Annotated in this window: 212 protein-coding genes, 1 pseudogene and 1 riboswitch (2 of these 214 only partly in view); of the genes and pseudogenes, 106 read left to right on the top strand and 107 right to left on the bottom strand. The window is 73.7% G+C overall.

Going from position 1 to position 224,168, the window contains the following annotated elements; translation table 11 throughout:
* Positions 1-621, top strand: the 3' portion of a protein-coding gene (locus HD595_RS41650) for a cysteine desulfurase-like protein (protein WP_253779378.1). It extends 573 nt beyond the left edge of the window; 621 of the gene's 1,194 nt are visible here — the last part of the coding sequence; the start codon falls outside the window, past its left edge; its stop codon occupies positions 619-621.
* A gap of 21 nt (positions 622-642) precedes the next feature.
* Here the strand turns inward: HD595_RS41650 and HD595_RS41655 are convergent, their stop codons facing one another.
* Positions 643-1,476 carry an NAD(P)H-binding protein gene (locus tag HD595_RS41655; protein WP_253779380.1) on the bottom strand — a complete coding sequence of 278 codons (834 nt, stop codon included), beginning with the start codon at positions 1,474-1,476 and terminating at the stop codon, positions 643-645.
* A 69-nt stretch (positions 1,477-1,545) separates the two neighbouring features.
* Here HD595_RS41655 and HD595_RS41660 point away from each other — a divergent pair, with 69 nt between their 5' ends.
* Complete coding sequence (locus tag HD595_RS41660) at positions 1,546-2,010, top strand: MarR family winged helix-turn-helix transcriptional regulator (protein ID WP_253779382.1); 465 nt, start codon at positions 1,546-1,548, stop codon at positions 2,008-2,010.
* Entirely contained in the window at positions 2,007-3,008 is a 1,002-nt protein-coding gene (locus tag HD595_RS41665; protein ID WP_253779384.1) for a tyrosine-type recombinase/integrase, read from the top strand. The genes HD595_RS41660 and HD595_RS41665 overlap by 4 nt, the downstream gene beginning before the upstream one ends.
* A gap of 23 nt (positions 3,009-3,031) precedes the next feature.
* Here the strand turns inward: HD595_RS41665 and HD595_RS41670 are convergent, their stop codons facing one another.
* A complete protein-coding gene (locus HD595_RS41670) occupies positions 3,032-3,949 on the bottom strand; it encodes a hypothetical protein (RefSeq protein WP_253779386.1) in 918 nt (305 codons plus the stop codon).
* Positions 3,950-4,079: 130 nt separating this feature from the next.
* Between HD595_RS41670 and HD595_RS41675 the strand changes: the two genes are divergently transcribed.
* Positions 4,080-4,592 carry a SigE family RNA polymerase sigma factor gene (locus HD595_RS41675; protein ID WP_253779388.1) on the top strand — a complete coding sequence of 171 codons (513 nt, stop codon included), beginning with the start codon at positions 4,080-4,082 and terminating at the stop codon, positions 4,590-4,592.
* A complete protein-coding gene (locus HD595_RS41680) occupies positions 4,579-5,301 on the top strand; it encodes an alanine and proline-rich secreted protein Apa (protein WP_253779390.1) in 723 nt (240 codons plus the stop codon). The genes HD595_RS41675 and HD595_RS41680 overlap by 14 nt, the downstream gene beginning before the upstream one ends.
* Here HD595_RS41680 and HD595_RS41685 read toward each other — a convergent pair.
* The gene (locus HD595_RS41685; protein WP_253779393.1) at positions 5,285-6,244 is read right to left on the bottom strand and encodes an AraC family transcriptional regulator; all 960 of its coding nucleotides are present in this window, start codon (positions 6,242-6,244) and stop codon (positions 5,285-5,287) included. The genes HD595_RS41680 and HD595_RS41685 overlap by 17 nt on opposite strands.
* Before the next feature lie 71 nt (positions 6,245-6,315).
* On the opposite strand from HD595_RS41685, the gene HD595_RS41690 reads away from it, so the two are divergent.
* A complete protein-coding gene (locus tag HD595_RS41690) occupies positions 6,316-7,152 on the top strand; it encodes an SDR family oxidoreductase (RefSeq protein ID WP_253779395.1) in 837 nt (278 codons plus the stop codon).
* Complete coding sequence (locus HD595_RS41695) at positions 7,149-7,703, top strand: hypothetical protein (protein ID WP_253779397.1); 555 nt, start codon at positions 7,149-7,151, stop codon at positions 7,701-7,703. Before HD595_RS41690 ends, HD595_RS41695 begins: the two co-directional genes overlap by 4 nt.
* Here the strand turns inward: HD595_RS41695 and HD595_RS41700 are convergent.
* Positions 7,689-8,288 (bottom strand): TetR/AcrR family transcriptional regulator, encoded by a 600-nt coding sequence (locus HD595_RS41700; RefSeq protein WP_253779398.1) that lies wholly within the window; start codon positions 8,286-8,288, stop codon positions 7,689-7,691. The two genes, HD595_RS41695 and HD595_RS41700, sit on opposite strands and share 15 nt — an antisense overlap.
* A gap of 74 nt (positions 8,289-8,362) precedes the next feature.
* On the opposite strand from HD595_RS41700, the gene HD595_RS41705 reads away from it, so the two are divergent.
* Positions 8,363-10,486 carry a HelD family protein gene (locus tag HD595_RS41705; RefSeq protein ID WP_253779399.1) on the top strand — a complete coding sequence of 708 codons (2,124 nt, stop codon included), beginning with the start codon at positions 8,363-8,365 and terminating at the stop codon, positions 10,484-10,486.
* Between the two features lie 136 nt (positions 10,487-10,622).
* On the top strand, positions 10,623-11,654 hold the full coding sequence (locus HD595_RS41710; protein ID WP_253779400.1) for a pectate lyase family protein: 1,032 nt from the start codon (positions 10,623-10,625) through the stop codon (positions 11,652-11,654).
* 120 nt (positions 11,655-11,774) lie between these two features.
* Here HD595_RS41710 and HD595_RS41715 read toward each other — a convergent pair whose 3' ends face one another.
* The 4 genes from HD595_RS41715 to HD595_RS41730 form a co-directional block, all read right to left on the bottom strand.
* Entirely contained in the window at positions 11,775-13,013 is a 1,239-nt protein-coding gene (locus tag HD595_RS41715; RefSeq protein WP_253779401.1) for an ABC transporter permease, read from the bottom strand.
* Positions 13,010-13,717: an ABC transporter ATP-binding protein gene (locus tag HD595_RS41720; protein ID WP_253781456.1), complete on the bottom strand. Its 708-nt coding sequence runs from the start codon at positions 13,715-13,717 to the stop codon at positions 13,010-13,012. The genes HD595_RS41715 and HD595_RS41720 overlap by 4 nt, the downstream gene beginning before the upstream one ends.
* Before the next feature lie 191 nt (positions 13,718-13,908).
* A complete protein-coding gene (locus HD595_RS41725; protein ID WP_253779402.1) occupies positions 13,909-14,967 on the bottom strand; it encodes a peptidoglycan-binding protein in 1,059 nt (352 codons plus the stop codon).
* Positions 14,964-15,485, bottom strand: coding sequence for a hypothetical protein (locus HD595_RS41730; protein ID WP_253779403.1), 522 nt, complete (start codon positions 15,483-15,485; stop codon positions 14,964-14,966). The genes HD595_RS41725 and HD595_RS41730 overlap by 4 nt, the downstream gene beginning before the upstream one ends.
* A 166-nt stretch (positions 15,486-15,651) precedes the next feature.
* Here HD595_RS41730 and HD595_RS41735 point away from each other — a divergent pair, with 166 nt between their 5' ends.
* The 5 genes from HD595_RS41735 to HD595_RS41755 all read left to right on the top strand — a co-directional run bounded on the left by HD595_RS41735 (position 15,652) and on the right by HD595_RS41755 (position 20,890).
* On the top strand, positions 15,652-16,305 hold the full coding sequence (locus HD595_RS41735) for a response regulator transcription factor (RefSeq protein ID WP_253779405.1): 654 nt from the start codon (positions 15,652-15,654) through the stop codon (positions 16,303-16,305).
* Positions 16,302-17,492 (top strand): sensor histidine kinase, encoded by a 1,191-nt coding sequence (locus HD595_RS41740; protein WP_253779406.1) that lies wholly within the window; start codon positions 16,302-16,304, stop codon positions 17,490-17,492. The genes HD595_RS41735 and HD595_RS41740 overlap by 4 nt, the downstream gene beginning before the upstream one ends.
* A 94-nt stretch (positions 17,493-17,586) precedes the next feature.
* A complete protein-coding gene (locus HD595_RS41745; protein WP_253779407.1) occupies positions 17,587-18,186 on the top strand; it encodes an NUDIX hydrolase in 600 nt (199 codons plus the stop codon).
* 250 nt (positions 18,187-18,436) lie between these two features.
* The gene (locus HD595_RS41750; RefSeq protein ID WP_253779408.1) at positions 18,437-19,243 is read left to right on the top strand and encodes a lysophospholipid acyltransferase family protein; all 807 of its coding nucleotides are present in this window, start codon (positions 18,437-18,439) and stop codon (positions 19,241-19,243) included.
* Positions 19,244-19,330: 87 nt separating this feature from the next.
* On the top strand, positions 19,331-20,890 hold the full coding sequence (locus HD595_RS41755) for a penicillin-binding transpeptidase domain-containing protein (RefSeq protein WP_253779409.1): 1,560 nt from the start codon (positions 19,331-19,333) through the stop codon (positions 20,888-20,890).
* A gap of 52 nt (positions 20,891-20,942) precedes the next feature.
* Here HD595_RS41755 and HD595_RS41760 read toward each other — a convergent pair whose 3' ends face one another.
* Together HD595_RS41760 and HD595_RS41765 are read right to left on the bottom strand one after the other, a co-directional pair.
* A complete protein-coding gene (locus tag HD595_RS41760) occupies positions 20,943-21,806 on the bottom strand; it encodes an alpha/beta fold hydrolase (protein WP_253779410.1) in 864 nt (287 codons plus the stop codon).
* A 164-nt stretch (positions 21,807-21,970) separates the two neighbouring features.
* Positions 21,971-22,633 carry a PadR family transcriptional regulator gene (locus HD595_RS41765; protein WP_253779411.1) on the bottom strand — a complete coding sequence of 221 codons (663 nt, stop codon included), beginning with the start codon at positions 22,631-22,633 and terminating at the stop codon, positions 21,971-21,973.
* Between the two features lie 142 nt (positions 22,634-22,775).
* Here HD595_RS41765 and HD595_RS41770 point away from each other — a divergent pair, with 142 nt between their 5' ends.
* Both HD595_RS41770 and HD595_RS41775 read left to right on the top strand, forming a co-directional pair.
* Positions 22,776-23,636 carry an SDR family NAD(P)-dependent oxidoreductase gene (locus HD595_RS41770; protein WP_253779413.1) on the top strand — a complete coding sequence of 287 codons (861 nt, stop codon included), beginning with the start codon at positions 22,776-22,778 and terminating at the stop codon, positions 23,634-23,636.
* Between the two features lie 10 nt (positions 23,637-23,646).
* On the top strand, positions 23,647-24,126 hold the full coding sequence (locus tag HD595_RS41775; RefSeq protein WP_253779416.1) for a MerR family transcriptional regulator: 480 nt from the start codon (positions 23,647-23,649) through the stop codon (positions 24,124-24,126).
* A 191-nt stretch (positions 24,127-24,317) separates the two neighbouring features.
* Here the strand turns inward: HD595_RS41775 and HD595_RS41780 are convergent, their stop codons facing one another.
* Positions 24,318-24,581 carry a DUF3040 domain-containing protein gene (locus HD595_RS41780; RefSeq protein ID WP_253779418.1) on the bottom strand — a complete coding sequence of 88 codons (264 nt, stop codon included), beginning with the start codon at positions 24,579-24,581 and terminating at the stop codon, positions 24,318-24,320.
* 135 nt (positions 24,582-24,716) lie between these two features.
* On the opposite strand from HD595_RS41780, the gene HD595_RS41785 reads away from it, so the two are divergent.
* The 5 genes from HD595_RS41785 to HD595_RS41805 all read left to right on the top strand — a co-directional run bounded on the left by HD595_RS41785 (position 24,717) and on the right by HD595_RS41805 (position 31,192).
* Positions 24,717-25,760 (top strand): Rv2578c family radical SAM protein, encoded by a 1,044-nt coding sequence (locus HD595_RS41785; RefSeq protein WP_253779420.1) that lies wholly within the window; start codon positions 24,717-24,719, stop codon positions 25,758-25,760.
* Between the two features lie 497 nt (positions 25,761-26,257).
* A complete protein-coding gene (locus HD595_RS41790) occupies positions 26,258-27,862 on the top strand; it encodes a glycosyltransferase (protein ID WP_253779422.1) in 1,605 nt (534 codons plus the stop codon).
* 443 nt (positions 27,863-28,305) lie between these two features.
* Positions 28,306-28,908: a TetR/AcrR family transcriptional regulator gene (locus tag HD595_RS41795; protein ID WP_253779423.1), complete on the top strand. Its 603-nt coding sequence runs from the start codon at positions 28,306-28,308 to the stop codon at positions 28,906-28,908.
* Entirely contained in the window at positions 28,901-30,172 is a 1,272-nt protein-coding gene (locus tag HD595_RS41800) for a glycosyltransferase (protein ID WP_253779425.1), read from the top strand. Before HD595_RS41795 ends, HD595_RS41800 begins: the two co-directional genes overlap by 8 nt.
* 285 nt (positions 30,173-30,457) lie before the next feature.
* Positions 30,458-31,192 (top strand): HNH endonuclease family protein, encoded by a 735-nt coding sequence (locus tag HD595_RS41805; RefSeq protein ID WP_253779429.1) that lies wholly within the window; start codon positions 30,458-30,460, stop codon positions 31,190-31,192.
* 10 nt (positions 31,193-31,202) lie between these two features.
* On the opposite strand, the gene HD595_RS41810 is transcribed toward HD595_RS41805, so the two are convergent.
* Entirely contained in the window at positions 31,203-32,084 is an 882-nt protein-coding gene (locus tag HD595_RS41810) for a GDSL-type esterase/lipase family protein (RefSeq protein ID WP_253779432.1), read from the bottom strand.
* Positions 32,085-32,325: 241 nt separating this feature from the next.
* On the opposite strand from HD595_RS41810, the gene HD595_RS41815 reads away from it, so the two are divergent.
* On the top strand, positions 32,326-33,555 hold the full coding sequence (locus HD595_RS41815; protein ID WP_253779435.1) for an isochorismate synthase: 1,230 nt from the start codon (positions 32,326-32,328) through the stop codon (positions 33,553-33,555).
* Positions 33,556-33,658: 103 nt separating this feature from the next.
* On the opposite strand, the gene HD595_RS41820 is transcribed toward HD595_RS41815, so the two are convergent.
* A complete protein-coding gene (locus tag HD595_RS41820; RefSeq protein ID WP_253779437.1) occupies positions 33,659-34,282 on the bottom strand; it encodes a YigZ family protein in 624 nt (207 codons plus the stop codon).
* A gap of 105 nt (positions 34,283-34,387) precedes the next feature.
* Between HD595_RS41820 and HD595_RS41825 the strand changes: the two genes are divergently transcribed.
* Both HD595_RS41825 and HD595_RS41830 read left to right on the top strand, forming a co-directional pair.
* Positions 34,388-35,506 (top strand): epoxide hydrolase family protein, encoded by a 1,119-nt coding sequence (locus tag HD595_RS41825; protein ID WP_253779439.1) that lies wholly within the window; start codon positions 34,388-34,390, stop codon positions 35,504-35,506.
* 84 nt (positions 35,507-35,590) lie between these two features.
* Complete coding sequence (locus HD595_RS41830) at positions 35,591-36,169, top strand: TetR/AcrR family transcriptional regulator (RefSeq protein ID WP_253779440.1); 579 nt, start codon at positions 35,591-35,593, stop codon at positions 36,167-36,169.
* Positions 36,170-36,241: 72 nt separating this feature from the next.
* On the opposite strand, the gene HD595_RS41835 is transcribed toward HD595_RS41830, so the two are convergent.
* The 3 genes from HD595_RS41835 to HD595_RS41845 form a co-directional block, all read right to left on the bottom strand.
* Positions 36,242-36,997, bottom strand: a complete 756-nt coding sequence (locus HD595_RS41835) for an ATP-binding cassette domain-containing protein (RefSeq protein WP_253779441.1) — start codon at positions 36,995-36,997, stop codon at positions 36,242-36,244.
* Positions 36,994-37,986, bottom strand: a complete 993-nt coding sequence (locus HD595_RS41840) for an ABC transporter permease (protein WP_301311344.1) — start codon at positions 37,984-37,986, stop codon at positions 36,994-36,996. Before HD595_RS41840 ends, HD595_RS41835 begins: the two co-directional genes overlap by 4 nt.
* 66 nt (positions 37,987-38,052) lie before the next feature.
* A complete protein-coding gene (locus HD595_RS41845) occupies positions 38,053-39,036 on the bottom strand; it encodes a substrate-binding domain-containing protein (protein ID WP_253779443.1) in 984 nt (327 codons plus the stop codon).
* Between the two features lie 124 nt (positions 39,037-39,160).
* On the opposite strand from HD595_RS41845, the gene HD595_RS41850 reads away from it, so the two are divergent.
* Positions 39,161-39,793 carry a TetR/AcrR family transcriptional regulator gene (locus HD595_RS41850; RefSeq protein WP_253779445.1) on the top strand — a complete coding sequence of 211 codons (633 nt, stop codon included), beginning with the start codon at positions 39,161-39,163 and terminating at the stop codon, positions 39,791-39,793.
* 241 nt (positions 39,794-40,034) lie between these two features.
* Here HD595_RS41850 and HD595_RS41855 read toward each other — a convergent pair whose 3' ends face one another.
* Positions 40,035-40,913 (bottom strand): HpcH/HpaI aldolase/citrate lyase family protein, encoded by an 879-nt coding sequence (locus HD595_RS41855; RefSeq protein WP_253779447.1) that lies wholly within the window; start codon positions 40,911-40,913, stop codon positions 40,035-40,037.
* Positions 40,910-42,097: a CaiB/BaiF CoA transferase family protein gene (locus HD595_RS41860; protein WP_253779450.1), complete on the bottom strand. Its 1,188-nt coding sequence runs from the start codon at positions 42,095-42,097 to the stop codon at positions 40,910-40,912. Before HD595_RS41860 ends, HD595_RS41855 begins: the two co-directional genes overlap by 4 nt.
* A gap of 65 nt (positions 42,098-42,162) precedes the next feature.
* On the opposite strand from HD595_RS41860, the gene HD595_RS41865 reads away from it, so the two are divergent.
* Positions 42,163-42,840 (top strand): GntR family transcriptional regulator, encoded by a 678-nt coding sequence (locus HD595_RS41865; protein WP_253779454.1) that lies wholly within the window; start codon positions 42,163-42,165, stop codon positions 42,838-42,840.
* 42 nt (positions 42,841-42,882) lie between these two features.
* Here HD595_RS41865 and HD595_RS41870 read toward each other — a convergent pair whose 3' ends face one another.
* A complete protein-coding gene (locus HD595_RS41870) occupies positions 42,883-43,731 on the bottom strand; it encodes a helix-turn-helix domain-containing protein (RefSeq protein ID WP_253779456.1) in 849 nt (282 codons plus the stop codon).
* A gap of 136 nt (positions 43,732-43,867) precedes the next feature.
* On the opposite strand from HD595_RS41870, the gene HD595_RS47060 reads away from it, so the two are divergent.
* Complete coding sequence (locus tag HD595_RS47060) at positions 43,868-44,608, top strand: hypothetical protein (protein ID WP_253779459.1); 741 nt, start codon at positions 43,868-43,870, stop codon at positions 44,606-44,608.
* Entirely contained in the window at positions 44,605-45,303 is a 699-nt protein-coding gene (locus HD595_RS47065; RefSeq protein WP_253779462.1) for an HAD family hydrolase, read from the top strand. The genes HD595_RS47060 and HD595_RS47065 overlap by 4 nt, the downstream gene beginning before the upstream one ends.
* 74 nt (positions 45,304-45,377) lie before the next feature.
* On the opposite strand, the gene HD595_RS41885 is transcribed toward HD595_RS47065, so the two are convergent.
* A complete protein-coding gene (locus HD595_RS41885) occupies positions 45,378-46,178 on the bottom strand; it encodes an inositol monophosphatase family protein (RefSeq protein WP_253779467.1) in 801 nt (266 codons plus the stop codon).
* 162 nt (positions 46,179-46,340) lie between these two features.
* Here HD595_RS41885 and HD595_RS41890 point away from each other — a divergent pair, with 162 nt between their 5' ends.
* The 5 genes from HD595_RS41890 (at position 46,341) to HD595_RS41910 (ending at position 52,155) form a co-directional block, all read left to right on the top strand.
* Positions 46,341-47,081, top strand: coding sequence for a GntR family transcriptional regulator (locus tag HD595_RS41890; protein WP_253779470.1), 741 nt, complete (start codon positions 46,341-46,343; stop codon positions 47,079-47,081).
* Between the two features lie 268 nt (positions 47,082-47,349).
* Positions 47,350-48,819: an MFS transporter gene (locus HD595_RS41895; RefSeq protein ID WP_253779472.1), complete on the top strand. Its 1,470-nt coding sequence runs from the start codon at positions 47,350-47,352 to the stop codon at positions 48,817-48,819.
* 192 nt (positions 48,820-49,011) lie between these two features.
* On the top strand, positions 49,012-49,890 hold the full coding sequence (locus HD595_RS41900) for a tryptophan 2,3-dioxygenase family protein (RefSeq protein WP_253779475.1): 879 nt from the start codon (positions 49,012-49,014) through the stop codon (positions 49,888-49,890).
* Entirely contained in the window at positions 49,883-51,106 is a 1,224-nt protein-coding gene (kynU, locus tag HD595_RS41905) for a kynureninase (protein ID WP_253779478.1), read from the top strand. Before HD595_RS41900 ends, kynU begins: the two co-directional genes overlap by 8 nt.
* Positions 51,103-52,155, top strand: coding sequence for an alpha/beta hydrolase family protein (locus HD595_RS41910; protein ID WP_253779481.1), 1,053 nt, complete (start codon positions 51,103-51,105; stop codon positions 52,153-52,155). The genes kynU and HD595_RS41910 overlap by 4 nt, the downstream gene beginning before the upstream one ends.
* On the opposite strand, the gene HD595_RS41915 is transcribed toward HD595_RS41910, so the two are convergent.
* The 3 genes from HD595_RS41915 to HD595_RS41925 all read right to left on the bottom strand — a co-directional run bounded on the left by HD595_RS41915 (position 52,130) and on the right by HD595_RS41925 (position 55,126).
* Positions 52,130-53,203: a Rossmann-fold NAD(P)-binding domain-containing protein gene (locus HD595_RS41915; protein ID WP_253779484.1), complete on the bottom strand. Its 1,074-nt coding sequence runs from the start codon at positions 53,201-53,203 to the stop codon at positions 52,130-52,132. The genes HD595_RS41910 and HD595_RS41915 overlap by 26 nt on opposite strands.
* 427 nt (positions 53,204-53,630) lie before the next feature.
* Positions 53,631-54,494, bottom strand: coding sequence for a PhzF family phenazine biosynthesis protein (locus tag HD595_RS41920; protein WP_253779487.1), 864 nt, complete (start codon positions 54,492-54,494; stop codon positions 53,631-53,633).
* Positions 54,491-55,126 carry a carboxymuconolactone decarboxylase family protein gene (locus HD595_RS41925; protein ID WP_253779489.1) on the bottom strand — a complete coding sequence of 212 codons (636 nt, stop codon included), beginning with the start codon at positions 55,124-55,126 and terminating at the stop codon, positions 54,491-54,493. Before HD595_RS41925 ends, HD595_RS41920 begins: the two co-directional genes overlap by 4 nt.
* A 68-nt stretch (positions 55,127-55,194) precedes the next feature.
* On the opposite strand from HD595_RS41925, the gene HD595_RS41930 reads away from it, so the two are divergent.
* Positions 55,195-55,551: a winged helix-turn-helix transcriptional regulator gene (locus tag HD595_RS41930; protein WP_253779491.1), complete on the top strand. Its 357-nt coding sequence runs from the start codon at positions 55,195-55,197 to the stop codon at positions 55,549-55,551.
* A gap of 66 nt (positions 55,552-55,617) precedes the next feature.
* On the opposite strand, the gene HD595_RS41935 is transcribed toward HD595_RS41930, so the two are convergent.
* Positions 55,618-56,115 (bottom strand): SRPBCC family protein, encoded by a 498-nt coding sequence (locus HD595_RS41935; RefSeq protein ID WP_253779493.1) that lies wholly within the window; start codon positions 56,113-56,115, stop codon positions 55,618-55,620.
* Between HD595_RS41935 and HD595_RS41940 the strand changes: the two genes are divergently transcribed.
* Positions 56,114-56,710, top strand: a complete 597-nt coding sequence (locus HD595_RS41940; protein ID WP_253779495.1) for a TetR/AcrR family transcriptional regulator — start codon at positions 56,114-56,116, stop codon at positions 56,708-56,710. The genes HD595_RS41935 and HD595_RS41940 overlap by 2 nt on opposite strands.
* Here HD595_RS41940 and HD595_RS41945 read toward each other — a convergent pair.
* From HD595_RS41945 to HD595_RS41960, 4 genes are all read right to left on the bottom strand, one after another.
* Positions 56,655-57,143, bottom strand: coding sequence for a DUF5360 family protein (locus tag HD595_RS41945; RefSeq protein ID WP_253779497.1), 489 nt, complete (start codon positions 57,141-57,143; stop codon positions 56,655-56,657). The two genes, HD595_RS41940 and HD595_RS41945, sit on opposite strands and share 56 nt — an antisense overlap.
* A 14-nt stretch (positions 57,144-57,157) precedes the next feature.
* On the bottom strand, positions 57,158-57,703 hold the full coding sequence (locus tag HD595_RS41950; RefSeq protein ID WP_253779499.1) for a TetR/AcrR family transcriptional regulator: 546 nt from the start codon (positions 57,701-57,703) through the stop codon (positions 57,158-57,160).
* Positions 57,704-57,775: 72 nt separating this feature from the next.
* On the bottom strand, positions 57,776-59,434 hold the full coding sequence (menD, locus tag HD595_RS41955) for a 2-succinyl-5-enolpyruvyl-6-hydroxy-3-cyclohexene-1-carboxylic-acid synthase (protein ID WP_253779502.1): 1,659 nt from the start codon (positions 59,432-59,434) through the stop codon (positions 57,776-57,778).
* Complete coding sequence (locus HD595_RS41960; RefSeq protein WP_420540770.1) at positions 59,431-60,342, bottom strand: o-succinylbenzoate synthase; 912 nt, start codon at positions 60,340-60,342, stop codon at positions 59,431-59,433. Before HD595_RS41960 ends, menD begins: the two co-directional genes overlap by 4 nt.
* 151 nt (positions 60,343-60,493) lie before the next feature.
* Between HD595_RS41960 and HD595_RS41965 the strand changes: the two genes are divergently transcribed.
* The 3 genes from HD595_RS41965 to HD595_RS41975 all read left to right on the top strand — a co-directional run bounded on the left by HD595_RS41965 (position 60,494) and on the right by HD595_RS41975 (position 63,726).
* Entirely contained in the window at positions 60,494-61,642 is a 1,149-nt protein-coding gene (locus HD595_RS41965) for an AMP-binding protein (protein ID WP_253779505.1), read from the top strand.
* 74 nt (positions 61,643-61,716) lie between these two features.
* A complete protein-coding gene (locus tag HD595_RS41970) occupies positions 61,717-62,085 on the top strand; it encodes a hypothetical protein (RefSeq protein WP_253779508.1) in 369 nt (122 codons plus the stop codon).
* A 177-nt stretch (positions 62,086-62,262) separates the two neighbouring features.
* Entirely contained in the window at positions 62,263-63,726 is a 1,464-nt protein-coding gene (locus HD595_RS41975) for an RNA polymerase sigma factor (protein ID WP_253779511.1), read from the top strand.
* A gap of 68 nt (positions 63,727-63,794) precedes the next feature.
* Here HD595_RS41975 and HD595_RS41980 read toward each other — a convergent pair whose 3' ends face one another.
* A complete protein-coding gene (locus tag HD595_RS41980) occupies positions 63,795-64,193 on the bottom strand; it encodes a hypothetical protein (RefSeq protein WP_253779513.1) in 399 nt (132 codons plus the stop codon).
* Positions 64,194-64,306: 113 nt separating this feature from the next.
* Between HD595_RS41980 and HD595_RS41985 the strand changes: the two genes are divergently transcribed.
* Together HD595_RS41985 and HD595_RS41990 are read left to right on the top strand one after the other, a co-directional pair.
* Positions 64,307-64,867, top strand: coding sequence for a TetR/AcrR family transcriptional regulator C-terminal domain-containing protein (locus HD595_RS41985; RefSeq protein ID WP_175598470.1), 561 nt, complete (start codon positions 64,307-64,309; stop codon positions 64,865-64,867).
* 277 nt (positions 64,868-65,144) lie between these two features.
* On the top strand, positions 65,145-65,336 hold the full coding sequence (locus tag HD595_RS41990) for a DUF5999 family protein (protein WP_175590377.1): 192 nt from the start codon (positions 65,145-65,147) through the stop codon (positions 65,334-65,336).
* Between the two features lie 88 nt (positions 65,337-65,424).
* Here HD595_RS41990 and HD595_RS41995 read toward each other — a convergent pair whose 3' ends face one another.
* From HD595_RS41995 to HD595_RS42015, 5 genes are all read right to left on the bottom strand, one after another.
* Positions 65,425-66,015 carry an alpha/beta hydrolase family protein gene (locus tag HD595_RS41995; RefSeq protein WP_253779516.1) on the bottom strand — a complete coding sequence of 197 codons (591 nt, stop codon included), beginning with the start codon at positions 66,013-66,015 and terminating at the stop codon, positions 65,425-65,427.
* Between the two features lie 169 nt (positions 66,016-66,184).
* A complete protein-coding gene (locus HD595_RS42000) occupies positions 66,185-66,631 on the bottom strand; it encodes a S26 family signal peptidase (protein WP_253779519.1) in 447 nt (148 codons plus the stop codon).
* Positions 66,628-68,448: an ABC transporter ATP-binding protein gene (locus tag HD595_RS42005; protein WP_253779522.1), complete on the bottom strand. Its 1,821-nt coding sequence runs from the start codon at positions 68,446-68,448 to the stop codon at positions 66,628-66,630. Before HD595_RS42005 ends, HD595_RS42000 begins: the two co-directional genes overlap by 4 nt.
* Before the next feature lie 12 nt (positions 68,449-68,460).
* On the bottom strand, positions 68,461-69,030 hold the full coding sequence (locus tag HD595_RS42010) for a TlpA disulfide reductase family protein (RefSeq protein WP_253779525.1): 570 nt from the start codon (positions 69,028-69,030) through the stop codon (positions 68,461-68,463).
* A 112-nt stretch (positions 69,031-69,142) separates the two neighbouring features.
* On the bottom strand, positions 69,143-69,328 hold the full coding sequence (locus tag HD595_RS42015) for a hypothetical protein (RefSeq protein ID WP_253779527.1): 186 nt from the start codon (positions 69,326-69,328) through the stop codon (positions 69,143-69,145).
* Positions 69,329-69,494: 166 nt separating this feature from the next.
* Between HD595_RS42015 and HD595_RS42020 the strand changes: the two genes are divergently transcribed.
* Positions 69,495-72,275, top strand: a complete 2,781-nt coding sequence (locus tag HD595_RS42020) for an ATP-binding protein (protein WP_253779529.1) — start codon at positions 69,495-69,497, stop codon at positions 72,273-72,275.
* A gap of 334 nt (positions 72,276-72,609) precedes the next feature.
* The gene (locus HD595_RS42025; protein ID WP_253779531.1) at positions 72,610-72,948 is read left to right on the top strand and encodes a hypothetical protein; all 339 of its coding nucleotides are present in this window, start codon (positions 72,610-72,612) and stop codon (positions 72,946-72,948) included.
* Positions 72,949-72,975: 27 nt separating this feature from the next.
* Here HD595_RS42025 and HD595_RS42030 read toward each other — a convergent pair whose 3' ends face one another.
* A complete protein-coding gene (locus HD595_RS42030; RefSeq protein WP_253779533.1) occupies positions 72,976-73,554 on the bottom strand; it encodes a TetR/AcrR family transcriptional regulator in 579 nt (192 codons plus the stop codon).
* 67 nt (positions 73,555-73,621) lie between these two features.
* Here HD595_RS42030 and HD595_RS42035 point away from each other — a divergent pair, with 67 nt between their 5' ends.
* Entirely contained in the window at positions 73,622-74,617 is a 996-nt protein-coding gene (locus HD595_RS42035) for an alpha/beta hydrolase (RefSeq protein ID WP_253779535.1), read from the top strand.
* Between the two features lie 60 nt (positions 74,618-74,677).
* Here HD595_RS42035 and HD595_RS42040 read toward each other — a convergent pair whose 3' ends face one another.
* The 13 genes from HD595_RS42040 to HD595_RS47070 form a co-directional block, all read right to left on the bottom strand.
* Complete coding sequence (locus HD595_RS42040; protein WP_253779537.1) at positions 74,678-75,487, bottom strand: tetratricopeptide repeat protein; 810 nt, start codon at positions 75,485-75,487, stop codon at positions 74,678-74,680.
* 538 nt (positions 75,488-76,025) lie between these two features.
* Positions 76,026-78,887 carry an aminomethyl-transferring glycine dehydrogenase gene (gene gcvP / locus HD595_RS42045; RefSeq protein ID WP_253779539.1) on the bottom strand — a complete coding sequence of 954 codons (2,862 nt, stop codon included), beginning with the start codon at positions 78,885-78,887 and terminating at the stop codon, positions 76,026-76,028.
* Positions 78,888-79,040: 153 nt separating this feature from the next.
* Positions 79,041-79,136, bottom strand: a riboswitch (glycine riboswitch).
* Between the two features lie 23 nt (positions 79,137-79,159).
* A complete protein-coding gene (locus HD595_RS42050; RefSeq protein ID WP_175590364.1) occupies positions 79,160-79,780 on the bottom strand; it encodes a MerR family transcriptional regulator in 621 nt (206 codons plus the stop codon).
* Between the two features lie 148 nt (positions 79,781-79,928).
* Positions 79,929-80,399, bottom strand: a complete 471-nt coding sequence (locus HD595_RS42055; protein WP_090771501.1) for a bifunctional nuclease family protein — start codon at positions 80,397-80,399, stop codon at positions 79,929-79,931.
* A gap of 150 nt (positions 80,400-80,549) precedes the next feature.
* A complete protein-coding gene (gene ftsR, locus HD595_RS42060; protein WP_253779542.1) occupies positions 80,550-81,215 on the bottom strand; it encodes a transcriptional regulator FtsR in 666 nt (221 codons plus the stop codon).
* A 67-nt stretch (positions 81,216-81,282) separates the two neighbouring features.
* Positions 81,283-81,795, bottom strand: coding sequence for an FHA domain-containing protein (locus HD595_RS42065; RefSeq protein WP_175590362.1), 513 nt, complete (start codon positions 81,793-81,795; stop codon positions 81,283-81,285).
* Positions 81,796-82,175: 380 nt separating this feature from the next.
* Positions 82,176-84,680 (bottom strand): sugar phosphate nucleotidyltransferase, encoded by a 2,505-nt coding sequence (locus HD595_RS42070; RefSeq protein WP_253779545.1) that lies wholly within the window; start codon positions 84,678-84,680, stop codon positions 82,176-82,178.
* A 4-nt stretch (positions 84,681-84,684) separates the two neighbouring features.
* Complete coding sequence (gene clsA, locus HD595_RS42075; protein ID WP_253779548.1) at positions 84,685-85,266, bottom strand: cardiolipin synthase ClsA; 582 nt, start codon at positions 85,264-85,266, stop codon at positions 84,685-84,687.
* A 132-nt stretch (positions 85,267-85,398) separates the two neighbouring features.
* The gene (locus HD595_RS42080; protein ID WP_253779550.1) at positions 85,399-86,292 is read right to left on the bottom strand and encodes a GNAT family N-acetyltransferase; all 894 of its coding nucleotides are present in this window, start codon (positions 86,290-86,292) and stop codon (positions 85,399-85,401) included.
* On the bottom strand, positions 86,289-86,885 hold the full coding sequence (locus HD595_RS42085) for a phosphoribosylanthranilate isomerase (protein WP_253779552.1): 597 nt from the start codon (positions 86,883-86,885) through the stop codon (positions 86,289-86,291). Before HD595_RS42085 ends, HD595_RS42080 begins: the two co-directional genes overlap by 4 nt.
* A 10-nt stretch (positions 86,886-86,895) precedes the next feature.
* Positions 86,896-87,312: a hypothetical protein gene (locus tag HD595_RS42090; protein ID WP_253779554.1), complete on the bottom strand. Its 417-nt coding sequence runs from the start codon at positions 87,310-87,312 to the stop codon at positions 86,896-86,898.
* Between the two features lie 64 nt (positions 87,313-87,376).
* Positions 87,377-88,084 (bottom strand): response regulator, encoded by a 708-nt coding sequence (locus HD595_RS42095; protein WP_253779555.1) that lies wholly within the window; start codon positions 88,082-88,084, stop codon positions 87,377-87,379.
* A complete protein-coding gene (locus HD595_RS47070) occupies positions 88,081-89,889 on the bottom strand; it encodes a sensor histidine kinase (RefSeq protein WP_253779556.1) in 1,809 nt (602 codons plus the stop codon). The genes HD595_RS42095 and HD595_RS47070 overlap by 4 nt, the downstream gene beginning before the upstream one ends.
* A gap of 129 nt (positions 89,890-90,018) precedes the next feature.
* Between HD595_RS47070 and HD595_RS42105 the strand changes: the two genes are divergently transcribed.
* The gene (locus HD595_RS42105) at positions 90,019-90,609 is read left to right on the top strand and encodes a class I SAM-dependent methyltransferase (protein ID WP_253779557.1); all 591 of its coding nucleotides are present in this window, start codon (positions 90,019-90,021) and stop codon (positions 90,607-90,609) included.
* A 384-nt stretch (positions 90,610-90,993) separates the two neighbouring features.
* Here HD595_RS42105 and HD595_RS42110 read toward each other — a convergent pair whose 3' ends face one another.
* The 3 genes from HD595_RS42110 to HD595_RS42120 are packed head-to-tail and all read right to left on the bottom strand — an operon-like array spanning position 90,994 to position 93,460.
* Positions 90,994-91,791: an enoyl-CoA hydratase/isomerase family protein gene (locus HD595_RS42110; protein WP_253779558.1), complete on the bottom strand. Its 798-nt coding sequence runs from the start codon at positions 91,789-91,791 to the stop codon at positions 90,994-90,996.
* 34 nt (positions 91,792-91,825) lie between these two features.
* The gene (locus tag HD595_RS42115) at positions 91,826-92,761 is read right to left on the bottom strand and encodes an alpha/beta hydrolase (protein ID WP_253779559.1); all 936 of its coding nucleotides are present in this window, start codon (positions 92,759-92,761) and stop codon (positions 91,826-91,828) included.
* A 9-nt stretch (positions 92,762-92,770) separates the two neighbouring features.
* Positions 92,771-93,460 (bottom strand): gamma-glutamyl-gamma-aminobutyrate hydrolase family protein, encoded by a 690-nt coding sequence (locus HD595_RS42120; RefSeq protein ID WP_253779561.1) that lies wholly within the window; start codon positions 93,458-93,460, stop codon positions 92,771-92,773.
* Positions 93,461-93,887: 427 nt separating this feature from the next.
* Here HD595_RS42120 and HD595_RS42125 point away from each other — a divergent pair, with 427 nt between their 5' ends.
* Positions 93,888-95,006, top strand: coding sequence for a globin domain-containing protein (locus tag HD595_RS42125; RefSeq protein WP_253779562.1), 1,119 nt, complete (start codon positions 93,888-93,890; stop codon positions 95,004-95,006).
* A 16-nt stretch (positions 95,007-95,022) separates the two neighbouring features.
* On the opposite strand, the gene HD595_RS42130 is transcribed toward HD595_RS42125, so the two are convergent.
* Positions 95,023-95,835, bottom strand: a complete 813-nt coding sequence (locus HD595_RS42130; RefSeq protein WP_253779564.1) for a helix-turn-helix domain-containing protein — start codon at positions 95,833-95,835, stop codon at positions 95,023-95,025.
* A gap of 58 nt (positions 95,836-95,893) precedes the next feature.
* A complete protein-coding gene (locus HD595_RS42135) occupies positions 95,894-96,298 on the bottom strand; it encodes a VOC family protein (protein ID WP_253779566.1) in 405 nt (134 codons plus the stop codon).
* A gap of 58 nt (positions 96,299-96,356) precedes the next feature.
* Between HD595_RS42135 and HD595_RS42140 the strand changes: the two genes are divergently transcribed.
* Positions 96,357-96,812, top strand: coding sequence for a MarR family winged helix-turn-helix transcriptional regulator (locus HD595_RS42140; RefSeq protein ID WP_253779567.1), 456 nt, complete (start codon positions 96,357-96,359; stop codon positions 96,810-96,812).
* Between the two features lie 8 nt (positions 96,813-96,820).
* Here HD595_RS42140 and HD595_RS42145 read toward each other — a convergent pair whose 3' ends face one another.
* Together HD595_RS42145 and HD595_RS42150 are read right to left on the bottom strand one after the other, a co-directional pair.
* Positions 96,821-98,050 (bottom strand): cytochrome P450, encoded by a 1,230-nt coding sequence (locus HD595_RS42145; RefSeq protein ID WP_253779569.1) that lies wholly within the window; start codon positions 98,048-98,050, stop codon positions 96,821-96,823.
* 75 nt (positions 98,051-98,125) lie between these two features.
* Positions 98,126-99,730, bottom strand: a complete 1,605-nt coding sequence (locus HD595_RS42150; RefSeq protein WP_253779571.1) for an FAD-dependent oxidoreductase — start codon at positions 99,728-99,730, stop codon at positions 98,126-98,128.
* A 268-nt stretch (positions 99,731-99,998) separates the two neighbouring features.
* On the opposite strand from HD595_RS42150, the gene HD595_RS42155 reads away from it, so the two are divergent.
* Together HD595_RS42155 and HD595_RS42160 are read left to right on the top strand one after the other, a co-directional pair.
* Positions 99,999-101,078: a WD40/YVTN/BNR-like repeat-containing protein gene (locus HD595_RS42155; RefSeq protein WP_253779573.1), complete on the top strand. Its 1,080-nt coding sequence runs from the start codon at positions 99,999-100,001 to the stop codon at positions 101,076-101,078.
* A 33-nt stretch (positions 101,079-101,111) separates the two neighbouring features.
* Entirely contained in the window at positions 101,112-101,402 is a 291-nt protein-coding gene (locus HD595_RS42160; protein WP_253779576.1) for a ubiquitin family protein, read from the top strand.
* A 19-nt stretch (positions 101,403-101,421) separates the two neighbouring features.
* Here the strand turns inward: HD595_RS42160 and thyX are convergent, their stop codons facing one another.
* The 3 genes from thyX to HD595_RS42175 all read right to left on the bottom strand — a co-directional run bounded on the left by thyX (position 101,422) and on the right by HD595_RS42175 (position 105,688).
* Positions 101,422-102,204, bottom strand: a complete 783-nt coding sequence (thyX, locus tag HD595_RS42165) for an FAD-dependent thymidylate synthase (protein ID WP_253779578.1) — start codon at positions 102,202-102,204, stop codon at positions 101,422-101,424.
* 116 nt (positions 102,205-102,320) lie between these two features.
* Positions 102,321-103,469, bottom strand: coding sequence for an amidohydrolase family protein (locus tag HD595_RS42170; RefSeq protein ID WP_253779580.1), 1,149 nt, complete (start codon positions 103,467-103,469; stop codon positions 102,321-102,323).
* An 80-nt stretch (positions 103,470-103,549) separates the two neighbouring features.
* Complete coding sequence (locus tag HD595_RS42175) at positions 103,550-105,688, bottom strand: anthranilate synthase component I (protein ID WP_253779582.1); 2,139 nt, start codon at positions 105,686-105,688, stop codon at positions 103,550-103,552.
* 341 nt (positions 105,689-106,029) lie between these two features.
* Here HD595_RS42175 and HD595_RS42180 point away from each other — a divergent pair, with 341 nt between their 5' ends.
* The 10 genes from HD595_RS42180 to HD595_RS42225 all read left to right on the top strand — a co-directional run bounded on the left by HD595_RS42180 (position 106,030) and on the right by HD595_RS42225 (position 116,072).
* Entirely contained in the window at positions 106,030-107,469 is a 1,440-nt protein-coding gene (locus HD595_RS42180) for a glycosyltransferase family 39 protein (protein WP_253779584.1), read from the top strand.
* Between the two features lie 106 nt (positions 107,470-107,575).
* The gene (locus tag HD595_RS42185) at positions 107,576-107,818 is read left to right on the top strand and encodes a DUF6289 family protein (protein ID WP_253779586.1); all 243 of its coding nucleotides are present in this window, start codon (positions 107,576-107,578) and stop codon (positions 107,816-107,818) included.
* Between the two features lie 63 nt (positions 107,819-107,881).
* Entirely contained in the window at positions 107,882-109,480 is a 1,599-nt protein-coding gene (locus HD595_RS42190; protein ID WP_253779588.1) for a CocE/NonD family hydrolase, read from the top strand.
* Positions 109,477-110,433 carry a helix-turn-helix transcriptional regulator gene (locus HD595_RS42195; protein WP_253779590.1) on the top strand — a complete coding sequence of 319 codons (957 nt, stop codon included), beginning with the start codon at positions 109,477-109,479 and terminating at the stop codon, positions 110,431-110,433. The genes HD595_RS42190 and HD595_RS42195 overlap by 4 nt, the downstream gene beginning before the upstream one ends.
* A 172-nt stretch (positions 110,434-110,605) precedes the next feature.
* A complete protein-coding gene (locus tag HD595_RS42200; protein WP_253779592.1) occupies positions 110,606-110,809 on the top strand; it encodes a DUF3311 domain-containing protein in 204 nt (67 codons plus the stop codon).
* Complete coding sequence (gene mctP, locus HD595_RS42205; RefSeq protein WP_253779595.1) at positions 110,806-112,416, top strand: monocarboxylate uptake permease MctP; 1,611 nt, start codon at positions 110,806-110,808, stop codon at positions 112,414-112,416. Before HD595_RS42200 ends, mctP (HD595_RS42205) begins: the two co-directional genes overlap by 4 nt.
* 174 nt (positions 112,417-112,590) lie before the next feature.
* On the top strand, positions 112,591-112,800 hold the full coding sequence (locus HD595_RS42210) for a DUF3311 domain-containing protein (protein ID WP_175590336.1): 210 nt from the start codon (positions 112,591-112,593) through the stop codon (positions 112,798-112,800).
* Entirely contained in the window at positions 112,797-114,392 is a 1,596-nt protein-coding gene (mctP, locus tag HD595_RS42215; protein WP_253779598.1) for a monocarboxylate uptake permease MctP, read from the top strand. Before HD595_RS42210 ends, mctP (HD595_RS42215) begins: the two co-directional genes overlap by 4 nt.
* 124 nt (positions 114,393-114,516) lie before the next feature.
* Positions 114,517-115,236 (top strand): ABC transporter ATP-binding protein, encoded by a 720-nt coding sequence (locus HD595_RS42220; RefSeq protein ID WP_253779600.1) that lies wholly within the window; start codon positions 114,517-114,519, stop codon positions 115,234-115,236.
* Positions 115,233-116,072, top strand: a complete 840-nt coding sequence (locus tag HD595_RS42225; protein ID WP_253779603.1) for an ABC transporter permease — start codon at positions 115,233-115,235, stop codon at positions 116,070-116,072. The genes HD595_RS42220 and HD595_RS42225 overlap by 4 nt, the downstream gene beginning before the upstream one ends.
* On the opposite strand, the gene HD595_RS42230 is transcribed toward HD595_RS42225, so the two are convergent.
* The 5 genes from HD595_RS42230 to HD595_RS42250 all read right to left on the bottom strand — a co-directional run bounded on the left by HD595_RS42230 (position 116,030) and on the right by HD595_RS42250 (position 120,888).
* On the bottom strand, positions 116,030-116,485 hold the full coding sequence (locus HD595_RS42230) for a hypothetical protein (RefSeq protein ID WP_253779605.1): 456 nt from the start codon (positions 116,483-116,485) through the stop codon (positions 116,030-116,032). The two genes, HD595_RS42225 and HD595_RS42230, sit on opposite strands and share 43 nt — an antisense overlap.
* A gap of 67 nt (positions 116,486-116,552) precedes the next feature.
* The gene (locus HD595_RS42235) at positions 116,553-117,767 is read right to left on the bottom strand and encodes an alpha-L-fucosidase (RefSeq protein ID WP_253779607.1); all 1,215 of its coding nucleotides are present in this window, start codon (positions 117,765-117,767) and stop codon (positions 116,553-116,555) included.
* 6 nt (positions 117,768-117,773) lie between these two features.
* The gene (locus HD595_RS42240; RefSeq protein WP_253779609.1) at positions 117,774-118,640 is read right to left on the bottom strand and encodes a carbohydrate ABC transporter permease; all 867 of its coding nucleotides are present in this window, start codon (positions 118,638-118,640) and stop codon (positions 117,774-117,776) included.
* Positions 118,637-119,575, bottom strand: coding sequence for a carbohydrate ABC transporter permease (locus HD595_RS42245; protein WP_253779611.1), 939 nt, complete (start codon positions 119,573-119,575; stop codon positions 118,637-118,639). Before HD595_RS42245 ends, HD595_RS42240 begins: the two co-directional genes overlap by 4 nt.
* Positions 119,572-120,888 (bottom strand): sugar ABC transporter substrate-binding protein, encoded by a 1,317-nt coding sequence (locus HD595_RS42250; protein WP_253779613.1) that lies wholly within the window; start codon positions 120,886-120,888, stop codon positions 119,572-119,574. Before HD595_RS42250 ends, HD595_RS42245 begins: the two co-directional genes overlap by 4 nt.
* A gap of 153 nt (positions 120,889-121,041) precedes the next feature.
* Here HD595_RS42250 and HD595_RS42255 point away from each other — a divergent pair, with 153 nt between their 5' ends.
* From HD595_RS42255 to HD595_RS42300, 9 genes are all read left to right on the top strand, one after another.
* Positions 121,042-122,022 carry a hydroxyacid dehydrogenase gene (locus tag HD595_RS42255; RefSeq protein ID WP_253779616.1) on the top strand — a complete coding sequence of 327 codons (981 nt, stop codon included), beginning with the start codon at positions 121,042-121,044 and terminating at the stop codon, positions 122,020-122,022.
* A 5-nt stretch (positions 122,023-122,027) separates the two neighbouring features.
* On the top strand, positions 122,028-122,840 hold the full coding sequence (locus tag HD595_RS42260) for an AraC family transcriptional regulator (RefSeq protein ID WP_253781458.1): 813 nt from the start codon (positions 122,028-122,030) through the stop codon (positions 122,838-122,840).
* Between the two features lie 67 nt (positions 122,841-122,907).
* Positions 122,908-124,317, top strand: coding sequence for a polysaccharide lyase 6 family protein (locus tag HD595_RS42265; protein WP_253779618.1), 1,410 nt, complete (start codon positions 122,908-122,910; stop codon positions 124,315-124,317).
* A 64-nt stretch (positions 124,318-124,381) separates the two neighbouring features.
* Positions 124,382-125,077 carry a class I SAM-dependent methyltransferase gene (locus HD595_RS42270; protein WP_253779621.1) on the top strand — a complete coding sequence of 232 codons (696 nt, stop codon included), beginning with the start codon at positions 124,382-124,384 and terminating at the stop codon, positions 125,075-125,077.
* A 59-nt stretch (positions 125,078-125,136) separates the two neighbouring features.
* On the top strand, positions 125,137-126,360 hold the full coding sequence (locus HD595_RS46470; protein ID WP_301309740.1) for a hypothetical protein: 1,224 nt from the start codon (positions 125,137-125,139) through the stop codon (positions 126,358-126,360).
* Between the two features lie 281 nt (positions 126,361-126,641).
* A complete protein-coding gene (locus HD595_RS42285; RefSeq protein ID WP_253779628.1) occupies positions 126,642-127,742 on the top strand; it encodes a hypothetical protein in 1,101 nt (366 codons plus the stop codon).
* A gap of 193 nt (positions 127,743-127,935) precedes the next feature.
* Complete coding sequence (locus HD595_RS42290) at positions 127,936-129,363, top strand: hypothetical protein (RefSeq protein WP_253779630.1); 1,428 nt, start codon at positions 127,936-127,938, stop codon at positions 129,361-129,363.
* Positions 129,360-130,634 carry an AAA family ATPase gene (locus HD595_RS42295; protein WP_253779632.1) on the top strand — a complete coding sequence of 425 codons (1,275 nt, stop codon included), beginning with the start codon at positions 129,360-129,362 and terminating at the stop codon, positions 130,632-130,634. Before HD595_RS42290 ends, HD595_RS42295 begins: the two co-directional genes overlap by 4 nt.
* 78 nt (positions 130,635-130,712) lie before the next feature.
* Positions 130,713-132,287: an alpha/beta fold hydrolase gene (locus HD595_RS42300; RefSeq protein WP_253779634.1), complete on the top strand. Its 1,575-nt coding sequence runs from the start codon at positions 130,713-130,715 to the stop codon at positions 132,285-132,287.
* Positions 132,288-132,391: 104 nt separating this feature from the next.
* Here the strand turns inward: HD595_RS42300 and HD595_RS42305 are convergent, their stop codons facing one another.
* Positions 132,392-133,321, bottom strand: a complete 930-nt coding sequence (locus HD595_RS42305) for a GNAT family N-acetyltransferase (RefSeq protein ID WP_253779636.1) — start codon at positions 133,319-133,321, stop codon at positions 132,392-132,394.
* A gap of 68 nt (positions 133,322-133,389) precedes the next feature.
* Here HD595_RS42305 and HD595_RS42310 point away from each other — a divergent pair, with 68 nt between their 5' ends.
* The gene (locus tag HD595_RS42310) at positions 133,390-133,710 is read left to right on the top strand and encodes an STAS domain-containing protein (RefSeq protein WP_253779638.1); all 321 of its coding nucleotides are present in this window, start codon (positions 133,390-133,392) and stop codon (positions 133,708-133,710) included.
* Between the two features lie 59 nt (positions 133,711-133,769).
* Here HD595_RS42310 and HD595_RS42315 read toward each other — a convergent pair whose 3' ends face one another.
* Positions 133,770-135,335, bottom strand: coding sequence for an MDR family MFS transporter (locus HD595_RS42315; RefSeq protein ID WP_253779641.1), 1,566 nt, complete (start codon positions 135,333-135,335; stop codon positions 133,770-133,772).
* Positions 135,336-135,434: 99 nt separating this feature from the next.
* Between HD595_RS42315 and HD595_RS46475 the strand changes: the two genes are divergently transcribed.
* Both HD595_RS46475 and HD595_RS42325 read left to right on the top strand, forming a co-directional pair.
* On the top strand, positions 135,435-135,980 hold the full coding sequence (locus HD595_RS46475; protein WP_301309741.1) for a TetR/AcrR family transcriptional regulator: 546 nt from the start codon (positions 135,435-135,437) through the stop codon (positions 135,978-135,980).
* A gap of 69 nt (positions 135,981-136,049) precedes the next feature.
* Positions 136,050-136,529 (top strand): ATP-binding protein, encoded by a 480-nt coding sequence (locus HD595_RS42325; protein ID WP_253779643.1) that lies wholly within the window; start codon positions 136,050-136,052, stop codon positions 136,527-136,529.
* A gap of 4 nt (positions 136,530-136,533) precedes the next feature.
* Here HD595_RS42325 and HD595_RS42330 read toward each other — a convergent pair whose 3' ends face one another.
* Together HD595_RS42330 and HD595_RS42335 are read right to left on the bottom strand one after the other, a co-directional pair.
* Positions 136,534-136,692 (bottom strand): hypothetical protein, encoded by a 159-nt coding sequence (locus HD595_RS42330; protein ID WP_253779647.1) that lies wholly within the window; start codon positions 136,690-136,692, stop codon positions 136,534-136,536.
* Between the two features lie 100 nt (positions 136,693-136,792).
* Positions 136,793-137,740: a Ppx/GppA family phosphatase gene (locus tag HD595_RS42335; protein WP_253779649.1), complete on the bottom strand. Its 948-nt coding sequence runs from the start codon at positions 137,738-137,740 to the stop codon at positions 136,793-136,795.
* Positions 137,741-137,856: 116 nt separating this feature from the next.
* Here HD595_RS42335 and HD595_RS42340 point away from each other — a divergent pair, with 116 nt between their 5' ends.
* On the top strand, positions 137,857-138,990 hold the full coding sequence (locus HD595_RS42340; RefSeq protein ID WP_253779651.1) for a UDP-N-acetylglucosamine--N-acetylmuramyl-(pentapeptide) pyrophosphoryl-undecaprenol N-acetylglucosamine transferase: 1,134 nt from the start codon (positions 137,857-137,859) through the stop codon (positions 138,988-138,990).
* 58 nt (positions 138,991-139,048) lie between these two features.
* On the opposite strand, the gene HD595_RS42345 is transcribed toward HD595_RS42340, so the two are convergent.
* Positions 139,049-140,047: a hypothetical protein gene (locus HD595_RS42345; protein ID WP_253779654.1), complete on the bottom strand. Its 999-nt coding sequence runs from the start codon at positions 140,045-140,047 to the stop codon at positions 139,049-139,051.
* A 9-nt stretch (positions 140,048-140,056) separates the two neighbouring features.
* On the bottom strand, positions 140,057-140,944 hold the full coding sequence (locus HD595_RS42350; protein WP_253779656.1) for a hypothetical protein: 888 nt from the start codon (positions 140,942-140,944) through the stop codon (positions 140,057-140,059).
* 274 nt (positions 140,945-141,218) lie between these two features.
* On the opposite strand from HD595_RS42350, the gene HD595_RS46480 reads away from it, so the two are divergent.
* Positions 141,219-142,181, top strand: a complete 963-nt coding sequence (locus HD595_RS46480) for a lytic transglycosylase domain-containing protein (protein WP_301309742.1) — start codon at positions 141,219-141,221, stop codon at positions 142,179-142,181.
* Here the strand turns inward: HD595_RS46480 and HD595_RS42360 are convergent.
* Complete coding sequence (locus tag HD595_RS42360; protein WP_253781482.1) at positions 142,165-143,583, bottom strand: hypothetical protein; 1,419 nt, start codon at positions 143,581-143,583, stop codon at positions 142,165-142,167. The two genes, HD595_RS46480 and HD595_RS42360, sit on opposite strands and share 17 nt — an antisense overlap.
* Before the next feature lie 153 nt (positions 143,584-143,736).
* Here HD595_RS42360 and HD595_RS42365 point away from each other — a divergent pair, with 153 nt between their 5' ends.
* Positions 143,737-144,393, top strand: a complete 657-nt coding sequence (locus tag HD595_RS42365) for a response regulator transcription factor (RefSeq protein ID WP_253779659.1) — start codon at positions 143,737-143,739, stop codon at positions 144,391-144,393.
* Positions 144,390-145,541: a sensor histidine kinase gene (locus HD595_RS46485; RefSeq protein WP_301309743.1), complete on the top strand. Its 1,152-nt coding sequence runs from the start codon at positions 144,390-144,392 to the stop codon at positions 145,539-145,541. The genes HD595_RS42365 and HD595_RS46485 overlap by 4 nt, the downstream gene beginning before the upstream one ends.
* Here the strand turns inward: HD595_RS46485 and HD595_RS42385 are convergent.
* From HD595_RS42385 to HD595_RS42395, 3 genes are all read right to left on the bottom strand, one after another.
* Positions 145,538-148,582: an NACHT domain-containing protein gene (locus HD595_RS42385; protein WP_253779663.1), complete on the bottom strand. Its 3,045-nt coding sequence runs from the start codon at positions 148,580-148,582 to the stop codon at positions 145,538-145,540. The genes HD595_RS46485 and HD595_RS42385 overlap by 4 nt on opposite strands.
* 88 nt (positions 148,583-148,670) lie before the next feature.
* Positions 148,671-150,527 (bottom strand): propionyl-CoA synthetase, encoded by a 1,857-nt coding sequence (locus tag HD595_RS42390; RefSeq protein WP_253779665.1) that lies wholly within the window; start codon positions 150,525-150,527, stop codon positions 148,671-148,673.
* Between the two features lie 80 nt (positions 150,528-150,607).
* Complete coding sequence (locus tag HD595_RS42395) at positions 150,608-151,516, bottom strand: cation diffusion facilitator family transporter (protein WP_253779667.1); 909 nt, start codon at positions 151,514-151,516, stop codon at positions 150,608-150,610.
* A 137-nt stretch (positions 151,517-151,653) separates the two neighbouring features.
* On the opposite strand from HD595_RS42395, the gene HD595_RS42400 reads away from it, so the two are divergent.
* Positions 151,654-152,337, top strand: coding sequence for a tetratricopeptide repeat protein (locus HD595_RS42400; RefSeq protein WP_253779670.1), 684 nt, complete (start codon positions 151,654-151,656; stop codon positions 152,335-152,337).
* A 152-nt stretch (positions 152,338-152,489) separates the two neighbouring features.
* Here the strand turns inward: HD595_RS42400 and HD595_RS42405 are convergent, their stop codons facing one another.
* Both HD595_RS42405 and HD595_RS42410 read right to left on the bottom strand, forming a co-directional pair.
* Positions 152,490-154,229: a DUF1996 domain-containing protein gene (locus HD595_RS42405; RefSeq protein ID WP_253779672.1), complete on the bottom strand. Its 1,740-nt coding sequence runs from the start codon at positions 154,227-154,229 to the stop codon at positions 152,490-152,492.
* Between the two features lie 219 nt (positions 154,230-154,448).
* Positions 154,449-155,240, bottom strand: coding sequence for an arylamine N-acetyltransferase family protein (locus tag HD595_RS42410; protein WP_253779674.1), 792 nt, complete (start codon positions 155,238-155,240; stop codon positions 154,449-154,451).
* A gap of 105 nt (positions 155,241-155,345) precedes the next feature.
* Here HD595_RS42410 and HD595_RS42415 point away from each other — a divergent pair, with 105 nt between their 5' ends.
* From HD595_RS42415 to HD595_RS42425, 3 genes are all read left to right on the top strand, one after another.
* The gene (locus tag HD595_RS42415) at positions 155,346-156,452 is read left to right on the top strand and encodes a hypothetical protein (protein ID WP_253779677.1); all 1,107 of its coding nucleotides are present in this window, start codon (positions 155,346-155,348) and stop codon (positions 156,450-156,452) included.
* 244 nt (positions 156,453-156,696) lie between these two features.
* Positions 156,697-157,230 carry a hypothetical protein gene (locus tag HD595_RS42420; protein WP_253779680.1) on the top strand — a complete coding sequence of 178 codons (534 nt, stop codon included), beginning with the start codon at positions 156,697-156,699 and terminating at the stop codon, positions 157,228-157,230.
* Between the two features lie 102 nt (positions 157,231-157,332).
* Positions 157,333-158,085 (top strand): ABC transporter permease, encoded by a 753-nt coding sequence (locus HD595_RS42425; protein WP_253779682.1) that lies wholly within the window; start codon positions 157,333-157,335, stop codon positions 158,083-158,085.
* A gap of 144 nt (positions 158,086-158,229) precedes the next feature.
* Here HD595_RS42425 and HD595_RS42430 read toward each other — a convergent pair whose 3' ends face one another.
* Complete coding sequence (locus tag HD595_RS42430; protein ID WP_253779685.1) at positions 158,230-159,024, bottom strand: class I SAM-dependent methyltransferase; 795 nt, start codon at positions 159,022-159,024, stop codon at positions 158,230-158,232.
* A gap of 188 nt (positions 159,025-159,212) precedes the next feature.
* Between HD595_RS42430 and HD595_RS42435 the strand changes: the two genes are divergently transcribed.
* Together HD595_RS42435 and HD595_RS42440 are read left to right on the top strand one after the other, a co-directional pair.
* Positions 159,213-159,629, top strand: a complete 417-nt coding sequence (locus HD595_RS42435) for a CBS domain-containing protein (protein WP_253779687.1) — start codon at positions 159,213-159,215, stop codon at positions 159,627-159,629.
* 142 nt (positions 159,630-159,771) lie between these two features.
* On the top strand, positions 159,772-160,119 hold the full coding sequence (locus tag HD595_RS42440) for an MmcQ/YjbR family DNA-binding protein (RefSeq protein WP_253779690.1): 348 nt from the start codon (positions 159,772-159,774) through the stop codon (positions 160,117-160,119).
* A 21-nt stretch (positions 160,120-160,140) separates the two neighbouring features.
* Here HD595_RS42440 and HD595_RS42445 read toward each other — a convergent pair whose 3' ends face one another.
* Positions 160,141-161,208 (bottom strand): D-alanyl-D-alanine carboxypeptidase family protein, encoded by a 1,068-nt coding sequence (locus HD595_RS42445; protein WP_253779692.1) that lies wholly within the window; start codon positions 161,206-161,208, stop codon positions 160,141-160,143.
* 133 nt (positions 161,209-161,341) lie between these two features.
* Between HD595_RS42445 and HD595_RS42450 the strand changes: the two genes are divergently transcribed.
* Positions 161,342-163,660, top strand: coding sequence for a transglycosylase domain-containing protein (locus tag HD595_RS42450; protein ID WP_253779694.1), 2,319 nt, complete (start codon positions 161,342-161,344; stop codon positions 163,658-163,660).
* 95 nt (positions 163,661-163,755) lie between these two features.
* Positions 163,756-164,703: a DUF2218 domain-containing protein gene (locus HD595_RS42460; RefSeq protein ID WP_308211345.1), complete on the top strand. Its 948-nt coding sequence runs from the start codon at positions 163,756-163,758 to the stop codon at positions 164,701-164,703.
* 23 nt (positions 164,704-164,726) lie between these two features.
* Here the strand turns inward: HD595_RS42460 and HD595_RS42465 are convergent, their stop codons facing one another.
* Positions 164,727-167,216 (bottom strand): ATP-dependent Clp protease ATP-binding subunit, encoded by a 2,490-nt coding sequence (locus HD595_RS42465; protein WP_301309744.1) that lies wholly within the window; start codon positions 167,214-167,216, stop codon positions 164,727-164,729.
* 216 nt (positions 167,217-167,432) lie between these two features.
* Positions 167,433-168,077, bottom strand: a complete 645-nt coding sequence (locus HD595_RS42470) for an NAD(P)H-binding protein (protein WP_253779696.1) — start codon at positions 168,075-168,077, stop codon at positions 167,433-167,435.
* A gap of 22 nt (positions 168,078-168,099) precedes the next feature.
* On the opposite strand from HD595_RS42470, the gene HD595_RS42475 reads away from it, so the two are divergent.
* Positions 168,100-168,792 carry an HAD family hydrolase gene (locus HD595_RS42475; protein WP_253779699.1) on the top strand — a complete coding sequence of 231 codons (693 nt, stop codon included), beginning with the start codon at positions 168,100-168,102 and terminating at the stop codon, positions 168,790-168,792.
* Between the two features lie 79 nt (positions 168,793-168,871).
* A complete protein-coding gene (gene gndA, locus HD595_RS42480; RefSeq protein ID WP_253779701.1) occupies positions 168,872-170,296 on the top strand; it encodes an NADP-dependent phosphogluconate dehydrogenase in 1,425 nt (474 codons plus the stop codon).
* A 134-nt stretch (positions 170,297-170,430) separates the two neighbouring features.
* On the opposite strand, the gene HD595_RS42485 is transcribed toward gndA, so the two are convergent.
* Positions 170,431-170,781, bottom strand: coding sequence for a VOC family protein (locus HD595_RS42485; RefSeq protein ID WP_253779703.1), 351 nt, complete (start codon positions 170,779-170,781; stop codon positions 170,431-170,433).
* A 135-nt stretch (positions 170,782-170,916) separates the two neighbouring features.
* On the opposite strand from HD595_RS42485, the gene HD595_RS42490 reads away from it, so the two are divergent.
* The 3 genes from HD595_RS42490 to HD595_RS47075 are packed head-to-tail and all read left to right on the top strand — an operon-like array spanning position 170,917 to position 173,421.
* Positions 170,917-171,615: a TetR/AcrR family transcriptional regulator gene (locus HD595_RS42490; protein ID WP_253779704.1), complete on the top strand. Its 699-nt coding sequence runs from the start codon at positions 170,917-170,919 to the stop codon at positions 171,613-171,615.
* Positions 171,612-172,514 (top strand): alpha/beta fold hydrolase, encoded by a 903-nt coding sequence (locus tag HD595_RS42495; RefSeq protein ID WP_253779705.1) that lies wholly within the window; start codon positions 171,612-171,614, stop codon positions 172,512-172,514. The genes HD595_RS42490 and HD595_RS42495 overlap by 4 nt, the downstream gene beginning before the upstream one ends.
* Before the next feature lie 49 nt (positions 172,515-172,563).
* Positions 172,564-173,421 carry a helix-turn-helix domain-containing protein gene (locus HD595_RS47075; RefSeq protein WP_253779706.1) on the top strand — a complete coding sequence of 286 codons (858 nt, stop codon included), beginning with the start codon at positions 172,564-172,566 and terminating at the stop codon, positions 173,419-173,421.
* A gap of 280 nt (positions 173,422-173,701) precedes the next feature.
* Here HD595_RS47075 and HD595_RS42505 read toward each other — a convergent pair whose 3' ends face one another.
* Genes HD595_RS42505 through HD595_RS42520 form a run of 4 tightly spaced genes read right to left on the bottom strand, consistent with a single transcriptional unit; the run spans position 173,702 to position 177,517 of the window.
* Entirely contained in the window at positions 173,702-174,097 is a 396-nt protein-coding gene (locus tag HD595_RS42505; RefSeq protein ID WP_253779707.1) for a hypothetical protein, read from the bottom strand.
* 33 nt (positions 174,098-174,130) lie between these two features.
* Positions 174,131-175,492, bottom strand: a complete 1,362-nt coding sequence (locus HD595_RS42510; protein WP_253779708.1) for an amidase — start codon at positions 175,490-175,492, stop codon at positions 174,131-174,133.
* Complete coding sequence (locus HD595_RS42515) at positions 175,489-176,652, bottom strand: hypothetical protein (protein ID WP_253779710.1); 1,164 nt, start codon at positions 176,650-176,652, stop codon at positions 175,489-175,491. Before HD595_RS42515 ends, HD595_RS42510 begins: the two co-directional genes overlap by 4 nt.
* Before the next feature lie 4 nt (positions 176,653-176,656).
* Positions 176,657-177,517: a nitrilase family protein gene (locus tag HD595_RS42520; protein WP_253779713.1), complete on the bottom strand. Its 861-nt coding sequence runs from the start codon at positions 177,515-177,517 to the stop codon at positions 176,657-176,659.
* A 166-nt stretch (positions 177,518-177,683) separates the two neighbouring features.
* On the opposite strand from HD595_RS42520, the gene HD595_RS42525 reads away from it, so the two are divergent.
* Positions 177,684-178,142 carry a winged helix-turn-helix transcriptional regulator gene (locus HD595_RS42525; RefSeq protein WP_253779715.1) on the top strand — a complete coding sequence of 153 codons (459 nt, stop codon included), beginning with the start codon at positions 177,684-177,686 and terminating at the stop codon, positions 178,140-178,142.
* 635 nt (positions 178,143-178,777) lie between these two features.
* On the opposite strand, the gene HD595_RS42530 is transcribed toward HD595_RS42525, so the two are convergent.
* The 6 genes and pseudogenes from HD595_RS42530 to HD595_RS42555 all read right to left on the bottom strand — a co-directional run bounded on the left by HD595_RS42530 (position 178,778) and on the right by HD595_RS42555 (position 185,228).
* Positions 178,778-179,230, bottom strand: a complete 453-nt coding sequence (locus HD595_RS42530; RefSeq protein WP_253779717.1) for a hypothetical protein — start codon at positions 179,228-179,230, stop codon at positions 178,778-178,780.
* A 76-nt stretch (positions 179,231-179,306) separates the two neighbouring features.
* Positions 179,307-180,599 (bottom strand): annotated as a pseudogene (locus HD595_RS42535) (alpha-amylase family glycosyl hydrolase).
* A gap of 82 nt (positions 180,600-180,681) precedes the next feature.
* On the bottom strand, positions 180,682-181,548 hold the full coding sequence (locus tag HD595_RS42540) for a sugar ABC transporter permease (RefSeq protein WP_253779718.1): 867 nt from the start codon (positions 181,546-181,548) through the stop codon (positions 180,682-180,684).
* Positions 181,545-182,552, bottom strand: a complete 1,008-nt coding sequence (locus tag HD595_RS42545; RefSeq protein ID WP_253779720.1) for a carbohydrate ABC transporter permease — start codon at positions 182,550-182,552, stop codon at positions 181,545-181,547. The genes HD595_RS42540 and HD595_RS42545 overlap by 4 nt, the downstream gene beginning before the upstream one ends.
* Positions 182,553-182,555: 3 nt before the next feature.
* On the bottom strand, positions 182,556-183,845 hold the full coding sequence (locus HD595_RS42550) for an extracellular solute-binding protein (protein ID WP_253779722.1): 1,290 nt from the start codon (positions 183,843-183,845) through the stop codon (positions 182,556-182,558).
* Between the two features lie 354 nt (positions 183,846-184,199).
* Positions 184,200-185,228, bottom strand: a complete 1,029-nt coding sequence (locus tag HD595_RS42555; RefSeq protein ID WP_253779725.1) for a LacI family DNA-binding transcriptional regulator — start codon at positions 185,226-185,228, stop codon at positions 184,200-184,202.
* Positions 185,229-185,515: 287 nt separating this feature from the next.
* On the opposite strand from HD595_RS42555, the gene HD595_RS42560 reads away from it, so the two are divergent.
* Together HD595_RS42560 and HD595_RS42565 are read left to right on the top strand one after the other, a co-directional pair.
* A complete protein-coding gene (locus tag HD595_RS42560) occupies positions 185,516-185,944 on the top strand; it encodes a type II toxin-antitoxin system PemK/MazF family toxin (RefSeq protein ID WP_253779728.1) in 429 nt (142 codons plus the stop codon).
* Positions 185,945-185,948: 4 nt separating this feature from the next.
* Positions 185,949-186,683 carry a tyrosine-protein phosphatase gene (locus tag HD595_RS42565; protein ID WP_253779731.1) on the top strand — a complete coding sequence of 245 codons (735 nt, stop codon included), beginning with the start codon at positions 185,949-185,951 and terminating at the stop codon, positions 186,681-186,683.
* Here the strand turns inward: HD595_RS42565 and HD595_RS42570 are convergent.
* Positions 186,657-187,847, bottom strand: a complete 1,191-nt coding sequence (locus HD595_RS42570) for a Cmx/CmrA family chloramphenicol efflux MFS transporter (protein WP_253779734.1) — start codon at positions 187,845-187,847, stop codon at positions 186,657-186,659. The two genes, HD595_RS42565 and HD595_RS42570, sit on opposite strands and share 27 nt — an antisense overlap.
* A gap of 411 nt (positions 187,848-188,258) precedes the next feature.
* On the opposite strand from HD595_RS42570, the gene HD595_RS42575 reads away from it, so the two are divergent.
* Positions 188,259-189,584 (top strand): NAD(P)/FAD-dependent oxidoreductase, encoded by a 1,326-nt coding sequence (locus tag HD595_RS42575; RefSeq protein WP_253779736.1) that lies wholly within the window; start codon positions 188,259-188,261, stop codon positions 189,582-189,584.
* Between the two features lie 87 nt (positions 189,585-189,671).
* Here the strand turns inward: HD595_RS42575 and HD595_RS42580 are convergent, their stop codons facing one another.
* Both HD595_RS42580 and HD595_RS42585 read right to left on the bottom strand, forming a co-directional pair.
* Positions 189,672-190,964: an FAD-binding oxidoreductase gene (locus HD595_RS42580; RefSeq protein ID WP_253779739.1), complete on the bottom strand. Its 1,293-nt coding sequence runs from the start codon at positions 190,962-190,964 to the stop codon at positions 189,672-189,674.
* 22 nt (positions 190,965-190,986) lie between these two features.
* The gene (locus HD595_RS42585; protein ID WP_253779742.1) at positions 190,987-191,493 is read right to left on the bottom strand and encodes a nuclear transport factor 2 family protein; all 507 of its coding nucleotides are present in this window, start codon (positions 191,491-191,493) and stop codon (positions 190,987-190,989) included.
* A 123-nt stretch (positions 191,494-191,616) separates the two neighbouring features.
* On the opposite strand from HD595_RS42585, the gene HD595_RS42590 reads away from it, so the two are divergent.
* Entirely contained in the window at positions 191,617-192,513 is an 897-nt protein-coding gene (locus HD595_RS42590; protein WP_253779744.1) for a LysR family transcriptional regulator, read from the top strand.
* A gap of 88 nt (positions 192,514-192,601) precedes the next feature.
* On the opposite strand, the gene HD595_RS42595 is transcribed toward HD595_RS42590, so the two are convergent.
* Entirely contained in the window at positions 192,602-193,186 is a 585-nt protein-coding gene (locus tag HD595_RS42595; RefSeq protein ID WP_253779747.1) for a TetR/AcrR family transcriptional regulator, read from the bottom strand.
* Between the two features lie 110 nt (positions 193,187-193,296).
* On the opposite strand from HD595_RS42595, the gene HD595_RS42600 reads away from it, so the two are divergent.
* The 3 genes from HD595_RS42600 (at position 193,297) to HD595_RS42610 (ending at position 196,471) form a co-directional block, all read left to right on the top strand.
* Positions 193,297-194,085, top strand: coding sequence for an SDR family NAD(P)-dependent oxidoreductase (locus HD595_RS42600; protein ID WP_253779749.1), 789 nt, complete (start codon positions 193,297-193,299; stop codon positions 194,083-194,085).
* A 91-nt stretch (positions 194,086-194,176) separates the two neighbouring features.
* Positions 194,177-195,298, top strand: a complete 1,122-nt coding sequence (locus HD595_RS42605; RefSeq protein WP_253779751.1) for an MBL fold metallo-hydrolase — start codon at positions 194,177-194,179, stop codon at positions 195,296-195,298.
* A 258-nt stretch (positions 195,299-195,556) separates the two neighbouring features.
* Positions 195,557-196,471, top strand: coding sequence for a pirin family protein (locus tag HD595_RS42610; RefSeq protein WP_253779753.1), 915 nt, complete (start codon positions 195,557-195,559; stop codon positions 196,469-196,471).
* A gap of 84 nt (positions 196,472-196,555) precedes the next feature.
* On the opposite strand, the gene HD595_RS42615 is transcribed toward HD595_RS42610, so the two are convergent.
* The 8 genes from HD595_RS42615 to HD595_RS42650 form a co-directional block, all read right to left on the bottom strand.
* Positions 196,556-199,288 (bottom strand): serine/threonine-protein kinase, encoded by a 2,733-nt coding sequence (locus tag HD595_RS42615; RefSeq protein ID WP_253779756.1) that lies wholly within the window; start codon positions 199,286-199,288, stop codon positions 196,556-196,558.
* 81 nt (positions 199,289-199,369) lie between these two features.
* Complete coding sequence (locus tag HD595_RS42620) at positions 199,370-200,401, bottom strand: coiled-coil domain-containing protein (protein ID WP_253779758.1); 1,032 nt, start codon at positions 200,399-200,401, stop codon at positions 199,370-199,372.
* A 91-nt stretch (positions 200,402-200,492) separates the two neighbouring features.
* A complete protein-coding gene (locus HD595_RS42625; RefSeq protein ID WP_253779759.1) occupies positions 200,493-200,861 on the bottom strand; it encodes a hypothetical protein in 369 nt (122 codons plus the stop codon).
* Between the two features lie 202 nt (positions 200,862-201,063).
* A complete protein-coding gene (locus tag HD595_RS42630) occupies positions 201,064-202,122 on the bottom strand; it encodes an FAD-dependent oxidoreductase (protein ID WP_253779761.1) in 1,059 nt (352 codons plus the stop codon).
* Between the two features lie 54 nt (positions 202,123-202,176).
* A complete protein-coding gene (locus tag HD595_RS42635; protein WP_253779763.1) occupies positions 202,177-204,114 on the bottom strand; it encodes a beta-galactosidase in 1,938 nt (645 codons plus the stop codon).
* Positions 204,115-204,132: 18 nt separating this feature from the next.
* On the bottom strand, positions 204,133-204,966 hold the full coding sequence (locus HD595_RS42640) for a carbohydrate ABC transporter permease (protein ID WP_253779765.1): 834 nt from the start codon (positions 204,964-204,966) through the stop codon (positions 204,133-204,135).
* Positions 204,963-205,928, bottom strand: coding sequence for a carbohydrate ABC transporter permease (locus tag HD595_RS42645; protein WP_253779767.1), 966 nt, complete (start codon positions 205,926-205,928; stop codon positions 204,963-204,965). Before HD595_RS42645 ends, HD595_RS42640 begins: the two co-directional genes overlap by 4 nt.
* A gap of 1 nt (position 205,929) precedes the next feature.
* Positions 205,930-207,144: a sugar ABC transporter substrate-binding protein gene (locus tag HD595_RS42650; protein ID WP_253779770.1), complete on the bottom strand. Its 1,215-nt coding sequence runs from the start codon at positions 207,142-207,144 to the stop codon at positions 205,930-205,932.
* Between the two features lie 122 nt (positions 207,145-207,266).
* Between HD595_RS42650 and HD595_RS42655 the strand changes: the two genes are divergently transcribed.
* Positions 207,267-208,457 (top strand): ROK family transcriptional regulator, encoded by a 1,191-nt coding sequence (locus tag HD595_RS42655; protein WP_253779773.1) that lies wholly within the window; start codon positions 207,267-207,269, stop codon positions 208,455-208,457.
* 86 nt (positions 208,458-208,543) lie between these two features.
* Here HD595_RS42655 and HD595_RS42660 read toward each other — a convergent pair whose 3' ends face one another.
* The gene (locus HD595_RS42660) at positions 208,544-210,076 is read right to left on the bottom strand and encodes an FGGY-family carbohydrate kinase (protein ID WP_253779776.1); all 1,533 of its coding nucleotides are present in this window, start codon (positions 210,074-210,076) and stop codon (positions 208,544-208,546) included.
* A 178-nt stretch (positions 210,077-210,254) separates the two neighbouring features.
* On the opposite strand from HD595_RS42660, the gene HD595_RS42665 reads away from it, so the two are divergent.
* The gene (locus HD595_RS42665; RefSeq protein ID WP_253779778.1) at positions 210,255-211,016 is read left to right on the top strand and encodes a protein phosphatase 2C domain-containing protein; all 762 of its coding nucleotides are present in this window, start codon (positions 210,255-210,257) and stop codon (positions 211,014-211,016) included.
* A gap of 271 nt (positions 211,017-211,287) precedes the next feature.
* Here the strand turns inward: HD595_RS42665 and HD595_RS42670 are convergent, their stop codons facing one another.
* The 3 genes from HD595_RS42670 to HD595_RS42680 all read right to left on the bottom strand — a co-directional run bounded on the left by HD595_RS42670 (position 211,288) and on the right by HD595_RS42680 (position 214,484).
* On the bottom strand, positions 211,288-212,520 hold the full coding sequence (locus HD595_RS42670) for a hypothetical protein (RefSeq protein ID WP_253779780.1): 1,233 nt from the start codon (positions 212,518-212,520) through the stop codon (positions 211,288-211,290).
* A complete protein-coding gene (locus HD595_RS42675) occupies positions 212,517-213,284 on the bottom strand; it encodes a bestrophin-like domain (RefSeq protein WP_253779782.1) in 768 nt (255 codons plus the stop codon). The genes HD595_RS42670 and HD595_RS42675 overlap by 4 nt, the downstream gene beginning before the upstream one ends.
* Before the next feature lie 558 nt (positions 213,285-213,842).
* Entirely contained in the window at positions 213,843-214,484 is a 642-nt protein-coding gene (locus HD595_RS42680; protein WP_301309747.1) for an Lrp/AsnC family transcriptional regulator, read from the bottom strand.
* Between the two features lie 107 nt (positions 214,485-214,591).
* On the opposite strand from HD595_RS42680, the gene HD595_RS42685 reads away from it, so the two are divergent.
* The 7 genes from HD595_RS42685 (at position 214,592) to HD595_RS42715 (ending at position 221,425) form a co-directional block, all read left to right on the top strand.
* On the top strand, positions 214,592-216,181 hold the full coding sequence (locus HD595_RS42685) for an ABC transporter substrate-binding protein (protein ID WP_253779786.1): 1,590 nt from the start codon (positions 214,592-214,594) through the stop codon (positions 216,179-216,181).
* Positions 216,182-216,200: 19 nt separating this feature from the next.
* Positions 216,201-217,280 (top strand): ABC transporter permease, encoded by a 1,080-nt coding sequence (locus HD595_RS42690; RefSeq protein WP_253779788.1) that lies wholly within the window; start codon positions 216,201-216,203, stop codon positions 217,278-217,280.
* A complete protein-coding gene (locus tag HD595_RS42695) occupies positions 217,277-218,152 on the top strand; it encodes an ABC transporter permease (protein WP_253779790.1) in 876 nt (291 codons plus the stop codon). Before HD595_RS42690 ends, HD595_RS42695 begins: the two co-directional genes overlap by 4 nt.
* Positions 218,149-218,919: an ABC transporter ATP-binding protein gene (locus HD595_RS42700; protein WP_253779793.1), complete on the top strand. Its 771-nt coding sequence runs from the start codon at positions 218,149-218,151 to the stop codon at positions 218,917-218,919. The genes HD595_RS42695 and HD595_RS42700 overlap by 4 nt, the downstream gene beginning before the upstream one ends.
* Complete coding sequence (locus tag HD595_RS42705) at positions 218,916-219,821, top strand: ABC transporter ATP-binding protein (protein WP_253779796.1); 906 nt, start codon at positions 218,916-218,918, stop codon at positions 219,819-219,821. The genes HD595_RS42700 and HD595_RS42705 overlap by 4 nt, the downstream gene beginning before the upstream one ends.
* The gene (locus HD595_RS42710; RefSeq protein WP_253779799.1) at positions 219,818-221,023 is read left to right on the top strand and encodes a M24 family metallopeptidase; all 1,206 of its coding nucleotides are present in this window, start codon (positions 219,818-219,820) and stop codon (positions 221,021-221,023) included. The genes HD595_RS42705 and HD595_RS42710 overlap by 4 nt, the downstream gene beginning before the upstream one ends.
* 90 nt (positions 221,024-221,113) lie before the next feature.
* Complete coding sequence (locus HD595_RS42715; RefSeq protein WP_253779801.1) at positions 221,114-221,425, top strand: DUF6401 family natural product biosynthesis protein; 312 nt, start codon at positions 221,114-221,116, stop codon at positions 221,423-221,425.
* Positions 221,426-221,483: 58 nt separating this feature from the next.
* Here HD595_RS42715 and HD595_RS42720 read toward each other — a convergent pair whose 3' ends face one another.
* On the bottom strand, positions 221,484-222,473 hold the full coding sequence (locus HD595_RS42720; protein ID WP_253779803.1) for a mechanosensitive ion channel family protein: 990 nt from the start codon (positions 222,471-222,473) through the stop codon (positions 221,484-221,486).
* Between the two features lie 180 nt (positions 222,474-222,653).
* Here HD595_RS42720 and HD595_RS42725 point away from each other — a divergent pair, with 180 nt between their 5' ends.
* Positions 222,654-223,217 (top strand): acyclic terpene utilization AtuA family protein, encoded by a 564-nt coding sequence (locus tag HD595_RS42725; RefSeq protein ID WP_253779806.1) that lies wholly within the window; start codon positions 222,654-222,656, stop codon positions 223,215-223,217.
* Between the two features lie 122 nt (positions 223,218-223,339).
* Positions 223,340-224,168 carry the 5' portion of an o-succinylbenzoate synthase gene (gene menC / locus HD595_RS42730; RefSeq protein ID WP_253779810.1) on the top strand. The gene runs 272 nt beyond the window's last position, so the window shows 829 of its 1,101 coding nt (coding positions 1-829); its start codon is at positions 223,340-223,342; its stop codon lies beyond the right edge, outside the window.

The following is a 224,168-nucleotide window of genomic DNA, read 5'->3' on the forward strand; positions in this document are numbered from 1 at the left end:
CACGCGACCGCGCACGGACCCGCCGACATGCGGGCGCTGGGCGCCGACTTCTACGCGACCAGCGCCTACAAGTGGTCCGGCCCGCACATCGGCGCCGTGGTGGCCGACCCGGCGCTGCTGGAACGGCTGCGCCCGGACAAGCTCGCCCCGTCGCCCGACACGGTGCCGGAGCGGTTCGAGCGGGGCACGGCGGCCTTCGCCGACCTGGCGGGGGTGACGGCCGCGGTCGACCATCTGGCCGCGATGGTGCCGGGAACGGGCTCGCGCCGCGAACGGCTGCTCGCCTCGATGGGCGCCGCGGAGGCGTACGAGCTGGAGCTGTTCGGGACGCTGCTGGCCGGGCTGGAGGCGATGCCGCACGTCACCCTGTACGGCAAGGCGGCCCGGCGGACGGCGACGGCGTACTTCACGGTGGCCGGCCGGACGCCGCGCCAGGTGGCCGAGCACCTGGCCGGGCGCGGGGTGAACGTGTGGAACGGCCACAACTACGCCTGGGAGCTGACGGGCGCGCTCGGCATCCGGGACGCGGGGAGCGCGGTGCGGGCCGGGCTGGTCCACTACAACGACCGCTCGGACGTGGACCGCCTCCTGGAGGGGGTCGCCGGCCTGCGCGCCGGCTGACGTCCGTGCGACGCGCGGCCGTCAGCCGGCGGGGGCGAACTCGTCGGCGTGCTCGCGGGCCCAGGTCTCGAAGTCGCGGGCGGGCCGGCCGGTCAGCCGCTCGACGGTGTCGGTGATCTCCACCGGCTTGCCGACGCAGGAGCTCCAGTAGTCGAGCAGGGCGTCGGCGAAGCCGGCGTTCATGTACGCGGACATGTCCTGCTTCCACTGCTCGGGGCTGACCCGCCGGATGCCGACGGGCCGCCCGAGGACGCCGGCCAGGACGTCGAGCTGCTCGGCGAAGGTGACCGACCGCGGCCCGGTCAGCGTGTGGGCCGCGCCGTGCTCGCCGCCCGAGGTCAGCACGGCGAGCGCGACGGCGGCGACGTCGGCGGTGTGGATGGGGTCGTTGTGCGCGTCCGGGTACGGCAGGGCGACCGGGTCGCCGGCCTTGATCGCCCAGGACCAGGCGAGCGCGTTGGAGGAGAACGAGCCGGGCCGCAGCAGCGTGGTCCGGACGGCGCCGGCGAGCAGGGCGCGCTCGGCGTTCAGGTGCGAGGCGGCCAGGGGGTTGGTCGCGGCGTCGGGGTGGAGCACCGAGGCGGAGGACAGCAGCACGATGTGCTCGACCCCGGCCTCGGCGGCCTCGCGGGCGAAGGCGCCGGCGTGGGCGGCGTTGGCGTACAGGAAGACGGAGGTGACGCCCTTGAGGGCGGGCGCGAACGTGGCGGGGTCGTTCAGGTCGCACACCACGCGGTCCGGCAGGCCGGGGGCGGGGGCGGCGGAGGCCTCGCGGACCTCGGCGCCGCGCTCGCGGAGCAGGGCGGTGAGGTGCTGGGCGACGGCGCCACGCGCGCCGGTGACGAGAATGGTCATGGTTCCTTCTGTAGACTTGTTCGTGACGCATATATTGCGTGACACACATGATTTGGGATGGGAGAGGTCATGTCAAATCGGCACGCGCTGCTGGAGCGGATCATCGCGGAGAGCCAGCGGCACTACGCCGCGTACGTGCTGTTCAACCAGGCGATGGCCGACCGGCTCGGGCTCCACCCCACCGACCTGCAGTGCGTGGCCCTGCTGAACCTGGAGGAGGGGCCGGTCAGCACCGGCCACATCGCGCGGCTCACCGGCCTGACGCCCGGCTCGGCCTCCCGCCTGGTGGACCGGCTGGAGAAGGCGGGCCTGGCCGTGCGCGAGGCCGACCCGGAGGACCGCAGGCGGTCGCTGGTGTCGCTGACGCCCGGCGTGAGCGAGCGGATCGGGCAGGCGTGGGACACGCCGGGCACGGCGTACGGGGAGGTGCTGCGCTCCTACACGGACGCCGAGCTGGAGCTCATCGCCGACTACCTGCGGCGGGCCACCCGGGTGGGGCTCGACCAGGCCGAGCGCCTCACCTCCGGAGAGTGAGCGCCGTTAAGATCGGCGGCGTGAGCCTGCCCGCCGTGCCCGACCTCGGGGCGCCGCCGCCGCCCGTCGAGCCGGCGCGCGACCCGTACCACGTCTACCTCGACTCGCTCACCAGCCCCGAGTCGCGCCGCTCGATGCGCGGCTGCCTCGACCGGCTCGCCCGGCTGCTGACCGGCGACGAGAGCGCCACGGGCGCGGGCCAGCCGTGGCACCTGCTGCGTTACGAGCACACGGTCCGCATCCGCACGATGCTGACCGACCAGGGCTGGTCGGCGGCGTACGTCAACAAGCACCTCGTCGCGCTGCGCCGGGTGCTGAAGGAGTCGTGGCGGCTCGGCCAGACCAGCGCGGAGGACTACGCCCGCGCCTCCGACCTCGCCCCGGTGCGCCAGAGCCGCCTGCCCACCGGCCAGCACGTGCCGCCGGAGGTGGTGGGCGCGGCCCTGGCCGCCTGCGACGACTCCCCCGCCGGCGTGCGCGACGCGGCGCTCATCGCCGTGCTGTACTCGACGGGCTGCCGCCGCGCCGAGGTCGGCGGGCTCACGCTGGCCGACTACGACCCCGGTGGCCGGTCGCTGCGGGTGCGCGGCAAGCGCGACAAGGAACGCCTGGTGTACCTGACGGCCGACGCCATCGGCCTGGTGGAGCGGTGGCTCGCGCTGCGGGGCGGCGCTCCGGGGGCGCTGTTCAGCCCGATCAGCAAGGCGGGCCGCGTCCGCACGCGTGACGGCCGCCCGGCGCACCTCACGGGACAGGGCGTCGCCGACATCCTGACCCGGCGGTTCGGCCAGGCGGGGGCGTCGCGGCGCACGGCCCACGACTTCCGGCGCACGTTCATCGGCGAGCTGCTGGACGCGGGCGTGGACCTCGCGACGGCCCAGGCGCTCGTGGGGCACTCGTCGCCGGCCACGACCGCCCGCTACGACCGCCGCCCCGAGCGCACCCGCCGCGAGGCCGTCGACCGCCTCCGCCTCCCGGCCCCGCGCCCGCTCTCCTGAAGCTCGCCGTCCCGGTGCCGCCGCTACGGCAGGGCGGGCACGGCCGGCGCGGCGTCGGTCCAGCCGGCCTGGAGGATGGTGCGGGTGCCGGTCCCCTCCAGGAACGGCTTGCCGTCCATCGTGGCCCGCACGTCGTCGGCCAGCAGGACCATCGCACCGGCGTCGACGATCAGGGTGCTCCTGGCCACGAGCGCGTCCTTCGGCGTGGCACCGACAGGGTCGATCGACAGAGCCGTGCCGGTCCGGCCGGCGCCGTCCTTCGCCGTTCCCTTGACCCGGACGCCGGGCATCGTCGGCAGCGCCCGGTAGGCCGCGGCGCGGACCTCCTTCGGCACGGGAAGCTCGTGGAGCAGGGATGTCAGCGCCTGGGTGACGAGGCTGTCCACGAACGTCTCCTTCGTGGACTGGACGCGCGCGGCCCGCGTGAGCCAGGACTTCAGGCCGTCCGGATCCGCGGGCAGGCGCTGGAGCTCGTCGTACGTCAGCCGCTGCCTCGCCAGCGCGAACGAGCCGTCACCCCGTTCGGGTCCGACGCTGCCCTTGTCCGGCCGGCCGGACAGCGACAGGGGCCGGCCGTCGGCCGTGCGGGTCCACTTGGTGGGCGAACCGTCGCGGCGCCAGGACTCCCGGTCCGCCGCGCTCTTGGGGTAGGCCCCCGGCCTGCGGGATCCGACCCAGGATCTGCCGTCAGGGGCGGACCACCGTTCGGTGACGAGCGGCTCCACCACCCAGTACCGATGCGACCCGCCGCCGAGCTGCCGGGGGCTGGTCTCCTCCCACAGCTCCCGGGTGTGCCAGTACGCGCCTCCAGGGGGAGCCGACGCGGCGCCCGTGAGCCGCAGCTCCGGCGTCCTCGCCGGGCCGGGCAGGCCCAGCAGAACGGTGGCGCCCACCGCCGCCAGGGCGATCAGCGGACGGACCGGTACGGTTCCGCGCTTCATGTGTGTCCTCCAGTCGTGCCGAATCACGCCCCCCCATACGCTCGGGCGCCGCGCGAGGTTGCCCGCGGCGCACGGGCAACCCGCCGGGTGACCGGAGCGTATTGGGGGGCGTGACATTGGACAGACAGCCGTGAACGGCACCGACCAAGACTTCAGCGCCTTCGTGGCGGCACGCGCCACGAGCCTGCTCCGGGTCGCCTATCTCGCCTGCGGGGACGAGGCGGAGGCGGAGGACCTGCTGCAGACGGCGCTGGAGCGCACCTACCGGAACTGGCACCGGGTGGAGCACGACAGCCCCGAGCCCTACGTGCGCCGCGTCATCGTCAACGCCGCCATCAGCCGGGCCCGCCGCCGGGCGATCCTGCGCATCGTCCCGACGCGCACGCTGCCGGAGACGCCGGCCCGCTCGGACGACGTCGACCTGCGCGGTGTCCTCATGGACGCGCTGCGCGGCCTGCCTCCCCGGCAGCGCGCGGTGGTCGTGCTGCGGTACTGGGAGGACCTCAGCGAGGCCCAGACCGCGGAGGTGCTCGGTTGCACGGTCGGCACGGTGAAGAGCCAGGCGTCGAAGGCGATGGCCAAGCTGCGTACAGCGCTCGGCGAGACTTCCGTGGAAGGAGTGATCGGCAATGCCCGCGCTTGAGGACCGGCTCCACCAGGTCATGGCGGACGAGATCACGCGGCTGCACGCCGCGCCCGACCTCGCCGAGCGGGTCATCCGTTCCGCGCGGCGGAAGAGGATGCGCGCCCGGATCGCGGCCCTGACCGGCATGCTGGCCGTCGCCGCGGCGACGCCCCTCTACCTGACGACGGCGCCGGCCGCCGGTCCGGCGCCCATCGTCGCCGAGACGCCGTCCCCGCCCGCCATCGACGACACCCCGGCGCCGCGGTCCACTCCCCCGGACTTCGGGGACCTGGGTGACGGGAAGGCGTTCGGGCGCGTCAAAGTGGGTTACCTGCCCCCGCGCCTCCAGTGGGCCCACTGGTCCCAGGACAACGGCGACGCCTACACGACCTCGTGGAACTACGACGGCGACAGGAAGAGCTTCTACTGCGTCCAGATCTTCGTGTACGAGGACCAGGCCGTCCAGGAGATCGACGACCACGTGCGGAGGCTTCGCGACGAGGAGGAGGGCAAGGAGGTGACGCTCGGCGACCGGACCGGCTACGCGCTCGTCGAGAACGTCGGCGAGGACGGCACGAAGGGCACCCCCACGCTCTACCTCACCATGAGCGAGCGGCGCCGGGCCCAGATCATGTTCAGCCCCGTCTACGCCGAGGACCTGGGCGGCGCCAAGGCCGTCGACCGCGAGCTGAGGAGGATCGCCGAAGGGCTCACCGCCGACGACTAGCCGGCTCCTGGACTCCCGGGACGCGGCGGCGATGGCCGCCCGGCGTGGTGCCGTACCACTGCCGGAACGCCAGGTGGAAGCCCACCACCGAGCCGTAGCCGACGCGCCGGGCGATGGCGTCGTGGGGCAGCGCGGTCTCCTCCAGGAGCCGCGCCGCCTCCTGCATGCGGCGCGCCGTGAGGTGCCGCATCGGCGCCTCGCCCACCAGCCGCCGGAACGTGGCGGCGAACGCCGAGCGCGACATGCCCGCCTCGGCGGCCAGCGTCTCGACCGTCCACGGCTCGCCGAACCTGGTCTGCACGGCCAGCAGCGCCGCCCCGACGGCCGGGTGGCGCAGCGCCCGCAGCACGGGCCGCCCGGCGGACGTCCCGCCGTCGCCGAGCGCGGCCCGCAGCGCCAGCACGAAGACCAGCTCGAACGCGCGCAACGCCACCAGGGCCTGCCCCGGCTCGTCCTGGTCCCACTCCCCCGCGAGGCCGTCGAGGGTGCCGCCGAGCAGCGGCTGCCCGGCCAGCGCCGCCCGGTCGAGCACGAGCACGGCCGGCAGCGCCCGGTACAGCGGCGAGGCGGCCGCGGCGTCGTAGTGCAGGCCGCCGCACAGCATGACCGTCTCCGCGCCGGGCCCGTCGATCCGCACCGTGCGGGCCGCGCCGGGCCGGCGCGCGGGCAGCACGCTCTCCAGCGGCACGGTGGCCCGGCCGGGCTCGTCGGCCAGCCGGTGGGCGCTGCCGTGCGGGAACACCGCCAGGTCGCCGGTCCGCAGCCGCACCGGCTCCTCGCCGGGCAGCTCGACCGTGCACGCGCCCGCCTGCACGTAGTGGACGAGGGCGCAGCTCTCCCGCTCCCCCGCCACGCCCCACGGGGCCCGCGCCGACCAGCGGCTGTGGAAGACGCCGCGCAGCCGCAGCGGGGCGAGCAGCTCGCTCAGCAGATCACCGTCCACGGACGATCCTTAACCTCCACCAGAGTTGCCTTTATGGATCGTACCGGCGACGCGGGTGGAGGCTGGGTGACATGAGGATTCTGGTCATCGGAGCGGGGGGCGCGCAGGGCGGCGCCGTGGCGCGGCGCCTGGCCGCCGAGGGGTACGCGGTGCGCGGGCTGTCGCGCACGGGCTCGGCGCCGCAGGGGGTGGAGCCGTTCGCGGCCGACCTGGGCGACGCGGCGCGGGTCGCGGAGGCGTTCGCCGGGGTGACGCACGTGTCGGTGACGTTGCCGCTGGTGTTCGAGGCGGAGCGGGTCGAGTCGTACGTCCGCAACGTCCTGGACGCGGCGTCGGGGGCGGGGGTGCGGCGGCTGGTGCTGAACACCGGCAACCGGCTGCCGGGGCGGGTCACGGGGGTCGCGGCGTTCGACACGCGGCGGGCGGCGGCCGCGGCCGCGCTGGCGTCCGGGGTGCCGTCGGTGGTGGTCAGCCCGCCGTTGTACCTGGAGAACCTGGCGGCGCCGGGGGTGCTGGAGGGAGGGGTGCTGCGTCATCCGCTGCCGGGTGACGTGCCGGTGTCCTGGCTGAGCCATGCCGACCTGGCCGCCGCCACGTCGGCCGCCCTGCTGGGCGACGGCCGCGACGGGACCACGGTCACGCTCGGGGGACCGCCGGTGACGGGGTTGGAGCTGGCCGCCGCCGCCGGGGCGCGGTACGAGGAGCTGGACGTGGCGGTGTTCGAGGCGGGGTTGTCGGCGGCGCTGGGGGCGGGGGCGGCGGCCGGGGTCGCGGACACCTACCGCTGGATCGCCGCGCACGGCCGCGACCTGTACGCCGGGAGGCCGGGCGGCGCGGGGACGGGCGGCGCGGGGACGGTGACGACGCCGCGGGAGTGGCTCGCCGCCCGGCCGTGGGCCGCCCGATGACGTGGCCCGGCGCGGACGGCGTCGAGAAGGCGGACGCGGCGCGGGCCGAGGACGCGCGGACGGACGCAGAACGGGCGGGCCTGGCGCGGGCCGAGGACGCGCGATCGGACGCGGAACCGGCGGGCCAGGTGCGGGCCGAGGACGCGCGATCGGACGCGGCGTTGGAGGACCTGGTGCGGGCCGAGGTGGTGCGGCATCACGAGGTCATCGGGCGCTGGCTGGCGGGGACGGCGCCGCGTGAGGCGTTCGGGGAGTTCGCCGGCGCCCACGCGGCCGGCTTCGCCCTCGCGTCCCCGGACGGGCGGCTGCTGTCGCGGGCCGAGGTCCTGGCCGAGGTGGAGGCCCTGCACGGGCGCGTGCCCGGAGCCCGGATCGAGATCCGGCACGTCACCGTGGTCGCCGCCGCCGGGACGCTGGTGGTAGCCGCGTACGAGGAGCGGCAGCACGGCGAGGGCCGGCGCTCGACCGTCGTGTTCGAACGCGGCCCCTCCGACCGCCTGAGCTGGCTGCACCTGCACGAGACCCGGCTGGGCCGCTCAGGCGCCGAGTAGGGCGAAGGCGTGCTCGGCCGCGCTCACCGCCTCCCGTTCGACCTCCTCGATGGGACGTCCGGCGACCAGCGCCGCCCAGGTGCGGCGGGCGAGCACGCGCTGCGCGGAGAGCACCTGCCCGGCCAGCAGCTCGGCCGTCAGCCGGTCGGTGGTCTCGGCGAGCGCGTCGGCCAGGGCGGCCTCGTCCGCGGCCATGTACTGGAACACCCGCGCCGCCAGCCCTGGCGTGGAGAAGACGAGCCGGTAGTACGCCACCACCCGCGGATGGTCGTTCAGCCCGGTCGTCGGCTCGTGGCGGGCCAGCCCCTCCAGGAAGTGACGGCGGAGCGCCGCGAGGGGGCTCTCGCCGGGCGCCCGCCCGCGCACCACGCGGGCGGCCTCGCCCTGGTGGTCGGCGATGCGGTGCAGGACGAGGTCCTCCTTGGTCGGGAAGTACTTGAACAGCGTGGGCTTGGACACCCGCGCCGCCGCCGCCACCTCCGTGACCGGCACCTCGTCGAAGCCCCGCTCCATGAAGAGCGAGATGGCCGCCTCGGAGATCGCCTCGTGGACGCGCTGCCGGTGCTGCTGCCTGAGTCCTGTCATGGGTCCACTCTAGCGCAGAAGTGTTAACCTGGTTAAAGTCTTAACCGAGTTAACGCTTTGCGGGAGGGATGTTCATGCACGCACAGGACCTGGGCGGGCTGACCGAGGAGCTGCGCCACGTCGAGCGGTGCCGCGCGGGGCTGAGCCGCATGCTCGACGCCGCGCGCGGCAACGTGATCATCGGCGAGACCGTCGCCGGCGACCGCTACAGCGCCGAACGGCTCGGCCGCCATCTCAAGAGCCTGGCCAAGGAGCTGAGCGAGGAGCCGGAGGGCCCGCCGTTCTTCGGCCGCCTCACCTTCGCCCCCGCCGGGAGCACCGCCGGGAGCACCGCCGGGAGCACCGCCGGGAGCACCGCGGGGAGCACCGCGGGGAGCACCGCGGGGAGCGCCGCCGCCTCCGCCGAGCACGCCGGCCGCACCTACTACATCGGCCGCCGGCACATCCCCGGCGAGCACGGCGGGCCGCCGGTCGTCATCGACTGGCGGGCGCCGGTGGCCCGCTCCTTCTACCGGGCGAGCGCGCGCGACCCGCAGGGCGTGGCGGTGCGCCGCCGGTTCGGCTGGTCGGGCACCACGCTGACGTCGTACGAGGACGAGCGGCTGGGACGCGGCGAGGAGCGGCGCAGCCGCCTGCTGGCGGCCGAGATCGAGCGGCCCCGCGTCGGCCCGATGCGCGACATCGTCGCCACGATCCAGCCCGAGCAGGACGACCTCGTCCGCGCCGGCCTCGACGACTCGATCGCCGTCCAGGGGGCGCCCGGCACCGGCAAGACAGCCGTGGGCCTGCACCGGGCGGCGTACCTGCTGTACGCGCACCGGCAGCGGCTCCAGCGCGGCGGCGTCCTCGTGCTCGGCCCCAACCGCGCCTTCCTCGGCTACATCGCGGCCGTCCTGCCCGCGCTGGGCGAGGTGGACGTCGAGCAGACGACCCTGGACGGGCTCATCGCCTCGGTGCCGGTCCAGGCGCGGGACGGCGAGCGGGCGGCGGCGGTCAAGCACGACGCCCGGATGGCCGGGGTGCTGCGCCGGGCCCTGTACGGGCGGATCGCCAGGCCGGTCGAGCCGGTGACGGTGGCCGAGGGGTCGTCCCGGTGGCGGGTGGGCGAGGACGAGCTGCGGCGGATCGTGGACGACACGCGGCGTGACGCCCTGCCGTACGGGATCGGGCGCGAGCGGGTGCGGGCCCGGGTGGTGGCGCTGATGCGGCGCCAGGCCGAGGCGCGCGGCCACAGCACGAACGCCGCCTGGGAGCGCCGCACCGGCCGCGCCCTCGGGCCGTGGCTGGACGGGATCTGGCCGGCGGTGCGGGCCGAGCAGGTGGTGCACGAGGTGCTGTCCGGCCGGTGGACCACCGCCGGGAGCGCGTTGAGCGACGCCGAGTGGGCGGCCGTCGTCTGGGAGCGGCCCGCGCGTACGTACAAGAGCGCGAAGTGGTCGGCGGCCGACCTGGTCCTGATCGACGAGGTCGCCGGGATGCTGGAGCGCCCGCGCGGTTACGGCCACGTCATCGTGGACGAGGCGCAGGACCTGTCGCCCATGCAGTGCAGGGCCGTGGCGCGGCGGGCCGAGCACGGCTCGCTCACGGTGCTGGGCGACCTGGCCCAGGGCACCACGCCGTGGGCGGCCCGGTCGTGGCCGGAGCTGATGGCGGCCCTGGGCCGGCCGGAGGCGCGGGTGGTGGAGCTGACGACGGGATACCGGGTGCCGGCGGCCGTGGTGGAGCTGGCCAACCGGCTGCTGCCGGCCCTGGACGCCGGGGTGCCGACGACCCGCTCGTACCGCTCTGACGGGCGGCTGCGGATCACGAGGGTGCCGGGAGTCGAGCAGGGGGTGGTGGCCGCGGCGCGCGAGGCGCTGGAGCTGGAGGGGTCGGTCGGCGTGATCGCCGCCGACGCGGACGCCGAGCGGCTGAAGGCGGCGCTGTGGGACGCCGGGCTCGACGTGGGCGGGCGGCTGAGCGTGGTCCCGGTCACGCTGGTCAAGGGGCTGGAGTACGACCACGTGGTGCTGGCCGAGCCGGCCGCGATCGCCGAGGCGGAGGAGCGGGGGCTCAACCGGCTGTACGTGGCGCTGACGCGCGCGGTCTCCCGGCTGGACGTCGTCCACACCCGTCCTCTGCCGCCGGAGCTGGAGGGCCCTGCGGCGGGTGCCGGGACGGGTCCGCGTGAAAGTTTCTCGACCGCCGGCTCAGTGTGAGCCGGGCCGGCCAGGCCCTATGCCCGGCGTGAGGGATGCGGGCCAGACGCCTCCTTTGACGCTAGGAAAGCGCTTTCCTACGGTGTCGGCAACCGCTTTCCCGTGACCGCGAAGGTCATCCCAGAGGAGCAGAGCGATGGGCACACGAGGACACACCTCCAACCTCACCACGGGCACCCTCACCACCGGCACTTCGACCAGGGGCACGTTGACCAGCGGCCTGGCCGCCGCGGTGGCCGCCGTCATCGCGCTCGCCGCGCCCGCCTCCGCCGCGCAGCGCGCGGACGAGCCGCCGGCCGCCACGCCGGCCGCCGAGACCTCCCCCGTCGGCTGGGCCGGCCAGGGCGGCGGCACCACCGGCGGCGGCGGCACGGCCCCGACGACCGTGAGCTCCGCCTCCGCGCTCAAGACGGCCCTGTCGTCCGGCCCGGCCGCCGTCATCCGGGTCTCCGGCACGATCTCCTGCTCCGGCATGCTCAAGGTGACCTCGAACAAGACCGTCATCGGCAACGCCGGTGCGACGATCGCCGGCTGCGGCTTCAACGTCGCCGGCGCCGCCAACGTGATCATCCGTAACCTCACGTTCCGCGACTGGGACGACGACGGCATCAACGTGCAGTACTCGACCCGGGTGTGGATCGACCACAACTCCTTCAGCAACGGCTACGACGGGGCGGTGGACATCAAGCGCGCCAGCGACTACGTCACCGTCTCCTGGAACAAGTTCTCCAGCCACGACAAGACCATGCTGCTCGGCCACAGCGACGACAACGGCTCCGAGGACCGCGGCCACCTGCGGGTGACGTACCACCACAACTGGTTCAACGGCACCAACCAGCGGCACCCGCGCGTGCGCTTCGGCAACCCAGTGCACGTCTACAACAACTACTACGCCGGCATCGGCAGCTACGGCGTGGCCTCCACGAAGGAGGCGGGCGTGCTCGTCGAGGGCAACTACTTCGAGAACACCAAGGACCCGTACCACCGCGGCGAGGGCAGCTCGCCCGCCGCCAACCTGGTCGCCCGCAACAACCACTTCGTCAACTCCGGCGCCGGCGACGCGGGAGGCAGCGTCGCCGGGATCCCGTACTCGTACCCGCTCGACGCGGCCTCCAGCGTCAAGTCGATCGTGACCGGCGGCGCGGGGGCCGGCCGCATCAGCATCTGACCGGCGGGGACCGGCGCACGACTTCCGCGGGCGGCCCTCCCCAGACGGGGACCGCCCGCGAAGCGCCCCCGCCAGGAGGCCGTCCCCCGGAGGTCGGGGGACTCCCCGGCGGCGCCGGCGTCAGGTGGTGGCCAGGGCGACCGTCGGGGAGAGGCGGGCGGCGCGCATGGCCGGATAGATCCCGGCGATCGTGCCGATGACCAGCGTCGCCCCCACCGCCCCGCCGATCGCCCACGGCGGCACCACCGGCGGCCAGCCGCGCGCCACCGCGTACCCGGCGCTGGCCACCGTCCCCAGCGCCGCCCCCGCGATCCCGCCGAGCGCCGACAGCAGCAGCGACTCGGTCAGGAACTGCACCCGCACCTGCCCGCGCGTGGCGCCGAGCGAGCGGCGCAGCCCGATCTCCTTGCGCCGCTCCAGCACCGAGATGACCATGGTGTTGGCCACCCCGACGCCGCCGACCAGCAGCGCGACGGCGCCGAGACCGAGCAGCAGGTTCGTGAACGCGCCCGCGGCGGCGGCCCGCGCGGCCAGCGCGTCGGAGGGCCTGCTCACCTCGACCTCGCCCGGGTTCTCGGGGTTGACGGTGCGGGCCAGCACGTCGCGGACCGCCTCGACGGATTCCTCGGCGGACCGTTCGTAGATCGTCGTGGGATGTCCCCCGAAGCCGAGCAGGCTCTCCGCGGCCGGGAAGCCGACGAGGGCGGACCGGTCGATCTCGGGCGCCAGCGGCATCGTCCGCAGGATCCCGACGACCGTGAACCACCGCCCGCCCATCCAGACCCGTACGCCCGTGCGGGTGATGCCGAGGCGTGTGGCCGCCTCGGAGCCGAGGACGACGGCGGGCCGGCGCTCGGTGGCGGCGTTCAGCCAGACGCCCTCGGCGACGCGGCCCTCCAGCGTGGTCAGCAGCTCGGTGGTGGCGGCCTGCACGGCGATGCCGCCGGTCACGGCCTCCGGGATGCGGTCGGTACGGCGGACCGTGGTCTTGACCGTGCCCGTGGCCGAGGCCGTGCGCACGGGCCCGACGCGTTTGACCATGTCGAGCGCCGTGAGCGGCAGCTCCGCCTCCTCGCCGAACATGGTGCGGCCCGGCGCGACCGTCAGCAGGTTGGTGCCCAGCCGGTCGAGCTGGCGCATGAGCTGCTCGCGCGACGACGACGAGATGCCGATGACGGCGATCATCGTGGCGATGCCGATGGCGATGCCCAGGGCCGACAGGAACACCCGGGTGGGACGGGTCCGCAGCCCGGCGGCGCCCACCCGCAGCACGTCGGCCGGGCCGAGCCGGGCCGGACGCGGCCCACGCGGCGTGCCCCGGCTCGTGCGCGCGTCTTCCGGGCGTGTGCCCCGGCTCATGTCCGTGCCCCCTTCACGATCTCCCCCGGCCGGGCGGTCCCGTCGCCCTCGTCGCCGTCGATGCGGCCGTCGAGCAGCCGCACCCGCCGGGGGCACCAGGCGGCGATCTCCGCGTCGTGGGTGATGACGGCGATGGTCGTGCCGGCCGCGTGCAGGTCGCGCAGCACGCCGAGGACCTCCGCGCCCGCGCCCGAGTCGAGGTTGCCGGTGGGCTCGTCGGCCAGCAGCAGCCGCGGGTCGCCGGCGACGGCGCGGGCGACGGCCACGCGCTGCTGCTCGCCGCCCGAGAGCTGGTACGGCCGGTGGTCCAGCCGGTGGCCGAGGCCGACGCGCTCCAGGGCCGCGGCGGCCCGCTCGCGGCGCACCCGCCGCGGGGTGCCGGTGTAGAGCAGGCCGTCGGCCACGTTGTCCAGCGCGTTCAGGCCGGGGCTGAGGTGGAACTGCTGGAAGACGAAGCCGAGCGTGCGCCCGCGCAGCGCCGACAGCTCCCGGTCGGACAGCGTGGCCACGTCGTGGCCGTCCACGCGGACGGTCCCGGAGGTGGGCCGGTCGAGCGTGCCGATCATGTGCAGCATCGTCGACTTGCCGGAGCCGGACCGGCCGACGATCGCCACCAGCTCCCCGTCGGCCACCGCCAGGTCCACCCCGCGCAGCGCCCGCACGCCGCCCGGGTACTCCTTCGTCACGCCGCGCAGCTCCACCACGTACGGGCCGGGGGCGGCAGTGGACGCCACGTCGGCGGACGCGGAATCCGGACGGGCGGGCACCGGGTCGGGACCGTCGGGCACGGAGCCCGGACCATCAGGCACAGAGCCCGGACCGGACGGCACGGAGCCCCGACCAGCGGGCACACGGGCGGGAGCGGTGGCCGGGGAGCGGCCGGGCAGGGGGACGGTCATGTGGACGGCACCCCGACCTTCATGCCCTCGGCCAGTCCCGCGCCCTCGACCTCGACCCGGCCGCCGCCGAACGCGCCGGTCCTGACCCCGACGATCCGGGTCGCGCCGCCCTCGACCACCTCGACGCCGAACCCGCCCTCGCGCAGCGCCAGCAGCGCCTCGATCGGCACGGACAGCACCCCCTTGTGCCGCTCGCTCTCCATCTCCACCTCGACCGGCGCCTGGTCGAGCCGGGTCTTCGGCGCCTTGGCCAGCGTGATGTCGACGTCCACGGTGACGTTCCGGTCCTGGCCCTGGCCGCTGGTCTCGGCGACCGTGCCGACCGAGGTGATCCGGCCGGAGACACGTTCGCCGCCGGGCAGCTCCACGGTCACCTTCGCGCCCTCGCGGGCCAGCGCCTGGTCGTCGGCGTCGAGGTCCACGTGGACCACCCGCCGCACGCCGCTGACCGTCATGGCCCGCCGCCCCGGGGCGAGCCGGTCGCCGACCTCCACGGCCGCGTCGGTGACGCGCACCAGCGACGGCAGGAACACCACCTGCGAGCCGTCCACCCGCCCCGTCTCGGGAAGCCCCCGGTCGTCCTGCCACTCCTTGACCGCGAGGTAGGTGGCGTAGCTGTAGTGCTCGTCCACGGTGAGGTACTCGCCGTAGCCGAGGGCCTTGAGATTGCGTTCGAGCTGCTCGACGTCCGGGCCGTCGTCGATGCCCTGGCGCAGCTCCCGGTAGAGCGGCAGCTTGCCGTACATGAGGACGACCGGCCTGCGGTCGGCCGAGAGCAGCTTGTGGCCGCGGCGCACCACGGCGCCCTCGGCGGCCACCCACGTCACCGTGCCGGACGCGCCGGTGGTGACCTGCCGCTCGCCGGAGTAGGTGAGCGCGCCGGTGACGGTCTTGGTGTCGACGAGGTCCTGGCGGGTGATCTCCGCCGTGGCCGGGACGGCCCTCGGCGCCGGGCCCGCCGCACCGGCCCCGCCGTCGCCCAGCACGGCCACCGCCGTCCACGCGGCGGCCACCGCAAGCGCGCCCGCCCCGGCGAGCGCGAGCCCCTTCCTCATCGGGGGCCACCGCCGGGCTCGAACTCCTTGCACGCCTTGTGCGCGGCCTCGACCTTCTCCTCGGGCGTCCCGGGCCGCACGCTGATCTCGATCCGGCCGTCGGTCGACGGGTCCTTCATGTCGATGCCGTGCTCGCGCATGCACTGGGCGAACTTCAGCGCCTGGTCGCGCGCCTTCGGGTCCATCTTGCCGTTCAGCTTGCCGACGGCGTTCTCCATGAAGTGCCCGCACGCCTTCTGGGCCTCCTGCATCTTCGCCTCGTCGCCCTTCTTCGACTTGATGCGGATGCCGCCGCCCGGCTCGGGGTCGTCCATCTCGATGCCGTGCTCGCGCATGCACTGGGCGAACTTGAGCTGCGCGCTCCGCGGGTCCAGGGAGGCGGTGGCGGCGGCGGACGCGCCGGGGCTCGCCGTGGCGCCGCCCGCGCTCGCCACGCCGTCCGAGGCCGGCGCCTCGGCGGCGCAGGCGGTCAGGGCCGCCGCCGCGCAGACGGCCGCCAGCAGAGGTCGTACGTTCATCGTCTCGTCTCCTTCGAGAGCGCCGCCGGTCGTTCGCCGCGGCGCGACGCTCACTCCAGCGGGACGGGTGCTAAACGGCGATAAGCCGCACCTGCCGCGCCCGGCGCTTATCCGCCGCTAACACCCGTTCCGCCACTGTCGTTGTGGGACGGAAAGGGGGCCTGGGATGCGGGTGCTCGTCGTGGAGGACGAAGAGGAGCTCGCCGACGCCATCGCGCGCGGGCTGCGGCTGCACGCCATCGCGGTGGACGTGGCCTACGACGGGCAGGAGGCGCTGGAGCTGGCCGCGTACGTCCCGTACGACGTGGTGGTGCTGGACCGCGACCTGCCCGAGGTGCACGGCGACCAGGTGTGCCGGGAGCTGGCGGGCGGGGGCGCGGCGGGCCGGGTGCTCATGCTGACGGCGGCCGGGCGGGTGCGCGACCGGGTGGACGGGCTGACCCTGGGCGCGGACGACTACCTCATCAAGCCGTTCACGTTCGCCGAGCTGGTGGCGCGGATCCGGACCCTGTCGCGGCGCTCCCGGCGGGGCGGCCCGGCGCCGCTGGAGCGGGCCGGGGTGCTGCTGGACCCGGGCCGGCGCACGGTCACGCGCGACGGGCGGCCCGTGGCGCTCAACCGCAAGGAGTTCGACGTGCTGCACGCGCTGCTGAGCGCCGAGGGACGGCTGGTCACCTCGGCTGAGCTGCGCAGGAGCGCCTGGGACGAGTACGCCGACGCGGCCAGCGGGGTGCTGCGGGTGACGCTCACCTCGCTGCGCCGCAAGCTCGGCGCTCCTCCGCTGATCGAGAACGTCCCGGGCCAGGGGTACCGGCTGTGACGGCGCCCACGACGTCCACGCTGCGGCCGTGGCACCGGCTCGGGCTGCGCGTGCGGCTGACGGTCCTGTACGGCGGGCTGTTCTTCGTGGCCGGGTCGCTGCTGCTGTGGTCCACGTACCTGCTGACCGCGCGGGCGCTCAGCCAGCAGTTCTCCGTCGGCTTCACGAAGATCGTCACCAACAAGCCGGTCTCGGTGATCCAGACGCCGCCCGACGACATGCTGTTCCAGAAGACGAGCGCCGACGTGCAACAGCGGGCCGCGACCGTCCTGGCGGACATGCTGCGCTCGTCGGCGATCATCATGGTGCTGCTCGGCGTCCTCGCCGTCGTGCTCGGCTACCTCGTCGCCGACCGGGCGCTGCGCCCGCTCGACCGGGTGACCGAGACGGCGCGCCGGCTGTCCGAGAGCAACCTGCACGAGCGGATCGCGCTGGAGGGGCCGCCCGACGAGGTCAAGCGGCTGGCCGACACCTTCGACGCGATGCTCGACCGGCTGCACCAGGTGTTCGAGGGGCAGCGGCGCTTCATCGCCAACGCCTCGCACGAGCTGCGCACCCCGCTCGCCATCAACCGCACCGTGCTGGAGGTGTCGCTGGAGGAACCGGCCGCCTCCGAGGACCTCAAGGCGCTGGCCCGCGCCCTGCTCGGCACCAACGCCCGCTACGAGCGGCTCATCGAGGGCCTGCTCCTGCTCGCCCAGTCCGAGCAGGAGCTGGCCGTGCGCAAGACCGTGGACGTGGCGCAGGTGGCGCGCACCGTGCTGGACCAGCTCGACCTGGCCGGGCGCAAGCGGCCCCTCGCCGTCCACGCGGACCTGCGCCCGGCCCTGGCGGCGGGCGACCCGCTGCTCATGGAGCGCTGCCTGTTCAACCTGGTGGAGAACGCGGCCAAGTACAACGTGCGCGGCGGCGAGGTGCGGGTGCGGGTGCGCCGGGAGGACGGCCAGGCGGTGGTCACGGTGGTCAACACCGGGCCGGCGGTCCCGCCGTACGAGGTGGAGGACCTGTTCGAGCCGTTCCGGCGGCTGCAGGGCGACCGCGTGCGCTCGGCGCGGGGGGCGGGGCTGGGGCTGTCCATCGTGCGGGCCATCTGCGACGCGCACGGCGGCGCCGTCACCGCCGAGGCCCGGCCCGAGGGTGGCCTGAGCGTCACCGTGCGGCTGCCGGGGGCCGCCCCGGGGGTGTGATGACGCTCCCCGGCGGCCGGGAGGGGGCGTGGGAGCGCGATGCCCGGTCCTGTGGCGTACCGGGGGCCTGTGCGGGGCGTGCGATGCTGGGCGGGTGCTTCCCCTCCTCGGCGAGCTGCGCGAGCTGGTCGCCTCCCGCCTGGCCGCCTTCCCGCGCCGCGAGGCGCCGCCCGCGCCCGGCGTCCGCCGCGCCGCCGTCACCGTGTGCGTGCTGGAGGACGACGCGGGCGTCCCGTACACGATCCTCATCCGGCGCTCGCCGCACGGCCGCAACGCCGGCCAGTGGGCGCTGCCCGGCGGGCGGCTGGAGGACGGCGAGGGGCCGGCCGAGGCGGCGCTGCGGGAGCTGGCCGAGGAGACCGCGGTGCGCGGCGTGGAGGTGGCGGGGCTGCTGGACGACTACGTCACCGACTCCGGGTTCGCGATCACGCCGGTCGTGGCGTTCGGCGGCCGGCAGCGGCCCGTGGCCGACGCCCGCGAGGTGGCCTCCGTGCACGCCGTGCCGCTGGAGCGCTTCCTGGCCCCCGGGGTGCCGCGCTGGACCGCCGCCGGGCTGCTGCAGATGCCGCTGGGCCCCTCGATCGTGGTCCACGCGCCGACCGGGGCGATTTTGTGGCAGTTCGCCGAAGTGGCGCTGCGTGGCCGCGACCTGCGGGTCTTCGACGTCGCGCAGCCGGAGTGGACCAGGACGTGACCGAATCTTTGGGTCCGATGGAATACGCGTCACCGGATGTCCGTTAGAGTCGAGTGGCCGATGTGGTCTGTGTCCCCCGGGCCGCAAATTACCGCCTTCACGGAATACCGTTCGGCTGGAGCCGTGTTGTGCACCTCGCCGAGGAGGCGACCGCCACATCGGCCTCAATGCTTTTCCAGGCGCCCCGGCTCCGGCCGGGGCGCCTGCTCTATGGTGGGGTGGCCGACCGACGATCCGCCAGGAGAGCCCATTGCTGTACCAAGTGGTCAAGTTCACCGCCACGTCGCTGGCGCACGCCATGTGCCGCCCGCACATCTCCGGCGCGGCGCACGTGCCCAGGACGGGGCCCGCGATCCTGGCCGCCAACCACCTGTCCGTGCTCGACTCGTTCCTGCTGCCGGCGCTGCTGCCGCGGCCGGTGACGTTCGTCGCCAAGAACGAGTACTTCTCCGGCAATCCGGTCGCGGGCTGGTTCATGCGCCTGGGCAACAGCCTGCCCATCGACCGTGAGAGCGCCCACGCCGCGCAGGCCATGCTGGACGCGGCGACCGAGGTGCTGGAGCGCGGCGACCTGTTCGGCATCCACCCCGAGGGCACCCGCTCGCCCGACGGGCGCCTCTACCGCGGCAAGATCGGCGTGGCGTGGCTGGCCCTGCGCACGGGCGCGCCAGTGCTGCCCGTCGCGCTCAGCGGCACCGAGAAGGTGCTGCCGGTCGGCGCCAAGGTGCCCCGCCCGGCCCGGATCGGCATCAAGATCGGCGCGCCGATGACGTTCGAGGGCAGCCACACCAACGCCCGCGACCGCCGGCGGGTCACCGACGAGATCATGGCGGCCATCCAGCGGCTCTCGGGCCAGGAGTACGTGCCGGCGTACGCCGCCAGCGTCAAGGCCGCGTCCAGCGGCGACACGCCGGCGCCGAACGGGTCCACGGCTCCGAACGGGTCCGCGTCTCCGAACGGATCCGCGTCGAACGGCTCAGGGCGGAACGGCTCCACGGCCGGCCAGGCAGCGTCCAAGATCGCCGCTTCGGACCCGGCGGACGGCGCGCACGGCTAAGCTCGGTCACCGAGCAAGCGCTGCCGAGGACCAGGGGGCTGACCAGTGGCGCGTGGCCGCACCATCGCGATCGTATCCGGCATCACCGTGCTGGCAGTGGGCGCCGCCGGGGGCGGCGCCTGGTATCTGCTGCACACGCGGGGCACACCCGCCGAGACCGCCCGGCGCTACGCCGCGGCCTGGCAGGCCGGTGACACGGCCGCCATGCGGGCCGAGCTGGCCACCCAGCAGCCGCTGACCGCCTACGACCAGATGCGCACCGCCCTGGCCGTCGAGTCCACGCAGATCAAGCTGGGGCAGGTCACCGAGTCCGACGACCGGGCCCGCGTGCCGTACACCGCGACCCTGAAGCTGAAGAACATCGGCGACTGGACCTACCAGGGGCGGATCGACCTCAAGGTCGCCGACCGCGCCTGGAAGGTCGACTGGACCCCGGCCACGCTGCACCCGTCGCTCGCCTCCGGCGCGTCCTTCAAGATCAAGACGAGCTGGCCGCACCGCGCGGGCATCACCGACGCCGACGGCGGCCGCATCGACGACGGCAAGGCCGGCGGCTCGGTGCAGCAGCTCGTCGGCTACCTCGACAAGGCCACCAAGAAGGACGTCGCCAAGCTCGGCAACGCCTACAAGGTCGGTCAGGCGGTCGGCCGGGGCGGGCTGCAGGAGACGTTCCAGAAGCGGCTCGCGGGCACCCCGACCACCGAGATCCAGGTCGGCGACAAGACCCTGCACACCATCGAGGGCACCGACGGCGAGGAGGTGAAGACGACCCTCGACCCGCGTGCCCAGGCCGCCGCCGTCGCCGCGGTCAAGGACGTCGACAAGCCCACCTCCATGGTCGCCCTCAAGGCCAGCACGGGCGAGATCCTGGCCGTGGTCAACAACGTGGGCGGCTTCAACCGGGCCCTCGACGGCCGCTACCCGCCCGGCTCCACGTTCAAGGCGGTGACGGCGATCGGGCTGCTCGCCGAGGGCGTCGCGCCCGGCGACTCCGTCACCTGCCCCAAGTACGCGACCGTGGGCGGGCTGAAGATCCGCAACTCCGAGGAGGAGGAGTTCGGGTCGCTGTCGTTCCTCGACTCCTTCGCCCACTCCTGCAACACCACGTTCGCGCCGATGGCCGAGCGCCGGCTCGGCGCCGACAAGCTGCTGGAGACGGCCGAGTCGGTCGGCTTCAACCAGCCGCTCAACATCGGCGTGCCCGCCACCAAGGCCAGCATGCCGCGCGCCCAGTCCGACGCCGAGCTGGCCGCCGAGGCGTTCGGGCAGGCCAGGATCACGGCGAGCCCGCTGTCGATCGCGTCGGTGGCCGCCGCCATCGCCGACGGCACCTGGCGCCCGCCGACGCTCGTGCCGGGGCTGCCCCAGAAGGCCCAGGAGCACCCGCTGCCCGACGGGGTCAAGGACGCGATGCACTCCCTGACCTCGGCGGTGGTCACCAAGGGCACGGCCAAGGGCGCGGGCCTGCCGGCCGGCACGCACGGCAAGACCGGCACGGCCGAGTACGGCACCGGCGACAAGCTGAAGACGCACGCCTGGTTCATGGGGTTCAAGGGCGATGTGGCGTTCGCGGTGGTGGTGGAGGGCGGCGGCACGGGTGGCAAGGTCGCCGCGCCGATCGCCGCCGCCTTCCTCCGCGGCCTCTGACCCCGGGCCCTCCGCGGCCCCGGCCCACTCTTCAGCGGCCTCCGAGCGGGGCTCAGGTCAGGAAGCGCCCGATCTCGCGGGCCACCAGCTCGGGCTTGCCCCTGGCTGCGGCGTTGCCGGTGGCTTCGTGGCCGACGCCCTTGAGCACCACCCGCCGCGCGTGCGGGAGCACGCCCTCCAGGGCGGTGAGGGCGCGCTTGAGGTACGCAGGGCTCCTGGTGCCGCCGAGCAGCAGCACCTCGGCCCCCAGCTCCCGCAGGCGGGGCACGAGGTCGGCCGTCTCGGCCACCAGCAGCCCGTCGTGGCGGATCGTCGGGGCCAGCTCGCGAAAGCCCGGCTCCTCGCCGTCCCCGTCGCGCTCCTGGCGGGCGATGAACGCGGTGGTGAGCCGTTCGAGCAGCCGCCGGGGCATCAGCCCGGCTCCGGGCGGCCCCAGGCGGGCGGCGAGCATGCCGGTGACGAGCGCGGCTTCGATCCGCCCCTCGGCGATCTCCCGGTCGAACCGCGCGATCCAGTCCGGGTCGCCCGCCCCGTCGAGGCCGAGCGGCGGCTCGAACGCGACGACCCGCCGTACGTCGGGCCGGGACAGCGCGGTGAGCAGGGCGATGATCGCTCCGGCGCTGACGCCGATGACGTCGCGGGCCCCGGTGGCGTCGAGCAGCGCGCAGACGTCCTCGACGTCGCTGCGCGCGCTGTGTCCCGGCCGCCGCGGGCCGCTCGCCCCTCGTCCGCGCCGGTCGGGCACGTAGCAGGTGTGCGTGCCGGCCAGCGCGCGGGCCAGCTCGATGTTGCTGGGGCCGCTCTGCATCATGCCGTGCAGCAGCACCACCCCGGGCCCGGAGCCGAGGGCGCGGTAGGCGATGGTGGTGCCGTCGGCCGAGGTCACGTGCTGGACGGCGGTCTTCACGTCGCTCATGGTCGTTCCCCATCCGTGGTGTGGACGTGTCAGAAATGCCACGTGGGGAGGCCCGGATATGCTTGCGAGTGCCATCTCGTGGCCGGGATCCGCCCCGCGCGGGTTTCGCTTCGAGGTTTTCCGAGGGCTCCGGCGGCGGTGTTCCCGCACCTCCGCCGGGGCCTTCATGCGTGTTCGGGTCTGTCCGTGTCACGCCCCCTTTCGGCCAGTTCGGCGACGTCCGCGGGCATCCGGCCCGCCCCGTGGACGGCGCGCCACTCCTCCAGCCGGGGGAACGTGCCGCCGGTCAGCTCGTCGAGGAGCGACCGGGTCCACGCCGCCTCGGCCTCGCGCATCGCCAGGGCGTACTCCGACTCCAGGACGAACAGCCGCGGGAGTTCCCCGGCGTCCCGCTCCAGCGCCTCGCGCTGGGCGGCGGTGAGCCGGTCCAACGCGGCGAGCCGCCGGCGCAGCAGGGCGGTCACCTCCTCGGGCGGCAGCCCGCCCATGACCGACAGTCCCGCCTCGAACCTGCGCGGCGCCTCCTCCGGGTCCGACAGCAGCTCGCGCGTCCAGTCGGCCAGCTCGGCGCGGCCCTCGGCGGTGATCTCGTAGACGGTGCGCTCGGGGCGCCCGCCCTGCCGGTCGCTGCCGGCCTCCCTGAGCAGGCCGTGCTTGGCCAGGTTGTGGACGACGGTGTAGAGGGACCCCCACTTGATCGCCATGTCCTGGTCCTTGCCACGGGCCCGCAGCACGGAGGCCATCTCGTAGGCGTGCATCGGGCGCTGGACCACGACGGAGAGCACGGCGAGCGCCAGCAGGCTGCCCACCTTCCGCCGCTTCGCCATCCTCGGCCCCTCTCACTCGTCAACGAATACTCGTCTACGAGTGTACGTCGGCGAGCGTCATCCGCATAGACCCCGGCGGCCGGAAACGCATGCGTCGCCCGGGTTTGCGTTCGAGCGCGCTCGAAGCCATAGCGTCACCGCCATGACGACACAGACCTGGATCATCACCGGCGCGTCCCGCGGCCTCGGACGCTCACTGACGGAGTCGGCGCTCGCGGCCGGCGACAACGTGGTGGCGGCGGTTCGCCGGCCCGAGAGCATGACCGACCTGCAGGCCACGTACCCGGACACCTTCATGGTCGCCGCCCACGACGCCCGGGACGTCACCGCGGCCGAGGGCCTCGTGCGCGACACCCTCGACCGCTTCGGCCGGCTCGACGTGCTGGTCAACAACGCGGGCCGGGCCGTGGTCGGAGCGGTCGAGGAGGTCGGCGACGCGCAGTTGCGCGAGCTGATGGACCTGCACCTGTTCGGCCCCGCCGCGCTCGTCCGCGCGGCGCTGCCCGGCATGCGCGCCCGCGGCACCGGGACGATCGTGCAGATGAGCAGCCAGGGCGGGCGGATGTCCTTCCCCGGCGTGTCCGCGTACTCCGCGTCGAAGTTCGCCCTGGAAGGCTGGTCGGAGTCCCTGGCCGGGGAGGTCGCCCCGTTCGGGATCCGCGTGATGATCGTGGAGCCGAGCCGGTTCCGCACCGGCTTCAACGAGGCCGACGTGCTGGAGTTCACCGCGGCGTCCGAGACCTACCGCGACCTGCTCGCCGCCGTCCGCGCGGACATGGCCGGGGCCGACGGCCTGCAGGAGGGCGACCCGGCGCGGGCGGCCGAGATCATCGTGTCCCTCGCGCACGGCGACGAGGTGCCGCTGCGGCTGCCCCTCGGGCGCGAGGCCGTCGAGCGGATCTCGGGGGTGTACCGGCGCGGCCTGGAGGAGGTCGAGCGGTGGGCCCCCATCGCCCGCAGCGCCGACTTCCCCGACGCCCCGTCGTCGGTCCGGCCCGTCTAGGCTGGCTGTCATGGCCACCGACGACCTGATGACCAGGGCGCTCGAGACGCTCGGCGACGACGCGCCGCTGACGGTCGAGGCGATCCACTCGCTCACCGACGCGGCCGTCGTGCCCGAGTCGATGACGATCGCCGAGGTCGCCGACCTCCTCGACATCTCGGCGCACACGCTGCGCTACTACGAACGGGCCGGGCTGGTCGAGGTGGCCCGCGACGACTACGGCCATCGCGTCTACGACGCCGAGGCGGTGCGGCGCCTGGTGTTCCTGACCCGGATGCGGCTGTCCGGCATGCCGATGCGCGACCTGCAGCACTACATCGCGCTCGTCGACGCCGGGCAGGAGACGGTGCCGGAGCGGCTCGACATGCTGCTCGAACATCGCGACACCATCCGCCGCCGCATCCGCGAGCTGACGCTCTCCCTCGCGGCGACCGAGTACAAGATCGCCACGTACGGCGGCTCGACCGGGCCGGACGTCCAGGACCTCTAGCCCGTTCACCCCGATGCCGGCCACGCGCGGCCGCCGCACGGCGGCCGCGACGGCCGACGTCCGAGAGAGCCCCGCCTTTCCCCCTTTTACGGACGCCTACCACTCCTACGGACGCCGCACCCGATCACCAAACAAAGCCTCAAAAATCCACCCAAGACGGCTACACAGCTGCCGAGCCGGGAATTGCGGGATCAGAAGGACGTGGCGCCTCCGTGCTGGAGCACCATGACCAGCAGGGTGGCGACCAGCGTGGCGATGAGCACCCAGCTGATCAGGATGATGACCGTGGAGCGGCGCGGCCTCCGCATGAGGCGTCCCTGGCCGGCGGCCTTCGCCTCGTTGCGGCGGACTCGCTCGTTGAACGACTCCAGTCGCGCCACGAGACGGGGATCGTCATCGACGAGGTGCCGCTCGATCTGTGCCAGCAACCGCTCCTCGTCCTGCGACCAGGCCATGGGTGCACCTCCGGAACGCAAGCTCTGTGCGGGTGTTCTGCCCAACCCTGAAGATCATTAGCCCCCGCCCTGTCAGGTAATTGCCGCCTCTTTTCCGTTTGCGATCACGCTCGAACCTCTGTTCTAATCAGTGGCATGCGCTGGGACAACCTCCGTCTGACGGAGACGAATGCGGATGATCCGGTCGTGCCGCTGTTCGCCCGCGACGCCGTCACGCGCACCTTCGACACCCCCGAGTTCCGGGGCATGACGTTCTACGAGATCCACGCCCGGTCGATCATCAACCGGGTGCCGGCCGCCAGCCGCGTCCCGTTCGAGTACACGATCAACCCGTACCGGGGCTGCGGCCACCGCTGCGTCTACTGCTTCGCCCGCAACACGCACCGCTACCTCGATCTCGACGCGGGGGCCGACTTCGACTCCAGGATCGTGGTGAAGGTCAACGCCGCCGAGCTGGCCCGCAGGGAGCTGGCCGCCCCCGGCTGGCGGCGGCGGCACGTCGCCATGGGCACCAACGTCGACTGCTACCAGCGCGCCGAGGGCCGGTATCAGCTCATGCCGGACATCCTGGGCGCGTTGCGCGACGCCGCCAACCCGTTCTCGATCCTCACCAAGGGCACGCTGATCCTGCGCGACCTCGACCTGCTCGCCGAGGCGGCCGAGGTCACCGAGGTGGGCGTCAACGTCTCGGTCGGCTTCCTCGACGCCGACGCCTGGCGCTCGGTCGAGCCCGGCACCCCCGACCCGCGACGGCGCCTGGAGGTGTGCGCCACGCTCAACGAGCGCGGCATCGGCTGCGGCGTGCTGATGGCGCCGATCCTGCCGTATCTCACCGACTCGCCGGCCGAGCTGGAGCGCACGGTCAAGGAGATCGCCGAGGCGGGCGCCACGCACATCGCGCCGATCGTGCTCCACCTGCGGCCGGGGGCGCGCGAGTGGTGGCTGGCGTGGCTCTCCCGCGAGCACCCGCGTCTCGTGCCGCGCTACCTGGAGCTGTACGGCAGGGGCGCCTACGCGCCGCGCGCCTACCAGGGGCGGATCGTCGAGCAGGTCAGGGGCCTGGCCGAGCGCTACAAGGTGGGCACCGCCACCGCGCGGCAGAGGCGCCGCATCGGTCCGCCTCCTCCCCCGGCGCCGCCCGCCGCCGGCCCCGAGCCGGAGCAGCTCACCCTGCTCTGACGCCGTTGAGGCCCCTGAGGCTGACGCCATGCACCCTCACCGATGATGCTATGTCGTGTTTCGTGGCTGAATGGGTATTAAGCGGCTTAGTGTGCCATTCGGGCACCATAGTCACACGGGGGAAACCATGGCAGACACGAAGAAGAAACCGGCCACCAAGTCCGGCAAGTCCAAGAAGGAAGCGATCAAGACCAGCAGGCAGGTCAAGGACGCGAAGAAGGACACCCGCAAGCCGGACGAGGTCTAGCCGGTGACCTGACGGGCAGCCGCGGCCACGTCCCGGCTGCCCACCCCCCGCCGCTCCCGATGGGTTGGTTTCGGCTCGATCACCGATGCAACCTTAAGACCATTTGCGGCGTCTAATGATCATAGGTGGGGATAGTGCCACGGGGATGAATGGTGCACTCCGCCGAAGCGAGACAATAAGCCGGTGGTGAGAGCGGCTCACCACCGGCCATGTGTGTTGTGACACTCTCAAGTCAAGGGGGACCCCTCAAGTGCGCGCACTGGCACGCAAGGGCAAGTCGGCGATGGTGAGGCTGTACAAGGGCTACAACCGGCGCAAGGTGCGCAAGGCACCGCCCCCTTCCATTCATCAGGTGCGGATCCTCCTGCTCCACGCGTACGGCATGGGCGGCACGATCAGGACCGTGTTCAACCTGGCCAGCTACCTGGCGCGCGAGCACGACGTGGAGATCGTCAGCATCCTGAAGGAAGCCGAGGAGCCGTTCTTCCCGATCGACCCGCGGGTGAAGTTCCGCTTCCTGGACGACCGGCTGAACCCGAGCTCGGACCCGATGCGCGCGTGGCTGTCGAAGATGCCGAGCCGGTTGATCCCCAAGGAGGAGACCGCGTACCACCGGTTCAACCTGTGGACCGACCTCCAGCTCGCCCGCTACATCCGCTCCCTGGACACCGGCGTCCTCATGGCCACCCGGCCCGGGCTGAACCTGGCGATGGCCCAGCTCGCGTTGCCGAGCGTCATCACGGTCGGCCAGGAGCACGTGGCCCTGCGCACCCAGGTCGAGCCGATGCAGGAGCTCATCAAGTGGCGTTACCGCCGCTTCGACGCCCTCACCACGCTGACCAAGGCCGACCTGCGCGACTACCGCAACACGCTGCCGAAGAAGCCCAAGCGCCTGGTGCGGATCCCCAACGCCGTTCCGCCCATGGGCGGCGGCAAGGCCGACCTGAACGCCAAGGTGGTCGTGGCCGTCGGCCGCATGACCCGGCTCAAGGGCTTCCACCGGCTGATCACCGCGTGGGAGACGGTCGCGCAGGCGCACCCTGACTGGCAACTGCGCATCTACGGCGCGGGGCCGCAGGAGGACAACCTGCGCGCCCAGATCACCGAGGCCGGCCTGGAGGGCAAGGTCGTGCTGCCCGGCCCGACGACGGACGTGGGCGCCGACCTGGAGAAGGCGTCGATCTTCGTGCTGAGCTCGCGGCACGAGGGTTTCCCGATGACGATCCTGGAGGCCATGGCCAAGGGGCTGGCGATCGTCAGCTTCAACAGCCCGCACGGGCCCAAGGAGATGATCACCGACGAGGTGGACGGGCTCCTCGTCAAGCCCCGTACCAACGCCAACCTCGCCACGGCGATCATGCGGGTGATCGAGGACGAGGACCTGCGCCGCCGCCTGGCGGCCGGGGCTCTGGAGACGGCGCGCACGTACGACGTCGACGCCGTCGGCGCGCAGTGGGACGCCCTGCTGGAGGAGCTGCTGGCCCGCCGTAACGGCACGTACGTCAAGCCCGAGCCCCCGGCGCCCGCCGCCGGCACGGCGCAGGACGCGTCCGGGCCTCAGGACGCGTCCGGACCTCAGGACGCCTCCCGGAACGACGCCGAGGACGCCGAGGACGCGCGCGACGCCCGGGACGAGAACGACGAGGCCGGGGACGCCGACGACCTCCTCGACTCCGACGGCCTCCACGACCCCGAGGACGCCCGCGACCCCGATGACGAGCCCGGCGACGCCGCCCGCGGCCAGGCCGCCGATCCGGCGGAGCGGGTCCGCGGGCTCGACCGGCCGGGTGACGTGCCGGGACGGGGCGCCTTCGAGCTGCGCCGCCAGACCCTCAACGGGGCCCCGCCCGCGTAGCCCGACCGCGCCCGGCGTGCGGCACTCACCCGGCGGCCCGTCTTCCCCGTCACCAGGGGGTTCGGTGCCGCCGGGTGAATGCGGACTCGCGCCGGCTCACGCGGCGCTCTCCTCGCCCACGCGGCGGAGTCGGCGCGATACGAGGGACGGTCACGAGACCTCGGACCGGCACCCGCGCCTCCCTCCGGCCGCGCCTACCCGCGACCAGGCGAGCCCCCGCGGGAGACCTTCGGGCGGGCAGCCCAGCCGGCGCACCTGACAGACGCCAAGCACCGGGAAGACCCCGGCAGGAAGAACCTGCCGGGGTCTTGTCATGCCGACCGGTCGCTCGGCCGCTCCCGTGCGCCCGGCTGACCGCCGACTGGAGGCCACGTCCGGCGGCCATGCTCCTGGATCGTCGAGTTCATTTGACCAAGAGCTAAATTGAATATAGACATGACTCCATGGAAAATGAGGCCAGGCGCCCCTACCGCATGGGGGCTCGCGCCGCGGCCATGGAGGCCACGCGCACCCGCGTGGTGGAGGCGGCCGCCGCGCTGTGGATGCGCCAGTGGTACGACGACGTCACACTCCAGCACGTCGCCGACGAGGCGGGCGTGTCGGTGCAGACGATCGTCAACCACTTCGGCGGCAAGGACGGCGTGGCCGACGCCGTGGCCGACCGGCTGGCGGCGGAGGCGGCGCTCACCCGCAGGGCGCCGACCGGCGACGTGGCGGCGATCGTGGCCGCGCTCTTCGCCGACTACGAGCGGCAGGGCGACGCCAACGTGCTCTGGACCGCGCAGATGGATCGCGTCCCGGCCATCGCCCGCGCGGCCGCCCACGCGCGCGACCTGCATCGGGCTTGGCTGGAGCAGGTTTTCGCCGACCGCCTCCCCGTCTCGGGCCCGGCCCGGGAGCACGCGCTGAACCTGCACCACGCCGCCACTGACGTCTACCTGTGGAAGCTGTGGCGGCGCGACCTCGGCCTGTCGCGCGAGGACGCCGAACGGGCCATGCGCGACCTGCTGACCTCGATCGACCCCCGAAAGAGACCCGATGCCTGAGAGCTTCCTGTTCGCCACCTGGGCCGGCGGCGGAGCAGTGCCGCCCGTCCTGTCGATCGCCCGCGCGCTGCGCGAACGCGGCCACGACGTACGGGTGCTGGCCGACAGCTCACTGCACGAGGAGGTCGCCGCCGCCGGCGCGGAGCCGATCGCCTGGACCACGGCGCCCCAGGGCGACGCCGGCGACCCGGCCAAGGACGTCATCAAGGACTTCGAGGCCCGCACGCCGCTGGGCGCGTTCGCCCGGCTGAGGGACCGCATCGTCTGCGGGCCGGCGGCCGACTACGCCCGCGACACCCTGGCCGAGCTGCGCGCCCGCCCGGCCGACGTGCTGGTCGCCGAGCACATGCTGCTCGGCGCGATCACCGCCGGCGAGGCCGCCGGGATCCCCGTGGCCTCGCTGGTGACGACGCTGTATCCGTTCCCCACGCCGGGGGCGCCGCCGCCCGGCCCGGGCCTCGCTCCGGCCGAGGGCGCGCTGGGGCGGCTGCGTGACCGGGTGGTGACCGCGCTGATCCTCAAACCGTGGGAGAAGGGACGGCCGGCGCTCAACGCCGCCCGCGTCGCGAGCGGCCTGCCGCCGGTGGGCTCCGTCGCCGGCGCGTTCGACCGCGTCGACCGGCTGCTCGTGCTGTCGCCGCGCGCCCTCGACTACCCCGGCAGGCGCTTCCCCGACCACCTGCGGCACGTCGGGCCGCGGCTCGACGACCCGGCCTGGGCAGGGGAGCTGGAGCTGCCGGCGGGCGACGCGCCGCTGGTCCTGGTCGGCCTGAGCTCGTCGTTCATGAACCAGCGCGCGCTGCTGGAGCGCATCGCCGAGGCCCTCGGCACGCTGCCGGTGCGGGGGCTGCTGACCACCGGCCCGGCCGTGGACCCGGCGACGGTCCGCGCCCCCGGCAACGTCCTCGTCACCGCGGCGGGACCGCACAGCGTCGCGCTGCGCCACGCCGCGGTGACCGTCACGCACGCCGGCCACGGGACGGCCGTCAAGTCCCTGGCCGCCGGGGTGCCCCTGGTGTGCGTGCCGCTCGGACGCGACCAGGCCGAGGTGGCCCGGCACGTCGAAGTGGCCGGGGCCGGGGTCACCGTGAAGAGGTCGGCCTCGTCCCCCGTGATCGCCCAGGCGGTCGCCCGGGTGCTGGACGAGCCCTCCTACCGGCGCGAGGCGCGGCGGCTGGCGGCGGAGATCGCCGCCGAGACGGCCACCGACCAGGCGGTCGCCGAACTGGAGGCCCTCGCCACACGCGCGACCGCCCGGGACTAGGCCCTCGCCGTGTGACAGCCAGGGACCAGGCCCGCGCCGTGTGACAGCCAGGGACCAGGGGCTCGCCGCGCGGGCGACCGCCAGGGAGTAGACCCTCGCCGCACGCGACAGCCAGGGAGTAGGCCCCCGCCGCACGCGACAGCCAGGGACCAGAGGATCGCCGTCGCACACGGCCGCCCGCTCGTGCGGCTCTACGGCCTGGCGTTGACGTGTCGAAGTCGGCTATGCCGGGAATCTCTCTAGAGATCTGTGCCCAACACCCATCACCCCCCATCGGAGGCGTGCTTGAGCACAAAGGACACGGTCGCCCTCATCGCGGGAGGCGTCCTCGTCATCTCCCTGTTCGGCGCCGCGAAGGGCACCCACGCCACCGGCACCGCCGCCGTCAGCACCGCCACCAGCCCGCTCGCCAACACCGGCGGCACCCGCCCCGGGCTGGCGCCGATCACCTCCGGCGCCGACCGGGCCGCCGCCCGCAGGCTCATCTCCCGGCTGCGCGTGAAGGGCCGCGGCTCCGCCACGGGGTACGCGCGCACCCGGTACGGGGACAACTGGGCCGACACCGCCCCCGGCGTCCCGTACGCGGGCAACGGCTGCCGCACCCGCGACGACCTGCTCGCCCGCGACGGCCAGAATGTCCGTTACCGCAAGGGGTCGCGGTGCGTGGTCGTCGCCATGCGCCTGGCCGACCCGTACACCGGCAAGGCCATCGCGTGGCGCAAGTCCGCCGCCGACGAGGTGCAGGTGGACCACGTCGTCCCGCTCGCCTACGCCTGGCGGATGGCCGCCGCCCGCTGGCCGATGTCCAAGCGCCTGAACTTCGCCAACGACCCGCTCAACCTCCTGCCCGTGGACGGCGCCGCGAACGAGCAGAAGGACGCCTCCGGCCCGGCGAGCTGGCTGCCGCCCCGCCGCCGCGTCCGCTGCGCCTACGTGACGCGTTTCGCCCAGGTCGCCGTCAAGTACGACGTGCCGGTCACTCCCGCCGACAAGCGGACCATGCTCGCCCAGTGCCGGTGACCGCGCGGCGTCACCTGACGTCCTGCCGGTCGTCCGTGTCGTCCGTGTCGTCCGTGTCGTCGGACCACTCGAAGCCGTGGCTGAACGTCTCCTCGGCCAGCACCCGCTGTCCGGCGGCGTTCGGGTGGAAGAAGTCCCACTTGCTGATGTGGTCGAGCGTGAACCGGTACCGGAAGATCGCTCCCCCGTCCGTGCGGCAGGAGTCGCCCAGCGCGGCGCACGCCTCGGCCGCCTGCTCGTTGTAGGCCATCACCCGCTCGCGCACCCGCGCGCGCCGCGCCACGTCGGCCCGCTTGACCGACGCGGGACGCGCCAGCATGGACTGGCAGATGTGCCCGGCCGTCCAGAACGTCCGGGCCAGCGCGTGGCTCCTGCCGACCTGCCACAGCCGCCGCAGGTCGGGGATGCTGGCCAGGAATACCCGCACGCCGGGCACCCCGTCGCGCAGCGCCGCCAGCGCCGCGTCCAGCCGCTGCCGGTAGAGCGTCACCGGCGTCATCTCGCGCTCGGTCCCGACGCACGCGTCCTGGGCGCCGATGAGGATCGTCACGTAGCCCGGCTTCAGCTCGACGGCCTGGCGCACCTGGCTCATCAGGCCGGCGCTGGTGGAGCCGGGCACGGCGAGGTTGCGGTTGTGGCCCTGGATGTCGTCGTCGAGCCGCAGCAGCCGCCGGTAGTGGCTGGCGACCTCCGCGTTGTCGCCGGCGGACCATGAGCGGGAGGTGCACGAGACGTACCAGCCGCAGGCGTTGAACCCGCTGGAGATGGAGTCGCCGAGCGCCACCATCGACGTCGGCACGGGCACGCCGGTGGCGGCCGTGGCGGGGCCGGCTCCGCAGAGGACCCCGGAGCCGGACAGGAGGAGCGCGGCGGCCAGGAGGCGAGGGATCATGGCCCCCAAAGTAGGGATCCGATCTTGGACCCACTATGACCGGCAGGGAAGGTGGGCCATTTCACAACCGACTTCATATCGCGGCTTGACAGTCCCGTCGTGGAGCGGGCATGAGACGGAGATACCACTAACAACGCCGCACGTCCGCAAATATGCAGGTTCTTCTTGGATTCATGACCGTTACCACCCATTCCAGGGGGTCACAGTCGAACGTGTTCAGTTCCCGCATAGAGTGTCTTGAGTGAGTGTCGCGCTCGGAACCACCCGCCCGCTACCGGTTCGCACCACCCCCGTGGGCGACCCCGGTGACCTGCTGGCTTCCCTGCCGAAGACCGCGCCGTTCGCGTGGATCCGGCACGGCGAGGGGCTCGTCGGCTGGGGGGAGGCCGCGCGGGTGGAGGTTCCGCCGGGCCCGCGCCGTTTCGCGTGGGCCCGCGAGTGGCTGGCCGAGGTGCTCGGCGACGCCCACATCGACGACGCCGTCAAGACGCCCGGCTCCGGACCGGTCGCCTTCGGCACGTTCACCTTCGACGAGAACGCGCCCGGCTCCACGCTGATCGTCCCCCGCACGATCCTGGCCCGCCGCGACGGCCGCGCCTGGCTCACCACCGTGGGCGAGCCGCGCCTGGCGCCGTTCGCCCCGATCCGCACGCCGGGCCGCATCACCTACAGCGACGGCAGCCTCACCGCGCCCGAATGGGAGCACATCGTCGCCCGCGCCTCGCGCCGCATCCGCGCGGGCGAGCTGGAGAAGGTCGTGCTCGCCCGCGACCTGCTGGCCACCGCCGAGCGGCCCATCGACGTCCGGCTGCTGCTGGCCCGCCTCAGCCGCCGCTACCCGGAGTGCTACGCGTTCTCCGTCGCGGGCCTGGTGGGCGCCACCCCCGAGCTGCTGGTCCGCCGTACCGGCAAGCACATCGAGTCGCTCGTGCTGGCCGGCACGACGCCGCGCGGCACCAGCGCCGCCGACGACGTCGCCCGGGGCGCGGCGCTGTTCGCCTCCGAGAAGGACCGCCACGAGCACGAGTGCGCAATCGCGTCGGTACGGCAGACGCTCGCGCCGCTCTGCGCCTCGCTCCACACCCCCGACGAGCCGGAGCTGCTGGTGCTGCCGAACGTCCAGCACCTGGCCAGCCACGTCACGGGACGGCTGGCCGACGGGGCGTCCGTGCTGGACGTCGTGGCGGCCATGCACCCGACCGCCGCCGTCGGCGGCACGCCGACCGGCCGGGCGATCGAGGTGATCCGCGAGCTGGAGGGCATGGACCGCGCCGGGTACGCCGGTCCGGTGGGCTGGATCGACGCCCACGGCGACGGCGAGTGGGGCATCGCGCTGCGCTCGGCGGTCGTGGAGGGGCGCCGCGCCCGGCTGTTCGCGGGGGGCGGCATCATGGGCAACTCCGACCCGGCGTCGGAGCTGGCCGAGGCCCAGGCGAAGTTCCGCGTCATGCAGTACGCCCTGGAAGGATGAGCGCCGCGCCCGAGGGATGAGCACCGCGCCCGCTCAGGACACGCTGGAGGGCTAAGCGCCTCGCCCGCTCAGGACATCCTGGAGGGCTGAGCGCCTCGCCCGCTCAGGGCGACGGGACGTGGATGCTCTCGCCGGTCTCCACGCGGGCCCGCCCCGCCGTGAGCGTCGCCAGCCACGCGGTGAACGCCGTGACCTCGTCCTCCCCCACCGCCACCGCGAACTCCACCGCCGCGCCGTAGGCCACGTCGCGCACGGCGTACCGCGACGCGCGCAGGCCGTTCTCGACCCGTCCCGCCTGGTCGTGCGCCACCGACACGCGCACCAGCCGGGCCGGCACCATGCGCACCGCCTCGGCGCGGTCGAGGGTCTCCGTCACCGCCGACCCGTACGCCCGGACCAGGCCGCCGGCGCCGAGCAGCACGCCGCCGAAGTAGCGCGTCACCACGGCCACCACGTCGCTGAACCCGCGCCCGACCAGGGCCTGCACCATGGGGGTGCCCGCGGTGCCGCCGGGCTCGCCGTCGTCGTCGCCCTTCTGCACACGCCGGCCGATCACGTACGCGGTGCAGTTGTGCGTGGCCGCCGCGTGGATCCGGCGCCGTTCGGCGATGAACTCCTGCGCCTGCTCGACCCCGCTCACCGGCGCCACCGCGCAGACGAACCGGGAGCGCCGCGCCTCCGTCTCGTGCTCGACGGCGGTCTTCAGGGTGAGGTACGAGGAGGACACACCTCCAAGCTACCGCCTTTACAAAGTAGATCAACTCAGGCGTCGTTTGCGCGCGCTGAACCGTATGCTGTACGGTACAGCGTACCGAAACGATGGAGGCATGGCTTGACCCCGAACGACATCCGGACCTTCCGCTTCGAGCCCGACCCCGCCGCCCTCGACGACCTGCGGACCCGGCTCGACCGGGTGCGCTGGCCGGACGAGGTCCCCGGCGTGGGCTGGGGGTACGGCGTCCCGCTCGCCCGCATGAAGGACCTGGTCGCCCACTGGCGCACCGGCTACGACTGGGACGGCGCGCTGGCCGAGCTGAACGCCCACGACCAGTACGTCACGCGGATCGACGGCCAGGACATCCACTTCCTGCACGTGCGCTCCCCCCGCGAGGACGCGCTGCCGCTGCTGATCACGCACGGCTGGCCCAGCTCCCCGGTCGAGTACCTCGACGTGATCGAGCCGCTGGCCCGCGACTTCCACCTGGTCATCCCGTCGCTGCCCGGCTACGGCCTGTCCGGCCCGACCACCGAGACCGGCTGGGGCTCGACCCGGATCGCGAAGGCGTGGCTGGAGCTGATGACGCGCCTCGGCCACGAGCGGTTCGGCGTGCAGGGCGGCGACTGGGGCACGTGGATCTCCCGCGAGGTCGGCGTGCTCGCCCCCGAGCGGGTGGCCGGCATGCACGGCAACGGCATCATCTGCTTCCCCATCGGCGCCCCGGGCGAGCTGGACGGGCTGACCGAGGTGGAGCAGGAGCGCATGGCCTTCCGCGAGCGCTACCTGACCGACCAGTACGCCTACAAGCTCATCCAGTCGGCCCGGCCGCAGACGTTCGCGTACGGCATGGCCGACTCCCCGGTGGCGCTGCTGGCCTGGTTCGCGAGCGTCTACCACGAGTGGAGCGACGAGCCGATCCCCGACGACCGGCTGCTCACGACCGTCATGCTCTACTGGCTGACCAACACGGCCGGCTCGGCGGCCCGCTCGTTCGTGGAGACGCCCGACACCGACCAGGACACGAGCGTGGAGTGGGAGCTCAAGCCGGCGACGGTGCCCACGTCGATCTCGGTGTTCCCGAAGGACATCCTGCGGCCGATCCGCCGCTTCGCCGAGCGCGACAACGCCATCGTCGGCTGGGTCGAGCACGAGCGCGGCGGCACGTTCGCCGCCCTGGAGCAGCCGGCGGCGTACGTCGAGGACGTGCGCGCCTTCTTCGCCACCCTCCGGTGAGCGGGCGCGAAACCCCGCCCGGGACGCAGTCCGCGCCCTGAGGGGCCTTACAGTCCGGGCGGGCGCGCGCTTACTCTAATGGTCATGTCCGTGACCCCGTTGCGGGGCGGTCCCGCACGCGAGGCCGAGCTGCTCGGCGCGGTCCTCGAGGTGTTACGCGAGACCGGTTACGACCGGCTGAGCGTGGACACCGTCGCGGCCCGGGCCAGGGCGAGCCGGCAGACCGTCTACCGGCGGTGGCGGACGAAGGCGGACCTCGTGGTGGCGGCGTTCGTCAGCGCCGCCTCCCCGCTGCCCGAGGTGCCTGACATGGGGAGCCTGCGCGGCGACCTGCTGTGGCTCATGGAGTTCCTCGTCGCCGAGCTGGAACCCCTCGGCGACGTCATCGCCGGCCTGGTGGGCGAGATCCGGCACAACAGGGAGCTGGCCGCCGCCGTCGACCGGCACTACGTGACCGGCCGCAGGCGGCTCATGCTGGAGGTGTTCCAGCGGGCCTGGGACCGGGGCGAGCTGGCGGCGGCCGCCGACACCGAGCTGCTGTGGCAGCTCGGGCCGGCGGCCCTGCTCTTCCGGGGGCTGATCAGCGGCGAGCCGGTCGACGGCGACCTGGCCCGCCGCCTGGTCGACCACGTCCTGCTGCCCCTCGCCCTGGCCCGCAGATGAGCCCGCGGACGAGCCCACGCACGAGCCCACGCACGAGCCCGCGAACGAGCCCGCGGCCGGCCTTCGGCGGCGTCATTCGCGCCGCAGCTCGTGCTCCAGCTCCTCCAGCTCCGCCCCGCCGGCCATCAGCGCCGTCAGCTCCTCGCGGGTGATGTCGGCCTTGGCGTACTCGCCGAGGCTCGTGCCCCGGTTGAGCAGCAGGAACCGGTCGCCCACCGGGTAGGCGTGGTGGGGGTTGTGGGTGATGAACACCACCCCGAGCCCCCGGTCGCGGGCCCGGGCGATGTAGCGCAGCACGACGCCCGCCTGCTTGACGCCGAGTGCCGAGGTCGGCTCGTCGAGGATGAGCACCCGGGCGCCGAAGTGCACGGCCCGGGCTATCGCCACCGACTGCCGCTCGCCGCCCGACAGGGTGCCGACGGGCTGGTCCACGTCCCGGATGTCGATGCCCATGGCCAGCAGCTCCTCGCGGGCGGTCCGGCGGGCCCGGGCCACGTCGAAGGCCAGGCCCCGGCGCGGCTCCGAGCCGAGGAAGAAGTTCCGCCACACCGACATCAGCGGGATCATGGCGAGGTCCTGGTAGACGGTGGCGATGCCGCGGTCGAGCGCCTCGCGCGGGCTGCCGAGGCGCACCTCCCGGCCGTCCACGAGGAACGTCCCGGCGTCGTGCCGGTGCACCCCCGACAGGATCTTGATGAGGGTGGACTTGCCGGCGCCGTTGTCGCCGAGCACGCAGGTGACCTCGCCCGCCGCGACCCCCATCGACACCTCGCGCAGGGCCAGCACCGAGCCGAACGTCTTGCCGATGCCGCGCGTCTCGATGATCAATGCTTCACCTCCTCGGCGTACCGCCGGACCAGGCGGTTGGCGAGCGTGGCCAGCAGCAGCATGGCGCCGAGGAAGAACTTGAACCAGTCGGCGTCCCAGCCGAGGAACACGATGCCCTTGTCGGCCATCCCGAAGATCACCGCGCCGACGGAGGCGCCGATCGCCGAGCCGTACCCGCCGGTCAGCAGGCAGCCGCCGATCACCGCGGCGATGATGTAGATGAACTCCTGCCCGATGCCGATGTTGGCCTGCACGGACGTGTAGCGCAGGGCGAGGATCGAGCCGACCAGCCAGGCCGCGAACGCGGTGGTCATGAACAGCGCGATCTTCGTGCGCGCGGCGGGCACGCCCACGGCCCGTGCCGCCTGCTCGTCGCCGCCGACCGCGAAGATCCAGTTGCCCGCGCGGGAACGCATGAGCACCCAGGTGGCGACGGCCGTGACGAGCAGCCACCACAGGATCGCCACCCGGAACGGCGTGCCGCCGATCTCGACGGTGCCGGCCAGCAGCGCGCGGGCGCCCTCGTAGCCGGCGGCCCGGCGCAGCCCGCTGACCTGCACGGTGCCGGTGAGCGCCTTGGTGACGCCGAGGTTGACGCCCTGGAGCATGAGGAACGTGCCGAGCGTGACGATGAAGCTGGGCAGGCGGGTCCTGGTCACGATCAGCCCGTTGGCGAAGCCGACGGCCAGCGCCACGGCCAGGCCGACGAGCATCGCCGTCCAGACGTCCAGGCCGTAGCGGGTGGCGAGGGTGACGAGGATCAGGCCGGTCGTGCCGGTGAGGACGCCGGCCGACAGGTCGAACTCGCCGCCGATCATCAGCAGCGCGACGGCGACGGCCATGATGCCGAGCGTGGCCGCCGGGTCGAGCCAGTTGGCGACGCCCTGCGGCGAGCGGAACACCGGCGACTGCGCGGCGAAGAACGCGAACACCGCCACCAGCCCGACGACCGCGCCCAGCTCGGGGCGGATCAGCAGCCGCCGCGCCAGGCCGGCGCGGGCGACCCGCTCGTCGGCCCGGCCGGCACCGCGGTCACGACGGCCCTCCGGCCCGGGTCATCGGGTGCCCGCCTCGGCCAGCTTGGCGACCTGCTCGGCGTTGTCCTTGGTGACGAAGCCGGGGCCCGTGTTGACCGGCAGCCCGCCGCCCACGGTGTTGAGGTTCTTCTTGTACAGGGTGAGGAACGTGATGGGCAGCCACCCCTGGAGGTACTGCTGCTGGTCCACGGCGAACAGGATCTCGCCGTCCTTGATGGCCGTCACGACGTCGCCCGACAGGTCGAACGTGGCGAGCTTGGCCTGCGACCCGGAGTCCTTGACCGCGTCGCGCGCGGCGACCGCGACGGCCGGGTTGAGCGCGAGCACGCCGTTGACCTGCTTGTCGGACTGGAGCTTCGCGGCGACCTTGGAGGTGACGTCGGCGAGGTTGGCCACGTCCACCTGGAGCCGCTCGACCGTGCCGCCGAGGCCCTGCTCGGCGCCCTTGCACCGCTGGTCGAGCCCCACGTTGCCGGCCTCGTGGACGACGCACAGGAGCTTGGTGACGCCCGCCGCCCTGAGCTGTTCGCCGGCGCCGCGCCCGGCCACGTCCTCCGACTGGCCGACGTGGGTGATCGCGCCGAACGCCTTGGAGGAGTCGGCGCCCGAGTTGATCGTCACCACCGGGATCTTCGCGGCGACGGCGCGGCCGACGGCCTCCTTCAGCGCGTCGGGGTTGGCCATGGAGACGACGAGGCCGTCCACCTTCTGGGAGACGGCCTGGTCGATGAGCTGCGACTGCTTGCCGGGGTCACCGTCGCCCTGGTACGTCACGGTGACGCCGTACTGCTTGCCCGCCGCCTCGGCGCCGTTCTTCACCACGTCCCAGAACGCGTCGCCCGCCGAGGCGTGGGTGATGACGGCGAACGTGCCGCCGCCGGCCGCGGGCGGCGCGGAGCCGGAGGCCGGGGCGCTCTGCGCGCCCGCTCCCCCGGACGAGGAGGAGCAGGCGCCCAGCGTCAGAGCGCAGAGCAGGGCCAGCACGACAGGGGTTCGTCTCACAGGACACCTCCATGACCATCAGGCTCGCCCCGGTTGTACCTCAACATCAACTCTTTGTATAGACATGCGGACCAGCGCATCAGAAGCCTGGAACGGAAAGCTACGTTCCGCTATAGTGAGCGGCATGACGACTCCACCGATGAGCGGCCGCAAGGCCCAGGCCGCGCGCAACGACGAGCTGATCCTGCAGGCGGCGCGGGCGGTCTTCACCGCCGACCCGGGCGCGCCGATCGCGGCGGTGGCCGAACGGGCCGGCGTCGGGATCAGCGCACTCTACCGGCGCTACCCCAGCAAGGAGGACCTGCTGCGCAAGCTGTGCCTCGACGGGCTGCACCTCTACATCGCGGTGTCGGAGAAGGCGCTGGACGACCAGGGCGACCCCTGGGAGGCGTTCGCCGGCTACATGCGCGGCATCGTGGACGCCGACAGCAGCTCGCTGACCATCAAGCTGGCCGGCACCTTCCAGCCCACTCCGGAGCTGGGGGCGGCGGCGGTGCGGGCCTCCGAGCTGGCCACGCGGATCCACGCGCGGGCCGTGGAGGCGGGGGTGCTGCGGCCGGACGTGACGACGGCGGACATCGCGCTGCTGTTCGAGCAGATGGCGTCGGTCAAGCTGGGCGACGACGAGCGTACGGGGCAGCTCCGGCACCGGTACCTGGCGCTGCTGCTGGACGCCCTGCGCCGCCCCGCCTCCCACGCCGCCCTGCCGGGCCCGGCCCCGGAGGACGCCGAACTCTCGGCCCGCTGGGTCCCCTGACCGCCTTCCCCTCTGCCGACCCGCCACCGCCCCGAGCCTTCGCCCGTCCCCCTCCCGAGCCCCGCCACCTACCGCCCTCTCGCGCGTCCCGTTCGCGCTAGGGTGCCGCCACCGTCCGCCCTCTCGCCGGTCCCGACGCCGCCTCCCGGCTCCCCTCCCCCTGAGAGACGCGAGCCCGCCGAGAGGGCAAGGCACGTCAGGCGGCAAGGCGTCACGGTGAGGGCGGGTGAAGGGCGGCGGATCAGGCGGTTGGCGGGGCGAGGTGGCGGGCCAGAGCCAGGGTGCGGCGGGCGCGGGCCACGATCGGGGCGTCCACGAAGCGGCCGTCCGGCAGCGCGACGGCCCCCAGCCCCTCGCGCTCCGCCCGCTCGGCCGCCTCGGCGATCTCCGCGGCCCGGGCCGTCTCCTCCTCGGTCGGCGTGAAGGCCCGCCGGATCACCGGGATCTGGCGCGGGTGGATGGCCGCCCGGCCGAACATCCCGATCGCCCGCCCCGCGGCGCACGACGCCAGCAGCCCCTCCTCGTCCCGTACGTTCGGATAGACCGACATGGGCACGGGCGGCAGGCACGCCGCGGCGGCGGCCAGCACGACCTGGAGGCGGAGCTGGTTGAGGGCGGCGACGTCGGTGACCGACAGCTCGGCGGACAGGTCCTGCTCCCCCAGCGCCACACCGGCCACCCGCGGGTGGGCGGCGACGGCCGAGGCCGCCAGGACCCCCGCGGCCGACTCCAGCACCGCGTACGCGGGCGCGGGGCAGTCGCCGAGCGCGTCCAGGACCGCGGCCGACTCGACCTTGGGCAGGCGGAGGCCGTCGAGCCCGGGCAGCCCGGCGAGCGCGGCCACGTCGTCGCGGCCTCGCGGCGTGGTCAGGTCGTTGACCCGCACGTGCACGGCCACGTCCCCAGGATCGGACGCCCGCTCGCGCAGGTAGGCGGCGGCGTTGGCGCGGGCCTCGTCCTTGCGGGCGGGCGCGACCGCGTCCTCCAAGTCGATGATCACCACGTCCGCGCCCGAGGCGGCGGCCTTGGCGAACCGCTCCGGCCGGTCCCCCGGCACGTACAGCCAGGAGACGGCGGGCACTCCGGACGCCGGGGACGTCACGCGATCACGGGACGTCATGCGATCACGCCCTTCTCGCGCAGCCCGGCGATGTCCTCGGCCCCGTAGGCCAGCTCCGCCAGCACCTCGTCGGTGTCGTGTCCCAGCGGCCGGCCCGGCCAGCGCACCTCGCCGGGCGTGTCCGAGAGCCGGAACAGCACGTTCTGCATGGTCACCGAGCCCAGCTCCTCGTCCGGCAGCTCGACGAACGTCCCCAGGGCCGCGTACTGCGGGTCGCGGGCGATGTCCCGGACGTCGTAGATGGGGGCGACCGCCGCCTCCGCCTCCTCGAAGCGGGCGATGACCTCGTCGGCGTCTCGGGCGGCGATCCAGGTGGCGACGGCCTCGTCCAGCTCGTCCACGTGCGCGACCCGGCCGGCCCCGCTGGAGAACCACGGCTGCGCCACCAGGTCGGCCCGGCCGACGAGCGTGACGACGCGCTCGGCGACCGCCTGGGCGCTGGTGGACACGGCCAGCCAGCGGCCGTCCCGGGTGCGGTAGGTGTTGCGGGGCGCGTTGCTGCTGGAGCGGTTGCCGGTGCGTCGCGGCACGGCGCCGAGCGCCTTGTAGGCGCTCATCTGCGGGCCGAGCAGGCCGAGGATCGGCTCGATGATCGCCATGTCGACGACCTGCCCGCGTCCGGTCCGCTCGCGCGCGTGCAGCGCCACCATGATCGCGTACGACATGGCGAGGCCGGCGATGCCGTCGGCCAGCGCGAGCGGCGGCAGCGTGGGCGGCCCCTCGGGCTCGCCGGTCATGGCCGCGAACCCGCTCATCGCCTCGGCCAGCGTCCCGAACCCGGGACGCCGGGCCATCGGGCCGCTCTGCCCGAAGCCGGTCATGCGGGCGACGATCAGCCGGGGGTTGAGCTCCAGCAGGTCCTTGGGGTCGAGGTTCCAGCGCTCCAGCGTGCCGGGGCGGAAGTTCTCGACGAGCACGTCGGAACGGGCGGCCAGGCGGCGCAGGATCTCCTGGCCCTCGGGGCGCGACAGGTCGATCGCGGCGGCGCGCTTGTTGCGCGACAGGGACTTCCACCACAGGCCGACGCCGTCCACCGAGGCGCCGTGCCCGCGCGACGGGTCGCCGCGCCGGGGGTGCTCGATCTTGATCACGTCGGCGCCGAAGTCGCCCAGCATCATCGCGGCCGAGGGGCCGGCGAACAGCGTGGCGGCGTCGATGACCCGCAGGTCGGCGAGGCTCGTCATGTCTTATAACGTATAAGAAATAGGTTCCAGGTCAACCGCCGGCCCTCGTGCGAGAGACTGAGGGCATGCCCAGCTCCGATCCGCGCCCCTCCGTGACCCCGCCCATGAGCAAGGCGGACTACGTCTACGGCGTGCTGGCCGAGGAGATCCGCTCCGCCCGCATCCCGGGCGGCACCGCGCTGCGCGCGGCGGCGATCGCGCGCCGCCTCGGGGTGTCGGTCACGCCCGTCCGCGAGGCGCTGCGCCGGCTCGAGAAGGACCGGCTGATCAGCTACGAGGCCCACCACGGCGCCACGGTGGTCGACCTCGGCGACGACGCGCTGGAGGAGTTCTACGGCCTGCGCGCGGTGGTCGAGGGCCTCGGGGCCCGGCTGGCCGCCACCCGGATCACGCCCGAGGAGCTCGGCTGGCTGCGCGAGCTGCACGCCGCGATGGCCCGCGACGCGGCCGGGGGGCGGCTCGACCGGCTCGGCGAGCAGAGCCGGCACTTCCACCTGCGCATCGCCGACATCGGCGGCCCCGCCTTCCTGGGGCAGCACGCGCGGGCGGTGCACGACAGCTTCCCGGTGCCCGCCACCGCCTCGCTGTGGCTCGACCCGGGCCAGGTGCCGCACCAGCTGGAGGCGCACGAGGGCATCCTGGACGCGCTGGAGCGCGGCGACGGCGCCGACGCCGAACGGCTCATGATCGAGCACGTGCGACGGGCGGGCGACCACCGCCGCGACCACCCCCCGACCGGCTGACCCGCCGTCCGGCCTGACCGGCCGCCGCGTCCGGCCGGCCGGTCAGGTGGTGAGCGCGGTGAGCTCGGCGCGGATGCCGTCCAGCACGGCCGGGGTCTCCGCGACGTCGTGGGCCGAGCGCGACAGCCGGGCGAACGCCTCCTCGTGCGCCTCCACCGTCCCGGGGTCGTCCACCACGGTCGAGCCGTGCAGCAGGTGCAGCACCAGCACGCCCGGCCGGTCCCGCCCGGCGAATCCCAGCAGCGTGAACGGTGGCCCGTGATAGAGGTGGCCGGTCTCGGTGCACGGGCGGGCCACCTGGACGGCGACCCCGGGCCGCCGGGCCGCCGCCGCGATCGCGTCGACCTGCGCGACCCGGTCCGCCGGGCACGCCAGCGGCGGGTCGAGCAGCGCCCTGCGGTCCACGACCGCCCGCACGAGCGGGCCGCCGTCGCGGTCGAGCAGCTCCTGCCTGCGCAGGATCGTCCCGGCTCCGGCCTGGACCTGCTGGGACGTCATGCCCGGATGCCCGCAGGCGCGGACCGTGGCCTCGGCGTACGCGGGCGTCTGGAGCAGGGCGGGGACGAACATGGGCGCGTACGCGTCGACCCGCGCGGCCTCGTCCTCCAGCGCCAGGAACCGCGACAGCCACAGCGGGATCTCCGGCGCGTCGAACCAGCCGGGCCGCCGCTCGCCGCGCAGCAGCGCCAGCACGTGCCGGCGCTGGGCGGCGTCGTGCACGCCGTACAGCTCCAGCAGGGTGTCGGTGGTGGACTCGCGCGGCGCGACGTGCCCGTGCTCGACGCGGTACACCGTGGAGGTGTTCAGCCCGGCGGCGTCGGCGGCGGTCTTCATGGACAGCCCGCGGGCGTGCCGCAACGCGGCCAGCCGCGCCGCCACGATCGTATGCATACGTCGAATCCCCCACGCCGGCGAGCAGGAACCAGGCCGGGACCTGGTGTGTTGCAACATACTCGCGCTTGATGCACGATGGCCACCACTTGATCCAGACCAGTCATGCATACGCCGACCGGGAAGGTCCCACGCCGTGGCCTACACGTGGATGCTGCGCCCCGACTACCGGACTCCCCCGGCGCCCGTGGGCGAGGGCGTCCCCGCGGGCCCGTGGCGCCACGCCGACAACGGCCAGGTGATGAACGGCGTCTACGAGCGTTTCCTGCCCGGCCGGCGGATCGAGGTGGTGGCGATCTGGTACGGCTACGTGCTGAGCCGCTGCGACGGCCCGCGCATGCCCCGCTTCACCAGCCCCCTCGTCTCGGCCTGGAACCCGGTGCTGGCCCAGGGCCTGACGGCCGGGCCGACGGCGCCGTCGCCGTACCGGGACGAGCGCTGGTGCGACCGGTGGATCGCCGAGGCGCTGCTGTACGGGCGCAAGCCCTTCGGGGTGTTCACGCTGCCGGTGGAGGAGGCGATGCGCTGGTTCGCCCGCAGCGGCGGCACCGCCCTGGTCTACCGGGCCCGGCACGCCGGCGAGGGGCTGGTGCGGGTGGTGGCGGGGTCGTCGGAGCCGTACGGGCGGCTGTTCGACATGGACGCGCTGATCGCGGACTACCGGCGGGCGCTGCCGGGCGACCTGGGCGAGGAGGAGGCGGAGGCGCTCGCCGCGCACCGGGCGTCCTCCCCCGCGCTCGGCTACGTGCTGAGCGACGACGCGGAGGGCTCGTTCCGGCGGGCGCCGCTGTCGGTGCGCGGGCTCACGCTGGGCTATCCGCCGCCCGAGACGGCGGCGCGCATCCTCGCCGAGAAGGGTGCCAGGATAGGGGTGTGATCCGCGGCGTCCTGCTCGACCTCGACGGCACCCTCCTCGACCACCGCTCGGCGGCCGACACGGCGGTCATCGACTGGGTGTCCGCCCACGCTCCCGGCCATCCGCGCCTGGCCGAGGTCGCCGCGCTGTGGCAGGCGCTGGAGGAGCCGCACCTGCGTGCCTGGCACGCGGGCGAGTGCACGCTGGAGGAGCAGCGCCGCCGGCGGATCCGGGCGCTGTGCGTGGAACTGGCCGTCGCCGTTCCGGACGACCTCGACGCGGCGTTCGGCGCGTACGCCAGCCGCTACCGGCAGAGCTGGAGCGCCTACCCGGACGCGGCGGAGGCGGTGGCGGCGCTGGAGGGATTCCGGCTGGGGGTGCTGACGAACGGCTCGCAGCGCATGCAGGAGGCGAAGGTCCGGGCGATCGGCCTCGACGGGCGGGTCGGGCCGGTGCTGACGGGCGAGGTGCTGGACGGGCACTACAAGCCGGCCCCGGGCTCCTACACGGCCGCTGCGCGGGCGCTCGGGCTGGCGCCGGGCGAGGTGCTGCTGGTGGGCGACGACGTGGTCAACGACGTGACGGCGCCGGCGGCGGCCGGGATGCGGTCGGTGTGGCTCGACCGCCTCGGGGTGCAGCCGCCGCCCGCGGGGTTCCCGCGGATCACGTCGCTGGCCGAACTGCCGGCTCTGGCCCGCCGCCTGCCCACGGTCTGAGCCGCCCCGAGGCCGGGGCACGTACGCCTGGCGCCAGAAGCCCCCTTACGAGCGACCGGAGAGGGCTCGCGTCGTCAGGGGGCGACCTCGGACAGGGCCGAGGAGGCGAGGTCGAAGCCGCCTACGCAGGCGAGGTAGTCGCCCGTGGCGAGCGGGTCGCCCAGGTAGACGCCCCCCGCCTGCCGGACGAGCAGGGCGCCGGCCGCCACGTCCCACGGGTTGGCGCGCGTGCCGTACGCGGCGTCCGACCATCCGGCGGCGACGTGCGCGAGCTTGAGCGCGGCGCTGCCCACCCGGCGCACCGCCGAGAACGACGTCAGGAACCGGCCGTAGCGCCGCAGCGCGTCCTCGCCCTCGGCGGACATGTCGCGCGGCGTCGGGTAGCTCGTCAGCAGCATGGCCTCCCGGTCGCCGGTGGCGCCGGAACTGCGGATGGGCGTGCCGTTGCACCACGCGCCCGCCGTGGAGGCGGTGAACTCGTCGTCGCGCACCGGGTCGTACACCACGCCCGCGACCAGCTCCCCGTCCACGGCGGCCGCGATCGACACGCAGAAGAACGGCAGCCCGGCGGCGAAGTTGGCGGTGCCGTCGATCGGGTCGACGTACCAGCGCAGCCGTCCGGAGCCGGTCGCCCCGCCCTCCTCGCCGAGGACGGCGCTGCCGGGCCAGCGGCCCTCGATGACGGCGCGGATGGTCTCCTCGGACGCCTTGTCGTGCTCGGTCACGGGGTCCTGGAAGTCGCGTTTGGTGGAGACCTCCGGCCGGGAGCGGAACGCCTTGCGCAGCCGCGGGCCGACCGCCCGGGCGGCCTCGACGGCCGTCTCCAGCAGCGCGTCGTGCGGGAACTGCGTGTCGTCGTGTGGCGTGGCGTTCATGCCCGGCTCCCCCTCGGTGGCATCGGCGCCGCGGTGTCTCGACACCACGGTACGAGGACTCCCCTGCCCATTCCCGGCGGGGCTCCCCCTCCGATCATGCCGTACGCGGCCCATGACCGCCGCATTTGTCTGGACATTATGACCTGCGTTAACCTGATCAGCATGACCGCGAATCTGGCGATCGACCTGGACCGATCCAGCCCCGTGCCGCTCTATTTCCAGGTGGCCGAGCAGATCGCCGAAGCGATCCGGCGAGGCGACCTGGCGCCCGGCTCCCGGCTCGACAACGAGATCCTGCTGGCCGACAAGCTCGGCCTGTCGAGGCCCACCATCCGCCAGGCCATCCAGTATCTCGTGGACAAGGGCCTGCTCGTGCGCAAGCGCGGCGTCGGCACCCAGGTGGTCCACGGCCAGGTCAAGCGGTCGGTCGAGCTGACCAGCCTGTACGACGACCTGCGCCGCGCGGGCCAGGAGCCGGCCACCCGGGTCATCGCCCTGGAGCCGCGGACCGTGGACGAGGAGATCGCGGCCATCCTCGGCCTGGAGCCGGGCGCCGAGGCGCTCTACCTGGAGCGGCTGCGGTTCGCGGCCGGCGAGCCGCTGGCCCTGCTGCACAACTGGCTGCCCCTCGGCCTGGCCCGGCTCGGCGCCACCGACCTGGAGACGCGCGGCCTGTACGAGCTGCTGCGCGGCGCGGGCGTGCGGATGCGGGTGGCCAACCAGCGCATCGGGGCCCGCGCGGCGGGCCAGAGCGAGGCGAAGCTGCTGGGCGAGCGGCGCGGGGCCCCGCTGCTCACCATGATCCGCACCACGTACGACGACCAGGGCCGCGCCGTCGAGCACGGCTCGCACGTCTACCGCGCCTCGCACTACTCCCTGGAGGTCACGCTCATCGAGCGCTGACCTGCGGCGGAGTCGCCGATCGGGGCGCGGGCGAAATGCCCGCCGCCCCGGAGGCGTTGTTCCTGCCATAGGCATGGCGGCCCGTGGCAGCCCGCCGACACCGCCCCCGGGCCACCCGGAAGCCCGCGCGAGGAGCACCCGAGGACGCGAGGAGCACCCGAGGACGGCCGGGCACCGCCCGAGGACCGCCCGAGGACCGCCGCGGGGCCGTCTCAGACCGTGCCGAGCGCCGCCCCCGCGGGCGGCGGCCTTCACGGAGGGAGGTCCCATGCAACCAGGGTCCGCGAACACCGGACCGGATCCGCGGCGCTGGAAGGCCCTCGCGGTCACCCTCGTCGTCGGCTTCATGATCTTGCTCGACGTCACCATCGTGGCCGTGGCCCTGCCCTCCATGCAGCACGGCCTCGGAGCCTCCCCCGCGCAGGTGCAGTGGGTGGTCTCCGGGTACGCGCTCACGTTCGCGCTCTCCCTCGTCCTGGCCGGGCGGCTGGGCGACGCGATGGGCCGGCGGCGCATCTTCCTCGTCGCGCTGGCCGCGTTCGTGCTGTGCAGCGTGGCCGCCGGAGCCGCCCCCACCATCGGGCTGCTGGTCGCGGCGCGGCTCGCGCAGGGGATCGCCGCCGGCTTCCTCGCCCCGCAGAACTCCGCCCTGATCCAGCAGATGTTCCAGGGCACCGAGCGCGGGCGCGCCTTCGGCCTGTTCGGGGCGACCGTCGGCGTCTCCAGCGCGGTCGGCCCCATCACCGGCGGCCTGATCCTCGCGCTCGCGGGCGCCGAGCAGGGCTGGCGCTGGATCTTCTTCGTCAACGTGCCGATCGGGGTGGCCGCGTTCACTCTGGCCGCCCGGCTGCTGCCGCGCGGCCGCGGCGCCCGGCGCGGCACGCTGGACCTGGCGGGCGTGGTGCTGCTCGGCGCCGGCGTGTTCCTGCTCATGTTCCCGCTCGTGCAGGCCGACGCGGGCGGGGTGCGCGAGCTGTGGTGGATGTTCCCCGCCGGGGCGCTGCTGCTCGCGGCGTTCGTGCTGTGGGAGCGGCGCGTCGCCGCCCGCGGCCACGACCCGCTGCTCGCGCCCGGGCTCATCACGCAGACGCGCGGCTACGCGCCGGGCGCGGCGCTCGCGACCGTCTACTTCATCGGCTTCAGCGGCGTCTGGCTGGTCTTCGCGCTGTACTTCCAGATCGGGCGGGGGTTCTCGCCGCTGATGTCGGGGCTGTGCGTCACACCGTTCGCGATCGGCTCGGCGGGCGCGGCGATCGTGGCCGGGCGGCTGGTGGAGCGCCTCGGACGGCTGCTGACCGTGCTCGGGCTCGTGGGAGTCGTGGTGGGGCTGTCGGCGGCGGCGCTGCTGCTGGGCTTCGCCTCGCCGGGCGTGGCCGTGTGGGCGGCGATCCCCGCGCTGCTCGTCGGCGGCGTCGGCAGCGGCTTCGTGATCTCGCCGAACATCACCATGACGCTCAAGGAGGTGCCCGTGCGGATGGCCGGCGCGGCCGGCGGCGCCCTCCAGACGGGCCAGCGGCTCGGCGGCGCGGTCGGCACGGCGGCCCTGCCGGGCGTGTACTACCTGGTGCTCACATCGAGCGGCGACACCGCGGAGGCGGTGACCGTGGCGCTGGGCGCCGCCGTCGGCGGCGTGCTGGTCGCCCTCGCCATCGCCGTGGCGGAGTGGCGGCGGGACGGCCGGCCCGGGCCGTGCCCGCCCGAGATCGCCCACGGCCACACCCACGCCGGCCAGGGCTGACAGGGCCCGCGGGAATCCGGCCCAAAAAGACGACGCAGCGGACGCCTCTTGCCATACCGGTGCACGATCCCCCATCATGCCTGGTGGGCTCGGCGTCGCGCCGTGAGCGGCCGGGCCCGAGGGGACCGGGGCTCCATCGCCTGAAGGAAGGGAGCGGACCGCTACCCGGTGGCACGTCTCCAGGAGACAGCGATGTCGCATCGCACACACGCCCGAACAGCGGACGACCGAACGGCCGACGGCCGGGACGAGGCCGAGCGGCAGGAGTCGCCGAACCTCGACTTCGCGGGCACGACCCCGTACGAGGACTACGTCCGCGCGGACGTCCTCACCCACCTCCAGCAGCCTCTGTCCGACGACCCGGGCGAGATGGCGTTCCTGGTCACCACCCAGGTCATGGAGCTGTGGTTCACCGTCATCGTCCACGAGTGGGAGACCGCCGGCCGCGCGCTGCGCGAGGACCGGCTGCCCGTCGCGATGGCCGCGCTGCGGCGCAGCGCCAGCGAGCTGGAGGCGCTGAACGCCTCCTGGCAGCCGCTGGCGCGGCTCACCCCGGCCGAGTTCAACGCCTACCGGGCGGCGCTCGGCGAGGGCTCGGGGTTCCAGTCGGCGATGTACCGGCGGATGGAGTTCCTGCTCGGCGAGAAGTCCTCGTCCATGCTGGTGCCGCACCGGGGCGCGCCGCGCGTCCACGAGGAACTGGAGAAGGCGCTGCACCAGCCCAGCCTGTACGACGAGGTCCTGCACCTGCTCGCGCGGCGCGGCCACGCCGTGCCGCGGGCCGTGCTGGAGCGCGACCTGTCGCAGCGCTACGAGCCCGGCGCCGAGGTGGAGGCGGTGTGGGCCGCGATCTACTCCGGCGACCAGGACTCCGACCTGGCGCGGCTCGGCGAGGCGCTGACGGACGTCGCCGAGCTGGTGTGGCGCTGGCGCAACGACCACCTGGTGGCGACCCGGCGCGCGATGGGCGCCAAGACCGGCACCGGCGGCTCGGCGGGCGTCGCGTGGCTGGAGAAGCGGGCCGCCAAGACCGTGTTCCCCGAGCTCTGGACGGCACGCAGCCATGTCTGACCTCTCTCCCGGTTCCGGCCCGGCCGCCCTGCGCGAGAAGGCGCGCAAGCTCGACGAGGCCGACCCGCTGTCGGCCAAGCGCGCGGAGTTCGTCCTCGACGACGACACCGTCTACCTCGACGGCAACTCGCTCGGCGCGCTGCCCGCCGTCGTTCCCGGCCGGATGGCCGACGTGGTGGAGCGGCAGTGGGGGCGGCTGCGCATCAGGTCCTGGACGGAGTCCGGATGGTGGACGGCGCCCGAGCGCGTCGGCGACCGCATCGCCCCGCTGGTCGGCGCGGCCCCCGGCCAGGTCGTGGCGGGCGACTCCACCAGCGTCAACGTCTTCAAGGCGGTGGTGGGCGCGGTCCGGATGGCGGACGAGGAGCGCGACGAGATCGTGGTGGACGCGACGACGTTCCCCACGGACGGCTACCTCGCCGAGTCGGCGGCCCGGATGACGGGCCGCCGCCTGGTCGCCGCCGACCCGGCCCACATCGTGGACGCCCTCGGCCCGCGTACCGCCGTCGCCCTGGTGAACCACGTCGACTATCGCAGCGGCCGGCTGCACGACCTGCCGGGCGTGACGGCCGCCGCGCACGAGGCGGGCGCGCTGGTGGTGTGGGACCTGTGCCACAGCGCGGGCGCGCTGCCGGTCGGGCTCGACGAGCACGGGGTGGACCTGGCGGTCGGCTGCACGTACAAGTACCTCAACGGCGGCCCCGGCTCGCCGGCCTACCTGTACGTCCGCCGCGACCTGCAGCCCCGCTTCGACTCGCCGCTGCCCGGCTGGAACTCCCACCGCGAGCCCTTCGGCATGTCGCCACGGTACGAGCCGGCGGACGGGGCCCCGCGGGGCCGGGTGGGCACGCCCGACATCCTGTCGATGCTGGCCCTGGAGGCGGCGCTGGAGGTGTGGGACGGGGTGCCGATCGAGGCGGTGCGGGACAAGAGCCTGGCCCTGACCGACTTCTTCCTGGAGTGCGTCGCCGCGTACGTGCCGCCGGGGCGCGTCGAGTCGATCACCCCGGCCCGCCACGGGGAGCGGGGCAGCCAGGTCGCGCTGCGCTGCGCCGGGGCGGGCGCGGTGATGGAGACGCTGATCGCCCGCGGGGTGGTCGGCGACTTCCGGCACCCGGACGTGCTGCGGTTCGGCTTCACGCCGCTGTACGTGTCGTTCGCGGACACGGAACGGGCGGCGCGCGTGCTGGCCGAGGTCCTCGCGGCCGGTACGTGAACGCCGCCGAGCGGGACGCCGCCGAGCAGGCGTCGGCCTTCGCCCACCCGCACGCGCGGCCGGACACCACCGTCTCGTACGGGCCCCACCCCGACCAGCTCGTCGACCTCTACGCTCCCCGCAGCGGGCCCGAACGCGTCACCGCGGACACGGAGAGCCCCCGTCGCGCCGATCCAGGCGCGGCGAGGGCGCCCGCCGCCGCCCCAGGGCCGGGGAGGACTCCCGCCGCCGCCCCAGGGCCGGGGAGCGCGCACGCCGCGGCCCCGGGTGCGAAGGGGGCGGACCTCACCAGGCCAGGCCCGGGAAGTGCGCTCCTCACCGCCCCCGGCGCGGGGAAGGTGCCGCTCGTCGTCGTCCTGCACGGAGGGGCGTGGCGGGCGGCCTACGACCGGCGGCACGTCTCCCCCTTCGCCGCCTTCCTGGCCCGCCGCGGCCTCGCGGTGGCCTCGGTCGAGTACCGGCGGGGCGGGACGGCGCCGGGCGCGGCGGGGCGCTGGCCGGAGACGTTCGACGACGTGGCCGCCGCCCTCGACGCCCTGCCCGCCCTCGTGGCGGACGCGCTGCCCGAGGCCGACACGGGACGCGTCGTCCTGACCGGTCACTCGGCGGGCGGGCACCTGGCGCTGTGGGCCGCCGCCCGCCACGCGCTGCCGCCGGGCTCGCCGTGGCGGCTTCCCGGCCCGCGCGTCGCGGGCGTCGTGGCGCTCGCGCCGATCGCCGACCTCGTCCGGGCACGTGAGCTGTCCGTGTGCTCGGACGCCGCGCTCCAGCTCCTCGGCGGGCCGGAGCGGTTCGAGGAGCGGCGCCCGTCGGCCGACCCCGCGGCGCTGCTGCCCACGGGCGTGCCCACGACGATCGTCCACGGCCGCGACGACATCGTCGTGCCGGCCGAGGTCACCGCGTCCTACGCGTGCTCGGCCGGCGAAGCGGGTCAGGCGGTCCGCCTCACGCTGGTGGAGGACGCCGGCCACTTCCCGCTGATCGACCCGGCGGCGGACGCCTGCGCCCTGGTCGCCGACGAGGTCACGCGCCTCCTGACCCGTCCGTGACCCCGGCGGCGCCGATCTCGGTGCCTCGGGTCGCGGCCGGGGCCGCCGACGGCTGGCCGGTGGGGCCGAGCAGGCGGAGGAGCTCCCTCTCCCGAGCCGCGCTGAGCCCCGCCCGGCGCTCCCGCTCCAGCCCCTGCTCGCGTTCCCACGCCAGCAGGTCCGTGAGCAGGTCGGCCCGCGGACGGTGGCGCAGCCCGGCGGCGAGCGCGGCGGCCCCGGACCGGGCGGACCAGCCCTCCCATCCCGGCTCGACGAGCCACAGCGGCAGCGACTCCGGCCCCATGTACTCGGCGACGCCCTGCTCCAGCAGCCAGGCCGGGTCCGCCCGCACCACCGGCCCGGTGTGCCCGGCGACGGCGCGGCTCAGCTCGATCCACTCGCCGAACGGCAGCACGGGCCCGACCGCGTTGAAGGTGCCGGTCGTCCCGGTCTCGGCGCAGTCGAGCAGCCAGGCGGCCAGGTCGCGCACGTCGATCACCTGGGTGGGCAGGTCCATGGAGTCGGGGACGAGCAGCGGGCCGTGCGGGTCGCGGGCCGCCCGCGCCACCCAGTAGCCCGTGCGCCCGCTGGGGTCGCCGGGCCCGCCGATCAGGCCGGCGCGCGCGATGACCAGCCGGTCGCCCACGGCCTCGGCCGAGGCCCGTTCGCAGGCGACCTTCGCCTCGCCGTACAGCTCCCGGTCCACCTCGTCGCGGTCGGTGGGGTCCAGCAGCGGCGAGCTCTCGTCGGCGCCGGGCACGCCGTGGCCGGCGTAGGCGTTGCCGGACGACACGTACGCCCAGTGCTTGGCCCGCTCCCCCAGCGCCGCCAGCGCGCCGCGCACCAGGCCCGGCTGCCAGGACACCTCCACGACGGCGTCCCAGTCCTGGTGCCGCAGCTCCTCGTAAGCCCCCGGCGCCCGCCGGTCGGCGGCCACCAGCACCGCGCCCTCGGCCACCCGGCCACTCTCGCCGCGCGCCAGGCACGTCACCGCGTGCCCCCGCCCGACCGCCTGCCGCGCCACCTCACGGCCCAGCCACGCCGTCCCGCCAAGGATGAGAACGTTCATGAACGTACTCAACCACCCGCCACGACACCGTCCGGGCCTGGTTCGCAGGGGGCGTAACGGGCGACGGGCGCGGACACGGCGCGCGGGGTCGTGCCCCCGGTCCGGCACGGGAGCGGGACGCGGCGGGCCACCGGCCCGTGTGAGCGCGGACGTCGATGACCGTCATGCCCGCCGCCAGGGCGTCGGCGACGCCTTCGTCACTGTCCTCGTGGACGGCGCACCGGGCAGGGGCGACCCCGAGCCGGTGCGCGGCCAGGAGGGAGAATCCCGGGGCCGTTTGCCGCGCTCGTCGTCCTCGCGGGTGACCACAGGAGGAGAAGAGGGAGGCGTAGGGCAGGCGAGGCCGTCTTCCTCGATCAGCGCGCCGTCGGGGCGGCTCCGGTTCGGGTGCTCGCCCCGCCGGCCTTGGTGGATCTCTCCCGGTCCGTTACGGCAGGTGAAGAACGCGGGTGATCCGCGCGGCTCCACCCAGGCGGACCACGGGACCCCTCGGGGCGGCGGTGATCGTGGACGGGCTGCCGAGGGAGTCGCCCATGTCCACGGTGATGCCGGTGAACCCCTGATCGGCGAGGTGGGCGGCGAGGCAGGCGGTGCTGTTGGCGTTGGCGGCGTCCTCGGGCACGCCGATCGACGGGGCGAACATGCGGGCCGCGGCCCGGCCGGAGCGCTCCGGGACGGAGTAGACGTAGCAGCCCAGGAGTCCGAGCCTGTCGCAGGCGGCGCGCAGCCGGTCGAGGTCGGGGGTGAGCCGGGCCAGGGCCGGGCGGGAGGCGACGGGGACCAGCAGGCGCGGCCGCCCCACCGCCGCGACCCGGGCGCCGGGCGCGAGGAGGTCCGGGGTGACGCCAAGGGCCGGCAGGACGAGGTCGCGTTCGAGCGCGGTGGGCTCGCGCAGCTCGACAGGGCCGGCGTCGAAGGAGGCCGTGACCTGCCCGTCCTCCCGCGTCGCGCGGCCGGCGAGGACGCCCCCAGGCGTGCGGAGCGTCGCGCGGAACTGCTCGCTCCCGGCGCGCTCGGCGAGGAAGGCCAGGGCGGCGACCGTCCCGTGGCCGCACGCGGGCAGCTCGCCCTCGGCGGTGAAGAAGCGCAGACCGGCCACCGGCCCGCTGAGGCCGTCGGCGCCGTCGGGCGCGTCGATGAAGACCGCGTGCGAGGTTCCCGTCAGGGCCGGCACTCGGCGGCGCTCACCGTCGGTCAGCGGCGCCTCCTCCATCACCGCCGTGGGACTGCCGCCCCGGCCGTCGCGCAGGCAGGCGTGGACGATCGTGACGCGGGGTCCGTCCGCGCTCATCGACGCTCCTTTCCGTCGCTCTGCCCGGCCTCGCCCGGTCGCGACGAAGGCGATGACGGCGGTGCCTGTGCCGCTTCTGGTGCCTGCGGGAAGGGGACGGCCCAGGGCTCGTTCTCCAGCAGGAGCCCGTTGGCCAGGTAGCCGATGGTCCGGTACCAGCCGGCCAGGACCAGGAGTTCGAGCAGTTGCTCGTCCTCGTCATGGGCGCGCAGGGCGTCCCAGGCGGGCTGCGACAGCCGCGCCGTGTCGTGCAGCTCGTCGACCGCGTGCAGCAGCGCCGCGTGGCGCGCCGGCCAGGAGCCGTCGATCTCCGGGGCGGCGGTCGCCCGCAGCCGCTCGGGGCTGAGCCCGGCCCGCGGGGCCAGGGTCGCCGCGTGCACGCCCCATTCGTAGCCGCAGCCGGCGCGCGCGGTCACCCGGGCGATGACGAGCTCCCGGTCGGCGGCGGGCAGCAGCCCGTGGCCGAGCAGCCCGGCCCCCAGGACGAACATCCGCGAGGCCAGCTCCGCGTTGCGGTGCAGGACGCGGAACAGCGTGAGCGGCTCGTACGGCACGCCCGGCGGCATCCAGCGGCGCAGCGCCTCCTCGACGGCGGCGGGATAGGGCGGCGCGAGCGGTTCGATGCGCGGCAACTGAGCACTCCTGCTTCGATTTTCGAACCACTATGATGCTTCGAAAGGCGAAGCGCAAGGGAGCGCCCATGACAGCAGGAGTGCCCCGGCCCGGCACGCCGGCGCGCGGATCAGCGTCCGGCCGGCCGGTGATGGCCGCGCTCGACCTGCTCGGGCGGCGCTGGACGATGCGTGTCCTGTGGGAGCTGAGCCATGCCCCCGCGGGTTTCCGCGAACTCCAGCGGCGCTGCGAGCGCATGTCCTCCAGCGTGCTCAGCACCCGGCTCGACGAGCTGGCCGCGGCCCGCCTGATCGCCCTCCACGATGACGGTTACCGCCTCACGTCCCTCGGGCGGGATCTCGTCGAGGCGCTCGGGCCGCTCAACGCCTGGAGCCACCGCTGGGCCGAAGCGCTGAGCGACACCCCTCCGGGGGACCAGCGGTGAGGCGCGGCGCGAGCCGGTGACGCGCAGAGCACCGCCCGTCGTTCCTCGACCTTGACGGAGCCGCGGTCAGCGTTCGCAGTACGCCTTGAGGCCATGTGCCTCGGCGTCGATGTACCGCCGGGTGAGCCGATCCGTGAGCAGCCGGACCACACCGGCCAGGGGACCGGAGTGATCGATGCTGAGCGTGAGGATCGTTCCGCCCTCCGGGCTCGCGGACAGCAGATGCCCCCCGACCGTGGTCACGCCGGCCGAGCGCCGAGCCCAGGTGAAGGACCGCTCCTGGTCGAGTTCGGTGATCTCCCACTCCGCGCCGCCCAGCCGCGGCTGGGTCAGGCGCGCACGTCGTCCCGGCCGCGTCGGGCCCGGGTCGAGCCACCTGGCCGTGGTCACGGTACCGGTCCAGTCGGGCCAGCGCTCGATGTCGAGCAAAACCGTCCAAACCGCCGAGACGGGAGCCGCGATGGTGGTCGACGTCCGCATGAGGATCTCCGTTCCAAGCAGGTCACACCATGATGTACCAAACGGTACATGTACCATGTGGAACATGACCACGAGGGCTGCCATGTCGGGCACCGCGAAAGAGGCGCTGCTCGAACGCTGCGTCGAGCACCTGCAGGAGGTCGGCTTCAGCGATCTGAGCATGCGCGAACTCGCCGCGGCGATCGGCACGAGCCATCGCATGCTGCACTACCACTTCGGATCACGTGACGGCTTGCTGGTCGAGATCGTCAACCTGATGGAGGCTCGCCAGCGCGCCGCCCTGGCGACGCTTGAAGCCGGCACCGACGATCTCACCGAGCTGTCCCGGGCCTTCTGGAAGCGCGTCAGCGACCCCGTCCTCGCGCCGGCTGAGCGGTTGTTCTTCGAGATCTACGCGCATGCCCTGAACGGGCGCCCGTGGACGGCCGGGTTCCGCGAGTCGGTGGTCGCGGCCTGGACCGGTCCGGTCACGGACATGCTCACCAGGCACGGCCTCCCCTCGCGCGAAGCCGCCCGCGCGGCCCGGCTCTCGCTCGCCGTGGGCCGCGGACTGCTTCTGGACCTGCTCGCCACCGGCGACCGGGCGGCGGTCGACGACGCCGCCGAGCTCTTCGCCGAGCTGATCACGGGCCTTGAGGCGCGACGGGCTCGTCATCCGCCACGTCGAGACCGTCCGTGACGCCGACGTCATCCACGGCAGCTTCGCCGGTCGCCGGGCTCCGGCGCGGCCCCGTGACGAGCGCCACCACGGCGGGCAGCGGGAACAGCAGAAGGTAGAGGTTCGGGATCCACCACATCAGCGAGAAGTCGCCGCGCAACGTCCAGAACGCGACGGCCATCAGCCCGGACGCCATGGTGAGCACGAGGGAGACGAGCATCAGCGGCGTCCCCGCCGGCCCGGAGGCGCGCCTGAGCAGCCAGAGGCTCGTCAGCCCGGTCGCGCTGGCGGCCAGGTCGATCCAGAGGAACGACCAGTTCCAGGCCACCATGACCGGATCGGTGTAGCCGGCGAAGGCCCACTCGGGCGGGATCAGCCCGAGGCCCGTGACGGTGAAGTAGGCGACGAAGCCGACGTCGGTCGCCAGCATCAGCGCCTTAGTCGTGCGCAGCACGGGCCATCAGCGTCTCAGTCGTTCGCGGCACGGGTGATCAGCTCCATCAGGTGGGCACGCGTGCGGGCGTGCAGTTCGGGGTCGGGCTCGCCGAGGCCGAGCAGCCGCACGGCCCACCAGCCGTCCACCGCGAGCCGCACGACGGTGGCCGCGGCGGGGTCCACGCCGTCGCGGGTCAGCCGCTCCTGCCAGGCGGCGAACCGCTCGCGCAGCGGCTCCAGGCCCTCGGGGTCGACCAGGACGCCGGCGAGCAGCGCGGCGGTGACCCGGTCGGGCGCCTCCGAGGCGCGCGTCTCGGGCACGGTGGCCTCGACGTAGGCGCGCAGGAAGTCGCCCGGCCGGTCGCCGGCCCGGGCCAGCGCCTGGTCGAAGGCGCCGACGAGGCGCTCCACCATGGCTCTGACCAGGGCCTGCTTGGTCGGGAAGTGGTAGAACAGGCCGCCCTTGGACACGCCCGCGCGCTGCGCGACCGCCTCCAGCGTGAGCGACTCGGCCCCGTCCGACAGCAGCACCTCGGCCGCCGCGTCGAGGAGCCGGTCGCGTGAACTCGGTCTCGGCATGAACGAAACTATACCGGTCGGCCGGTACAGTTTCATAGTGCCGCCGAAGGCGGGGAAACCGCCCCGGACCGGTCAGGCCAGGGCGGCCCGGATCGCGTCCTGGGCGGCGTCGCGCAGGCGGGAGTGGACCAGCGCGTTCTCCTCCCGGTCCGTGCGCACCTCCACCACGCGCGGCCCCTCGCCCCGCAGCGCCTTGGACAGCTCGCCGAGCTCCTCCACCAGCCGGTACGGCGTGCCGGTCGCGGCGGCCACGTACCCGAGGTCCACCCCGTGCGGCGTGCCGAAGACCCGCTCGAACGGATCGCGCAGCGCCGCCTGCGGCAGCAGCGAGAAGATCCCGCCTCCGTCGTTGTTGACGACCACCATGCACAGGTCGGGCCGGGGCTCGCGCGGGCCGAGGACGAGCCCGTTCTGGTCGTGCAGGAACGACAGGTCGCCGAGCAGCGCGTACGACGGCCCGTTGTGGGCCAGCGCGGCCCCCATCGCCGTCGAGACCGCGCCGTCGATGCCCGAGGCGCCCCGGTTGGCCAGCAGCCGCAGCCCCCGCCGGGGCCGCATGGCCTGGTCGAGGTCGCGGATCGGCATGGACGAGCCGCAGAACAGCAGGGCGCCGTTGGGCAGCGCGTCGGCCAGGTCGCGGGCCAGGCGCGGCTCGCTCGTGCCCGAGGTGTCGAGCACCTGGTCCACCGCGGCCCGCGCGGCCTGGTCGGCGTGCCGCCAGGAGTTCAGCCAGCCGTCGTCGCCGGAGGCCACCGGGATCTCCACGGCCTGCGCCACCTGGGTGGCCGAGCGGGTGGGGTCGGACCAGCGGTCGAGGGCGGGCGCGACGACGATGTGCTCCTGGACGCGCTTGAGCCACGACAGCAGCGGCCGCGACAGCCCCGGCCGGCCGAGCGTCACCACCACGTCGGGCGCGTGCGCGTCGGCGAACTCCGGCGTGGCCAGCAGGTAGTGGTAGGTCGAGACGGAGTGGTCGCCGTAGCGGCCGCCGCCGTTCGGCTCCGACAGGACGGGCCAGCCGGCCATCCCGGCGGCGGCGACGTAGCGGCGCACGTTGGCGGCGCCGTCGCCGATCACCAGCACGCCGCGCCGCGTCGGCGGCAGGTGCAGGGCGACGGGCGGCGGCGCCACGCGGGCGCGCACCCACGGGCCGGTCGCGTCGCCGTCGAGCGGCTCGCTCCACGAGGTGTCGCCGTCGGGGATGAGCGGCTCCCGGAAGGCGAGGTTGAGGTGGACCGGCCCCGGGTCGGCGGGGCCGGCGGCGCGCTGGTAGGCGCGGCAGGCCAGCGACCGCCAGTAGGCGACCTGGCCGGGACGGTCCTCGGGCGCGCCCACCTCGGCGAACCAGCGGGCGGCCGTGCCGTACAGCTTGACCTGGTCGATGGTCTGGTTGGCGCCGGTGCCGCGCAGCTCGGGCGGCCGGTCGGCGGTGAGCACGAGCAGCGGGACGCCCGACTCGCTCGCCTCGATGACGGCGGGGTGGAAGTTCGCGGCGGCCGTGCCCGAGGAGCAGATCAGCGCGACGGGCCGCTCCGAGCGCCGGGCCAGCCCGAGCGCCAGGAACGACGCCGAGCGCTCGTCCACGCGCACGTGCAGCCGCACCCGCGACTCGGCGTGCAGCGCCAGCGCCAGCGGCGCCGAGCGCGAGCCGGGCGCGAGCACCACGTCGGTCAGGCCGCAGCGCACCAGCTCGTCGACGAGCACCGTGGCCAGCGCGGTCGCGGGATTCACCGGGACGCCTCCTGCATTCGGCCGAGCCACCGGGGCGAGGCGATCGCGAACTCTGACAGGGCACGCTCGTCCACCTCGGGCCGCCGCACGCGCAGCGCCCCGCCCTCGGGGACGAGGGGGTCGGCGGTCACGTCGCCGGACAGCAGCGTCATGGTGCCGAGCCCGCACGCGTACGGCAGCTCGGGCAGGGCGGCGGCCAGCGCGAGCCCGGCGGCCAGCCCCACGGACGTCTCCACGGCGCTCGACACGACGGCGGGCAGCCCGCACGCCTCGACCACGCGCAGCGCCTGCCGCACCCCGCCGAGCGGCTGCACCTTGACCACGGCGATGTCGGCCGCCTCGGCGGCCCGCACGCGCAGCGGGTCCTCGGCGCGGCGGATCGACTCGTCGGCGGCGACCGGCACGTCGCAGGCGCGCCGCACCCGGGCCAGCTCCTCCAGGGTGGCGCACGGCTGCTCGGCGTACTCCAGGCTGAACCGGTCGAGCTCCTTCAGCCGGCGCACCGCCTCGTCGGCGCTCCAGGCGCCGTTGGCGTCCACGCGCAGCCGCCCGGACGGCCCGAGCGCGTCGCGCACGGCCTCGACCCGGGCCAGGTCGTCGGCGAACGTCTGGCCGGGCTCGGCGACCTTGACCTTCGCGGTGGCGCAGCCGGAGCCGCGCACCAGCTCGAAGGCCCGCTCGGCCGGCACGGCCGGGACCGTGGCGTTGACCGGGACGGTGTCGCGGACCGGCGCGGGCCAGCCCTCGAAGGCGGCCTCGCGGGCGCAGGCGAGCCAGCGGGCGCACTCGCGCGGCCCGTACTCGGGGAACGGCGAGAACTCGCCCCATCCCGCCGGGCCGCGCAGCAGCACGCCCTCGCGGGCGCTCTGCCCGCGGAAGCGGGTGCGCATCGGGATGCGGAACACCACGGGATCGCGGGTCAGCCCCCGCTCCCCTCCGCCGGTCGCGTCACCGGTCACACCCGTGCGCCACCCGTCCTCGCCGGGTCGCGCGCCCCGCCCTGCCACCACCGCGTCACCACTGAGTCAGTACCGATCTGTCGCCACTAACCTTACGAGCATGCCGAGCACGTCGTCGCATCCGGACCGCCCGTTGCGCGCGGTCGTCCTGCCACCGGGCCCCGAGCTGTTCGCGGCGGTGCGCGACGCGCTGAGCGGTGACGGGCCCGCCGTGCTGCCGCTGGCCCCCGGACCGGCGGCCGAGGCCGCGATCGCCGCGCTGCGCCCCACCGACGCCGGCGGCGCGCCTGTGGACGGCGGGCGCGGCGTTCCCGGCGACGTCGCCGTGGTCATCGCCACCAGCGGCAGTACGGGCGCGCCCAAGGGCGTCATGCTCTCCGGGCGGGCGCTGCGCGCCTCGGCCGCCGCGTCGCTGCGCCGCCTCGGTGCGGGCGAGGGCGAGCGGTGGCTGTGCTGCCTGCCGCCGTCGCACGTGTCCGGGCTCCAGGTGCTCGTGCGGTCGCTGCTGAGCGGCACCGAGCCGATCGTGCACGACCGGTTCGACCCGGAGCGGGTGCTGGCCTCCGGAGCTCACCACGTGTCTCTGGTGCCCACGCAGTTGCACCGGCTGGTCGCCATGCGGGCCGACCTGTCGGTGTTCGCCACGATCCTGCTGGGGGGAGCGGCGGCCCGTCCCGCGCTGCTGGAGGAGGCGCGCGGGCTCGGCGCGCGGGTGGTGACGACGTACGGGATGAGCGAGACGTGCGGGGGCTGCGTGTACGACGGCCGGCCCCTCGACGACGTGGACGTGAAGGTGGGCGACGACGGCCGGATCCGGGTGGCGGGGCCGGTGCTGTTCTCCGGTTACCGCTCCGGCGAGCCGGTGCCGCGCGACGGCGCCTATTTCGTGAGCTCCGACCTGGGCGAGCTGTCCCGCGGGCGGCTGCGCGTGCTGGGCCGGGCCGACGACGTCATCAACTCCGGGGGCGAGAAGGTCGTGGCGGGCGCGGTGGCCGCGGTGCTCGGCGACCACCCCGAGGTGGCCGACGTCGCGGTCGTCGGCCGGCCCGACCCCGAGTGGGGCGAGGTGGTGGTGGCCGTGGTGGTGCCCGCCGACGCCGCCCGCCCGCCGACGCTGCCGCACCTGCGCGCCTGGTGCGCCGAGCGGCTGCCCGCGTACGCCGCGCCCCGCGAGCTGCGCCTGGTGCCACGGCTGCCGCTGCTGCCCAACGGCAAGCCCGACCTCGTACGTCTGCGCTCCGAAGCCTGACCACGGCCCGCCCGGGCAGGAACCCGATGACCATCCGGTGCGTCAAAGGGGAGAAGAGCAAGGAGGGAGCCTTCATGGATCAGACCCGCAAGATGTGGGCATCCGCGGCGGTCGTCGGCGTCATCGTCGTCGGCGGCGTCTCGGTCGCGGCGGCCGCCTCGGCGGGCAGGCTCGAGAAGGTCTCCAAGGAGACCAGGGCCGTGGTGCAGGTCGATCCCGGCCAGGTGGCCGAGCTCACCGGGCGGACGCCCGGCCCGTCGCCCGACGCCGTGGTGTCCCATGACGTCAACCCCGACCCCGACGCGGTCCTCGACTACTGGACCGACGAACGCATGGAGGGCGCCGAGCCCATGCCGATGCCCGAGGGCGAGCCTCTGAAGGTGACCGAGGGGCCCTCGGCGGGGGTGCCCGACGGCGACCCGGGCCAGGTCAGCGGCAACTAGCCGGCCGCGGGCCGCGCGTACCCGGGGTGGGCCGCCACGAGGCGGTCCGCCCCATTTTTATCCTTACGGGAACAAATGGCGGCAGATGGCGTTATTGATACTGGTGCGCCGAGCGGCCCGTACCGCCCCACCACAATCTGCCTGATCGCTTCAACTCCGTATGGAGGAGGTGTCCTCATGCCCCGAACCGCCGTGGCGACCCCACCCGCGACCCTCGACCAGCTCCTTGACCGAGGGCGAGCACAGGGTCACCTTTCTCTCGCGGAGCTGCGTCACGCGTTCGCCGACGCCGGGATCAACCCCGCCGAGGGCCGGTCGATCCTGCGCGAGCTCACCGAGGCGGGCGTCAGCCTGGCCGCCGAGGACGAGCCGTCCCTGAGCCGGTCCGCGACGCGTACGACCGCGAGGAAGACCACCACGACGAAGTCCACCACGACGAGGACCGCTACCAAGCGCCCGGCCAAGCCGCAGTCTACCGGCTCCGGTGCCGCCGAGTCCAAAACCGAGATCACATCCGTCCGCTCCCTGGGCGAGGCCGGCGACGACGCGCCCGCGGCCCCCAGGAAGACCCGGGCCAAGTCCGCCAAGGCCGCCGGAGTCACGACCACGACCTCCGTGAAGCCCGAGGCCTCCGACGACGCCGAGCCGGACCCCGACGCCCTGGCCCTGGGCGCCGAGGGCGAGGAGGCGGAGCTGGAGACCGAGGTCCTGGACCTCGACGACAACCAGTCGGTCATGGGCGACTCGGTCCACACGTATCTCAAGTCGATCGGCCGCCGCACGCTGCTCACCGCGGCGCAGGAGGTCGAGCTGGCCCGGCGCATCGAGGCCGGCCTGTACGCCGAGTACAAGCTGGAGACCGACCCGACGCTGTCCCCGGCCGCCCGCGAGGACCTCGACCTGGTCGTCCAGGACGGCAGGGAGGCCAAGGACCACATGCTGGAGGCCAACCTCCGGCTGGTCGTCTCCGTCGCCAAGAAGTACACCGACCGCGGCATGTCGCTGCTCGACGTGGTCCAGGAGGGCAACCTGGGCCTCATCAGGGCGGTCGAGAAGTTCGACTACACCAAGGGCTTCAAGTTCTCCACGTACGCCATGTGGTGGATCCGCCAGGCCATACAGCGCGGCTTCGCCGACTCGGCCCGGACGATCCGGCTGCCCGTGCACGTGCTGGAGATGCTCTCGAAGCTGTCGCGCGTCGAGCGCGACATGCACCAGCGCCTCGGCCGTGAGCCCACGCCGGAGGAGCTGGCCAGGGAGCTGGACAAGACGCCCGACCAGATCGAGGAGCTGCTGCGCACCAGCCGTCAGCCGATCTCGCTCAACGCGACCATCGGCGAGGACGGCGAGACCACGATCGGCGACCTCATCGAGGACGTCGACTCCCCCGAGGCGTCGGAGATCGTCGACCGTCAGCTGCTGGGCGACCAGCTGCGGGGCGTGCTCGACAACCTGTCGCCGCGCGAGTCGAAGATCATGGCGCTGCGGTTCGGGCTGGTCGACGGCAAGCCGCACACCCTCGACGAGATCGGCAAGCACCTGGGGCTGACCCGGGAGCGCATCCGGCAGCTCGAGAAGGAGTCGCTGTCCAAGCTGCGCCACCCGAGCAACACCCGTCCGCTGCTCGACTGGGCCAGCTGACCCACGCACCACGAAAAGCCCCGGCTCTCCAGCCGGGGCTTTTCGCCGTGGTCACCGGGGTCGGGCCGTCAGCGCACCGCGGGGACGGGGCGCGGGATGCGCGGGATGCCCCACAGGCGGTTCTCCTCGCGCAGGGTGCGCAGCCCCTCGACCTCGTCGGTCCACAGCCGCCCCGCCGGGGTGGCCTTGGCCTTGCGGCGGGCGATGCGGTCGTCGTAGGCGCGCACGCCGAACGTGGCCCGCTGCCCCGCCTCGGCCGCCCGCAGCGCCTCGGTCAGCGCCTTGTCGAACGCCGTGCCGGCGGCCAGCAGCTCGACCTCGTCGGCGTCGGCGGCCCGCAGGTCGCGCAGCACCCGCTCGGCCTGCCTGGCCTTCTCCAGCAACTCGGGGAAGCTCTTGGAGATCTCCAGGTCCGCGTGGTAGCGGACCTCGGCCTCCCGGCTCACCCGCGGACGGAAAAACGCCATCGGCTCTGCCCCTTCGCACAGTCGTCCTGTTGTCCGCGACAAGGGTACGCCTCTCCGCGACACACCACGTCATCGGACCTCGGCGACGGCCTTTACATAGTAAGATCACCGGCATGCCCGCCAAGAGGCCACCGGTCCCCCTGTCCCGCGAGCGCATCATCGAGACCGCGCTGCACATCGCCGACACGCAGGGGCTGCGCCGGCTCACCATGCGCCGGCTCGGCGACGCGCTCCAGGTGGAGGCCATGGCCATCTACCACCACCTGCCGCGGGGCAAGGAGGCGCTGATGGACGCGCTGGCCGAGCACGTCACCGCCGTCCACGTGGAGCCGGCCGCGAGCTGGCAGGACACCGCCCGGGCGTGGTGCCGGGCCAGCCGCGAGCTGCTGCGCGACCACCCGGGCGTGCTGGCCCTCGCGCTGACCAAGCCGCCCAAGGGCGCCACGGCGATCTCCATCAGGGAGCAGACGGACCAGCTCGCCGAGGCGGGCCTGCCGGACGCGGCCGAGGCGGTGCGGGCGCTGCGGGCGTTCGTCTTCGGGAGCGTGGCGGTCGAGGTGCAGCAGTCGGGCTGGGCCGACCCCGAGGTGGACGAGTGGGTGCGGCGCGACGAGCGGGCGGACGCCGACTTCGAGCGCGGCCTGGACGCGCTGCTCCGGGGCCTGCGAGCGTAGCCGCCCACGTCTCCGCCGGTGGCGCTGGAGGATCGCTACAGAAGATCTCGCGCCCCGGCCGGGCAAAGGGTTGCGAACCTAGTGGCGTGTCGAGCTTGGCCCGTTATCCTGCATAAGGCACGCTGTGTCGAGGGTCACACCATCCGGGCATCCTCCTCTAACAGTCCGAACGGACTATGTCGGATTATGTGACATACGCCGCACACTTGCTAAGACCATCAGCCCGAGCCGCTCCCGTGCCCGCGGGGGCCTTTCACGAGATATCGGAGGCACGCCGATGTGCCCGCACGACCCGGTCTGTCCGTCCGCCGAGGCGCCCGACCGTGAGGCAGCACGCACCGTCGCGTGCCACCCCGAGCAGGGGTGGAGCCTGCTCTGCAACGGCGTGGTCCTGTTCGAGGACACCGGGGAGCTGCTGCCGGGGGGCACCGCCATCGCCCCGCACCGCCCCGTCGTGGGCGCCGCCTGAGCCGCGCGTCCGCCTCGGACGTCGCCACGCGGAGGCCACCGGGCACGCGCCGCCCGGCCCTCCCCACCATCGGATCACGCGCGTCGGATCACGCGTACGACATGACCCAGCCGGCGACCACCTCGCCGACCCTGGCCGGGTCCTTCTTCAGGTCGTGCCCCTCCCCCGGCAGCACCACGAGCCGCGCCGCGTCGGCGGCGTCCGGCACCCCGAACGGGTCACGGTCCCCGTTCACCACGAGCACGTCGACGCCCGCGCCGCGCAGCTCGTCCGCCCTGGAACGTTCCGGCTTGCCGGGCGGGTGCAGCGGGAACGCGAGGGCGACCACGGCCGCGGCACCGACGTCCTTGGCGGTGCGGCAGGCGACCCGCGCGCCGTTGCTCCGCCCGCCCTGCACCAGCGGCAGGTCCGGCACGGCCGAACGCAGCTCCGCCAGGACGGCGCGCCACGCCTCGTCCTGCCGTTCCGCCGAACCCGGGGCGCGCGCCCCCGCCAGCCTGAACGGCTGCGTCACCCGGGCCACGCTCGCCCCCGCCGCGAGGGCCGCGTCGCGCACGGCCAGCAGGTCGGGCGCGTCGACTCCCCCGGCCGACCCGTGGGTCAGCACGAGCAGCAGCCGGGGCCGCTCCGCCTCCTCCAGCTGGACCAGCGCGCGCCCGCGCGGCGTCATGACCTCCATGCGAGAACCGTATCGGGCGACCCCCCGCGACCTCCCGCCGGACCCGCCGGACCCGCCGCACGACCGCCTTCCGCGCCCGCCGCGAGCCCGCGCCACCGGCACGCCCGGCCGCGCGTCGCCACGTGAGCGGCCGGGTCACCGGAACGGCCGGGTCACCGGAGCGGCCGGGTCACCGGCGCACGACCACGCCGAGCACCTGGTCGGCCCGCACCGTGCCGTAGTGGCGGGAGTCGCGGCTGCCCGCCGGGTTGTCGCCGAGGAGCACCAGCCGGCCCTGCGGGACGAGTCCGGACGGCTGCCGGTCCCAGGCGGGCAGGTACGGCGGCTCGGGGTCCCCCGCGACGGCGGCCACCCGCTTGACCACCCAGCGGGCCATCGCCCCGTCCCTCCCCTCCCCCGGCCGGCACGGGCCCGGCTCCTCGACCACCACGACGTCTCCCCGCTGTGGCACCGCGCCGGGTGAGCGCCGCACCCGCACCCGGTCGCCGGCACGCAGGGTCGGCTCCATGCTCGCCCCGCTGACCGTCAGCACGACCGTCCCCCCTCTCCGGCGGCTCACGGCCGCGGCGGCGAGCAACGACAGCAGGGCGACCAGCGTGACGACGAGCGTCGTCATCCGACCTCCTCGGGGGCTGGCGAGCGGTATCCGGACGCCTGCAGGTCGAAGAGCCGGGCGTACGCGCCGGCCCGCGCCATGAGCTGGTCGTGGCTGCCCTGCTCCACGATCCGCCCGCCGGACAGCACCACGATCGTGTCCGCCTCTCGGACCGCGCCCAGCCGGTGCGAGATGAGCAGGCTCGTCAGCCCGCGCCGGTGCTCGCCCAGCCGGGTGTGCACCTCGTGCTCCGCCTCGGCGTCCAGCGCGGAGCTGGGCTCGTCGAGGACGAGCAGGTCGGGCCGGTCGAGGACGAGTCCCCGGGCGATCGACAGCCGCTGCCACTGGCCGCCGGACAGCACCACGCCGGTGTCCGGGTCGGCCCGGTCGGCCTCGGAGAAGAACATCCTGGTCAGCATCGTCTCGTAGCCCTTCGGCAGGCCGGCCAGGACGTCGTGGACGCCGGCGCGCCGGGCCGCCGCCTCGATCCGCGCCGGCTCCTCCAGGGCGCTCACGTCCCCGATGGCGATGTTCTCGGCCGCCGTGAGCTCGTACGCGACGGCGTCCTGGAAGACGGCCCGGATCCGGCGCCGCAGCTCGGCGGGGTCGAGGTCGCGCAGGTCGACGCCGTCCCACAGCACCGCGCCGCGGGTCGGGTCGTAGAGCCGGCACAGCAGCTTGACCACCGTGGTCTTGCCGGCTCCGTTGAGCCCCACGAGCGCCGTCGCCCGGCCCTGCGGCAGCACGAGGTTGACGCCGCGCAGCACCCACGGCTGGTCGTCGGCGTACCGGAACCACACGTCGCGCAGCTCGATCCCCCGGCGCAGCCGCCGGGCGGGCAGCGGCGCGCTCCTGACGGGCAGGTCCGGCGCCTCGTCCACGACGGCCAGGTAGTGGCCGAACAGCAGGAGCGCCTGGTGGACGGACACGCCCTCGGCCACCACGCTGGACAGCGCGCCCTGGACGGCGGCGACCGCCGCGACGACCAGCGCCACGTCGCCGACCGTCAGGGCCCCGGACACGGCCGAGCGGACCGCCGCCACCAGCAGCGCGCCGGCCACGGCGGCGGCCAGCGCCGCCAGCGAGCCCTGGAGCGCGAGCTGGCGCCGGTCCACGCTCCGGCCCGCGTCGTGGATCAGCTTGATCTCGGCCGCCATCCGCCTCCACAGGTACGCTCCCGCGCCGAACAGGCGCACCTCCTTGGCGGCCTGCGGGTTGACCAGCAGGTTGGCGTAGAAGATCTCGCGGCGTTCGGCCTGGCCGGTCTCGGCGATCATCGCCGCGCGCCGGCGGCTCAGCGCCAGTTCGGCCAGCAGGGTCGGCACGGCGGCGAGCAGGACCGCGACCGCCATCCACGGTCCGAGCACGAGCAGGGTGCCGGCGAACCCGGCGACCGTCACAACCCCCTGGATCACGCCGAGGCCGCCCTCCACCACCATCCACGGGCTGCCGACGCCGCTGCTCCGCGCGATCTGCAGCCGGTCCAGGAACACCGGGTCCTCGAAGGGCCGCAGACCCACGAACCGGTCGGCCGCCGCGTAGATCCGCGAGGTGGCCAGCAGCTGCACCCGCCGGTCGCTCTCGGCCCGCAGGTAGCGGACGGCGTGCGGCACCAGGGAGCCGGCGACCCCCACGACGGCGAGCGCGGCGGCCGGACCGGCCACGTCCGGCCACCGCACCTGCGCGGCGGCCAGCCGGTCGATGAGGATCTTGGTCAGCCAGGCGGCGGCCAGGGGCGACAGTCCCCCCACGGCCGCCAGCAGGACGTACGCGATGACCTGCTTCGGGGCGCCGGCCCGGACGAGCCCCAGCGCCCGCGTGAGCGAGCGGAACGACATGAGCGCTCGCGCTCAGCTCGCGGCCGGCACCGCGGCGGCGGCGTCCCGGCTCGCCACCGGCTCGAAGTCGAAGCCGGACGCGCCCACCACTCCCTCTTCGACCAGCACGAAGGCGGGGAATCCGCTGACGCCGAACGCCCTCTGCACCGGGCCCTGGTCGGGCTCGACCACGACCGTGGCGACCGGGAGGAGCTGCTCGACCATCTCCGCCGTGTCGTCCGGCGTCCCCACGACGACCGCCAGCACCTCGGCGGGGCCGCCGCGCCGGGCCGCCGCGTGCTCGACGAACAGCGGCATCCGCTCCTTGCACGGCCCGCAGCCGGGCGAGAAGAACCCGACCAGGGGCCGTTCGCCCACCGACGTCAGGGTGATCGACCGGCCGCCCACCTCGGCCGTCTCGAAGTGGCCCACCGTGGCGCCCGCAGGGAGCGCGACGTCGGTCCCGCCCACGCCGAGCGGGCCGGTGCGCAGGTCGGCCAGCTCGGCGGTGTGCTCGCGCAGCCGGCGCACGACACCGAAGGTGAACAGCAGATTGGCCAGCGCCAGTACTCCGACGAGGATCAGCGCCGCGGTCTGGTACATCAGGGGTCCTCCACACGTGAAGCGATAAGAAGCCGGCGAAGCGGTGAACGGTGGCTCGGGCGCGCCGGGGCCGCGACGAGCGGGCCCCGGCGCGCCCTCACCGGTGGGACACTCAGCAGCCGAGGCCGACGTAGTAGCAGGGGCCGCACGGCTGAAGGTCGCAGCACGTCTTCTTGTACAGGCGCGGGCCTGAGCAGTAGCACGAGATGCTGTAGCAGGTCTTGATGGCGTGCGCGGTCGCCTTCGGCACCACGGCGTTCACCATGCGGTCGGCGAGTGCGCTGATCTGACGGGTCATGGTTCTCCTTCTGTGCGGCGCCGGCGGCCCATCGCGCGCCGGCGCGCCTTCATGGAACCCCGCGGCCCCGGACCGCCACCAGGACGCGGAACCGGATCTTGAGCCTGACGTTGAACCGGACGTACCGTAAGGGCGTTAACGGGCAGACACCGGGGAGGCCGCTGGAGTGGAGGACGCGTACGGGATCCTGCTTCGACGGCACAGGCTCCGCCTCCACCTCACCCAGGAAGCGCTCGCCGAGCGCGCGGGGATGAGCTCGCGCTCGATCGCGGAGATGGAGCGCAGCCCGGCCCGCGGCCCGCGCCCCCGTTCCGTCGAGCAGCTCGCGGCGGCGCTGGGACTGACCGGCGCGGAGCGGGAGGAGTTCGTCGAGGCGGGCCGCGCCCTGTTCTGGGCCAGCCGCGCGGGACGCGAGCCGCGCGACCCCTCCGCGTCCGCGCCCGCCCCCGGACGGGCCCGGCCCGCGGCCCCGGCCGCCCGCCGCGAACGCGCCCGCGAGGACGGCGCCCGCGCCAGGGGCGACCACGCGGACACGAGCGCGGGCGCGGGCGCGCCGGGCGCTGTCCGCGGCGAAGGGACGTACGGCGGAGAGGGACACGACGGACAGGCGTACGGCGGAGAGAGACACGGCGGACAGGCGTACGGCGGGGCGGTGCCGCCTCCTCCCCGGCAGCTCCCGGCCGACCTGCCCGACTTCGTCGGCCGCGGCGAGGAGCTCGCCGTGCTGCGCTCCGTCCTCGACCCGGCCGGTCACCGTGCCCGGCTGGCCGTCGTCTCCGGCCCTCCCGGCGTGGGCAAGAGCGCGCTGGCCGTCCACGCCGGCCACGCGCTGGCCTCCCGCTTCCCCGACGGGCTGCTGTACGCGGCCCTGCGCGGCACCAGCGCCGACCCGGCCGACCCGGCCGAGGTGCTCGCCCAGCTCCTGCGCGTGCTCGGCGTGGCGGGCGCGGCGCTGCCCGCCGGGCTCGACGCCCGCGGCGGGCTGTTCCGCGACCGGACGGCGGGCCGGCGGGTGCTCCTGCTCCTCGACGACGCCGGCGGATACCGCCAGGTGGAGCCGCTGCTTCCGGCCAAGGACGTCGCGGTGCTGGTGACCAGCCGGCTGCCGCTCACCGCGCTGCCCGGGGTGACCTCCATCGACCTGCGCCCGCTGCCCGATCCGACCGCCGTCGAGCTGCTGTGCCGGGTGGCGGGCAGCGAGCGGGTCCGGGCCGAGCCCGTCGCGACCGCCGAGCTGGTCTCGGCCTGCGGCGGGCTGCCGCTGGCGGTGCGGATCGTCGGGGCGCGGCTGGCCGCGCGGCCCCACTGGACGGCCGAGACGCTCAACCTGCGGCTGGCCGACGAACGGCGGCGCCTCGACGAGCTCTGCCACGGCGACCTGGCGGTCCGGCCCGTCCTCCACCTGGCGCGCCAGGCGCTCTCGCCCGCCGCCGCCCGCGCGTTCGCGCTGCTCGGCGAGCCGGACATGCCGTCGTTCCCCGAATGGGCGGTGGCCGCGTTCCTCGGCACGGAGCCGGCGTCCGGGGCCGCCGTCCTGGAGGAGCTGCTCGACGCGCGGCTGCTGGAGTCGCTCGGCCCCGATCAGGCGGGCCAGCCGCGCTACCGCTTCAACGAGGTCACGCGGCTGTACGCGCGGGAACGCCGGCAGGCCGAGATCGGCGCGGCCGAATGGAAGGACGCGCTGGCCCGTGCCGCCGGCGGCTGGCTGGCCCTGGCCAGGCGGGCCCGGGACCGCCTGCACTGCCTCCGCCTCCACCTGGACGACAGAGCCGTCCCCGCGGCCGTCGTCGATCCCGCGGCCGCCGTGGTCGCGGCCGCCCGGCCCATCGAGTGGTTCGAGGCGGAGCGGGAGGCGCTCGCCGCGGTCGGAGGGGCGTGCGCCGAGCTGGGCCTGGCGGCTCTCGCGCGCTGCCTGGCCGGCTGCTGCGCCGACTTCCACGAGCTGCGCGCCTACTACGACGACTGGCGGCGCGCCACGCAGAGCGCCCACGCCGCCTGCCGGCGGGCCGGGGACCGCGCGGGTGAGGCGGCGATGCTGCGCGGGCTCGGCACCTGCCTGGTCGAGCTGGACGACACGGACGCCGCCGCCACGGCGCTGACCGCGGCCCGCGACCTCTCGGAAGAGGTCGGGGACGTGGGCGGGGCGGCGATGGCGAGCGGCGAGATGGGCTTGCTGCTCAGCCTGATGGGACGGCTCGACCGGGCGGAGGCCGAACTGCGGCACGCCGTCGAACGGCTCGGACGGGCCGGCCTGCCGCTGGCGAAGGCCACCGCGCTGACCAGTCTCGGATTCCTCCTGCGGCAGCGCGGCGAGACGGCGATGGCCGTGGACGTGGTCCGCTCCGCGCTGGGCATCGCCCGCTCGTGCGGCGACCCGTTCGCGGAGGCGTACGTGCTGCGCGGCCTGGCCGGGGCCCTGCTGGCCCACGGCCGCCCGGGCGAGGCCGAGGGGGCCGCCCGCCAGGCCGCGATCCTGTTCGACCGGGTGGGCGATCCGATCGGCACCGCGCAGAGCCTCAGGTCCCTCGGCGAGGCCCTGGCCCAGTTGCCCGCCCCTCCCTCGGCCGCCTCCTGGGCCGCGTCCCCGCTCCTGGCGGAGGCGAAGGCGGCCCTCGCGGCGGCGGCCGCCGTCTTCCGGCAGCGCGGCCACCGCTGGGGGCTGGCGCTCACGGAGCTCAGCCTCGGGGAGATCGAGGCCCGGCAGGGTCTGCCGGAGGCGGCGCCCCGCCTGCGCCGCTCCCTCCGCTACTGGACCACGGAGCAGGTTCCCGCGCTGCGTGCCCGCACCCTGGTGGCCCTGGCCTCCGCCGCCGAGAACGACGGCGACCCCGCCGCGTGCGACCTGCTGCGGCAGGCGTACGGGCTGTACCTGGAGCTGGCCTCGCCGGTCGCCGCCGACCTCGCGGCCCGCCTCGGCATCCCCGGCGGCACCCGGCCGCGGTCCTGAACCCGACCCCGGGCGCGCGGGACCGGCCGCCGCGCGAGACCAGGCCCGCGGGACAGGGCGCAGCGCGGGGCCGGGCGTCGCGCGAGGCCGGGCGTCATGGGGGGCCGGGCGCACGGGGCCGGATGCCGCACGGGGCCGGGCGCACGGGGCCGGGCGTCATGGGGGCCGGGCGCGCGGGGCAGAGTGCCGCGCGGGGCCGGGCGTCGCGCGGGCCGGGACGTCCGGGACTCGGCCATGTGGCCAGGCGTCCCCGTACCCGGGGAGGACGCGCGAATGGACCCCAGGTCGGATGACGCCGCCCCCTCCGGGCCGCAGGATGGGTGCCATGCCAGACATGCGCACCGTTCGTGAAGACCTCCAGGCGACGCTCGACGCGCGCCGCGACCTCGGGCCGGAGTACGAGGCGGCGCTGGTCGAGTCGTTCGCCGACCGGCTGGAGGCCACGATCGCGGCCCGCGTCCAGGCCGAGCTCCACCGCCAGGGCCCGTACCCCGGGCGGACGCGGCGCACGGGGCCGCCGCTGGTGTCGCTGGCCCTGGGCTCGATGGGGCTCGGCATCCCGCTGACGGCCATCGCCACGGTCAACGCGGGACCGCTGGGCCTCGTGGTGACCTGGATCGCCATCGCGGTCATCAACGTGGCCGCCGCCATGGCGTACATCCGCCGCCCCTGACCCGGCCCGGCCCGCACGCCCGCGGGTCTAGGTCGCGCCCGTGTCGCCGCCGAAGTGCGGCACGACCATCTCCACCAGTGCGGCGACGTCCGCCTCGACCATCGGCTCGCCGGTCATGCCCAGCCGGTGCAGCAGCGTCCCGACGACGACGTCGATGAAGAACAGCACCCGGCCGTCCGGCTCGCCGAGCGCCTCGTGCAGCGCCGCCCGGTACGGCTCCTGCAGCCGCGCGGCCAGCACCTGGCGCAGGGCCGGGTCGCTGACGGCGTCGCTGAACACGCCCGCGAACGCGTCGCCCACCCCCGGCTCGCTGATCTTCGCCGCGATCCAGCGGATGGCCGAGGCCATGAGCTCGGCCCGCCCGGTGCCCTCCAGCGGCACCGGTCCGAACGCGTCCAGCAGGCAGTCCACGACCAGGTCGCCCTTGGACGGCCAGCGGCGGTAGATCGTCGTCTTGGCGACGCCGGCCGCGGCGGCGATGCGGTCGACGGTGGCCCGCGCGTAACCCAGCTCGTGGACCGTGCTCAGCGTCGCGGCGAACACCACGGCGTTGACGCCGGTGCGCGGGCGACCGGGTGGCCTGGCGGATGCGGTCGCTGGGGTCATGAGCACACGATAGCCCATTGCGCTACCGTTGGTATCGATACTTGAGGTAGCGAAACTGGGAGGCGCCATGAGCAGCAAGGTCACCGGCACGGAGCGGCCGCCGCTGGGCATCCGGCTGATGCAGTCGATGGGGAAGGAGCCGGACTGGCTGTCGATGACGGCCGAGGAACTGGTCGCCCTGCGCGAGACGGTCAACCGCAAGCGGGCCTCGCGCCTGGCCCGGGTGATCACCGGGTTCCCGGACCGCGGCGCCACGATCCGGTGGCAGGAGGTGGAGCTGCCCGACCGCACGCTCAAGGTCCGGGTGTACCGGCCCGCGTCCGGCGGCCACAGCGGCCCGGACCTGGCCGGCCGGCCGCTCGTCCTCCATGTGCACGGAGGGGGGTTCGTGGGGACGGCGGCGCAGAGCGACTGGGTGAACAGCCACCTCGCCGCGCGGCTGCCCGCGGTCGTCGTCTCGGTCGAGCACCGGCTCCTCGACCACGAGACTCCGCTGGCCGCGGCCGTCGACGACGGCTGGGAGGTGCTCCGGCACGTGCTCCACCAGGCCACGTGGTGGGGGATCGACCCCGCGCGGACCGCCGTCTTCGGTGAGAGCACCGGCTCCCTGATCACCGCCCTGGCCGCGATCCGGGCCAGGGCGTCCGGCCTGCTCCTGCGGGCGCAGGTGCTGGCCAACCCCGCCGTCGATCTGACCCCGGCGGGGTTCGAGCACCCGTCGATCAGCCGGCACGCCGACAGCCCGACCCTCACCATGACGCAGATCCGGATGTTCCAGCGGCTCGCCGTCCCGGCGGGGACCGACCCGCGGACGTTGTCGCCGATCCAGGCCGACGACCTGAGCGGCCTGGCCCCGGCGCTCGTCGTGGTGCCGACCATCGACCCGGTGGCCGATCACGGCCGCTGCTACGCCGAGCGGCTGCGCGCGGCCGGGACGCCGGCGCGGCTGGTGGAGTATCCCGGGGCGACGCACGCGTTCCTCAGCATGCCGGGCGTGGTGCCGCAGGCGAAGGCGGCGCGGGCGGAGATCACCGAGTTCCTGCGCGAGGCGTTCGCCGGGTGACGGGCCCGCCATGCCCGCCCGTCGGCCGGGGCCGTGCCTCTCGTCCCCGGTCAGTGGTGTTCAGGCGTCGCGGTCGCGGCGCAGGCGGACCTCGGCCGCCAGCGCCTCGTCCTCGTGGTCCAGGCCGTACGCCCAGACCCGCTCGGCGTCCTCGTCGCGCCCGCGTAAGGGAAGCGTGCGGGCCAGCAGCTCGATGGCCAGCGCGCTCGTCCCGGCGTCGGCGCCGTCCTCGACCGCGCCCGCGAACTCCGCGCAGGCCAGCTCCAGATGCGCGATCCCGAGCTGGACCCGCAGCCGCGGCACGGCCTCGGCGGGGGCGCTCTCCAGGGCGCCGAGCAGCACCTCGGCGGCCTCTCCCGGCTCGCCGCGCTCGGTCAGCAGCTCGGCGAGCTGCTGCGCGGCGTGCGCGGCCATCTCCGCGTCGTCGCCGGCGACGGCCGCCGCCCCGGCCTCCCGCAGCGCCGTCTCGGCCTCGTCGAGCGCCCCGGTCTCCGCGGCGAGCCGGGCCAGGGCCAGGTGGGCCAGCGGCACGTACGCGGCCGTGCCGAGCCCCAGCACCGCCTGCCACGCGCCGCGCGCCTGCTCGGTCCGCCCCTCGCGCTCGAAGCCCTGGGCGAGGTGGCAGGCCGCCTGGGCCGCGTACTCGGGATGCCCGGTGGCCAGCGCGGTGCGAGCCGCGGCGCGCGCGCCCTCGGCGTCGCCGCGTTCCTCCAGGACCACGGCCAGGCCGACGGCGGCCTGCGCCCGGTCGGGCTCGTCGGGGTCGGCGGCCAGCTCGGCGAGGATGGCCGCGGCGGCGTCGAGGTCGCCGTCCTCGGCCAGGCGGCGGGCGGTGTCGAGAGGCGGTGTCCGCAACTCTGAGGACGTCAAAGAGGGCTCCTTCGGCGACGATCGGACCGAGCCTAACGAGTTCTGGCGATCATGTCTGCCGACTCGGGGCGGTTGGCCTGGCGGGGACGGGAACCGCACTCCCGCGCCACCCCGGCCCGCCGCCCCACGGGCGTCACCACGTGCGCTCCCCTTCGAAGCGCCGCGTCCCAAGGGCGGGATGTGCGCGCGCAGGCGCGGCGGAGGGCGGCGCCTTCGCGGCGACCGGATGCGACGCCAAGGCGCTGCTCAGGGGCGGCGAGAGACGCGCGGGCGAGCGGAGACGAACAGGGCGAGCCGCCGCGGCGCTTCGTGACGCACGCGACGCGAGGCACGTCGCGGCATGGACGAGTCCTCCGGCGGGGCAGGACGGCGCCGGGGCCGCCTCGTGACGGCGCGAGGGAGCGCGACGAGAGGACGCGTCCTCTCACGGCGGTGGGCCCGGACGAGGAGACGCGCCCAGGGCCTCACGCGGGGACGCGCCGTGGAGGCGGCGTGGCCCCTCCCCGCGACGCGGGAAGGGGCCACTCGGAGGGGGACGTCAGTCCTCGTACGCCTCAAGGGGCGGGCAGGAGCAGACGAGGTTGCGGTCGCCGTAGGCCTGGTCGATGCGGCGGACCGGCACCCAGTACTTGCCGTCGCGCAGCGAGGCCACCGGGTAGGCGGCCTCCGTGCGGGTGTACGGGTGGGCCCACTCGTCGGCCGCGACGGCCTCGGCGGTGTGCGGGGCGTTGCGCAGCGGGTTGTCGGTCTTGTCGTACGCGCCCGAGGCCACCTTGGCGATCTCGCCCCGGATGGCGATCATGGCGTCGGCGAACCGGTCGAGCTCGGCGACGTCCTCGCTCTCCGTCGGCTCGATCATGAGCGTGCCTGCGACGGGGAACGACATGGTCGGCGCGTGGAAGCCGTAGTCGATGAGCCGCTTGGCGACGTCGTCGACCGTGACGCCGGTCTCCTTGGTGATCTGGCGCAGGTCGATGATGCACTCGTGGGCCACCAGCCCGCCGCGCCCGGTGTAGAGCACCGGGTAGTGGGGGGCCAGGCGCCGCGCGAGGTAGTTGGCCGACAGGATGGCCTGCTCGGTGGCCGCGGTGAGGCCGTCGGAGCCCATCATGCGGATGTACGCCCACGAGATCGGCAGGATGCCGGCCGAGCCGTACGGGGCGGCCGAGACCGGTCCGACCGGCGAGCCGCCGCGCAGCGGGTGGCCGGGCAGGTACTCGGCGAGGTGGGCGCGCACGGCCACCGGGCCGACGCCGGGGCCGCCGCCGCCGTGCGGGATGCAGAACGTCTTGTGCAGGTTGAGGTGGGAGACGTCGGCGCCGAACTCGCCGGGCTTGGCCAGGCCGACCAGCGCGTTGAGGTTGGCGCCGTCGACGTAGACCTGGCCGCCGGCGTCGTGGACCTTGGCGCAGATCTCGGTGATGGCCTCCTCGTACACGCCGTGCGTGGACGGGTACGTCACCATGATCGCGGCGAGCGCGTCGCGGTGCTTGGTGATCTTGGCGTCGAGGTCGGCCAGGTCGACGTTGCCCTCGGAGTCGCAGGCCACGACGACCACGCGCATGCCCGCCATGACGGCGCTGGCGGCGTTGGTGCCGTGCGCCGAGGACGGGATGAGGCACACGTCGCGGCCGGTGTCGCCGTTGGCGACGTGGTAGGCGCGGATGGCCAGCAGACCGGCCAGCTCGCCCTGGGAGCCGGCGTTGGGCTGGATGGAGACCGCGTCGTAGCCGGTGATCTCGGCCAGCCAGCGCTCCAGCGTCTCGACCAGCTCGACGTAGCCGGCGGCCTGCTCGATCGGCGCGTACGGGTGGATCGAGGCGAACTCGGGCCAGGTGATCGGCTCCATCTCGGTGCTCGCGTTGAGCTTCATCGTGCAGGAGCCGAGCGGGATCATGGACCGGTCGAGCGCGATGTCCTTGTCCTGGAGCTTGCGCAGGTAGCGCAGCATCGCGGTCTCGGAGTGGTGGGTGTGGAAGACCGGGTGGTCGAGGTAGCCGGACTCGCGGGCCAGGCCGGCGGGCAGCCGGTCGAGGCCCTCGTCGGCGACCAGCGCCTCCAGGTCGGCGCGCGAGGCCGAGTCGTGGCCCAGCGCCTCGCCGAAGGCCGTCGCGACCCGCTCCAGGTCGCCGGCGGTGGTGGTCTCGGAGCAGGCGACGGCGACGTGGTCGTCGTCGGCGCGCCACAGGTTGACGCCGCGCTCGGCGGCCAGGCGTACGACGTCGGCGGCCTTGCCGGGCACGCGGGCGAGCACGGTGTCGAAGAACTCGCCGTGGACGACCTCGACGCCGCCGCGGCGCAGCGCCTCGGCCAGGGCGGCGGCGTGCCGGTGGGTGCGGGCGGCGATGCGGCGCAGCCCCTCGGGGCCGTGGTAGACGGCGTACATGCCGGCGATGACGGCGAGCAGCACCTGGGCGGTGCAGATGTTGCTGGTGGCCTTCTCGCGGCGGATGTGCTGCTCGCGGGTCTGCAGCGCGAGCCGGTAGGCGGGGTCGCCGTCGGCGTCGACGGAGACGCCGACGAGGCGGCCGGGCATCTGCCGCTGCAGGCCCTCCTTCACCGACATGTACGCGGCGTGCGGCCCGCCGAAGCCGAGCGGCACGCCGAAGCGCTGGGAGGAGCCCACGGCGATGTCGGCGCCGAGCTCGCCCGGCGCGGCGACGAGCGTGAGCGCGAGCAGGTCGGCGGCGGCCACGACGAGGGCGCCGGAGGCGTGGGCGGCCTCGGCGACCGCGCGGAAGTCGCGCAGGCGGCCCGAGGCGCCGGGGTACTGGACGAGCACGCCGAAGCACTCGGGCAGCTCGCCCTCCAGGGTGTGCTCGACGAGCTCGATGCCGAGCGGCTCGGCGCGGGTGGCGAGCACCGCCTTGGTCTGCGGCAGGGTGTCGGCGTCGACGACGAACACCGGGCTCTTGGCCTTGCCGGCCCGCCGGGCCAGCGTCATCGCCTCGGCGGCGGCGGTGGCCTCGTCGAGCAGGGAGGCGCCGGCCACGGGCAGGCCGGTCAGGTCGGAGACGACGGTCTGGAAGTTGAGCAGCGCCTCCAGCCGGCCCTGGGAGATCTCGGGCTGGTACGGGGTGTAGGCGGTGTACCAGCCGGGGTTCTCCAGCAGGTTGCGGCGGATGACCGCGGGCGTGATCGTCTCGTGGTAGCCGAGGCCGATCATGGAGGTGAGGACCTTGTTGCGGCCCGCCAGGGCGCGCAGCTCGGTGATCACCTCGGTCTCGCCGGCCGCGGCGGGCAGCTTGAGCCGGTCCTTGGCCCTGATGGCCTCGGGCACGGCCACCGCCACGAGGTCGGCCACGGACTCGAAGCCGACGGCCTCGAGCATGCGCTGCTGCTCGGTGGCGGACGGGCCGATGTGCCGGGTCGCGAACGGCGGAGCTGTCAGGTCGGTCATGAGAGGTGCCTCCCGAGGCTGTGGAGACCGGCGCCAGGGCGCGGGCGAGTGCCGGGTCTCCCCCTCTGTCATGCGAACCTGAGAGCTTCACCCCGCAGGGCTTGCACCGTCGGTGAGGCGCGCCTGGCGGACGCGCCTGCTTTCCAGAGTCGCCTCACCCGAGCGGTACAGGTGCCTGAGAGATTCCGGGGAGGGTTGCTCCTTCGGCGCCCCTGGGACGATGCCCGGGGACTCTCCCGCACGGGGTCGTCAGCCTTGCGCCTCTAAGATTACTACCCTGTGCGGCGCGCGCGCCGCCGCCGGGCCAGCTCGTCAGCGGGATGGTCGGCCGGGACGGAGTCCGCGACCGCCGCCCGTTCCCCCGGCAGCTCCGCCAGGGACCCCTCGACCTCGCGCCAGACCCGGCCGAGGGCTATGCCGAAGACGCCCTGCCCGCCCTGGAGCAGGTCGATCACCTCGTCGGCCGAGGTGCACTCGTAGACGCTGACGCCGTCGCTCATGAGCGTGATCTGGGCGAGGTCGGCCACGCCGCGGTCACGCAGGTGCTGCACGGCCGTACGGATCTGCTGGAGGGAGACCCCGGTGTCGAGGAGCCGCTTGACGACCTTGAGCACCAGGATGTCGCGGAAGCTGTAGAGCCGCTGGGAGCCGGAGCCCTGCGCCGCTCTTATCGTGGGCTCGACCAGTCCGGTGCGCGCCCAGTAGTCCAGCTGCCTGTAGGTGATGCCGGCCGCCGCGCAGGCCGTCGGGCCGCGGTATCCGATGTCACCCGGCAGCGCCGACGGCCGCTCGTCGAAGAGCAGGCCCTGCTCCCCGGCACGCTGCCGCGCGCTCTCGCGCCGCACCGAATCTTCCTGGCCGGCCGTCTTTCCCTCGCCGCTGCTGACCGCCACGCGGACCTCCGGCTTTCTCTCATCCCGTGACCTGATCTGGGGGTTCGTAAAAAGGCGGCCACGGGTTTCACTTGCACCGTAGGACCGTGACCATGCTCAGTCAACGATCCGGCTCGGCGCGTCGTGAAGCGTAAATGCACTGAAATACCTACCCCGCCCGGCCGAAGTCCTCGGGGGTGATCGTGTCAAGGAACTCCCTGAACTTCTCCACCTCGTCCTCCTGGTCATCGGGGATGATCACCCCGGCCTCCTGGACGACCTCCTCGCTGGCGAAGATGCGCGCCCCCGTGCGCAGCGCCAGGGCGATCGAGTCGGACGGCCGGGCGCTGACCTCCACGCCGTTGGAGAAGACCAGGTCGGCGAAGAAGATGCCGTCGCGCAGGGCGACGATGTTGACGGCGCGCAGGCCGACACCGAGAGCGCTCAGCACGTCCCTGAACAGGTCGTGCGTCAGCGGCCGGGGCGGGGGCTCCTCCGCCTGGGCCAGCGCGATGGCCGTGGCCTCGGTCATGCCGATCCAGATGGGCAGGAACCGCTCCCCGTGTGCCTCCTTGAGCAGGACGATCGGCTGATTTGTGGGCATCTCTACCCGAACGCCCACGACCTCCATCTGCAACACGGGCTGCTCCGTATTCGACTGGCCGGCGACCCGGCACAGCTCATTGCTGGTTCGCTTATGCATTTCAACGTAACACCCGGCGGGGGCCGTATGTCCGCCGGTGCGGCCCCGAATCTGCCTGGAGCGCTCACCTGTGCGCGGCGGCGCGGGTCAGCCTCTCAGGACGGTGCGCACGCCGTCGCGCAGCAGCGCGGCGTGCAGGTCGAGCAGCAGCGCCGACAGCTCCCTGGCCGCCTCGTCGGCCTCGCCGATCGCGCCCGGGGCCCGGCGTTTGAGCACCGGCGCGACCGCCTGCTCGACCAGGCCGCACTCGCGCTCGGCCGCCGCCTTGACGGCGCGCAGGTGGCGGGCGTGCAGGCCGAAGCGGGCCAGCGAGCCGACGGCCCGCGCCACGGCCAGCGCGTTGTCGTCGTAGCGCCGGGCGCGGGCCGCGAGCAGGCCGTAGTCCTCCAGCTCGGTGAGCGTGCCGTCGTCGATGCCGGCCTGCTCCAGCAGCTCGGCGCGGCTGAGCCGGACCTCCTGCTCGGCGGAGCCGGCGTCGGGGACGGCGCGGGGGCGGCCGAAGTCCTCGGCCATCTTGTCCTTGATCACCCGCAGCGGCAGGTAGTGGTCGCGCTGCTCGGTGAGGATGTAGCGCAACTGCTCCACGTGCAGGTGGGTGAACTTGCGAAAGCCCGAGGGGCTGCGCTCCGGCTCGATGAGCCCTTCGCCCTCCAGGAAGCGGATCTTGGAGATGGTGACGTCGGGGAACTCGGCCCGCAGGAGGGCCAGCACCTCTCCGATGCTCATGTGCGAGCGCGCCGCCTGCGCCGTCATGCGGCCTCCTCCGTCGACCCCGTGGACGCGCGCGTGAGCGCGTCCACGGGTCGCTCGCTGCGCTCGCTCATGCGCCGGCGGCGGTCCGCATCAGGAACAGCAGCCGGAACTTGCCGATCTGCACCTCGTCGCCGGAGTGCAGCGGCACCTCCTCGATGCGCTCCCTGTTGACGTACGTGCCGTTGAGGCTCCCCACGTCGCGCACCGAGAACTGGCCGCCCCGGTGCCGGTAGAACTCGACGTGGCGGCGCGAGACCGTGATGTCGTCGAGGAAGATGTCACTCTCGGGATGGCGGCCCGTGGTGGTGAGGTCCTTGTCGAGGCGGAACCTGCTCCCCTGGTTGGGACCCCTGGTCACGGTGAGCAACGCCGTACCGGGCGGAAGCTGCTCCACCAGCGCCCGCTCGGCGAGGAGCATGTCGCCGGTCTCAGCCTCGTACGCCTCGATTCCCGCGACGGAGATCGTCGACGTGGTGTCCCCGGCGACCTCGGGTCTGGTCAGCGGTGACCCACAGCGGGAACAGAAACGGGCATCCTCGGGGTTGGCGTGCCCGCACTGCGTGCAGTAGACGCTCGGCATCGATCGGCTCGGCCTCCTACCGCGAAGACGCGGCGACGGTGCTCGGCGCGCCTCGCTTCGCTCTTCAAGTTTGCGAATGCCGCAACTTACGCTGCTGAACGGCAAAGGTCAAGGCGGGGCGCTGGACGACAGGTTCGGACGGTGACAAAGTTACCGCCGCCCGCGCCTGATGGTCCATGCCGCCGCGCGTTTCCACAATACGATCTTGCCGGGCGTGGCGCGAACCCCTGGGGCCGTTACACGCGGTGACATTCCTCTCAAGAGCTGTCCAAAAGGAGCCCCGGCGGGGTGCGAGGGCCGTCCGGCCGGGTCAGCGCGCGCCGGACTCGCCCGCCTCGGGACGCGCCGGACTCGATGGACTCGCCCGACTCTCGCCGGGGTCAGGACGCGCCGGACTCGACGATGCGCGCCCAGCGCTCGACGAGGGCCTGCGCCGTGTCGACGTCGTGGGCCTCGGCCCACAGGTCGGTGACCGGCTCCGTGGCGGCGGGGATGATCAGCACCCAGCTCCCGTCCTCGCCGACCACCCGCACCCCGTCGGTCGTGTCGATGCGGTGGCCCTCGGTGGACGCCTCCACGGCCTCGATGACCGAGCGCATGACCGCCCCCTTGGCCGCCCAGCGCGTCGGCACGGTGCGCTTGAGGAGCTTGGCCTCGGGGATGCGGGCGTCGATCTGGCTGAGCGAGAGCCGGGTGCGGGCCACCAGGCCCAGCAGCCGCATGAACGCCGCCAGACCGTCGATCGCCGGGCTGAACTCGGGCACGACGAAGCCGCCCCGCCCGTCGCCCGCGAAGATCATGTCCTCGCCGGCGGCGGCCGAGGTGAGGGCGTCCAGGGCGGTCGGGGTCCACCGCACCTGCACGCCGTGGAAGCGGCACACCTGCTCGGCCACCCGGGTGGTGGTGACGGGCAGCGCCACCTGGCCGCCCCGGCGCTCGGCGGCCACCAGGTCGAGCACCACGAGCAGGGCGCGCTCCTCGCCGATGAGCTGGCCCATCTCGTCCACCAGCGCGATCCGCTCGCCGACCGGGTCGAAGCGGACCCCGAACGCGGCGCGCGAGGAGCTGACCAGCTCCGAGAGGCGTTGTAGGTCGCGGCGGCGCTCGGCGAGCGTCTCGGTCGGCGAGGCGTCGTCGAGCCGGGCGTTGACCGTCAGCACCTCGACGCCGACGCGGCCGAGCAGGGTCGGCAGGACCAGCGAGGAGGTGCCGCCCGCGCAGTCGACGACGACCTTCATGCCGGCGATGCCGGTCATGTCGATCCGGCGCAGCAGCTCGTGGGTGTAGTCCTCGACGACCCGCGCCGGGTAGTGCAGTTCGGCGATCTCGCCGGGGAAGGCCCGGCGGAACTCCTGGCGGGAGAAGACCCGCTCCAGCTTGCGCTGGGCGCCCGCGGGCAGGTCGGCGCCCCGGTCGTCCATGATGACGATGTCCACGCTCTGCGGGTCGCCGGCGGTGGTGCGCAGGGCGATGCCGCCGGCGGCCGAGTCGCGGGCGGTGTGGAAGCGGGCCACCGGCAGCGGGGCGGCCTCCAGGTCGAGCACGTTGATGGCGCTGGCCGTGAGCGCGCTGATCACGGCCCGCTTGAGCGCCCTGGCCGCCAGCGAGGAGTCGCGCGAGGTGACGACGTGCGCGCCCTTCTTGAGGGTGGTGGCGTACGCGCTGGCCAGCCGTACGCACAGCTCCGGGGTGATCTCGACGTTGACCAGGCCGCTGACGCCGCGCGGGCCGAACAGGTTGCGCTGGCCGCGCGACTCCCAGATGACGCTGGTGTTGACGACGGCGCCGGCCTCGATGGTCTTGAACGGGTAGACCTTGACGCCGCTGGAGACGTACGCCTCGGGCTCGATGACGCACTCGTCGCCGATGACGGCGTTCTCCTCGATGCGGGCGCCGGCCATGATGTCGGTGCTCTTGCCGACGACGCAGCCGCGCAGGTGGGCGCCGGGGCCGAGGTAGACGTTGTCGTGGACGACCGCGCGGTGCAGGAAGGCGCCCTCGCGCACGACCGCGTTGTTGCCGAGGACGGTGTACTCGCGCAGCTCGGCGCCCGCCTCGACCTTGGCGTAGTCGCCGATGAGCAGCGGGCCCTTGAGCACCGCGTCGGGGTCGACGGAGGCCGACTCGGCGACCCAGACGCCCGGCGACAGCTCGAAGCCGCCGATGTCCAGCCTGACCTTGCCGGACAGGGCGTCGGCCTGGGCCTTGAGGTAGCTCTCGTGGGTGCCGACATCCTCCCAGTAGCCGTCGGCGACGTAGCCGAAGATGGGGGCGCCGCTCTCCAGCAGGCGCGGGAAGACGTCGGAGGACCAGTCGACGGGCTCGCCGGAGGCCACGTGGTCGAGGACCTCGGGCTCCATGACGTAGACGCCGGTGTTGACGGTGTCGGAGAAGACCTGGCCCCAGGTCGGCTTCTCCAGGAAGCGCTGCACGCGGCCGGCCTCGTCGATGATGACGATCCCGAACTCCAGCGGATTCGGCACCCGCTTCAGCCCAATGGTAATGAGAGCGCCATTTTCTCGGTGAAAACGCACCATATCCGACAAATCAATGTCGGTGAGGGCGTCGCCGGAGATCACCAGGAAACGGTCCTCGCGCAGGCGGTCGGCGGCGTTCTTGACGCTCCCCGCGGTGCCCAGCGGGACGTCCTCGGTGGCGTACTGCAGGCTCATGCCGAGCTCGTCGCCGTCGCCGAAGTAGTTGCGCACGAGCGCGGCGAGGAACTGCAGCGTCACCACCGTCTCGGTCACGCCGTGCCGTTTGAGCAGGCGCAGCACGTGCTCCATGATCGGCCGGTTGACCACCGGAAGCAGCGGCTTGGGCTGGTTGGCGGTCATCGGTCGCAGCCGAGTGCCCTCCCCGCCCGCCATGACGACCGCCTTCACCCGATCACTCCTTTGTGGTCGAAGTTATGAGCCGGCGTACCTGAACGACGTACAACACACCCGCCCACCAGTACAGACCTGTTCCCCATACGGCGAAGGCCCATCCCGTGACGCGCGCCATCTCGGCATACCACCCCGTGTGGGAGGCGAGGAAGAGGAGCGGGAAGGCGTACATGAGATTGAACATGGCGGCCTTGCCGAGGAAATGCACCTGGAGTGCCCGGTAGCCGTGTCTGCGGAGTACGGGGATGAAACAGGCGACGAAGAGCTCGCGCGCCAGGATCAGCGCGACCAGCCACCACGGGATGATGTCGCGCACCAGCAGCGCCAGGATGGTCGAGAACACGTACAGTTTGTCGGCGGCCGGGTCGATGATCCGGCCGAGCCTGCTGGTCTGGTTGAACGCGCGGGCGATCTTGCCGTCGAGCCAGTCGGTGAACCCCGCCACCGCCAGGACGGCGATGCCCCACCCGTCCGCCTTCGGCCCGAGGACCAGCCAGAGGAAGACGGGCACGCCGAGGAGTCGCAGGAAGCTCAGCAGGTTGGGGACCGTCCAGATGCGGTCCTCGGCGGAAGTTTCGCTCACGGTGCAGACCCTACTGCGTCGTAACCGCTCGGCAGCGGGCCCGTCCGCGCCTCCCCGCGCCCGTCCGCGACCTCCTGCGGGCCCGTCCGTCCCTGCCGGTGCGGGCCGGCCCCTCAGAGGGCGTCAGAGGGTTCAGAGGCGCAGGAAGGCGTGGGTGCGGCCGGCCGTCGTGAAGCCCAGCCGGGTGTAGAAGTCCTTGGGCCAGTCCTCCTCGGCGGCCACCAGGAAGATCGGCTCGCAGCCGGCCGCCTCGGCCAGCAGGGCGCGCATGAGGGCGCGGGCGTGGCCCCGGCCCCGGTGGCGGGTGCCGGTGTGGACGCTCTCGATCTGGGCGACGCCGTCCTGGACGTACAGCTCGGCGCGGGCCGCGATCTCGCCGGTGCCGGCGCGCACGCCGCGGAAGCGGACCACGTCGGCGCCGCGCCGCCGTTCGGCCACGCGCCGCGCGAGCTGCTCGATGGTGTCGCCGGGGACGTTGGGCAGGGCCTCGCGCCAGTCGTGGCGCAGGACGGGCAGCAGCTCCTCCAGCGTCAGCTCCTCCGCCGGGGGCGCGTCCGCGGGCGGGCCGCCCCGGAGGACCATGACGAGGTTGGTCTCGTGGTCGTAGCCGGCCGCCTCGAAGGCGGGGGCGTAGGCGGCGCCCAGGGCGTCGTCGTCCACGCACACGTAGCGGTGGCGGCGCCCGGCCAGCACGTCGTCGGCGGCCCGCAGCACCTCCTCCGGCCGGACGGCGCCGCCGGGCCGCTCGGGGGCGGGGATGACGAGACGGTTGTCGTCGTGGGAGGCGGGATAGCGGTCGCTCAGCACGGCGAAGCCGCCCGGCACGGCGACGACCCGACCGGCCTTGCGCCGCGCGAACGCGTGCGTGAAGGCGATGATCCGCGCCAGCTCGCGCTCCCGGGCCGCCGCGCCGACTCCCGGCGCGAGGGGGTCCTGGGCCGCTCCCGGCACGCGCGGGTCAGGGGCCGCTTCCGGTAGGTGCGGGTCGTCGCCCGTGGCCGGGTCGGAGGTGGGGTGGGTGGTCATCGGGCGGCGCCTCGGGCCGCGGCGACGAAGGCACGGATCAGGCCGGAGTCCTTGACGCCCGGCGCCACCTCGACGCCGCTCGACACGTCCACGCCCCAGGGCCGGGCCGCCTCGATCGCGGTGGCCACGTTCGCCGGGTCGAGGCCGCCGGCCAGCAGCCAGCGGCCCGAGGGGCGGCCGCGCACGGCCGCCCAGTCCCACGGCTCCCCCGAGCCGGGGCGGGGCGCGTCGACGATGAGCAGGTCCTCGTCGTAGGCGCCGCACCGCAGGTCGGCCTCGGCGTCCACGGCGCGTACCAGGGTCAGCCCGAGGCCCTTCAGCGCCGTGAAGTCGGCGTGCGGGTGGTGCCCGTGCAGTTGCACGGCCCGCAGGCCCGCGGCGAGGGTCGCCGCGCGCACCTCGGCCGGGTCCTCGCCGCGGAAGACGCCCACGGTGAGCACGTGGTCGGGCACCAGCGCGGCCAGTTCGGCCGCCCGCTCGGGGGTGACCCGGCGGGGGCTCCGGGTCAGCACGAACCCGATGGCGTCCGCGCCTGCCTCGACGGCCGTCTCCACGTGGCCGGGCTCGCTGAGCCCGCAGATCTTCACATGCACACGGTCGAGGTTAGCGGCGAACGGCCGCCCGGGGGGACCAGGTCCAGACGAGCATGGCCGTGATCAGCCCGAACAGGACGACCCCGTTCGGCACGTGGGCGCCGAGCCAGAGCCAGGTGACGTGCTGGGCCATGCCGACGAGGAGCAGCGCCACGCTCGCCAGCGCGGGCCAGCCCGCCCCGCGTCCCGGCCGCCAGACCAGCACGGCGAGCACCACCTGCACGAGCGCGACGAGATGGACGACCATCCCGGCCATGACGTGGGCCTCGCGCATCGCCTCGCCGGCGCCGACCGCCTGACCGGCCAGCGAGGCGGCGACGAGGAGGGACGCCGCCTGGGCGACGACGACGATGCGCAGCCCGTACAGCAGCCCGGCGGACACCTGCCGGGACGGGCGGGGCACGGCCGCGGCCACGGTCTCCTGCATGGATGTGGTCCTTCCTGGAGATGTGAGGGATCCACATGCTGGCGGCCGGAGGCGTGGGCGGTCGTCAGCCTGCCGGGTTATTCGCGGATCCGCCCCCGGGAGGACGCACGGGGCGCACGGGACGGAAGGAGGCGTCCACCAGGCCCGTCCGGTGGGCGACGACGGCCGCCTGGATGCGGTTGCGCAGCCCGAGCTTGTCCATGGCGGCGCCGACGTGGGTCTTGACCGTGGTGACGCCCACGTGCAGCCGTTCGGCGATCTCGGCGTTGGACAGGCCGGTGCCGACGAGGGCGAGGACCTCCAGCTCGCGTTCGGTCAGCCCGGCGGGCGGGGGCGCGGCGGCGCGGTCTCCGGCGGCGAGGAAGCCCTCGACGACGCGGCGCAGCACGGAGGGGGCGAGGAGCTGCTCGCCGGCGGCGGCCTTGCGCACGGCGTCCACCATGCGCTCGGGCTCGTCGTCCTTGACGAGGAAGCCGACGGCGCCGGCGCGCAGGGCGGCGTGCACGTTGGCGTCCTCGGCGAACGTGGTGAGCACGACGATCCTGGCGGCGGGCCGGGCGGCGAGGACGCGGCGGATGGCCTCCAGGCCGTCCACGCGGGGCATCCGCAGGTCCATGAGGATGACGTCGGGCACGTGGCGCTCGGCCTCGCGGACCGCCTCGGCCCCGTCCCGCGCCTCGGCGACCACCTCCATGTCGCCCGCGGCCTGCAGCAGCATCCGGACGCCGGCGCGCACCAGCGCCTGGTCGTCGGCGACGAGCACGCGGATCACGCGGCCCCCTTCCCGGCCGCGGAGCCACCCGCGCCCCCGATCGAGCCGCCACCCGCGAGGTCGCCGCCCGCCTCGCTCACCGGCCCGCCGTCGTCCACGAGGCCGCCGTCCTCCACGGGGGCGTCGTCGTGGCCGGGTCCGGCGGGGTCCCGGGGCGTGCGCTCGCAGCCGAAGAGCGCGGACAGGCCGCCGGAGGAGGAGGCCGCGGGGCCGGGGACGCCCGGGGCGCCGGGGAGGGTGGCGGTGAGCAGCCAGCCGCCGTCCTCGCGCGACCCCGCCGTCAGCGTCCCGCCCAGCGCGCGCACCCGTTCCCGCATGCCCGCCAGCCCGCTGCCCGAGGACGGCAGGCGCTCGACGGGCGCCGGCGGGCGGCCGTTGGCGATCTCGACGGCCAGCCCCTTGCCGCGGGCGGTCACGGCCACCGCCACCTCCGTGCCCGGTCCGGCGTGTTTGAGCACGTTGGTGAGCCCTTCCTGGACGATGCGGGCGGCGGAGGCGCGGGCCACGAGCGGCGCCCGGCCGGTGTCCGGGTCCAGGCGGAGGTCCACGAGGAGGCCGGCGGCGGCCATCCGCTCGGCCGACTCGCGCATGACGTCGGCGGGGTCGGCGAGCAGGCCGGGCCGGGCGCCGGGGTCGCGCAGCACGTCGAGCAGCCCGCGCAGGTCCTCCAGCACCTGGTGCCCGGTGTCGCGGATGTCGCTCAGCGCGTCGGCGACCGGCCCCCGCGGCGCGGCGTAGCGGGCGGCGCCGGCCCGCAGCACCATGGCGCCGACGTGGTGGGCGACGATGTCGTGCACCTCGCGGGCGATCCGTTCCCGCTCGGCGAGCTGGTCGGCGCGTACCTGGGCGAGGGCCAGGCGCGCGGACTCCTCGGCGCGCAGCCGCTCGGCGGCGGCCGCGGCGCCCCGCATCCTGAGGTAGCGGCCGATCGCGACGGGCGTGGCCACCAGTGTCATGAGGGTCCCGACGCGGATCGCGGTGATCTCGGTGTCCGGGCCGACGACGGCGATAGCGGTCAGCATGCAGCCGGTGAGGTACGCGACCACCGTCCAGGCCCAGGAGCTCACGCGCATCGCGAACACGCCGATCGCGATCAGCGTGAGGATCACGCAGGTGGTGACGGCGTCCTTCAGGTAGGTGTCGGTGACGACGAGCAGGACGCCCTGCCCCAGGAACACCAGCCCCGGCAGCCGCCTGGCGACGCCCAGCGACAGGCCACCGACCACGGCGAGCAGCCCCACCACCCAGACGGGCTGGCTGCCCTGGTTCCAGCTGGTCCAGGTGCTGAGCACGGTGATCGCCACCCCGCCGGCCGCCAGCAGGGCGTCCGGCGTGACGTCCCGCTCCTCCAGCCGCCCCGCGGAGCTGCGCAGGTAGGCCCCGAGCAGGACGGGAAAGACCGGCAGTAAGACCGAGTACACCAAGCCGTTCGTGGTGAGCGCGCTGCCGGAATCCACCAGGTTGACCGCTGTCGCCGCGATCGTGGCGGCGACAGCGACCGTGACGGCCCGCCACCCGGATCGGTACGCCGCCACCCCGAGCGCCACGCAGACGAGCATCTGCGCCGTGTTGGCGGTGAACGAGACGAGCTGGTCGGTCACGACCAGGAGCCCGGCCAGGTAGAGGGTGACCGGCACCGGCCGGCGCCGGACGAACCCCATGGGCAGCCCCGCCAGGAGCGCCATCGGGATGTTCATCTCGGCGGGCAGGTACTCGGTGCCGCCGGCATGCGCCGTCGTCAACAGATCCAGGCCCACGCCCGAGGCCGCAAGCAGGACATCCAGCGGCAAACCACGCCAACGCATGCCCCTCACGCTAGCCGTCCAGGCCGGCGACCTGATCCTCCGCGCGGAGGACCCGCCTCCTCCATCTGGCCGGAGATCCGCCCCGACGAGGGAGCGCCCGGGGCCGAAACCGGCCCTACCTTTCGGGGCATGGCTCACGACAGCGCGTTGTTCTTCGGTCAGTTCCTGCGCGACCCGATCCGGGTCGGCGCGTTCGCTCCCAGCTCGTGGCGGCTGGCCCGGTCGGTCTGCGCGCCGGTGCCCGAGCGGGGCGAGCCGGTGGTGGTGGAGCTGGGGCCGGGGACGGGGCCGTTCACCGTGGAGATCCAGCGGCGGCTGTCCGGTCGCGGGCGGCACCTGGCGGTGGAGCTGAACGCGCCGATGGCGGCCCTGCTGGCGGCCCGCTTCCCCCGGGTGGACGTGGTGCACGGCGACGCGGCGGAGCTGTCGGGGCTGCTGGCCGGGCGGGGGCTCGGGCAGGCGGACGTGGTGGTGAGCGGTCTGCCCTGGGCGGCGTTCCCGGCCGCGTTGCAGCACCGCCTGATGGAGGCGGTGGTCTCGGCGATGAGCCCGGCGGGCGCCTTCACCACGTTCTCGTACGTGCACGCGATCCCGCTGGGGTCGGCCCGGCGGTTCCGGGCGCTGCTGGCCGAGCGGTTCGAGGAGGTGGTGCCGAGCCGCACCGTGTGGCGGAACGCGCCGCCGGCGTTCGTCTTCCACGCCCGCCGCCCACGCGTCTGACGGCGCACGCGCACACACGCGGACGGGCGGACGCGAACACCACACGACCCGCGCGGCGCGCCGCCACGCGGGAGCGCGCGACCGCCTGCCCGGCGGTCCGGAGCGGGGAGAGCTTGGTCTCAACCCTCCCACGCCACCGGCGGCGGGCCATCCCTCGGCCGCCGCCGATCACGGCATGCGCGTGGCCGGTGCGCATGGCCGTGCCGGTCGCGGGCCGCCTGCCGCGGGCCGTTCCCCCGGAGCGGCGTTCTCGGCCCCGTCGGACAGACCCTCGTCTCCTCGCGCCGGCGCTGCGGCAGGTCGGCGGCCTTCTCGGCGTGTACGAGGCTGCGCCTACCCATCAGCGCCGGGACCTCACCTGATCAGCGGAATCAGGAGGCGTCATCAGGAGAAGGACGGCGGCCGTTTCTCGCGCACCGCCCGCACGCCCTCGGCCACGTCGGGCCCGGTGAACCCCAGGAACTCCATCGCCAGCGAGGCGTCGAAGGAGGGCCCGGCCAGGCGCAGCCAGTTGTTCAGCGCGTACTTGGTGAGCCTGATCGCCTCCTGGGCCCCGCCGGCCAGCCGGACGGCGACGTCGAGGGCGGTCTGATGCACCTGGTCGTCGTCGACGCACAGGCCGACCAGGCCCATGCGCTCGGCCTCCTCCCCCGTGACGGCCTCGCACAGCAGCAGGTGGTACTTGGCCTTGGCCAGCCCGCACAGCAGCGGCCAGACGATCGCGGCGTGGTCGCCCGCGGCGACGCCGAGCCGGGTGTGGCCGTCGATGATCCGGGCGGTGCGCCCGGCGACGGAGACGTCGGCGAGCAGCGCCACGGCGAGCCCGGCCCCCACCGCGGGGCCCACGATGGCGGAGACGACCGGCTTGGAGCAGTTGACGACGTTGTAGACGATCTCGCGGGCCTCGGCGAACACCCGCATGCGGACGGCGTGGTCGCGCGTCATCTCCTCGATCATGGACAGGTCGCCGCCGGCGGAGAACGCCGCGCCCTCCCCCGTGATCAGGACGGCGCGCACGGCGTCGTCGCGGTCGGCGTCGCGCCAGATGGCCGCCAGCTCGCGGTGGCCGGTCGTGTCGACGGCGTTGAGCCGGCGCGGCTCGCTGATCGTGACGCGCAGCACGCCGTCGGCGGGCATGTCGACGCGCAGCCGCTCGTACGCCTCGTAGCCGGGAACGGTCACGGGGCCTCCCTCCGTCCATGACGATCACCTGTGGTCACGAGAGCTCCTCCCGGCCGAACGCCTCGCGCAGGCGGCGGGCGACCAGCTCGCGGGCCTCCACCGCCTGGTCGAACAGGCCGGGGAAGGAGCAGAAGCCGTGGACGGTCCCGTCGTAGCGGACCACCTCGGCGGGCACCCCCGCCGCGGTCAGGCGCTCGCCGTACCGCTCGGCCTCGTCGCGCAGCACGTCGTACTCGGCGGTGACGACGGTGGCGGGCGGCAGCCCGGCGAAGGACGGGAGCCGCAGCGGCGACAGGCGCGGGTCGGCGGGGTCGGCGCCCGGCGCGTACTGCCGGGCGAACCACGCCATCTCGGCGGCGTCCAGCCCGAAGCCCCGCCCGTACTCCGCGTAGCTCGGCGAGTCCATGGCCAGGTCGAGGACCGGGGTGACGAGCGCCTGGTGGACGAGCGTGAGCCCGGCGTCGCGGGCCTGCCAGGCGGCGACGGCGGCCAGGTTGCCGCCGGCGCTGACGCCGGTCACCGCGACGGAGCCGTCGCACTGGTAGAACGCGGGCCGGGCGAAGACGTCGCGCACGACGGTCCAGGCGTCGTCGGCGGCGGCCGGGAAGGGGTGCTCGGGGGCCAGCCGGTAGCCGGCCGAGACGACCACCGCGCCGGTGCGCAGGGCGAGGTCGCGGCCGGTCGCGTCGTCGCGTTTGACGCCGCCGAACACCCAGCCGCCGCCGTGGAAGGACACGAGCACCGGGAGCGGCCCGTCGCCGCGGTCGGCCCGGTAGATCCGGATGGGCACCCCCTCGGCGGTCTCGTCGCGGACCGAGGCGATGCGGGTGAGGGGGCCGCGGTGCGCGGCCATGGGGTCGGCCGCCTCCCGCGCCTCCCGGACGGCGGCGAGGTCGAGGGTGTCCAGGGCGCCGCCGTCGTCCGGCCGGTAGCGCTCCAGGAAGTCGCGCGACTGAGGGTTCAGCGGCATGCTCGGAGCCTAGCGGGCCGCCTCGACGAGCGCACCGAACAGCCCGGCGGCGCCCGCGCCCCGTTCGGGGTGCCACTGCACGCCCACGGCGAACCGGTGGCCCTGCAGCTCGACGGCCTCGACGATCTGGTCCTCGGCCCAGGCGACGGCCAGCAGCCCCGAGCCGAGCCGGCGCACGGACTGCACGTGCGGCGCGATCACCTCGACGCGCTCCCCCACGGCCTTGCCGAGCTTGCTCGACACGCTGACCTGGATCGTGTGGGGGACGCCGGGCTCGCCGTGGCGGTCGTGGCCGAGCGTGTCGGGCAGCCAGGGGATGAGGGTGCCGCCCTGGGCGACGTTGAGCACGTGCATGCCGCGGGCGACGGCGAGGACGGGCAGGCCGGCCTGGACGGCGGCGCGGGCCAGGGCCAGCTCGTAGCGGTCGCGGTGGGCCTGCGGCGCCGGGAGGCGGGCGTCCTGCTGCTCGCCGTAGGCGTCGGCGCCGAGCTCGGCGCCTCCGGCCAGCACCAGGCCGCGCAGGCCGCGGACGTGGTCGGCGGCGGTGGCGGGCGACAGGGGCGGCAGCAGCACGGGCGCCCCGCCGGCCCGCTCGACCGCCCTGGCGTAGGCGGGGGGCGACAGGACCGCCTCCCGCACCCAGTCCCCCCAGCGGGCGGCCTCGTAATAGGCGGTGATGCCGATCAGCGGTCGGGCCATGCGATCTCCAGGTGCGAGCAGGAGTCGGGTCGGCCGCCCGGCGGTGCGGCGGCCGCGAGGCCATCATGGCGCACGGCGTTTCGCTCACGGCACCCCCGCGGCGAGATCTCGCCCGGGACTCTCCGGCCGCGATTCTCGACAAAGCAGAAAACAGTCAGAAAATACGAACGAAAGGCATATTCATGTTTCGCGTCCGAAATGCGCTCCGTCTTGACCGCGATGAATAACAGAACCGTCACGCATAGTTCGGGTTCGCACCGTATCGGCGCGAAACGGTTGTGACGTCCATGTGGTGGTGTAAGACTCGATTTCCGAGCGATCGGCCGAGCCGGGGCCGTGCCGGACGCTCGTCACCCGGAGCCGTCAGGGAGGTGGATCGACACGACCGGAATGCGATTCCGGTCCATGGGGTGGGGTTGATGTGGCAATGTCGTTGAATCCGCGCCTGGTAAAAGAGAGCTTCTCCGTCATCGAGCCGGTGGCCGGCAAGGCGGCCGCCTACTTCTACGGCCGGTTGTTCGCCGAGAACCCGCACCTGCGCTGCATGTTCCCGCCGGGCATGGACATGCAGCGCGACCGGCTCTTCAGCGCGCTGACCCGCATCGTGTGGAGTCTCGACAGCCCGGACAGCCTGGCCTCCTTCCTGGGCCAGCTCGGGCGCGACCACCGCAAGTACGGCGTGCTCCCCGAGCACTACGGCGCGATCGGGCGGGCGCTGCTGGCCACCGTCCGCCGCTTCGCCGCCGACGTCTGGACCGACGAGATCGAGGCGGCCTGGGTGGCCGCCTACGACGCCGCGGCCGAGCTGATGATGCGGGCGGCCCAGGAGGACGCCGGGGTGTCGCCCGCCTGGTGGGTGGCGGAGGTGGTCGACCACGAGCGCCGCACGCCCGACATCGCGGTGGTCACGGTGCGTCCCACCCAGCGCCTGCCGTTCACGGCCGGGCAGTACGTGACCGTGCAGACCGCGCGCTGGCCGCGCGTGTGGCGGCCGTTCTCCATCGCCAACGCGCCGCGGCCCGACAACACGCTGCGCCTGCACGTCCGCTCCGTGCCCGGCGGCTGGGTCTCGACCACGCTCGCCCGCGACACCCGCATCGGCGACGCGATCATGCTGGGCCCGCCGATGGGCACGATGGCGCCGCCCGAGCAGGGCTGCCGTGACGTGCTGTGCGTGGCGGGCGGCACGGGGCTGGCGCCGCTGAAGGCGATCATCGAGCAGATCATCGCCTCCGGCCGCCGCCCCGGCATCCACCTGCTGTACGGCGCGCGGACCGCGGCCGAGCTGTACGACCTGCCGGACCTGCTCCGGATGGAGTCGGCGTTCCCGTGGCTGCGCGTGGTGCCCGTGGTGTCCGGCGACCCCTCCTACGACGGGATGCGCGGCCGGCTGCCGGAGGTGACGCAGCGCTTCCACTCGTGGGCCGAGCACGAGGTGTACGTGTGCGGGCCGGCGTCCATGGTCAGCGAGACGGTCCGCCGGCTGCAGGAGGACGGGGTGCCGCCGGCCCGCATCCACCGGGACGTCGCCCACGACGAGCGCTGACCACCGCGCGCACGGCTCAGGCCGTGGCGGCGGGACGGCCGAAGAACGCCGCGGTCTCCTCGTCGCCCGGCCAGAACGTCTCGATGGCCAGCTCCGACACCGTGACGTCCATCGGCGTGCCGAAGGTGGCGATCGTCGTGAACATGGACAGGATCCCGTCGCCGTGGCGGATGCGCAGCGGCAGCAGGATGTCGGCCGGGCCGGGCACGTGCGCCACGTTCAGCTCCACGCCGGGGTAGGTGTAGGAGGCCAGCTCGTCGTGCAGCTCGGCCAGCGCGCCGTGACCGGACGCCTCGGCCTGGCGGCGGAGCTGGTTCAGCAGGTACGCGCGGACCTCGGCGAGGTTGGCCAGCCGCCCGCCCATGGCGTCGGGGTGCAGCGACAGGCGCATCACGTTGACCGGCTCCTGGAGCAGCTCGGCGGGCACCCCCTCCATGAACATGCCGGCGGCGGCGTTGGCCGCGACCAGGTTCCAGCCGGCGTCCACGACCAGCGCCGGGTACGGCTCGTGCCCGGCGAGGATCCGGTCGAGGGCGCGGCGCACCGCGGCCATCTCGGGCGCCCGCACCTCCCGCTCGGGGAACACCGGCGCGAAGCCGGCCGCGATCAGCAGCCGGTTGCGGTGCCGCAGCGGCACATCCAGCTCCTCCGCGAGCTTCATCACCATCTCGCGGCTCGGCCGGGCCCGGCCGGTCTCCAGGAAACTGACGTGCCGTGCCGACACGTCCGCCTCGATGGCCAGGTCGAGCTGGCTCACCCGGCGCCGCTGGCGCCAGGCCCGCAGCAGGTCTCCGAAGGTCTCCTCGTGCTCTACGGCAAGTGCTCCCATGGCGCAAACGCTACGGCACCGCAGGGAAGGGCCGCGATGACGTGGGAGGTAAGGGCGGCTAGTACGACTGGAGCTCGATGAGGGTGCCCTCGGGGTCGCGCAGGTGGGCGGTGCGCAGGGTGGGCCCCCAGGCGGGACGGTCCTGGGGCGGCGCGACGAGCCGGGCCCCGTGGCCGGTCAGGCACGCGGCGGCGGCCTCGACGTCGTCCACCCGCATGACGAGCATGGCCACGTCCTGGGCCACCGCGCTCTCCGGGAGGCCGGAGGTGCCGACGGCCGCGCTGACGGCGGCCCGGCCGAACAGGACGAGCCCGGCCTGGCCGTCGACGTCCCAGTTGGCGTAGGTGGCCTCGGGGATGACCTTCACCGGCTCCACGCCGTGCAGGTCGCGCATGACGGCCTGGTAGAAGGCCACCGCGGCGGCGAAGTCCCGGACGAGCAGGCGGGGGTAGAGGGCGTCCATGATGCTCCTGAATAGTTGGTGTTCACCAATGATTGGTGGAACCCTACACTAGGGAGCCATGGAGCCGCCGCAGACCCTGCTCGGGATCACGACGTTCGTGCTGCACAAGGTCGCGGTCGCCGCCCGGCGCGCCATGGCCGCGCGGCTGGCCGAGGAGACCGGGCTCAGCCTGTGGCGGTTCGCGGTGCTGGCGGCGCTCGCCGACCACGGGCCGGCGGCGCAGCGCGAGCTCGGCGACCGGCTCGGGCTCGACCCGAGCGACATGGCGCGGCTGATGGACGGCCTGGTCGAGGACGGGCTGGCCGTGCGCGAGCGCGACCCGGGCGACCGGCGGCGCTACCGCGCCTCGCTCAGCGACGCCGGCCGGGAGGCGCTCGGCCGGGGCAGGGCCGTGGCCGCGGCCGTGGAGGAGCACACGCTGGCCCCGCTCACGGCCGCCGAACGGGCCATGCTGCACGACCTGGCCGCCCGGGTCCTGCACGCCGAACACCCCGCCGGGCCTGATCCGGCCTGATCAGAACGTCACGGGGCCGCCGGGTTGACCGCGTCGAAGTCGACGAGCAGGTGCCGGGGGCCGCGCAGCGTGGCGCTGGGCCGGTAGGGCGGCGGGTCCTCCACCAGGCGCGGGTTCACCAGCCGGTTCACCAGCTGCTGCAGGACGATCTGCCCCTCCAGCCGGGCCAGCGCCGCGCCGAAGCAGTAGTGGATCCCACCGCCGAAGCCCAGGTGCTCGCTGTAGCGGCGGTCCGGGTCGAAGGTGTCCGGGTGGCTCACGTGCGCCGGGTCCCGGCTGCCCGAGGCGAGGACGAGGACGACCGGCGCGCCCGCCGGGATCGTCGTCCCGGCGATCGGGATGTCGGCCAGCGCCACCCGCGACGACAGGAAGTGGACCGGCGGCTCGTAGCGCAGCAGCTCCTCCACCGTGGTGACGATCAGGTCCGGCTCGGCGCGCAGCCGCTTCAGCAGCTCGGGGTGGCGCAGCAGCGTGAGCATGCCGTTGGTGATGAGGTTGACCGTGGTCTCGTGGCCGGCGATGAGCAGCAGGGCGGACGTGGCGATCACCTCGACCGGGGACATCCTGCCCTCCGGCCCCTCGTAGGTGACCAGCCCGGACAGCAGGTCGTCGCCCGGCGCGTCCCTGCGCGCCACGGCGAGGTCGGCGAGGTAGGTCTGGAGCTTGGAGACCGCCTCGGCCCGCGCCTGCTCGCGCTCGGCCCGGTCCTCCTCGCCGGGGCCGAGCGACTCGACGACCGCGTCGGCCCAGGCGTGGAAGCGCGGCTCGTCCTCCCGGGGCACGCCGAGCAGCCGGCAGATCACCGTGACGGGCAGCGGGTAGGCGACCTCGTCCACCAGGTCGGCGCGGGTCTTCCCGGCCAGGCCGTCGACGAGCTCGGTCGTGATCGCCAGCATCTCGGGGCGCAGCGCCTCGACGACGCCGGGGCTGTGCGGCGGCCCGAAGTGGCGCACTGTCAGCCGCCGCAGCCGGTCGTGCTCGGGCGGGTCGGTGGTGATGAACGAGACCCCGCCCATCCCCTCGCCCATGTCCCCCTCGGGCCGGTGGGCGAGGTTGCGGCGGTCGGAGCTGATCCGCGGGTCGTGCAGCAGCTCCACGATCTCCCGGTACGTGCTGACGACCCAGGTGCCGTCCTCGCGCCGGAAGACCGGGGTCTCGCGCAGCTCGGCGTACAGCGGGTACGGGTCGGCGCGGGCGGCGGGGTCGAGGATCTGCCGGAAGACGTCATCGGGTGCCATGGCGGTCCCTCCTGGGCCTGTGGTGGCGTGCGGTCGTGGGCGTACGGGGCCCGGCTGTGTGGGGCGCGGACCCGGTCACGGCTCGCCGTACAGGAGCGAGGCGCTGCGCTCGGCCGGGTCGTGGCCGGTCACCACGACGGTGGCGCCCTCGCCGGCGAGGGCGCGCTCGGGCACCTCCGCCGGCACGGGACCCGAGTCCCGCCGCATGTCCACGTGCCGGAAGTCCGGGGGGAACGGCGCGGCCCGCTCGATGAGCCGCTGGTAGAACTCCAGCCAGATCGCCTGGTCGAAGGTGACCGCGGCGGTGATGCGGCCCTTGTAGCCGTACACGGCGACGAAGCGGCGCTCAGCCACCGACCCCTGCGTGACGACGAGCTGGTCGGCGAGCGTGGGCACGCCCACGGACTTGATGTTGACGCCGAACTGGCTGGACCAGAACACCGGCAGCGACAGGTGCGGCCAGCGGTGGGCCTGGTCGCTGACCATGTTGTGGGCGGCCACCTCGGCCTGGGCGACGGCGTTGCCCCAGTGCTCCAGCGCCATGAACTGGTAGTGGAAGACCGGGTGCGGGAAGCGGGCGATGTCGCCGGCCACGAACACGTCGTCGGTGACCAGGCCGTTGACGTCCACGGCGCGGCACCCGGCGTCGCAGGCCACCCCCCACGGGCCGGCGGCGAGCCCGGAGCCGCGCAGCCACTCGACGTTGCGCACGGCGCCGAGCGCGACCACCGCCACCTGGGCCTCGACCGTGCTCCCGTCGGACAGGCGGGCCCGGCGCAGCCGCCCGGCGTCGCCCTCCAGGGAGGTGACGGTCACGCCGCAGCGCAGGTCCACGCCGTGCTCGCGCTGGATGTCCCCGGCGATCCGGCCGATGACGCCGCCCAGGGCGCCGACGAGCGGGGCGGGGCCACGCTCGACGAGCGTCACGGGCAGGCCCAGCTCCCGGCAGGCCGAGGCCACCTCCGATCCGGTGAACCCGCCGCCGATGACGAGCACCCGGTCCGGCCCCGCGGCCAGCGCCTCGCGCAGGCCGGTGGCGTCCTCCAGCGTGCGCAGCACGTGGACGCCCTCCAGGGCCGCCTCGGCCTCGTGCGGCCAGGGACGCGCGCGGGTGCCCGTCGCGATCAGCACCCGGTCGAAGGTCACCTCGCGGCCGTCGGCCAGGCGTACGGACTTGGCGGCCAGGTCCAGGCCGGTGGCCGGGTTGCCGGGGACCCACTCCGCCTCGACCTCGCGCAGGCGGGGCAGCCGGGCGTGCTCGGCCGGCACGCGGCGGGTGAGGATCTGCTTGGACAGCGGCGGCCGGTCGTACGGCTCGTGCGTCTCCTCGCCGATCACGGTCAGCCGGCCGGTGAACCCCTCGCGGCGCAGCACCCCGGCGGCCCGCCCGCCGGCCAGCGAGCCGCCGACGATGACGATGTGCCCGTCGCGGACGATCCCGCCGGAGCCGTCGCCGAGCCGCCTGACCGGCGCCGTCCAGTGCCGCATCGTGTTGCGGTCGACGTGCAGCGCCTGCACCGGGCAGGCCGCGGCGGCGCGCAGGACGTGCTCGCGCTGCGCGTCGTCGGGCTCGGGGTCGTAGGCCACGGCCTCGTCGCCGTGCATCGTGAAGACCTCCGGCGCCAGGTAGGCGCACTGGCCGTACCCCTGGCAGCGCGTGAGATCGATGACCACCCTCACGGGACACCCCCTGTCGCCCGGCGCCCCGGGTCTCCCCCGCCGGGCACGCCTCACCGGCCAGGGACCTACCCCGCGCGCGTCGCGGCGTAGCGCGCGCCCGCTGCCGGGTTGCGCAAAGCCGCAGCTCACCACGCACCCGGCCGACGCGCTGTCACGACGCGAGCACGGTCCGGCCGCGAATCCCCCACGGTCCGGCGGCTCCCGCGGGGGCGTGGCACGATGGCCCGAAGAGGCACGGGAGCGATGGCAGCGGCGATGGGAGTCTGCTATGAGTGACGCGATGCTCGCGATCGGCACCCGCAAGGGGCTGTTCCTGGCCCGCTCGGCGGACGGGGGCCCGTTCGAGGTGGAGCCGATCCGCTTCTCCACCGTCGGGGTCCCGTCGGTGGCGATCGACACGCGCGGCCCCTCCCCGCGGCTGCTGGCCGGCATCGAGTACGGCCACTTCGGCCCGTCGGTGATGTACTCCGACGACCTCGGCGAGACCTGGCGGGAGGCGTCCCGGCCGCCGATCGCGTTCCCGGACAAGACCGGCGCGACGCTGACCCGCGTGTGGCAGCTCCTGCCGTCGCCGTCGGAGCCCGGCGTGGTGTGGGCCGGCGCGGAGCCGGCCGCGCTGTTCCGCTCGGAGGACGGCGGCGTCACCTACGAGCTGGTGGAGGGCCTGTGGGAGCACCCGCACCGGCCGCGCTGGCAGCCGGGCGGCGGCGGGCTGTGCCTGCACACGATCGTCGCGCACCCCGACGACCCGCGGGTGATGGGCGTGGCCGTGTCGGCGGCCGGGTTCTACCGCACCTCCGACGGCGGTGTGTCGTGGGAGGCGGCCAACCAGGGCATCCGGGCGCCGTTCATGCCGGAGGGGCAGCAGTATCCCGAGTTCGGCCAGTGCGTGCACAAGGTGGCGCTGCACCCGTCGCGGCCCGACCGGCTGTTCCTGCAGCACCACTTCGGCGTCTACCGCAGCGACGACTTCGGCGGCTCGTGGGAGGGGATCGGCGGGTCGCTGCCGTCCGACTTCGGGTTCCCCGTCGCGGTCGACCCCGGCCGTCCCGACACGGTGTACGTGCTGCCGCTCCAGGCCGACGTCGACCGCACCCCGGTGGAGCACCGCCTGCGGGTCTACCGCTCCGACGACGCGGGCGGCACGTGGCGGCCGTTCGACCACGGCCTGCCCGAGCCGCCGGTGCACGTCACGGTGCTGCGCGACGCGATGACCGCCTCGGAGGCGGGCGTGTTCTTCGGCACCCGCGACGGCGAGGTGTACGCCTCGGCCGACGGCGGCGAGAGCTGGAGCGTGGTGGCCCGGCACCTGCCGGACGTCCTGACGGTCCGCGCGGCGGTGCTGTAGGACATGGCTGCCCGGCGGGCCAGACCCGTGACCATGGTCGTGTTCGTGCTGCCCAGCTCGCTGCGGCGCTGGGTGAGCGGCAGGAGCGAGGTGAAGGTGTTCGCGGTCGCGCCGGACACCGACGCCTCGCCCACGCTGGGGTCGGCGCTCGACACGCTGCGCCGTACGCACCCGCTGCTGGAGGAGCGGCTGCGCGACGACTACGGGCGGATCCGCCGCCACATCAGCATGTTCGTCTCCGGGGAGAACGCGCTGGGCCTCGGCGGCCTCGACTGCGCGCTGCCGCCGGGCGCCGAGGTGTACGTGATGCCGAGCCTGGCCTGACCCCCGCCGGGCCGGACCGTCAGACCTTGCGCCAGCCGGGGACCCACGCGCCGTCCTCGACGACGTAGTCGCCGAACAGCGCCGGGGCCTCCTTCAGCATGAGCTCCCCGATGCGCTGGAACAGCAGCCGGATCTCCTCCTCCGCGCCAACCGCGGTGCGGGCCTCGATCGTGTGGCGCAGGGTGCGGACGTTGGCCGTCCAGACCAGGCCGGTGGCCAGGCCCTCGGGGGCGAAGCGGCGCATGAACGAGGTGCGGTGCTTCTTCTCGGAGAACGGCTTGCCCTCCTCGTCCAGCTCGAAGTGATCGGCCATCCAGACCTGGAAACGCTCCAGCTCCTCCAGCACGGCCGTGGCCCGCTCCATCAGCTCGGAGTCCTCGCGGGCCCAGTCGGGGAACCAGAACGGCAGCTCGTCGAGGCGGACGAAGCGCAGCGACTCCTGGGAGATGGCCACGCCGGGCCGGTGGCGGACCAGCTCGTGGGTGAGGACGCGGCTGACGTTGTGCAGCACGAAGCTGAAGCTGACGTGCTCCAGGACGGAGCCGTGGGCGCTGGCCAGGATGTTGCGGAGGTACTCGTCCTGGTTCTCGCGGATGCGGACGACGTTGGGGTTGAGCCCGGGCTCGAACGAGCGGTAGCAGAGCCGGCCGGCGAACTCGGCGAGGTTCTGCGCGTCCAGCTCGCCCCGGTCCAGCCGCTCCAGCCACCGCTCGCCGCCGATCTCGCCCAGGTAGCGGGCCAGCTCGTCGTAGTCGAGCTGCGGACGGGCGACGATGAAGACCTCGGGTTCGACGGTGCGCATGGCGAGCCCCCGCTCGGTTCAGGAGATGTGACGGCCCAAGCAAACCAGGTCGGGGGGCCTTGCGCGAACTCCGGGGGTGGCCCGGCGGCCGTCGGCCCGGCGGAGGGAGCCCGAGGTCAGAGGCGGTAGACGCGGCGGGCGTTGCCCGAACCGACCATGTAGGCGACCCGGGCGGCGTCGGCGGCGCTCCACTCCCCCTCCTCCAGCCGCTCCTTCAGCGCCCGGCCGAGAGCGCGGCGGAACGCCACGGCGCCGAGGTGGGCGGTCTCGGCCACGCCGGAGCAGCCGGAGCCGAACAGCTGCTTGTGGAAGGGCGCCAGCTCCAGCAACTCGTCCACGACCCGCCACGCGCCGGCGCCGGTGCGGGTCAGCGCCCGCCCGACGTCGACGTGGACGTGCGGGTACGCGGCGGCCAGGTGGGCGGCCTGCCGGTGGAACGGATAGCAGTGCAGCAGGATCACCGGCACCCCGGCGGGCTGGAGCGCCCGCAGGAAGCCGGTCAGCAGCGCGGGATCGGTGCGGTGGGGGGCCGCGTGCCCGGCGTCGGGCCCGGCGCCCGCGTGGAGCTGGAGGGGCAGCCCGCGCTCGCGGGCCACGTCCACGGCGGTCCACAGCAGGTGGCGCAGCGTGACCGGGTCGACGGGCGGCTCCTTGGGGTCGGCCAGCCGGCGGCCGGCGGCGGCGATGACCGACCCGCGGCTGGGGCGGGCGGCGTCGAAGTCGAGGCCGTGCAGGTGGCCGGCGACCGTGCTCAGGCCCACGGCCCCGGCCGCGCGGGCGGCCAGCTCCTCGGCCAGGCCCTCCAGGTAGTCGGCGGCGGAGGCGGCCATCTCGGCCACGTCGTGCTCGACCTGCTCGACGCGGACGATCTCGTCGGCGGCGGCGCCGCCCTGGCGGCCCATCTCGGCGGCCGGCAGCAGGTCGTCGTCCTCGGTGCCGGTGTCGACGAGGAACGCCGCCACCCCGGCGGCCCGCAGCAGCCTGCCGTTGGCCTCGGCGGCGCCGAGCTCGGCCCGCCGGGCCAGGTAGACGGCGGGCGGCGCGTGCGGCGGCAGGTCGAGCACGGGGGCGCACCAGCGGCGCACGGCCACGCCGACGGGGGTGTCGAAGTGGGTGGTGCCGGGCGGCGCGGGCACGCCGCCGCCGATCAGCAGCTCGTACTGGGCCCGGGACAGCTCGTCGCGGCGCACCGCGTCGCAGTGGTGGTCGACCAGCGGGGCGAGCAGCGCTTCGCGCACCGTGTCGGGCAGGCCGAGGGGGAGCATGCGGAGACTCTAGGGGGTGCGGCCGGGCCGCCGCCCCCGCTTTCGCCGCCTGACCTGGAGCCCCGGCCTGCCCGGGGAGGTCAGCGGCGGGTGAGGCGCAGGACGTTGGCGATGATCTTCGCTCCGGCGCCGCCCTCGGCCGTCAGGATCGACTCGGGGTGGAACTGCACCCCGAACCGCCGGTTGCGGGTGTCCTCGATGGCCATGACGTTGCCGTCGGGGGTCACGGCCGTGGCCTCGAAGCCCACCACGCCGGGCCGCTTGGCGTGCAGCGAGTGGTAGCGGGCGGCGGTGAACTCCTCGGGCAGCCCCTCCAGCAGCGCGCTGGCGCCGAGCCGCCTGACCTGCCCGCGCTTGCCGTGCTCGGGGTAGTCGAGCAGCTCCAGCGACCCGCCGGCCTGCTCCACCATCGCCTGCAGGCCGAGGCACACGCCGAAGACCGGCAGCTCGCGGGCGTAGATCTCGCCGATCAGCGCCGCCATGCCGAAGTCGGACGGCCAGCCGGGGCCGGGCGAGAGCACCACCAGGTCGGGCGCCACCTCGTCGATCGTCGCCGGCGGGAACCCGTGGCGCAGCGTCACCACCTCGGCCCCCTCCTGGCGGAAGTAGTCGGCCAGGGTGTTGACGAAGGAGTCCTCGTGGTCGACGAGCAGCACCTTCATGCCGAGCCCGGGCTGCTCGCGGACCGGCTCGGCGACCACGGCGTCGGGCTGGTTGACGGCGGCCAGGGCGCCGAGCAGGGCGCTGGCCTTGAGCTCGGTCTCGCGCTCCTCGGCCTCGGGGTCGGAGTCGAACAGCAGCGTCGCCCCGGCCCGGACGGTCGCCAGGCCGTCCTTGATCTGGGCGGTGCGCAGGGTCAGGCCGGTGTTCATGGAGCCGTCGAAGCCGATGAAGCCGATGGCGCCGCCGTACCAGCGGCGGGTGGTCGCCTCGTGGTCCTCGATGAACTGCATGGCCCAGGTCTTGGGCGCGCCGGTGACGGTGACGGCCCACATGTGGGTGAGGAACGCGTCGAGGGCGTCGAACTCGGGACGCAGCCGGCCCTCGATGTGGTCGACGGTGTGGATGAGGCGGGAGTAGAGCTCGATCTGGCGGCGGCCGATGACGCGCACCGAGCCGGGCACGCAGATGCGGGACTTGTCGTTGCGGTCGACGTCGGTGCACATGGTCAGCTCCGACTCCTCCTTCACGCTGGACAGGAGGGTGCGGATGGCCTCGGCGTCCTCGACCGGGTTGCTGCCGCGGGCGATGGTGCCGGAGATGGGGCAGGTCTCGACGCGGTCGCCGTTGACGCGGACGTACATCTCGGGCGAGGCGCCGACGAGGTGCTCGCCCTCGCCGAGGCTGATGATGAACTCGTACGGGGCCGGGTTGCTCTGGCGCAGGCTGCGGTAGAAGGCGGCCGGGTCGGTGCAGACGGCGTGGAAGACCTGGCCGGGCACGACCTCGAACAGGTCGCCGCGCTTGAACCTCTCCTTGGCGGCGGCGACGACCTTGGCGTACTCGCCCTTGGGCGGGTCGGCCGGGACCGTGGCGGGCGTGGTGACGGGCGTGGAGTCGCCGGTGCGCTCCAGGCCGCGGGTGCTCGCGCCGTCGACGGTGAACTCGTAGCGGTGCTCGACGCAGGTCTCGCGCTGGCGGTCGATGACGACGATCCGGTCGGGCAGGTGGAGCACGAGGTCGCGCTGGTCGGCGGGGCGGGTGAGCTCCTGGCGGATGGGCTCGAACTGGAAGGCCAGGTCGTAGCCGAAGGAGCCGTACAGGCCGAGGTGCGGGTCGTCGCCCTTGAACGCGGCGATGACCTCGCGGATCGCGCTGAACACGGTGGGCCGGCGGCTGCGCAGCTCCTCCGGCAGGAGGTCCTCCGACTCGGGCACGTGGACCTCGACCCGGTCGGCGGTCGGCTCCTCGACCGGCTTGCCGGCGGCCAGCAGGCAGGAGGTCACGGCGGGCAGCACGACGCGGCCGCGGGCGTTGAGGGCCCGCGCGGAGATGGTGCGGCCCTTGGCGACGAGCTCGACGCAGGGGTCGACGTAGCCGAAGGCCCACCTGCTGTAGCGGCCGGGGTAGTCCATGCCGGAGGAGAAGGCGCCCCCGCGCCGCTCGCCGAGGGCGGTCACGATCTCCTCGAGCGCCTCCTCGGACACCTCGCGCGTCTCACGCTCGACGCCGATGCCGCCGGCCGTGACGTAACCGCTGGTATATCCGCTCGTCTCCACTGCTGCCCCTTGTCGAAGTCACTGTCGAGTGAACTGCCACAACGCCGAATCCCGGGGGCGGACACGAGAAAGGCCGCCTTCCGGGGCGGCCGTCCGTCGATGGATGTGCGAAATCCGCGCCGCCTAGAAGCGGCGCCACCACTGAAGCTGGAGGCGATTTCGCATGGCATCAGGGTAGCCGTCGCACCCAAGATCACGCAACGCGGCGCGCGGCGGGGGCTCCGGGCTTCGCGGCGCGCCCGTCCGGGGCGTGACGGGCGGGCGCGCACCGGGAGTCCCGGGTGAGAACAATGGGGGGCGTAGGGGTCCGCGCGGCGGGGCGGGCGGCTAGTTTGACAATCATGGAACGCCCCCCGTTAGCCTGGCGGTCGACCGCCGTCGTCGCCGCGTGCCTGGTCGCGGTGCTGCTCCTGCTCGGTCAGCGGTACGGCTACCACCGCGACGAGCTCTACTTCAGGGTGCTGTCCGCGTACCCCGCCTGGGGCTACGTCGACCAGCCCCCGCTCACGCCGCTGATCGCCCGCCTGTCGATCGCGCTGTTCGGCGACACGCTGTTCGCGCTGAGGATCTTCCCCGCCCTGGCGGCGGCGCTGCTGGTGGCGCTGGCGACGCTGATCACCAGGGAGCTCGGCGGCGGGCGCGTGGCCCAGGTCGTGACCGCGCTCGGCGTCGCGACCGGCGCGTACACGCTGGTGGCCGGCCACTCGATGCTGACGCTGAGCTTCGACCTGCCGTTCTGGGCGGCGGCCGGGCTGTTCGCGGTCAAGGCGCTGCGCCGCGAGGACCCGCGCTGGTGGCTCGCGTTCGGCGCGGTGACGGGGCTGGCGACGTACAACAAGCTGCTGATCGCGATGCTGGTGCTGGGCCTCGCGGCCGGGCTGGTGCTCGCCGGGCCGCGCCGGGTGCTGGCGAGCCCGTGGCTGTGGGCGGGCGCGGCGCTCGCGCTGGTCCTGGCCGTCCCCAACCTGATCTACCAGGCCACCCACGACTGGCCGCAGCTCACGATGGCGGCGGCGCTCAGCGACAACGAGGGCGACGAGCAGCGGCTGATGTTCCTGCCGATGCAGTTCGGGCTGTTCGGGCCGGTCGTGGCGGTGATCGCCGGGTTCGGCTGGTGGCGGCTGTGGAAGGACCGGCGGGTGCGGGCGATCGCGGTCGCGTTCCCGGTCGCGGCCGTGCTGACGGTGGCCAGCGGCGGCCGGTTCGACTACACCGGCGGGTTGCTGCTGCTGCTTTTCACGGCCGGGTGCGTGAGCGTGGAGGCGGCGGGCCGGGTGCGGCCGGCGGTGGCCGCGCTGGCGGTCAACGGGCTGCTGTGCGCGGTGATCGCGCTGCCGCTGCTGCCCGCCGACCGGCTGGCCGCCACGCCCGTCCCGGCGATCAACGAGGTGGCGCGCGAGTCGGTCGGCTGGCCGGAGTTCGCCGCCGCCGTGCGCGGCATCCTGGCCTCGCTGCCGCCCGCGGAGCGGGACCGGGCGATCGTGCTGACCGGCAGCTACGGCGAGCAGGGCGCGCTGGCGCGGGCCGGGATCCCGCGCGTCTACAGCGGCCAGAACCAGCTCTACCAGTACGGCCCGCCGCCCGAGACCGGCACGGTCGCGGTGGCGGTCAACATCGGCCGGCGCGGCATGTACCGGCAGTACACCACGTGCGAGCAGCGCGCCGTGGTGGACAACCGGGTGGGCGTGGACAACGAGATGCAGGGGATGCCGGTATTCCTGTGCCACGGGCTGAAGGGTCCCTGGCGCGCCGCCTGGCCGCGCTACCTGCACTACAGCTGACCCGTGACCGCACTGCTCCTGACCCTTCGCCGTGGGCCTTGATCTTCGGGGCGGGCGGCCTCATGATCCGGTCAACGGTTCCCCTTTTCACCGGAAGGGCTTCGCCATGCGCCGTACCACCGCCCTGTCCCTCCCCCTGGCCGTCGTGCTGGCCCTGGCCGGCGCGGCCGTCACCAGCGCGCCCGCCCAGGCCCGGCCCTGCGGGCTCGGCAACTACTGCGTCACCACCTACTACTCCGACTCCTCCTGGACCACCGTCGTCGGGCAGATGGTGGAGGAATGCGAAGGCGGCGGCGGCTTCTGGGGCGTCCGCACGATCTACAAGGACTTCACCGAGCGCCCCTGCTGACCCCGCGAGCGGACGAGCCGCGCGGGCTTCCGCCTGCCGGGCGGCATCTGTTACTGGTAGGTAATGCGACGCGTGCGGCTCCAGCGTGATCTTCCCGTGCCCATGCCGGACGGCGTGACCCTGCTGGCCGACCACTACGCCCCGGCGGGCGGCGGCCGGGCCCCCGCCGTGCTCGTCCGCTCGCCGTACGGCCGGCGGGGGCTGTTCGGCTGGATGTACGGGCGGGGCTTCGCCCGGCACGGCTTCCACGTGGTGATCCAGAGCTGCCGGGGCGGCTTCGGCTCCGGCGGCCTGCTCGACCCGATGGCCGACGAGCACGACGACGGCCTGGCCACGCTGGCGTGGATGCGGGCCCAGCCCTGGTACGACGGGTCGTTCGCGATGTTCGGCCCGTCGTACCTCGGCTACACGCAGTGGGCCATCGCGGCCGACGCCGGGCCCGAGCTCAAGGCCATGGCGGCGCAGATCACCGCCTCCCAGTTCCGCGACGCCGCGTACGTGGGCGGGGCCTTCGCGCTGGAGTCGGCGCTGAGCTGGACGGCGATGACCGACGCCATGGCGCGGCCGTTCGGCGGGGCCGCGGTGCTGACCGCTCCCCGGCTGACCCGGCGGGCCGTGCTGTCGGGACGGCCGGTGGCGGAGCTGGACCTGGCCACGGCCGGGCGGCCGCTGCCGTTCTTCCGTGACCTGCTGGCGCACCACGCCGACCCCGCCGTCCCGTATTGGGACAAGCGCGACTTCTCCCCTAGGGTCGGTCAGGTGGAGGCGGCGGTCACGCTGCTCAGCGGCTGGTACGACGTGTTCCTGCCGTGGCAGCTCAAGGACTACCTGGCGATGCGCCGGGCGGGGCGGCGGCCGTACCTGACGATCGGGCCGTGGTACCACGTGGACGCCCGGCACGGGCGCCCGTCGATGGCCGAGGGGCTGGCCTGGTTCCGGGCGCACCTGCTGGGCGACGGCTCCGGGCTGCGGGCCGACCCCGTGCGGCTGCACGTGACGGGCGCCGGCGAGTGGCGCGACTACCCCGACTGGCCGGTGCCGGACATGACGCCGCAGCGCTGGCACCTGCGGCGTGGCTTCGGGCTGGACCCGGAGCCGCCGCGGGAGGGCGGCGCCGACCGCTTCCGCTACGACCCCGCGCACCCCACGCCGGTCATCGGCGGCCCGGTGCTGCTGGCCGACTCCCGGCCGCGCGACCAGCGGCGGCTGGAGGCGCGGCGCGACGTGCTGGTCTACAGCTCGCCCGCGCTGGCCGCCGACGTGGAGATGATCGGGCCGGTCACGGCCGAGCTGTTCGTGCGCTCCAGCACGCCGTACGTGGACGTGGTGGTGCGGGTGTGCGACGTGCGTCCCGACGGCAGGTCGCTCAACCTGTGCGAGGGCGTGCGCCGCCTGCGCCCCGGCTTCCCCGGGCAGGACGAGCCGGGCGAGGGGGGCGTGCGGCGGGTCGCGGTGGAGCTGTGGCCGCTCGGGCACCGCTTCCGCGCGGGGCACCGGATCCGCGTGCACGTGGCCGCGGGCGCGTACCCGACGATCGCCCGCAACCCCGGCACCGGACGGCCCGTCGGCGACGGCGGCCCGATGGTGCCCGCCGACGTGGAGGTGTTCCACACGCCGGAGCTGCCCTCGGCCGTGGTGCTGCCCCGGGTGGCGGTGACGTGAGCGCCTCGCGGCTGATGTCGCTCGTCCTGCTCCTCCAGGCGCGCGGCAGGATGACGGCGGCGGAGCTGGCGCGCGAGCTGGAGGTGTCGGAGCGGACCGTGCACCGCGACGTGCTGGCGCTGTCCGGCTCGGGCGTGCCGGTGTACGCCGACCGGGGGCGCGGCGGCGGGTACCGGCTGCTCGACGGCTACCGGACCCGCCTGACCGGGCTGGACCGGGCCGAGGCGGAGGCGCTGTTCCTGTCGGGCGTCCCGGCGGCGATGCGGGAGATGGGCCTGGCAGGGGTGGCGTCGGCGGCCCGGCTGAAGGCCGCCGCCGCGCTGTCGCCGGGCCTGCGCGACGCGCCCGCCACGGCGGCGCAGCGCTTCCACCTCGACGCGCCGGGCTGGTTCGCCTCGGGCGACCCGCCGCCGGCCGCCCTGGCGCCGCTGGCCCGGGCCGTGTGGGGCGACCGGCCGGTCACGGCCGCCTACCGCGAGCGCAGCCGGACGCTGGAGCCGTACGGGCTGGTGCTGAAGGCGGGCGGGTGGTATCTCGTGGGCCGCGTCCGGGAGCGGTTCCTCATCTTCCGGGTGGACCGCTTCGGCGCGGTCGAGCCGCACGAGGGCGTCTTCGCCCGCGATCCCGAGTTCGACCTGGCGGCGTTCTGGGCCGAGCACGCGGCCTCCTTCGCCCGCTCGTTGCTGCGCGAGAGCGTCACGCTGCGGCTGACGGAGGCCGGGGTGCGGATGCTGCGGCACGTCGCCGACCCGGCGGCGCTGGACGACGCGCTCGCCTCGCTCGGGCCCGACGGCACCGTGCGGCTCGGCGTCGAGTCGCTCGGCGTGGCCTACAGCCAGGTGCTGCGCTTCGGGCCGGAGGCGGAGGTGCTGGACCCGCCGGAGCTGCGCGCCCTGGTCGCGGAGGCCGCGGCCCGCATGGCGCGGCTGTACGAGGGGAATGCCGACTCCTAGGAGAAGGCTTCCTGGAGAAGGCTTCGCTTCTGCGCGAGCGTTCCGCGGGGGGGGTGATCGACCGTTCGGCGCGGCGGTACGACCATTCGGCGATCCGTGACCTGACCGGAACACCCGTCTGTCTAAGGTGCGGGGTCGAGAGCTGCCTCTCCTCACGTTCAAGGAGACCGCCTTGCCCGATGACAAGAGTGACCGCAGCCCCTGGTACTGGCTGCTGCTCGTGCCCGTCGTCATCCCCCTCATGACGTTCCTGTACAACGCCGACGAACCACGCCTGCTCGGCTTCCCGCTGTTCTACTGGCTGCAGATCGCCTACATCGCCCTCGGCGTCGCGACGACCACGCTGGTCTACCGGATGACGAGGAGGCGGCCGTGAGCCTGCACATGACCGAGATCGTCATCTTCACCGTGCTGTTCGTGGCGGTCAGCGGTATGGGCTTCGTCGCCGCGCGCTGGCGCCGCCCCACGGACCTGGCCAGCCTGCACGAGTGGGGGCTGGGCGGGCGCAACTTCGGCTCGTGGATCACGTGGTTCCTCATCGGCGGCGACCTGTACACCGCCTACACGTTCGTGGCCGTGCCGGCGCTGCTGTTCGGCGCGGGCGCGGCCGGGTTCTTCGCCGTGCCGTACACGGTGATCACCTACCCGATCGTGTTCCTCGTCATGATCCGGCTGTGGTCGGTGTCGCACGTGCACCGGCTGGTCACCCCGGCCGACTTCGTGCGCGCGCGCTTCGGCTCGCCCACGCTGGCCCTGCTGGTGGCGATCACCGGCATCGTGGCGACCATGCCGTACATCGCGCTGCAGCTCATCGGCATCGAGGCCGTGCTGAAGACGATGGGCGTGGCGGGCAGCGGGCTCCTCAGCGACCTGCCGCTGATCGTGGCGTTCGTGATCCTGGCCGCCTACACCTACCGGTCGGGGCTGCGCGCGCCGGCGCTCATCGCGTTCGTCAAGGACATCCTCATCTACCTCGTCATCCTGGTGGCGATCATCTACATCCCGGCTCGGCTGGGCGGCTGGGGCGCCGTCTTCGACGGCGCCCAGGCCAAGTTCGCGGCCACGCCGGCGCCGAACGACGGCATCCTGCTCAACGCCAACAACCAGCTCCAGTACGTGACGCTCGCGCTGGGCTCGGCGCTGGCGCTGTTCCTCTACCCGCACAGCGTCACCGGGGTGCTGGCCTCCAGGAACCGGGACGTGATCAAGCGCAACATGTCGGCGCTGCCCGCCTACAGCCTGCTGCTGGCACTCATCGCGCTGCTCGGCTACATGGCGATCAGCGCGGGCGTCAAGCCGATCGGCAAGGACGTCAACACGGTGGTGCCGCAGCTGTTCGACCAGATGTTCCCCGACTGGTTCGCGGGGATCGCGTTCGCGGCGGTCGGCATCGGCGCGCTGGTGCCCGCGGCCATCATGTCGATCGCGGCGGCCAACCTGTTCACCCGCAACATCTACCGCGAGTACGTCAACCGCACGCCGACCGACGCCCAGGAGGCGAACGTCAGCAAGGTCACCTCGCTCGTCGTGAAGATCGGCGCGGTGCTGTTCATCCTGCTCATCGACCCGCAGTTCTCGATCGACCTGCAGCTCATCGGCGGCGTGATGATCCTGCAGACGCTGCCGTCGGTGGCGCTCGGGCTGTTCACGCGGTGGTTCCACCGGGCCGGCCTGATCGCCGGCTGGGCCGCCGGGATGGGCGGCGGGCTGCTGATGCTCTACGGCATCACCAACCCGGCGACCAACCACGCGCACTTCGGCGGCTCGGCGTTCCCGCTGGCCAACCTGGGCCTCGACACGAAGATCACCGTTTACGCGGGCTTCCTGGCGCTGCTGCTCAACCTGCTCGTGGCGGTGATCGGCACGCTGGTCGCGCGGGCGGCCAAGGCCCCGGACGGGGCGGACGCGACCCGGCCCGGCGACTACACGGCCGACGAGGGTGACCCGCGGGTCAGGGACGTCGACCTCAGCGGGGCCACCTGACGTCTCACATACCGGGACGCTCGGCCATTATTTAGGCCAAACCGTAATCCTTGTGACATTGGGCTTAATATCCCCGTTAGCTAATCTCCTGCCGTTGACCATTGAGTCAGGAGCCGGTCAGAGAGGCCGGCTCCTGCATCCGTTCACGCGGATACGGATTGACGGAGGGGTCGAGTGACAACCCGGGAACCCGGGCAGACACGCAGCGACCGCAGCCCGTGGAACTGGCTGCTCGTCCTGCCCATCGTGCTGCCCCTGCTGACATTCCTGTTCAACGCCGACGAGCCCCGGCTGCTCGGCTTCCCGCTGTTCTACTGGCTGCAGATCGCCTTCATCGCCGTCGGCGTCGCCTGCACCACCATCGTCTACAGGATGACGCGATGAACGGGCACACGACCGAGCTGGTCATCTTCACGCTGCTCTTCCTCGTCGTCAGCGGCATGGGCTTCGTCGCGGCCCGCTGGCGGCGGCCCAAGGACATCGCGAGCCTGCACGAGTGGGGCCTCGGCGGCCGCAACTTCGGCTCGTGGATCACCTGGTTCCTCGTCGGCGGCGACCTCTACACGGCCTACACGTTCGTGGCCGTGCCGGCGCTGGTGTTCGGGGCGGGCGCGCTCGGCTTCTACGCGCTGCCGTACACGGTGGTCGTCTACCCGCTGGTGTTCCTGGTGCTGGCCCGCATGTGGTCGGTGTCGCACGTCCACGGGTTCGTCACGCCGGCCGACTTCGTCCGGGCCCGCTTCGGCTCGCCGACGCTCGCGCTGGTCATCGCCCTGACCGGGCTGGTGGCGACCATGCCGTACATCGCGCTCCAGCTCGTCGGCATCGAGGCCGTGCTCAAGGCCATGGGCATCACCGGCCACCTGCCGATCATCATCGCGTTCGCCATCCTGGCCGCGTACACCTACCAGTCGGGCCTGCGCGCGCCCGCGCTGATCGCGTTCGTCAAGGACACGCTCATCTACATCGTGATCCTCGCCGCGGTCATCTACATCCCGGCCAAGCTGGGCGGCTGGGGCTCGATCTTCGACGCGGCCAAGGCCAAGTTCGACGCCACCCCGGCCCCGGCCGACGGCATCACGCTCAACGCGGCCAACCAGCTCCAGTACGTGACGCTCGCCTTCGGCTCGGCGCTGGCCCTGTTCCTCTACCCGCACAGCCTCACCGGCGTGCTCGCCTCGAAGAACCGGGGCGTGATCAAGCGGAACATGGCGGCCCTGCCCGCCTACAGCTTCCTGCTCGGCCTCATCGCCCTGCTCGGCTTCATGGCCATCGCCGCGGGCACCAAGCCCGTCGGCACCGACGGCAACACGATCATCCCCCGGCTGTTCGACCAGATGTTCCCCGACTGGTTCACCGGCGTCGCGTACGCCGCCGTGGGCATCGGCGCGCTGGTGCCGGCGGCGATCATGTCGATCGCGGCGGCCAACCTGTTCACCCGCAACATCTACCGGGAGTACATCAACAAGCAGGCCACCGACGCCCAGGAGGCCAAGGTGTCCAAGCTGGTGTCGCTGGTCGTCAAGGTCGGCGCGGTGCTGTGCATCCTGCTGCTCGACCCGCAGTTCTCCATCGACCTGCAGCTCATCGGCGGCGTGATCATCCTGCAGACGCTGCCGTCGGTGGGGCTCGGCCTCTACACGCGCTGGTTCCACCGCGGCGGCCTCATCGCCGGCTGGGCGGCGGGCATGGCGGCCGGCATGTGGATGCTGTACCTCATCCCCAACCCGGCCAAGGGCAAGGCCCACTTCGGCGGTTCGGCGTTCGCGCTGAAGAACCTGGGCCTCGACACCCCCATCACCATGTACGTGGGCTTCCTCGCCCTCGCGGTCAACCTGGTGGTCGCCGTGCTGGCCACCCTCGCCTTCCGGGCGGCCAAGGTGGCCGAGGGCGAGGACGCCACGTCGCGCGAGGACTACTTCGCCGACGAGGGCGACCCCAAGGTCAAGGACCTCGACCTGTCGGCCGCGCACTGACCCCTCCCGCCCAAGAGGCCCGTCTCCCCCCGTGGAGGCGGGCCTCTCACGTACCCGAAGCCTGGCTCCCGGGGCCGGGGAAAACCCGTTGCGCACGCCCGCGCACGGACCGCAGGCTGGAGCGGTGGCCATCCTGGAGGCGACGCGCCTGGCGAAGCGGTTCGGGCCGGTGACGGCCGTCCACGACGTGAGCATCACCGTGGCCGAGGGCGAGGTGGCCGCGCTGCTCGGCCCCAACGGCGCGGGCAAGTCCACCACCCTGCACATGCTGCTCGGGCTCATCACGCCCGACGCGGGCACGATCACCCTGTTCGGCATGGAGCTGGCCCGGCACCGCGTCGAGGCGCTGAGCCGGGTCAACTTCGCCGCCAGCTACGTCGACCTGCCCGGGCCGCTGCTGGTGCAGGAGGTCATCGACGTCTTCGCCCGCTTCTACGCCGTGCGCCGGCCGAAGGAGCGGGTGGCCGAGATGATCGAGCTGCTGGAGCTCGGGCCGCTGCGCCGGCGGCGGCTGATGGACCTGTCGTCGGGGCAGCGCACCCGCGTCCAGCTCGCCAAGGCGCTGGTCAACGCGCCCCGGCTGCTCGTCCTCGACGAGCCGACGGCCAACCTCGACCCCTACGCGGGCGACCGGATCCGCGGCCTGCTGTCGCGGGTGGCCCGCGAGAGCGGCGCCGCGATGCTCATCACCTCCCACAACATGCGCGAGGTCGAGCGGATGTGCGACCGCGTCCACTTCATGGCCGAGGGCCGGATCGTGGCCGCCGGCAGCGCCGCCGAGCTGGCCGGCCACTACGGGGCCGAGGACCTGGAAGAGGTGTTCCTGAAGGTGGCACGCGGATGACGTCACTCCCCCTCCCTCATGACATGACCCTGGCGCCGCTGAGCTTCGCCGCCCGGCGCAGCCGCGTCCTCGGCGTGGTGCGGCGCGACTTCGCCGCGCTGCGCCGCAGCCCGATCCGCATCTTCGAGATCCTCTTCTGGCCGACGGTCGAGCTGCTGCTGTGGGGGTTCGTCACGCTGTTCCTGCGGACGCAGCGGGTGCCGTTCGTGGTGGCGTTCCTGCTCGGCGCGGTGCTGCTCTGGCAGGTGCTGCAGAAGGCCAGCAACGAGATCTCCATCGCCTTCCTTGAGGACATCTGGTCGCGCAACCTGCTCAACGTGCAGGTCAGCCCGCTGTCCAGCACCGAGTACCTCGTCGGGCTGGTGCTGTTCTCGCTGGGCAAGGTGGTCTTCGCGGTCGCGGTGATGGCCGGGCTGGCCTACGCGCTCTACGGGTTCGGGGTGACGAGCCTCGGGGTGGGGCTGGTGCCGTTCATGGGGGTGCTGCTCCTGCTCGGCTGGTCGCTCGGGCTGGTCGGCATCGCCGCCGTGCTCCGCTTCGGCGAGAACGCGCAGGTCATCGCGTGGTCGCTGGTGTTCGTGGTGCAGCCGCTGGCCGGCATCTTCTACCCGGTGTCGGTGCTGCCCGCGCCGCTCCAGGCGGTGTCGTGGTTCCTGCCCGCCTCGCACGTCTTCGAGGGGATGCGCACGGTGATGGCGGGCGGGGCCGTGCCCTGGGACCGGCTGGCGTGGGCGGGCGCGCTCGACGTCGTCTACCTGGGGCTCACGCTGGGGCTGTACGCGTGGGCGCTCGGCTACGCCCGCCGGCACGGCAAACTGTCCCGCTTCGGCGACTGATCCACCGGCCGCCCGCCGCCGGGACGGCGCAGGGGGACGGCGGAGGCCACCAGGAGGAGGCCGAGCAGCGCGTACAGGCCCGTCGCCCCCGCCAGGGCGCCCGGCGGCTCGCCCGCGGGCGGCAGGAGGCGGGGCAGCCGCCCGGCCAGCTCCACCGCGAGGTCCAGCCGCAGCGCGAACAGCGCCCCCACGGCGGCCAGCGGCGCCCCGCAGGCGAGCGCCGCCGGGCGCGACAGCCCGCGCAGCAGCGCGGCGAGCGCCGCCACGGCGGCGAGCAGCCCGAGCCCGGCGGGCCCCGGGGCGAACGACGTGTAGGCGTCGCGCAGGGCGCGGGCCCCCGCCTCGGTCAGGTAGTACACGACCGGCAGGGCGGCCAGCCCCGCCACGGTCCCGATCACTCGACGCAGCGGCACGTCACCATGGTCGCGCGCCGGGGCCCCGGCGCGAAGCCGTTCGGCGGTTCGTGGCGGTTGGTCCCGATCACATCAGGAAGAGCTCGACGACGGGCACCAGGACGTCGGGGCGGCGCACCGGCAGCTCCAGCGTGAGCGTTCCCGGCTCCTGGCCGCCCATCCGGGTGTTCTGGGCCTCCTGGTCCGGGTCGGTCCTGACGAACCTGATCTCCGAGGCGTCGTTGAGCAACTGCGCGTAGCGCACCTTGCCCGCCAGCCCCGGCAGGTGCACGTGGCGCAGCGGCCAGCTGAACAGGTGCAGGTAGAGCCGGTCACCGCGGCGGGTGTAGCGGCAGTCGGCGGGAGCGGCGTACTCGGCCGGGCCGCATCCGCGGACGGAGCGCTCGTGCAGCTCCATCCAGCCGCCGATCTCGGCCAGCAACGCGGTGGCGTGCGGGTCGATGCGCCCGCGCCCGTCAGGACCGACGTTGAGCAGCAGGTTGCCGCCCTTGGACACCCCGTCGACCAGCATCCTCACCAGCAGGTCGGCGCTCTTGTAGTCGAGGTTGTCGCGGTCGTAGCCCCAGCTTCCGTTCAGCGTCTGGCAGGCCTCCCACAGGCCGGGCATGGGCGCGGAGGGCTGGTACTGCTCGGGGGTGACGAAGTCGCCGGGAATGCCGAGGCGGTCGTTGACGAGGATGTCAGGTTGCAGGTCGCGCACCATCGCCAGCAGTTCCTTCGAGCCCCAGTCCTCGGGGCCCTTTCCGCCCCACCATTCGCTCCGGCCGGCGTAGGAGAAGTCGAAGAAGAGATAGTCGATCGTCCCATAACGCGTCAGGAGTTCCCTGACCTGGCCGTGCAGGTATCGCCGGTACACCGCGATGTCGCGTTCGCCGGGAGGGCGGGCGTCACGGAGGGGATGGGTTCCGTCCACGGGGAATTCCGGGTGGTGCCAGTCGATCAGCGAATGGTAGAAACCGACCCTCAACCCCTCGGCGCGGCACGCCGCGACGAACGGTTCGACCAGGTCACGGCGGGCCTTGTAGTCCGTCAGCTCGCTGTCCCACAGGCAGAATCCGTCGTGGTGCTTGGTGGTCAGCACGGCGTAGCGCATGCCCGCCGCTTTCGCGGTCCGCGCCCACGCGGCGGGGTCGTACAGGTCCGGCGAGAAATGGTCGACATAGGGCTGGTATTGGGCGTCGGTCAGTTTCTCGCGCGTCTTCACCCACTCGTGCCGGGCCGCCAGCGAGTACGGACCCCAATGCACGAACATGCCGAAACGATCATTGACGAACCAGTTCATGAGCCATCATCCCTTGAGGGCGCCGGACGACAATCCGTGCACGAACGAGCGCTGGAAGAACAGGAACACGATCACCGACGGCAGCAGCGCCAGCAGCGAGGCCGCCATCACCACACCGGGCGTGACCATCGGGTCGATCCGCAGCGTGCGCAGGGCCAGCGGCAGCGTGTAGGTCGAGGAGTCGCCGGCCACCAGCATCGGCAGCAGGTACTGGTCCCAGATCATGGTGAACCCGAACACCCCGATGACGCCCAGCGCCGGACGGCACATCGGCAGGATGATCTGGGCGAAGATCCGCAGCTCTCCCGCGCCGTCGATCCGCGCCGCCTCCTCCAGCTCGCGCGGCACGTCCCGCATGAACTCCGTCATGACCAGGATGGAGAACGCCCACGCGCCCACCGGCACGATGATCCCGGCCAGCGTGCCGATCAGGTTGATGTGCAGCACCGGCAGGTCGGACAGGATCAGCGACAGCGGGATCGCGAGGATCTCCTCCGGCAGCATGAGCGTGGCCAGGATCGCCACGAACACGATCGTCATGAACGGGAAGCGCTTGCGGGCCAGCGCGTAGGAGGCCAGCGTCGAGACGACCACCTGCAGCAGCAGCCCGAACCCGACCACGAAGAAGGAGTTCAGCAGGTACTTCAGCACCCCGTGGTCGACGGCGACCGCGAAGTTGTCCAGCGTCGGGCTGGAGGGCACGACGCTGAGCTGCGTCGGATCGGAGACGTGGTTGAAGGCGCTGACGAGCAGCGCCAGCAGCGGCCCGGCGAACACCACCAGGACGATCGCGTGGACGACGGCTCTGAGCAGCCGCGCCTGCGGCGACCTGCTCTCCTTGAGCCCGAGTGCGGTCTCGCTGGCCGCGCTCATTCCCTCTCCCTCCGTCTGAGGACGGACACGACGACGGTCAGCAGCAGCGTGGCCAGGAACAGCAGCACCGCGCCCGCGGAGGCCACGCCCAGCCGGTTCTGCTCCAGGCCCAGCTTGGTGATCAAGGTCATGACCACCTCGGTCGAGCCGTTCGGCCCGCCGTTGGTCAGCAGGTAGACCTCGGTGAAGACACGCAGGCCGCGGATGGCCGCCAGGATGAACAGGATCGAGAACACCGAGCGCAGCCCCGGCAGCGTCACGTGCAGCAGCCGCCGCCACCGGGACGCGCCGTCGACGAACGCGGCCTCGTACAGGTCCCTGTTCACCCCGGCCAGCCCGGCCAGGAAGATCATCATGTCGTACGGCGCGCCCCGCCAGATCCCGGTGACGATGACCGAGGCCATCGAGGTGTGCGGGTCGTTGATGAAGCCCGACGGTCCGAGCCCGACCAGGCCGAGCAGGGAGTTCAGCATGCCGTCGCCGGTCGGGTGGTACATGATCCGCCACAGCTCGGCGATGACCGCCATCGGCACCACGACCGGCAGGAACGCCGCCGACCTGATGAAGCTCAGCCCGCGGCTGCGCCCCTCCATCAGCAGCGCGAGCACCAGCCCGAGCACCATCGAGCCGGCCGTCTGGCACACCGCGAGCAGGACGGTGTGCCAGGCGGCCTGCTGGAAGCCGTCGGAGGTGACGACCTTGACGTAGTTGTCCTGGCCCACCCACTGGTTGCCGAGGAAGGGCTGCACGTTCTGGAAGGACATCACCAGGGCGTTGCCCATGGGGATGAACTTGAAGTACAGGAACAGGATGAGCGCGGGGGCCAGGAACAGCCACGGAACGACCCACGACCCGCTCCGCCCGCCCCGACCGCCCCGCCGGTTCACGCGCTCCTGCCTGGCCGGAGCGGCCGGTTCGACCTCCACCGCCGTCATGACGCGGCGACGCCCTGCTCGGCCAGGATCTCGGCGAGCTTGGTGTCCAGCTTCCGCAGTTCGGCCGTCAGGTCCAGGCCGCAGTCGGCGACCAGGGCGTTGAGGGTGTCGGCGGCGGCCTGCCGTACGGGGGTCCAGTTGGGGATCGACGGCGGGTAGTGGCCCGAGCTCTGGTAGATCTCGGCGTAGGTCTTCCACCTGGGGTCGGGGCGGACCTGGGTGATGTCGACGGTCTTGTTGACGGGCAGTTGCACGATGTAGGCGGTGTCACCCTCCATGCCGATCTTCTGGCCCTCGGCGGAGACGGCGTAGGAGGCGAAGGCGTCCTGGCCCGCGTTGTTGGGCGAGCCGGCCATCAGGTAGATCGCGCCGCCCTCGGCCAGCACGTCGGCGTTCTTGGCGCCCTGGGGCATGGGCACGACCTCGTACTTGTCCTTGCCGAGCGACTTGTCGTAGCGGGGCATCAGGTAGGGGCCGACGACGTACATGCCGCTCTTGCCGGACTCGAAGGTCTCGTTCGTCGGCGGGGTGTCCATGGTGACGGCGCCGGGCTGGATGACCTTGTCCTTGCACGCCAGGTCGCGGAACCACTGCGTGGCCGCGACCGACTCGGGGGTGGACATGGCGGGCCTGAACGTGCCGCCGCCCGCGCCGGCGACGAAGTCACCGCCGCCCGCCCAGAGGAAGTTGGAGAAGTACCAGGAGGCGTAGCCGCGCTTGGTCGACAACGGCGCGGCCAGCCCGTAGGTGTCGTCGCGGCCGTTGCCGTCGGGGTCCTTCTCGGTGAACGCCTTGGCCAGGGCCGCCAGGTCCGCCCAGCTCCGCGGCGGCTTCAACCCCAGCTTCTCCCGCCAGTCCTTGCGGATCAGCAGCGCCGTGGCCTGCGCGGAGTACGGCACGCCGTACTGCTTGCCGTCCACGCCCTTGCCGGAGGCGAGGGCGCGCTCGGACAGGTCCTTGGCGCCGGCGAGCTTGGTGAGGTCGATCTCGCGGAGCAGGCCCTGGCCCTGCATCGTTCCGAGCTGCGCGACGTCGTTCATGACGATGTCGGGCAGGTCCTTCTGGGCGGCCCGCTGCTGCATCTTCGTCTCGAAGTCGTCGAAGATCGCGGTCACCTTGACCTTGTAGCCGGTCGCCTTCTCGAACGCGGCGGCCAGCTTGAGCGTGCCCTGCTCGCCGGGCCCGCCCGGCGTGGTCCTGGTCCAGAGCTCGAGCGGGGCCTTGGCGTCCTGAGCGACACGGGTCCCGGCGGCGCCTGACGAACAGGCCGTCAGGACCACCAGACATGTCAGCATCGTGGAGGCGGTTCGCATATGTGGACGACTTCCTCTCCTTGGCAAGCGATTTCCCGGAAGGTAACGGTGGTGACGCTCGCCGTCAATGCTCCGATGAATAAACCATCAGTGAGAAAGTTGTGCCGCCGTACGGCACTATGCCTCCCCAGGCATCCGATGAAAAGAGGAAAGATGATCAAAGCGCTGCTGGTGATGGAGGAGCGCAGGCGGGCCGACGTCTACCCCCCGCACGTCATGGAGAAGCTGGCCGACCTGGTCGAATGGCAGGCTCCCGCGATGACGCGCGAGCGGCTGGCCGCCGATCCCCATGTGCTGTCGGAGGTGGAGATCCTGCTGTCCGGCTGGGGCGCGCCGGTGCTCGACGCCGGGCTGCTGGCCCACGCTCCGCGCCTGCGCGCGGTGCTCGTGGCGGCGGGCTCGGTGCGCCCGCTGACCACGCCGGACTTCTGGGCGCTGGGCATCCCGATCGTCTCGGCCGCCTCGGCCAACGCGATCCCGGTGGCGCAGTTCACGCTGGCCCAGATCCTGCTGGCGCTCAAGCAGTTCCACCGGATCTCCCGCGAGGTCAAGGAGCTGGGCCGCTACCCGGACGAGGTGCGCGTGGCCGGGGCCTACCGGTCGCGGGTGGGGCTGCTCGGCCTGGGCGAGATCGGCCGCCTGGTCGCCTCCCACCTGCGCGCCTTCGACCTGGAGGTGGTCGCGCACGACCCGCACGCCCCCGCCGGGCTGGGCGTCCCGCTCCTCCCGCTGGCCGAGCTGTTCGAGACCTGCGAGGTCGTCAGCGTGCACGCCCCGCTGCTGCCGGAGACCACGGGCCTGGTCGGCGGCCGGCTGGTGGCGCGGCTGCGCGCCGGCGCGACGCTGATCAACACCGCCCGCGGGGCCGTCCTCGACGAGCCGTCCGTGGTCGAGGTCCTGCGCGGGCGGCCCGACCTCACCGCGGTCCTCGACGTCACCTGGCCCGAGCCGCCGGAGCCGGGATCCCCGCTGTACGGCCTGCCCAACGCGGTCCTGACCCCGCACCTGGCCGGGGCGATGGGCGCCGAACGGGGCAGGATGGGCGAGCTGGTGCTGGACGAGGTCGCCCGCCTGGCCGCGGGCGAGCCGCTGCGGCACGCGGTGGACCCGGCGCTGGCCGGCCTGCGGGCGTGACCGCGATGGACCCGGCACTCAGGGAGCACCTGCGGCGGGTCGACCTCGACCTGCTCATGGCGGGGCACGCCGATCCCGTCCCCGCCGACTGGGGGAGGAAGGCGCGGACCGACGGCTACAACCGGATCTACCTCATCCTCGACGGCGAGGGGTCGATCACCCTGGACGGGGCGGAGTACCTGCCGCGGCCCGGCCAGCTCTACTTCCTGCCCGCCGGGTCCGCGCTGGCCTTCTCCAGCTCGAAGGAGCGCCCGCTGCGCAAGTACTGGGCGAACTTCACCGCCACCGTGGCCGGGCGCGAGCTCGCCTCGCTGGTCGCGCTCCCCCGGGTCGTGGAGGTGGAGGACCCGCGGGTCGTGCGGGAGATGTTCACCAGGCTGCTGGCGGCGGGCAGGGGCGCGAGGCAGGTGACGGGGCCGCTGCGGCAGCGGGCGGTGCTCATGGAGCTGACGGCGTACCTGGTGGACCACGCGCCGCTGGGCTCGCTGCGGCCGCTCGACCAGGGGCCCGGGCGGATCCTGGAGTACATCGACGCGCACCTGGCCGAGGTGCTGACGGTCGGGCGGCTGGCGGAGGTCTTCCACTACAACCCGACCTACTTCATCACCTACTTCGCCCAGCTCTTCGGGGTCTCCCCCAACCAGTACATCCGGCAACTGCGGGTCGAACGGGTCAAGCAGGCGCTGATCCACACCGAGCAGCGGATCGAGGAGATCGCGGGGGCGGTGGGCTGGGACGCCGCCTACCTGTCACGGGTCTTCCGCCAGGTGACGTCGCTGACTCCCACGCAGTACCGGGCCCTGCACCGGCCGTCCTGAGGATCGTCCCAGGAGTGCCCGAGTTTTGCCCATGCCCAACGGAATACGCTTTCCCTACGTTGCGGGTATGAAGCGATTGGCAGCCCTTGCCGCGGCGGCGCTCCTGCTGCCGCCCGCCGCGCCCGCTCTCGCCTCGGCGGGCGGCGAACGGCTCGTCTCGAACCAGGCCGAGCTGAACGCGGCGATCGGGACGGCGGACACCATCGTCATGGCCGACGGCGCCTGGCCGGACACCGTCATCGACCTGCGCGCCCCAGGACCCCTCACGCTCAGGGCGCAGACGCCCGGCAAGGTGCTGCTCACCGGCAGGTCGGCGCTGTCGCTCAACAGCCCCGATCTGACCGTGAGCGGCCTGACCTTCACCTCCGGCCAGGCGCCCGACGGCGCGGGCTCGGTCATCTCCTTCAACAGCGACCGCGGCAGGGTCACCGACACGGCCGTGGTCGACTTCAACCCCGGCGACCCGGCGACGCCGTACTACTGGGTCTTCTTCAAGGGCGGCCACAACCGGTTCGACCACAGCCTGCTCAAGGGCAAGGCCCACCAGGAGCCGCTGGTCGGCAACGACCGGGGCCCGGCAGCCACCTACAACCGGGTCGACCACACGCGCTTCGCCGACGTCCCCAACCTCCACCGCAACGGCATGGAGGCGCTGCGCATCTGGGGCTACGGCCAGTGGGCGGAGGAGGGCGCCGAGGAGGGCGCGTACTTCACCATCGACAACAACCTCTTCGAGCACGTCGACGGCGACGACGAGATCATCTCGCTGAAGTCGAACCACAACACGGTCCGCAACAACACCATCAGGCAGTCCAGCGGCGGCCTGGTGCTGCGCTACGGCAACTACAACACGGTGGAGAGCAACGCCATCATCGGCGACCGCTACCCGGCCAGCGAGGGCATCCGCGTCAGCGGCGACCACCACGTGGTGCGCGGCAACCACGTGCGGGGCGTCTCCGGCTACGGGCTCAAGGTCACCAGCGGGGAGCACCTGTTCGACGAGAACCACAAGCTCGACTACCTGACGCCGGACTTCGTCCCGCAGCCGAACCCGCTCACGCCCCACGGCTACCTGTTCCACTACGGGCAGGTGACGGACAGCGCGTTCACCGGCAACGTGTTCGCCGGCAACGCCAAGAGCGACATCCACATCGGCTGGTTCTACAAGAACCACTGGCCCGGCTACCAGATGGTGCTGCTGCCCGAGCGCAACACCTTCACCGGCAACCTCAGCTACCGGCCCGACGGCGGCGTGGCCGTGACCACCTCGGTGCAGGACACGGCGCCGCCGCTGGCGAAGTTCTCCTTCCGGCCGAACACCTTCCGCGGGAACGTCGTCTACGGCGGCACCCTCGACGTCAACCCGCCCAACAGCACCAAGGGCATCGTGGTCGTCCCCTCCCGCGACCGGACCCCGCCCGCCCCGCCGACGACGGAGCAGACCGGCCCGTCCTGGCAGGCCGACCCGCTCTCGTGATGGTTCGTCCGGCAGTCCGATCAGCGTCTCGTTGATCGGACTGCCGGTGGTTAGGGTCGAAACCATGACCATCACCCCGAACAGCGGCACCGGGTCCGGGCCCATCACCCCGGACGGCTCCCCCGTGGAGTTCTACGCTATGCAGACGTCCCGCGGCGAGCCGGAGATCGTCGCCGCGGTGACCCCCGAGGGCGGCTCGATCCTGGAACTGGGCTGTGGCACCGGCCGGATGACCCATCCCCTGGTCGAGCGCGGCTACGAGGTCGTGGCCGTGGACGAGTCGGCGGAGATGCTCGCGCACGTGCGCGGGGCGGGCACGGTGCGGGCCCGCATCGACGAGCTGGCGCTGGAACGGCGCTTCGACACGGTCCTGCTGGCCTCGCACCTCGTGCAGACCACCGACGCGCACGGCCGGCACGGCCTGCTGGAGGCGTGCGCCCGGCACGTCGCGCCGGACGGGCACGTGCTCATCCAGTGGATGCCGGCGGAGGCGCAGGACGCCTGGCGGGTGGGCCAGGGCAGGTCCGAGAACGGCGTCACGGTGGAGCTCGCCGCCCTGGAGGAGCGGGAACCCGGACGCTACGCCGCGACCATGCGGTACACGGTGGGCGAGAAGGAGTGGACGCAGTCGTTCACGTCGTGGCGGCTGACGGACGAGGACCTGGCGCGGGCCCTGGAGGCGGCGGGGCTGCGCCTGGGGCGGTTCCTGACGGAGGACCGGACGTGGGTGGCGGCCCGACCGGCCGCCTTTACAGCGTAGATTCGCGGATATTTCGGGAAATTACTGGGAAATACTGGAACTACTGTTACGCTCGCGCCATGGGTGACCGGCTGGACGATCTCGAACGGCGGATCGACGAGCTGCGCGCCGGGGTGCGCCGCGCCATGCGAGCCCGCGACACGGCCACCGCCCGCGGGCTCCGGGCCGATCTCCGCGCCGCCGAACGCGCCTGGGACGCCCTGGTCAGCGGCGGCCTGGACCCGGCCGTCCCGGGCGACGCCCCCACCCCCTCGGACGACGCCCCTGCCCACCCGGGCGACGCCCCCACCCCCTCGGACGGCGCCCCCACCCACTCGGACGGCGCCTCCGCCCACCCGGGCGACGCCCCCGCCTCCCCGCCCGGCCTCCCGGGTGACCTCGCTTCGCCACGCGACTCCGCAGGCGCTCCCGCGTTCCCACCCCGGCTCTCGGGCGCCCCCGCCTCCCCACGGGACTTTCCCGCCGCCCCCGTTTCCCCGGCCGACATCCCCGACGCCGTCGCTTCCCCGCGCGACCCCTTCGGCGCTCCCGCTGCCCCATCCAGGGGTCCGGGATCCAGGGGTCCGGGTCGCCTCGCGGTCCCGGGCGCATCACACGGCGGGGGGCGTGAGGCGGCCCGAGCGGGTGCGCGAGCGCGTGGCGGGGGCGACGGGTTGCGGCTCGTCACCGTGCGGGAGCAGGCGCACCAGGCGCTCACGCTGCTCGGCGTGCCGGCCCAGCCGCGGCTGATCGCCGCCGTCCGGGAGGCGTTCTTCGGCGGCGGGCTGCGCGGCGCCCAGCTCACCAGCCTGCGGCGCGACGAGGAGCGCTCGTTCACCTCCTCCCCGTACGGCCGGCCGTACTACCTCTGCGCCGCCCTGACCGACCGCCTCTCCCCCGCCCGTGGCCTGCTCGCGGTGAGCACGTGGCCGCTGGAGCAGCGGATGGTCGGCCCGCTCAGCCCGCGTGTCCACTTCCTGGCCTGCGCCGTGGCCGTGGCCGAGCGGATGGTCGCGGGCCACGGCGTGGACGCCGGGCCGGACTCCGGGGCCGCGCGGCTGCTCGCGCGGATGGCGCGCAACATCCCGGGCGGCGCCGACCTCGACATCGGGCCGCCCGACCCGGCCCGGGTGATCGAGGCGGCGCGGGCCGAGCTGGCCGTGCACGCCGAGCGCGACACGCGCGACCGCGCCGAGCTGGCCAGACGCGCCGCCGCCCAGCTCGGTGACCGGGCGCGGCTGTTCGGCGCCGCTACGCTGAGCACGATCGGTGACCGGGCCGCGACCGGCCCGCCCGCCACCTGACAGACCGCCATCTGAAGGACCGCCGCTTGAAGGACCGCCATCCGAAGGACCACTACCTGACGAACCGCCGCCCGAAGGCCCCGCCACCCGAAGACCCCGCCCCGTGAAGACGGCCGTCTGGGAAGCGACTCACCCCGCCCCCAGCCCCGGCCCGGCACCCCGACGACCGAGCACCGACCACACGATCACACCAGCCCTATGAGTCACATGAGCCACAGCGACACGAGACCCGGCCGCGCCGAGCGCGGCCACCCGAGCGACACCGCGACGAGAGGCGGCCGATGAACCGGCTTGACGCGCTGCGCGGCACGACGCCGCCGAAGCCGCACGACGCGCGCGCCATCGCCGCGCTCGCCGCCAACCCGGGCTGCGCGCGGCGGGCGCTGCTGGACGGCGCGGGCATCGACAAGGACGCGACCGCCCGGCACCTGGGTTTCCCGGCGCCGTTCGGCCAGTCGCCGTTCGCGATCACGCGCGGGAACGCGTTCGAGGCGCTGGTGAAGGCCGACGGCTGCGCCGAGCTGCTGCGGATGCTGCGCGAGCTGCTGGAGCTGCCGGTCGCCGAGGTGGCCTACCACGACGTCGAGAACGTCGGCGCCCACCTGCGCCACGCCCACACCCGGGCGCTGTTCGACCGGGCGGCGCGCGACGAGCACGACTCCGGCACGATCTACGACCATCCGCTGCTGGGCCTGGAGATCGCCGGGCACATCGCGTACCTGGAGCCGGACGTGGTGGCGTTCCAGCTCGGCGGCCGGTTCCACATCGTGGAGATCAAGTCGTTCGCGGTGGTCGACGGCCAGGCCGACCCGGCGGCGGTGGCCGGGGCGGCGCGGCAGGCGGCCGTGTACGTGCTGGCGCTGCGCCGCATGCTCCGCGAGCTCGGCCACGACCCGCTGCGGGTCGCCCACGACGTGGTGCTCGTCTGCCCCGAGAACTTCGCCAACCGGCCCGTCGCCACGCTCGTCGACGTGCGCCGCCAGCTCGCCGTGCTGGAACGCCAGCTCTCCCGGATGACCGGGCTCGACCGGCTGGTGGAGGGGCTGCCCGAGGAGCTGACGTTCGACCTGCTGCCGGGCGAGGACGGGCTGCCCACGCGGCCGGCGGCCGAGCTGGCCGACGCGCTGCGCCGCACCACGGCCCGGTACGCGCCCGACTGCCTGTCCACGTGCGACCTGTGCTTCTTCTGCCGTGACGAGGCCCGGCAGGAGGGCGCGTGCGACCTGCTCGGCCGGCAGGTGCGCGACGAGCTGGGCGGCGTGGCCTCGGTCGAGGAGGCGCTGGGCCTGGCCGACGGCACCCGCGCCCCGGCGGAGGGGCAGGAGGAGATCGCCCGGCTGCTCCGCAACGCCGAGCGCCTGCGCCGGGAGTGCCTCGCGTGACCCCGGCAGCACGAGACGCGGGCCGCGCCACCGGACGGCCGGCCACGCCAGGAGCGCCGGGCACCGCCGGACCGCCGGCCACGCCAGGAGCGCCGGGCACCGCCGGACGGCCGGCCACGCCGGGGGCGCCGGGCACCGCCGGACGGCTGCCCGCGCCCGGCGCACCGCGTGAGCGCCGGTGGAGGTGGGCGGGGTGAGCCTGCTGACCTCGCTCGCGCGGCTGCGGGCGCTGGACGAGCGGATCGCGCAGCCCATCGCGACCGTGCGGCACTGCCACCTGTCCGAGCGGCCCATGGTGCTCATCCCGCTGCGGATGTCCGGCGAGGCCGCCGCGCCGCTGGCCGCCATGCTCGGCACCCGCCGCGAGGACCCGCGGCTGCTCGTGGTGACGCAGCCGCGCAACCGCGACCTGCGCTTCGCCTGGGCCGCCGACCTGGCCGCCGAGCTCCTGCCGTACATCGACGGCTTCCTGGCCGGCACGGAGACGGTGGAGCGCAAGAACGCCGACCCGTACGAGCGCGTGCTGGACGCCCCGCAGCTCCTGGTGCCGAACCAGACCGGGATCGCGTTCATCCGCCTGCTGGGCCGCTCCACCCGCTTCCGGCGCGCCGACGGACCGTACCCGGTGCCGGAGACGGTGCCGCTGCTCGGCCGCTGGCTGACCTACTTCGGCGAGCGGGCCGCCTACCCCGGCTCGTCCCTCATGGCGGCCGCGACCGAGGAGCTGGGCCGGCACTGGGCGAGCGGGCAGAGCGGCCTGGAGGACGCCAACCTGGCGGCGCTCATGGCGTGGATCACGACCGGGCCGAGCGACGACGCCGAGGACCCGCTCGTGTGGCCCCCGGCGGGGCCCGCGACCGATCCGGGGTTCGACGCCGAGGTGCTGGCCCCGGCCATCGAGGCGGGCGCGGCCGAGCGCATCACCGAGGCCCTGCGCGGCCAGCTCGAACCCACCTGGCGGCTCATGTGGCAGGCCGTCGACCTGCTGCGCGGGCTGCCCGAGGGGGCGAGCGTGGCGCAGCGCTGGGAGCAGGACCGCGGCTCGTTCAGCGCCATGGCCGCGCACATCGCCGAGGGCGCGCCGCCGCAGGCGCGGCGCGACGGCGCGGTGGCCGCCGCCTCGCGCCTGGCCCGCATGGAGCGCGCCCAGGCCGCCTACGAGGTGCAGCGCGCCTACGACGACCCGCTGGTCATGGCCGAGTACCGGCTGACCGGTGAGGCGTTCGCGGGCGAGGTGGTCGAGACCGAGCCCGAGCACTCCGAGGGCGAGGGCCGCTCACGCAAGCTGCGCCCGCTCGTGGTGGTCAAGACCGACGATCCCGTACGGCTGGCGCCCGGCACCGCGCTCGGCACCCCGCAGCGCCGCGGCCAGGGCGCCCAGCTCGTGGAGGCCCGCGACGGCCTGGTCACGGTGAAGATCACCAAGGGGATGGGCCGCGGGAAGACGCCCGCGCCCGGGTCGGTGCCCGAGGTGGGCGAGCGGGTCTGCTACACCTCGCTGACCGACGACTTCCAGGGCTCCCCGGCCCTGCCCGAGGCCGAGGCCACCCCGTGGACGCACGGCGGCCCGCCGCGGGAGTACACGCCGAGCGACGAGGACGCCCTGGAGGAGTGGTCGTGAGCAGTCCCGAGCAGGTCATCCAGGACGTGCTGGCCGATCTGCCCAGGCATCGCGGCGTGGTGGTCGACTCGCCGCCCGGCGCGGGCAAGTCCACGCTGGTCGTGCGGGCGGCGGCGCACATCGCCGCCACGGGCGAGCCGCTGATGATCGTCGCCCAGACGAACGAGCAGGTCGACGACCTGGTGACGCGGATCTGCGAGCGGCATCCCGACCTGACGGTCGGGCGGCTGTCGGCGGGCGGCTACGTGCCTCCGCTGCGGCTGCTGGAGCTGTCCGGGGTCACGGTGGGCACCCGCGTGCAGGACCTCGGCGACCCCGACATCGTGATCGCGACGGCCGACAAGTGGGCGTGGATCTCGGGGCGTACGTGGCCGTGGGCGATCGTGGACGAGGCGTACCAGATGCGCTCGGACAAGCTGCTGCGCATCGCGGCGCTGTTCGACCGGGCGCTGTTCGTGGGCGACCCGGGGCAGCTCGACCCGTTCTCGATCGTGGACGGCGACCGCTGGTCGGGGCTGTCGTGGGACCCGCTGCAGAGCGCCGTGTCGGTGCTGCTGCGGCACAACCCGGACCTGCCCGTCCACCGGCTTCCGGTGTCGTGGCGGCTGCCGGCGTCGGCCGCGCCGGTGGTGTCGCGGGCGTTCTACCCGTTCACCGGGTTCCGGGCCGGGACGCAGCCGCACGAGCGGCGGTTGGAGCTGTCCACGGGCGGCATGGGCACCGTCCACGACCGGGCGCTGGAGGAGGCGGCACGCTCGGGGTGGGCGCTGCTGGAGCTGCCGAACCGGCACACCGTGCGCACCGACGGCGAGGCGGTGGAGGCGGTGGCGCTGCTGGCGGCGCGGCTGCTCCAGCGGGGCGCGGTCGCGTCCTCGGAGCAGGGCGAGCGGCCGGTGACGGCCGAGCGGATCGCGGTCGGCGCGGCCCACCGCGACCAGGTGGCGGCGATCAGGAACGCCGGGGTGCCGCCGGAGATCACCGTGGACACCGCCAACCGGCTGCAGGGCCGGGAGTACGACGTGACGATCGTGCTGCACCCGCTGTCGGGGCGGCGCGACGCGACGGCGTTCCACCTGGAGTCGGGGCGGCTGTGCGTACTGGCCTCGCGGCACCGGCACGCGTGCGTCGTGGTGGCGCGGGCGGGGATCGCGGAACTGCTGGACGCGCACCCGTCGGCCGAGCCGGTGCAGCTCGGGGTGCCGGTGAAGTTCCCGGACGGCTGGGAGGCCAACCAGGCCGTCCTGGACCACCTGGCCGCCCACCGCGTCTGACGCTCCGCCCGGCGTCGCCGGAGAACGGCGGGCGGCCCTTATCCTGATCTAGCACCGCCACCGTTACTTCTGGTCCGCATGACGTACCGAACATCACTGACGGCACTGGCGCTGGCGGGGCTCGTGGCGCTCCCTTCCCCGGCGGCCGCCGCCGACGCCGGCCCGGACGCGAGCACCGCCGCGACCCCCGGCCCGAGCTCCGGCGTGTCGTCCGTCCACTGGACATCCTGCCCGGACTACTCCGACGAGGCCCTCCTGAGCCTGCGCGTGACGGAGGAACAGATCCCGGCCTTCCGCGCCCTGATGAAGCGCCTGGAGTGCGGGACGGTCAGCGTCCCGCTGAACCATCGCGACCCCGGCGGGCGGACGATCGACATCGCGGTGACCCGGCTGGCGGCCACGGACGGGGCCCGCCGGCTCGGCGCCCTCGCCGTCCTGCCGGGCGGGCCGGGCAACAGCGGCTACCTGGACCCGATCCTGCGGGCCGCGCTCAGGAACCAGGAGATGGCCAAGCTCAACGAGCGATACGACGTCATCGGCTTCGACCCGCGCGGGGTGGGCTACAGCACCAAGGTCGCCTGCCCGATCACGCCGGTGGGCCCGCAGGAGCCGGGCACGCTGACCGAGGAGGCGGCCAGGAAGATCTACGCCGCCCAGATCGCCGCCAACCAGCGGTGCGGGCGCTCCAACCCCGCCTTCCTCGGGCAGCTCACCACCGAGAACGTGGCCGAGGACCTGGACCTGGTGCGGACCGCCCTGGGTGAGCGCACGCTCAACCTGCTCGGCTTCTCCTGGGGCACCCGTCTGGGCATGGTGTACCGCAGCCGGTTCCCCGAGCACACCGGACGGGCCTTCCTGGACAGCGTGGCGCCGCCGTGGACCCGTCTCGACCAGCACATGAAGGACAGCGCGGAGGCAGCCGAGCGGGACTTCGGCCGCATGGCCGCCTGGCTGGCCCGCCGCGACGAGACCTACGGTCTCGGCGCCACCGCCCGGCAGGTGCGCGAGGGTGTGGCGAAGCTGGTCCGCGCGTACGACACGAATCCCAAGATCTACACCGACCTGCGGCGGCCCGTCGACGGCTCGGCCGTCGCCGACCTGGCCAGGCGCAACTCGACCGAGTGGACGCGCGCAGGCAGGGCGCTGGCCGAACTGCGGACGGCGACGGGCACCACCGCCCCGCCCACCGTCAAGGAGCTGCTCGGCGCCCCGATGACGGGGACGCCCGTCCCCGGCGTGCCCGAAGCGCTGAACATGACCATGAACCTGGCCGTCGCGTGCAACGAGGACGGCAGCCGGGCAGCTTTCGACACCGCCTGGCGTGACTACCAGCGGCTCGTGAAGCGCCATCCGGCGACCGGCCGGGCCTGGGGACCGGGTTTCATGTGCGCCGGTTGGCCGCTGCCGGTGCAGCAGGCGACGCTGAAGCGGGGCGGCGGGTCACTGGTGCTGGCGGGGCACCTGCATGAGTTCATGTCCGTCTACGACTGGACGCTGCAGACGCGGCGCGCCGTCGGCGGGACCGTCTACACGGTCGCCGACGACGTGCACGTCTCCACCACCCGGGTGCCCGAGTGCGCCGCCGACGTGGTGAGGTACTTCGAGACGGGCCGGATCGGCAGAGGCTGCGCGGGCAGCGCGATCCCGAGCTGACCGCCGGTTCCCGCCCGCGCCCGGTGCAGCGAACGGACGAGACAGGGCGGGTTCCCGCGAACCGGCCGGCACCTGGCCCGGGCCGGATCGGGCCGGGCGGGGCCTCAGAGGCGGGCGCGCCAGACGTCGATGACCATGACGGTGCGCATGCCCGCCGACAGGTACAGGTCGAGGGCGGGCGTGGTGTTGTTGGAGTCGACGTGCAGGATCGTGCCCTTGCGGCCGCGCGCGGCGTCGGCGGCGAAGGCGTGCCTGAGCAGGAACCGGCCGAGGCCCCTGCCCCGGAACTCCGGGAGCACGGCGAGCAGGGCGACGTAGCCGCAGCCCTCGTCGGGCAGGAACTGGTCGTTGCCGATCACGGTCGCGGCGGGCCGGCCGTCGAGGCGGGCGACGGTGAGCTGGCTCCAGTCGGTGGCGCGGTGCGCCTCGCGGCGCGCGTACCAGGTGTCGTAGTCGACCTTGGCGAAGCCGAAGTGCTGGGAGAAGGCGGCCTGGTGGAGCATGTGCGCCTCGCGGCGCGCCTGCTCGCTCTCGCCGGTGTGCAGGGTGACGCCGGGGGGCGTGGCGGGCGGGGCGAGCGGGCCGTCGTGGTCGATGCGCAGCCGGTGGAAGCTGGTGGCGGGCGCCAGCCCGTGGCGTTCGGCCAGGGCGCGCTTGCCCTCGTCGGCCCGGTGGATGCCGACGTCCACGGTGACGGCGTCGTGGCCGCGCTCCCTGCCCAGCTCGCGGGCGCGGTCCAGCACGGTGCCCCACAGGGGCCCGGCCACGTCCTCGCGGCCGGGACGGACGGTGACGTCCACCTCGACGATGTCGCTGCGGCCCTTGGCGCAGGCCCACGCCCAGGCGATCAGGCGGCCGTCGGAGTCGGCCCGCAGCACGCCGTCGCGGTCGAGGTCGAACCCCGGATCCGCGAGGTCGGCCTTGACGTCGTCGAGGGTCCAGTCGGCGTGACCGAGGACCGCCGTGTCGGCCGCCGCGAGGAGCTCGTGGATGGCGGGGGCGTCCTCCGGCCGGGGGCGCCTGATGGAATCCATGCCGGCGATTGTGCCGAAACGGGCAGGACCCTCGCCTCCCATTTTCCCTCCGTCGTTAAGCTGGATGGGTGCTGGACAAGAACCCGCTGCGCGTCGAGGTCGCCACACCCGACCCGATGACGGTGCGGCTGGCGCTCAGCGGCGACCTAGACTACGGCACCGTGTCCGAACTGGCGGCACTGCCCCTGGATCGCGGCATCCGCCAGCTTGACGTGGACCTGTCGGGATTGTCGTTCATCGACTCCTCCGGGCTGGCGGCGCTCATCCGGCTGTACCACCAGGCCGAGCGGGCCGAGGCCGTGCTGCGGGTGGTGGCGGTGACGCCGTACCTGCGCACAGTGCTGCGGATGACGGCGCTCGACCGGCTCTTCAGCCTCCCGCCCGGCTGACCCCTCGGGCAGCCGGACGCCCGGGAGGAGGCTCCTCCCGGGCGCCGGGCTCCGCGGGGTCAGCCGGCCACGGCCTCCGGCTGCGGCTCCTTGGCGGCCGGGCCGCCGCGCAGCGGGATCTCCTTGACGAACGCCGCCAGCACCGGAACGGCGACGGCGAACAGGATCGCCCACCAGAAGACGTTGGAGATGGAGCCGGCCAGCGCCTCGATGAGGCCGGTGCGCATGCCCTTCGGCATCTGGGCGAGCGCGGCCGGGTCCATCCGGCCGCCGCCCTTGGCGATCTTCTCGGCGGCCTGCGCGCCGAACTTGCCGGTCAGCTCGTCGCGGAAGCCGTTGTTGAAGACGGCGCCGAACAGCGAGACGCCGAACGAGCCGCCGATCGAGCGGAAGAACGTGGTGGCGCTGCTGGAGACGCCGAGGTCCTTCTGCTCGACGCTGTTCTGCGCGATGAGCATGGTGGTCTGCATGAGGAAGCCCATGCCGGCGCCGAGCACGGCGATGAAGACCCCGGTCCGCCAGCTCGGCGTCGCCACGTCCATGGTGGACAGCAGCCACATGCCGACGGCCATGCCGACGCCGCCGATCAGCGGGTAGACCTTGTACTTGCCGGTCGCGGTGATGGCCTTGCCGACGAACAGCGACACGACCATGGCCGCCGCCATCATGGGCAGCATGAGCAGGCCGGAGTTGGTCGCCGTGTCGCCCTGGACCATCTGCTGGAACAGCGGCAGGAAGTTGATCGCGCCGAACATCGCGAAGCCGAGCAGGAAGCCGATGGCGGAGATCAGCGTGAAGTTGCGGTTGCGGAAGAGCTGCAGCGGCATGATCGGCTCGACGGCGGCCCGCTCGACCGGGATGAAGATCGCGAGGGTGACGACGGCGACGCCGATGAGGCCGAGGATCTGCCAGGAGTCCCACGCGTACTCGTTGCCGCCCCAGGTGGTGACGAGGACCATCGCCGTGATGCTGATCGACAGCAGGATCGCGCCGATCCAGTCGATGCGCACCTTGTTGTGGTGCCTGGGCAGGTGGAGCTTGACGGCCAGCAGGACGAGCGCGATGGCGCCGACGGGCAGGTTCACGTAGAAGGCCCAGCGCCAGTCGAGGTGGTCGGTGATGAAGCCGCCGACGAGCGGGCCGGCGATCATGGCCAGGGACATGGCGCCGGCCATGATGCCCTGGTACTGGCCGCGCTCGCGGGGCGGCACGAGGTCGCCGATGATGGCCATGACGTTGACCATGAGGCCGCCGGCGCCGAGGCCCTGGAGGGCGCGGAAGGCGATGAGCTCCGTCATGCCGCCGTCGGGGCCGCCGAGCATGGAGGAGCCGGCCATGCCGCACAGGGCCGAACCGATCATGAAGATGACGATGGACACGAGGAAGATGGTCTTGCGTCCGTAAAGGTCGCCGATCTTCCCCCAGATGGGAGTGGAGACGGTCGTGCCCAGCACGTACGCTGTGACCACCCATGAGAGATGCTGGAGTCCGCCGAGCTCACCCACGATCCGGGGCATCGCCGTACCCACGATCATGTTGTCGAGCATGGCGAGGATCATCGCCAGCATCAGTCCGGGCAGGACCACCATGACCTCGCGGCGGCGTCCTCCCGCTGCCTCTTCCATAAGCACACCCCCGACAGAGAATCTTCCTTACTTGCCGACCGGCAAGCTTGCAATAAGGTAGATACTTACTTGCCGGTCGTCAAGTCGAAAAGGTGCACATTGCGGGAAGACACCCGGACGCGTATCCAGGAGATCGCTCTCAGGCTGTTCACGGAGCAGGGCTACGAGGCGACCTCCCTGCGCGAGATCGCGGAGGAGCTCGGCGTCACGAAGGCCGCGCTCTACTACCACTTCAAGACCAAGGACGACATCGTCGCCAGCCTGGCCGACCTGCGCGTCGCCGAGGTCGAGGAGCTGCTGGAGTGGGTCAAGACGCAGCCGAGGAGCCCCGAGACGCGGCGCGAGGTCGTGCTGCGCTACGCCGAGGCGCTGCGCAGGCCCCGGTACATGGAGGTCGCGCGCTTCATGGAGCGCAACCAGACGGCGCTGCGCGACCACCCGAAGATCGTGCGGATGCGCGAGGCGATGCTGGAGCTGGTCAAGGAGATGAGCGACCCGGACGACCCGCTGGCGCTGCGGCTCGGCCGCTCCATGTCGCTGTTCGCGCTGCACGCGGGCAAGTGGATGCCGCACGAGGAGTCGGTGTCGGAGGACGAGGTGATGGAGGCGTCCCTGGAGGTCGCGCTCCGGCTCCTGGAGCCGTAGAGACGATTGGGACGCACGATCCCGGGCAGGTCTTCGATCACGCAACGCATCCATCCGGGGAGGAAAGCAGTGGAGGCCACGATCGCGCTCCGATTGCCCAGAGATGCGGCCAGCGTCCCCCTGATCAGGCAGATTCTCGAGGCCAGCCTCAAGACTCTGGGCGTCGTGCCGCAGATCCGTGACGACATCGAGCTCATGCTCAGCGAGGCGTGCTCGAACGTGATCCGGCACGCGGGGCCCAGCGACGAGTACACGGTCAGCGCGGGCGTCCTCGACGACCTGTGCACGATCAAGGTCATCGACACCGGCCGCGGGTTCGACCCCCGCTCGGTGGGCCCGGCGGCCGACACCGCCGAGCACGGCCGCGGGTTGCAGATCATGCGGGCTCTCGCCGACGACGTCCGCTTCACCAACCGGCGCGAGCAGGGCGCCGTGGTGTGCCTGGAGAAACGGCTGCGCTTCGCCCCCGAGGCGGCGGCCCGGCCGCTCATGAACGACCGGGCGCTCGCCGCCCACCACCCCGCGCGCACCGCGGACGACGGGGTCTGAGCGGTTACGGGGTCCTGGCGGCCGGCACCGACAACGGTCTGGCTGTCAGGCCGGCCATGAGGCCGAGGGTCACGAGGACCACCACCGAGATGAGCAGGACCGCCAGGAACACGAGAGAGCAGGTGATCGCCAGCGAGGCGATCGCGCCGAGTAGTGCCAACATTCGGCCAGACTTTCCCCATCGCTTGGCGGCTATACCTCCGGTAAGGGATAGATCGGACTCACTTGGCGGCGAGTGTTCCCTGCGCCGTTCCCTCAGCCGGTCAGGCGGGCGGGGTCTCGCGGCCGGGGAGCTGGTCCAGGCGGCGCAGGATGACGCCCTCGCGCAGCGCCCAGGGGCAGACCTCCAGACGGTCCACCTCGAACAGGTCCATCGCCGCGTCGGCGACCAGCGCGCCGGCGGCGAGCTGGGCCGCCCGCCCCGGCGACACGCCGGGCAGCGCGGCCCGCGTGGCCGTGTCCATGGTGGTCAGCTTCCCCGCCCAGTGGGCCAGGTCCTGGCGCGACAGCGAGCGCGAGGCGTAGACCCCCTCGCTCGACGGCGCCGCCCCCGCGACCCTGGCGAGCTGCTTGAACGTCTTGGAGGTGGCCACCGCGCAGGTGGACTCGCCGTTGCGGACCACGTCGCGGACCGTGCGGGCGATCTCGGCGCGCACGTGCCGGCGCAGCGCCCGCACCTCGTCCGCGGGCGGCGGGTCGGCGGTGAACCAGTCGCGCGTCAGCCGGCCCGCCCCCAGCGGCAGCGACACGGCCACGTCCGGCTCCTCGTCCACGCCCGCGGCGATCTCCAGCGAGCCGCCGCCGATGTCGAAGACCAGCAGCCGCCCGGCCGACCAGCCGAACCAGCGCCGCACCGCCAGGAACGTCAGCCTGGCCTCGTCGCGCCCGGACAGCACGTCGATGTCGACGCCGCAGCGCTCGTCGATCCGGGCCAGCACCTGCTCGCCGTTGGCCGCCTCGCGCACGGCCGACGTCGCGAACGCGAGGAAGTCCTCGACCCCCTTGTCCTCGGCCAGCCGCAGGGCCTCCTCGACGAAGGCGCCGAGCCGCTCGATGCCCTCGGCGGACAGCTCGTTGCGCGCGTCCAGGTACTCGGTCAGGCGCAGCTCCTCCTTGTGGGAGTACGCGGGAAGGGGCCGGGCGCCCCGATGGGCGTCGACGACCAGTAAATGAACGGTGTTCGAGCCGATGTCCAGCACGCCGAGTCGCATGTCCATGACGCTACCGGCCTGCGGCGCGCACGGCGACGCCACCCCCGCGGGGCCGGTCCGCCGCCGCGCGGGGGCGGGAGTACGGGTTCCCCCCGTCACGGCCATACGCTGATCGCATGTCTCGAACCCTGCGACTGCTGATCACCGGCGGCGGCACCGGAGGTCACACGTACCCGGCTCTGACCACCCTGACGGCCGTGCGGCGACGTCAGGTGCCGCACGAGGTGCTCTGGGTGGGCACCGCCAACGGGCTGGAGGCCAGGATCACGGCCGAGCACGGCATCCCGTTCAAGGCGATCACCACGGGCAAGCTGCGCCGCCGGCCCAACCTGCGCGAGCTCGGCACCAACATCGCCGACGTGTTCCGCATCCCGGTGGGCGTGGCCCAGGCGATCGGGCACGCCGCCCGCTTCCTGCCGGACGTGGTGCTGTCGACCGGGGGGTACGTGGCCGTGCCGATCGGCGTGGCCGCCAAGCTGATCCGCCGGCCGCTCGTCATGCACGAGCAGACCACGGTGGTGGGGCTGGCCAACCGGATCCTGGCCCGGCTGGCGACCCGGATCGCGCTGTCGCACGAGTCGTCGCTGGAGTACCTGCCGGCCTCGGTGCGCGACCGGGCCGTGGTGACCGGCAACCCGATCCGGCCGGAGCTGCTGCAGGGCAACCGGGCCGCCGCGTACGACCTGTTCGGATTGACGTTCGAGGTGCCGCTGATCTACGTGACGGGCGGAGCGCAGGGCAGCAAGCAGATCAACACGCTGCTCGCGGAGATCCTGCCCCGGCTGCTGCCGCACGCGCAGGTCGTGCACCAGTGCGGCCCCGCCTGGATCGAGCAGATGCGGGCCGTCGCGCTGCCGCCGGAGCTGGCCGACCGCTACCACCCGGTGCCGTACGTGGGATCGGAGCTCGCCGACCTGTTCGCCGCGGCCGACGTGGTGATCGCGCGCAGCGGCGCCGGCACGGTGTCGGAGCTGACGGCCATCGGCAAGCCGTCGGTTCTCGTCCCGCTCATCCCGACCGGCGGCGACGAGCAGCGCAAGAACGCCGGCTACCTCGTGTCGGCGGGCGCGGCGCGGGCGCTGCTGGAGCCGCACCCGACGGCCGACATGCTGCTGGCCGAGCTGATGCCGCTGCTGGCCGACCCCGAGCTGCGCGCGGCGATGGCCGAGGCGGCGCGCAAGGCGGGCCGCGTGGACGCCGCGGAGGCGCTGTGCGACGTGCTGCTGGAGACGGCTCACTGGCACGGCTGACCACCCCCTGCACCGGGCGCCGCGGCTCAGAGGGCGGGGGCTCAGGGGTCCGGGGGGCTCAGGGGTCCGGGGTGAGCGGGCGGAGGGTCTCGCGGGCGGCGCGGACGCTGTCGCGCAACGCCTGTTCGAGCCGGCCGGCGTCCTCGGCCAGCCGGCCCAGCTCGGGCACGGCCGGCCCGGCGGCGCCCGACTCGGCCAGCAGCTCCTCGTAGCGCGGCAGCGTGGCGCCGAGCCGCTCGATCTGGCCGCGGGCCCGGTGCGCGCGCTCGGCGTCGGCGACGTGGCCCGCGTAGCGTTCCAGCGCCTCCACCCGGGCCACCACGGCGGCCTCGCTGCCGGCCAGGGCGCGGCCGAGCGGCTCGGCGACGGCGGCCACCTCCGGCGTCACGCCCTCCGCGAGCACCTCCTCGTGCTCGGCCCGCAGCTCCGACAGCTTGGCCAGCAGCCGGGCGATCTCCCACTCCTGCTCGGGCAGCATCACCGCGTTGCGCACCCCGTCCAGCAGCCCCTCGGCGTTGACGCGCGAGCCCATGACGGAGGCGACCGCCGCGTGCGCGCGGTCCATGAGGGCGCGGGCGGGCCCGTCGAGACCGTCGCACAACACGTAGCGCTCCTCGTGCCGGCGGGCGGTCTCGTACACCCGCGCCTCCTCGGCGCGGCGGCGCTCGGCCCGCGCGTCCGGGCGGGGCTTGAGCAGCACGCCGACGATCAGCAGCGCGGCGCTGGACATGACGACGGCGAAGGCCGTGTAGCGCTCGGAGAGGAAGAGGTCCAGGCCGGCGGCGACGGCGGCCAGCGCGAGGGCGGTGGCGGCGGGACGGGCGGCGGCGCTCAGGACCGTGGAGCGGCGTCCTCCTTCGGGCGCCCAGCCCGCGCGCATCAGCGCCAGCAGGCGGGGGTTGCCGCACAGCAGCGCGGCGTCCTCGCGGGGCACCGCCGGATCGACCACCACCTCCGCCTGCCCACCCGCCGGGTCGGCCCCCGCCTGGGCTGCCTCGCCGGGCGCCGGGGACGGCAGGTCGGCGTGTCCGTGGGCACGGTCGTCGGCTGTCGTCATCCGGGCGGGTCAGCCTTCGAGGTAGCGGAACGCCTCGTGGGCGGAGCTGACGCTGCGGCGTAAGACGCGTTCGAGCTGGTCGGCGTCCTCGGCGAGACGCTCCAGCTCCGGCACGGACAGCCCGTCGGCGCCCGACTCGGCCAGCAGCTCCTCGTAGCGGGGCAGGCGCGCCCGCAGCTCCTCGATCTGCTCGCGCGCGTGGTAGGCGCGCTCGGCGTCGGCGACGTGGCCGGCGTAACGTTCGAGCGCCTCCACGCGCGCCACCACGGCGGACTCGCTGGTGGCCAGCGCCCGTTCCAGCGGTTCGACCACCGCCGCCACCTCGGGGGCGACGCCCCGGTCCAGCAGCTCCCGGTGGTCCGCGCGCAGCGCCGCCAGCTTGGCCAGCAGCCGGGCGATCTCCCACTCCTGCTCGGGCAGCATCACCGCGTTGCGGGCGCCGTCGAGCAGGCCCTCGGCGTTGACGTGGGAGCGCAGGACGCCGCCGATGGCGCGCTGGGCGCGGAGGAGCACGGCGCGGGCCTCCTCGTCGAAGTCGTCCGGCAGCAGGAAGCGGCCGTCGTGCAGGCGCGCCTGCTCGTAGACGGTCCGCTCGTACGGCCGCTCGGTCTCGGGCGCCTCGCCGAGGGTGCTGGTCTTGACGAGGACGACCAGCATGAACGCGCCGAGCAGCACGAAGCCGGCGGGCGCCGCGGGCGATTCGAGCAGGACGGCCATGAGGGCGAGCACCACGGGCGTGGCGGCGAGCAGCGCGACGCCGGACGGGCTGCGCCGGCGCGGCGCGGGCGCCGAGGCGGGCGGCACCCAGCCGGCCCTGATCCGGGCCAGCAGGGGGGCGTTGGCGCGCAGCAATCCGGCGATCTCCGGGGGTACTCCCGGTTCGACTACCACACCCACGCTCTGCCCTGGCACCCTGGCGCCCCCAACGCTCGTGATGTCCGGATACTACGGAACATTCCGCCCGTATGTCAGCCTCGCGAAGGACAGTCCAGCCGTACCCCCCGAGCCCTGTCATGACACGGCGCGCCGTCCCGCCAGGTCATCCCGTCTCACCGCGCACCGCCTTCGGACGCGGCGGAAACGCGGCGTTCCTCCTCCCGTGGCGCGCCCCCGCCGGCTCCCCCGTGTCGGCGGCGCCGCCATCGCGATCATCCGGCTAACGTTGGACGTCATGAGATCCGCGCACGTCATGATCGCCGCACCGCTCGCCCTCCTCCTCGCCGGCTGCGGGGGCGTGGCCGACGGAGCGGCGGCCACGCCTCCGCCGTCCCGGGCCGCCGCCGCGCGGGCTTCGGCCGGTGCCACGCCCGCCGCGAAGGTTCCCGCCTCCGGCCGGGGCGAGGCGGAGGAGCGGCCCGCCGCGGGCGCCGGCGTGCCCGCGCCCGACGCGCCCATCCCGACCGACCCGGCCGAGCTGGCCGCGGCCCTGCGCACGACCACCACCAGCCTGTACGCGGCGATCGACCGCTGGACCAGGAGCGGCCAGGAGAGCCCGCCCCAGGACGTCGTGCTGCTCTCCCTGCACCAGCAGCGCATCTACCGGGTGCTGGCCCGCGACGCGGCGCTGACGCGGCGCACGGCCGAGCGGCTGCCGGCCCGGCTGGCGGCCGAGGCGCGCGACAACGCCACGGCCGTGGGCCGCCTCCTGTCGCTGGCCCGCCCCATCAGCGCCGCCCGGCGCAAGCAGATGCGCCTGGCCGAGCCGCTGCCCGCCGAGCGGCTGCGCGGTTACATGACGCGGGCCGAGAAGCGGTTCGGCGTGGACTGGGAGGTGCTGGCGGCCGTCATGCTCGTGGAGACCAAGTTCGGCCGGGTCACCTCGTCCAGCTCGGCGGGGGCGCAGGGGCCCATGCAGTTCATGCCGGCCACCTGGCGGCAGTACGGGCTGGGCGGCGACATCCACGACGCGCGCGACGCGATCCTCGGGGCGGCCAACTACCTCAAGGCGTCCGGCGCGCCCGGCGACTACCGGCGGGCGCTGTACGCCTACAACCACTCCGACCACTACGTGGACGCCGTACAGGCGCACGCCCGGCAGATGCAGCGCGACCCGCGCAGCTTCTACGCCTACTACAACTGGCAGGTGTTCGTGCTGTCGGCGAAGGGCGACCTGCGCCTCACCGGCCCGCGCTGACCGCGGCCGGGGCCGCCCGTCCCGGGGGCCGCACCGCCGCCAGGGCAGCGGCCAGGCAGGCCACCGGGATGGCGGGCAGCACGTACCGGTGGTCGAAGTCCAGCGCGGCCACCGGCGCGACCAGCAGGAACACCGCGAACGCCCAGGGCAGCAGCGCCGGCCGGCGGCGACCCGCCGAGCCGAGGCCGCCGGCCAGCAGGAGCACGCCGAACAGCGTGCCGTGCAGGAACCACGGGTAGCGGTAGGCGGCCAGCGCCGAGGCGTACGGCTCGACGGAGCTCATGCCGCGGATGCCCGGGTCGTACTCCCGGCGCACCTTGCCGACGAGCGGCTGCTCCTCGGGCAGCGGCCAGGAGCCGCGCGGGAACGTGGTCGTCGGGCTCACCCGCGCGGGGTGCCGCACGGGCTCCCAGGTGAAGGCGAGCGCGGTGTCGCGGGCCACCTCGCGCAGGTAGTCGAGCGGCTGGGCGGCGATGGCCCGCAGGGCGAAGGAGCGGGCCAGGTCGTTGTGGGCGAAGCGGCCCCCGGGCAACAGGTTCAGCGACGCGCCGGGGGCCCACACGTACTCGGAGGCGGCGTCGGCGACGGTGCCGTTCGGGCAGAGCACGGCCTCGTCCGCGGGCGGCCGGATCACCGAGCAGTCGGCGAACGTCATCGTGCGGGCCCACAGCGCGACCCCGTCGGAGCCGCTGAGCGCGAACCGGCCGTGGTGCTGGGCGTACCAGCCGGCGTAGCCCAGCAGCGGCAGGGCGCCGGCGACGGCCGCGGCGGCCACGCGCCGCCACCCGGCCCGCCGGAGGAGGAGGTGGAGGACCACCAGGCCGAGCAGCGGGGCGGCGGCGGTCCGGGTGAGCCCGGCCAGCGCCACGAGCAGGCCGGACAGCGCCGCCACGCGCGTGGAGACCTCCTCGCGCCACATCACCACGAGCAGCGCCGCCACCACCAGGAAGATCACCTGAAGGTCGGAGAGGATCGCGTGCTCCAGCCGCAGGAACGACGGGTCGAACAGCACGGGAGCGGCGGCCAGCGTGGCGCCCCATCCCGGCAGCGACCGGCGGCGCAGCAACGCGTAGATCATCACGCCGACGCCGAGCCCCATCGCGTGCTGCGCCCCGGCGACCAGCTCGACGCTGTGGAAGGGCCGCAGCAGCCACAGGAACCAGGAGTACCCGGCCGGGTGGAAGGCGCCCTGCGGGCGCAGGTGGACGGCCGTGTCCAGGTACGTGAACGAGTCGTACCAGTAGAGCTGCGCGGTGTCGTACCCCAGCATGACGAGCACGCGCAGCGCGACGGCGGGCACGAGCGCGAGCCCGAACACCAGGTGGCCCCGCAGGAGCCCGCCGGGGCGCCTCCCGGCGTCCTGCGCGCGCGACCGGACGGACGCCGCGAACGCGGTCGCCATGGCTGCCCTCCCCCGGGACGGACCGGGCGGATCCGGCCGTAGGGGACGCAGTCCAGCGGACGGCCGATAACGTGAGCATCACCACTTTCGGTTATGCCCGCGTTATCCCGCCCCGGGCATACTGCCGGGGTTTTCGCGTCATATGGGGGCTGAATGCGTGTTCTGATCGCCGAGGACGAGCGAATGCTCGCCGACTCGATCGCGGAGGGGTTACGGGGCGAGGCGCTCGCGGTGGACGTCGCCTACGACGGCGACGCCGCGCTGGAGCGGCTCGGCGTGCACGACTACGACGTGCTCATCCTCGACCGCGACCTCCCGGTCGTGCACGGGGACGTCGTCTGCGCGCGCGTGGTCGAGGAGGGCTGGCTGGTGCGGGTGCTCATGCTGACCGCCGCGGGCGACGTGCGCTCGCGCGTGGCGGGGCTGTCGCTGGGCGCCGACGACTACCTGCCCAAGCCGTTCGCGTTCGAGGAGCTGGTGGCGCGGGTGCACGCGCTCGGCCGCCGCGCCCGCAAGGCCGACCCGCCGATGCTGGAGCGGGCCGGCGTGCGCCTGGACTGGGCGCACCGGCAGGTCTTCCGCGGGGGCCGGTACGTGCCGCTGGCGCGCAAGGAGTTCGGGGTGCTGGCGGAGCTGCTGCGCGCGCGGGGGGCCGTCGTGTCCGCCGAGGAGCTGCTGGAGAAGGTCTGGGACGAGAACATCGACCCGTTCACCAACACCGTGCGCACGACGATGATGAAGCTGCGCAAGAAGCTCGGCGAGCCGCAGGTCATCGAGACCGTGCCGGGATCGGGGTACCGCATACCATGAGCATGCGCATGCGCTTCGCCGTGGCGTCGGCCGTCGTCACGGCCGTCGTCGGCACGCTGGTGGTGGCGGGCGTCTACCTGACGGTGCGGCACAGCCTGCAGTACCGCAACGGCCTGATGACGCCCCGGTACATCTCCGTGCAGGGGGGCCGGGGGTTCTACCGGGGCGAGGACTACTACGAGGTGGCCCGCGCCCGCGTCATGCAGGTCCGCGCCGTCTACGAGCGCGACACGCTGGCCAACGTGCGCACGATCGGCGGGATCGCCGTGCTCGCCGCCGCGATCCTCGCCCTCGGCGCCGGATGGCGCGCCGCCGGCTGGGTGCTGCGGCCCCTCAGCGACGTCACCGAGACCACCCGGCGGGTCGCGCAGAACCACGACCTGACCGAGCGCATCGCCTACGACGGGCCGCACGACGAGCTGAAGGAACTGACCGACAGCTACGACACCATGCTCGGCCGGCTGGCCCGCTCCTTCGACGGCCAGCGGCGCTTCGTCGCCAACGCCTCGCACGAGCTGCGCACCCCGCTGACCATCAACCGGACGCTGGTGGACGTGGCGGTGCGCCGCCCCGACGCCACCGACGACGTCAAGCGGCTCGGCGAGTCGCTGCTGCTCGTCAACGCCCGCCACGAACGGCTCATCGACGGGCTGCTGGCGCTGGCCGAGGGCGAGCAGGCGGTGCTGGACCGGCGGCCGTTCGACCTGACGGACGTGGCCGAGCACGTGCTGGACCTGGCGGCCGACGAGGCGGCCGAGCGGGAGGTGACCATCCACCGGCTGCTCGACACCGCGCCGACCACGGGCGAGGCGGTGCTGGTGGAGCGGCTGGTGCAGAATCTCGTGGAGAACGCCATCCGGCACAACCACCCCAAGGGGGAGGTCTGGGTGACGACGCGGCAGCGGGCCGAGCGGGTGGAGCTCGTGGTGGCCAACACCGGTCTGCAGGTGCCGCCGTACGAGATCGAGACCATCTTCGAGCCGTTCCGGCGGCTGCACGGCGACCGGCTGCGCTCCGACCGGGGCAGCGGGCTGGGGCTGTCGATCGTGCGGGTGATCACGGAGGCGCACGGCGGGACGGTGGTGGCCCGGCCGCGCGACGAGGGCGGCCTGACGATCACGGTGGAGCTGCCGGCGGGGGCCTCCTAAGGGGCGCGCAGCAGAGCGTCGGGGACGCCGGCGGCGGCGAGGAGGTCGAGGCTGTCGGTCCGCTCGAAGATCATGGATTCGACGAGCGGGCGCAGCCGGTCCTCCAGGGCGCCGCCGGCCAGGAGCATGGTGACGATTCGGGCCCGCTCGTCGAAGGGCAGGCCGGTGTCCAGGGTGAGGGCGCGGGTCAACGCGCCGAGGTAGAGCTCCTGGTGCGGCAGCTCCTGCCAGACCGCTGCCACGTCCTCGTAAAGCGCGACGCGCTCCGTGGTCTCGGAGCCGGCCTCCAGGAAGAGCTCCCGGACGACGAGCGGCAGGGCGCAGATGCGGCCGTCCCGTCGGACAAGGAAGACCTCCTCGTCCTTCAGCAGCAGGTCGGCCGCCACGTCGAGGAGATAGGCGCGCTCCTCCGGGAAGGTGTCCACCCGGATCACCGTGGGCCGTCCGTCGTGCTCGCCGAGCCCCCAGGTGGACATGTTCGGGTCGTCCGACTCGGGGATGCCGCCGAGCTGGATGTCGCCCGTGGAGCGGCGGGCCGGCACGACCCGGATCAGCCCGCGCCATCCGTCCGGCCCGAGCTGGCTCTTCCAGAGGTGGGCGTGGTTGCGCCACTGCGCGAAGTGGTCCTCGTTCCCGAAGACCTCTCTGACGCTGACCGGCTCGGGTGACACCGCCACCAGGAGCAGCACGAGGTTCGCCGAGTACGCCGCCAGCCGCCGCGTCACCGGGTGCCGTACCGGGACGAACTCCGTGAACGACCGCCTCCTGCGTTCGTACAGCGCCCCGCGCACCAGCCCCGCCAGCGCCTGCGCAGCCCGGGAGCGCTCCGGGCCGGGCAGCGCGCGCAGCAGCTCCGTGGCGAAGCCCACCACCGGCGCCCGCTCGGCCAGGCACGAGAACGACGTGATCGCGTACAGCAGGTCGTCGTCCGGCGGGCCCGTCAGCTCGTCCTCGGCCAGGGCGTGCCGCCTGACCAGGTCGCGCACCGCGTACACCGCCAGCCAGGCCACCAGGAACTCGCCGAACGTGGCGTGCAGGAACTCGTAGCTGCGCGCGCGGTCGCCGGCGGGCCTGGCCTCGTTCTTGTGCACGAAGAAGAACCGGCCGGTGACCTGCCGCGCCCAGTCGGCCGAGGCGTCGTCGCCCTGCTCCCCCGTGCCGCACAGCGCCGGGAGGTCGCGGTTGAGTGCGCTCTCGGCGACGACGGGGCGGCCCCGGGCGAACATCGACAGGGCGACGGCGCCGAGCCGCACCATCTCGCGCTCCACCAGCCGCTGCCGCCGGGCGGCGGGCAGGGCGCGGACGCCGGGCTCCCTCAGCACCTCGCGGGTCGCGAAGTCCTTGATCAGCGACTCGTAGAGCTGCGCGCGCCCCAGCTCGCCGCCGCCGCGCTGGAGCGCGTTGCCGGTCGCGTCGTACAGGGCGAGCAGCAGCAGGAGCAGGGGCAGGCGGGCCAGGTCGCCCTGCGCCAGGGCGACGGCGGCGGGCAGCGGCTTGAGCGCGTGCCGGGCGAGCAGGGCGCGGTTGGTCTGGTCCCAGATGCCGAGCCAGGCGCGGACCTGGTCGTCGTCGAAGGGCAGCAGCTCGACGGCGAGCACCCCGGGCGGGAAGCGGACCCGGTCGGCCACGACGGTGCGGCTGGTGACGACGACCGCGACCGGGCGGCCGAGCCGGGCCTGCCGGGCCTGGAACTCCTGGATCTGTTCGAGGTAGTCGTAGCGGGTGGTGCCGGCGGCCTGGATCAGCTCGTCGAAGCCGTCGAGGACGACCACGGGCAGTGCCCCCGCCGCCCCCGCCGCCCCCGCCATCCCCTCTGCGCCCTCCGCCGACTCCAATAAGTCCTGATATTTCACCTCTTCGTCGAGTACGGCGGCCAGCCCCTGCTCGATCTGGGACGTCACCGTGGACTCGGCGGCCACGTCCCGCAACGCCACCCGGATCGGCAGGAACTCGGAGCTGGCCAGCCGCGCCGCCAGCACCTCGGTCAGCTTCGACTTGCCCGAGCCGGGCTCGCCGAGCACGACGAGCGGCGCCTGCGTGGCGCGCATCGAGGTGAGGTGGCCGACGAGGAACGCCTCGGCGTCCGGCAGCTCCGCCTGCCCCTCCCACCAGCCGCGCACGGCGGGCGTGGCCTCGCGGGTCATCTCGGCCACGCGGCAGCGCGGGTTGATGTACCCCTCGCCGAGCAGCGGCAGCGCGATGCCGTCCGGGGGCCTCCCCGCGGCCGTGAGCGGCTGGTCGAGGGCGCTGGCCGCCAGCCTGAGCAGGTGCACGCGCGGCCGGTCGCCGGCCCGGGGCGGCGCCAGCTCGGCCAGCAGCCGCGCCACCCGCGACAGCCCCGCGCCGAGCGCCTGCGTCTCGGTCACCAGGCTCCACACCCCGAACTCCGGGCTGTCGAGGGCTAGCAGCCGGTAGTCGTCGTCGTAGCGGCGCAGCGCCCGCTCCGGCGGGCCCTCGGCCAGCAGCGCGGGCAGGCGGATCCGGTCGTCCACCGCCAGCTCGTCCCACAGGGCCAGCCCGCGCACGTACCGGGTGACGGCCTCGGACATGCGGCGGTACGTCTCGCCGACGGCCCGCCGCGTCTCGGCGTACGGGCGGTGCGGCTCGGGCATCGGCAGCCGCGCGGCGAGCAGCCGCTCCATCAGCTCGGCGAACCCGTCGGCCGGCGCTCCCCCGGCGGCGAGCGCGCCCTCGGTGCCGCGGTCCAGGCCGAGCCGGCGCAGGTCGAACGGGAGCTCGGTCTCGTCCAGCGCCCGGAAGTAGGCCGAGACGACGACCACGGCGTGGGCGGCGGCCAGCCGCTGGGTGCGGGTGAAGCGGTTGACGCCGGTGCGCCGCTCCGAAACGCGGCGCAGCACGTCCTCGCCGTAGCGCAGGACGTCGTTCTTCAGGTCGAACAGGCTGAGCGCCGTCTGCGCGCCGCCGGCCAGGGCCCAGCCCGTGAGCCCCGCGGTCGCGGCGAACTCGGCGACCTTGAACAGCCGGTTCTCGTTGCAGCCGAGGATCTTCAGGGCGTCCGCGTAGCTGAGGGTGTCCGTCATGGGGCCTCCGAGGCGGGGGATGTGCCATCATGGCGCGTTCCAGGCCGGCGCGCGGGGATTCGCGTCGCCGACCTGCGGGGGCGCGCGGTCAGAGGGCGTCGGAGATCTCCCCCAGCACGGCCGGGTCCTCGATCGTGGACGGCGTGCGGTACGGCCGCCCGGCCGCGATGTCGCGCATGGTGCCGCGCAGGATCTTGCCGGAGCGGGTCTTGGGCAGGCGGCCGACCACGACGGCCCGGCGGAAGGCGGCGACCGGGCCCACGCGCTCGCGCACCAGGGCGACGACCTCCCGCTCCACGTCGGCCGGGTCGCGGTCGGCGCCGGCCTTGAGCACCACGAACCCGACCGGCAGCTCGCCCTTGAGCTCGTCGGCCACGCCGATCACGGCGCACTCGGCCACGTCCGGATGGGCGGCGATGACCTCCTCCATCTGGCCGGTCGACAGGCGGTGGCCGGCGACGTTGATGACGTCGTCGATGCGGCCCATGACGAACAGGTAGCCGTCCTCGTCGATGTAGCCGCCGTCGCCGGTCAGGTAGTGGCCGGGGTAGCGGGACAGGTAGGAGGCGGCGAAGCGGGCGTCGTCGCGGTAGAGGGTCGGCAGCGTGCCGGGCGGCAGGGGCAGGCGGATGGTGATCGCGCCCTCGACGCCGGGCGGGCACTCCTCCCCCGCCGGATCGAGGACGCGCACGTCGTAGCCCGGGACGGACTTGGTGGGCGAGCCGGGCTTGACGGTGGGCAGGCCGAGCCCCGCGCAGCCGGCCGCGACCGGCCAGCCGGTCTCGGTCTGCCACCAGTGGTCGATGACGGGGACGCCGAGCAGGCCGGCGGCCCAGTGGTAGGTGTCGGGGTCGAGCCGCTCGCCCGCCAGGAAGAGATACCGAAGACCCGACAAATCCCATTTTTTCGTGAAATCGCCGGAGGGGTCTTCCTTCTTGATCGCCCGGATGGCGGTCGGCGCGGTGAACATGACGCGCACGTCGTGCATGGCCGCCACCCGCCAGAACGCCCCCGGGTCGGGCGTGCCGACCGGCTTGCCCTCGTACAGCACGGTCGTGCAGCCCTTGAGCAGCGGCCCGTAGACGATGTAGGAGTGCCCGACGACCCAGCCCACGTCGGAGGCGGCCCAGAACACCTCGCCGGGCGCGACGCCGTACACGTTGCCCATGCTCCAGTGCAGCGCCACGGCGTGGCCCCCGTTGTCGCGCACGACGCCCTTGGGCGCGCCGGTGGTGCCGGAGGTGTAGAGCACGTACAGCGGGTCGGTCGCGGCGACGCTGACGCACCCGGCGGGCTGCGCGCCGCGCAGGGCGTCGGCCCAGTCGAGGTCGCGGCCCTCGACGAGGCTCGCGGGCTGCTGCGGGCGCTGGAGGATCACGCAGTGCGCGGGACGGTGCCCGGCCTGCTCCAGTGCGGCGTCCAGCAGCGGCTTGTACGCCACGATCCGGGACGGCTCGATGCCGCACGAGGCCGACATCACCACGACCGGGCGCGCGTGGTCGATGCGCACGGCCAGCTCGGCCGCGGCGAACCCGCCGAACACCACCGAGTGGACGGCGCCGAGGCGCGCGCAGGCCAGCATCGCGATCACGGCCTCGGGCACCATCGGCATGTAGATCACCATGGTGTCGCCGGCCCCGACGCCGAGGCCGCGCAGCATCCCGGCGGTCCGGGCCACCTCGTCGAGCAGTTCGGCGTAGGTGTAGGCGCGCACGGAGCCGGTCACGGGACTGTCGTGGATCAGCGCCGTGCGGTCGCCGTGGCCGGCCAGGACGTGCCGGTCCACGGCGTTGTGGCAGGTGTTGAGCCGGCCGTCGGGGAACCACCGGCCGTCGCGCAGGACGGTCGCCGGCGCCACGTCCCAGTCGATGTCCGCGGCGGCCTCGGCCCAGAAACCCTCGGGGTCGTCGATGCTGCGCCGGTAGACCGCGTCGTAGGTGCTCACCCTTCGATCAGATCAGCGCCCGGGCGCCGGGCGCAAGGGCCCCGCGCCGGCGCCGTGGGGCTGGAGGGGCCCGCGGGACGTCAGGAGGGCACGGCAGGCTGGAGGTAGATCGTGGTGGCGTGCGGGACGCGGTCGCGGATGCGGCGCTCGGTGTCGGCCAGGGCCCGCGACGCCTCCCCCATGTCCTGCTCGGCGGGCATGATCACGCGGGCGGCGACGAGCACGTCGTCCGGCCCGAGGTGCAGCGTCCGCAGCTCGGTGAAGGAGCGGATCGCGGGATCCTGGTGCAGAACGTCCTCGATGGCGCCCTGCACGGCCGGCGAGGCGGCCTCCCCGATGATCATGCTCTTGGTCTCGCGCGCCAGGATGAGGGCCACGACGACCAGCAGCAGGCCGATGGCCACCGAGCCGATGCCGTCGAACTGGGTGTTGCCCGTGACGAGCGACAGCGTCACGCCGACGAGCGCGAACCCCAGGCCGGCCAGCGCCGCCGCGTCCTCCAGCAGCACCACGGGCAGCTCGGGCGCCTTGGCCTCCTTGACGAAGCGGGCCCACGACCGGCCGGCGCGCACCCGGTTGGAGTGGCGCACGGCCGTGCGCAGCGACATGCCCTCCATGACGATGGCCACGAGCAGGACGCCGATGGCCCACGGCCAGCTCTCCAGCGGATGCGGATGGGTGATCTTCTCGTAGCCCTCGTACAGGGCGAACAGGCCGCCGCCGAAGAACAGCACCACGGACACCAGGAAGCCGTAGAAGTAGCGCACGCCGCCGTAGCCGAAGGGGTGCGTCCGGCTCGGCCGGTGCGCCGACTGCCTGCGTCCCAGCATCAGGAGGAGCTGGTTGCCCGAGTCCGCGGTGGAATGGATGCCCTCGGCCAGCATGGCCGACGACCCCGTGAAGAAGAAGGCCACGAACTTGGACACCGCGATCCCGACGTTGGCGGCCAGCGCCGCCACTGTGGCCTCTTCTGATCCGTCCTTGCTCACCGTCGCCGACTACCCGCGCGGACGAGGATCTACCATGCGCCCGCGTGCGCGTTCCGGCGGCCGGGCTCTTCCGGGCCGGCCGGAACCTTCGGGAGTGACCGGAACCCTCCGGGAGTGACCGGAACCCTCCGGGAGTGATGGGACGATGGGTGACGGGAGGCGAGGCCATGGGTGCCGAGGGGTGGACCGAGCGGGCGAGGGCGCTGTACGAGGAGGCCGTGTTCGGCGGCGACGACGGCGCCCTGACCGCGGCCGGCCACGAGCTGGACGCGGTCGAGGCCGATCTCTCCCTGGCGCGGGGCCGGATCGCGCACGCGCGCTTCCTGCGCGACGGCGAGGAGGACCCCGACGAGCTGCCGCTGTTCCTGCGGGCCCGCGGCCTCTACCGGTCGCTGGGCGACACGCGGGGCGAGGCGGAGGCGGTGTTCTGGCTCGGGACGTACCACCAGGTCGTACGGCACGACCATGACACGGCGCTGCCGCTGCTGGAGCGCTCGTACGCGCTGGCGAGCGCCGCCGGCGACCGGCTGACCATGTCGTACGCGGCGCGCCACCTGGGCATCGCCGCGCACGCCGCGGGGCGGCTGGACGTGGCGCGGGAGCGGCTGGAGGAGTCGACGCGGCTGCGCCGGGAGCTGGGGTTCCTGCCCGGCGTCGCCGCGAACCTCGTGGGCCTCGTCCACGTCGCCCTCGACGAGGGGCGTGCCGGCGACGCCGAGACGCTGGCGGCGGAGGCGGCCGAACTGGCGGAGGCCGGCGGCGCCAAGGCGATCCTGCGCCAGGTCGAGGAGGCCCGCGCCCGCCTGGCCGCGACCTCCTGAGCAGCCTCGCTCCTTTGCGTCCTTCCGCATGGCGGCCCGCCCGTCGCGCGTCCTCGTTCCCTTGAAACGCCGCGCACTCCTGAGCACGCACGCCCATGCCTCCGGCCCGCGACACCCACCTCGCGGGCCGGGGGGGGCACCCCGCTGAGGGCTCAGGTGACGCAGTTCCTGCCGGTGTTGACGCACGTGACGACGGTCCGCATGAGCCGGTCCGACATCACGACGACGGCGCCCGCGTGGGCGGTCCGCGGGGCGTGGCGCTCGCCGGCGAACGAGTCCAGCGCGAACGGGACGTCCGTGCCCTCCGGCCGGGTCGTGGGCAGCTCGCCGTACACGAGCGTGAGACGGAGCTGCGGCACGGCGCGCGTGCCGCTCGGGCAGGCGCCGTCCTCGCCGGGGAAGACGAGGTGCGCGCGGTGGGTGGCGCTGTCGGTGTTCTCGCCGTCCCAGCAGCTCGGCATGTCGTGGACGCGCACGAGGCGGCTGCCCGAGGGGCAGATCGGGTACTTGTCGGTCAGCCGGTCGGTGAAGCCGGTGCAGCTCCACGCCGCGCGGACGTTGTCGTCGCCGTTGGTCAGCGCTCTCGGGTCGCCGGAGAGCAGCCGGAGGAAGCGCGGCATCGCCGTGACCCGGGAGGTGGGGTTGCCGCGGTACTGGACGCGCACGGCGACGGGCTCCACCGGGGTGCCGACGTTGTTCTCGACGGCCTGCCGGGGGCTGTCCGCCTGGGCTGTGGAGGCGGCGTCGGGCTGGGCGGAGAGGGTGTCGTCGGGCGCCGGGTCGGTCGTGCCGGGGTCGGGCGCCAAGTCGGTCGTTCCCGGGTCGGGGGTCAGGTCGGTCGCGCCGGCCTCGGGCGGCAGGTCGGTGGGGCCGAGGTCGGTGGGGCCGAGGTCGGTGGGCACGTCGGTCGGCAGGTCCGTCGCATCGGGATCGGAGGGATCGGGATCGGCTGGGGCTGTGGGGGCGGCCTCGGCGCCGGTGCCGGTCCGCTTGCTCGAACCGGTGCCCGTGCTCGAAGAGGTGCCCGTGACCGTAGGGGCGGGGCTCGTGGGGGTGCTGTCCGGCTCGTCGGTGGCGCGCGTGCGCAGGACGGGCCAGAAGTACGTGGACCGGTCGGCGCGGTTGGCGCAGGTGGTGGTTGACGCGGCCAGGCTCTCGTTGGTGGAGAACGCGTCGGTCGTGGTGTTGCCCACGTAGTCGATGAGCTGCTGGGCGCCGTCCTGGACGCCGGGCGCGACGATGAGGTCGTCCTCGTTGGCGTGGGAATCCCCCGGGACGCCGCAGCGGGAGAGGAACGTGCCCCGGGAGCCCCTGCCCGTGCTCCGTGGCTGCTCGGCGCGGGCGACCTGCCGGATGTCGACGAAGTCGTCGGCCGTCGGCCCGATCGCCGCCGGGTCCGCCGCGGCCGAGGCGGTGGCGGTGGCGGTGGCGGAGGAGCCGGGCGTGCCGGACGTGGACAGGGAGCACGCGGCGAGCCCGTCCAGGCCCGTCGGGCGGGCGGCGACGCGGCCGATCGCGATCGCGATCCGGTCGATGGCGGCGGCCCGCTTGTCCTCCAGCGGGCCGAGGATGGCGTTGCGCACGAAGTTCGGGCCGCCCTCGCCGGCCGACGACGCCAGCCGCGCGTTCGCCTCGGCGATCTGCTTCTCCAGGAGCGCCAGGTTGCGGTCCACCTCCTCCCGCGCCGCCGCCGGGACGGCGGGCAACCGGTCCGCCACGCCGGGGCAGACGATCGTCTCGGCGCTGTTCGCGCCCGCCGACGACCCGGCGCCGGACAGCCGTAACACGCCAGCCCCCTGCTGCGGTGACGGGCCCGTCGCGAGCACCAGCACGATGCCGCCGAACAGGGTCAGCCAGGGCCTGAACGGACGTCCACGCGAGGCACCTCGCATGCGACACTCCTCCCGGTCGATGCAGCAGATCCGGAAGATCTGCTTTTCGCCAGGTACGGCGTCGCCGGTCCGGCGGTTCAGCTCCCGGCGGACCGGCGACCGCGCCGCGCCGTCTCCCGGAGGCCCCGGTCGGAAACGGTTTCCGAGGTTGCCGAGGCGAGGGCGCGGGCCACGTGCCGTCCCCTTTCGAGAACGGGCTCCGGGACCCTCCGGTGGAGGTCAGGGGGCGGTCGCGAGCCGGGGCAGGAGCTCGGCCGCGTCCCGTTCCGGCAGCTCGATGCCGAAGCGGTCGCGCAGCACCGCGACCAGCCCCGGGGCGGTGGCGACGGCGCCGGCGTCCTCCCGCATGACGTCCTCGATGCGGATCCTGGCGTCCGGGGTCGTGCGCTGCGCGAGCACGTGCCGGGTGAACGGCGAGCGCGGGCTCGTCGCGACGTAGTGGTTGGCCACCTCGAAGTCGCTCGGGTACTGCGGCTCCTCCTCCCGGAACGCGTACAGCGCGGTGTCGCCGGCGCGCAGCTCCCAGAAGTCGCCGTCGCGGCCGAGCCGCCACGCCCACTCCCCCAGGCGCGCCGTCGCCCCGTCGCGGAACGGCAGGGGCTCCACCAGCCCCTCACCCCCGAACCCCACGTCGGCCAGCCACCGCCCGCCCTCCTCCGGCTCCACCGTGAGGGTCGCGTGGGTGCGCGCCAGGTGGAACCGGCCGCCGAGCCGGATGCGGGCCAGGTGGCGGGTCACGCGGAAGCCGAGGCGTTCGAGGGCGGCGGCGAACAGGAGGTTGTGCTCGTGGCAGTAGCCGCCGCGGCGCCTGCGGACCAGCTTGTCCTGGAGGCTCTCCAGGTCGATCGGGACGCCTCTGCCGAGGACGACGTCGAGGTTCTCGAACGGGATGGAGGTGACGTGCGCCCGGTGGACGGCGCGCAGCGTCGCGGCGGAGGGGGCGCGGGCGCCGTCGTGTCCGATGCGGGCGAGGTAGGCGTCCAGGTCGAGCTTCTCGATGTCCCAGGTCATGATTCCCAGCCTGCCGGGTGCGGAGCCGCGCCGCGGTCGCTTCGGAGGGCTTCGCGGCAGGGGGACCGCCGCGGGGCGGCCCCCGCGTCCGCCAGGATGGGAGTCGTGGCCACCAACGACGATGACACGCTGCCCCTCCAGCCGCCGGTACGGCTGCCCTCCGAGGCCGAGCTGGCGGCGGCCGTGCGCGCGGCGCCCCTGACGACGGCCCTCCTCCGCCCCACCGCCCCCGCGACCGACGGACCCGAGCAGGGCTCCGGGGCGAGCGAGGAGGAGCTGCTGGACGAGGCCGTCCGGGAGCAGGTGGCGGAGGTCCTGCGGGAGGGGGAGGACCGGCAGATCCTCCGGACGTGGACGGAGGTGTGCCGCGACGTCCTCCTGCGCGACGAGCAGGTCTTCCTGTGCCTCGTACGCCTGTTCATGCGGCGCGAGCGGCTGTCCGGGCCGCCGGGCGTCCTCGGTACGCTCGGACTGGTACGGCGCGTCGTACAGGACCCTCCTCCCACCGGGACGCGGGGACGGGGCCGCAAGGCGGGGGGCGGAGCGGCGGACGCGGAGATGGCCGAGCTGTACACGCTGAGCCCGCTCGGCTCGTGGGCGGCCAGGGGACTGGTCAGCGAGGCGTCCGGCCAGGACATCCCGGTCATGGGGTCGTTCGCCACGCAGGACGCCGCCGCGCTGCTGCAGGGCCTGCGCTCGTACCCGGAGCCGGAGCGGCTGGAGGAACTGACCGGTTGGCTGGCCGGCAAGGACCGGGGCGAGGCGGCCGAGGAGGTGGGCGCGGCGCTCGCCGCCGCGAGCCCGCTGGGCCGGGCCGTCGGCGTGGATCTGTTGGCGACTGACTTCGGCGACGAGGGCCGGCTGGTGCTCGACCGGCTCATCGACACGCCCCGGCTCGGAGCGGTGATCGCGGCCCGCCTGGGCCGCGACGAGCGTCCCTCGACGCCGGAGGAGATCGCGTGGGCGCTGGTGGACATGGCGGCGACGCTGCTGGAGTTCGGCGGCGAGACGGACGAGGTGATCGCCTCGATCTCGACGGGCATGGACGCCGAGGAGCAGGCGGGGACCCTCGCGCTGTTCGCCCTGGGTGACCATCCGTGGACGGCGCAGGTGCTGCGGGTGTTCATCGACCACCATCCGGACGAACGCGTCGCCGCGGCCGCCCGCAAGGCGCTGCGCCGCCTGCACGGCCTCGCCTCGATCCGCGGCTAGTCCCCGGCTCTTCCGACGGCCCGGCTACTTCCGGCCCGCTCTCCCGGGACGTTCTCCCAGCCCGCTCTCCCGGCCCGCTTTCCCGGGACGTTCTCCCGGGACGACGCTCTCGACGCGCTCCCCAGCCGTGCGCCGCCGCTGCGGGCCGCGGGCGCGCGGACAGGCGGGCGCGTGGGCGGGTGGGCCGTGCGCGGGACGGACAGGCGGGCGCGCGGGCGGGTGGGCGCGGGTAGAGTCGGCGGCGATGACGAAGCACACGATCACTCCCCCCGCCGCCCCCATCCTGGGCGACGCGTACGTCTGCGACTGCGGCGAGGATCTGCCCAGCCGCATGAGCGCGGAGGTGCACGCCGCCGAGACCGGCCAGTGCAGCGTCTGCCTGGGCTCGGCCCAGGAGCCGGTGGCGCCCGGGTTCGTGCCGGAGCTGACACGCGACTGCACGGCGTGCGCGGGCACCGGCCGGCGGCGCGAGCAGGTCGTCTGGCAGCTCGCCCACGCCGAGGCGGAGCAGCTCATCACCCTCAGTGTCGTGCGGGACGTCGTGGCGGGCATCGACGGGCCGTTCCACCTGTCGGAGGTCGCCGACGCGGTCCGCGCGGGGCTGGGCCTCCAGACGGGCCGGCTCCCGGTGGGGCCGAGGGTGCGCGACCTGCTGCTGCGCCTCCAGGCGTCCGGCGAGATCACCATGTTGTCGGCGCCGGACGAGCTGCTGGCCGGCACCGACGTGGTCCTCTACCGCGATCCCCAATGGCAGCGCGCCCGCACCCTGGGCACGTGACCCGGGCCATCTGACCTTCCGCCATGTTCGAACCCGGGGACGGCGCGCGGTCCCGCCCCGGTCATCCGTGATCGTGGCGGGTGAGGGTTCAGACTGGTGAGCGTGCGCTCGTCTTCGCTGATCACGCTCACGCCGCTGCTCCCGGCCGCCCTGGTGCTCCTCGTCGCGGTGGGCGCGGTCGTGGCCTGGCTCGGGCGGCTCGGTCACGGGCGGGCCGTGGTCACGGCGAGCCTGCGCGCCGCCGTGCAGCTGGGCGCCGTGTCCGCGGTGATCGCCTGGGTGATCGCCTCCTCCGCCGCCGTGGCGGGCTTCATCCTGCTCATGTACGGCGTCGCCGCCTTCACCGCGGGCCGGCGCGTCACGCGCGGCCGTAGGGGGTGGTGGGCGGCCGTGCCCATCGCGGCGGGCGTCGCGCCGGTGCTGGGCGTCCTGGCGGCCGGCGGGGTGATCTCGGCGAAGGGCGTGGTGGTGATCCCGGTCGCCGGGATCCTGCTCGGCGGCTGCCTGACCGCCACCACGCTGGCCGGGCGGCGCGCCCTCGACGAGCTGGCCCAGCGCAAGGGGGAGGTGGAGGCGGCCCTGTCGCTGGGGTTCACCCCGAGGGAGGCGGCGCTGGAGATCTGCCGTCCGGCGGCCTCGCAGGCGCTGGTGCCGGCGCTCGACCAGACGCGGACCGTGGGGCTGGTCACGCTCCCGGGCGCGTTCGTGGGCATGCTGCTCGGCGGGGCGAGCCCCGTACAGGCCGGGATCGTGCAGCTCGTGGTGCTGGTGGCGCTGCTGGCCGCCGAAGCCGTGGCGACGCTGGTGACGATCGAGGTGGCCGCCCGCGGCCGCTTCGGCGCCACCCCGCAGTGACACGGCCACCCCACTGTGAGACGGCCACTCCCACTGTGAGACGGCCATCCCACAGCGAGACGGCTGCCCCGCAGTGAGACGGCCGCCCTCCTGCGGTGAGGTTGCCGCCCTGCGGTCACCTCACCGCAGGAGGGCCGGTGAGGGTCAGGCGCGGCAGAGGATCTCGCCGTGCAGGACGGAGAACCAGCCGTCCCCGTCCGCGGCCCACTCGCGCCACCCGTCGGCCATGCGGAGCAGGTCGTCGCGGGTGGCGGCGCCGGTGGCGAGCGCCTGGTCGGCCATGGCCGAGCCGAGGATGCGCTCGGCCCACATGCCGCCCCACCACGCCCGGTCCTCCGGGGTCGCGAAGCACCACGTGGACGAGGTGGCGGTCACGTCCTCGAACCCGGCCGCCCGGGCCCACGACAGCAGCCGGCGTCCCGCGTCGGGCTCGCCGCCGTTGCCGCGCGCCATCCGCTGGTAGAGGGCCATCCAGTCGTCGAGCACGGGGATCTGCGGGTACCAGGCGAAGGCCGTGTAATCGCTGTCGCGCGCCGCGACGAAGCCGCCGGGCTTGGTGACGCGGCGCATCTCGCGCAGCGCCCGCACCGGGTCGCCGACGTGCTGGAGCACCTGGTGGGCGTGGACGACGCAGAACGTGTCGTCCGGGAAGTCGAGGGCGTGCGCGTCGGCGACGGCGAAGGCGGCGTTGGCGACGCCGCGGGCGGCCAGCTCGGCGCGGGCCAGCTCCAGCGCCTCGACGGTCACCTCGGACGCGGTCACGTGCCCCACCCGGGCGGCCAGGTCGGCGGTGATGGTGCCCGGCCCGCTGCCCACGTCGAGCAGCGTCATGTGCGGCTTGAGGTGGGGCAGCAGGTACGCCGCCGAGTTCTCGGCGGTGCGCCACCGGTGCGACCTCAGCACCGACTCGTGGTGGCCGTGCGTGTATACGGCGTCCATCAGAACTCCCTTGTCCTCATCCCGTGGCCGACAGGGCAACCTTAGCCCTCGTCTCAGCATGAGAGAAGATTCGTCTCATCATGCGAGAAGCGTGAAGGCGCGGGGGTGAGGGGGCCGAGGCGGCGGGTAGAGGGTGCGGGCCGGCGACCCACGCCGGCCGGACGACGCTGGATGAGGAGGAAACCCCCATGGCGAAGACCGTGGCAGACATCATGACGGCCCGGCCCGCGGCGGTGGAGGCGGAGCAACCCGTCTCGGTCGCCGCGGCGCTGATGCGTGACAACGACGCCGGAGCCGTGATCGTGAACGACAACGGCCGGGTCAGCGGCATCATCACCGACCGTGACATCGCGGTCCGCGTGGTCGCGGCGGACAAGGGTCCCGGCACGCCGGTGCGCGAGGCGTGCAGCCCGTCCGTCGAGACCGTCGGTCCCGACACCAGCCTCGACCAGGCGGTGCAGCTCATGCGCACGAACGCCGTACGGCGGCTGCCCGTCGTCGAGGGCGGCAAGGCCGTCGGGATCGTCAGCCTGGGCGACCTGGCGATGGAGCGCGACCCGGAGTCGGCGCTCGGCGACATCTCGGCCGCGACCGGCAACGACTGAGCCGCTACATTCCGGCCCGCACATCAGGCAGGCACGTCCGGGCCCGGCCCCACGGCCGGGCCCGGACGCATGCCGGCGCCGCGCGGAAATGTCGGTGGCGGCGGCGCGCGGGAATGTCGGTGGCGGTCGCTACGGTGGCGGGATGGTCACAGTCGAGGACGTGCGGCGGATCGCGTCCCCCCTCCCCCGCTCGTCGGAGCACCTCATCAGGGACCGCGTCAAGTTCCGGGTGGGCTCGATCGTCTACCTCGCCTTCTCCCGCGACGAGACCGTGATGGGTTTCGCGTTCCCGAAGGAGGAGCGCGCGGCGCTGGTGGCCGCCGAGCCGCACAAGTTCCTCATGCCGGACGAGCGCGACCTGCGCTACAACTGGGTGCTCGTCCGGATGTCGGCCCTCGACCTCGACGAGATGCGCGAACTGGTCGTCGAGGCGTGGCGGATGGTCGTGCCGAAGAAGGTCTACGCCGCCCACACCGCCGGCATCCGCTGAGGCGCCGGGGCGCCGGGCGGCTCAGCGCAGGCCGCGGTACAGCTCCGCCGTCAGGGTGGTGATGCGGCGTACCGACGCGCTCCACGTGCCGCCCGCCGGGTGCGCGGTGAGGACCGCCAGCACGTACCTGTCGTCCTTGCCGGCCAGGCCGGTCGTGTGGAGCACGGGACGCCCCAGGTCCGGCACGCCGGAGCCGCGGGCGCGCAGCGCCACGGCCGAGATCGACGCCCCCCGCGCCCCCGTGGCGGCCGTGCCGGTCGAGACCGCGCCCGCCGGAGCGGAGCCGGCCGGGACCGCGCCCGCCGGAGCGGAGCCGGCCGAGACGACGCCCGGGGAGGCCGAGCCGGGGCGGCAGCGCACCGGCGGCACCTCGCCGAACCCCGACCAGCCCTGCTTGACCGCCCACGGCCGGGGCAGCGCGCGCGGGATGCCGAAGTACTGGTCGAAGCCGTCGGTGCCGCACGGGGTGGCGGCCCGCAGGTGGCCGAGGATCGTGTCACGGACCCGCGGCGCGGCCCGGTCCAGCAGGTAGCGGTACACGCGGACCACGTCGTACGCGCTGAGCGAGGTGTACCCCCAGAAGCCGGGCTTGGACGCGGGCGGCGGCGCGGTGTCGGACAGGCCGAGCCGGCGGGCCATGCGGGTGATGACGGCGCCCTTGCCGGCGCGGTCCCACAGGGTCGAGGCGGCGTCGTCGTCGCTGGAGCGCAGCATGATCTTCAGCAGCCGCGCGTCGGCCGGCGGGACGGTCGTGCGCGACTCCAGGTAGTCGACGGCGAGGAGGATCTTCACCACCGAGGCGGAGCGGAACGCCCGGTGGGCGTTGCGGGTGGCCACGATCCGCCCGCCGCCGCCGGCCTGGCGGTCGAAGACCACCCACGCGGCCGTCGTCCCGGCCGGCACCTGGGGCGGCTTGGCGGCCAAAGCCCCGGAAACGCCGGATGAGCCACCCGTAGCACCTGAAGCACCCGAAGCGCCGGAGGCGGCGGGGGGACGCGCCTGCGACGCCCGGACGGCGGGAGGGCCGGAGACGCAGCCCGCGGCGAGGGGGACGGCCGCCGCGACGGCGGCCCACGGCTTGATGCGCATCCGCCATACCTACCAGAACGGGCGGACCGCCCGAAGATCACCCCATTCGAGCTGGACCGATATCGGCTTCCGTATGGACGGCCCGGCGGCGCAGTCTTGGACAGGCGCGGCCGGGTGTGGTCGGATGGCCGCCATGCCCGATGCGAACCCCACGCGGAGCCATGCCCGGCTGACGGGCGTCGCCCGCCTGCTCGGAGCGGCGGCGGCCGCCGGCGTGCTCGTCGCCGCCATCGCGCTGCCCGCCGTGGGCGGCTCCGGCGCCGCGGTCGTCTCCGCCGCCGAGGAGCTCAACCTGCGGCCGATGGAGCTGGCGGAGCCGCCGCTGCCGCAGGCGTCCACGGTGTACGACGCCAAGGGCAAGCGGATCGCGCAGTTCTACGCCGAGGACCGCAAGGTGGTCCGGCTGGACCAGATCTCCGAGATCATGCGCAAGGCGATCGTCGCCATCGAGGACGACCGCTTCTACCAGCACGGCGCGATCGACATCGAGGGCACCGTGCGCGCCCTGGCCAAGAACCTCAGCTCGGGCGGGGTGAGTCAGGGCGGTTCCAGCATCACCCAGCAGTACGTCAAGCAGGTGCTGCTCAACTCGGCCGCCACCGAGGAGGGCAAGGAGAAGGCCCTGGAGGCCAGCTACGCCCGCAAGCTCAACGAGCTGCGCTACGCGATGGGCATCGAGAAGAAGTACACCAAGGACGAGATCCTGGCGAAGTACCTCAACATCGCGTACTTCGGGGCGGGCGCGAACGGCGTGGAGGCGGCGGCCCGGCGCTTCTTCGGGGTGTCGGCGGCCCGGCTGACGCTGCCGCAGGCGGCGACCCTCGCCGGAGCCGTGCAGAACCCGAACCTCACCGACCCCGAGACCGGCGCCAAGGCGCGCAAGCGGCTGCTCGACCGGCGCAACACGGTGCTCGACCGGATGGCCCAGCTCAAGGTCATCACGGCCGAGGAGGCCGCCGAGGCCAAGTCCGCCAAGCTCGGCTACAAGGGCGTCCGCCAGCCCAACGGCTGCCAGGCCACCGTCTCCGCGCCGTACTTCTGCGAGTACGTCCGCTACGAGCTGCTGACCAACAAGGCGTTCGGCAAGACCCAGCGGGCCAGGCAGGAGGCGTTCCGCCGGGGCGGGCTGCGGATCTACACGACGCTCGACCCGAAGGCGCAGGCCGCCGCGGACAAGGCCGTCAAGAAGCACGTGTACGCCTCCGACCGGGCGCTCGCCTCCGAGGCGCTGGTCGAGCCCGGCACCGGCATGATCAGGGCGATGGCGGCCAGCCGGCCGTTCGGATCCGACGTCAAGAAGCACGAGATCTCCTACAACCCGGTGGCCGACATGCGGCACGGCGGACTGATCGGCTTCCAGGCGGGCTCGACGTTCAAGACCTTCACCCTCCTCACGGCCCTCAAGAAGGGCATGAAGATCGGCGACGGCATCAGCGTCGGCGGCAGCTACACCGCGCCCTCCGCGTCCAGCTTCAAGGACTGCAAGGGCAACAACATGGGCATCCCGTCGTGGCCGGTGACCAACGACGAGGGCACGGGCGGGTTCAAGACCCTGGCGACCGGCACGTGGGGGTCCGTCAACACGTTCTTCGTGGCGCTGGAGCAGCGGGTCGGGCTGTGCGAGACCGTGGAGACGGCCAAGTCGCTGGGGATCCGGCGGGCCGACGGCAAGCCCCTGCACGAGGTCGAGACGTTCACCCTCGGCATCAACGAGATGGACCCGGTGACGGTGGCGGCGGCCTACGCGGGCATCGCGGCCCGGGGCAAGTACTGCGCGCCGCTGGCCATCACCAAGATCACCGATGTGGCGACCGGCCGGTCCACCTCCTTCGCGCCGCAGTGCCGGCAGGCGGTGGAGGCGCCCGTGGCCGACGCGGCGGCCAACGTGCTGTCCGGCGTGTTCACCCAGGGCACGATGCGCGGCGTCGGCGGCATCGGCCGGCCGGCGGCGGGCAAGACCGGCACCACCGACGGGTACGCCAGCGCCTGGTTCGCCGGTTTCACCCCGGACCTCGCGGGCGCGGTCAGCATCGGCGACCCGCGCGGCTCGCAGCGCTACAAGCTGACGGGCATCACGCTCGGCGGCCAGTCCTTCGGCTCGGTCCAGGGCGCCTCCGTGCCCGGCCCGATCTGGAAGGACACCATGCTGGCCGCCCTGAAGGGCACGCCGGCCACGCCGTTCACGCCCGTGGACCAGGCCCGCTTCGGCGGCTGCGGCTCGGCCTGCGCGCCGGTGCGCCGGCAGACCCCGGACGACGAGCAGAACCCCACGGACGACGACGGGGTCATCGACGACACGCAGATCGCCGACCTGCCCGGCGGCGGCGCCCTTCCGACGACGGCACCGGACGGGACCATCCCGGACGGCACCGCGCCGGACGGCACGGTGTCGGACGGCACGGTGTCGGACGGCACGGTGCCGGACGGCGCCGACGGCACCGGGACGGAGTGACGCCCCCGGACGCCGGGGCCGTCGCGGTCGGCTCCGGCGTCCGGGAGTAGTTTTCGGGGTACGAGCCCGGATCCGCCTCTCACCGAAGGAGCCCGATGCCCATCTCGACGGCCCTCGTCCCGACCGACCGCCCCGAGCGTTACATCAAGCAGCTCGTCTCCCACCTCGGGCACAAGGCGACCACGGCCCTGTCCGCCGACGGCCGGGCGACGATCACCCTCTCGGACGGGGAGTGCGTGCTCGCGCCGTCCGGCGACGCCCTGGAGATGATCGCGACGGCGGCCGACGCCGAGGCGCTGGCCGTGGTCCAGGACGTGGTGACCCGGCACCTGCTGCGCTTCGCCGCCCAGGAGGAGCTGCGTACCGAGTGGACGGAGCCCGTCGCGGGCGACGAGCTGGAGGTCCTGTCCCCCGTCGCGAGCGACTACCTGCTCACGCACTGCACCCCGCCCGACGAGCTGCTGACGGAGCTGGTGACGCGGACGCGCGAGGCCACCGGCGGCGCCGCCGGCATGCAGATCTCGCACGACGAGGGCGCGCTGCTGTCGCTGCTGGTGCGGATGACGGGGGCGCGTCGCGCCATCGAGGTGGGCGTGTTCACCGGCTACTCCTCGCTGTGCATCGCCCGCGCGCTGCCCGCGGACGGCCACCTGCTGGCCTGCGACGTGAGCGACGAGTGGACCTCCATCGCCCGCGAGTACTGGGAGCGCGCGGGCGTGGCCGACCGCGTGGAGCTGCGCATCGGGCCCGCGCTCGACACGCTGCGCGCGCTGCCCGCCGAGCAGGTCTACGACTTTGCCTTCATCGACGCCGACAAGGTGAGCTACCCCGACTACTACGAGGAGATCGTCTCGCGGCTGCGGACGGGCGGGCTGGTCGTCCTGGACAACGTCTTCCAGGCCGGGCGCGTCTTCGACCCGGCCTTCCAGGGCGAGAACCAGGTGGCGATCCGCCGCGTGAACGAGATGGTCGCCCGCGACGAGCGGGTGGAGTCGGTGATGCTCCCGGTGCGCGACGGCGTCACCCTCGCGCGCCGGAAGTGAGCCGGACGTGACCTGAGGGGGGATCAGGCGCCGACCGGCTCGGGGTTGTGGGAGCGCAGGGACAGCCGCCCGTTCTCCACGTCCACCATCACCCGGCCGCCCTCGCCGACCTCCCCCGTCAGCAGCAGCGCGGACAGCCGGTTGTCCAGCTCCCGCTGGACGACGCGGCGCAGCGGCCGGGCGCCGAACTCGGGCTGGTAGCCGCGCTCGGCCAGCCAGTCCACGGCCGCCTCCGAGACCTGGAGGTCGATGTCCTGGCCGCGCAGCCGCTGCCGGGTGCGCTCCAGGAACAGCTCGACGATCTGACGCAGCTGCGTGCGGTCCAGCCGCTTGAAGATGATGGTCTCGTCGATGCGGTTGAGCAGCTCGGGCCGCATGGAGTGGCGCAGCAGGTCCATGAGCCGCTCCTCCAGGTTCGGGTCGTCGCCCGAGTCGAGGATGAGCTGGGCGCCGATGTTGCTGGTCATGATGACGATCGTGTTGGTGAAGTCGACGGTGCGGCCCTGGCCGTCGGTCAGGCGGCCGTCGTCCAGCATCTGCAGCAGGATGTTGGTCACGTCGGGGTGGGCCTTCTCGATCTCGTCGAGCAGCAGCACGCAGTGCGGGCGGCGGCGGACGGCCTCGGTGAGCTGCCCGGCCTCCTCGTAGCCGACGTAGCCGGGCGGCGCGCCGACGAGCCGGGAGACCGTGTGGCGCTCCTGGTACTCGCTCATGTCGAGCCGGACCATGTGGTCCTCGCCGCCGAACAGCGCCGCCGCGAGCGCGCGGGCCAGCTCGGTCTTGCCGACGCCGGTCGGCCCGAGGAACAGGAAGCTGCCGATCGGCCGGTGCGGGTCGGACAGCCCGGCGCGGGCGCGGCGGACCGCCTCGGCGATCGCGACGACGGCCTCGTCCTGGCCGACGACCCGCTGGTGCAGATGGTCCTCCAGCCGCATCAGCCGCTCGCGCTCCTGCTCGGTGAGCTGGCGCACCGGGATGCCGGTGCGCCGGGAGACGATCTCGGCGACGTCCTCGGCGGTCACCTGTGGCGCCTCGTCACGGACCTGCCGGGCGCGCTCCAGCTCGGGGCGCAGCTTGCCGATCTCCGCCGTCAGCTCCTTGGCCTTGTCGAAGTCGTCGCCGGCGACGGCCTGGTCCTTGTCGCGGCGCAGCGCGTCGAGGCGCTCCTCCAGGTCGCGCACGTCGGTGCTGGGCGTGCGGGCGCGCAGCCGTACCCGGGCGGCGGCCTGGTCCATGAGGTCGATGGCCTTGTCCGGCAGGAACCGGTCGGGGATGTAGCGGTCGGACAGGATGGCGGCGGCGTGCAGCGCCTCGTCGGTGATGCGCGCCTGGTGGTGGGCCTCGTAGGCGTCGCGCAGGCCGCGCAGGATCTCGATCGTCTCCTCGACGGTGGGCTCCGCGACGAGGATGGGCTGGAAGCGGCGTTCGAGGGCGGCGTCCTTCTCGACGTTCTTGCGGTACTCGTCGATGGTCGTGGCGGCGATGACGTGCAGCTCGCCGCGGGCGAGGGCGGGCTTGAGGATGTTGGCGGCGTCCATGCCGCCCTCGGCCGAGCCCGCGCCGACGAGCGTGTGCATCTCGTCGATGAACACGATCGTCCGGTCGGCGGCGGCGCGCACCTCGTCGACGACCTTCTTGATGCGCTCCTCGAACTCGCCGCGGTACTTCGTCCCGGCCACCATGCCGGTCAGGTCGAGGGCGACCACGCGGCGGTCCTTGAGCGGGTCGGGCACGTCGCCGTTGACGATGCGCTGGGCGATGCCCTCGACGATGGCGGTCTTGCCGACGCCGGGCTCGCCGATGAGCGCGGGGTTGTTCTTGGTGCGGCGGGACAGCACCTCCAGGGCCTGCTCGATCTCGTCCTCGCGGCCGACGACCGGGTCGATCCGGCCCTGACGGGCCTCCTCGGTCAGGTCCCTGCCGAACTGGTCGAGCGAGGGCGTGTCGCTGGCGGACATCCGGTCGGCCGGGCGGGGTTCCTCGCCGTGCCCCTGGGCGCGCTGGAGCCGCTCGACGGTGACGCCGGCCTCCTGGAGCAGCCGGGCGGCGGTGGAGTCGGGGTTGACGACGAGCGCGAGCAGCAGGTGCTCGGGGCCGATGTAGGAGGAGCCGAGGGCGCGGGCGACGCGCTGGGCGTCGAGGAGCATCCGCTTGACGGCCGGGGAGAGCGTCGCGGGCGGCTCGTCGGCGGGCTCGCCGGGCGTGGCGGCGGCCTCGGCCCGCTCGCGCAGCCGGTCCACGTCGGTGCCGGCGGACAGGAGCAGGGCCCTGGCCTGCTCGTTGCGGGTGAGGGCGTCGAGCAGGTCGAGGTCGCCGAGGTCGTCGGCGCCGCGCCGTCCGGCGGTCTCCAGGGCGTCGGTGAGCACCTGGCGGGCCTGCTCGCTGAGCAGCCTGCCGATGTCGACGCGTTGCACGCTGGGCCGGGCGGGCGGCCACGCGTCGCCGAACATCCGTCCGGTGAGCTCCTCGAACCGCCTGAACGGATCTCTCCCGAATAGCGGCATATCCGACATGTTCGACATTACGGATCCCTCCTCACGCACTGAGGGTTCCCCTTGCCGAAGACGCCGCCCGGCAAAGTCAAGCCGTCGGCGCCGGACGGCAAAATCCCGCGGTACGGGGGCGGAGCGCCGATCCGCCGGGGCGGCGCGAGGCCCTCGACGCCAGGGCGAGCCGCTCGGAGCGGCGCGACTCCTCCGGCATTCGGGCGGAGCAGGGTCAGCGCAGGGTCAGCGCAGGGCGGCGACCGCCTCCGCGACGGGCGTGTCGCCCGAGACCAGCTCCAGCGTCCGGTGGACCGCGGCCCGCTCCCGCAGCAGCTCCGCCAGCACGGCCGCCACGTCGTCGCGGGGCACCGTGCCGCGCGGCACCTCCGGCTCCAGTCGGACCAGCCCCGTGCCCGGGTCGTCGGTCAGGCCGCCCGGCCGGACGATCGTCCAGTCGAGGTCGCGGCCGCGCAGGTCCACCTCGGCCTGCGTCTTCGCGGTGATGTACGCCGCCCACACCTCGTCGCGGCCCCCCGCCGGAGGCTTGCCCGCGCCCATGGAGGAGATCTGCAGGAAGCGGCGCACCCCCGCCCGCTCGGCCGCGTCGGCCAGCAGCGCGGAGGCGGCCCGGTCGACGGTGTCCTTGCGCGCCACGCCGCTGCCCGGCCCGGCGCCGGCGGCGAACACGGCCGCGTCGGCGCCGTCGAGCACGGCGGCCAGCTCCTCGGCGGAGGCGCGTTCGAGGTCGCACACCACGGCACGGGCCCCGGCGGCCTCGACGTCGGACACGTGCGCGGGATTGCGCACCAGGCCGACGGCGGCGCTCCCGAGCAGCCGCTCCAGCCGCAGCGCGATCTTCCCATGACCGCCCGCGATGATGATCCTCATCCGCCCATGGTGTCATGGAGCCATGAGCGACTTCCCGCAGGCCCCCACCCCGGCGTTCCTGTTCGACCTGGACGGCACCCTGATCGACAGCGTGTACCAGCACGTCATCGCCTGGCGGCAGGCCCTGTCCGGCATGGGCATCGACCTGTCGGTGTGGCGGATCCACCGGCGCATCGGGATGAGCGGCGGACTGTTCGTGAGCGCGCTGCTGCGCGAGACCGGGCTGAAGCTCACCCAGGAGCAGATCGACGAGCTGCAGAACACCCACGCCGACGCCTACACCGAGCAGGTCCACTCGGTCCGCCCGCTGCCCGGCGCCGCCGAGCTGCTGGCCGAGCTGTCGTCGCGGGGCGTGCCGTGGGCGATCGCCACCAGCGGGTACGCCCGCACGGCCCGGCTGGCCCTCGCCATGCTCGGCCTGCCCGAGGACACGCCCATGGTCACCCGCGACCTCGTGCGCCGCGCCAAGCCGGACCCCGACCTGTTCCTGGCGGGGGCGGCGCTGGTCGGCGTGGACCCCGCGCATGCGATGGTGGTGGGAGACAGCGTGTGGGACCTGCTGGCCGCCCGCCGGGCGGGCGCGCTCGGGATCGGGCTGCTGTCGGGCGGTTACGGCAGGGACGAACTCGAACGGGCGGGCGCCTTCCGGGTGTACTCCGACCCGGCGGACATGCTGGGCCGGCTGGACGAGCTCGGCGTGCGCGGCACCGAGTGACCGCGACGATCGGCGTGGCGGGAATATCCGGCCGAACCCCTGCGGCTTGACCGTGCGTACCCCTGATGGAGGAGCTGAAATGGACTTGGCAGACATCGGCGTCACCGGTCTGGCGACCATGGGACGCAACCTGGCCCGCAACCTGGCCAGACACGGCTACGCGGTCGCCGTGCACAACCGTTCCGCGAGCCGCACCCGCGACCTCGTCAAGGAGTTCGGCGGCGAGGGCACGTTCGTGGCCTCCGAGGAGCTCGCGGACTTCGTGGCCTCGCTGAAGCGCCCCCGGCGGGCGATCATCATGGTGAAGGCCGGTGCGGGCACCGACGCGGTGATCGACCAGCTCGCTGAGCTGATGGAGCCCGGCGACATGATCGTCGACGGCGGCAACGCGCACTTCGCCGACACCCGGCGCCGCGAGGCGGCCCTGCGGGAGAAGGGCATCCACTTCGTCGGCACCGGCATCTCCGGCGGCGAGGAGGGCGCGCTGAACGGGCCGAGCATCATGCCGGGCGGCTCCAAGGAGTCGTGGGAGGCGCTCGGGCCGATCCTGCAGGACATCTCGGCCAAGGTCGACGGCGTGCCGTGCGCGGTCCACGTGGGCCCCGACGGCGCCGGGCACTTCGTCAAGATGGTGCACAACGGCATCGAGTACTCCGACATGCAGCTCATCGCCGAGTCGTACGACCTGCTGCGGCAGGCGCTCGGCGCGACCCCGGCGGAGCTGGCCGAGGTGTTCCGGGAGTGGAACCAGGGCGACCTCGGCTCGTACCTCATCGAGATCACCGCCGAGGTGCTGGACCAGGTCGACGCGGCCACCGGCAAGCCGTTCGTCGACGTGGTGGTCGACCAGGCCGAGCAGAAGGGCACCGGCCGCTGGACCGTGCAGAGCGCGCTCGACCTGGGCGTGCCGGTCACCGGCATCGCCGAGGCGGTCTTCGCCCGCGCGCTGTCCGGCCACCCCGAGCAGCGCGCCGCCGCCGCGGGCCTGGAGGGGCCGAAGCTGTCGGGCGTGGGCGGGCGCGAGCTCATCGAGGACGTGCGGCAGGCGCTCTACGCGTCCAAGATCGTCGCCTACGCGCAGGGCTTCGACCAGATGGCCGCCGCCTCCAAGGAGTACGGCTGGGACCTCGAACTGGGCGCCATGGCCACCATCTGGCGGGGCGGGTGCATCATCCGGGCCAAGTTCCTCGACCGGATCCGCGCCGCGTACGACGCCGACCCGGCGCTGCCGACGCTGCTCGCGGACCCGACGTTCGCGGCGGCGCTCAACCTGGCGCAGGACGCGTGGCGGCGGGTCGTCACCACGGCCGTGCAGATCGGGGTGCCGACGCCGGGCTTCTCCTCGGCGCTGGCCTACTACGACGGGCTGCGCCGCGACCGGCTGCCGGCGGCGCTGGTGCAGGGGCTGCGCGACTTCTTCGGCGCGCACACCTACCTGCGGGTGGACCGGGAGGGCGCCTTCCACACGGACTGGTCGGGCGACCGCTCGGAGCGCTCGGCGTGACCGTCCGGCCATCCTCGGCGGGTTGACCGTCCGCCTGTCCTGGGCGATGTGATGCGGGGAGGCGCCCGGCCCGCTCGGCCGGGTGGCCTCCCCGCACGCGTTCGCACCGTACGAGCGCCGGTGTCCGAGGGCCGTCAGGCGGCCGAGACGCAGAACGGGTGACCCTCGGGGTCGGTGAACACGGTCCAGGAGTCCTCACCCGGCTGGAACTCCGGCATGGCCGCGCCGAGGGCGACCAGCTCGCGGCGGGCCGCCTCGAGGTCGGCCACCTGGAAGTCCAGGTGGAGGTGCTTCTCGCCGCCCGGCCAGCCGGGACCGCCGGGGTAGCCGTCCACCCGCTGGAACGCGAGCGTGACGGGGCCGCCCTCGACGGTGGCGTAGTCGGCGTCGCCCTCGCCGGCGCGCCAGCCGGTGGCCTTGGCGTAGAAGGCGGCGAGCGCGACCGGGTCGGCGCAGTCGAAGATGATCGTGGAAAGGGTCGTCATACGGCCCAGCCTGCTCGGCGCGGTGGGCGCGGTCTTGAACATCCTTGCGCCCGGCCGCGCTTCCTCGCCGACACTCGTCGGGCAGCCCCCTCTCCCATTTGGTGGCGTTCAGCACCATGCATTACGATACGGGGCGTGGCGTATCGAAAGAATGTCGAGGAGCCGGCGCGCGGCCGTCCCCGTGACGCGGGTCTGGACCAGCGGATCACTGCTGTCGTCCTGGAGGTGCTGGCGGAGTCCGGTTACGAGGGGGTGTCCTTCGAGGAGGTCGCCCGGCGGTGCCGGACATCCAAGGCGAGCCTGTATCGACGGTGGGCGTCCAAGCGGGAGATGGTGATCGCCGCGGTCAAGACCGGGGCCGCACAGCGCGGGGCCGGCGAGCCGATCGACACGGGCAGCCTGCGCGGGGACGTGTTGAGCCTGTGCCGGCGCCTGGACCGGACCATGCGCGCCACGGACAGCCGGACCGCGATGCTGCTCCTGCAGGCGGGCCTGGAGGACCCGGACCTGTGCGAGGCCATCGAGAACGCCGTCGGCCCGACAGGAGCCCGGTTGCCGCGACAGGTCATCGACGCCGCGATCGCACGCGGCGAACTGCCCGACGGCGCGGACCCTTTCGCGTTCGAGGAAGTGGTCGGTGCCGCCCTCCTGCTGCGACGGGTCAACGACCTCGCGGTCGACGAGGAGTACCTGTCCGCACTCGTCGACACCATCGTCATCCCCGCCCTGAAGGCATCGTCCGGGCGGGCTCCCCTGCCCGCCGGGATCTTCTCCGGCCACCCGGCCCCCACCACCCATGAGAGCGCCGCCCCTGACGCGAAGGAGAACGCATGACCAGCCGACCGACGATCGACGGCTTCGACTACCAGGCCATCCCCGGCACCGACGGCGTCGGCCTCAACGTCGCCGTCGGCGGGAGCGGGCCGGCCGTGGTCCTCCTGCACGGCTTCCCGCAGACCCACTACATGTGGCGCCACGTCGCGGCGAGGCTCGCCGACGACCACACGGTCATCGTCCCTGACCTGCGCGGATACGGCGACAGCGACAAGCCGGACGGGAGTGACCCCGCCGCGTACTCCAAGCGCACGATGGCTCAGGACATCGTGACGGTCGCGTCCGCCCTCGGCGTCGACCACTTCGGGCTCGTCGGGCACGACCGCGGTGCCCTGGTCGCCGTCCGCGCCGGCTTGGACCACCCCGCCGTCGTGGACTACCTGGGGATCCTCGACGTCCTGCCCACCCTCGACACGTGGGCCGTTCTGCGGGGAGCCGACGCCAAAGTCGCCTGGCACCTGTACCTGATGGCTCAGCCCATCGGGCTTCCCGAGAAGATGATCCGCGCGGTCGCTCCGGAGTTCTTCGGCTCCTTCCTGGACGCGTGGGACCCCAACGGCACGACGTTCACCCCTGAGGAACGCGCCTACTACATCGACAGCTCGGTCGCCGCGATCGACTCCATCGTGGCCGACTACCGGGCCACCGCGAGCATCGATCTGGAGATGGATCGAGCCGACCGTGAACGTGGCGCGCGGCTCGCGATGCCGGTCGGCGTCATCTCACAGGACTGGGGCTCCCGGCTCGGCTTCGACGCCGCGTCACTGTGGCGGGCCTGGGCGCCGGACCTGACCTACCAGCCGACCACGTCCGGGCACTTCATGGCCGAGGAGAACCCCGACGAGATCGCCGCCTTCATCACCACCCTCGCGACGCGCCCGAGCACGCGGACCCGCTGATCGCACCCCATCACGTGAATTGTCGGAGGCGGCCGGTAGCGTGCGCGGGGTGCGTTCAGGTGTGCGGCTCGCCAGCGGGCCGGGGTTCGTGGTTCATGCGGTGACCTGCGTCGACGACCATCGCGGGTGGTCGCCGGTCGAGGTGGGGTCGGCTCATCAGCTCGTGCTGCCGAGGCGGGGCCGCTTCCGGCGGATGGCCGACGGTCGCGGCGCGCTGGTGGACCGGGCGATGGCCTACCTGTCGCTGCCCGGCCAGGAGGAGCGGTTCGCGCACCCGGCGGGCGGCGACGTGTGCACCGTGCTGCGCCTGTCGCCCCGCCTGTGGGAGGTCCTCGCGGGTGACCGCGGACGTCCGGCGCGTTCGACGGTCTACGTGGACGCCCGGCTCGACCTGGCCCACCGCCGGCTGCTGGCCGCGACGCGCAGCGGCGACCCCGCGTACGAGCTGACCGAGGCCCTGCTGCCCCTGCTGGCCGCCTCCCTCAGCCGCGTGGCCCCTCCCCCGGCCGCCGGCGGAGGTTCGCGCGGGCCCGGGCGGACGGCGGGCGCGGTGGTCGACGCGGCGCGCGAGGCCATCGCGTCCGATCACGAGGCGGCGGGCGGGCTGATGACGCTGGCCGAGCTCCTGTCCGTGTCGCCGTACCGGCTGAGCAGGGCGTTCACCAGCGAGCTGGGCGTGTCGCTCACCCACTACCGCAACCGGGTGCGGGTCGGCAGGGCGCTCGACCGGCTGGAGGCCGGGGAGCAGAGCCTGGCGCGGCTGGCGGCCGATCTCGGCTTCGCCGACCAGGCCCACCTGACCCGCACCATCCGCCGCCACGCCGGCCACACCCCGGCCGCCCTGCGCCGCCTGCTGGGCCACGCGGGTGCGCGGCCCGGCACGCCGCCGGAGGCGGGATCGGCATGATCCCGGCCGCGCCGGCCTGCCGGTTGCGGCCGGCAGCTCAAGCAGAGCCGACGGCCGGCGGCCCGGCAACGGCGAGTGCCGTCACCGTCCCACGCACGATGGGCACCACCCAGCGGCGGCTCCCCGGGATCGCAGATCGCACGGGGTCGGCCGGATTCGCGTGAGTACGGGCGGCCTGGAGGTGAGATTCCTCCGAGCCGCCCGACTTCCGAGAGCGACGGGAACGAGCCGTCGCGAGCAGCGACCTCAGCGGCGAGGACGGTGCCGACGGGGTCGCTGATCAGCCGCGCTCGTCGCCCGTCCAGTCCTTGTTGAAGCCCCCGAGATGGGGGTGGTACATCTCGTCGCCCGTGTGCTGCGTGAACTCGACCTTGATCCAGAGACGGTCGAGCTCGAACAGGTCGACGCATGTGTCGATCAGTGCTTGTGCGAGTGCCGCCCGGGTCTCGCGGGGACGTCCGCTCCGGATGTCGCACATGATGAGGGCGGACGGTGTGGGGGCGCCGTCCTCGTGGCAGCGCCAGACACCGCCGTGCCCGAGATCGTGGATGGAGACGGTCAGCAGGTCGGCGTTGACCGCCATACGCTCGGCGTAGATCTGTCCGAAGCGTGCGGCGAGCTCCTGCTTCGAGGAGGCGGGCAGGTCGAGGGGGAGGTCGATCTGGATGGATGGCATGGGCGGAGTGCCTTTCGCGCGATTCGGCGGTTGTCAGGCTGGAGTGGTGGCGGCGTTCTCGATGCCGGTGGCGATCGCGAAGAGCCGGTCCTCTCCTCCTGCCGCGGTGATCAGCTGAACTCCGACCGGCAGCCCGTCGAGGAATCCCGCCGGGACGCTCAGGGCGGGGACGCCGGCCATGTTCCACGGGCTGGTGAGCGACAGCAGCGCCGTGCGCGTCTCGACCGTCGTATCGCCGGCGTGCACCGTTCGCTGGTCCACCTGCGGGGCGACGATGGGGACGGTCGGTACGGCGAGGACCGGGTGCTGGGCGAGCAGGCGCAGCACGAGGTCGCGAAACTCCTGCCGCGCGCGATCGGCCGACGCGTACCGCTCGGCGGTGATCGACTGCCCGGTCCTCAGTCGCGCCAGCACGTCCGGGTCGATCAGTGACTCCTCGCCCGGAAGATGTGTCTCGTGGACGGCGAATGCCTCGTGTCCCTGCAGAGCCGAGAACGTCCGGAACAGGTCCCCGGTATCGCCCAGGAGTCCGGACACCGGATAGAGGTCCACTCCGCTACGGGCCAGACGGTCGTGCGCGATCCGGGCGACCCGCGGGTCGGTCGGCGCGATCTGCTCCGGGGAGATCCAGGCGACCGGCTCGCCGTGGGCCGGGCTCACGCTCGCCGGGGTGGGCCCGTGAGACGCGCCGCTGAGCGCGCGGTACGCGACCAGCGCGTCGTGGCTGGTCATCGTGAACAGCCCGACATGATCGAGCGTCGGGGCGAGGGGGTAGACGCCGCCGGCGGGCAGCGCGTCGTAGGCCGGCTTGAACCCGACGATCCCGCACAGGGCTGCCGGCACCCGCACCGAGCCCGCCGTGTCGGTGCCGACCGCCAGGGGCACCATCCCGGATGCGACCGCCGCGGCGCTGCCTCCGCTGCTACCGCCGGACATGCGCGTCGGGTCGATCGGGTTACGGGACGGGCCGTGCACCGAGCGGTCGCCTGTCGCGCCGTAGGCGAACTCGTGCAGCGTGGTCTTCCCGACGATCACGGCCCCGGCCTGCCGGAGCCGCGTCACGATCTCGGCGTCCTCGCTCGCCCGGGCGGTCCCGAACGATGACGCCGATCCGCACGTGGTCGGTAGTCCGGTCATGTCGATGATGTCCTTGACCGCGACCGGCACGCCGTGCAGCGCTCCGCGATCGATCCCCGCCGCCAGGTCGGCGTCCGCCTGCTCGGCGGCGGCGAGTGCCCCGTCCTCGTCGATGAGGACGAAGGCGTTCACCGCGGGGTTGCGATCTTCGATCTGTCGCAGTGCCGCACGGGCCAGCTCGACGGCCGAGGTCCTCCTCTCGCGCAGCGCAGCGCCCAGATCGGCGATCGTGGGAGGTGTGGTGGTGTTGTTGTTCATTGCAGTGGTCCTTGGAGCATGGAGAGCAAGGGCACGATCACGGCCGTGCAGATGCTCATAGCGGCGACGTTGCCGACGAAGGGGTGGAATCCGGACGGGAGGCGAGCCGAGATCGCGGCCGCCATCGGGGGTGAGATGACCGCGCCGGCGACTGCGGCCAGCAGGGTCGGGAGGAGCGCGCCGTCGCAGGCGAGCACCGCGGCGGGGACGACGCTCACCACGGGGACGAAGGTCGGGTAGAAGCCCGCCGCCCGCCATCGGCGCCGCCATACGATCACTCCGACCAGGGCGGCGAGCAGCTGTCCGATCAGGACCGTGAGGAACAGGCCCGAACCGTAGACGAGCGACTGCGGAGCTGTCGCATAGGCGAGGAGGGCGCCGACGAGCAGGGCCCCGCTCGCCCATTCGTTGCCGAAGAACTGGGCCTCGGACATGTCCGCCAGCGCTCGCCGGAGCACCCACGCCGGCCCGTAGTCCGCAGGCCGCTGCTCGGCGGCCGCGGTCTCGGGCGTGGTCGAACGCCATGCCCAGGGTTCGGGCATCCACGGCAGCCGGGGGCAGATCACGAACGCCACCGCGGCTGCCAGAGTCATCGCGGCCGTCGCACCGACGACCGGCGGGAGGCCGAGCGGGTGGCAGACCCAGGTGACCAGCGCGATCGCCGCGGGAGGGACGAGCAACGCGCCGGCGACCGCGGCCGTGAGGACCACCCGCCGGCCGGGCCCGTACAGGACGACGACCGCCGGTGCGACGGATACGAGGGGAGCGAACAGGGGCTGCCAGGTGCCGCCGGCCAGGGTCGTGCCCCACAGCAGTGCGCTGAGGAGGACGCTGAGGAGTGCGGCACCGGCGACCGGGGGCCAGATCCCGGTTCCGCAGGCTTGGACGAAGCCCTGCGGGTGCCAGTTGCGGCGATGCGCCACGTGGCCGGCGAGGCCCCCGACAAGGAGGAGGGCGCTCGCGGTTCCGGCGGCGTAGAACTGCGGTTCGGAGATCGCCGCCAGGACCCATCGGGCCAGGCCGGCGACGTCGCTGTAGTCGCCCTCCCAGGCCGGCGCGTAGGTCGTCGAGGTCCACAGGACCGCGCTCGCCAGGACGACGAACGCGGCCACCCCGAGGGCCCGGCGAGAGGGTTTCACCAGGTCGAAGCCGGCTTTCACGACGTCACCGGGGCAGCGGCGGCGCGCCGCGGTAGCCGAGCATCTGGTCGTAGAGGTCCGTCCGTCGGTCGCGATGCAGGTCGTTGAGCTGGTTCCAGATGGGTGCCGTCCTCGTGGCGGTGAGGTCGACGTCGGCGTAGATGATGGTGTCCTCGTCAGGGCCGGCGATGCGATCGATCGGCCACCCGTTGGTGCTCGCGATCAGCGAGTTGCCCATGAAGCCGGCGCCGCGCTCCTGCCCCGTACGGTCGGCCGTCGCGATGAAGATGTTGTTGGCATGCGCCGCGGTGATCGTCAGATGGGCGGCCATGCAGACGCCGCTCGCGTCGTAGAGCGGTGGCGGCGTCCACACCCAGCCCGTGGGGACGCAGATGATGTCGGCACCCATCTGGGAGACGATCCGCGCGGTTTCGGGGAACCAGATGTCCCAGCACACCAGCAGCCCGATCCGGCCGATCCGGGTGTCGAAGACCTTGAAGCCCTCGTCGCCGGGGGTGAACCACAGCTTCTCGGTGTTCCACAGGTGCGTCTTCCTGTAGCGGCCGATGTAGCCTTCGGGGCCGACGAGCACGGCCGTGTCGTAGAGCCGTTCGCCGTCTCGCTCGACGACGCAGCCGACGATGTACATGCGGTGCTCAGCCGCGATCCGCTCGAACATCTGCAGCGACGGTCCGTCCGGGACCGTCTCGGAATGCGCGAACGCCTCCTCACGCGTTTCGAAGACGTAGCCGGTCGTCGCCAGTTCGGGAAGGACGACCAGGCCGGCACCTGCCTCACCGGCTGCGTTCAGACGCTGCTCGACCGCGGAAGCGTTCGCCTTGAGGTTCTCCACTCCGACCTGTGGCTCGAACTGGACGACGGCCACCCGGACCGGGCTCACCCTTGTCTCGTCGGTCGCTGCGACGCTCTCGGACATGTAACTACTCCTTGGTAGCTAGTTCAAAAAGAAGACTGGATAAGCGAAGAGTAGGGTTAGTGGTACAGTTTTGCAACTAGTTCAGGATCTGATTTCCGTACGACGGGAGGACCGGGTGGGAGCATCGAAGGAGGCACTGACGTCCGCGGAGTGCCCCGTCGCGCGGGCGGTCAGCGTGGTCGGGGACCGGTGGTCAGTACTGATCGTGCGGGACGTGTTCGACGGGATATGCCGCTTCGGCGAGTTGCAGCGAAGCCTCGGCCTCTCCCGCAACATCCTCACCGAGCGGCTCCGCACCCTCGTGGCGCAGGGAGTGCTCGAGACCAGGCCCGCCTCGGACGGCACGGCCTATCACGAATACGCGCTGACGAAGAAGGGCTCCGACCTGTTCACGGTCCTCGTCGCGCTGCGGCAGTGGGGCGAAGGGCATCTCTTCGCAGAAGGGGAACAGCACTCGGAGCTGCTGGAGATCGACGGCGACCGGCCGATCCGCAAGCTGGAACCGCTCGACATGGAGGGCCGGCCCATCACGTATCGCAACGCCTACGTCCGCAAGGTGTCGCACGCGAACTGACGGCGCCGCGCGCCGGAGGGCTTCACCCGTTTCGCCATGCCGGCGGATCGGCCAGGTCAACCATCTCTGGCTCCCCCAAAGACACTCGCCTGGGCCCGTGTGGGCCGGCACAGCGCTTCAGCGTCGGCGTGGACGCGGGCCGAGCGCGGTGATGCGAACGAACGGCCCGGCGTGCCCCCCGAGCGCGCAAGCGCTCCTGCGGAGCTGCGGGCGGCGGTAGTGCCGGCCCCGCTTCGCGTCTGGTGCTTGCTGACCATGTCGCCCCCTTTCGCGACCGTGGGTGCCAGGCGGCCACCTGGCCGCGGGCCTTCAGCGATCCGCTGCGGGCCCTTCGGCCGAGTCGGGTCCGTTCGCTCTCTTGCGGATCGGTTGCAAATTGCAACTAACCTCAGAGTACGACATGATGGTTGCAGAATGCAACTGTTCAGGAGGCGTGATGACTCGTACCACGATCAGCGCCGACGATGTGACCTGGACCGATGCAGCCGCCGGGCAGGAAAAGGGGCTACGCCAAAGGGGCGAGACGCTTGCGACAGCGATCCCGACGACGACGGGGACTGGCCTGCACCTACGCGGAGCCGTCTTGTGGGTCCGAAGCCTCCGGCCGGCCTGGAGATCCGAACCCCATCCAGGCTCTAGCGGGGGTCCGGCAGAAGCGTACGGATGGCGGCGGCGATGACGGGGTCGACGGCGAACCGCTTTTCCAGCCAGTTGAGGGTGACCGTCGCGGCCTCCCTGCTGTGCTCGTACCCGGGGACCATCTCGGCCAGGGGCAGCACATCGGGCGCGTGGAGCGAGCTCCCCGAGGTGAAGATCGCGTACTCGGCGAAGATCCCGTCGGCGAACAGCGCCTTGCGCCCGTTGCGGTCGTTCGCGAAGCTGTACGCCACCGGGCAGGGCTGCTGCAACCAGTCGATGGACTCCAGGTAGCGGGATTTGGCGGCGTCCTCCACGACGACGAAGAAGTCCAGGTCGGAGTGCTCGTCGAACCGGTCGTGCTCCACGCCGGCCGAGCCGAGGCCCAGCAGCGCGAGCGCGTCGCCGCGCGTGGCCAGGTGGGCGGCCAGGTCGTCCAGCCGTCGCAGCATGGGGTGCATCCCGGTCATCTGTTCCTGATCCCGTCGTGGAAACGCCACGCCCCTCAACACCAGGGGGCCGCAGCCGTCAACGTACGCGCCACCAGGCGGCGGAGTCGGCGGCGAGACGGGCCACCCCGTCGCCGGCCACGAGGGGCGCGCTGGCCAGCAGGAGTTCGCCGTCGACCGCCGGCTCCAGCGGCCGGTCGCTCATGTTGACGGTGCAGACGAATCCGTCGCCACGGGCGAAGGCCAGGCTTCCCTCCGGGGAGTCCAGCCAGGTGAGGGGGCCGCCACCGAGGCCGGGGAGCTCGCGGCGCAGGCGCAGCGCCGCCCGGTACAGGTGCAACGCCGACCCGGGGTCCTGCTCCTGCGCCTCCACGCTGAGCTCGGCCCAGGAGTCGGGCATGGGCAGCCAGGGGGCGTCGGCACCGGGCGGGGCGAAACCGAAGGGCCTGGTCTTCGTCCAGGGAAGCGGCACCCGGCAGCCGTCGCGGCCGCTGTCCGGGGCGCGCAGCCGCTGCGGGTCCTGCAGGTACTCCTCCGGCAGGTCGAGCACCTAGGGCGCCCACGCCTCCGCCACCCCGATCCGCTCCCCCTCGTAGGAGTCGAGGATCCGGCGCCAGGCGCGGTGGATCTCGTGCACGCCGTCCTGGTCGAAGAACGGCACCACCTCCGCGCCGATCATGCGCACCTGGCCGGGATGACCGACGTCGGGCAGGCCCGGCGCCTTGATCATGCCGTGCGCCACGTCGATCCGGAAGCCGTCCACCCCGAGGTCCAGCCAGAACCGCAGGATGTCGGCGAACTCCTCGCGCACCGGCGGGTGCTCCCAGTTCAGGTCCGGCTGCTCGGGCGCGAACAGGTGCAGGTACCACTGCCCGTCCGGCAGCCGGGTCCACGCCGGTCCGCCGAAGATCGACTCCCAGTCGTTGGGCGGCAGCTCCCCCTGGGCGCCCCTGCCGTCGCGGAAGACGTAGTACTCCCGCTGCGGGCTGCCCGGGGCGGCCCGCAGCGCGGCCTGGAACCAGGGGTGCCGGTCGGAGGTGTGGTTGGGCACCACGTCCACGATGATCCTGAGCCCGTGCCGGTGGGCGTCGTCGATCAGCTCCCTGGCGTCGGCCAGCGAACCGAAGACCGGGTCCACGTCGCGGTGGTCGGCGACGTCGTAGCCGAAGTCGGCCATCGGGGACGGGTAGAACGGTGTCAGCCAGACGGCGTCCACGCCGAGGTCGGACAGGTACCGCAGGCGGCTGCGCACGCCGAGCAGGTCGCCGATCCCGTCGCCGTTGCCGTCGGCGAAGCTGCGGACGTACACCTGGTAGATCACCGCGTCCCGCCACCACCGGGTCGCGACCCGCGGCGCGATGGCGTTCTCCATGAGGTCGGTCACTGCTTTTCCCCGATCGTCGTGGGTGGGGAGGGCATGTCCATGAGATACGGATGAGGAGGCCGGCGGGCCGTCACATCTTGGTGGCGCCGCTGGTCAGACCGGCCACGAGATGGCGTTGCACGAGCAGGAAGACGATCGCGGCGGGGATGGCGATCAGCACGGCCGAGGCGGTGAGCAGCCCCCAGTCGGACCAGTGCTGACCGACGAACTGCTGAAGCCCGACGGCGAGCGTGCGCTTCTCCTCCTGGGACATGAACACCGAGGCGTAGGCGACCTCGCCCCAGGCGGTCATGAAGCAGTAGAAGGCGGTGACCGCGACGCTGGGCCTGGCCAGGGGCAGCACGATCCTCCAGAACGTGCCGAACGGGGTCAGCCCGTCGATCAGCCCCGCCTGGTCGATCTCGCGCGGGATGGTGTCGAAGTAGCTCTTCATCATCCAGGCGCAGAACGGCACGGCCACGGTGAGATAGGCGACGACCAGCCCCGCGATCTGGTTGAGCAGTCCGAGACGGGCCATGAGGTTGTACAGCGGCACGATGAGGATCGCCACGGGGAACATCTGCGTGACCAGCAGCAGCCACATGACCCCCCGATGGCCGGGGAAGCGGAACCTGCTGATCGCGTAGCCGGTGGTCGCGGCCACGAACACGCCGAGGATCATGGTCAGCACGGCGGCGAGGACGGAGTTGAGCAGCCAGGTGGGAAACGCCGTCTCGGTCAGCACCCGCGTGTAGTTCGCCAGTGACGGCTGGTTGAAGATCTCGAGCTCGGACGACAGCCAGCCGTCGCGCGGCTTCAACGACGTCAGCAGCAGCCAGAGCACCGGGAACAGCGAGATGGCGGTGGCGAGCAGAAGCGTCCCGTGCAGGAGGACCGAACCGGCCGGGCTTCGCCGGTGACGGCCGCGCGTTCCGGCGCCCGTGGTGATGTCGCTCACCAGACCTCCCCCTGCCTGCGCAGCGCTCTGCGGTACACCGAGGCGAGGACGACGAGCAGCCCCAGGATGATCACGCCCCAGGCCGCCGAACCGGAGTAGTTCCGCACCCCGGTGAACGCCTCACGGAAGGCGTAGGTCACCAGGATCTCCGTGGAGTCGCCGGGCCCGCCCCTGGTGATCAGATAGATCATCGGGAACATGTTGAACGTCCACATCGTGCCGAGGAGCACCACGGTGCTCGACACCGGGCGCAGCCCGGGAAGCGTGACGTGCCGGAAGCGCTGCCAGGGCGTGGCACCGTCCACCTCGGCCGCCTCGTACAGCTCGGCCGGGATGGCCTGGAGGCCGCCGAGCAGCGCCACCATCATGAACGGCACGCCGATCCAGACGTTGACGGTGATGACCGCGATCTTCGCGGTGAACGGTTCGTCCAGCCAGCCCACCGCGCCGAGCCCCGCGGCCTTCAGCATGGCGTTGATCACGCCGTAGTCGCTGTTGAACAGGTAGCGCCAGATGAAGGCGGCCACGAACCCCGGGATGGCCCAGGGCAGGATCAGCAGCACCCGGTAGACGGAGCGGAAGCGCAGCTTGCGGTGCAGCATCATCGCCAGGCCGAGCCCGATCCCGTAGTGGAGGCCGATGCAGGCGACGGTCCACAGCACGGTCCAGGTCAGCCTCTCCCAGAACAGGCCGCTGGTCAGGATGTCGACGTAGTTGCCCAGGCCGACGAACTCGTAGGTCGCGGGGATGACGTTGACCCCGATGGTGCGGCCCACGTTGGCCTCGGTGGCGTCGGTCAGGGACAGGTAGACGCCGCGGGCGAGCGGCCAGCCGACCAGCACGCCGACGACGACGACCACGGGAGCCGTCATCGCCCACGCGTACCAGTGCCGGGACAGGGCGCGCCGGACCGGACCGGGCCGCTCGCGGTCGCCGCGGGCGCTGTCGCCGCCCGCGGCCCTGCCCCTGGATGTGCGGGACGCACGCCCAGTCGTGATCGCCACAGGTCAGCTCCAGTCCTTCATGAAGCCGTGGTACTTCGCGTCGACCTGCTTGAGCGCGTCCTCCGGCCTGGTGCCGTCGAGCAGCGCCTGGTAGCCCTCGAGCAGCGGCTGGAACAACTGGCCCCCTTCGGGGATCCACGGGCGGGGGACGGCCGTGTCCAGGATCGGCTTGAAGATCGCCACGTCCTGGCGGCTCTTGACCTTCGGGTCGTCGAAGCTGGAGGCCCGGGTCGGCAGCAGGCCCAGCTCGCTGGAGACGGTGGCCTGCGCCGCCGCCGAGCTCATGAAGCGCAGGAACTCGTAGGAGGCGTCGAGGTTCTTGGAGCCGGCGTACACGGCGAGGTTCCACCCGCCGGTCGGCGCTCCCGCCCTCACCGAACCGGCCGGGACGGGCGCGATGCCGAGGTTGGCCTTGTCCTTGAACTCCTTGCCCTGGTAGATCTCCGACAGCGCCCACGGGCCGTTGTAGATCATCGCGGCCTTGCCGTCCTTCAGGGCGGTCATGGCGTTGGCGTAGCTGTCCTGGAGCGCGGGCCTGGGCGCGGCCCCTGACGTCACCAGGTCGGCCACCTCCGCCAGGGCCCTGGCGTTCGCCGGCGAGTTGACGACGATCTTCTTGGTCGTCACGTCCAGCAGGTCGCCGCCCTCGCCGTACAGGAAGGGCAGCAGGAAGTAGGAGTCCACGTTGAGCGCCAGGCCGTTGGCTCCCGTCTTGGCCTTGACGTCGAGGGCGACCTTCTTGAGCTCCTCCAGGGTCCTGGGCGCCCGGTCGTGGCCCGCCTTCTTGAGGAGCCCCTTGTTGTAGATCAGCGCCAGGGTGTCGGTCACCTGCGGCACGGCGTACGTCTTGCCCGCGTACGTGGTGCTGCTCAGCGGCCCCGGCAGATAGTCGCTCTCGTCGTCCACGGCGCGCGTCCCGGCGAGCGGCTGGAGATAGCCGAGAGAGGCGAACTGCGAGGTCCAGGCGACCTCCGAGCGGATGACGTCCGGCGCGCCGCTCCCCGCCTGCGCGGCGGTCTGGAACTGGTTCTGCGCCTGGTCGGACGGCACGTTGACGTACTTGACCTTGATCTTGGGGTACTCGGCCTCGAACTCCTTGATGAGCTTGCGGAAGGTCGGCCCCTCGCTGTCCGGCCTCGTGGTGTCCCACCAGGTGATCTCACCGGCGATCTGGGCCGGGTCGGCGGGGGCGGGCTTCGCGGTGCCGGTCGACGCGCCGCCGGCACCGCCGCACGCCGAGGCCGCCACCGCGAGAGCGGCGACGACGGTCACGGTCGAAAAGGCTCGCCGCATGTCTGTCTCCTCATCGGACGTTCAGGGGGTGGGCAGGCCGGCGGCATGGCTCGCCGACCCCAGGGAGCGAGGAGGACGTTACGCGGCTGCAAGAAACTATGAAAGCTCTTGCAACGCTCTGACGGCTATTTCGTTATATTTGCACGCAGAGCAATTGATCAACTACGTACCGAGATATAATATGGACAAACAGGGCATTGATTGAGGACGGGTGCCCTCAAGACTGAAGGAGAGCTGGAAGCTTGCAGCAAGGGATTGCCAACCGGATGTCCGCTGAGTAACTTCCAGGCAACACCTGGAGCGCCTCCGCACGACTCCGCCTCCGACGAACCCCGCGCCGGCGCCCTCCCCGGGCTATCCGGCGGCGGACAGGTCCGCGGGCACGGGCGCGGTCGAGCGGCGGACGACGAGTTCCGGCCGGTGGAGCAGTTCGGTGCGGGGGGCCGGTATCCCGCTGATCTCTTCCAGGAGGCTCGCCACGGCCGCCAGCCCCATGTCGCGGACCGGCTGACGGACCGTGGTGAGCGGCGGGTCGAGGTACGCCGTCATCGGCGAGTCGTCGAAGCCGACGACCGACACGTCCTCCGGCACGCGCAGCCCGGCCTGGCGCACCCCGCGGATCGCGCCGATCGCCATGATGTCGCTGCCGGAGCAGATCGCCGTGCAGTCACGGTCGAGAAGCTGCTGGGCGGCCGACTGCCCGCCCTCCACCGTGTAGAGCGTGTTGACGACCAGGCCCTCGATGTCGGTGATGCCCGCGTACCTCGCCAGCGCGCGCCGGAAGCCCTCGGTCTTGCGGATCGTCGGGGTGAAGCGCTCCTGGCCGACGGCCAGGCCGATGCGCCGGTGGCCGAGGGAGACCAGATGGCTGACGGCCATGTCGAGGCCGGCGGCGTCGTCGTTGGAGATGAAGTGGGCGTCGATGTCGGGCCGGTAACCGTTGATCAGCACCATGGGCAGGCCCAGCTCGCTCAGCCGGGCGTAGCGGGCCGGGTCGGAACGCGAGTCGGCGTGCAGCCCGTTGACGAAGATGATCCCGGCGACGCCCCGCTCCAGAAGCAGGTTCGTGTAGTCGTCCTCGGTGATGCCTCCGGGCGTCTGCGTGCACAGGACCGCCGTGTAACCGGACGGCACCAGCGCGCTCTCGATCACCTGGGCGAAGGCCGGGAAGATGGGGTTGGTCAGCTCGGGAAGGATCATGCCGATCAGGCCGGCGCTCTGCTGCCGCAGCTTGGGCGGGCGCTCGAATCCCAGGACGTCGAGAGCTGTGAGGACCGCTTGCCGGGTGGTCGACGCCACTCCCGGCTTGCCGTTCAGTACCCGGCTCACAGTCGCCTCGCTCACGCCCGCTTGGGCGGCGATGTCGGCGAGGCGCATTGTCATAGTGGCTAATTTACCTTTCCCTGCCCATACGCCCAGTTCTTGTCCGCAGACGACCCCGGCAACAGGCCGCGCCGCAGCGTATCGAGCGAGCACGGCTCTTTGCCGGCGCCCTGGAGCGCGCCGCGGGGGGCGAGCATCGCAGCCTGCGACAACGCCCTTTCTCGTCTTCTGCAATGTTGCAGCGCATCTGAAAGGATATTGCACGACCGGGGTGATCGACGTTGCGCGGCCCCCGCCCGCCCCCGCATCGGCGACCTGGCGATGGATCGGCGATCTAGGATGCTCACGTGTTCGAACAAGGTGAAGACCCCCGGCCGGCGCGCGGCGCGGTGCGTGAGATCCACTCGCTCGCCCAGGCCGCCACGCTGGCCTACTCCCCCGACCTCGACGGCCTGGCCGATCCCGGTGAGATCGTCTGGGCGTGGGTGCCGTACGAGGAGGACCCGGCGCGCGGCAAGGACCGTCCGCTGCTGGTCGTCGGCCGCACCGGTCGCCGGCTGCTCGGCGTCATGCTGTCCAGCAGGGGCGACGACGGCCCCGAGTGGCTGGAGATCGGCGCGTGGGGCCGCGACGGCAAGGTCTCGCACGTGCGGCTGGACCGGGTGTTCGTGCTGGACGAGGACGACATCCGGCGCGAGGGCGCGGTGCTCGACGTCGACCGGTTCACGCGGGTCGCGGCCCGGCTGATGAAGCTGTACGGCTGGCAGGCGGGCTGAGGCGGTGGGGACGCGGCACATCAGGTTCGAGCGGCTGCACAACTTCCGCGACCTCGGCGGTTACCGGACACGTTACGGGCGCTCGACGCGCTGGGGGCGGCTCTACCGCTCCGACTCGCTGTCGAAGCTGCGCGACGCGGACTGGGACCGGTTCGTGAAGCTGGGCGTGCGCACAGTCATCGACCTGCGCTACCCGTGGGAGATCTCCGCCCGGGGGCGGGTACCGCACCTCGACGGGCTCGCCTACCACAACCTCAGCATCGAGCACCGCCCGTACGACCAGGCGGCGCTCGCCGCCGACATCGACACGGCGCGCTACCTCGCCGACCGGTACGCCGAGGTCGCGCACGACGGCGCGGAGGAGCTGCGGGAGGCGCTGGAGCTCATCGCCTCGGACGCGCACGCGCCCCTGGTGTTCCACTGCGCCTCCGGCAAGGACCGCACCGGCCTGCTCGCCGCGCTCGTGCTGACGCTGGTGGGCGTGGACGAGGAGACCGTCGCCGCCGACTTCGCCCTCACCGACCTCGCGGCCGGGCGGCTGGTCGCCGACTGGCGCGCCGCGCACCCGGACCGCACCCTGCTGTGGCCGGGGTACGGTCGGGCGCCGGCGGACATCATGAGGTTCTTCCTGGCGGACCTGGCCGCCGCCCACGGCTCCGTCGAGCGGTACGTCGCGGAGCACCTGGGCGTGGACGGCGACGTCGTCGAGGCGCTACGGGAGCGTCTGCTGGAGCCGTGACGCGTCCCGCGACGTGGGCCCACGCCCCGTGAGGTGGGCGGCCGCCGCGACGGCGAGCGCGGCGGCCACCAGCGCCGCGCTCACCCACACCGGCGAGCGGTAGCCGAGCCCGGCGCCGATCGTGATCCCGCCGAGCCAGGGACCGGCGGCGGCCCCGACGTTGAACGCGGCCGTGGCGAAGCTCCCGGCCAGCGTCGGCGCCTGCGTCGCCGCGTACAGGACCTGGGACACCAGCGTCGAGCCGACGGCGAACGACAGCGCGCCCTGCGTGAAGACCAGCACCGCCACGGCGACCGGCGAGCCCGCGACCGCCGCGAGCACCGCCCACCCCGCCACCAGCGCCGCGCCGCCGGCGGTCAGGAGGAGCCGGGGCCGGCTGTCGGCCAGCCGCCCGCCGGCGGTCACCCCGGCGAACGAGCCGAGCCCGAACAGCACCAGCAGCCCGGGCAGCCATCCCGGGGCGATCCCGGCGACCGAGGTGGCCAGCGGGGCGAGGTACGTGAACGTGCAGAAGGTCGCGCCGTTGACCAGTGCGGCCAGGAGGAGCAGCACGAGGAGCCGGGGGTCGCGCAGCGCCCTCGCCTCACGCCGGGCCCCGCCCCCGTCGCCGGTACGGGCCGGATCGGCCGGGACGGAGCGCAGGACCGCCGCGACAGCGGGCACCGACAGCAGGGCCACGGCCCAGAACGCCGAGCGCCATCCCCACAGGTTTCCGAGCACGGCGCCGGCCGGGACGCCGGCGACGCATGCCAGGGTGACACCGCCCAGCAGGATGGACGTGGCCCGCCCCTTGGCCCCCGGCGGCGCCGTCGCGGCGGCGGTGGCCACGGCGACCGCGAGGAACCCGGCGTTGGCCACGGCCCCCGCGAACCGGGTGGCCAGCAGCACCTCGAAGCTCGCGGTGACCGCGCCGAGGACGTGCAGGAGCAGGAACGAGACGAGGAACACGAGCAGGGCCCGGCGGCGTGGCCAGCGCATGCTGAGCGCGGCCGTCAGGGGCGCTCCGACGATCATCCCGGCGGCGAACGCCGAGGTGAGCGCTCCGGCCGCCGGGACGGAGACCCGCAGGTCGGCGGCGATGTCCGGGACGAGGCCGGACAGCATGAACTCGGACGTTCCCATGGCGAACACGGCCAGTCCGAGGAGGTACAGGGCGAAAGGCACGGTGAGGCTCCGCAACGATGTCGTGGATCGAGTCGTCGGACGAACGGTCGCGGGGCCGCCCTCACCCGTCTCCGCATCGAGGATCCCGAAGGGAGAGGAGGTGGCGCGTCGGCGCGCCGGATCCCTGTCACAGGAGGTGACGTGCTGGTCCGGGCGGAGGCGGACGCGGCCCCGCGCTCGCGGCGGTCGGGGGGCTGCGACGGACGCGCGCCCGAGCGCCCTCCGGCCTCAGCGGGGACGGGAGGGTCGCGGGACGACGTCGGACGAGGCCACCGGACGACCGGTGGCTAGCGTCTTGACGCCTCGGGGCCTGACATGGGGCCCAACCCTAGCCTCGCCTCCCGATCATGTCCAAGGATTTGCGTCACGGCCGCCGGTGAGAGGTCCGGACCTGGCTGGAATCATGGCGGCATGCGGGTCACAGTGATCGGAAGCGGGATCGTCGGGGCAAGCGCCGCGTACCACCTGAGCAGCCACGGGGCGGACGTCGTCGTGGTGGACGCGGACCTGGACGGGCAGGCCACGGCGGCCGGGGCGGGAATCGTGTGCCCGTGGGTGGACCATCCCGACGACGACGCCTGGTACGCCCTGGCCCGCTCGGGCGCGCGGCACTACCCGGAGCTGATGGAGGCGCTGGGCGAGGACCTCGGGTACGAGCGGGTGGGGGCGCTGCTGGTCGCCGAGGACCCGGCTGAGCTGGAACCGGTGCGGGCGCTGCTGGAGCGGCGGTACGCCGGAGCGCCCGAGATGGGCGAGGTGAGCGTGGTCCCGGACCCGGCGCGCCTGTTCCCGCCGCTGGCGGAGGGGTTGACCGCGGTGCACGTGCCGGGGGCGGCCCGGGTGGACGGCCGCGCCGTCCGCGACGCGCTGCTGCGCGCGGCGGTGCGGCAGGGGGCCGAGCTGCGCACGGGCGTGGCGACGCTGACGGCGCGGGGCGAGGTGCTGCTGAGCTCCGGTGACGGGAGCGTCACGTCCGGCGCTCTGCCTGGGCCTGACGCGGGTGGTGGCGACGGGTCGTGGCGGCAGGCGGCCCCGGTCGCGGGCGCTCAGTCCGGGACGCGGGCGGACGCGTGGGAGCCGGAGGAACGCCGGGCGGCCCCGGAGGAACGCCGGGCGGCCCCGGAGGAACGCGGGGCGGCCCCGGAGGAACGCGGGGCGGCCCTGGAGGAACGCGGGGCGGTCGGAAAGGACCGGGCCGGGGAGGGCGCGACTGAGGAGAAGGTCGCGGCGGACATGGTGGTCGTGGCGGCCGGGGCGTGGAGTGGGGCCGTGTGCCGGCCGCTCGGCGTGGAGATCCCCGTCTTCCCTCGCCGCGGCCAGATCGTGCACGCGGTCCTCGACGGCGCCGACACCGCCGGGTGGCCCATCGTGCTGCCCCACGTCGGCCCGTACCTGCTGGGCTTCCCCGGTTCGCGGGTGGTCGTGGGGGCGACGGTCGAGGACGTGGGGTTCGTGCCGCGCGTCACGATGGGCGGGCTGGAGGAGGTGCTGCGCGCCGGGCTCCGCCTCGCCCCCGGCCTGGCCGGGGCCACGGTGACCGAGACCCGGGTGGGGCTGCGGCCCGTCCGGGCGGGCGGGCCGCCCCTGATGTGCCGGGCGGGCGAGCGGGTGGTGGTCGCCACGGGGCTGAGCGCGTACGGGCTGACGGCGGGACCGTACGCGGGGCTCCTCGCGGCGCGGCTCGCGCTCGGCGAACCCGCGCCGCTGGACCTGACGCCGTACCGCCTCCCCTCCTGAACCCGGCGCCCCCGGGACGGCCACCGCCCGCCAGGGTTCAGCCGGCCGGGAAGTGCGCGCGGTCGGCCAACCGCGAAGTTGGCGCGGTCAGCCGACCGGGAAGTTGGCGCGGAAGACGTTCCGCGGGTCGTGTGCGCGCTTGACGGTCCGCAGCCGGGCCAGCGCCTCCGGTGTGAAGGCGTCGGCCGCGCTCTCGCCGGGGTTGAGGAAGGTGTACGGCTTGCGGCCGCTGACCGGCAGGGCGCCGGCGATGTCGCGCTGCCGGGCCGTGACGGCCTCGGCCGTGGCCGGGTCGGCGGGGATCCCGAACAGGTACAGCACGTAGGGCTCCGCCAGAGCGCCGGGCGGGCTGTCGGACGGGCGGGCCAGCGCGCCCCCCAGGTGCCGGATCTGCACGCTCAGCAGCGGCGCGATGGGGTCGGCCAGCAACGCCTTGGCCGCCGCGTCGTCCAGCTCGGTCAGCAGCTCGGCCCGCGACAGGCCCGCGCCGGGGTCGGTGGGCTCGGCGGTGATGGAGCCCAGCTCCGCGGGCGACATGACGCCGCGGCTGTCGGACAGCGGCGCGGCCAGGCCGTCCAGCGGGGCCAGCAGGTCGCGTGCCTCGTCCGGGTCGCCGAGGTACGTCGCGTCGACGGCGACCATGGGGGCGGCGCCGGGGAAGTGGAGCAGGTCCAGCCAGACGGTCAGCTCGTCCGGGGCCGTGGCGGTGATGCGCCGGTAGGCGTCCATGACGGCGGGGGCGTGCTCGGCGGTCCACAGGACGCGCCCGCCGTACAGGCGCGGCGCGGGGCGCAGGGCCAGCTCCAGCGCGGTGACGACCGCGAAGTCGCCGCCCCCGCCGCGCAGCGCCCAGAACAGGTCGGGGTCGGCGTCCGCGGTGACGCGCCGCGGCCGTCCGTCGGCGTCGACGACGTCGAACGCGGTGACGCTGTCGGCGACCCACCCGTACGCGCGGCCGAACCAGCTCAGCCCGCCGCCGAGGGCGACGCCCGTGACACTGACGACCGGCGAGCTGCCGGGCAGCCCGGTCAGGCCGTGCGGCGCGGCGGCGGCCTGCAGCCGGCCCGAGGCCACGCCCGCGCCGACGCGGGCGCGGCGGGCCACGGGGTCGATGTCGAGGGTGTCCAGCAGCCGGGTGCGCAGCAGGATCGCGCCGTCGGTACGGCCGCTCGCGCCGTGCCCGTTCGGCTGGGTCGCGATGCCCAGTCCCGCCGGGCCGGCGTACCGGACGAGGGCGGCGACGTCGTCGGCGTCGGCGGCCTCGACCACGGCGGCCACGGGCTGCTCGACGGCCAGGTTCCAGGGGCGGCTGGCGGCGTCGAACCCGGGGTCGCCGGGCAGCAGGACCTGGCCGCGCACGGCCGATCGCAAGGTTTCCATGGGGTTCCTCAAGTGTTGGGGGTCAGCCGAAGATGGCGACGGGGTTGCCGGTGTACCAGGCGTTGTCGATGGTCATGCGGCGGACGCCCCAGCGGCCCCCGTCGCGGATCAGTTCGACATCGTACGGGTTCTTCAGCAGGGCGAAGGTGCCGTGGTCGGCGGTGAGCAGGTGCTGGGCCTCCACCAGCGCGGTCAGGCGGGCGGTGTCGCCGTCCACCGCGACGCGCGGGTTGGTGACCTGGTGGGTGGTGTCCACCCGGTCGGCGAACAGGGCGAGGATCGTGGAGACGATCGCGTCCCGCCCCCGCATCAGGGGCGGCCGGCCGCCCCACTTCGCCGCCGCCGGACGGAAGTCCAGTTCGGCGTCCGCCGCGAAGGCCGAGGCGAACAGCTCCTTGTCCTTCAGGTCCTGGCCGAGGCCGAAGCGGTACAGGGCGTCCACGATCTCGGCGCGGTCCCGCAGCTCCCGGACCACGGCGTCCGGGTCATGGGCCGAGGCGGACAGGGCCTGTGCGGAGGTGACGTACATCGACTGCTCCCCATGCAGGTCGGAGGGGTTTTCGAGCGGTTCCACCCTCGACCGGGGCGGCGAGCCGATCAATGCGGTCCTGTGCAAGGATCGTCAAGCGAGGCTTAACGATCGGGGGACGGCATGCTGGAGCGGCACGAGCTGGAGGCGTTCCTCACGCTGGCCGAGGAGCTGCACTTCGGCCGGACCGCCGAGCGGCTGCGGGTGTCCACCGCCCGTGTCAGCCAGACCGTCGCCAAGCTGGAGCGCCGCGTCGGGGTTCCGCTGTTCAACCGCACCAGCCGCCGGGTGGAGCTGACGTCGGTGGGACGCGATCTGTACGAGGAGACCCGTCCGGCCTGGGACCGGATCGCCGCCGCGTACGAGCGGGCCGTCGCCGCCGGGCGCGGCCTCACCGGCACCCTGCGCGTGGCGTTCGTCGGCGCCGCGGGCGGCCAGCTGCTGGCCGGGGTGGCGGAGCTGTTCCGGCGGCGCCGGCCGGACTGCGACGTCCGGTTCCGGGAGGCGCACATGGTCGACCTGATGCCCTGGCTGCGGGCCGGCGAGATCGACCTCGCGCTGGGCACCTTCCCCATCGACGAGCCGGACATCGAGACCGGGCCGGTCCTCGTGTCCGAGGCGCGCATGCTCGCGGTCCCGGCCGGGCATCCCTTCGCCCGCCGGACCTCGCTCTCGCTGGAGGATCTGGCCCGGGTCAGGCTGCTCCAGCTTCCGGACACGCTCCCCGCGGCCCTGCGCGCGGACCGCACCCCGAGCGTCACCCCTTCGGGGCGGCCGATCGAGCCCGGCCCGTCGGCCTCCACCTTCAACGAGCTGCTCACCCTGGTCGGGGCCGGTCACGGCGTCTTCCCGGTCGGCGCGCACGCCCGGCGCTACTACGTCCGGCCCGACGTCGCGTACGTCCTGATCGACGACGCCCCGCCGCTGCGGTGGGGGCTGATGTGGCGGACGGAGGGCGCCACCGCGCGTGTGCGCGCCTTCGGCGAGGCCGCCCGCGACCTGCTCGCCGACGACGCCTGAGAGCGCGTGACCTGCTGACCGACAACGCCCGAAAGCCCGTGACCTGCTGGCCGACGACGCTCCGGACCGCACGCACGGCCCCGGCTGGTCAGCGCGGCGCCGTGAGGCCCTGGGTGGTGCCCACGCCGCGCAGCAGCGTGTCGACGACCCGTGTCGCCAGCGCGTCGGCGTCGCCGTCGCCGCTCTGGGCGGCCTCGTGGATGAGCGCGTAGTACACCCGCCGGGCCCAGGCGAGGTCGGCGTCGGCCCGCAGCAGCCCTTCCTCCCGCGCCGCCCGGAACATCCGCTCGCACTGCGCCTCCACCTCGGAGTGGACCCGCGCCGCCTCGGGGTCGGCCGTCAGGGCGCGGCTCATCGCGAAGCCCCAGTCGAGCTTGACCCGCAGCACGTTGGCCGTGACCTGGTAGAGGGCGACGAGCGGCGGGGCCGTCTCGGGGTGGGCCGCCTCGACCGCGTCGGCGAAGCGGCGGGTCGCCCAGGCGGCCATCGAACCGACCAGCGCGTCGCGGGAGGCGAAGCGCCGGTGGACGGTGGTGCGGGCCACGCCCGCCTCCTCGGCGATCTGCTCCATGGTGGCCGCCGGGTTGCGGCTGAGGACGCGTTCGGCGGCCTCGAGGATCTGGCGGACGGTCCGCTCGGCGTCGGACCGCAGCGCCCGCGTCGCTTCTGTCACGAGAGAAGGCTACACCACCGTCCCGATTGCGAGCCGAGTTGCATCATCGATGTGGCATGTTCTACGGTTTCCGCGTCACCGATGAAGCGACTGACGCTGGAGGACATCTCATGGATCTGCGACTGAGCGGGAAGACCGCCCTGGTCACCGGCGCCAGCAGGGGCATCGGCCTGGCCGTCGTGACCGCGCTGGCCGAGGAGGGGGTGCGCGTCGTCGCGGGCTCCCGCACCGTCAGCCCCGAGCTGAAGGCGACCGGCGCCGTCGCCCTGACCGCCGACCTGTCCACGCCCGAGGGGCCCGCCGGGCTGGTCGAGCGGGCGCTCGCCGAGGTGGGCGAGCTCGACCTGCTCGTCAACAACGTGGGCGGCGGCGAGGGAGGCGCGGAGCAGGCCGGCGGCTTCCTCGGTTTCGGCGAGGAGCAGTGGCGCCAGGCGCTCGACGTGAACCTCCTCAGCGCCGTCCGCGCCACCCGGGCCGCCCTGCCCAGCCTGGAGCGACGGCGCGGCGTCGTGGTGAACATCTCCTCGATCGGCGCGCGGATGCCGCACTCCGGCCCGATCGCGTACACGACCAGCAAGGCGGCGCTGACGGCGTTCGGCAAGGCGCTGGCCGAGGAGTACGGGCCGCGGGGCGTCCGCGTGAACACCGTCTCCCCCGGACCGGCCCGCACCGCGATGTGGGAAGATCCCCAGGGGTACGGCGCGGCACTCGCGGCCTCGCTGGGCCTGGAGCACGAGCAGCTGCTCGCGGGGGTGCCGTCCGGCATCGGGATGACGACCGGCAGGTTCGTCGGACCGGAGGAGGTCGCCGCCCTGGTGACGTACCTGGCCTCGCCGCACGCCGCGAGCGTCAACGGCGCCGACTACGTCATCGACGGCGGAGCCATCAAGACGGTCTGAACCTATCGCGATATATCGTCGTAACGGGGAACAGTACGGCCGCCCCGCTCGGTTGAGCAGGACGGAACACACATCCTGGGGAGAGTGAACGATGGCGGCACTGCGGACGGCACGGCGGATCCTCATGGGCGGGGCGGCCCTCGCCGCGGCGGGATGGGCGCTGCGTGACGTGCCCGCTGAGTTCGGTGTGCGGCCCCTGCGGTCGGGGCCCGTGCGGGAGGAGCGGATCCGGCGCTCACCGCAGTTCAGGGACGGCGCGTTCGTCAACACCATGCCGGAGGCGACCACGCTGGTCAGCGCCCCGCCCGCGGGCATGCTGGGCGAGCTGGCCAAGGACCGCGACCAGCGACGCCCGGCCGGGCCCGTGCCGCTGCGCGTGCCCCCGGCGGGCGCGGCCCCGCCCGAGGGCGTGCGCGCCATCTGGTACGGCCACGCCTCCACGCTGGTGGAGATCGAGGGGCGGCGGGTGCTGTTCGACCCGGTGTGGAGCCGGCGCCCCTCCCCCTCGCAGCTCGTCGGGCCGAAGCGGCACCACCCGGTGCCGGTGCCGCTGGCGAGCCTGCCGCTGGTCGACGCCATCGCGATCTCGCACGACCACTACGACCACCTCGACCTGGCGACGGTGCGCGGGCTGACGGCCACGCAGCGGGCGCCGTTCCTGGTGCCGCTGGGCATCGGGGCGCACCTGGAGCGCTGGGGCGTGCCCGCGTACCGGATCATCGAGCTCGACTGGGAGGAGGAGGCCGAGGTCGGCGGGCTGCGCTTCGTCGCGACGGCCGCCCGTCACTTCTCCGGGCGCACGCTCACCCGCAACGACACGCTGTGGGGCTCGTGGGTGGTGGCCGGGCCCACCCGCAAGGTGTTCTACGCGGGCGACTCCGGCTACTTCGAGGGCTACCGCGGCATCGGCGCGGAGCACGGGCCGTTCGACCTGACGCTCATGCCGATCGGCGCCTACAGCCCGGCGTGGCCGGACATCCACATGAACCCGGAGGAGGCGGTCAACGCCCACCTCGACCTGGGCGGCCGGGTGCTGCTGCCGGTGCACTGGGCGACGTTCACGCTGGCGCTGCACCCGTGGGCGGAGCCGGTGGAGCGGCTGTGGCGCGAGGCCAAGGCCCGCGAGGTGTCGATCGTGGTGCCCCGGCCCGGCGAGGCCGTGGACCCCGACGCGGTCCCGGCCGTGGACGGCTGGTGGGAGACCCTGACCTGAGCCGGATACGCCGGCGGAGCCCCCAGCCTCAGCGGGACACGTCCGGCGGAACCCCCGGCCTGAGCGAGAGGACAGCCTGCCGAGCTCCCGGCGTGAGCGGGGGGACGGCTTCCCCCGCCTCCGGCGCGAGCGGGGGGCGGCCTGCCCCGACCCCGGCCTGACCAGGGGGCACGGGCGGCCGAGCCCCAGCCCGGGCCGGGGGACGGCGGGCGGAGGTCCCGGCCTGAGCCGGGGCCGCGGGAGCCGTACAGTCGCAGCATGAGCAACCTGGAGCGGGACCCCGGCGAGATGCGGTGCGGCGCGGCGGACGGCGGCGGCGCCGAGTCGCTCGCCGGGCGGGAGGTGCCGCTGGGCGGGCCGCGCGCGATGCGCGTGAGCAGGACGCTGCCCGGCGTGCGCCGCCGCATGATCGGCGCGTGGTGCTTCGTCGACGCCTACGGGCCCGAGGTGGCCACGATGCGGGTGCCGCCGCACCCGCACACCGGCCTGCAGACCGTGAGCTGGCTGCTGTCGGGCGAGGTGCTGCACCGCGACAGCCTGGGCAGTCTCCAGGTGGTACGGCCGGGGCAGCTCAACCTCATGACGGCCGGGCGCGGCATCTCCCACTCGGAGGAGTCGCGCGAGGAGCTGCTGCACGGGGTGCAGCTCTGGGTGGCGCTGCCGGACGGCGCCCGGGGCATGGAGCCGGGCTTCGAGCACCACGCGGACCTGCCGCGGGTGTCCGGGCCGGGCTTCACCGCGACGGTGATCATGGGGTCGTTCGCCGGCGCCGCGTCGCCGGCGACGGCCCTCACGCCGCTGGCGGGGGCCGAGGTCGCCGTCTCGGGGGCGGCCGAGCTGCCGCTCGACCCCGCGTTCGAGCACGGGCTGCTGCTGCTCGACGGCGAGGTCGAGCCGCTCGAGCGGGGGCCGCTGCTGTACCTGCCGCCGGGCCGTACGGGCTTGTCCCTGAACGGGGACGGGCGGGTGCTGGTGATCGGCGGCGAGCCGTTCGCCGAGGAGATCGTGATGTGGTGGAACTTCGTGGGCCGCGACCACGACGAGATCGTCGCGTTCCGCAAGGAGTGGATGGAGGGCGACGGGTTCGGCGCGGTCGAGGGGTTCGACGGCGCCCCGTTGCCCGCGCCCGTCCTGCCCGGCACGCGGCTGCGGCCCCGGGGCCGCAGCCGCTGACGTCACCGGCGGGGGCGCGGCCCCGGGGTCACAGCCGCTGAGGTCACCGGCGGGGGTGCGGCCCCGGAGCCGCAGCCGCTGAGGTCACCGGCGGGGGTGCGAGAAGACGACGTCCATGTTCTCGCCGCCGGTCGGCACCGTGAGCAGCGTCCGCACCGAGGTCCCCCTGAAGTCGATCACGTGGATCTCGTAGCGGCCGCCGCCGGGGTTCGTCCAGCAGACCAGGTGCAGGTCGTCGTACCAGGTGGCCAGGCCCGAGCACGGCGACTCGAAGCGGGTCAGCTCCGCGCCGGAGGCGGTGTCGTAGACGCAGTTGTCGCCGCTGACGAGGCCGGGACAGTTCGTGACGAACTTCTGCCCCGTGGGCGAGAACAGCGAGTCGGCGATCGCCGCGCCGACGTTCGGCACCCGGCGCACCCGCGTGCCGTCGGCGGCGAAGAAGCGCAGCGCCTGCTGCTTGGCGACGTTGGAGAGGGCGACCACGCCGGTGTCCCGCTCGTCGAAGCCGTACCGGATGCCGCGCAGCGCGCCCTCCCGGAGCGTGGCGATGCTGGCCTGCCGGGTGGCGACGTCCACGATGGCGAACCCGGTGGACTGCCACTCCGTGCCGCTGGCGTTGCCGACGTTGAGGAGGAGGCGGTTGCCGTCGCGGGACCAGGTCTGGACGTACGCGCTGAGCGGCTGGCGGGAGGTGAGGATGGAGAACTTCTCGCCGGTGACCTTGTCGGTGATGTCCACCGTGTCGTAGCCGCCGACGAACTGTTTGCCGCGGCTGGCGAGGTAGCGGCCGTCCGGGGAGAGGACAGCCTCCCACGCTTCCGGATATTTCATGAAATTTCCGGTCAGAGAGTCGCGTGCGTAGTACACCCAGTTCTGCGTCTTGGGGTCGCGCAGCATGTACGTGGTCAGCCGCACCCTGTCGGCGGGCGACTCGGTCAGGGTGGCGGTCGTCCCGGGCAGCGTGACCTGGCCCAGGCCGGTGGTGGGCACCGGCGGGACGCTCGGGCTCGCGGTGGCCGTCGCGGTCTGGGCCAGGGTGGGTGTGGGGCCGGGCTCGTCGCGCATCCTGACGACGGCGACGGCGACGACCGCGATGGTCGCCACGACCGCCACGGCGGCGGCCACACCCGCCACGATCATCCCCCTGCGCGGCCGTTGGGGGCGCGGCGCGTAGGGGGGCGCGCTCGCGGCGAGGGGCGCGTGGGGGTAAGGACCGTGTGGGCCGCCGGGACTTCCGTGGCCGGGCGGGCCCGGGGGCGTGTTGTGGGGGGAGCTCTGCGGGCCGCGCGGGCCTGAGCCGTGCGGGGGGCCGTAGGAGGCGTGGGTCCCGCTCGCCCCGGCCGACGGGACGCCATGCGCGGCACCGGGACCGGACGGCGGGGTGTAGGGACTCTGCGGCGCCCGGCCCTGGGACGGCGGCGGAGCATAGGGAGACCCCTGCGGCCCCTGCGACCTCGGGGCCGGAGGCACCTGCGGGCCCGAGTGCGGGGACCCCTGAGGACCAGGACGAGAGGATCCCGGCGGACCCGGGTGCGCCACCTGCGGGCCCGAGTGCGGGGCGGCTTGGGGGCCCACGGGCGGCGTCTGCGGGCCCGAGTGCGGGGATACCTGAGGGCCCGGGGGCGTTGGGGATGACTGCGGGGTCGGGCGCCCCTGCTGGCCAGGCGCCGAGGATGCCTGCGGACTCGGGGGCCCCTGAGGGCTGGGCGGCGAGGACGGCTGCGAGGTCGGGCGCCCCTGCTGGCCAGCCGCCGAGGATGCCTGCGGGCTGGGGTGCGGGTGTGGGCTGGGCTGCGAGGACGGCTGTGAGGTCGGGCGCCCCTGCGGGGCAGGCGGCGAGGATGCCTGCGGGCTCGGGTTAGGGTGCGCTGGGGATGGCGGCGGGCTCGGAAGCGGGGACGTCTGCGGGGCCGGGAGTGGGGACGCCGATGGGGTCGGGAGTGGGGGCGCCGGTGGGGCGGCGTTCACCACGGCGGCCGCCTGCTTCAGCTCCGGCGGTTCGGCGGATGACGGGTTCTGCAGCAACCTCATGATCACCTGCTCGGCCGTCGGCCGTCGTGCCGGGTCCTTGGCCAGGCAGGCCGCCACCAGCTCGCGTAACGGCTCCGCGAGCGGCGTCAGGTCGGGCTCCGTGTACAGGACGCGCTGGATGATCGTGGGCACGGACGAGGCGGCGAAGGGCCCGGTGCCGCTGGCGGCGAACAAGATGATGCTGCCCCACGCGAACATGTCCGCCGCCGGCCCCACGGGCTGGGCGAGGATCTGCTCGGGCGCCATGAACGCGGGCGTGCCCACCGGCATGGACGTGATCGTAGAAGTGGCGTCGAGCGCCCGCGCGATGCCGAAGTCGATGACGCGTGGCCCCTCGGCGCCGAGCAGCACGTTGCCGGGGCTGAGGTCGCGGTGGACGATGCCGGCCTGGTGGATGGCGGCCAGCGCCGTCACGGTGCCGATGGCCAGCCGGTGCAGCGCCGCGTCCGAGCGCGGCCCCTCCTGCGCCACCGCCTCCTGGAGGGACGGCCCGTCGACGTACTCGCTCACGATGTACGGACGCTCGTCGTGGACGCCGGTGGCGAGCAGCTTGGCCGTGCAGAACGGCGCCACGCGCCGCGCCGCCGCGGCCTCCCTCGCGAACCGCTCCGCCGCGACCGCGTCCCCCGCCAGGTGGGGCCGCAGCCACTTCACGGCCACCCGGCCGCCTTCCCCGTCCTCACCGAGGTAGACGACCCCCTGGCCGCCTTCTCCGAGCCGCCCCTTGATCTCGTAGCCTCCGAGAGCGGGGGGATCGCCCGGGCTGAGCTTGCTGATAGACGGCATGACCAGATTATGGTCATTTTCCTTGCAGGACGCTTGCGTCCACCGGCCCCCGGCCCCCGGCCCCCGGCTCCGTGATCGGCGCTAGTAGACCGAGATGTGCGGGTGGTCGTAGTGGTTGGCGGTGGTGCCGCCGCGGTCGGACATCGTCCGCCACGTCCCGGTACGCGCGTGCCAGATGCGCTGCCGGTAGATGATGTACATGATGCCGAGGCGCTTGGAGTTCTTGATGGCCCAGGCGGCGATCTCGTTGCCGCGCGCCACCTCGGCGGCCGAGGGCATGGAGCCGCCGCGGCTCAGCATGAAGTCGCACGCCCGGCCGAGGGGGTGTTCGCCGCCGTCCTGGATGGTGCGGTAGCAGCCGATGCCGAACGGCACGTCGAACCGTTCCTTGACGAGCGTCTTGACCAGGCGCATCCGCGGCGTGATGTGGTCGGCGCCCTCGGGGAGCTGGGGCACCCAGGTGCCGTCCGAGCGCCGCACGCCGGGCGCCTGGTAGAGCTGGTCGATCTTGTCCTTGATCCTCTCGATCTGCTTGACCGCCTTGCCCTTGCGGTCGGCGAGGTCGGCCACCTGGTCCGCCAGCTCGGCGGCGCGGGCGGTGGCCTCGGCCTCGGCGCGCGCGTGCTCGTCCCTGACCTGGGCGAACCCGCTCAGCCGCGCGTGCTGCCGGTCGGCGAGGTGTTGGGCGAGGGCGAGCCTGTTCAGCAGCGTGTTCGGGTCCTCGGCGCCGGAGAGCACCACCTGGCCGACGGGCACGGCGCCGATGTACTGGGCGACGGCCATCGCGCGCAGCTCGGTCGACTCCCGGTCGAGGACCTCCTGGGCGGCGGCGAGCCGTTCCTTGGCGGCCTTCTCGGCCTTCTCCGCCTTCTCGCGGGCGATGCGGCCGTTGTAGTAGTCGGTGATGAGCCGGTCCGACTCCTTCTGGAGCGCGGCGAGCTCCTTCTTGAGCTGTTTGACCGTGGGTTTCGGCGCCGCCGCCGCGGGCCCGGGCCGGGTGCCCGCGATCACGGTCCCGCCCAGGGGGGCCGTCAGGCCGAGGGCCAGGGCCAGGGAGAGGCGGAAAGGTCTGAGCGGGCCGCGCCGCCGGTCGGCGGGGGACGCAACCGCCACGCTTCTCCTTCGGCCGTGCCGCAGGGCGGCGCCGGGGGGATGTCGTGACGATCCGGCGAACGCCCTCTTACCGAGGGTAGATAGTAGGGGATCACGCCGCTTCGCCGGGAATCAGGATGTTCGTGGCGGGCGAGGTGGCGGGGGCGAGGGCGCCGGTTCCGGTGGAGGGCCGGCCGTTCCAGATGGCGAGGGCCGCCGCCATCGCGGCGGCGGTGGCGAGGAGCAGCCCGCCCGCGACCGCCCGCCGGGCGAGGGGGCTCAGCGCGGGCTGGAACGGGTCACGCCGCCGCGCCGCCGGGCCGCGCGGGAGATCGGGCGAGAGGTCGGACGGAAGATCGCGCGAGAGATCGCACGGAAGGTCGGACGGGAGATCGCGCGGGAGATCGCGCGGAAGGTCGGGCGGGAGGTCGGGCGGGGCGGTGGCGAGGGCGTCGTCGCGTGCGTCGGTTGGCTCCGTCACGATGGCGGCGCACCTCCTGGCCGGATAAATGCGAAAAACGGATCTTTAACTGGATAAAGATCCTTCTGCCGGACGTTACAACGCGGTGACGCCGCGTGTCGAGACGCGGACCCGCCGGAGTCGCGATCCATGCGGGATCGGCATGCCGGACGACGATCCGGACCAGCGAGCCGGGACGGCCTCGGACGGTCGCCGGCGATCCTCAGGCGGCTTCGGCGGCGGTGGCGAGGAGGTCGCGCACGTTCCGGGCGGCGGTGCGGCCCGCGCGGTTGGCGCCGATGGTGCTGGCCGACGGGCCGTAGCCGACGAGCTGCAGCCGGGGCTCGGCCAGGACCCGGGTGCCGTCCACCGCGATCCCACCGCCCGGTTCGCGCAGGCGGAGCGGCGCGAGGTGACTCAGCGCCGAGCGGAACCCGGTGGCCCAGACGACGGCGTCGGCCGCGGCCTCGCTGCCGTCGGCCCACATGACGCCGCCGGGGGTGAGCCGGGCGAACATCGGCAGCCGTTCCAGGGCGCCCTTCTCCATCGCCTCGCGGACGACCGTGGTGTAGCCGAGGCCGGTCACGGCGACGACGCTCTGCGGCGGCAGCCCGGCGCGTACCCGCTGCTCGACCAGGGCGACCGCGTCGCGGCGGGCGCTCTCGCCGAAGTCGTCCGCGCGGAAGACCGGCGGGCGGCGGGTCACCCACAGCGTGGCCGCGGCGACCCCGGCCAGCTCCGACAGGACGTGCGCGGCGGAGTTGCCGCCGCCCACCACGACGACCCGCCGGCCGCGGAACTCCCCGGGCCCGCGGTAGGCGGCGTAGTGGAGCTGCCGGCCGCGGAAGTCGCGGGCGCCCGGGTAGTACGGCCAGTGGGGACGGGTCCAGGTGCCCGTGGCGTTGACCACGGCGCGCGCCGCCCACTCCCCCGCGCCGGAGGTGACGGTCAGCCGCTCGCCGGGGCCGCGCGTGACGGCGGACACCTCGACCGGGCGGAGCACCTCCAGGCCGAGGTCGCGCTCGTAGTCGGCGTAGTAGGCGGGCACCACGGCGGCGGCCGGGCGCTCACCGTCGGCCTCCCGGTCGCGCCTGCTGCCCGGCAGGTCGAACACGCCGTGGACCTTGTCCATGGTGAGGGTCGGCGACCGGTGCCGCCACGCCCCGCCGGGCCCGTCGGCGGCGTCGAGGACCAGGGGGTCCAGGCCGAAGCGGCGCAGGAAGTACGCGCTGGACAGGCCCGCCTGCCCGGCGCCGATGACCACGACGTCGATCTTCTCCACGTCCCCTTCCAACCACGCGCCCGCGACGCCTCTTCCCGCCCCCTGGCGGAGCCCCTAGGAGATCCGGCGGAGCGCGCCGCCGACGCGGTAGAGGTCCGCCGGGGCGGTCGCGGTGTGCGCGCGCCCGCCGAGCCGGACGCCCGCCGCCACCTCCGAGCCGAGGTAGCGGTTGACGCCCTTGACGAGGGCGTCGTCGAGCTCGCCGCCCTCCAGCCTGATCACCGCGGCGCCGCCGCGCGCCGCGACGACCTCCAGTTCGCGGCCGTCGAGGTCGATCAGGACCGGGCCCTGGTTGCCGTCCCTGACGAGGACCGTGAGGTACGCGACGTCCCGCTCGGGGTGCGTCCGCAGGAACACGTCCGCCTCCCCCGCCACCACGCGGGCCCGCGGCGGCCCCGGCTCGGGGGGCGGTCCGGGGCGCAGGGCGGTGGCGAGGACCGTGCACGGGTTCAGGTCCTCGTCCAGGACGGGGACGGCGCCGTGCACCTCGACCACGGCGCCCGCGGCGATGTGGCCGGCCAGCGCGCGCTGCACGTGGCGGTGCAGGAACGGGCCACCCGGGATGGTCAGCCTTGGGTGGCCGGCGAGGTCCCCGCTCTCCAGGTCGACGATCCGGTAGTCGTGGCCCGCGGCCCGCATCCGGTCGTGGAAGGCCCGCAGGGAACGGCCGCACACCACGTCCCCCTGCCCCCAGGCGGCGAGGGCCGCGTACGGCCGGTAGAGGCCGAAGCTGCCGCCGGTCACCGGGACGCAGGCGAGGAACTCGGCCCCGTGGCGGGCCAGGAACGCGGCCAGGGCCGCCACGGCGGGCGCCTTCTCCGTCACCGAGCCGTCGGCGGCGATGGGCGCGCAGTCCGGGTACGGCGAGGGGGTGGCCGCGTCGAGCGAGGCCGCCCAGCCGGAGGTGGACACGCCCGTGTAGACGTTGAACCCGGTCGCCCCGGCCGCCAGCGCGAGCAGCGACTGGTGGAAGCTGGTGGCCGCGTCCTGGTAGGCCCGGTCGTAGAGCTGGGAGAAGCCCCAGTTCTCCTCCATGTTGGGGCCGGGGGCGAGCTTGGCCGCGACGACGTAGCGGAACCAGGCGTCGGGGTCGGCCGAGACGACGCCCATCCAGTTGGTGAACCCGTACGCGATGCCGCCCCAGAGGGGCGGGCACACGCGGGCCAGCCAGTCGTCCAGCGCCTCCACGGTCGGCGGGTTGAGGTTGACGACCACGGGGACCCGGCCGTTCACCGCCTGCGCCCAGCGGCGGTACACCTCGGCGAGGTAGGCGGCGTGGAAGCGTCCCCATCCGGCCAGGGCGGCGGCGTCCTCCCCGCCGGTGCGGGGCGGCTCGCTCCGGCCGGTCCGCTCGCGGTGCAGGGCCAGGGCGGAGGGGCTGTAGTCGTAGGCGGTCAGCGGGCGGGCGCCGTCGGTGTAGACGCCCTCGTTGGCGATCTGCGTGAGGATGACCGGGCCGTTCGGGTGGGCGGCGGCGTCGAGCACCTTCGCGCCGACCGCCGACAGCCACTCCCCCGTCAGCGTGGCGAACGGCTCGGCCAGCGGGGCGGGCAGCGGCCGGCCGGGGCCGCGCCCCGAGCCGTCGGCCCACCGCGCCGGCGCGCCGGACGCGTCGAGCACCGGCTCGATCGCCGGGTCCTCCTCGGGGCACACCCAGTCGGGCAACCCGCCGTAGGTGAGCTCGGCGTGGACGAACGGTCCGGGCTTGGCGACGACCTTGAGGCCCAGCCGGTGGCACAGGTCGAGGAAGCCGGCCACGTTCCGGGAGGCGTGGGTGTGGCCGGTGAAGTCGGGCGGCGTGTCGGCCTCGGGCTGGTGGTGCCGCCACGGGATGTAGCAGGTGATCACCTCGATGCCCAGGTCGTCGCGCAGCGCCCTGAGCCGGTCGGGCCAGCGCGCCGGGTCGTCGCGGTAGTAGGGGTAGTCGGCGCTGACGAGCACCCGTGGCTCGCCGTCGACGTGGATGACTCCGTCGTGGACCTCGATGGTCACACTCACGCTCCTTGGGGGTCAGGACTTGAGGCCCGTGAAGGCGATGCCTTGCAGGATGCGCCGCTGGAAGACCAGCAGGACGCCGATGACCGGGAGCACGGCGAGCGTGGCGCCCGCCATGACGTAGTAGGCGCGCCCGCCGTCCGGGCTGGCGACGAGCTGCTGCAACGCCAGCGGCAACGTGTACAGGTCGGGGTCGTTCAGCACGACGAGCGGCCAGACGAGGTCGTTCCAGTGGAACAGGAAGCTCGTGATGGTGACGACCGACAGCACGGGCGTGGACAGCGGCAGGACGACGCGCCAGAAGATCTGCATCCGGCCGGCGCCGTCGATGAGCGCCGCCTCCTCCAGCTCGGCGGGGATCGACAGGAAGAACTGCCGCAGCAGGAAGATGTCGAGGACCGAGGCGACGTTGGGCAGGATCAGGCCCCATCCCGAGTCGAACATGCCGAGCGCCTGGGTGACGTGCAGCCGCGGGATGAGCAGCGTGACGGCCGGCACCATCATGCCGCCGAGCAGGACGACGAACAGCGTGTCGCGGCCGGGGAAGCGGATGCGGGCGAAGGCGTAGGCGGCCAGCGCGTCCACGAGCAGCTTGGCCGGCACCAGGACGAGGCAGACCCACGCGCTGTTGAGGAAGGCCCGGCCGAGCCCGCCGACCTGCAGCACGTACGCGTAGTTCTCCAGGGTGGCCGCCCACGCGCCGGTCCTGCGGTCGAGCGGCAGCAGGCTGGGGACCTTGGTGTAGATGTCCTGGCCGTGCTTGAGCGAGGTGGCCACCATCCACAGGAACGGCACCACGGACACCGCGACCAGCAGCACCAGGGCGAGGTAGATGGACGCCCTCCTCACGCGGCCTCCTGCCTGACGAACCGGAACTGCAGCGCGGTGACGATGACGATGAGGACGAGCAGGACGAACGACATCGCGCAGGCCGCCCCCATGGCGTCGTAGCGGAAGGCGAACAGGTACAGGTGCAGCACGTAGGTGAGGCCCGCCTGCTCGGGACCGCCGGTGACGCTGCGTCCGGCCCCGGAGAAGATCACGTAGACCAGGCCGAACACCTGCAGCGCCGCGATCACCCCGGTGACCGCCAGGTAGAACGTCGTGGGCCGGAGCATGGGCATGACGACGCGGCGCAGGCGCTGGAGCGGCCCGGCCCCGTCGATCGTGGCCGCCTCGATGATCGCCGTGGGGATGCCCTTCAGGCCCGCCAGATAGATGATCATCGAGATGCCGCACTGCCAGGCCGACACGAACGCGAGCGCCGGGACGACCAGCTCGGGGGTGTTCAGCCAGTTCTGCCCGGGGATGCCGAACAGTTCCAGGACGCTGTTGACCAGCCCGTACCTGGGGTCGTAGAGCCAGCGCCAGATCGCGCCGACCGCGGCCTCGGCGGTGACGACGGGCAGGAACAGCAGCAGCCGGAACGCGTTCGACCCCCTGCGCACGGCGTTGACCAGCAGCGCCTGCACGAGCGCGGTGACCAGCGTCAGCGGGACGGCGATCAGCGTGTACTGGAGGGTGACCCGCACCGATTTCCAGAAGTGCGGGTACTTGACGTCGTCGAACAGCAGGTCGGCGTAGTTGGCCAGGCCGACCCAGCGGGCGGGGGTGCGCAGGTCCCAGTCCGTGAAGCTGTAGTACAGGGCCGACAGGGCGGGATAGAGCAGGAAGACCAGGAAGTACGCCACCGCGGGGGCGACGAGGAGCCATCCGACGAGGTGGTCCCGCCGCCGGGCGTCCGGCCGGCGGGGTCGCCGCCGGGGGCCGGGCGCCGCGGTGGGGGTGTCGGCGAGTGCCGGAGCGGCCATGTCAGCCGTTCCAGCCGAGCAGGGCGCGCGTCTTCGCCGCGGCGTCGGTCAGCGCCTGCCGCGGGGTGGCCTTGCCGCTGAGCGCGCTCTCGATGGCCGGTGCGATGATCTCGTCGTTGATCTGGATCCACTGCGGCATGGCGGGGCGGGCGTGCGCGACCTTGAGCTGGGCGAGGAACGCCTCGTTCTCCGGGCCCGTGCCCACGGGGGTGGCCCTGGTGTTGACCGGGAAGCCGCCCGCGGCGTCGGCGACGGCGCCGTTGTTGGCCGCGTTCCCGAGGAACAGCAGCCACTTCCAGGCCAGGTCGGCGTTCTTGGTGGTCGAGAAGACGACGGAGTTCTCGCCGCCGATGTTGCCCGCCGGCGCGGTCTTGTACGGCAGGGGCGCGACGCTGAAGTCGAGGTCGGGGAACTGCTCCCGGATCGTCGGCACGTCCCACGGCCCGGAGATCTGCATGGCCGCCAGGCCGTTTTCGAAGGGCTTGTCCGAGTCGGTGATCTTGCGGGGCGAGGACGGGAGGAGGTCGGCCCACAGTTGCAGGGCCTCCACGGCGGGCGGCTGGTCGAACAGGATCTTCTTGCCGGGCACGTCGGCCATCTCGCCGCCCGCGCCGGCCACCACGCCGGGGAACATCCAGGCGCCGTACCCGTCGCCCTTGGGCACGACCATGCCGGCGACGTCGGGATGCGCCTGGTGGACCTGGGCGGCGACCTGCTTGAGCTCGTCCCACGTCCTGGGCGGGGAGGGCACGAGTTTCTTGTTGTAGAACAGGGCCACGCCGATCTGGTCGACGGGCAGGCCGTAGTACTTGCCGTCGGAGCCGAGGTTGGTGTCGAGCGCGCCCTTGAAGTAGGTGCCGTCGGGGAACAGCCCGGCGGGCACCTCCTTGATCGTGCCGTCGAGCGCGTACTTGGACACGAGCGGCTGGTCGAGCACGCCGGCGTCGGGGGCGGTCTTCGCGGCGACCGCGCTGCCGAGCTTGGTGTTGTAGTCGTCCTTCGGGATTTTGACGATCTTGACGGAAACGCCGGGGTTGGTCTTCTCGAAGTCCTTGCGGATCTTCTCGATGACCTGGCCGGCCTGGGGGGTGCGGTCCTGGTACGTCCAGTAGGTGAGCGTCCTGCCCTCGGCGGCGTCCATGCCGCCGCCTCCGCACGCGGTGAGACCCGCGAGCAGTGCCGCCGTGACCGTGACTCCCGCGATCGTTCGGCTCATCTCATCTCCTCGTCACCGGGGGGTGACCCAGACCATAATCTAAGCCTTGAAAAAAGTCAGCAACCGTACGGAACACTGCGATGACGCGCATCCACCGGCGTGCGAGCCCCACCACAGGAGTGATGATGAGCAGGACCGAGCGCAGGACAGTACGCGACCTCCGGCGCGGCCACCGGGCGATGCTGCTGAGGGCGCTGTACTTCGGCGGCCCCGCCAGCCGCCACGACCTGTGCGCCGCCACCGGCCTGAGCGCCGGGACCGTCAGCACGCTGACGGCCGACCTGCTCGACGAGGACGTCGTCATCGAGGCCGGGCAGGTCGACTCCGACGGCGGCCGGCCCCGCGTGCTGCTGCGGGTCAACCCCGACCACGGCTACGCGATCGGCGTGGACGTGGGCGAGACGCAGGTCAGGGTGGAGCTGTTCGACCTCGGCATGACCGAGCGGTCCGGCGCCTCCTACGCCCTCCACTCCGCCCGGCACGACCCCGAACTGGTCGTCCGGCACCTCCTGGAGGGCATCGACACGGTCCTGGCCGACAGCGGGGTGCCCGCCGAGCGGGTGCTCGGGGTGGGGGTCGGCGTGCCCGGGGTCGTGGAGGCCGGGCCCGACGCGCTCGTGCACGCGACGACGTTCGGCTGGCACGCGGTGCCCTTCGGCGCGCTCGTGCGCGCGGGCACGTCGCTGCCGCTGTTCGTGGACAACGGGGCCAAGACCATGGGCCAGGCGGAGCTGTGGTTCGGCTCGTGCCGGGGCGTGAGCGACGCCGTCATCGTCTTCATCGGCTCGGGCGTGGGCTGCACGATCGTCGCCGACGGCGCGATCTACCGAGGGTCGGCCAGGGCCGCCGGCGAGCTCGGCCACCTCAAGATCGCCGCCGGCGGGCGGCCGTGCCGGTGCGGCGGTCGCGGCTGCTTCGAGGCGTACGTGGGGGCCGAGGGCATCCTCGACCGCGCCGGGATCACGGCCGACTCCGCCGACCAGCGTCCGGCGCTGGCCCGGCTGCTGGAGACCGGCTCGCCCGTCCTCGCCGACACGGCGTCGCTGATCGGGCTGGGCCTGTCGAACCTGGTGCACCTGTTCGACCCGGAGCGCATCGTCATCGGCGGGTGGGCGGGGCTCATGCTGGGCGAAAGCCTGCTGGAACCCATCCGGGCCGCCACGGCGGCCAACACGATGGCGACGTCCTTCCCACCGGTGCCGATCGTGCTGGGCGCGCTCGGGGCGGACGCAGTGGCGATGGGCGCGGCGACGCTGGTCGTGGAGGAGTTCTTGCGGGGGGCGCAGCCGGCGGGGGCGCAGGCGACCGCCTGACCAGGCTGGGGGCGGCCTTGGTCGTACGGGCCGTCCCGCGGGCCAGGGGTGACCGTGCTGCCGTCCGCCGCCTCGGGCGTCATGCACTACCCGGTGGCTTCGGCGAGACCTGGCGGGCCCGCCGTCCTCGCCGCAGCGAGGAAGCGTTCGTACACGGTGTCGTAGGCGGCGGCGAGGGCCGGGTCGCGCGGCTCGGCCTCGCGAGGCAGGACCGGCACGTCGTCGAGGGACCCGCCGGCCTGCCCGGCGACCAGCGCGGCCCCCGCGCACACCGCGTCGCCCGCCCGCACCACCTCCACGGGCGGCACGGACACCGCCGCCTTGACCAGCATCCACAGCGGGATCCTGACCTGCCCGCCGAACACGACCAGCCGCTCCGCCGCCACCCCCGCCACGGCGGTGAGCTCGGCGAGCGTCCAGCGCGTGTGCAGGCAGGTGCCCTCGACGGCGGCGGCCAGCAGGTCGCCCGCGCCATGAGCGGCGTCCAGCCCCGCCAGCGTCAACCGCCTTCCCGGATCGGGCGCCGGGGCGGCACGTCCGCGCAGGTACGGCTCGGCGACGATACCCGTGGGCAGCCGCACCCCGTCCAGCAGGCGAGGCAGCACGGCATACCTGTCCCCCGCCGCAGAGCCGGAGCGGGACGCCGAGCCCGAGCCGGGGGTGGAGCTGGAACCGGGACCTGGGGGGAGTGCGGGGTCGCGCAGGGAGGCGGAGTCGAGGACGGGGGTGAGGAGATCGAGCAGCCAGTCGAGCAGCGCGCCGCTGCTGGACAGGCCGCCGACGAGCACGACGTGCCGCCCGTCGAGGGACGGGTCGGCCGTGACGCCGAGGGCCAGGCCGGTCCGGGGGTCCGGCGGCGCCGCGGCCGGCACCATGACGGCCTCCGCCGTGCCCAGCGAGTCGCCGGCGTCCCCGGGGCGGCGGACGCCGGCGGCCCAGCATCCCACCATGTGGTCGTGGCCGGCGATCACCACGGGCGTGCCGGGGGTCACGCCGTCGAGTCCGGGCACCGCCCCGCCGACCGGCTCCACCGCCCCCGCCACCGGCGGCAGCACCTCGGGTGTGAGCCCGGCGAGCGCGAGCAGGTCCGGGTCGTACGCGTGCCGGCCCACATCGTAGGCGAGCGTGCGGGCGGCCAGCGTCTCGTGGGTGCGCAGCGTGCCCGTGAGGGCGTGGGCCACGGCGTCGGGCGCGCCCGCCCACCAGCGCATCCGGTCCAGGACGGCGGGCTCGTGGCGGCGCAGCCACAGCCACTTGGCCAGCGGCGTCTTGGCGGTGGCGCGGTGCCCGGTGACCTCGAACAGCCGCACCGCGTCACGGGCCAGGCCGGCGGCCTCGTCGGCGCCCCGGGGGTCGGTCCACCACAGGAACGGGGTCAGCGGGCGGCCCTCCGCGTCGAGCGGCACGCCGGTCTCGGCCATGCCGGTGACGCCGATCGCGTCGGGCCGGCGCCCGGTCCTGGCCGCGCACGCCGCCAGCCCTTCGCGGACAGCCGCGACCAGGGCGGGCAACTCGCGCGGGGTCGGCCGGCGGAACTCGGCCGGGCACCGGCCGTTCTCGTCGTGGAAGCCCACTTTGACGTGCGTCGTCCCGACGTCCACCCCGGCCAGCGTGCGCATGGGCGGGAGCCTACGCGACAGCGCCGCATGGGTACCGCGCTCGCACCACGACCGCCCTCCCGAGGCGCTCGGGTGGCGACATGCCCTCGATCCTGACGGAGGCGCGCGACCGGGCTCCATGTCAGGCTGTACGCGACCATGACCACAGACGTCGTACGAGTGACAGGAGCGGAGACCAGTGCTGCACGTCAACCACGCCACGACCGGCGCGCCCGGCGGCGCCAACGAGGACTACCTCGTCACCGGGCCGGCCTGGATCGCGGTTCTCGACGGAGCGACGGCGCCGCGAGGCGTCGACTCCGGGTGCGTCCACGACGTGCGCTGGCTGGTCCGCACCCTCGCCATGGCCGTCGCCGCGCGCATCGAGGAGCCGTGGCCGCTGACCCGGGTCCTCGGTGAGGCCATCCACGCGACCATGCGCGCGCACGGCGACGGCTGCGACCTCGTCAACCCCGACTCGCCCTCGGCCACCGTCGCCATCGTACGGCGCACCGGCGACCAGCTCGACTACCTCGTGCTGTGCGACTCCCCCATCGCCATCCGGCACCCGGACGGCACCGTCACGGTCGTCGCGGACGACCGCCTCGATCACCTGCCGGGCGGCCACCCCTACGGCCTCGAACTGATCCGTTCCCTGCGCAACCAGCCGGACGGGTTCTGGGTGGCCTCCACCGCGCCGCACGCCGCCGCCGAGGCCCTGACCGGCTCCGTGCCGGTGGCCGACGTGACGGGGGTCGGCATGTTCACGGACGGCGTGACGAGGCTGGTCGAGTGGTACGGCCGCTCGTGGGAGCAGGTGCTCGACACCCTGACCGAACGCGGCCCGGTGAGCCTGCTCGCCGACGTCCGCGAGGCGGAGCTCACCTACGGACCGCCGCGGCCGGCCAAGCTCCACGACGACGCCACCGCCGCCTGGGTCCTGCCCATCCCCGCCATCTGACGATCACCCCAGCCCCCGGAGGGGCGCCACGCACGGGCTGATGCCGGTGAGCTCTCTCCCGCCGTCGTGCTCACCGCCGTCATCCGCAGCAGTTCTTCAGCGGCTGCGGGCAGCGCGTCAGCATCCCCCGCGCGCTCGCCGTCCGGCCCCGGCGGATCTTCTCGCGACGAGGCGGTGCCGTGCTGGACGTGTCAACCTCCGTGTCGGCGCCACCGTGAACTACCGGCGGGGCCGCACCGGCCCCGCCGTCCCGATCCCGAGGCCGGTGGGATCAGCGGGTGGAGAAGGCGACGGCTGTCGTGGAGGCGATCAGGGTCGTCACCACCACCATGACGAGCACCGACCCCAGCGGGCTGTGGCGCCTGTGGGCCGGGGCGGCGAGCTTGCGGGGCGGATGGGCCGCCACGCGGGCGGGCGTGGGCTCCGGTGTCGGCTCCGCCTTCGGCGAGGTGGTCGCGGACGGCTCCGGCGCGGCGGCGCGGACGGTGTGCCGTGCCGGTGTGCGGACCGGCGTCGAACTGGGCACCGGGGCGGGACTCCGCGTGGGCGTCGGACGTCGCGTCGGCGTCACCCGGGGGGTGGGGGCGCGGGTCGGGGTCGATGAGGGTGTGGCGGTGGGCGACGGGGTGACCGTCGGGGCGGGTGCGGCACGGCTGCGGCCGCAGGAGCCGATCTCGACGCTCACCACGGGCGGCACGTCCACGCAGACCGGCCCGGGAGGCGGTCCGCAGGAGCCGATGTGCACCAGGGCCACCGGCAGGTCGGCGCACACGGCCAGGCCGCCGCCTCTCCGGGCGCCTCTCCGGTCGTCGTCCCGGTCGTCGTCCTGAGGGGCGGCGCCCACGCGGACCCCGGCGATGTCGAGGAGCGGCTCCCCGCCGCTGCGCCCACGCCGGGCGCCGGCCTCGTCACCGTCGTCGCCGGGGTCCCGCTCGCGGTGCGCGCCCCCGACCGAGGTGCGGACGTCGACCAAGGCCCTCGACCCGGCCGTGTCGCCGCTGCCCCGTCTGTCGCCCGTCACCCCCGCACCGTCCCGGCCGTCCCCGTCCCGGCCGTCCCCGCCCCGGCCGTCCCGGCCGTCGCCGTCCAAGCCGTCGCCGTTCGCCGGCACGCTCACCTCGCCGAGGCCGCGCCGACGGCCGTCGTCGTCGCGCATCGCGGCACGGGTGAACAGCGGCGCCGCCAGCGGGCCCACGGCGGCAGCCGCCGCGAACGAGCCCTTCGGCGGCTCGATGCCGCCCGTCGGAGCGCCTCCCCCGACCGTCATGGCACTCGCCGGAACGACACCGACCCGAGCGCCCCCGAGCGGGCCGCCCGCGCGACCGGCTGGGACGGCGCCGCCCGCGACGATGCGCGTGCCCGCGGACCCGGCCGTGCCGGAGGCCGCGGGCGCGGACCCGGCGGTCTCCGCGGCGAAGGGGGCGGCCGCGGCCGGGACGCCCACGTACAAGGCCAGCAGCGTGCCGGCCAGGAAGAGCGGCGTGCGCCGGGCGCCCACGGTCACACGCCTCCGCCGATGCGGGCGAACTCCTGCAGCGCCGCCTTGAACGCGTCCGGCCCCACCGCCAGCGGTCCGGCGAACACGTGCGAGATGTCCCACGTCAGGTACGTGCCGAAGCCCAGCAGGGCGGCCATCGCCACGAGCGGCGCGAGCGCCATGCCGCGCGGCCGGGCCCCGGCCAGGAACGGGAAGACGATGACCACGATCCCGGTCAGGATCGTCAGGAGGAGCAGGCCGGGCGGCGGCGTGGAGGCGGCGTCGGCGGCGCGCTGGGAGCGGGCGGCCGACACGGCGGCCACGTGGTCGAGGACGGCGTCCTTGGCGTCCTTGGCGGCGTCGTCGTCCGTCGCGATGGCGGCGACCCGGGCGCGCAGGGCGTCGAGCCGCTCGGTGCCGACCGGGTGCATGCGGCCCTGCTCCATGGCGGGCCACTCGTCGCCGACCACGAACGTGACGTAGTCGCGCAGCCCGGCGCGGACGAGGCCGGGAGCGGTGCCGGGCAGGGCGGCGGCGGCCCAGTAGGCGTCGACGGCGGCCTGGCTCTCGGCCTGGGCGTTCTGCCGGGCGGCGTCGGCGGTGGTCCACGGCACGATGACGGCGATCGCGAAGACCAGCAGGAACAGCGCCGACAGCATCGCGCCGGCGTGGCCCGCCGAAGGACCGTCGGGCTGGCGGTCGTCCTCGCCGCGGCCCGTCATCCTGTACACGAGCGCGGTGAGCGCCACCACACCCACCGCCGCCGCGATCGCGAGCGCGTACGCCACCATAACGATCTCCTGTCGCCTGCCGGATACGGAACGTCACTTGACTATCACAATCCGCGTTCAAAGATGAAGCCGTGATAACCGTATCCTTCTACAGATCGTTGTCGCTAGAGCGATGAGAATAGCAGGTATCATGCGCGCGTGGGGATAAATACTTCATCACTTCCTATTTTTTCTTATCTCATCTGTACATATTTTCAATTCCCTAGGTAGCCACTTTAACCTAACCTTTTTCTGATGGTTAGACGTGTTTTGATGTTGTTTGGGGGCTGTGTGTGGGCGCCCAGGATACTTCGAGGTGTCCTAACCCCGTCACTTGTTGGCGTCTTTCTATATACTTATCTCTATTTCTCCTTTTTCACCAACTACTCTCTCCCTCTTTACTTCTTTTTCTTTCCCCCCTTCCTTCCCTCCACCCCACTCTAAACGCTTCTCATCCGTAAACTTTTATTAACTCTTTCTTCATCACTTCATCTATTACTATTATTACCATTTCTATTTTTACTACACCTTCAACGTGAGCGTGTGCACCGAGGTGCCGTCCGCCATCTGATCTGCGGGTCAGTCGTCCTTGCGGAGGGCCGCCCGGCCCTCCGCCGCGCCGACGAAGCGCATCTTGCCCAGGGGCACGTCCCCCTGCGCCTCCTGCGGCGTCCGGCGGGCGGGCCGGTTGCTCCTGGCGTCGCGGTCGCTCGGCAGCACGTACGGCCGCCTGAGCACCTCGTCCAGGATGAACACCGTCTCGGTGGCCTTGACGGCCGGGATGTTGGCCAGCCGGTCCGTCACCATGGTGTGGACCTCGGCCACGTCGGCCACCCGCACCTGGATCATGGCGTCGTGCTGCCCGGTGGTGATCGCGCAGTACTCGACCTCCGGCATGCGGGCCAGCTCGGCCCGGAACTGCCGCCACATCTGCTGCCGCACGGTGACGAAGATCAGGGCGGTGATGCCCAGGCCGGTGCGGACGTGGTCGATCTCGGCGGTGAACCGTTTGATGACGCCGTCCGCGCGCAGCGCCTCGAAGCGGGTGTAGGCGTTGGCGCGGGAGATGCCCACCCGCTCGGCCAGCGCCGACACGGAGATCCTGCCGTTCTCGCGCAGGACCTCGAGGATCTTCATATGGACGGAGTCCAGCTCGAGACCGATGCCGATCCGTCCAGGCGGGCCGCCAGGGCCGCCACCATTCCTGGAAATATCACTCATAGTTACCCCTTGACTATTTATATACGTCTCGGAGACCACACGGGTCCTGGACGTTCTGCCGGACAATCCTGGACACCTTTCGACTGATCGTCCAACTGGAGGACCTTATGGCGACCCGCTCGCAGACGGCGGCCGTACTGCTCGCCGGTGCACTCGCTCTCGCCGCCTGCGGCAGCGGCGGCTCCGGGAAGAGCAACGGCGGCGGCTCCACCGCCCAGGGCGGCGGCAGGACGCTGGTCATCGACACCTCGTTCGACCTCAAGACCGCCGACCCCGGGCGCACCTACGAGCCGACCGGGCTGATCATCGGCAAGGCCGCGTACGAGACGCTGCTCACCTTCGAGGGCTCCGACGTGACCAAGCCGGTCCCCGCGCTGGCCGAGTCCTACGAGCTGTCCGAGGACGGCAAGGTCCTCACGCTCAAGCTGAAGAAGGGCGCCACGTTCGCCGACGGCTCGCCCGTCACGGCCGACGACGTGGTGTTCTCGCTGACCCGCGTGCGCGACATGAAGGGCACCCCGTCGTTCCTGCTGGACGGCGTCGAGGTGGCCAAGACCGACGACTCGACCATCACGCTGACCTCGAAGCAGGCCAACCCGGCTCTGCCGTACATCCTGCCGAACCCCGCGCTCGGCATCCTCAACAGCAAGCTCGCCAAGTCGCACGGCGCCACCGCCGACTCCCAGGACAAGGCCGAGCAGTACCTGAACTCCTCCTCCGCCGGCTCGGGCCCGTACCAGATCGAGTCGTTCAACGTGAGCAGCCAGGTGGTGCTCAAGAAGAACGACAAGTACTACGGGACCAAGCCGTTCTACGACAAGGTCGTCATCCGCAACGTCGAGGCCGCCACGCAGAAGCTCAACGTGCAGCGCGGCGACAGCCAGGTGGCCCTGAACCTGTCGGGCGACCAGGTCACCGGCATGCCGGCCAGCCTCTCGGTCAAGAAGACGGCCTCGGCCAACGTCATCTTCCTGTTCGCCAACCAGGACTCCGGCATCAGCAAGACCACGCCGAACGCCAAGTTCGTCGAGGCCGTGCGCAAGGGCGTCGACTACGCGGGCCTGCTGGAGCTGGCCGGCGAGGGCGCGACCCAGACGCCGGGCGTGATCCCGTCGCAGCTGCTCGGCGCGCTCGGCGCCGACCAGGCGACCAAGCGGGACGTGGCGGGCGCCAAGGCGGCGCTGGCGGCCAGCGGCCTGTCCAACCCGACGGTCAAGCTGGAGTACCCGAGCGAGCTGACCGTGAACGGCCTGTCGTTCCAGCCGCTGGCCGAGCGGATCCAGGCCAACCTCAAGGAGGTCGGCATCACCGTGGACCTCCAGCCGGCGCCGGTCACCACGGCCCTGGACAACTACCGCAACGGCAAGGAGGAGATGGGCCTGTGGTACTGGGGCCCGGACTACCCCGACCCGAGCGACTACCTCGCGTTCCTGCCCGGCAAGACGGTCGGCCTGCGGGCCGGCTGGAAGGACGGCGCGGACAAGGCGGCCTCGGCCGCCGGTGACAAGGCCGCGGCGGCGGTCGGCGAGGACGCGCGCAAGCAGGCGTACGCCGACCTGCAGAAGCAGCTCAACGCCTCCAGCCCGTTCGTGCCGCTGATCCAGCCGAGCCAGAACATCGTGACCGCCACGTCCGTCACCGGCCTGGAGTACCACCCGGTGTGGACGGTGGACGTCGCCGACCTGGCCGGCAAGTGAGGCTCGTGACGTGTCGGCCATGACGTCCGCCAAGGAGACCGCGGACGCCGCGCCCCGGGTCCGGCGCCGGCGGGGCGCGCACCCGCTGGCCCGGTTCCTCTTCCGGCGGATCCTGACCGCCGTGCTGCTGGCCTGGGGCATCACGCTGGTGACGTTCGTCCTGACGAACCTGGTGCCGGGCGACCCGGTGACCGCCAACCTCGGCCAGCGGGCGCTCGGCGACCCGGCCATCGTGGCGCAGTGGCGCGCCGAGCACGGCCTGGACAAGCCGCTGTGGGAGCAGTACGCGCTGCACCTGGGCGGCCTGGTCCAGGGCGACTTCGGCGTCAGCCAGCAGAGCCACCGGCCGGTCGCCGAGGACCTGGCGCAGTTCGTTCCGGCGACGCTGGAGCTGGCGGGCGCGGCGATCGCCGTCTCGCTGGTGCTGGGCGTGGCGTTCGGCGTGGTCGCGGCGCTGCGCCGGGACCGGCTGCCGGACCACGTGCTGCGCGTGCTGAGCCTGATCGGCATCTCGGTGCCGACGTTCTGGCTGGCGCTGGTGGCGTTCTACGTGTTCTTCTACCGGTTGCAGATCACGCCCGGCAGCGGCCGGGTGGACCCGGCGATCGGCGAGGCGCCGGCGGTGACCGGGCTGCAGACGGTGGACGCGCTGATCGCCGGCCGGTGGGACGTCTTCGTCTCCGCCGTCGGCCACCTGATCACCCCGGCGCTGGTGCTGGCGCTCTACACGATCGGCCTGCTGACGCGGTTCACCCGCTCGGCGGTGCTGGAGGTGCTCGGGCAGGACTACGTGCGGGCGGCGCGGGCCAAGGGCCTGCCCGGCCGGGTGATCCTGTTCCGTTACGTGCTGCGCTCGGCGCTGGTGCCGGTCATCACGGTGGCGGGCCTGGCGTTCGGCAGCCTGCTGTCGGGCACCGTGCTGGTCGAGGCGATCTTCGCCTGGCCGGGCATCGGTCAGTACGCCTACAAGAGCGCCACCACCCTCGACCTGCCCGCCGTCATGGGCGTCGGCCTGGTCGTGGGCGTGGTCTACCTCGTCATCAACCTGATCGTGGACGTGCTGTACGGCGTCATCGACCCGCGTGTGAGGCTCCAGTGAAACGCGATCCCCTGGCCCGCAAGGGCCTGCTCGGGCGGCTGCCCGAGGCGTGGCGGCAGCCGCTGGCCGTCGTGGGCGGCGTGGTCGCGGTGGCCTGGCTGGTCGTCGCGCTCGCGGCGCCGCTGCTGGCGCCGCACGACCCGCTGGCGCAGGAGCTGCCGCGCCTGGCCCCGCCCGGTCCCGGGCACTGGTTCGGCACCGACCAGCTCGGCCGCGACATCCTCAGCCGGGTCCTGTACGGCGCGCGGGTGTCGATCCCGCTGACGCTGCTGCTGGTGGTGCTGTCGGTGCTGATCGGCGGCCTGCTCGGCGCCTGCGCCGGCTACTTCGGCCGGTGGGCCGACGAGACGATCATGCGGGTGGCGGACCTCGTGTTCGCCTTCCCCACGGTCATCCTGGCCATGGTGGTGGCCGCGGCGCTGGGCGCGAGCCTGGTCAACGCGGTGCTGGCCGTGCTGGTCGTCGCCTGGCCGGCCTACGCCCGCGTCACCCGCGGCCTGGTGCTGGGGGTGCGGGAGCGGGAGTTCGTGCTGAGCGGGCGGCTGCTGGGCTTCTCGGCCTGGCGCTCGTTGCGCGTGGACGTGCTGCCGAACGTCACCGGCCCGGTCCTGGTGCTGGCGACGCTGGACATCGGCACCGCGCTGCTGCTGCTGTCGGGCCTGTCGTTCCTCGGGCTGGGCGCCAAGCCGCCGTCGCCCGAGTGGGGCGCCATGGTGGCGGGCGGCGTCGAGGTGTTCGACAGCTGGTGGGTCGCGACGTTCCCGGGCCTGGCGATCCTGACGGTGGTGCTCGCGTTCAACTTCCTCGGCGACACCCTGCGCGACGCCCTCGACCCGCGTACGGCCCGCGCCATCAAGGAGCGTGCGCTGTGACCCTCGACATCACCGACCTCAAGGTCACGATCGGCGGCAGGGAGATCCTGCGCGGCGTGGACCTGTCGCTCCAGGAGGGGCGGGTCCACGGCCTGGCCGGGGAGAGCGGGTCCGGCAAGACCATGACCGGCCTGGCCGTGCTGGGCCTGCTGCCGCACGGCGCGCGGGCCACCGGCCGCATCGCGCTCGGCGAGCGCGACCTGCTGACGCTGCCGCCCCGCGAGCTGAACAAGGTGCGCGGCGGCGAGGTGGCCATGGTCTTCCAGGACCCGGCGACGAGCCTGCACCCCATGCTGTCGGTGGGCAGGCAGCTCACCGAGCACATGCGCCACCACCTCAGGCTGGACAGGCGGGAGGCGCGGGCCCGGGCGGTGGAGCTGCTCGGCAAGGTCCGCATCCCGGGCGCCGAGGAGGCGTACGGCCGCTTCCCGCACCAGTTCTCGGGCGGCATGCGCCAGCGCATCGCGATCGCGATCGCGCTGGCCTGCTCGCCGCGGGTGCTCATCGCCGACGAGCCGACGACCGCGCTCGACGTGACCGTGCAGGCCGGCGTGCTGCGGCTGCTGCGCGGCCTGTGCGACGAGCTGGGGCTGGCGGTGCTGCTGGTCACGCACGACCTCGGGGTCATGTCGGCGATCGCCGACGAGGTGAGCGTGATGAAGGACGGGCTCGTCGTCGAGACGGGGCCGCGCGGCAAGGTGCTGCGGGAGCCGTCGCACGCCTACACCCGCTCGCTGCTGGACTCGCTGCCTGGGGAGACCGCATGACGCTGGAAATCAAGGATCTGGTGGTCGAGCACCGCTCCCCCGGGCGTCCCGTGGTGCGGGCCGTGGCGGGGGCCAGCCTCACGGTGCGGCCCGGCGAGGTCGTCGGGCTGGTCGGCGAGTCGGGGTGCGGCAAGTCGACGCTGGCCCGCGCGGTGTGCGGGCTGAACCCGGTCACCGAGGGGTCGATCACGTTCGAGGGCGCGCCGGTGACGCCGCTGGGGCTGCGCCGTCGTACGCTGACGGGCGTCCAGATGGTGTTCCAGGACCCGTACGCGTCGCTGAACCCGCGCCGGCGCGTCGGTGACCAGATCGCCGACGGCCTGCGGACCGCGCGCGACGGCGAGACGGACCCGGCCGACCTGCTGGAGCGGGTGGGGCTGCCGCGCGAGTTCGCCGGGCGGCATCCGCACGAGTTCTCGGGCGGGCAGCGGCAGCGGATCGCGATCGCGCGGGCGCTGGCGGCCCGGCCGCGGATGCTGATCGGCGACGAGCCGATCTCGGCGCTGGACGCCTCGGCGCAGGCGCAGGTCGCGACGCTGATGCGGGACCTGGCGGTGGACTCGGGCGCGGGGCTGCTGTTCATCAGCCACGACCTGTCGGTGGTGCGGCTGATCGCCGACCGGATCGCCGTCATGTACCTGGGGCGGATCGTCGAGATCGGCGACACGGCCGAGGTGTGGGACAACCCCCGTCACCCGTACACGCAGGCGCTGCTGCGGGCGATCCCCCAGCCCGACGGCATGGGGGTGCTGCCGGAGGAGCTGCCCGGGGACGTGCCCGACCCGGCCGCGCCGCCGGAGGGGTGCCGGTTCCACCCGCGTTGCCCGTTCGCGATGGACGTGTGCCGGGTGAAGGAGCCCGAGCCGGGCCCGGTGGCCTGCTGGCTGCACGAGCCGGCGTGACCACCGACGGGGGGCGTCCCCGGCCCGAGGCCGGGGACGGCGGGTCGGCGGCGGTCGCGGGCGTCCCGGAAGGGGCCTTCCTGGACGCGGGTGTTCCGGACGGGACCTTCCTGGAGGAAGGTGTTCCGGACGGGACCTTCCTGGAGGAAGGTGTTCCGGACGGAGGCGTTCCGGACGGGGGCGGGCGGCTCGCGGTCGTGCGGGACGCCATGGCCGCCGCGGGGGTGGACGCGCTGGTGCTGCGCCCCTCCCCCGACTTCCGTTTCCTCGGCGGCGCGGGCGGCGGGTTCCTCGTGGTCACGCCGGAGGTGTGCGCGGAGACGGGCGAGCCGGACCGGCTCGTCCCGGCCGGGGCGCGGCGGGTCGGGGTGGACCCGGAGATGCGGGTGCGCGAGCTGTTCGGGCTGTCGCTGGAGGCGGAGCTGGTGCCGGCGGCGGCCGTGCTGGCGCCGCTGCGGCTGCGCAAGGAGCCCGAGGAGGTCGAGGCGGTGGCGCGGGCCGCCCGCACGGCCGAGGCGGTGCTGGCCGAGGCGCGGGAGCTGGCCTGGTTCGGCGCGACCGAGCGGGCGATGGCGCGGCGGCTGGCCGGGATGCTGCTGGAGTCCGGCTGCGAGGAGATCCTGTCGGTGGTGGTCGCGGCGGGCGAGCACACCGCCCGGCCGTCGCACCGGCCCGGCGAGCGGGTGATCAACCCGGGTGACGCGCTGCACGTGTCGCTGTGCGGGCGATGGGACGGGTACTGCGCGGAGGTGGCGCGGGTCTACGCGGTGGCCGAGCCGCCTGACGACTTCGAGGCGATGTACTCGGTGGTGCTCGCCGCGCACGCCGCGGCCCGGCGGGCGGTGCGGCCGGGGGTCGCCGCCTCGGAGGTGGCCGTGGCCGCGCGCGAGGTGATCGACGGCAGTGGGTACGGCCGGTTCGCCGCCCCGCACGCGGGGCGGGGGGTCGGGCTGAGCCACCAGGAGGGGCCGTGGCTGCGGGCGGGCGACGACACGCCCCTGGCGGCGGGGATGACGCTGTGCGTGGAGCCGGCGATCTACGTGCCGGAGCTGTTCGGGGCGCGGGTGGCGGACGTGGTGGTGTGCGGGGCGGACGGGGCGGCGCCGCTGAACGCGGGAGTGATCGCGGGCGGGGAGACGGACGGCGGGGAGACGAACGGCCCGGGCGTGGCGGCGGGGGCGCTGTGGGTGCTGGACCGGTGACGGTGCCCCGCCGTGGGTGCCGCCACACCACGACCCTGATGTACGGTTCTATGCAACCATGCCGGATAAATCATTTTTAAGGTTGTTTGGGTGTTGTTTGAGAAGGGATGGGCGGCGTCCCCCCTGCGGTGGCTGATGGACACCCTGGGGCGCGCCCAGCTGGAACGGATGGCGGGCGAGCCCGGCCTCCTGGCGGCGGTGGACCAGCACGCGGCGGCGCTGCGCGACGCGATCGCGCTCGACCGCGAGACGCTCGGCGACTACCTGCTGGGCTTCGCCGACGAGCTGCGGCACCTCGGCTGGACCTTCCGCGGCGAGCCGGACGCCGTCTCCCTCCGGCTGACCGCCATCTGCTGGCTCACCCACGAGCTCGGGCTGCTGGCCGACGAGTCCCCCGCCTGAACCCGCGAGCACCGGGGCCTGGGCGCGCCACTAGTGCGCCCAGGCCCGGGTGTCCGTGTCAGACGTCGCGGCCGGGGTCGGGGCCGAGGCCGCCCCTCGGGCCGCCCTCGGTCCACGGGCGGTCCTCGCCGGTCCGGCCGGTCGGGCCCTGCCCGGTGGGCCGGCCCGGTTCCATGGGCTGGCCGGGAGGCATCGGCTGGCCGGACGGCATGGACTCGCCCGAAGGCGTCGTCCGGCCTGACGGAGGGGTGCCGCCCATCTCGCCCGCCCGCTCGGCGCGCGGCGGCGCGCCGGCCGTCTCGGGCGCCCTGGCGGCCTCGGTCTCCGGAGCCATCCGCCGGGCGTCCTCGCGGCCGCGCTGGTACGCCTCGGCCTGCGCCCGCGCCTGCGGCGCCTGGCTCTCCACGTGGGCGAGCCAGCGGTCCCACCGCTCCTGCATCGGCCGCACCATGCCGCCGCCGACGCCGATCGCGATGATGGCGCCGATGGTCGCGAGCACGGTGATGAGCACCGGCGTGGTGACCGTGGTGGCGACGCCGATCTGGTTCAGGGCGGCGATGATACCCAGCGCCCAGATGAACACGGAGGCGGCCGTCGCGAGCCACCGGCCGTACGAGAGGCCGCCCAGCAAGCTGGCCAGGAGATCGCGGACGGCGGCGGCGATGGCGCCGGCCACCACCACGATGATGATCGCGACGATCGCCTTGGGCAGCCAGGCCACCACACCGGTCAGCAGCGCCGAGATGGGGTTGGGCCCGAACACGCTGAAGGCGATCTGCAGCGTGACCAACAAGATCGCGTAGTAGATGAGCTTGGCGACCAGACCGCTGGCATCGTAGCGGCTGCGCTCCATCACTCGCCCCATGCCGCTGCGCTGCACCGCGCGGTCGAAGCCCACCCGCTCCAGGATCTTGTCGGCCACCTTCGCCAGCAGCTTGGCGATCAGCCAGCCGATGACGAGTATGACGATGAAGGCGATCAGCCTGGGGACGAATGTGGCGATCTGCCGGAAGACGTCCGTCAGGCCTTGGCCGAAGTTGATGTTCACGGTTTCCTCCTTCGAGGATCCATCGCAGCAAAGGCACTACCCAAGACCGGACATTTAACGCACTCTCCGCGATCAGGCACGCGCCCACCGCCATATCGGACATCGATCGCGCAGGTCAAGAGACATCCACTCGCGTCTCACCGTGTGTAATCGCCGATCGCGCAGGGTAATGATCAGGTCATGCTGCGCATCGGCGTCTCGGGCATGCACGGCTCGGCGGACATGGTCATCTGCGGGTGGCGCGACGGCCGGCCGGGCCGGCTCCGCACCGGCGTCAAGCTCGTCTTCGAGGCCGGCGGCGTCGTCCCCCGCCTGCCGGGGCTGCGTACCGGCACCCGGATCGCCCGCGGCGCGGAGGCCGTCGCCCGGGAGCTGCGTGACGGCGTGGACGTGGTGCTCACCGCGCCCGGCGACCCCGCCTCGGTCGTCGTGGCCGCGGGCATGTGGCACTACGGCTGGACGGCAGAGGACGTGGGGGCGCTGGCGGGCGCCACGGTCGCGGGCCTGGCGCTGGCCGGGCAGCGCGCGCCCTGCGTCATGGAGATCCGCCGCGACGGCGGCGCCGCGCTCGACGGAGAGGTGAAGGCGGACGCGGTGCTCGCCTTCCTGGCCGCGCGCTTCCGGGCGGGCCGCTACCCGACGCCGGTGGTGACGGTCCTGCTCGACTCGGTACGGCTCAGCCAGGAGGCGCCGTACCGCGTGCGCATCGCCCCCTGCGCGGGCGAGCCCGCCCACGTCCGGTAGGCGCGGGATCGCGACGGGCGGCGGGCGGGGGCCCGGCCGCAGCGCCTACCGTAGGACGCGGGTGGCCCCCGCGCGCCGGGTGCCTCCGACCAGGACCAGCACCCGTGGAGCAGGGAGTCAGCGTGAAGATTACTGGAGTCGAGCTGCGGCGGATCGCGATGCCGCTGGTGGCGCCGTTCCGCACGTCGTTCGGCACTGAGACGGCTCGTGACGTGCTGCTGGTCCGGGTCGTGACGCCCGAGGCCGAGGGCTGGGGCGAGTGCGTGGCGATGTCCGAGCCGCTCTACTCCTCGGAGTACGTGGACGGCGCGGCCGAGGTGATCCGCCGGTTCCTGCTGCCCGCGCTGCCGCCCTCCGTGGACGTCCACGCGGTGGGCCGCGCCCTTGAGCCGATCAAGGGGCACCGCATGGCCAAGGCCGCCCTGGAGACGGCCGTGCTCGACGCGCAGCTACGGGCGTCCGGCGAGTCGTTCGGCCGCTTCCTCGGCGCGGCGCGCGACCGGGTGCCGTGCGGCGTGTCGGTCGGCATCATGGACTCCGTCCCGCGCCTGCTCGACGCCGTCGAGGGCTACCTCGCCGAGGGTTACGTGCGGATCAAGCTGAAGATCGAGCCCGGCTGGGACGTGGAGCCGGTCCGCGCGGTGCGTGAGCGCTTCGGCGACGACCTGCTGCTCCAGGTCGACGCGAACGCCGCCTACACGCTGGTGGACGCCCCGCGCCTGGCCCAGCTCGACGCGTTCGACCTGCTGCTGATCGAGCAGCCGCTGGCCAACGACGACCTCGTGCAGCACGCCCGCCTGGCGCGCCGGCTGCGCACCCCGATCTGCCTGGACGAGTCGATCGAGTCGGCCGAGCACGCCGCCGCGGCGATCGAGCTGGGCTCCTGCTCGATCGTCAACATCAAGCCGGGCCGCATCGGCGGCTACCTGGAGGCCCGGCGCATCCACGACC

Source organism: Nonomuraea roseoviolacea subsp. carminata (assembly GCF_024172185.1).
Lineage (GTDB): Bacteria > Actinomycetota > Actinomycetes > Streptosporangiales > Streptosporangiaceae > Nonomuraea > Nonomuraea roseoviolacea.

Excerpts from the sequence above, each read along its gene's own strand:
- HD595_RS41655 (WP_253779380.1), bottom strand. The coding sequence starts at position 1,476 with ATGACCATTCTCGTCACCGGCGCGCGTGGCGCCGTCGCCCAGCACCTC.
- HD595_RS41660 (WP_253779382.1), top strand. The coding sequence starts at position 1,546 with ATGTCAAATCGGCACGCGCTGCTGGAGCGGATCATCGCGGAGAGCCAG.
- HD595_RS41670 (WP_253779386.1), bottom strand. The coding sequence starts at position 3,949 with ATGAAGCGCGGAACCGTACCGGTCCGTCCGCTGATCGCCCTGGCGGCG.
- HD595_RS41680 (WP_253779390.1), top strand. The coding sequence starts at position 4,579 with ATGCCCGCGCTTGAGGACCGGCTCCACCAGGTCATGGCGGACGAGATC.
- HD595_RS41690 (WP_253779395.1), top strand. The coding sequence starts at position 6,316 with ATGAGGATTCTGGTCATCGGAGCGGGGGGCGCGCAGGGCGGCGCCGTG.
- HD595_RS41695 (WP_253779397.1), top strand. The coding sequence starts at position 7,149 with ATGACGTGGCCCGGCGCGGACGGCGTCGAGAAGGCGGACGCGGCGCGG.
- HD595_RS41700 (WP_253779398.1), bottom strand. The coding sequence starts at position 8,288 with ATGACAGGACTCAGGCAGCAGCACCGGCAGCGCGTCCACGAGGCGATC.
- HD595_RS41705 (WP_253779399.1), top strand. The coding sequence starts at position 8,363 with ATGCACGCACAGGACCTGGGCGGGCTGACCGAGGAGCTGCGCCACGTC.
- HD595_RS41710 (WP_253779400.1), top strand. The coding sequence starts at position 10,623 with ATGGGCACACGAGGACACACCTCCAACCTCACCACGGGCACCCTCACC.
- HD595_RS41715 (WP_253779401.1), bottom strand. The coding sequence starts at position 13,013 with ATGAGCCGGGGCACACGCCCGGAAGACGCGCGCACGAGCCGGGGCACG.
- HD595_RS41725 (WP_253779402.1), bottom strand. The coding sequence starts at position 14,967 with ATGAGGAAGGGGCTCGCGCTCGCCGGGGCGGGCGCGCTTGCGGTGGCC.
- HD595_RS41730 (WP_253779403.1), bottom strand. The coding sequence starts at position 15,485 with ATGAACGTACGACCTCTGCTGGCGGCCGTCTGCGCGGCGGCGGCCCTG.
- HD595_RS41735 (WP_253779405.1), top strand. The coding sequence starts at position 15,652 with ATGCGGGTGCTCGTCGTGGAGGACGAAGAGGAGCTCGCCGACGCCATC.
- HD595_RS41760 (WP_253779410.1), bottom strand. The coding sequence starts at position 21,806 with ATGAGCGACGTGAAGACCGCCGTCCAGCACGTGACCTCGGCCGACGGC.
- HD595_RS41765 (WP_253779411.1), bottom strand. The coding sequence starts at position 22,633 with ATGGCGAAGCGGCGGAAGGTGGGCAGCCTGCTGGCGCTCGCCGTGCTC.
- HD595_RS41770 (WP_253779413.1), top strand. The coding sequence starts at position 22,776 with ATGACGACACAGACCTGGATCATCACCGGCGCGTCCCGCGGCCTCGGA.
- HD595_RS41775 (WP_253779416.1), top strand. The coding sequence starts at position 23,647 with ATGGCCACCGACGACCTGATGACCAGGGCGCTCGAGACGCTCGGCGAC.
- HD595_RS41780 (WP_253779418.1), bottom strand. The coding sequence starts at position 24,581 with ATGGCCTGGTCGCAGGACGAGGAGCGGTTGCTGGCACAGATCGAGCGG.
- HD595_RS41785 (WP_253779420.1), top strand. The coding sequence starts at position 24,717 with ATGCGCTGGGACAACCTCCGTCTGACGGAGACGAATGCGGATGATCCG.
- HD595_RS41795 (WP_253779423.1), top strand. The coding sequence starts at position 28,306 with ATGGAAAATGAGGCCAGGCGCCCCTACCGCATGGGGGCTCGCGCCGCG.
- HD595_RS41800 (WP_253779425.1), top strand. The coding sequence starts at position 28,901 with ATGCCTGAGAGCTTCCTGTTCGCCACCTGGGCCGGCGGCGGAGCAGTG.
- HD595_RS41810 (WP_253779432.1), bottom strand. The coding sequence starts at position 32,084 with ATGATCCCTCGCCTCCTGGCCGCCGCGCTCCTCCTGTCCGGCTCCGGG.
- HD595_RS41830 (WP_253779440.1), top strand. The coding sequence starts at position 35,591 with ATGTCCGTGACCCCGTTGCGGGGCGGTCCCGCACGCGAGGCCGAGCTG.
- HD595_RS41850 (WP_253779445.1), top strand. The coding sequence starts at position 39,161 with ATGACGACTCCACCGATGAGCGGCCGCAAGGCCCAGGCCGCGCGCAAC.
- HD595_RS41855 (WP_253779447.1), bottom strand. The coding sequence starts at position 40,913 with ATGACGTCCCGTGATCGCGTGACGTCCCCGGCGTCCGGAGTGCCCGCC.
- HD595_RS41860 (WP_253779450.1), bottom strand. The coding sequence starts at position 42,097 with ATGACGAGCCTCGCCGACCTGCGGGTCATCGACGCCGCCACGCTGTTC.
- HD595_RS41865 (WP_253779454.1), top strand. The coding sequence starts at position 42,163 with ATGCCCAGCTCCGATCCGCGCCCCTCCGTGACCCCGCCCATGAGCAAG.
- HD595_RS41870 (WP_253779456.1), bottom strand. The coding sequence starts at position 43,731 with ATGCATACGATCGTGGCGGCGCGGCTGGCCGCGTTGCGGCACGCCCGC.
- HD595_RS41885 (WP_253779467.1), bottom strand. The coding sequence starts at position 46,178 with ATGAACGCCACGCCACACGACGACACGCAGTTCCCGCACGACGCGCTG.
- HD595_RS41890 (WP_253779470.1), top strand. The coding sequence starts at position 46,341 with ATGACCGCGAATCTGGCGATCGACCTGGACCGATCCAGCCCCGTGCCG.
- HD595_RS41895 (WP_253779472.1), top strand. The coding sequence starts at position 47,350 with ATGCAACCAGGGTCCGCGAACACCGGACCGGATCCGCGGCGCTGGAAG.
- HD595_RS41900 (WP_253779475.1), top strand. The coding sequence starts at position 49,012 with ATGTCGCATCGCACACACGCCCGAACAGCGGACGACCGAACGGCCGAC.
- kynU (WP_253779478.1), top strand. The coding sequence starts at position 49,883 with ATGTCTGACCTCTCTCCCGGTTCCGGCCCGGCCGCCCTGCGCGAGAAG.
- HD595_RS41915 (WP_253779484.1), bottom strand. The coding sequence starts at position 53,203 with ATGAACGTTCTCATCCTTGGCGGGACGGCGTGGCTGGGCCGTGAGGTG.
- HD595_RS41920 (WP_253779487.1), bottom strand. The coding sequence starts at position 54,494 with ATGAGCGCGGACGGACCCCGCGTCACGATCGTCCACGCCTGCCTGCGC.
- HD595_RS41930 (WP_253779491.1), top strand. The coding sequence starts at position 55,195 with ATGACAGCAGGAGTGCCCCGGCCCGGCACGCCGGCGCGCGGATCAGCG.
- HD595_RS41940 (WP_253779495.1), top strand. The coding sequence starts at position 56,114 with ATGTCGGGCACCGCGAAAGAGGCGCTGCTCGAACGCTGCGTCGAGCAC.
- HD595_RS41935 (WP_253779493.1), bottom strand. The coding sequence starts at position 56,115 with ATGGCAGCCCTCGTGGTCATGTTCCACATGGTACATGTACCGTTTGGT.
- HD595_RS41950 (WP_253779499.1), bottom strand. The coding sequence starts at position 57,703 with ATGCCGAGACCGAGTTCACGCGACCGGCTCCTCGACGCGGCGGCCGAG.
- HD595_RS41965 (WP_253779505.1), top strand. The coding sequence starts at position 60,494 with ATGCCGAGCACGTCGTCGCATCCGGACCGCCCGTTGCGCGCGGTCGTC.
- HD595_RS41970 (WP_253779508.1), top strand. The coding sequence starts at position 61,717 with ATGGATCAGACCCGCAAGATGTGGGCATCCGCGGCGGTCGTCGGCGTC.
- HD595_RS41975 (WP_253779511.1), top strand. The coding sequence starts at position 62,263 with ATGCCCCGAACCGCCGTGGCGACCCCACCCGCGACCCTCGACCAGCTC.
- HD595_RS41980 (WP_253779513.1), bottom strand. The coding sequence starts at position 64,193 with ATGGCGTTTTTCCGTCCGCGGGTGAGCCGGGAGGCCGAGGTCCGCTAC.
- HD595_RS41985 (WP_175598470.1), top strand. The coding sequence starts at position 64,307 with ATGCCCGCCAAGAGGCCACCGGTCCCCCTGTCCCGCGAGCGCATCATC.
- HD595_RS41990 (WP_175590377.1), top strand. The coding sequence starts at position 65,145 with ATGTGCCCGCACGACCCGGTCTGTCCGTCCGCCGAGGCGCCCGACCGT.
- HD595_RS41995 (WP_253779516.1), bottom strand. The coding sequence starts at position 66,015 with ATGGAGGTCATGACGCCGCGCGGGCGCGCGCTGGTCCAGCTGGAGGAG.
- HD595_RS42000 (WP_253779519.1), bottom strand. The coding sequence starts at position 66,631 with ATGACGACGCTCGTCGTCACGCTGGTCGCCCTGCTGTCGTTGCTCGCC.
- HD595_RS42005 (WP_253779522.1), bottom strand. The coding sequence starts at position 68,448 with ATGTCGTTCCGCTCGCTCACGCGGGCGCTGGGGCTCGTCCGGGCCGGC.
- HD595_RS42010 (WP_253779525.1), bottom strand. The coding sequence starts at position 69,030 with ATGTACCAGACCGCGGCGCTGATCCTCGTCGGAGTACTGGCGCTGGCC.
- HD595_RS42015 (WP_253779527.1), bottom strand. The coding sequence starts at position 69,328 with ATGACCCGTCAGATCAGCGCACTCGCCGACCGCATGGTGAACGCCGTG.
- HD595_RS42025 (WP_253779531.1), top strand. The coding sequence starts at position 72,610 with ATGCGCACCGTTCGTGAAGACCTCCAGGCGACGCTCGACGCGCGCCGC.
- HD595_RS42030 (WP_253779533.1), bottom strand. The coding sequence starts at position 73,554 with ATGACCCCAGCGACCGCATCCGCCAGGCCACCCGGTCGCCCGCGCACC.
- HD595_RS42035 (WP_253779535.1), top strand. The coding sequence starts at position 73,622 with ATGAGCAGCAAGGTCACCGGCACGGAGCGGCCGCCGCTGGGCATCCGG.
- gcvP (WP_253779539.1), bottom strand. The coding sequence starts at position 78,887 with ATGACCGACCTGACAGCTCCGCCGTTCGCGACCCGGCACATCGGCCCG.
- ftsR (WP_253779542.1), bottom strand. The coding sequence starts at position 81,215 with ATGACGGCGCAGGCGGCGCGCTCGCACATGAGCATCGGAGAGGTGCTG.
- HD595_RS42065 (WP_175590362.1), bottom strand. The coding sequence starts at position 81,795 with ATGCCGAGCGTCTACTGCACGCAGTGCGGGCACGCCAACCCCGAGGAT.
- HD595_RS42080 (WP_253779550.1), bottom strand. The coding sequence starts at position 86,292 with ATGACCACCCACCCCACCTCCGACCCGGCCACGGGCGACGACCCGCAC.
- HD595_RS42090 (WP_253779554.1), bottom strand. The coding sequence starts at position 87,312 with ATGCAGGAGACCGTGGCCGCGGCCGTGCCCCGCCCGTCCCGGCAGGTG.
- HD595_RS47070 (WP_253779556.1), bottom strand. The coding sequence starts at position 89,889 with ATGCGTTGGCGTGGTTTGCCGCTGGATGTCCTGCTTGCGGCCTCGGGC.
- HD595_RS42105 (WP_253779557.1), top strand. The coding sequence starts at position 90,019 with ATGGCTCACGACAGCGCGTTGTTCTTCGGTCAGTTCCTGCGCGACCCG.
- HD595_RS42115 (WP_253779559.1), bottom strand. The coding sequence starts at position 92,761 with ATGCCGCTGAACCCTCAGTCGCGCGACTTCCTGGAGCGCTACCGGCCG.
- HD595_RS42120 (WP_253779561.1), bottom strand. The coding sequence starts at position 93,460 with ATGGCCCGACCGCTGATCGGCATCACCGCCTATTACGAGGCCGCCCGC.
- HD595_RS42125 (WP_253779562.1), top strand. The coding sequence starts at position 93,888 with ATGTCGTTGAATCCGCGCCTGGTAAAAGAGAGCTTCTCCGTCATCGAG.
- HD595_RS42130 (WP_253779564.1), bottom strand. The coding sequence starts at position 95,835 with ATGGGAGCACTTGCCGTAGAGCACGAGGAGACCTTCGGAGACCTGCTG.
- HD595_RS42135 (WP_253779566.1), bottom strand. The coding sequence starts at position 96,298 with ATGGACGCCCTCTACCCCCGCCTGCTCGTCCGGGACTTCGCCGCCGCG.
- HD595_RS42140 (WP_253779567.1), top strand. The coding sequence starts at position 96,357 with ATGGAGCCGCCGCAGACCCTGCTCGGGATCACGACGTTCGTGCTGCAC.
- HD595_RS42145 (WP_253779569.1), bottom strand. The coding sequence starts at position 98,050 with ATGGCACCCGATGACGTCTTCCGGCAGATCCTCGACCCCGCCGCCCGC.
- HD595_RS42155 (WP_253779573.1), top strand. The coding sequence starts at position 99,999 with ATGAGTGACGCGATGCTCGCGATCGGCACCCGCAAGGGGCTGTTCCTG.
- HD595_RS42160 (WP_253779576.1), top strand. The coding sequence starts at position 101,112 with ATGGTCGTGTTCGTGCTGCCCAGCTCGCTGCGGCGCTGGGTGAGCGGC.
- thyX (WP_253779578.1), bottom strand. The coding sequence starts at position 102,204 with ATGCGCACCGTCGAACCCGAGGTCTTCATCGTCGCCCGTCCGCAGCTC.
- HD595_RS42170 (WP_253779580.1), bottom strand. The coding sequence starts at position 103,469 with ATGCTCCCCCTCGGCCTGCCCGACACGGTGCGCGAAGCGCTGCTCGCC.
- HD595_RS42180 (WP_253779584.1), top strand. The coding sequence starts at position 106,030 with ATGGAACGCCCCCCGTTAGCCTGGCGGTCGACCGCCGTCGTCGCCGCG.
- HD595_RS42185 (WP_253779586.1), top strand. The coding sequence starts at position 107,576 with ATGCGCCGTACCACCGCCCTGTCCCTCCCCCTGGCCGTCGTGCTGGCC.
- HD595_RS42190 (WP_253779588.1), top strand. The coding sequence starts at position 107,882 with ATGCGACGCGTGCGGCTCCAGCGTGATCTTCCCGTGCCCATGCCGGAC.
- mctP (WP_253779598.1), top strand. The coding sequence starts at position 112,797 with ATGAACGGGCACACGACCGAGCTGGTCATCTTCACGCTGCTCTTCCTC.
- HD595_RS42225 (WP_253779603.1), top strand. The coding sequence starts at position 115,233 with ATGACGTCACTCCCCCTCCCTCATGACATGACCCTGGCGCCGCTGAGC.
- HD595_RS42235 (WP_253779607.1), bottom strand. The coding sequence starts at position 117,767 with ATGAACTGGTTCGTCAATGATCGTTTCGGCATGTTCGTGCATTGGGGT.
- HD595_RS42240 (WP_253779609.1), bottom strand. The coding sequence starts at position 118,640 with ATGAGCGCGGCCAGCGAGACCGCACTCGGGCTCAAGGAGAGCAGGTCG.
- HD595_RS42245 (WP_253779611.1), bottom strand. The coding sequence starts at position 119,575 with ATGACGGCGGTGGAGGTCGAACCGGCCGCTCCGGCCAGGCAGGAGCGC.
- HD595_RS42250 (WP_253779613.1), bottom strand. The coding sequence starts at position 120,888 with ATGCGAACCGCCTCCACGATGCTGACATGTCTGGTGGTCCTGACGGCC.
- HD595_RS42255 (WP_253779616.1), top strand. The coding sequence starts at position 121,042 with ATGATCAAAGCGCTGCTGGTGATGGAGGAGCGCAGGCGGGCCGACGTC.
- HD595_RS42260 (WP_253781458.1), top strand. The coding sequence starts at position 122,028 with ATGGACCCGGCACTCAGGGAGCACCTGCGGCGGGTCGACCTCGACCTG.
- HD595_RS42265 (WP_253779618.1), top strand. The coding sequence starts at position 122,908 with ATGAAGCGATTGGCAGCCCTTGCCGCGGCGGCGCTCCTGCTGCCGCCC.
- HD595_RS42270 (WP_253779621.1), top strand. The coding sequence starts at position 124,382 with ATGACCATCACCCCGAACAGCGGCACCGGGTCCGGGCCCATCACCCCG.
- HD595_RS46470 (WP_301309740.1), top strand. The coding sequence starts at position 125,137 with ATGGGTGACCGGCTGGACGATCTCGAACGGCGGATCGACGAGCTGCGC.
- HD595_RS42285 (WP_253779628.1), top strand. The coding sequence starts at position 126,642 with ATGAACCGGCTTGACGCGCTGCGCGGCACGACGCCGCCGAAGCCGCAC.
- HD595_RS42300 (WP_253779634.1), top strand. The coding sequence starts at position 130,713 with ATGACGTACCGAACATCACTGACGGCACTGGCGCTGGCGGGGCTCGTG.
- HD595_RS42305 (WP_253779636.1), bottom strand. The coding sequence starts at position 133,321 with ATGGATTCCATCAGGCGCCCCCGGCCGGAGGACGCCCCCGCCATCCAC.
- HD595_RS42315 (WP_253779641.1), bottom strand. The coding sequence starts at position 135,335 with ATGGAAGAGGCAGCGGGAGGACGCCGCCGCGAGGTCATGGTGGTCCTG.
- HD595_RS42330 (WP_253779647.1), bottom strand. The coding sequence starts at position 136,692 with ATGTTGGCACTACTCGGCGCGATCGCCTCGCTGGCGATCACCTGCTCT.
- HD595_RS42335 (WP_253779649.1), bottom strand. The coding sequence starts at position 137,740 with ATGCGACTCGGCGTGCTGGACATCGGCTCGAACACCGTTCATTTACTG.
- HD595_RS42340 (WP_253779651.1), top strand. The coding sequence starts at position 137,857 with ATGTCTCGAACCCTGCGACTGCTGATCACCGGCGGCGGCACCGGAGGT.
- HD595_RS42345 (WP_253779654.1), bottom strand. The coding sequence starts at position 140,047 with ATGACGACAGCCGACGACCGTGCCCACGGACACGCCGACCTGCCGTCC.
- HD595_RS46480 (WP_301309742.1), top strand. The coding sequence starts at position 141,219 with ATGAGATCCGCGCACGTCATGATCGCCGCACCGCTCGCCCTCCTCCTC.
- HD595_RS42360 (WP_253781482.1), bottom strand. The coding sequence starts at position 143,583 with ATGGCGACCGCGTTCGCGGCGTCCGTCCGGTCGCGCGCGCAGGACGCC.
- HD595_RS42365 (WP_253779659.1), top strand. The coding sequence starts at position 143,737 with ATGCGTGTTCTGATCGCCGAGGACGAGCGAATGCTCGCCGACTCGATC.
- HD595_RS46485 (WP_301309743.1), top strand. The coding sequence starts at position 144,390 with ATGAGCATGCGCATGCGCTTCGCCGTGGCGTCGGCCGTCGTCACGGCC.
- HD595_RS42385 (WP_253779663.1), bottom strand. The coding sequence starts at position 148,582 with ATGACGGACACCCTCAGCTACGCGGACGCCCTGAAGATCCTCGGCTGC.
- HD595_RS42400 (WP_253779670.1), top strand. The coding sequence starts at position 151,654 with ATGGGACGATGGGTGACGGGAGGCGAGGCCATGGGTGCCGAGGGGTGG.
- HD595_RS42405 (WP_253779672.1), bottom strand. The coding sequence starts at position 154,229 with ATGCGAGGTGCCTCGCGTGGACGTCCGTTCAGGCCCTGGCTGACCCTG.
- HD595_RS42410 (WP_253779674.1), bottom strand. The coding sequence starts at position 155,240 with ATGACCTGGGACATCGAGAAGCTCGACCTGGACGCCTACCTCGCCCGC.
- HD595_RS42420 (WP_253779680.1), top strand. The coding sequence starts at position 156,697 with ATGACGAAGCACACGATCACTCCCCCCGCCGCCCCCATCCTGGGCGAC.
- HD595_RS42430 (WP_253779685.1), bottom strand. The coding sequence starts at position 159,024 with ATGGACGCCGTATACACGCACGGCCACCACGAGTCGGTGCTGAGGTCG.
- HD595_RS42435 (WP_253779687.1), top strand. The coding sequence starts at position 159,213 with ATGGCGAAGACCGTGGCAGACATCATGACGGCCCGGCCCGCGGCGGTG.
- HD595_RS42440 (WP_253779690.1), top strand. The coding sequence starts at position 159,772 with ATGGTCACAGTCGAGGACGTGCGGCGGATCGCGTCCCCCCTCCCCCGC.
- HD595_RS42445 (WP_253779692.1), bottom strand. The coding sequence starts at position 161,208 with ATGCGCATCAAGCCGTGGGCCGCCGTCGCGGCGGCCGTCCCCCTCGCC.
- HD595_RS42450 (WP_253779694.1), top strand. The coding sequence starts at position 161,342 with ATGCCCGATGCGAACCCCACGCGGAGCCATGCCCGGCTGACGGGCGTC.
- HD595_RS42460 (WP_308211345.1), top strand. The coding sequence starts at position 163,756 with ATGCCCATCTCGACGGCCCTCGTCCCGACCGACCGCCCCGAGCGTTAC.
- HD595_RS42465 (WP_301309744.1), bottom strand. The coding sequence starts at position 167,216 with ATGTCGGATATGCCGCTATTCGGGAGAGATCCGTTCAGGCGGTTCGAG.
- HD595_RS42470 (WP_253779696.1), bottom strand. The coding sequence starts at position 168,077 with ATGAGGATCATCATCGCGGGCGGTCATGGGAAGATCGCGCTGCGGCTG.
- HD595_RS42475 (WP_253779699.1), top strand. The coding sequence starts at position 168,100 with ATGAGCGACTTCCCGCAGGCCCCCACCCCGGCGTTCCTGTTCGACCTG.
- gndA (WP_253779701.1), top strand. The coding sequence starts at position 168,872 with ATGGACTTGGCAGACATCGGCGTCACCGGTCTGGCGACCATGGGACGC.
- HD595_RS42485 (WP_253779703.1), bottom strand. The coding sequence starts at position 170,781 with ATGACGACCCTTTCCACGATCATCTTCGACTGCGCCGACCCGGTCGCG.
- HD595_RS42495 (WP_253779705.1), top strand. The coding sequence starts at position 171,612 with ATGACCAGCCGACCGACGATCGACGGCTTCGACTACCAGGCCATCCCC.
- HD595_RS42505 (WP_253779707.1), bottom strand. The coding sequence starts at position 174,097 with ATGCCATCCATCCAGATCGACCTCCCCCTCGACCTGCCCGCCTCCTCG.
- HD595_RS42510 (WP_253779708.1), bottom strand. The coding sequence starts at position 175,492 with ATGAACAACAACACCACCACACCTCCCACGATCGCCGATCTGGGCGCT.
- HD595_RS42530 (WP_253779717.1), bottom strand. The coding sequence starts at position 179,230 with ATGCTGCGACGGCTGGACGACCTGGCCGCCCACCTGGCCACGCGCGGC.
- HD595_RS42550 (WP_253779722.1), bottom strand. The coding sequence starts at position 183,845 with ATGCGGCGAGCCTTTTCGACCGTGACCGTCGTCGCCGCTCTCGCGGTG.
- HD595_RS42555 (WP_253779725.1), bottom strand. The coding sequence starts at position 185,228 with ATGACAATGCGCCTCGCCGACATCGCCGCCCAAGCGGGCGTGAGCGAG.
- HD595_RS42575 (WP_253779736.1), top strand. The coding sequence starts at position 188,259 with ATGCGGGTCACAGTGATCGGAAGCGGGATCGTCGGGGCAAGCGCCGCG.
- HD595_RS42580 (WP_253779739.1), bottom strand. The coding sequence starts at position 190,964 with ATGGAAACCTTGCGATCGGCCGTGCGCGGCCAGGTCCTGCTGCCCGGC.
- HD595_RS42585 (WP_253779742.1), bottom strand. The coding sequence starts at position 191,493 with ATGTACGTCACCTCCGCACAGGCCCTGTCCGCCTCGGCCCATGACCCG.
- HD595_RS42590 (WP_253779744.1), top strand. The coding sequence starts at position 191,617 with ATGCTGGAGCGGCACGAGCTGGAGGCGTTCCTCACGCTGGCCGAGGAG.
- HD595_RS42600 (WP_253779749.1), top strand. The coding sequence starts at position 193,297 with ATGGATCTGCGACTGAGCGGGAAGACCGCCCTGGTCACCGGCGCCAGC.
- HD595_RS42605 (WP_253779751.1), top strand. The coding sequence starts at position 194,177 with ATGGCGGCACTGCGGACGGCACGGCGGATCCTCATGGGCGGGGCGGCC.
- HD595_RS42610 (WP_253779753.1), top strand. The coding sequence starts at position 195,557 with ATGAGCAACCTGGAGCGGGACCCCGGCGAGATGCGGTGCGGCGCGGCG.
- HD595_RS42615 (WP_253779756.1), bottom strand. The coding sequence starts at position 199,288 with ATGCCGTCTATCAGCAAGCTCAGCCCGGGCGATCCCCCCGCTCTCGGA.
- HD595_RS42645 (WP_253779767.1), bottom strand. The coding sequence starts at position 205,928 with ATGGCCGCTCCGGCACTCGCCGACACCCCCACCGCGGCGCCCGGCCCC.
- HD595_RS42650 (WP_253779770.1), bottom strand. The coding sequence starts at position 207,144 with ATGAGCCGAACGATCGCGGGAGTCACGGTCACGGCGGCACTGCTCGCG.
- HD595_RS42655 (WP_253779773.1), top strand. The coding sequence starts at position 207,267 with ATGATGAGCAGGACCGAGCGCAGGACAGTACGCGACCTCCGGCGCGGC.
- HD595_RS42660 (WP_253779776.1), bottom strand. The coding sequence starts at position 210,076 with ATGCGCACGCTGGCCGGGGTGGACGTCGGGACGACGCACGTCAAAGTG.
- HD595_RS42675 (WP_253779782.1), bottom strand. The coding sequence starts at position 213,284 with ATGGTGGCGTACGCGCTCGCGATCGCGGCGGCGGTGGGTGTGGTGGCG.
- HD595_RS42680 (WP_301309747.1), bottom strand. The coding sequence starts at position 214,484 with ATGAGTGATATTTCCAGGAATGGTGGCGGCCCTGGCGGCCCGCCTGGA.
- HD595_RS42685 (WP_253779786.1), top strand. The coding sequence starts at position 214,592 with ATGGCGACCCGCTCGCAGACGGCGGCCGTACTGCTCGCCGGTGCACTC.
- HD595_RS42690 (WP_253779788.1), top strand. The coding sequence starts at position 216,201 with ATGACGTCCGCCAAGGAGACCGCGGACGCCGCGCCCCGGGTCCGGCGC.
- HD595_RS42705 (WP_253779796.1), top strand. The coding sequence starts at position 218,916 with ATGACGCTGGAAATCAAGGATCTGGTGGTCGAGCACCGCTCCCCCGGG.
- HD595_RS42725 (WP_253779806.1), top strand. The coding sequence starts at position 222,654 with ATGCTGCGCATCGGCGTCTCGGGCATGCACGGCTCGGCGGACATGGTC.